At 37.3% G+C, this 223,871-nt stretch carries 186 protein-coding genes and 1 pseudogene (1 of these 187 only partly in view); 105 read left to right on the forward strand and 82 right to left on the reverse strand.

Features of this window, described 5'->3' with window-relative positions; translation table 11 throughout:
• From purD to EGI26_RS01885, 3 genes are all read left to right on the forward strand, one after another.
• Positions 1-1,219 carry the 3' portion of a phosphoribosylamine--glycine ligase gene (gene purD, locus EGI26_RS01875; protein WP_255075980.1) on the forward strand. The gene continues 68 nt to the left of window position 1, outside the view, so 1,219 of the gene's 1,287 nt are visible here — the last part of the coding sequence; its start codon lies beyond the left edge, outside the window; its stop codon occupies positions 1,217-1,219.
• Positions 1,220-1,314: 95 nt separating this feature from the next.
• Positions 1,315-2,814: a regulatory iron-sulfur-containing complex subunit RicT gene (locus EGI26_RS01880; protein WP_310587927.1), complete on the forward strand. Its 1,500-nt coding sequence runs from the start codon at positions 1,315-1,317 to the stop codon at positions 2,812-2,814.
• Positions 2,811-3,281, forward strand: coding sequence for a gliding motility lipoprotein GldH (locus EGI26_RS01885; RefSeq protein WP_255075981.1), 471 nt, complete (start codon positions 2,811-2,813; stop codon positions 3,279-3,281). The genes EGI26_RS01880 and EGI26_RS01885 overlap by 4 nt, the downstream gene beginning before the upstream one ends.
• Before the next feature lie 137 nt (positions 3,282-3,418).
• Here the strand turns inward: EGI26_RS01885 and EGI26_RS01890 are convergent, their stop codons facing one another.
• Positions 3,419-4,684 (reverse strand): thioredoxin family protein, encoded by a 1,266-nt coding sequence (locus tag EGI26_RS01890; RefSeq protein ID WP_255075983.1) that lies wholly within the window; start codon positions 4,682-4,684, stop codon positions 3,419-3,421.
• A gap of 194 nt (positions 4,685-4,878) precedes the next feature.
• On the opposite strand from EGI26_RS01890, the gene EGI26_RS01895 reads away from it, so the two are divergent.
• Positions 4,879-5,223, forward strand: a complete 345-nt coding sequence (locus EGI26_RS01895) for a Spx/MgsR family RNA polymerase-binding regulatory protein (RefSeq protein ID WP_255075984.1) — start codon at positions 4,879-4,881, stop codon at positions 5,221-5,223.
• Between the two features lie 2 nt (positions 5,224-5,225).
• Here the strand turns inward: EGI26_RS01895 and EGI26_RS01900 are convergent, their stop codons facing one another.
• On the reverse strand, positions 5,226-6,950 hold the full coding sequence (locus tag EGI26_RS01900) for a GMC oxidoreductase (RefSeq protein WP_255075985.1): 1,725 nt from the start codon (positions 6,948-6,950) through the stop codon (positions 5,226-5,228).
• Between the two features lie 271 nt (positions 6,951-7,221).
• On the opposite strand from EGI26_RS01900, the gene EGI26_RS01905 reads away from it, so the two are divergent.
• Positions 7,222-7,989, forward strand: coding sequence for a LexA family transcriptional regulator (locus tag EGI26_RS01905; protein ID WP_255075987.1), 768 nt, complete (start codon positions 7,222-7,224; stop codon positions 7,987-7,989).
• Here EGI26_RS01905 and EGI26_RS01910 read toward each other — a convergent pair.
• The 10 genes from EGI26_RS01910 to EGI26_RS01955 form a co-directional block, all read right to left on the reverse strand.
• Positions 7,986-9,158 carry a hypothetical protein gene (locus EGI26_RS01910; protein WP_255075988.1) on the reverse strand — a complete coding sequence of 391 codons (1,173 nt, stop codon included), beginning with the start codon at positions 9,156-9,158 and terminating at the stop codon, positions 7,986-7,988. The two genes, EGI26_RS01905 and EGI26_RS01910, sit on opposite strands and share 4 nt — an antisense overlap.
• Before the next feature lie 65 nt (positions 9,159-9,223).
• Positions 9,224-9,589, reverse strand: coding sequence for a hypothetical protein (locus EGI26_RS01915; protein ID WP_255075989.1), 366 nt, complete (start codon positions 9,587-9,589; stop codon positions 9,224-9,226).
• Between the two features lie 276 nt (positions 9,590-9,865).
• Positions 9,866-11,167 carry an MFS transporter gene (locus tag EGI26_RS01920; protein ID WP_255075990.1) on the reverse strand — a complete coding sequence of 434 codons (1,302 nt, stop codon included), beginning with the start codon at positions 11,165-11,167 and terminating at the stop codon, positions 9,866-9,868.
• Positions 11,168-11,177: 10 nt separating this feature from the next.
• On the reverse strand, positions 11,178-11,816 hold the full coding sequence (locus tag EGI26_RS01925; RefSeq protein WP_255075991.1) for a bifunctional 4-hydroxy-2-oxoglutarate aldolase/2-dehydro-3-deoxy-phosphogluconate aldolase: 639 nt from the start codon (positions 11,814-11,816) through the stop codon (positions 11,178-11,180).
• Positions 11,817-11,818: 2 nt separating this feature from the next.
• Positions 11,819-12,853 carry a sugar kinase gene (locus EGI26_RS01930; RefSeq protein WP_255075993.1) on the reverse strand — a complete coding sequence of 345 codons (1,035 nt, stop codon included), beginning with the start codon at positions 12,851-12,853 and terminating at the stop codon, positions 11,819-11,821.
• A gap of 3 nt (positions 12,854-12,856) precedes the next feature.
• On the reverse strand, positions 12,857-14,275 hold the full coding sequence (gene uxaC, locus EGI26_RS01935; protein WP_255075994.1) for a glucuronate isomerase: 1,419 nt from the start codon (positions 14,273-14,275) through the stop codon (positions 12,857-12,859).
• A gap of 27 nt (positions 14,276-14,302) precedes the next feature.
• Positions 14,303-15,952 (reverse strand): UxaA family hydrolase, encoded by a 1,650-nt coding sequence (locus EGI26_RS01940; protein ID WP_255075995.1) that lies wholly within the window; start codon positions 15,950-15,952, stop codon positions 14,303-14,305.
• Between the two features lie 211 nt (positions 15,953-16,163).
• Positions 16,164-16,598 carry a nuclear transport factor 2 family protein gene (locus tag EGI26_RS01945; RefSeq protein WP_255075996.1) on the reverse strand — a complete coding sequence of 145 codons (435 nt, stop codon included), beginning with the start codon at positions 16,596-16,598 and terminating at the stop codon, positions 16,164-16,166.
• A gap of 147 nt (positions 16,599-16,745) precedes the next feature.
• Positions 16,746-19,175, reverse strand: a complete 2,430-nt coding sequence (locus EGI26_RS01950; protein WP_255075997.1) for a PspC domain-containing protein — start codon at positions 19,173-19,175, stop codon at positions 16,746-16,748.
• 6 nt (positions 19,176-19,181) lie between these two features.
• Positions 19,182-19,517 (reverse strand): PadR family transcriptional regulator, encoded by a 336-nt coding sequence (locus EGI26_RS01955; protein WP_255075998.1) that lies wholly within the window; start codon positions 19,515-19,517, stop codon positions 19,182-19,184.
• A 169-nt stretch (positions 19,518-19,686) separates the two neighbouring features.
• On the opposite strand from EGI26_RS01955, the gene EGI26_RS01960 reads away from it, so the two are divergent.
• Positions 19,687-20,127 carry a hypothetical protein gene (locus EGI26_RS01960; RefSeq protein WP_255075999.1) on the forward strand — a complete coding sequence of 147 codons (441 nt, stop codon included), beginning with the start codon at positions 19,687-19,689 and terminating at the stop codon, positions 20,125-20,127.
• Positions 20,128-20,198: 71 nt separating this feature from the next.
• Here the strand turns inward: EGI26_RS01960 and EGI26_RS01965 are convergent, their stop codons facing one another.
• Complete coding sequence (locus EGI26_RS01965; protein WP_255076000.1) at positions 20,199-22,703, reverse strand: TonB-dependent receptor domain-containing protein; 2,505 nt, start codon at positions 22,701-22,703, stop codon at positions 20,199-20,201.
• Between the two features lie 332 nt (positions 22,704-23,035).
• Here EGI26_RS01965 and EGI26_RS01970 point away from each other — a divergent pair, with 332 nt between their 5' ends.
• Genes EGI26_RS01970 through EGI26_RS01980 form a run of 3 tightly spaced genes read left to right on the forward strand, consistent with a single transcriptional unit; the run spans position 23,036 to position 26,236 of the window.
• Positions 23,036-23,968, forward strand: coding sequence for a sensor histidine kinase (locus EGI26_RS01970; protein ID WP_255076001.1), 933 nt, complete (start codon positions 23,036-23,038; stop codon positions 23,966-23,968).
• Between the two features lie 3 nt (positions 23,969-23,971).
• Positions 23,972-24,685, forward strand: a complete 714-nt coding sequence (locus EGI26_RS01975; RefSeq protein WP_255076003.1) for a LytTR family DNA-binding domain-containing protein — start codon at positions 23,972-23,974, stop codon at positions 24,683-24,685.
• A 6-nt stretch (positions 24,686-24,691) separates the two neighbouring features.
• Positions 24,692-26,236 carry a S10 family peptidase gene (locus EGI26_RS01980; RefSeq protein WP_255076191.1) on the forward strand — a complete coding sequence of 515 codons (1,545 nt, stop codon included), beginning with the start codon at positions 24,692-24,694 and terminating at the stop codon, positions 26,234-26,236.
• A gap of 272 nt (positions 26,237-26,508) precedes the next feature.
• On the opposite strand, the gene EGI26_RS01985 is transcribed toward EGI26_RS01980, so the two are convergent.
• From EGI26_RS01985 to lhgO, 4 genes are all read right to left on the reverse strand, one after another.
• Complete coding sequence (locus tag EGI26_RS01985) at positions 26,509-27,954, reverse strand: NADH-quinone oxidoreductase subunit N (protein ID WP_255076005.1); 1,446 nt, start codon at positions 27,952-27,954, stop codon at positions 26,509-26,511.
• Positions 27,954-29,522, reverse strand: coding sequence for a NuoM family protein (locus EGI26_RS01990; RefSeq protein ID WP_255076006.1), 1,569 nt, complete (start codon positions 29,520-29,522; stop codon positions 27,954-27,956). Before EGI26_RS01990 ends, EGI26_RS01985 begins: the two co-directional genes overlap by 1 nt.
• 1 nt (position 29,523) lies before the next feature.
• Positions 29,524-31,665 carry an NADH-quinone oxidoreductase subunit L gene (locus tag EGI26_RS01995; protein WP_255076007.1) on the reverse strand — a complete coding sequence of 714 codons (2,142 nt, stop codon included), beginning with the start codon at positions 31,663-31,665 and terminating at the stop codon, positions 29,524-29,526.
• A gap of 86 nt (positions 31,666-31,751) precedes the next feature.
• Entirely contained in the window at positions 31,752-32,954 is a 1,203-nt protein-coding gene (gene lhgO / locus EGI26_RS02000; protein ID WP_255076008.1) for an L-2-hydroxyglutarate oxidase, read from the reverse strand.
• 127 nt (positions 32,955-33,081) lie between these two features.
• On the opposite strand from lhgO, the gene EGI26_RS02005 reads away from it, so the two are divergent.
• Both EGI26_RS02005 and EGI26_RS02010 read left to right on the forward strand, forming a co-directional pair.
• Complete coding sequence (locus EGI26_RS02005) at positions 33,082-33,372, forward strand: hypothetical protein (protein ID WP_255076009.1); 291 nt, start codon at positions 33,082-33,084, stop codon at positions 33,370-33,372.
• A gap of 223 nt (positions 33,373-33,595) precedes the next feature.
• Positions 33,596-35,671, forward strand: coding sequence for a BatA domain-containing protein (locus tag EGI26_RS02010; RefSeq protein ID WP_255076010.1), 2,076 nt, complete (start codon positions 33,596-33,598; stop codon positions 35,669-35,671).
• Here EGI26_RS02010 and EGI26_RS02015 read toward each other — a convergent pair.
• On the reverse strand, positions 35,668-36,690 hold the full coding sequence (locus EGI26_RS02015) for a hypothetical protein (RefSeq protein WP_255076011.1): 1,023 nt from the start codon (positions 36,688-36,690) through the stop codon (positions 35,668-35,670). The two genes, EGI26_RS02010 and EGI26_RS02015, sit on opposite strands and share 4 nt — an antisense overlap.
• Before the next feature lie 420 nt (positions 36,691-37,110).
• On the opposite strand from EGI26_RS02015, the gene EGI26_RS02020 reads away from it, so the two are divergent.
• From EGI26_RS02020 to gatC, 5 genes are all read left to right on the forward strand, one after another.
• On the forward strand, positions 37,111-38,061 hold the full coding sequence (locus tag EGI26_RS02020) for a hypothetical protein (protein WP_255076012.1): 951 nt from the start codon (positions 37,111-37,113) through the stop codon (positions 38,059-38,061).
• 120 nt (positions 38,062-38,181) lie between these two features.
• Positions 38,182-39,216 (forward strand): PmoA family protein, encoded by a 1,035-nt coding sequence (locus EGI26_RS02025; protein WP_255076013.1) that lies wholly within the window; start codon positions 38,182-38,184, stop codon positions 39,214-39,216.
• A 70-nt stretch (positions 39,217-39,286) separates the two neighbouring features.
• A complete protein-coding gene (locus tag EGI26_RS02030) occupies positions 39,287-40,054 on the forward strand; it encodes a TerC family protein (protein WP_255076015.1) in 768 nt (255 codons plus the stop codon).
• A gap of 1 nt (position 40,055) precedes the next feature.
• Positions 40,056-40,802: a 1-acyl-sn-glycerol-3-phosphate acyltransferase gene (locus EGI26_RS02035; RefSeq protein ID WP_255076017.1), complete on the forward strand. Its 747-nt coding sequence runs from the start codon at positions 40,056-40,058 to the stop codon at positions 40,800-40,802.
• Positions 40,792-41,079 carry an Asp-tRNA(Asn)/Glu-tRNA(Gln) amidotransferase subunit GatC gene (gene gatC / locus EGI26_RS02040; RefSeq protein WP_255076018.1) on the forward strand — a complete coding sequence of 96 codons (288 nt, stop codon included), beginning with the start codon at positions 40,792-40,794 and terminating at the stop codon, positions 41,077-41,079. The genes EGI26_RS02035 and gatC overlap by 11 nt, the downstream gene beginning before the upstream one ends.
• 4 nt (positions 41,080-41,083) lie before the next feature.
• Here gatC and EGI26_RS02045 read toward each other — a convergent pair whose 3' ends face one another.
• From EGI26_RS02045 to EGI26_RS02085, 9 genes are all read right to left on the reverse strand, one after another.
• On the reverse strand, positions 41,084-41,629 hold the full coding sequence (locus EGI26_RS02045) for a YceI family protein (protein ID WP_255076019.1): 546 nt from the start codon (positions 41,627-41,629) through the stop codon (positions 41,084-41,086).
• Between the two features lie 66 nt (positions 41,630-41,695).
• Positions 41,696-42,355, reverse strand: coding sequence for a hypothetical protein (locus tag EGI26_RS02050; protein WP_255076020.1), 660 nt, complete (start codon positions 42,353-42,355; stop codon positions 41,696-41,698).
• Positions 42,356-42,428: 73 nt separating this feature from the next.
• Entirely contained in the window at positions 42,429-42,914 is a 486-nt protein-coding gene (locus tag EGI26_RS02055; RefSeq protein ID WP_310587928.1) for a Rieske 2Fe-2S domain-containing protein, read from the reverse strand.
• A gap of 60 nt (positions 42,915-42,974) precedes the next feature.
• The gene (locus EGI26_RS02060; RefSeq protein ID WP_255076024.1) at positions 42,975-44,402 is read right to left on the reverse strand and encodes a hypothetical protein; all 1,428 of its coding nucleotides are present in this window, start codon (positions 44,400-44,402) and stop codon (positions 42,975-42,977) included.
• Positions 44,399-44,968, reverse strand: coding sequence for an RNA polymerase sigma factor (locus tag EGI26_RS02065; RefSeq protein WP_255076025.1), 570 nt, complete (start codon positions 44,966-44,968; stop codon positions 44,399-44,401). The genes EGI26_RS02060 and EGI26_RS02065 overlap by 4 nt, the downstream gene beginning before the upstream one ends.
• Before the next feature lie 142 nt (positions 44,969-45,110).
• Positions 45,111-46,466, reverse strand: coding sequence for an FGGY-family carbohydrate kinase (locus EGI26_RS02070; RefSeq protein ID WP_255076026.1), 1,356 nt, complete (start codon positions 46,464-46,466; stop codon positions 45,111-45,113).
• 153 nt (positions 46,467-46,619) lie between these two features.
• Positions 46,620-47,726: a lactonase family protein gene (locus EGI26_RS02075; protein ID WP_255076027.1), complete on the reverse strand. Its 1,107-nt coding sequence runs from the start codon at positions 47,724-47,726 to the stop codon at positions 46,620-46,622.
• Positions 47,727-48,407 (reverse strand): GDSL-type esterase/lipase family protein, encoded by a 681-nt coding sequence (locus tag EGI26_RS02080; protein ID WP_255076028.1) that lies wholly within the window; start codon positions 48,405-48,407, stop codon positions 47,727-47,729.
• A gap of 89 nt (positions 48,408-48,496) precedes the next feature.
• A complete protein-coding gene (locus tag EGI26_RS02085) occupies positions 48,497-49,576 on the reverse strand; it encodes a BamA/TamA family outer membrane protein (protein ID WP_255076029.1) in 1,080 nt (359 codons plus the stop codon).
• Between the two features lie 140 nt (positions 49,577-49,716).
• Between EGI26_RS02085 and cysS the strand changes: the two genes are divergently transcribed.
• Together cysS and EGI26_RS02095 are read left to right on the forward strand one after the other, a co-directional pair.
• The gene (gene cysS, locus EGI26_RS02090) at positions 49,717-51,207 is read left to right on the forward strand and encodes a cysteine--tRNA ligase (protein WP_255076030.1); all 1,491 of its coding nucleotides are present in this window, start codon (positions 49,717-49,719) and stop codon (positions 51,205-51,207) included.
• 266 nt (positions 51,208-51,473) lie between these two features.
• The gene (locus EGI26_RS02095) at positions 51,474-52,715 is read left to right on the forward strand and encodes a NupC/NupG family nucleoside CNT transporter (protein ID WP_255076031.1); all 1,242 of its coding nucleotides are present in this window, start codon (positions 51,474-51,476) and stop codon (positions 52,713-52,715) included.
• Between the two features lie 80 nt (positions 52,716-52,795).
• On the opposite strand, the gene EGI26_RS02100 is transcribed toward EGI26_RS02095, so the two are convergent.
• The 3 genes from EGI26_RS02100 to EGI26_RS02110 all read right to left on the reverse strand — a co-directional run bounded on the left by EGI26_RS02100 (position 52,796) and on the right by EGI26_RS02110 (position 55,453).
• Entirely contained in the window at positions 52,796-53,146 is a 351-nt protein-coding gene (locus EGI26_RS02100) for a hypothetical protein (RefSeq protein WP_255076032.1), read from the reverse strand.
• Between the two features lie 398 nt (positions 53,147-53,544).
• Entirely contained in the window at positions 53,545-54,369 is an 825-nt protein-coding gene (locus tag EGI26_RS02105) for an N-acetylmuramoyl-L-alanine amidase (RefSeq protein ID WP_255076033.1), read from the reverse strand.
• Between the two features lie 373 nt (positions 54,370-54,742).
• Positions 54,743-55,453, reverse strand: a complete 711-nt coding sequence (locus EGI26_RS02110; protein WP_255076034.1) for a LytTR family DNA-binding domain-containing protein — start codon at positions 55,451-55,453, stop codon at positions 54,743-54,745.
• Between the two features lie 733 nt (positions 55,454-56,186).
• Here EGI26_RS02110 and EGI26_RS02115 point away from each other — a divergent pair.
• The 4 genes from EGI26_RS02115 to trpA all read left to right on the forward strand — a co-directional run bounded on the left by EGI26_RS02115 (position 56,187) and on the right by trpA (position 62,052).
• Entirely contained in the window at positions 56,187-56,576 is a 390-nt protein-coding gene (locus tag EGI26_RS02115; protein WP_255076035.1) for a LytTR family DNA-binding domain-containing protein, read from the forward strand.
• Between the two features lie 1,599 nt (positions 56,577-58,175).
• Positions 58,176-58,955, forward strand: coding sequence for a DUF3050 domain-containing protein (locus EGI26_RS02120; protein ID WP_255076036.1), 780 nt, complete (start codon positions 58,176-58,178; stop codon positions 58,953-58,955).
• Positions 58,956-59,713: 758 nt separating this feature from the next.
• Entirely contained in the window at positions 59,714-61,219 is a 1,506-nt protein-coding gene (locus tag EGI26_RS02125) for a M20/M25/M40 family metallo-hydrolase (RefSeq protein WP_255076037.1), read from the forward strand.
• A gap of 59 nt (positions 61,220-61,278) precedes the next feature.
• Positions 61,279-62,052 carry a tryptophan synthase subunit alpha gene (gene trpA / locus EGI26_RS02130; protein ID WP_255076038.1) on the forward strand — a complete coding sequence of 258 codons (774 nt, stop codon included), beginning with the start codon at positions 61,279-61,281 and terminating at the stop codon, positions 62,050-62,052.
• 230 nt (positions 62,053-62,282) lie between these two features.
• On the opposite strand, the gene EGI26_RS02135 is transcribed toward trpA, so the two are convergent.
• Positions 62,283-65,666 (reverse strand): carboxypeptidase-like regulatory domain-containing protein, encoded by a 3,384-nt coding sequence (locus tag EGI26_RS02135; protein ID WP_255076039.1) that lies wholly within the window; start codon positions 65,664-65,666, stop codon positions 62,283-62,285.
• Between the two features lie 97 nt (positions 65,667-65,763).
• Here EGI26_RS02135 and EGI26_RS02140 point away from each other — a divergent pair, with 97 nt between their 5' ends.
• Together EGI26_RS02140 and EGI26_RS02145 are read left to right on the forward strand one after the other, a co-directional pair.
• Positions 65,764-66,813, forward strand: a complete 1,050-nt coding sequence (locus EGI26_RS02140; protein ID WP_255076041.1) for a DUF3089 domain-containing protein — start codon at positions 65,764-65,766, stop codon at positions 66,811-66,813.
• Positions 66,810-67,883: a mannose-1-phosphate guanylyltransferase gene (locus tag EGI26_RS02145; RefSeq protein ID WP_255076043.1), complete on the forward strand. Its 1,074-nt coding sequence runs from the start codon at positions 66,810-66,812 to the stop codon at positions 67,881-67,883. The genes EGI26_RS02140 and EGI26_RS02145 overlap by 4 nt, the downstream gene beginning before the upstream one ends.
• A 141-nt stretch (positions 67,884-68,024) precedes the next feature.
• On the opposite strand, the gene EGI26_RS02150 is transcribed toward EGI26_RS02145, so the two are convergent.
• From EGI26_RS02150 to EGI26_RS02165, 4 genes are all read right to left on the reverse strand, one after another.
• A complete protein-coding gene (locus EGI26_RS02150; RefSeq protein WP_255076045.1) occupies positions 68,025-68,969 on the reverse strand; it encodes a hypothetical protein in 945 nt (314 codons plus the stop codon).
• Between the two features lie 102 nt (positions 68,970-69,071).
• Entirely contained in the window at positions 69,072-70,481 is a 1,410-nt protein-coding gene (locus tag EGI26_RS21200) for a HAMP domain-containing sensor histidine kinase (protein ID WP_255076046.1), read from the reverse strand.
• A 21-nt stretch (positions 70,482-70,502) separates the two neighbouring features.
• Positions 70,503-71,177, reverse strand: coding sequence for a response regulator transcription factor (locus EGI26_RS02160; RefSeq protein ID WP_255076047.1), 675 nt, complete (start codon positions 71,175-71,177; stop codon positions 70,503-70,505).
• 42 nt (positions 71,178-71,219) lie between these two features.
• Entirely contained in the window at positions 71,220-71,855 is a 636-nt protein-coding gene (locus EGI26_RS02165) for a DUF2490 domain-containing protein (RefSeq protein ID WP_255076048.1), read from the reverse strand.
• A 278-nt stretch (positions 71,856-72,133) separates the two neighbouring features.
• Between EGI26_RS02165 and EGI26_RS02170 the strand changes: the two genes are divergently transcribed.
• Together EGI26_RS02170 and EGI26_RS02175 are read left to right on the forward strand one after the other, a co-directional pair.
• Positions 72,134-73,072, forward strand: a complete 939-nt coding sequence (locus tag EGI26_RS02170) for a DUF4412 domain-containing protein (RefSeq protein WP_255076050.1) — start codon at positions 72,134-72,136, stop codon at positions 73,070-73,072.
• Positions 73,073-73,414: 342 nt separating this feature from the next.
• A complete protein-coding gene (locus EGI26_RS02175) occupies positions 73,415-74,407 on the forward strand; it encodes a polysaccharide deacetylase family protein (protein WP_255076051.1) in 993 nt (330 codons plus the stop codon).
• Between the two features lie 296 nt (positions 74,408-74,703).
• On the opposite strand, the gene EGI26_RS02180 is transcribed toward EGI26_RS02175, so the two are convergent.
• Positions 74,704-75,681, reverse strand: coding sequence for a zinc dependent phospholipase C family protein (locus EGI26_RS02180; protein WP_255076052.1), 978 nt, complete (start codon positions 75,679-75,681; stop codon positions 74,704-74,706).
• A gap of 311 nt (positions 75,682-75,992) precedes the next feature.
• Here EGI26_RS02180 and EGI26_RS02185 point away from each other — a divergent pair, with 311 nt between their 5' ends.
• From EGI26_RS02185 to EGI26_RS02215, 7 genes are all read left to right on the forward strand, one after another.
• A complete protein-coding gene (locus EGI26_RS02185) occupies positions 75,993-76,550 on the forward strand; it encodes a hypothetical protein (protein WP_255076053.1) in 558 nt (185 codons plus the stop codon).
• A gap of 3 nt (positions 76,551-76,553) precedes the next feature.
• Positions 76,554-76,880 (forward strand): nucleotide pyrophosphohydrolase, encoded by a 327-nt coding sequence (locus EGI26_RS02190; protein ID WP_255076054.1) that lies wholly within the window; start codon positions 76,554-76,556, stop codon positions 76,878-76,880.
• 18 nt (positions 76,881-76,898) lie between these two features.
• Positions 76,899-77,897, forward strand: a complete 999-nt coding sequence (locus EGI26_RS02195) for a YhcG family protein (RefSeq protein ID WP_255076056.1) — start codon at positions 76,899-76,901, stop codon at positions 77,895-77,897.
• Positions 77,898-77,900: 3 nt separating this feature from the next.
• Positions 77,901-78,794 (forward strand): hypothetical protein, encoded by an 894-nt coding sequence (locus tag EGI26_RS02200; protein ID WP_255076058.1) that lies wholly within the window; start codon positions 77,901-77,903, stop codon positions 78,792-78,794.
• A 4-nt stretch (positions 78,795-78,798) separates the two neighbouring features.
• On the forward strand, positions 78,799-79,314 hold the full coding sequence (locus EGI26_RS02205; protein ID WP_255076059.1) for a DUF2480 family protein: 516 nt from the start codon (positions 78,799-78,801) through the stop codon (positions 79,312-79,314).
• A complete protein-coding gene (gene pnuC, locus EGI26_RS02210) occupies positions 79,307-79,960 on the forward strand; it encodes a nicotinamide riboside transporter PnuC (protein WP_255076060.1) in 654 nt (217 codons plus the stop codon). Before EGI26_RS02205 ends, pnuC begins: the two co-directional genes overlap by 8 nt.
• A 135-nt stretch (positions 79,961-80,095) precedes the next feature.
• The gene (locus tag EGI26_RS02215) at positions 80,096-82,366 is read left to right on the forward strand and encodes a prolyl oligopeptidase family serine peptidase (protein WP_255076061.1); all 2,271 of its coding nucleotides are present in this window, start codon (positions 80,096-80,098) and stop codon (positions 82,364-82,366) included.
• Between the two features lie 17 nt (positions 82,367-82,383).
• On the opposite strand, the gene murI is transcribed toward EGI26_RS02215, so the two are convergent.
• The 4 genes from murI to EGI26_RS02235 form a co-directional block, all read right to left on the reverse strand.
• Complete coding sequence (gene murI / locus EGI26_RS02220; RefSeq protein ID WP_255076063.1) at positions 82,384-83,133, reverse strand: glutamate racemase; 750 nt, start codon at positions 83,131-83,133, stop codon at positions 82,384-82,386.
• A 46-nt stretch (positions 83,134-83,179) separates the two neighbouring features.
• Entirely contained in the window at positions 83,180-83,560 is a 381-nt protein-coding gene (locus EGI26_RS02225) for a type II toxin-antitoxin system VapC family toxin (protein WP_255076065.1), read from the reverse strand.
• A 2-nt stretch (positions 83,561-83,562) separates the two neighbouring features.
• Positions 83,563-83,766, reverse strand: a complete 204-nt coding sequence (locus tag EGI26_RS02230; RefSeq protein WP_255076066.1) for a DUF2281 domain-containing protein — start codon at positions 83,764-83,766, stop codon at positions 83,563-83,565.
• 63 nt (positions 83,767-83,829) lie between these two features.
• A complete protein-coding gene (locus EGI26_RS02235; RefSeq protein ID WP_255076068.1) occupies positions 83,830-85,839 on the reverse strand; it encodes a YgiQ family radical SAM protein in 2,010 nt (669 codons plus the stop codon).
• 197 nt (positions 85,840-86,036) lie between these two features.
• Here EGI26_RS02235 and EGI26_RS02240 point away from each other — a divergent pair, with 197 nt between their 5' ends.
• Positions 86,037-87,317 (forward strand): dicarboxylate/amino acid:cation symporter, encoded by a 1,281-nt coding sequence (locus EGI26_RS02240; protein ID WP_255076069.1) that lies wholly within the window; start codon positions 86,037-86,039, stop codon positions 87,315-87,317.
• Between the two features lie 54 nt (positions 87,318-87,371).
• Here the strand turns inward: EGI26_RS02240 and EGI26_RS02245 are convergent, their stop codons facing one another.
• Positions 87,372-87,761, reverse strand: a complete 390-nt coding sequence (locus EGI26_RS02245) for a VOC family protein (protein ID WP_255076070.1) — start codon at positions 87,759-87,761, stop codon at positions 87,372-87,374.
• Between the two features lie 235 nt (positions 87,762-87,996).
• Here EGI26_RS02245 and EGI26_RS02250 point away from each other — a divergent pair, with 235 nt between their 5' ends.
• Genes EGI26_RS02250 through EGI26_RS02260 form a run of 3 tightly spaced genes read left to right on the forward strand, consistent with a single transcriptional unit; the run spans position 87,997 to position 91,340 of the window.
• Entirely contained in the window at positions 87,997-89,253 is a 1,257-nt protein-coding gene (locus tag EGI26_RS02250; protein WP_255076071.1) for an oxygenase MpaB family protein, read from the forward strand.
• A 4-nt stretch (positions 89,254-89,257) separates the two neighbouring features.
• Positions 89,258-89,944 (forward strand): hypothetical protein, encoded by a 687-nt coding sequence (locus tag EGI26_RS02255; RefSeq protein WP_255076072.1) that lies wholly within the window; start codon positions 89,258-89,260, stop codon positions 89,942-89,944.
• Positions 89,934-91,340 (forward strand): sensor histidine kinase, encoded by a 1,407-nt coding sequence (locus tag EGI26_RS02260; protein WP_255076074.1) that lies wholly within the window; start codon positions 89,934-89,936, stop codon positions 91,338-91,340. Before EGI26_RS02255 ends, EGI26_RS02260 begins: the two co-directional genes overlap by 11 nt.
• Positions 91,341-91,361: 21 nt before the next feature.
• Here EGI26_RS02260 and EGI26_RS02265 read toward each other — a convergent pair whose 3' ends face one another.
• Positions 91,362-92,492, reverse strand: a complete 1,131-nt coding sequence (locus tag EGI26_RS02265) for an NAD(P)/FAD-dependent oxidoreductase (protein WP_255076075.1) — start codon at positions 92,490-92,492, stop codon at positions 91,362-91,364.
• Between the two features lie 234 nt (positions 92,493-92,726).
• Here EGI26_RS02265 and EGI26_RS02270 point away from each other — a divergent pair, with 234 nt between their 5' ends.
• The 11 genes from EGI26_RS02270 to EGI26_RS02320 all read left to right on the forward strand — a co-directional run bounded on the left by EGI26_RS02270 (position 92,727) and on the right by EGI26_RS02320 (position 111,013).
• Complete coding sequence (locus EGI26_RS02270; RefSeq protein ID WP_255076077.1) at positions 92,727-94,073, forward strand: ATP-binding protein; 1,347 nt, start codon at positions 92,727-92,729, stop codon at positions 94,071-94,073.
• Entirely contained in the window at positions 94,070-95,917 is a 1,848-nt protein-coding gene (locus EGI26_RS02275) for a tetratricopeptide repeat protein (protein ID WP_255076078.1), read from the forward strand. The genes EGI26_RS02270 and EGI26_RS02275 overlap by 4 nt, the downstream gene beginning before the upstream one ends.
• Before the next feature lie 408 nt (positions 95,918-96,325).
• On the forward strand, positions 96,326-98,203 hold the full coding sequence (locus EGI26_RS02280) for an ATP-binding protein (protein ID WP_255076080.1): 1,878 nt from the start codon (positions 96,326-96,328) through the stop codon (positions 98,201-98,203).
• 11 nt (positions 98,204-98,214) lie between these two features.
• Complete coding sequence (locus tag EGI26_RS02285) at positions 98,215-99,351, forward strand: FIST signal transduction protein (RefSeq protein ID WP_255076082.1); 1,137 nt, start codon at positions 98,215-98,217, stop codon at positions 99,349-99,351.
• A 47-nt stretch (positions 99,352-99,398) separates the two neighbouring features.
• Complete coding sequence (locus tag EGI26_RS02290; RefSeq protein ID WP_255076084.1) at positions 99,399-103,283, forward strand: sensor histidine kinase; 3,885 nt, start codon at positions 99,399-99,401, stop codon at positions 103,281-103,283.
• A gap of 9 nt (positions 103,284-103,292) precedes the next feature.
• Positions 103,293-106,634 (forward strand): sensor histidine kinase, encoded by a 3,342-nt coding sequence (locus tag EGI26_RS02295; protein ID WP_255076085.1) that lies wholly within the window; start codon positions 103,293-103,295, stop codon positions 106,632-106,634.
• Between the two features lie 37 nt (positions 106,635-106,671).
• Positions 106,672-107,043 (forward strand): response regulator, encoded by a 372-nt coding sequence (locus EGI26_RS02300; RefSeq protein ID WP_255076086.1) that lies wholly within the window; start codon positions 106,672-106,674, stop codon positions 107,041-107,043.
• 4 nt (positions 107,044-107,047) lie between these two features.
• Positions 107,048-108,088, forward strand: coding sequence for an adenylate/guanylate cyclase domain-containing protein (locus EGI26_RS02305; protein WP_255076087.1), 1,041 nt, complete (start codon positions 107,048-107,050; stop codon positions 108,086-108,088).
• 21 nt (positions 108,089-108,109) lie between these two features.
• Entirely contained in the window at positions 108,110-109,576 is a 1,467-nt protein-coding gene (locus EGI26_RS02310; protein WP_255076088.1) for a YitT family protein, read from the forward strand.
• A 98-nt stretch (positions 109,577-109,674) separates the two neighbouring features.
• Positions 109,675-110,592 (forward strand): AEC family transporter, encoded by a 918-nt coding sequence (locus tag EGI26_RS02315; protein WP_255076089.1) that lies wholly within the window; start codon positions 109,675-109,677, stop codon positions 110,590-110,592.
• Positions 110,593-110,701: 109 nt separating this feature from the next.
• Positions 110,702-111,013 carry a hypothetical protein gene (locus EGI26_RS02320; RefSeq protein WP_255076090.1) on the forward strand — a complete coding sequence of 104 codons (312 nt, stop codon included), beginning with the start codon at positions 110,702-110,704 and terminating at the stop codon, positions 111,011-111,013.
• An 86-nt stretch (positions 111,014-111,099) separates the two neighbouring features.
• Here EGI26_RS02320 and EGI26_RS02325 read toward each other — a convergent pair whose 3' ends face one another.
• Positions 111,100-112,698: a carboxylesterase/lipase family protein gene (locus EGI26_RS02325; RefSeq protein ID WP_255076091.1), complete on the reverse strand. Its 1,599-nt coding sequence runs from the start codon at positions 112,696-112,698 to the stop codon at positions 111,100-111,102.
• A 243-nt stretch (positions 112,699-112,941) separates the two neighbouring features.
• Positions 112,942-114,519 (reverse strand): GDSL-type esterase/lipase family protein, encoded by a 1,578-nt coding sequence (locus tag EGI26_RS02330; RefSeq protein WP_255076092.1) that lies wholly within the window; start codon positions 114,517-114,519, stop codon positions 112,942-112,944.
• Positions 114,520-114,786: 267 nt separating this feature from the next.
• On the opposite strand from EGI26_RS02330, the gene EGI26_RS02335 reads away from it, so the two are divergent.
• From EGI26_RS02335 to EGI26_RS02345, 3 genes are all read left to right on the forward strand, one after another.
• Positions 114,787-115,944, forward strand: a complete 1,158-nt coding sequence (locus EGI26_RS02335) for an ATP-binding protein (protein ID WP_255076093.1) — start codon at positions 114,787-114,789, stop codon at positions 115,942-115,944.
• Positions 115,945-116,106: 162 nt separating this feature from the next.
• A complete protein-coding gene (locus EGI26_RS02340) occupies positions 116,107-118,278 on the forward strand; it encodes a TonB-dependent receptor (protein ID WP_255076094.1) in 2,172 nt (723 codons plus the stop codon).
• A 27-nt stretch (positions 118,279-118,305) separates the two neighbouring features.
• On the forward strand, positions 118,306-118,941 hold the full coding sequence (locus EGI26_RS02345; RefSeq protein ID WP_255076095.1) for a hypothetical protein: 636 nt from the start codon (positions 118,306-118,308) through the stop codon (positions 118,939-118,941).
• A gap of 361 nt (positions 118,942-119,302) precedes the next feature.
• Here the strand turns inward: EGI26_RS02345 and metG are convergent, their stop codons facing one another.
• Complete coding sequence (gene metG / locus EGI26_RS02350; RefSeq protein WP_255076192.1) at positions 119,303-121,369, reverse strand: methionine--tRNA ligase; 2,067 nt, start codon at positions 121,367-121,369, stop codon at positions 119,303-119,305.
• Positions 121,370-121,601: 232 nt separating this feature from the next.
• Here metG and EGI26_RS02355 point away from each other — a divergent pair, with 232 nt between their 5' ends.
• The 6 genes from EGI26_RS02355 (at position 121,602) to EGI26_RS02380 (ending at position 127,468) form a co-directional block, all read left to right on the forward strand.
• Complete coding sequence (locus EGI26_RS02355; RefSeq protein ID WP_255076096.1) at positions 121,602-121,814, forward strand: hypothetical protein; 213 nt, start codon at positions 121,602-121,604, stop codon at positions 121,812-121,814.
• Positions 121,815-121,888: 74 nt separating this feature from the next.
• On the forward strand, positions 121,889-122,095 hold the full coding sequence (locus tag EGI26_RS02360; protein ID WP_255076097.1) for a hypothetical protein: 207 nt from the start codon (positions 121,889-121,891) through the stop codon (positions 122,093-122,095).
• 394 nt (positions 122,096-122,489) lie between these two features.
• Positions 122,490-123,152, forward strand: a complete 663-nt coding sequence (locus EGI26_RS02365) for an ABC transporter ATP-binding protein (RefSeq protein ID WP_255076098.1) — start codon at positions 122,490-122,492, stop codon at positions 123,150-123,152.
• A 134-nt stretch (positions 123,153-123,286) separates the two neighbouring features.
• Positions 123,287-124,588: a TolC family protein gene (locus tag EGI26_RS02370; protein WP_255076099.1), complete on the forward strand. Its 1,302-nt coding sequence runs from the start codon at positions 123,287-123,289 to the stop codon at positions 124,586-124,588.
• A gap of 62 nt (positions 124,589-124,650) precedes the next feature.
• Positions 124,651-125,979: a sigma-54 dependent transcriptional regulator gene (locus EGI26_RS02375; RefSeq protein ID WP_255076100.1), complete on the forward strand. Its 1,329-nt coding sequence runs from the start codon at positions 124,651-124,653 to the stop codon at positions 125,977-125,979.
• 163 nt (positions 125,980-126,142) lie between these two features.
• Positions 126,143-127,468, forward strand: coding sequence for a PAS domain-containing sensor histidine kinase (locus EGI26_RS02380; RefSeq protein WP_255076101.1), 1,326 nt, complete (start codon positions 126,143-126,145; stop codon positions 127,466-127,468).
• 430 nt (positions 127,469-127,898) lie between these two features.
• Here the strand turns inward: EGI26_RS02380 and tnpA are convergent, their stop codons facing one another.
• Entirely contained in the window at positions 127,899-128,363 is a 465-nt protein-coding gene (gene tnpA / locus EGI26_RS02385) for an IS200/IS605 family transposase (RefSeq protein WP_255076102.1), read from the reverse strand.
• Positions 128,364-128,889: 526 nt separating this feature from the next.
• Between tnpA and EGI26_RS02390 the strand changes: the two genes are divergently transcribed.
• Positions 128,890-130,137: an efflux RND transporter periplasmic adaptor subunit gene (locus EGI26_RS02390; RefSeq protein WP_255076103.1), complete on the forward strand. Its 1,248-nt coding sequence runs from the start codon at positions 128,890-128,892 to the stop codon at positions 130,135-130,137.
• A gap of 47 nt (positions 130,138-130,184) precedes the next feature.
• Here EGI26_RS02390 and EGI26_RS02395 read toward each other — a convergent pair whose 3' ends face one another.
• Complete coding sequence (locus tag EGI26_RS02395) at positions 130,185-130,538, reverse strand: four helix bundle protein (RefSeq protein ID WP_255076104.1); 354 nt, start codon at positions 130,536-130,538, stop codon at positions 130,185-130,187.
• An 88-nt stretch (positions 130,539-130,626) separates the two neighbouring features.
• Here EGI26_RS02395 and EGI26_RS02400 point away from each other — a divergent pair, with 88 nt between their 5' ends.
• The 13 genes from EGI26_RS02400 to EGI26_RS02460 all read left to right on the forward strand — a co-directional run bounded on the left by EGI26_RS02400 (position 130,627) and on the right by EGI26_RS02460 (position 151,314).
• Positions 130,627-131,304 (forward strand): ABC transporter ATP-binding protein, encoded by a 678-nt coding sequence (locus EGI26_RS02400; protein WP_255076105.1) that lies wholly within the window; start codon positions 130,627-130,629, stop codon positions 131,302-131,304.
• A gap of 107 nt (positions 131,305-131,411) precedes the next feature.
• Positions 131,412-131,762 (forward strand): hypothetical protein, encoded by a 351-nt coding sequence (locus EGI26_RS02405; RefSeq protein WP_255076107.1) that lies wholly within the window; start codon positions 131,412-131,414, stop codon positions 131,760-131,762.
• A gap of 47 nt (positions 131,763-131,809) precedes the next feature.
• Positions 131,810-134,236 carry an ABC transporter permease gene (locus EGI26_RS02410; protein WP_255076108.1) on the forward strand — a complete coding sequence of 809 codons (2,427 nt, stop codon included), beginning with the start codon at positions 131,810-131,812 and terminating at the stop codon, positions 134,234-134,236.
• A gap of 136 nt (positions 134,237-134,372) precedes the next feature.
• Positions 134,373-136,826 (forward strand): ABC transporter permease, encoded by a 2,454-nt coding sequence (locus EGI26_RS02415; RefSeq protein ID WP_255076109.1) that lies wholly within the window; start codon positions 134,373-134,375, stop codon positions 136,824-136,826.
• 104 nt (positions 136,827-136,930) lie between these two features.
• Positions 136,931-139,366, forward strand: coding sequence for an ABC transporter permease (locus EGI26_RS02420; RefSeq protein WP_255076110.1), 2,436 nt, complete (start codon positions 136,931-136,933; stop codon positions 139,364-139,366).
• A gap of 89 nt (positions 139,367-139,455) precedes the next feature.
• Positions 139,456-140,895, forward strand: coding sequence for an RNA polymerase sigma factor (locus EGI26_RS02425; protein WP_255076111.1), 1,440 nt, complete (start codon positions 139,456-139,458; stop codon positions 140,893-140,895).
• A gap of 257 nt (positions 140,896-141,152) precedes the next feature.
• Entirely contained in the window at positions 141,153-141,677 is a 525-nt protein-coding gene (locus tag EGI26_RS02430) for an RNA polymerase sigma factor (RefSeq protein ID WP_255076193.1), read from the forward strand.
• Between the two features lie 62 nt (positions 141,678-141,739).
• Positions 141,740-142,459, forward strand: coding sequence for a HEAT repeat domain-containing protein (locus EGI26_RS02435; protein WP_255076113.1), 720 nt, complete (start codon positions 141,740-141,742; stop codon positions 142,457-142,459).
• 32 nt (positions 142,460-142,491) lie between these two features.
• Positions 142,492-143,343, forward strand: a complete 852-nt coding sequence (locus tag EGI26_RS02440) for a hypothetical protein (RefSeq protein WP_255076114.1) — start codon at positions 142,492-142,494, stop codon at positions 143,341-143,343.
• A 38-nt stretch (positions 143,344-143,381) separates the two neighbouring features.
• Positions 143,382-144,206: a DUF4097 domain-containing protein gene (locus tag EGI26_RS02445; RefSeq protein WP_255076115.1), complete on the forward strand. Its 825-nt coding sequence runs from the start codon at positions 143,382-143,384 to the stop codon at positions 144,204-144,206.
• 168 nt (positions 144,207-144,374) lie between these two features.
• Positions 144,375-146,846, forward strand: coding sequence for a DUF5916 domain-containing protein (locus EGI26_RS02450; RefSeq protein WP_255076116.1), 2,472 nt, complete (start codon positions 144,375-144,377; stop codon positions 146,844-146,846).
• A gap of 258 nt (positions 146,847-147,104) precedes the next feature.
• Positions 147,105-149,498 (forward strand): ABC transporter permease, encoded by a 2,394-nt coding sequence (locus EGI26_RS02455; RefSeq protein WP_255076118.1) that lies wholly within the window; start codon positions 147,105-147,107, stop codon positions 149,496-149,498.
• A gap of 94 nt (positions 149,499-149,592) precedes the next feature.
• Entirely contained in the window at positions 149,593-151,314 is a 1,722-nt protein-coding gene (locus EGI26_RS02460) for a S41 family peptidase (RefSeq protein ID WP_255076119.1), read from the forward strand.
• A gap of 244 nt (positions 151,315-151,558) precedes the next feature.
• On the opposite strand, the gene EGI26_RS02465 is transcribed toward EGI26_RS02460, so the two are convergent.
• Positions 151,559-152,470, reverse strand: coding sequence for an alpha/beta hydrolase (locus EGI26_RS02465; protein ID WP_409035350.1), 912 nt, complete (start codon positions 152,468-152,470; stop codon positions 151,559-151,561).
• Between the two features lie 174 nt (positions 152,471-152,644).
• On the opposite strand from EGI26_RS02465, the gene EGI26_RS02470 reads away from it, so the two are divergent.
• From EGI26_RS02470 to EGI26_RS02480, 3 genes are all read left to right on the forward strand, one after another.
• Positions 152,645-153,742 carry a Gfo/Idh/MocA family protein gene (locus EGI26_RS02470; protein ID WP_255076121.1) on the forward strand — a complete coding sequence of 366 codons (1,098 nt, stop codon included), beginning with the start codon at positions 152,645-152,647 and terminating at the stop codon, positions 153,740-153,742.
• Between the two features lie 266 nt (positions 153,743-154,008).
• Complete coding sequence (locus tag EGI26_RS02475) at positions 154,009-156,366, forward strand: ABC transporter permease (RefSeq protein ID WP_255076123.1); 2,358 nt, start codon at positions 154,009-154,011, stop codon at positions 156,364-156,366.
• A 395-nt stretch (positions 156,367-156,761) separates the two neighbouring features.
• Positions 156,762-159,209: an outer membrane beta-barrel protein gene (locus EGI26_RS02480; RefSeq protein WP_255076124.1), complete on the forward strand. Its 2,448-nt coding sequence runs from the start codon at positions 156,762-156,764 to the stop codon at positions 159,207-159,209.
• Positions 159,210-159,428: 219 nt separating this feature from the next.
• Here EGI26_RS02480 and EGI26_RS02485 read toward each other — a convergent pair whose 3' ends face one another.
• A complete protein-coding gene (locus EGI26_RS02485; RefSeq protein WP_255076125.1) occupies positions 159,429-160,175 on the reverse strand; it encodes an NIPSNAP family protein in 747 nt (248 codons plus the stop codon).
• Between the two features lie 149 nt (positions 160,176-160,324).
• Between EGI26_RS02485 and EGI26_RS02490 the strand changes: the two genes are divergently transcribed.
• Positions 160,325-161,833 (forward strand): lipopolysaccharide biosynthesis protein, encoded by a 1,509-nt coding sequence (locus EGI26_RS02490; RefSeq protein ID WP_255076126.1) that lies wholly within the window; start codon positions 160,325-160,327, stop codon positions 161,831-161,833.
• On the opposite strand, the gene EGI26_RS02495 is transcribed toward EGI26_RS02490, so the two are convergent.
• Genes EGI26_RS02495 through EGI26_RS02505 form a run of 3 tightly spaced genes read right to left on the reverse strand, consistent with a single transcriptional unit; the run spans position 161,811 to position 163,064 of the window.
• Positions 161,811-162,458 carry a hypothetical protein gene (locus EGI26_RS02495; protein WP_255076127.1) on the reverse strand — a complete coding sequence of 216 codons (648 nt, stop codon included), beginning with the start codon at positions 162,456-162,458 and terminating at the stop codon, positions 161,811-161,813. The two genes, EGI26_RS02490 and EGI26_RS02495, sit on opposite strands and share 23 nt — an antisense overlap.
• A 5-nt stretch (positions 162,459-162,463) precedes the next feature.
• Positions 162,464-162,643: a hypothetical protein gene (locus tag EGI26_RS02500; protein WP_255076128.1), complete on the reverse strand. Its 180-nt coding sequence runs from the start codon at positions 162,641-162,643 to the stop codon at positions 162,464-162,466.
• Between the two features lie 31 nt (positions 162,644-162,674).
• On the reverse strand, positions 162,675-163,064 hold the full coding sequence (locus EGI26_RS02505) for an HIT family protein (RefSeq protein WP_255076129.1): 390 nt from the start codon (positions 163,062-163,064) through the stop codon (positions 162,675-162,677).
• A 128-nt stretch (positions 163,065-163,192) separates the two neighbouring features.
• Between EGI26_RS02505 and EGI26_RS02510 the strand changes: the two genes are divergently transcribed.
• The 4 genes and pseudogenes from EGI26_RS02510 to EGI26_RS02525 all read left to right on the forward strand — a co-directional run bounded on the left by EGI26_RS02510 (position 163,193) and on the right by EGI26_RS02525 (position 166,948).
• Positions 163,193-163,450, forward strand: coding sequence for a type II toxin-antitoxin system Phd/YefM family antitoxin (locus tag EGI26_RS02510; RefSeq protein ID WP_255076130.1), 258 nt, complete (start codon positions 163,193-163,195; stop codon positions 163,448-163,450).
• Positions 163,431-163,808 carry a type II toxin-antitoxin system VapC family toxin gene (locus tag EGI26_RS02515; protein ID WP_255076131.1) on the forward strand — a complete coding sequence of 126 codons (378 nt, stop codon included), beginning with the start codon at positions 163,431-163,433 and terminating at the stop codon, positions 163,806-163,808. Before EGI26_RS02510 ends, EGI26_RS02515 begins: the two co-directional genes overlap by 20 nt.
• A gap of 77 nt (positions 163,809-163,885) precedes the next feature.
• A pseudogene (locus EGI26_RS02520) lies at positions 163,886-165,100 on the forward strand (DUF3472 domain-containing protein).
• A 207-nt stretch (positions 165,101-165,307) separates the two neighbouring features.
• A complete protein-coding gene (locus EGI26_RS02525) occupies positions 165,308-166,948 on the forward strand; it encodes a hypothetical protein (RefSeq protein WP_255076132.1) in 1,641 nt (546 codons plus the stop codon).
• Positions 166,949-167,005: 57 nt separating this feature from the next.
• Here the strand turns inward: EGI26_RS02525 and EGI26_RS02530 are convergent, their stop codons facing one another.
• Positions 167,006-167,224, reverse strand: a complete 219-nt coding sequence (locus tag EGI26_RS02530) for a hypothetical protein (protein WP_255076133.1) — start codon at positions 167,222-167,224, stop codon at positions 167,006-167,008.
• Between EGI26_RS02530 and EGI26_RS21290 the strand changes: the two genes are divergently transcribed.
• A complete protein-coding gene (locus tag EGI26_RS21290) occupies positions 167,211-167,366 on the forward strand; it encodes a hypothetical protein (RefSeq protein ID WP_409035351.1) in 156 nt (51 codons plus the stop codon). The genes EGI26_RS02530 and EGI26_RS21290 overlap by 14 nt on opposite strands.
• Before the next feature lie 185 nt (positions 167,367-167,551).
• Here the strand turns inward: EGI26_RS21290 and EGI26_RS02535 are convergent, their stop codons facing one another.
• Positions 167,552-169,591, reverse strand: coding sequence for an LruC domain-containing protein (locus tag EGI26_RS02535; protein ID WP_255076134.1), 2,040 nt, complete (start codon positions 169,589-169,591; stop codon positions 167,552-167,554).
• A 520-nt stretch (positions 169,592-170,111) separates the two neighbouring features.
• Here EGI26_RS02535 and EGI26_RS02540 point away from each other — a divergent pair.
• Both EGI26_RS02540 and uxuA read left to right on the forward strand, forming a co-directional pair.
• Positions 170,112-171,563 carry a UDP-N-acetylmuramoyl-L-alanyl-D-glutamate--2,6-diaminopimelate ligase gene (locus EGI26_RS02540; protein WP_255076135.1) on the forward strand — a complete coding sequence of 484 codons (1,452 nt, stop codon included), beginning with the start codon at positions 170,112-170,114 and terminating at the stop codon, positions 171,561-171,563.
• A 47-nt stretch (positions 171,564-171,610) separates the two neighbouring features.
• Entirely contained in the window at positions 171,611-172,810 is a 1,200-nt protein-coding gene (uxuA, locus tag EGI26_RS02545; RefSeq protein WP_255076136.1) for a mannonate dehydratase, read from the forward strand.
• 4 nt (positions 172,811-172,814) lie between these two features.
• Here uxuA and EGI26_RS02550 read toward each other — a convergent pair whose 3' ends face one another.
• From EGI26_RS02550 to EGI26_RS02620, 15 genes are all read right to left on the reverse strand, one after another.
• Positions 172,815-173,162, reverse strand: a complete 348-nt coding sequence (locus EGI26_RS02550) for a HopJ type III effector protein (RefSeq protein ID WP_255076137.1) — start codon at positions 173,160-173,162, stop codon at positions 172,815-172,817.
• Between the two features lie 25 nt (positions 173,163-173,187).
• Positions 173,188-173,388 (reverse strand): DUF4177 domain-containing protein, encoded by a 201-nt coding sequence (locus tag EGI26_RS02555; protein WP_255076138.1) that lies wholly within the window; start codon positions 173,386-173,388, stop codon positions 173,188-173,190.
• Between the two features lie 153 nt (positions 173,389-173,541).
• A complete protein-coding gene (locus EGI26_RS02560; protein ID WP_255076139.1) occupies positions 173,542-174,831 on the reverse strand; it encodes a voltage-gated chloride channel family protein in 1,290 nt (429 codons plus the stop codon).
• 161 nt (positions 174,832-174,992) lie between these two features.
• The gene (locus EGI26_RS02565; RefSeq protein WP_255076140.1) at positions 174,993-175,709 is read right to left on the reverse strand and encodes an NRDE family protein; all 717 of its coding nucleotides are present in this window, start codon (positions 175,707-175,709) and stop codon (positions 174,993-174,995) included.
• Complete coding sequence (locus tag EGI26_RS02570; protein WP_255076141.1) at positions 175,697-176,209, reverse strand: hypothetical protein; 513 nt, start codon at positions 176,207-176,209, stop codon at positions 175,697-175,699. The genes EGI26_RS02565 and EGI26_RS02570 overlap by 13 nt, the downstream gene beginning before the upstream one ends.
• A gap of 2 nt (positions 176,210-176,211) precedes the next feature.
• A complete protein-coding gene (locus EGI26_RS02575) occupies positions 176,212-176,910 on the reverse strand; it encodes a hypothetical protein (protein ID WP_255076142.1) in 699 nt (232 codons plus the stop codon).
• Positions 176,911-176,937: 27 nt separating this feature from the next.
• On the reverse strand, positions 176,938-177,396 hold the full coding sequence (locus EGI26_RS02580; RefSeq protein WP_255076143.1) for a DM13 domain-containing protein: 459 nt from the start codon (positions 177,394-177,396) through the stop codon (positions 176,938-176,940).
• Between the two features lie 96 nt (positions 177,397-177,492).
• Positions 177,493-178,167, reverse strand: a complete 675-nt coding sequence (locus EGI26_RS02585; RefSeq protein ID WP_255076144.1) for a Crp/Fnr family transcriptional regulator — start codon at positions 178,165-178,167, stop codon at positions 177,493-177,495.
• 78 nt (positions 178,168-178,245) lie between these two features.
• On the reverse strand, positions 178,246-178,686 hold the full coding sequence (locus EGI26_RS02590) for a YHS domain-containing (seleno)protein (RefSeq protein WP_255076145.1): 441 nt from the start codon (positions 178,684-178,686) through the stop codon (positions 178,246-178,248).
• 9 nt (positions 178,687-178,695) lie between these two features.
• The gene (locus EGI26_RS02595) at positions 178,696-179,694 is read right to left on the reverse strand and encodes a hypothetical protein (RefSeq protein ID WP_255076146.1); all 999 of its coding nucleotides are present in this window, start codon (positions 179,692-179,694) and stop codon (positions 178,696-178,698) included.
• A gap of 17 nt (positions 179,695-179,711) precedes the next feature.
• The gene (locus tag EGI26_RS02600) at positions 179,712-180,239 is read right to left on the reverse strand and encodes a YceI family protein (protein ID WP_255076147.1); all 528 of its coding nucleotides are present in this window, start codon (positions 180,237-180,239) and stop codon (positions 179,712-179,714) included.
• A gap of 72 nt (positions 180,240-180,311) precedes the next feature.
• Complete coding sequence (locus tag EGI26_RS02605) at positions 180,312-181,442, reverse strand: NAD(P)/FAD-dependent oxidoreductase (RefSeq protein ID WP_255076148.1); 1,131 nt, start codon at positions 181,440-181,442, stop codon at positions 180,312-180,314.
• On the reverse strand, positions 181,439-182,095 hold the full coding sequence (locus EGI26_RS02610; RefSeq protein ID WP_255076149.1) for a methyltransferase domain-containing protein: 657 nt from the start codon (positions 182,093-182,095) through the stop codon (positions 181,439-181,441). The genes EGI26_RS02605 and EGI26_RS02610 overlap by 4 nt, the downstream gene beginning before the upstream one ends.
• The gene (locus EGI26_RS02615) at positions 182,092-183,162 is read right to left on the reverse strand and encodes a type III polyketide synthase (RefSeq protein WP_255076151.1); all 1,071 of its coding nucleotides are present in this window, start codon (positions 183,160-183,162) and stop codon (positions 182,092-182,094) included. Before EGI26_RS02615 ends, EGI26_RS02610 begins: the two co-directional genes overlap by 4 nt.
• Positions 183,163-183,248: 86 nt before the next feature.
• Entirely contained in the window at positions 183,249-184,118 is an 870-nt protein-coding gene (locus EGI26_RS02620) for a UbiA family prenyltransferase (RefSeq protein ID WP_255076152.1), read from the reverse strand.
• A gap of 159 nt (positions 184,119-184,277) precedes the next feature.
• Between EGI26_RS02620 and EGI26_RS02625 the strand changes: the two genes are divergently transcribed.
• The 8 genes from EGI26_RS02625 to EGI26_RS02660 all read left to right on the forward strand — a co-directional run bounded on the left by EGI26_RS02625 (position 184,278) and on the right by EGI26_RS02660 (position 192,544).
• Positions 184,278-185,834, forward strand: a complete 1,557-nt coding sequence (locus EGI26_RS02625) for a serine hydrolase (RefSeq protein ID WP_255076154.1) — start codon at positions 184,278-184,280, stop codon at positions 185,832-185,834.
• 217 nt (positions 185,835-186,051) lie between these two features.
• Positions 186,052-186,198, forward strand: a complete 147-nt coding sequence (locus EGI26_RS21205; RefSeq protein WP_255076194.1) for a type II toxin-antitoxin system RelE/ParE family toxin — start codon at positions 186,052-186,054, stop codon at positions 186,196-186,198.
• 23 nt (positions 186,199-186,221) lie between these two features.
• Entirely contained in the window at positions 186,222-186,551 is a 330-nt protein-coding gene (locus EGI26_RS02635; protein ID WP_255076155.1) for a HigA family addiction module antitoxin, read from the forward strand.
• A 302-nt stretch (positions 186,552-186,853) separates the two neighbouring features.
• On the forward strand, positions 186,854-187,825 hold the full coding sequence (locus EGI26_RS02640) for an alpha/beta hydrolase (RefSeq protein WP_255076156.1): 972 nt from the start codon (positions 186,854-186,856) through the stop codon (positions 187,823-187,825).
• Positions 187,822-188,955 carry a S9 family peptidase gene (locus EGI26_RS02645; RefSeq protein ID WP_255076158.1) on the forward strand — a complete coding sequence of 378 codons (1,134 nt, stop codon included), beginning with the start codon at positions 187,822-187,824 and terminating at the stop codon, positions 188,953-188,955. The genes EGI26_RS02640 and EGI26_RS02645 overlap by 4 nt, the downstream gene beginning before the upstream one ends.
• Positions 188,952-189,278: a cupin domain-containing protein gene (locus EGI26_RS02650; protein WP_255076159.1), complete on the forward strand. Its 327-nt coding sequence runs from the start codon at positions 188,952-188,954 to the stop codon at positions 189,276-189,278. The genes EGI26_RS02645 and EGI26_RS02650 overlap by 4 nt, the downstream gene beginning before the upstream one ends.
• Positions 189,279-189,457: 179 nt before the next feature.
• Positions 189,458-191,359 carry a glycoside hydrolase family 88 protein gene (locus tag EGI26_RS02655; RefSeq protein WP_255076160.1) on the forward strand — a complete coding sequence of 634 codons (1,902 nt, stop codon included), beginning with the start codon at positions 189,458-189,460 and terminating at the stop codon, positions 191,357-191,359.
• Positions 191,360-191,488: 129 nt separating this feature from the next.
• Positions 191,489-192,544, forward strand: a complete 1,056-nt coding sequence (locus EGI26_RS02660; protein ID WP_255076161.1) for a pectinesterase family protein — start codon at positions 191,489-191,491, stop codon at positions 192,542-192,544.
• On the opposite strand, the gene EGI26_RS02665 is transcribed toward EGI26_RS02660, so the two are convergent.
• Entirely contained in the window at positions 192,525-193,553 is a 1,029-nt protein-coding gene (locus EGI26_RS02665; RefSeq protein WP_255076162.1) for a GntR family transcriptional regulator, read from the reverse strand. The genes EGI26_RS02660 and EGI26_RS02665 overlap by 20 nt on opposite strands.
• 248 nt (positions 193,554-193,801) lie before the next feature.
• On the opposite strand from EGI26_RS02665, the gene rhaM reads away from it, so the two are divergent.
• Together rhaM and EGI26_RS02675 are read left to right on the forward strand one after the other, a co-directional pair.
• Positions 193,802-194,116 carry an L-rhamnose mutarotase gene (gene rhaM, locus EGI26_RS02670; protein WP_255076163.1) on the forward strand — a complete coding sequence of 105 codons (315 nt, stop codon included), beginning with the start codon at positions 193,802-193,804 and terminating at the stop codon, positions 194,114-194,116.
• A 416-nt stretch (positions 194,117-194,532) separates the two neighbouring features.
• Positions 194,533-195,882 (forward strand): glycoside hydrolase family 105 protein, encoded by a 1,350-nt coding sequence (locus EGI26_RS02675; protein ID WP_255076164.1) that lies wholly within the window; start codon positions 194,533-194,535, stop codon positions 195,880-195,882.
• A 114-nt stretch (positions 195,883-195,996) separates the two neighbouring features.
• Here EGI26_RS02675 and EGI26_RS02680 read toward each other — a convergent pair whose 3' ends face one another.
• The 4 genes from EGI26_RS02680 to EGI26_RS02695 all read right to left on the reverse strand — a co-directional run bounded on the left by EGI26_RS02680 (position 195,997) and on the right by EGI26_RS02695 (position 198,233).
• Entirely contained in the window at positions 195,997-196,455 is a 459-nt protein-coding gene (locus EGI26_RS02680; RefSeq protein WP_255076165.1) for a hypothetical protein, read from the reverse strand.
• Positions 196,456-196,622: 167 nt separating this feature from the next.
• Complete coding sequence (locus EGI26_RS02685) at positions 196,623-197,639, reverse strand: Ldh family oxidoreductase (RefSeq protein WP_255076166.1); 1,017 nt, start codon at positions 197,637-197,639, stop codon at positions 196,623-196,625.
• An 8-nt stretch (positions 197,640-197,647) separates the two neighbouring features.
• Positions 197,648-198,046: a PIN domain-containing protein gene (locus tag EGI26_RS02690; RefSeq protein ID WP_255076167.1), complete on the reverse strand. Its 399-nt coding sequence runs from the start codon at positions 198,044-198,046 to the stop codon at positions 197,648-197,650.
• Complete coding sequence (locus tag EGI26_RS02695; RefSeq protein WP_255076168.1) at positions 198,027-198,233, reverse strand: type II toxin-antitoxin system VapB family antitoxin; 207 nt, start codon at positions 198,231-198,233, stop codon at positions 198,027-198,029. Before EGI26_RS02695 ends, EGI26_RS02690 begins: the two co-directional genes overlap by 20 nt.
• Before the next feature lie 175 nt (positions 198,234-198,408).
• Between EGI26_RS02695 and EGI26_RS02700 the strand changes: the two genes are divergently transcribed.
• From EGI26_RS02700 to EGI26_RS02725, 6 genes are all read left to right on the forward strand, one after another.
• A complete protein-coding gene (locus EGI26_RS02700; RefSeq protein ID WP_255076169.1) occupies positions 198,409-199,719 on the forward strand; it encodes a glycoside hydrolase family 28 protein in 1,311 nt (436 codons plus the stop codon).
• Between the two features lie 508 nt (positions 199,720-200,227).
• Entirely contained in the window at positions 200,228-201,292 is a 1,065-nt protein-coding gene (locus EGI26_RS02705) for a type I restriction endonuclease (protein WP_255076170.1), read from the forward strand.
• A 167-nt stretch (positions 201,293-201,459) separates the two neighbouring features.
• Positions 201,460-202,221, forward strand: a complete 762-nt coding sequence (locus EGI26_RS02710) for a rhamnogalacturonan acetylesterase (RefSeq protein ID WP_255076171.1) — start codon at positions 201,460-201,462, stop codon at positions 202,219-202,221.
• 102 nt (positions 202,222-202,323) lie between these two features.
• Positions 202,324-202,755, forward strand: coding sequence for a LuxR C-terminal-related transcriptional regulator (locus EGI26_RS02715; protein ID WP_255076172.1), 432 nt, complete (start codon positions 202,324-202,326; stop codon positions 202,753-202,755).
• A 79-nt stretch (positions 202,756-202,834) separates the two neighbouring features.
• Complete coding sequence (locus tag EGI26_RS02720) at positions 202,835-203,347, forward strand: DUF4199 domain-containing protein (protein ID WP_255076173.1); 513 nt, start codon at positions 202,835-202,837, stop codon at positions 203,345-203,347.
• A gap of 89 nt (positions 203,348-203,436) precedes the next feature.
• Positions 203,437-203,814: a VOC family protein gene (locus tag EGI26_RS02725; protein WP_255076174.1), complete on the forward strand. Its 378-nt coding sequence runs from the start codon at positions 203,437-203,439 to the stop codon at positions 203,812-203,814.
• Positions 203,815-203,897: 83 nt separating this feature from the next.
• Here EGI26_RS02725 and EGI26_RS02730 read toward each other — a convergent pair whose 3' ends face one another.
• On the reverse strand, positions 203,898-204,770 hold the full coding sequence (locus EGI26_RS02730) for an inositol oxygenase (RefSeq protein ID WP_255076175.1): 873 nt from the start codon (positions 204,768-204,770) through the stop codon (positions 203,898-203,900).
• A 113-nt stretch (positions 204,771-204,883) separates the two neighbouring features.
• Here EGI26_RS02730 and EGI26_RS02735 point away from each other — a divergent pair, with 113 nt between their 5' ends.
• Positions 204,884-206,002 (forward strand): glycoside hydrolase family 88 protein, encoded by a 1,119-nt coding sequence (locus tag EGI26_RS02735; RefSeq protein WP_255076176.1) that lies wholly within the window; start codon positions 204,884-204,886, stop codon positions 206,000-206,002.
• A 210-nt stretch (positions 206,003-206,212) separates the two neighbouring features.
• Here EGI26_RS02735 and EGI26_RS02740 read toward each other — a convergent pair whose 3' ends face one another.
• On the reverse strand, positions 206,213-206,554 hold the full coding sequence (locus EGI26_RS02740) for a P-II family nitrogen regulator (protein WP_255037336.1): 342 nt from the start codon (positions 206,552-206,554) through the stop codon (positions 206,213-206,215).
• Positions 206,555-206,647: 93 nt separating this feature from the next.
• Positions 206,648-207,901: an ammonium transporter gene (locus EGI26_RS02745; protein WP_255076177.1), complete on the reverse strand. Its 1,254-nt coding sequence runs from the start codon at positions 207,899-207,901 to the stop codon at positions 206,648-206,650.
• Positions 207,902-208,443: 542 nt separating this feature from the next.
• On the opposite strand from EGI26_RS02745, the gene EGI26_RS02750 reads away from it, so the two are divergent.
• From EGI26_RS02750 to EGI26_RS02765, 4 genes are all read left to right on the forward strand, one after another.
• Positions 208,444-209,949, forward strand: coding sequence for a glycerophosphodiester phosphodiesterase family protein (locus EGI26_RS02750; protein ID WP_255076178.1), 1,506 nt, complete (start codon positions 208,444-208,446; stop codon positions 209,947-209,949).
• A gap of 9 nt (positions 209,950-209,958) precedes the next feature.
• The gene (locus EGI26_RS02755; protein ID WP_255076179.1) at positions 209,959-210,477 is read left to right on the forward strand and encodes a RidA family protein; all 519 of its coding nucleotides are present in this window, start codon (positions 209,959-209,961) and stop codon (positions 210,475-210,477) included.
• Positions 210,478-210,617: 140 nt separating this feature from the next.
• Positions 210,618-211,160, forward strand: a complete 543-nt coding sequence (locus EGI26_RS02760; protein WP_255076180.1) for a hypothetical protein — start codon at positions 210,618-210,620, stop codon at positions 211,158-211,160.
• Entirely contained in the window at positions 211,157-212,110 is a 954-nt protein-coding gene (locus EGI26_RS02765; RefSeq protein ID WP_255076181.1) for an alpha/beta fold hydrolase, read from the forward strand. Before EGI26_RS02760 ends, EGI26_RS02765 begins: the two co-directional genes overlap by 4 nt.
• Positions 212,111-212,458: 348 nt before the next feature.
• On the opposite strand, the gene EGI26_RS02770 is transcribed toward EGI26_RS02765, so the two are convergent.
• From EGI26_RS02770 to EGI26_RS02785, 4 genes are all read right to left on the reverse strand, one after another.
• A complete protein-coding gene (locus EGI26_RS02770) occupies positions 212,459-215,251 on the reverse strand; it encodes a COR domain-containing protein (RefSeq protein ID WP_255076182.1) in 2,793 nt (930 codons plus the stop codon).
• Positions 215,252-215,468: 217 nt separating this feature from the next.
• Positions 215,469-217,805, reverse strand: coding sequence for a glycosyl hydrolase family 28 protein (locus EGI26_RS02775; protein WP_255076183.1), 2,337 nt, complete (start codon positions 217,803-217,805; stop codon positions 215,469-215,471).
• Positions 217,806-217,868: 63 nt separating this feature from the next.
• Positions 217,869-218,699 (reverse strand): 5-dehydro-4-deoxy-D-glucuronate isomerase, encoded by an 831-nt coding sequence (kduI, locus tag EGI26_RS02780; RefSeq protein ID WP_255076184.1) that lies wholly within the window; start codon positions 218,697-218,699, stop codon positions 217,869-217,871.
• A gap of 150 nt (positions 218,700-218,849) precedes the next feature.
• Positions 218,850-219,611, reverse strand: coding sequence for an SDR family oxidoreductase (locus tag EGI26_RS02785; protein WP_255076185.1), 762 nt, complete (start codon positions 219,609-219,611; stop codon positions 218,850-218,852).
• 235 nt (positions 219,612-219,846) lie between these two features.
• On the opposite strand from EGI26_RS02785, the gene EGI26_RS02790 reads away from it, so the two are divergent.
• Both EGI26_RS02790 and EGI26_RS02795 read left to right on the forward strand, forming a co-directional pair.
• Positions 219,847-220,842, forward strand: a complete 996-nt coding sequence (locus EGI26_RS02790; RefSeq protein WP_255076186.1) for a LacI family DNA-binding transcriptional regulator — start codon at positions 219,847-219,849, stop codon at positions 220,840-220,842.
• 27 nt (positions 220,843-220,869) lie between these two features.
• Positions 220,870-222,216 (forward strand): hypothetical protein, encoded by a 1,347-nt coding sequence (locus EGI26_RS02795; RefSeq protein WP_255076187.1) that lies wholly within the window; start codon positions 220,870-220,872, stop codon positions 222,214-222,216.
• Between the two features lie 98 nt (positions 222,217-222,314).
• Here the strand turns inward: EGI26_RS02795 and EGI26_RS02800 are convergent.
• On the reverse strand, positions 222,315-223,871 hold a 1,557-nt coding region (locus tag EGI26_RS02800; RefSeq protein ID WP_255076188.1), incomplete at its 5' end, for an SdrD B-like domain-containing protein.

A 223,871-nucleotide genomic window follows, 5' to 3' on the forward strand; every position in this document is an offset into this window, starting at 1 on the left:
AAAATGCGACAAACTTTTTGTAGCTCCTGGCAATGCCGGTACAGGCCAAATAGCCACCAATGTTGATATCAAAGTAGATGATTTTGAAGGAATAAAAAAACTGGTTCTTTCGGAGAGCATTGGTTTGGTAGTTGTGGGGCCTGAAGATCCGTTGGTGAAAGGAATTGTGGATTTTTTCAAAGCCGATAAGCAACTCAAAAAAATAAAAATAGTTGGCCCAGATGCTTCTGGGGCAAGGCTCGAAGGTAGCAAGGACTTTTCTAAGGCTTTCATGCAAAAACATGGTGTACCCACCGCTTTTTCTGAAACTTTCACAAGAGAAACTTTAGAGGCTGGACTTGCTTATCTCGACAAACAATCTGGGCCTTATGTACTCAAAGCCGACGGCTTGGCTGCTGGAAAAGGTGTAATTATCACTGAAAGTAAAGACGAAGCAAAAGCCAGTTTGAAAGAAATGTTGACCGAAGGGAAATTTGGCGAAGCGGGAGACAAGGTATTGGTAGAGCAATTTTTAAAAGGAATAGAACTCTCGGTTTTCGTACTTTCTGATGGTAAAAACTATGTGATTTTACCAGAAGCCAAAGACTATAAAAGAATAGGAGATGGCGATACAGGACTCAACACGGGCGGAATGGGAGCCGTTTCTCCAGTGCCATTTGCTGATGCTGCTTTTATGAAAAAAGTAGAAGATTTGGTAGTTAAACCCACTTTGGCCGGACTTCAAGCCGAGGGAATTCATTACGTAGGTTTCATTTTCATTGGCCTTATGAATGACGAGGGCAATCCGATGGTGATCGAGTACAATGCCCGTATGGGCGACCCAGAGACAGAAGTGGTTTTGCCAAGAATTAAAACCGATTTTGTAAAGCTGATGGCCGCCGCCGCCGATGGCAAATTAGACAAAATAAAATTGAGCATTAATTCAAAATCAGCAGCAACCACGATGGTGGTGGCTGGTGGATATCCTGAAGAATACAAAAAAGGCGACTTGATGGAAATTCCTGAGGCGGACAAAGATACCGTGATTTTTCATGCAGGCACAAAAACTACAGAAGCCGGAGTAGTGACCAACGGCGGAAGAGTGATTGCACTCACAGGATTGGGCAGAACCATGACTGCGGCAGTAAAGAAATCGCAAAAAATGGCCAAAAAAGTAAAGTTTAAGAAGAAGTATTTCAGGAAAGATATTGGCTTGGATTTAATGAAATATTTGGATTAATGGTTAGTTTTGTTTTTAGAAAATAATTAGAAAATCGTTCCGCATTGATTTTTGGCATAAAAAAGCCTTGCAATCGGATAAAAATATATATTCTTATGGCGTGTGGACAATGCTCATCCGGTGGATGTGGCAATATAAAAAACGTAGCAGAAGAAAAATCCAATCACAAAACTACCGCAGGATGTAGTTCGGGAGGCTGCTCAACAGGAGGTTGTAACAAAATGAATTCCTTCGATTGGCTTTCTAACATGGAATCGCCTAGGAGTAGCAGATTTGGTGTTATAGAAGTTAAATTTAAGGGAGGACGAAAAGAGTATTTCAAAAACAAAAGCAATCTAGATTTATATACTGGCGACTTTGTGGTGTGTGAAATGCCCACAGGGTTTCATATTGGTTCGGTTTCGTTGCAAGGCGAATTGGTGCGTTTGCAGATGATCAAAAAAGGTATCAAAGAGTCAGACGAATTGGCAGTTATTCATCGTTTGGCTACCGAAAAAGACCTTGAGAAACACAGCCAAGCCATCAACCGTGACTTGCCAACTATGTACCGCACCAGAGAAATCTGTAAGGAACTCAAACTTAATCTGAAGCTTTCAGAAGTAGAGTTTCAGTCGGACAATTCAAAGGCCACGTTTTTTTATTCGGCAGACGATCGTGTAGACTTTAGAGAGCTCATAAAAATGTTGGCGGGAGAGTTTAAAGTACGTATAGAAATGCGTCAAATAAGCCTTCGCCAAGAGGCCGGAAGACTGGGCGGAATTGGCTCATGCGGTAGAGAGCTTTGCTGTTCTACTTGGCTTTCAGACTTTAAAACTATTCCAACGGCAGCCGCAAGATACCAAAACTTGTCATTGAACCCTGCCAAACTTTCGGGGCAGTGCGGAAGGCTCAAATGCTGCTTAAACTACGAGTTAGAGACATACATTGATGCTATCAGAGATATTCCTGTGGTGGATAGGTCGCTAAAAACCGAAAAAGGTGACGCTACACTCCAGAAAACAGATATTTTTAGAAGAATCATGTGGTTTAGTTATCCAAACGAAACCAACTGGTACCCGATAAACTGTGCCCAAGTGGCCGAAATTCAGAAAATGAACGCAGCTGGTAAAAAACCAGTAGGGTTGGAGAATTTGGTTGAAATATCAGAATTTGTATCTGCCAAACCGACTAGTATCAATAATGATTTGGAGCGTTTGGATAAAAAATATCATCAAAACAAAAAGAAAACTGGGCCTAAAAAACCGAATAATCCGAATACCCGCCCAGAAGGAAATAGTGCTGCAAGGCAGAGTAATCCTCAGCAACCAAGGCCTAATCAGCCGAACAACAATCCGAATGCGAGAAATGAAGCAAACTTGGCAAAGCCAGCTAACCCACAAGGTCAGCAACAAAGGCCACCTCAGCCTCAAAATAGACCAAATCCTCCAAGACCACCACAGCCAAAGGTAGAGGGAAGTATACCGAATACGCCACCTCAACTGTCAACAGGAGGAAATCCTACTGGAGCAGAAGGAAATGTGGAGAATAGAAACAGAAACAAGAAAAGAAAGAAGAATAGAAATAACAATAACCGACCAGATAAACCAGAGTTATGAGAGGTAAAATAGCGATATTGGCATTGTTTAGCCTTATTTTGGCCTGCAAGGGAAGTTCTGATTTGAAGGAGATTCGTGATTTCAAGAATTCAGAGTGGTTTATTGCAAAAAAAGAAACATTCGAATTCGAAGTGAAAGATATTCAGAAAGTATATGATTTCAACTATTTGGTGAGAAACACGGTATCGTATCCATATTATAATTTGTATTTAAACCAAACATTGACAGACGATAAGGGCAAAGTATTGGTGAATTCAATGGACGAAGTGATTCTCTTTAATCAAAAAACAGGCAAGCCTTATGGCGACGGCATGGGTGATATTTTTGATAATAGGGTAGCCGCACCAAAGCTTCAAAAATATAAGTTTGCTAAGTCTGGCAAATATAAATGGACGATTGGCCACAACATGCGTCCAGATCCGTTGCAAGGTATGATGTCTATCGGTGCAGAGGTATTAGGTAAATAAAGAAGAGTAAAGCGATAAAGATTCAGACCTGAATTTTAGCAGAAAGGAACTAATTGAAAAATATCAAAAAAGGCACAATTCCTAAGAATTGTGCCTTTTTTGTTTTAGACGATTTATATAAATCGGGATACTTTTTCTTACAATTTCTCTATCAAAGCCGAAAACTTGCTTAAGTCTACCTGAGCTTTTGAGGCCAGATTGCGAGCTTGTTGGGCGTCGGCTTTGGCTTTTACAATGTCTCCAGTTTTTTGATTTAGCTTGGCGGATTCAAAATAATATTCAGCCAAATATTGGTCTTCTTTCAAAAGAGCTTTTCCTTTGTTTAGCCATGCAGAGGCTTTTGGAGCGTAGTTTTTGTTTGGATAATAATCGTTAAAAACTCTTGTGATATACACTAAAGATTGACCATTTGTAGAAAACTTGGCCGCTATCCTTTCCCCGATAGCTAAGGCTTGTTCAGGTTTTCCTTCACGTATTAGAGCTTTTACATCAAACTCCCAAATTACGTTTTCTGTATATTGACCAGCCCCTGTGAGTGTCATGTATTTCTTTACTAAGTTTAATTTGGCTGTTCCATAGTTTTGACCTCTAGGGCTATATAACGAAGATTGTATTATGCCGCCTAAAATATTGTTTTCATTGCCTGCATGCCCGTCTTTTTTCTCAAAGGCTGCTGCCGTTGCCGAATTGTTAAACCAATGCACGGCAAAGCCATTCTCCATATCGGTTACACATTTTTTGGTCAATTTCCAGCTGGTTTCGCTATTTAGTTGGTCTTTTGGGTATATTTTGAAAACCTCCTCGGCGGCGGTAATGGCCAATGTAGTGTCTTTTGTAAGGCGAGCATAAGCCGCCAGCTGAACAAGCAAGTCTAAGGATCTGTCGCCCTTATCATATCTTGTTTTGAAATTAGAGGCTCTTTTTTCGGTATTTTGAGCAGTTTCGGCAGCAGTTACTATGGTTTTTATGTCGGGAGTTACTTCGGCTTGGTGTACAATTTTACCGTCGCCATCAAAATACAAAAACTGTGGAAAGCTAGGCAAATAAATATTCCGTGCATTTAAGAATTTTACTTGTTCGGCATTGCCCACATCAAGTTTATAATTGATAAAGCTACTGTTGTATTTGGTAGCTACTTCTGGCTTCTTAAAAAACGGCTCAATTCCTTGGCAAACTGGACAAGTAGGCGAGTAACACTCTACAAAAAGTAACTTGCCAGAAGCTTTGGCTTGAGCGAGTGCGTCGTCGATGCTTGGATTCCAAGTGACTTGGGTTTTATCGATATTCTCAGCAGAGGCTGTTGCTTGAGTGTTGCCGTTTTGGGATTTAGACTGACAGCTTGCAAAAAGCAAAACCGAAGCTAAGCTGGTAATTTTAAAGATATTCATTGGAGTTAAAATCATATTATGCTATTTTTTGAAAATGCTCGTAAAAATTGAAAATTATTAAGTCCAAAACAAATATTTGCTTGTTAATATTGAGTTAATCGTAAATACTAAGCCAAATTGCTAATAATAAATCTTGTAGAACTTAAAGCAATTTATTTTCTGTCAAAGCCTCAAAATGTCTTAAATTTGCATGAAATTAACATTTTTATATGCTGACAGTTTACGGTATTCCCAATTGCGACACAGTAAAAAAGGCCTTAGATTTTCTAAAAAGCAAAGGAGAAGAATTTACGTTTCATAACTATAAAACAGACGGAATCTCAAGAGATAAACTAGAAGAATGGCTTCAGCAAGTTCCGCTGGATAAGATTGTGAACAAGCGAAGCACGACTTTTAAAGACCTTGACCAAGTTCAAAAAGATGCACTGGATACGCCACTTTCGGCCTTTGAAGTTATTATGCAACATACTTCTGTAATAAAACGTCCCATCATTGAAGATCAAAAAATAGTGGCTGTAGGTTTCGATAAAGTACTTTACGAAGAGCTTTTCTAGACTTATAGGTTTCTCTTTTTAAATTCTTTAACAGCGAAATCACATGCTCGTGCGGTAAGTGCCATGTACGTCAGCGAGGGATTTACACAGTTGGAAGAAGTCATAGCCGCACCGTCTGTTACAAATACGTTTTTACAACCCCAGATCTGATTGTTGGCATTGAGCACCGAGGTTTTTTGGTCTCTTCCCATCCGGGCAGTTCCCATTTCGTGTTTCGATAAACCTAAATGAAAATCAGCTTTGTTATACGATTTTATGTTTTTATACCCAGCCGCTTCTAAAAGTTCAGCGGCATCGTTTTGCATATCTATCCGCATTTTGTGTTCGTTTTCTTTTATTTCGGCATCAAAAACTATTTTTGGGATGCCAAACTGGTCTTTTTCGGTAGCATGCAAGTATAGCTGATTGTCTTCATAAGGAAGACATTCGCCAAACGAGCCTAAGTTTATGTTCCATCCGCCCACTTGTGCTGCCTGTTCTTTTAGTTCTGCACCGAATAAGTCTCCGGGTAATGATTTGGCCCAGCCAGCTCGTCCAGCTCCGCCTTGGAGATCAAAGCCACGCAGATAATCTCGTTTGTCGTTACCTATGTTTCTGAATCTTGGCATAAAAATACCATTGGCTCTGCGGCCGCTATAATATTTATCTTCAAAACCCTCTACCGAAGCCGAAGCACCGGCTCTAGAGTGATGATCCATGAGGTTTTTGCCCAACTGCCCGCTATCGTTGCCGAGTCCATTAGGAAATCTTTGAGACTTTGAGTTGAGCATAATGGCTGTTGTAGCCATGGCCGATGCATTGATAAAGATTACTTTTGCATAATATTCGGTCACTTCTTTTGTAATGGCGTCTACTACTTCTACACCATCTGCTTTTTGTGTTTTTTCGTTAAAAAGTACTTTCGATACTATGGAAAAAGGTCTGAGCGTGAGGTTTCCAGTTTTCATAGCCGCTGGTAAAGTAGCCGCTTGTGTGCTAAAATACCCTCCATAAGGACAGCCAGAGGAGCAGGCGTTGCGATATTGACACGACGACCTCCCCAAAGCGGTTTGTTCAGCGGTGGGTTTGGTAATATGTGCTACCCTGCCAATGGTTACTATTCTGTCGTTGCCATATTTGGCTTTTATTTTTTCTTGAAAACTGGTTTCTACGCAGTTCATGCCCATGGCTGGCTGAAACACACTGTCTGGCATATGCGAAATATTATCATAGCTACCAGTAACACCGATGAATTTCTCTACATAGGCATACCAAGGCTCTATGTCTTTGTATCTGATGGGCCAATCTATGGCTATGCCTTCGCGAGCATTGGCCTCAAAGTCGAAGTCGCTCCACCTAAATACCATTCGCCCCCAAAGCAACGATTTGCCTCCCACTCCAGCTCCTCTGTACCAGTCGAATGGTTTTTTGCTGATATATGGACTGGTGTCTTCTGGTAGCCAGAAGTCTTGGTTGGCTTCGTTTATAGGATAATTTCCTTCAGCTGTTTGTACAGGAAATTTCGCTCTAGTTTCTAAGGTTATCCTATTGGCATGTTCAAGCTCCCAAGGGGCTTTCATGGCAGATTTATAGTCTTCTATATGTTTAATGTCTTTGCCTCTTTCTAATAGTAGAACTTTTAACCCCTTTTGGCAGAGTTCTTTGGCTGCCCAGCCGCCACTTATACCCGACCCTACCACTATGGCGTCGTAGGTATTATTTTTTTTACTCTTAAGGTTGAGGTTCATTCTGAAAGGTTGAAAATTTATTTCAAAGATAATCAAATGTCTCTTTTATTTATATTTAGCAGATGCCTGATTTGGGTAGTTTTTTGACGCCTTCGTCGCTCTCGTCTTTGTCTTTACATGACGAGACGCATGTGTGTATAACAATAATGTTTGTGAGGATACAAACATAGGTAGGAGTAAATGATAAAAAAATTAGCAATATGAAATTTGTGCAGGATTGAGTTTGTGTTTTACTTAAAATATTACCAATTTTATGGTAAAATACTTAGCAATGAAAAAAATCAGTAAAAATATAGCTCATTTACGGCATCTGAGAGGAATCTCTCAGGAGTCTCTAGCTAATGACCTGAACATCACCCGATCGAGATTGAGTTCGTGGGAAGAACACCGAGCTGAGCCGCCTATAGATCTCATCGTGAGGTTGTCGGAGTATTTTACGGTTTCGATTGATTCTCTTTTGAAAATAGATCTAACCAAAGTGAATGATTTAAGAGATTTGCTCAAGATTGGAGGCAATAGGATTTTGTTTCCGGTAATGGTAGATAGCGACGGGAAAGATTTAGTAGAACTTGTGCCTATTAGAGCATCAGCAGGCTATTTGCAAGGATTTAGTGATGAAGAATTTATAGAGAACTTACCTCGTATTTCATTGCCTTTTACTGATGCAGGCAAATTTCGGGGCTTTCCTATTCAGGGAGATTCTATGCCGCCGCTGGAGACAGGGGCCTATGTAATAGGTAAATACGTAGAAGACGTCAACGACATAAAAGATGGTAAAACCTACGTGGTATTGACCCAAAACGACGGCTTAGTATATAAGCGATTGTATAATAAAATAGAACAAGACGGCACGATACATCTTCATTCAGACAATAAGACGTATTATCCTTATAGAATAAAACCAGAGGAGGTTTTTGAACTTTGGAGTTTTGTATGCACGCTTAATCCTACTGACAGACCCATCTCTGACTTGGTTTATAATACTATACAGAGCATTCAGGCTGATGTGGCGGAATTGAGACAAAGTAGGTTAGGTTAGGCTTTCAACTGTATACCTTTTTTTATCAATAGGATATAATCAATACTATAAAGAACAATAACAGTTAGAAATATCAGTGACACAAACCAAGGCTGAAACCAAATAGTTTGGAATTCCGTAATGTTACCTTTTAAGATTTTAGATGCTCCTTCCATGTTTAGAAATACGGCCAAACTTACTAGGAAAAACCTAAGGTAATCTTTCCTGAGAAGAGCCAAAGTGCCAGCAAATAACACCAATGGGTGGGAATATCTGGCGTGCATTTGGGTGTTAAAATAGGTAAAGAATAGTATCACTAATACACAAACCAGTAGGACATTCTCAAAACTGAAATCGAGTTTAAGACTTTTGTTGAATATATTTAGGCTTTTAAGGGCAAATGGTAATAGTACAAAGCCTGAAAGCCCAAAGAAACTAATGAGACCAAATGAGTTATAACTGAAATTAAACACTCCCATGTTATCATTAATAAGATCAGGTCTTTCGAATATCAGCGACCAGATATTATAAGCACCCATGCTTACCAACGGATATCTGCCCATGCTTTCGGAGAAAGAATTCAATGCCAGTTTAAAGTCACCTACATATATAAAAGGGAAAATAACTAAGGCTTGCAGTAAGACGGCTGGCAAGAGGGTAGTTGCGATTTTTGGTAAAGTGTAATGCTTGATTTCATGAAACAATACAAGAGCTATTATAGGGAAGAAAATAATTCCTTGGAGTTTGAAGTTTACACATAAAATAAAAAATATCAGGCTTAAACTAGGCTTTTTGAGTATGGCAAAAGTGATAGAAATAAAAGCAAAACCAGTATAAACACCATCTACTTGTCCAAAAAGTACGTTATCATACCAAAATGCGATATTAAAAAATATCATTAGCGGCCATAAATAAGGATATTTTACTTTTTTTAAATCTAGGATTTTATAAACACAGAAAATACTGAGTATCTCTATAAACAGTGTTATGTATTTTAACTTGTAAATATACAAATAGATGTTTTCTGAAGTGGTTGAAAACTTTGCCAACAACCACAAGAAATAATGTACAAGCGGAGGATAATCAACTCGTAATTTATAGATGTTTTGTACACCAAAATGATGAATATAATTACACCAACTGAACCAACAGTTGCGGTCATTATAGCCCCATACATAGGTTTTTGGCATAAAAAAACACCCAATCACAAAAATTAGAAGATAACATAAGATGACTTTGAAGTCTTTTGAAAGTTTCATCTTGTGTCGGATTTTATTTTCTTGTAATAAACAAAGTAGCCTTTGGTGTCGTCATAATAGGCCAAACTATTTTTGTCGTAGACAGGAAAGAGAAGCGACTCATAGTTGTTTTCGAGTGTAATGGAGGCACCCTCATATTTTTTGTTTGACCAAATCCTTTTGGTTACACCGAGTTTGGTTTTAACTTCAATAGAATCTTGCAAGCTAGTATCTATCACTATTATTGGAAATCTACTCTCGCAATTATTGAGGTCGTCTTTACAAGTTACGTCTTTCCACGTACCTGCGATTTCGAATTTGTTTTCTTGGTTTTTGCAACAAATCGTGCCTAATAGGAAAAGCAATGTCAAACAAAATCTCATAAATTTATGCAAAAGCAATATTTCTACTCCATTTTTCGAAAACAAAGATAGTTCATTTACCCTAATTTTCTTTTGCCCGAATTATTTTATTGCTCAAATTTGCCCTTTTAAGTCTAATTATTTAATTTTTTTATACTTTGAGAGTCATTTTTTATTTAATGGTAAGGCAATAATTTTGTAAAACATCCTATTTCAACACAAAAAAAGTAGAACTAAGATTTCTCTTAATTCTACTTTTTATTATTTAAAAACAACTGAGTGTTTTGCCAAATTTCTTTATAATTCTATTTTTTTCATTTTGGGTACCAAAATGTGCATTATTAACCAAGCTAAAAGATACGCCGCTCCACAGATTAAGAACATTATGAAATAAGCTGTTTCTATTTGATTTATGCTTCTATAATACACAAACATGTTTTTCTGTACTGCCCAAGTAAGCAAAATACCGCCCATACCGCCCATCATACCACCTATTCCAGTTACCGAAGCCGTCGCTTTTTTAGGGAACATATCAGACACTGTAGTGAATATATTGGCCGACCAAGCTTGATGAGCCGCCGCCGCTATGCCAATTACCAACACCGCCAACCACATGTTTATTCTACCGGCATATTGAGAAAGTACCACAGGGAGCACACATAGAGCAAAAATAAACATAGACGTTTTACGAGCCTTGAAAGCCGGCATATTTCTGTTTATAAATGCCATCGGCAAATAACCCCCACCCACACTGCCTATTGTGGATATCATATACACCACTGCTGTCGGTATGGCTATTTCGGTAAGTGTAAGTTTGTATTCACTCTGCAAGAAATCTGGCAACCAGAAAAGGTAAAACCACCAAACTGGGTCCGTCAGGAATTTACCAATTGCAAATGCCCAAGTTTGACGAAAAGTCAAGAGTTTAAACCAAGAAACTTTCTCGTTTTCTACTACTTTTTCGATGTTCTCGTCCTCTTTATCAGAGTGAATATAATCATACTCTGCTTGGCTGAGTTTTTTAGAATCCTTTGGCGTAGTATAGTGTTTTTGCCACAACACCAACCAAATAAAACCTATTAGTCCGGTTAAAATAAATGCCCACTGCCAACCCCAAGCTGCTGCAATAAACGGGACCGTTAAGGGTGCTACTATTGCCCCGATGTTTGTTCCTGAGTTAAAAATACCAGTAGCCAAGGCTCTTTCTTTTTTAGGAAACCATTCCGCAGTACTTTTTATAGCTGCTGGGAAATTTCCTGCTTCGGTAACTCCCAAAAACGCACGAGCAATCATAAAACCAAATGCTGAATTGGCAAATGCGTGACCAATAGCCGCCAAACTCCATAATCCAGTGGCCATGGCGTAGCCTTTTTTTGTGCCTAACTTATCTACAACGCGGCCTGCGATGAGCATTCCAAAGCTATAAAATAGCTTAAAGGCTATTTCAATGTTTGCATAGTCGCCATCATCCCATTTGAGTTCATCTGAAAGGACAGATTTTAAAAGGCTGATTACTTGCCGGTCGAGATAGTTTACGGTGGTCGCAAAAAACACGAGGGCACAGATGGTCCAGCGATAGTTTCCGATTTTGTTCTCCATTTTTTTAGGGTTAAGGTTGAATGAAGGAAAACAATTCCTTCACTTTGGTTTTGAATATTTCGATGTCGTTCATGTCTTTGAATAATTGCGAACCCAATCCTACAGCATTTGCACCCGCCCCAAACCATTCTTTTAGGCTGCTTTCTGTGGGTTCCACACCGCCAGTAACCATTATTTTGACGGAAGGCATTGGACCTCTAAGTGCTTTTACATAAGCTGAGCCAACTATGTTTCCTGGGAAAATCTTTACCATGGACGCTCCCAAAGACAATGCACTGTAAATCTCTGTGGGTGTCATTACGCCTGGAATCCACGCAAGGTTGTGTTTTTTACAAACTTCGCCCACTTCTTTGGTAGTACCAGGTTGAACTATGAAATCAGCACCCAATTTTACATATTTTTCGGCGGTTTCAGCATCTACAATAGTACCGATACCCAATATCATTCCTGGACAATTTTCACGAACAAATGGCTGTATTTTTGAAAATACGTCTGCGGCGTTTTCTCCTCTGTTGGTAAACTCAAAGGCCCTTATTCCTGCTTCATAACAAGCTTTTACAATGGTTTTTGTAATTTCTACGTCGGCATTGTAGTAAACTGGTACCAAAGGTTTTTCTAGAACAAGTTGCAATATTTCTTCTTTTGTCATTTTTATTGATTTACCAAAAGGGCATTTAAAATTTGATTCACATCTTCTACTTTTTGTTGGGTAGCATCTCCATATTCATTGAGTTTTCCAATGGCCGCCGCCGCCGCAAAATCTATGATGTCTTGTGGTTGATGTTCGTTGTATAGACCATATAACAGCCCAGCCATAAAACAGTCACCACTTCCTACTTTATCTATGACTTTTTCTACCTTAAAATGAGCTGAAACGTACAGTTTATTTTCTGTAAATATAGTTGTATAATATTCTATACCCACGTTTTGGTGGTCAAATCTGAAAGTATTGGCTACGTATTTACAATTTCCAAATTTTTGCAAAATCTCTCTTGAAACCTTTCCGCATTCACTCAAATAATCCTCTTTGGTAGCATTGTTAACTTCAACTTCGGTATTCAAAGATGTACCTAACAGCTTATTGGCTGCCCAAAGGTTGCCCATTATGAGGTCGCAGTGTTGGGCTATTTCTGGCATTATGTCTATAGGTTCTTTTCCATATTTCCATAGTTTAGAACGGTAGTTGAGATCTACAGATATTTTTACGTCGGCCTTTTTGGCTTCTTTTACAGCTTCTAAACATACGTCAGCCATTTGTTGGCTTAAGGCAGGTGTAATGGCACTTACATGAAGCCATTCTACGCCTTTGAAAACCTCCGGCCAATTTATTTGCCCTACATTTATAGAAGAAAACGAAGAATGTGCTCGGTCATAAATTACGCCAGCATTCTTCAAATCTGCACCTTGTGGAAGCATATAAATGCCTATTCGCTCTCCGCACCACTGCATTTTGGAAGTATCGATATTTTTCGATTCTAAATGGACAGCGATTTCTTCAGCCAGTGCATTTTTGGGCAACCCACTGCAATATTGAACAGGCACATTCCAGCTGGCCAAAGCCGTGGCAGTATTAAGTTCTGCACCCCCTACAAATGTCGGAATAGAAGCATTTCTTATCCAAGCACCGCCCATTTCTGGAGATAATCTCAGTAAAATTTCACCAAATGTCAGAATCGATTTCTTCATTTTTTAGAATCCAAAATACGTTTTGGCGTTGTTGTAACAAATATTCTGAATCGTTTTGCCAATGAAAGCTTGATCGTTTGGAAGTTCTCCGTTTTCTATGTCATTTCCATAAATATTGCAAAGAATCCTCCTGAAATACTCATGACGAGGAAACGAAAGGAAACTGCGAGAGTCGGTAAGCATACCCACAAATTGGCTCAATAAACCCATTTGTGATAAGGTATTTATCTGCTTTTCCATACCATCTTTTTGGTCAAGAAACCACCAACCAGATCCCCATTGGATTTTTCCTGCCACAGAGCCATCGTTGAAATTACCTATCATCGTAGCCATGAGTTCATTATCGGCAGGGTTTAAGTTATAAATTATCGTTTTGGTTAGTTGGTCATATTCGCCCAATTTCCCCAAAAACTTAGACAAAGCCTTAGCTTGCGACCAGTCTCCTATGCTATCCCAGCCAGTGTCTGGTCCAAGCGTACGCATGGCTTTTTTGTTATTGTTTCTTAAAGCACCGAGGTGAAACTGCTGAATCCAACCCAATTCGGCATACATTGTACCCAAAAAGTGTAATATTGCAGATTTGAAAATAGTAGCCTCATTCGTTGAGATAGCTTGCTGACTCAAGGTTTTTTTCAAAATGGCATTAGCCTGTTCTTCTGTAAAATCTTCGGCATATATTTCTTCCAAACCGTGATCTGAAATTTTTCCACCATTTGCAGCAAAGAAATCCGCTCTTGATTTTAGAGCTTTTTGCAAATCAGCGTAATCTTTAATTTCGAAGCCAACAATTCCTCCCAGTTTTTCAATGTATGAGGCAAAATTTGGATTTTCTATCAATATAAATTTGTCTGGCCTGAACGCTGGCAACATGGCTACTTCTGAGCCAATCGGCTTGGTAGCTAATTCTTTGTGATAAGCAATATGATGTTCCAAAGAATCCAGTGGGTCATCTGTAGTACAAACGGTAGTGACATTCATTTTTTTCAATAATCCACGAACACCATATTCTTTTGTGGCCAGTTTGGCTGTACAGTTGTCATAAATGGCTTGAGATGAAGCCGGACTAAGTACTTCTTTGACATCAAAATAGCGTTGTAACTCCAAATGCGACCAATGATAAAGTGGATTCCGCATGGTGTTTGGAATGGTTTCTGCCCACTTTTCAAACTTTTCGTAATCGGTTTTGTCGCCTGTGCAATACGCCTCATTTATACCGTTGGTACGCATGGCTCTCCATTTGTAATGGTCGCCGTATAGCCAAGCGTGGGTGAGGTTATTGAAATTTATATCGTTTAATATTTGGTCTGGAGGAAGGTGATTGTGATAATCAATAATTGGCATGTCTTTAGCATATTCATGATAAAGTATCTCTGCCGTTTTGGTTTGTAAAAGAAAATTGTCGTCTAAAAAAGCCTTTGCCATATCGTTTTTAAAAATTTAAATCCTTGATTATAAGCTTACTCCTCTTTTCCATGGAATAAAGTCATCTTGTCCGTTTGTAACGGCTTTTACTTCTTGCGTACCGCTGGCTGCATTGATTACAAAATCCAGAATTCTGCGACCAGCTTGTTCTATGGTTTCTGTTCCTTCTATGATAGAACCAGTGTTTATGTCAATAATATCTGACATTTTTTCGGCCAACTTGGTGTTACTTGAAAGCTTGATAACTGGTACTATTGGGTTGCCAGTAGGTGTACCAAGGCCAGTAGTAAAAAGCACAATATTGGCTCCTGAGCCCACTTCAGCAGTCGTGGATTCTACGTCGTTACCCGGTGTGCATAATAGGTTTAATCCCTTTTTGATAACTTTCTCGGGATAATCCAAAACGTCCGTCACTGGCGAAGTGCCGCCTTTTTTTGCTGCACCTGCTGATTTTATGGCATCCGTAATGAGACCGTCTTTGATGTTTCCTGGCGACGGATTCATGTCAAATCCTGAGCCTACGGCTTTGGCTCTGTTGTTGTAAGTGGTCATCAAATGATTAAACTTTTCAGCGTTTTCGGTTATCATACATCTATCGCTCAGTTCTTGTTCCACACCACAGAGTTCAGGAAATTCAGCAAGGATAACCGTACCACCCAATGCCACCAAAAGGTCTGATGTGAAGCCTATTGCCGGATTTGCGGAAATTCCCGAAAACCCATCCGAGCCACCGCATTCTAGGCCTAATATGAGTTTATCTATCGATGCAGGTTTTCTTTCAATCTTATTAGCCTCTATAAGTCCTCCGAAAGTCTGTTTTATGGCATTGCTTACCAGAAGTTCCTCAGTTCCCAGTTGTTGTTGTTCCAAAAAATAGATGGGTTTTTGGTTCATTCCACCACGTTTTTCTATTTCCTCTTGCAACATATGATATTGGGCATTTTGACAACCCAAACTCAAAACCGTAGCACCGGCCACATTTGGGTGTGTTATATATCCCGCCAATAATCCGCACAAAGCTTGGGCATCTTGACGTGTGCCTCCACAGCCCATGTCGTGGGTTAGGAATTTTATACCATCAACATTCTTGAATATTTTCTCAGTAGCAGTACTTTCGTTTCCATCTATTTCTACCGATAGAATGTCTTCTATATTTTTGCCTGCTGTGTAAAGGTCGATTAAGCTTTTGGCGTAGTTTTTATATTTTGTCTTTTTGCCATAGCCAAGGTCATCCACCAATGCTGATTTCATGATGTCCAGATTACGGTTTTCACAGAAAACCATTGGCAGAACTATCCAATAGTTAGCAGTTCCTACTTCTCCGTTCGCCCTATGGTAGCCCATAAAAGTACGATTGCTATATTCACTTACATCTGGCACTTGCCAGTCTGTATTTCTTTCGCCAATGTTAAACTCACTCGCTGCGTGTTTAACATTGAATGTGGTAATCCACTCTCCTTTTTTGATTTTTTGATGAGCTTTGCCCACCAAAACCCCATACATATAAATTTCCTCTCCAATTTCGAAGTCAGCCTGAGCAAATTTATGTTTTGCAGGAATGTCAGAGGTTAGTTCGTACGGTTTCTGATCGTACTCTACGATTTCACCTTTTTTGATATCACTTAGTGCGACTATTACGTTGTCGTCGGGATGTACTTTTAATACTCTCTTGCTCATATTTTGATGTTTCCTTTTGGCAATATTTGTTGCTTTTAATGCCTAATCTTTGGAAACTCAAATCTATGCAGATTATTTAAAATAAAATTCCGATGCGATTCTTTTTTTAATACTATTTTGACAACTTTAGCGTTAAAGATGGAATTCTAGTGTTATTTAAGGCGATTTCTGGTAAAATAGGATTATTAAATAGAATATTTCAAAGAAAAAATTATAGGTACTTCACCGCTTGTCTGCCCAACAATACCCAGTCAGATTTTTCCTTAACAAATACCAACATTACTTTTAAGTTGACCTTAGCAGGTTGTTTTCCTTTATCGTTTGATTCGGCCGCCAAAAGATGCCTTACCACTGCCGACTTTCCTACTATTTCGATTTTGACATCGGAAAATTCCAAGCTTGTAAAATCTGAAGAAGCAGACAAGAAACTCTCCATAAATTCTTTTTGATTTTCTATACGGCCATTGGAATGACCATAAGTTAAACTCGGGTGTGATATAGATTTTAAGCCCGTTTCTGTAGGGTCTAGCATTTGCATTCTTAGCATTTCTACGGCTTTTACGACTTTAAACGTTTCTTTGTTTTGGCCAAAAGAGGGTACAATTGTTAAGACAGAAAGGAGTATTACTAAAAATAAAGGCTTCATTTTTATTAAGGTTTTTTTGAAAATTTATCTAAGCTAATTTGAATTGTTGATGGTTTCAAACATTGTAGACAAAATATTTACGAAATCGTTATAAAACAAAAAACCTCGAAGAGATTCTCCGAGGTTTTCATTGAAAGGAAGCAGCTTCTATTCTCTTTCTATCACACTTCCACCACTGGTATCAGACCTCAAGTCTTTTATTTTGCTCAATTTGGCCACACTTGCACCATGTGCTTCAACATCCGCTTTTTCTACTTTTAAGCCCTTAGCATCCAATTGTGAGGCTCCCGAAAGATTGGCTTTCATAGCAGTTGCTGAACCTTTTACAATCAATTGTGATGCTCCAGATGCACTGACATCTAGTATTTTAGATATTATATCCATGGCCACTTGTGAGGCTCCTGATAATTCAACATTCAAATCGTTTAGGTTTTCAAATCCCAATATTTTCGCTTTTGCTGCACCTGAAATATCCAAATTTTCTAAAGTATTGGTTACGATATAAATATGCACTTCTGAGTCATGATCTCTGAAGGGGTCATCATATTCTATCTCCAAAGTACTTCCTTTAACCTTGGCTTCAATGTTATCGAGTTCTTTCTGATCGTTGCTGTAAATGTCAACCGAAGTTTTATCTCCATGCTTTATGGATACAATAAAATTTGACCCGAAATCAATATTCTTAAAGCTTTCTACACTGACAGATTTATGAAACTCACCATGCTCATTGAAATCTTCACCTCCAAAAGAGCCATTGTTGCCATTTCTGTCCAAAGCTTCTCTTTCGTCTTCGGTCAAAACTGGGCAATCTGCACAGGCTATTTCCCCACTTTCATCCATCAAAAAGGTGTATTTCTCGATGTTGTCACTGTCAATTCCAAACTTAGAGTCGAGATTCCATGATTGACTATAAACCCTTCTAGCAAACTCTCTAGACATTTTAAACTTCTTGTTTTTCGGGATAAACAACGTGGCTTCCACTTTCTGATCACGAAATACATTTTTGTCCTTCATGGTGAAGTTTTCTGGAAAAATAATGACAGAGTCTTTTTGAGAAACTAAATACGAAATATCTTTGGCCAACGATAATGCTTGTTCTTTCGATCTGCCATGTGAGCTGTATTTGGTTTTTAAAGTCAGATTTGCATTTTCAGAAGCTTCTAGAACAACCCTAGTATCAAAAACATCGTCGTCATTTTCATCTCTTTCAAGAGCATCCAAATAAAGTGTTCCATTCGGTAACGCCAAGGCAGTTTCATCTGAATAGCCATTTAATTTTGAGAAATTTAGGGCATATTTCGAACCAACTGCACTTATTCCTACCACTCCCATAAGCCAAAGAGCCAACATCGTTAACCAGAAATTTCTTTGACCGCTCAATTGTCCTGTCAATAGTTTTATTCCTACCAAAACTATGGCGATAGCTGGGATAAATAGGGCCAGGAATCCAAAGAAACCACCTAATGGAGGCAAATCTCTGCTCAACATGCCAATCACATGGTCGCCCGAAATCCATTCTTTACTCGATATCAATCCGTAAAATACTCCGGTAGTTACGATGGCTGCAAAGCCAAACGATGCACCTATAATCATGAGCAATAAGCCAATGAACATTTTCACCAAAGTACCAATTGGCCCTAAAATTTTACCCAAAGCCTTCAAGATAATTCCTATCAATCTGAATGGGAAAAGTAAAAGTTTTGCGAATACACTTTCTTGACGTGGTGACTCCGATAAACTGTTTGTTTTGATAGAAGATTCTATATTTTCTATCGTTACAGCTTGTCCTTTTAGTTCCATTTTCTGTGTAATTGTAACAGCGTTAGGTGCTACTATCCAGAATATTATGTACAAAATAATACCTATAAAGAAAAATCCACTTACCACAAAAAGAACACGCACCAAAACCAAATCCATGCCCAAATAAGAAGAAAGTCCTGTGGCTACGCCGCCTAAAACTTTGTTTTCAGGATTTCGATAGAATTTCTTTATGTTTTTAACTTCGTCCAAGTCATTTCTTTCTGGAAAAGCTATCCAGCAAACAAAATAAGCCAAGAAAATAAAGAATCCAATGCCAAGGTCAATCAATCCGAATCCTAAAACTATGAACAGAATTCTTGCCCAAACGACATCAAACTCAAACCTGTGTGCAAGTCCAGCCAACACACCCGCAAGAGCTTTGTGTTTGCTGTCACGGTAAAACTTGGTCGGAGGAATTCCTGTTTCAGTTTTTTGTGATTCTTCAGATTTTGGCTGGTCTGTGCTACCAAAAGAAGTGCTTTCCGAGGTTTCTTTAGACAAATCTTCGTCTTCTTTGATAGCCTCGAAGTCAGAAACCGTTCCCATAGACTTGATGATTTTGTCTACGTCATCGATTTCTATGGCACCGCCATTTTGATTTTTCTCAAAGAATTTCTCTGCAATTCTAGCCTCAATATCTTGTGTGATTTCGTCACAACTTTCATAACTCGAGAAATACTTTTTTATGGCTTCGAGATATTGGCTGAGTTTGTCGTAGGCATCTTCTTCTATGTTAAAAATGAGCCCACCAATTGTTATTTGTAATGTCTTTTTCATATTTGTTTATTTTTGAGTTTTGGCAATGATAGATTTAACTGACTCTGCAAGTTCTATCCATGTAGCGTCCAAGCCTTCTAGGAAATTCGTTCCTTTTTCGGTCAAAATATAATACTTACGAGGCGGCCCCGAAGTTGATTCTTTCCATTGATAATCCAATAGTTCGGCGTTTTTGAGTCTTGTCAACAAAGGATATAGTGTGCCTTCCACCACCATTATTTTTGCATTGAGCAGTTCGTCTAATATCTCAGAAGCGTAAACTTCGCCACGAGATATAATCTGCAAAATGCAATACTCCAAGATGCCCTTCCGCATTTGTACCTGTGCATTTTCTAAATTCATAATCTTGTTGTTTTAATCATTTTCTTAAAAAGAAATTATAGCTTTTTCATAATTGATGATGCAAATATATAGGATAGTACTTTGTTATGCAAGATACTATGTGAGATTTTTTCAATTATTTTTAAAAAACTTGTAATATGTGGGTCAAATTAGTTGTTGGTAAGGGTATATGTTGAAAATTTCAGAGTATTTAGCGGTTGCTTTGGCAGCCACAATAAAGTTTGTAGGTGGGCCATTGGCAGGAGTGGCTTTTAAACTTAGCTGGTGGGAGACCAGCATATTTTCGTCTTTGGGTATGATGCTCACAGTCTTTCTGGTAGTATATGGTGGCGAAATCATCACCAAACTTATTGCCAGATTTAGGGGCAGTAAACCCAAAAAGATATTTAGCAGAACCACGCGAATAGCCATAAAAGTAAAATCAAAATTGGGACTTTGGGGAATCGCCCTGCTGACACCATTTATTTTTACACCCATTTTGGGAAGTTTCCTAGCTCTTCATTTCAGGTTTAATAAAGTTGAAATCCTTTGGAAAATGTTGCTGTGTGCATTGTTTGCTGGGGCTGTTCAAACGTGGTTTTTTTATTTTGTCAAAAGTTGGTTTGTATAAAAAAAAAGAAACTTGCCAAAAGCTTGGCAAGTTCTCCTATTATTAACCTAAAACCTATATTAAGTACTTTCTTAGTTACGACCCGCTGGAGCACCACCGCCTTGCTGGCCAGTAGTTTCGCCGCCTCCGTCTTTTACGTCGTCGTTTTTCACACCTTTTGCTCTCTTTTTCGGCATCATAGCATCTACGCCCATTTTACCCAATTTGTACGAAAGATTCACACTTACACCTCTGTTAAACATATAGTTTACACTGTTTTGCGTAAATAATGGTGACTCCATTGTGGTTCTTATTTTCATAGAATTTTGGAGGAAGTTCTGGGCAGAAACTCCTATACTACCTTTTTTATTCCTAAATTCTTTTCTTGTGCCGAGTGAGTAAAACCCAAATCCACCTTGGCGTCCCATTGGCAATACCCTGCTTCCTCTTGCAAAACTAAACGCTTGTACCTGCCATCCTTTTTTAAGAGTTATGAAGGTCATCAAACGTCCGTTGTGATTCCATCCTTGGTTAGAAACTGGAATAGATACACCACTTGCTGATGTTGTTTGACCAGTAATGTAGTTGTAAAACGACTCTATTCCTGCGTTTACCATCCATTTAGAAGTAAGGCTCAAATTTCCAGAAAAGTTTACACCGTAGGCTTTGTCATTTCCAATATTTTGAAAAGTTGTTATCACCACACCGTCTTCGGTGCCTGATGGTGTAGCTACCTGGGTGATTGCATTGCCCGTCATTCTGGTGAAAAGCGACATATTCAAATAAATCTTTTTTATACTCGCACTTACACTTGCCTCTATATTGTCAGTCAACTCAGGTCTCAATTCTGGATTTCCTTGCTGAATATTTTGAGGGTTTACAAGGTTCACGTTGGGGTTTAACTGCTGTAATCCAGGACGTTGAATTCTTCTATTGTAACCGGTTTTTACCGTATATTTTCCACCAAAAGTCTTCGAGATATTCACATTAGGTACCAAAATGTTATATGGCTCAATGTCAATATCCGTCGTATTGTTTTGGGTAGCGAAAATGTCCGTTATTTCATATCTCGTACCAGCCTTGAAAGTGTATTTGCTTTTAGTGGTATAAGTGTATGCCAAATAAGCCGCTCCGATATTTTGATTGTAGTCCAACGAACCGTTTGGTCTTTTTGGGTCATTTATTACATTGCCACCCACCAAATAGCTAAAGTCACTGTTAACTTCTCTGAAAATTCCTTTTCCTCCAAATTCTACCAATTGGTTCTTTTTGATAGGTGTCTGATAATCAACTTGTACTGTGTATTCCTGATTAATATTATCGTTTCTGTTGGTTAGAGCCAGTTTTTCAAGTTCAGCATTGCCAAGAGGTGTATTGGTAAAGTCTGAGTTTGCCGAGCTTCTACTATAAAGAGTAGAGATACTTAATTCTTTTTGTGGCTTAATTACATGCAAATAGTCAATATTGAAATCCCAGCTGTTAGATGGATTTTCCGATATAATTCTTTGGTTTGTATTGCTCAGCTGAGTAAGATTTTCGAAACGCTCAATCGTTAAATCTTGATTTCTATTGAAACTTCTTGTTCCAAATCTCGCTCCTGCAGAAAGAGATTTGGTTTTAGAAATGTCATAATCAGCACCTAAAGTGTATCTTCCAAACACCATTTCGTCTTTTGCGTTGCCTTTCTGACTTGTACGATAGGTGTTTTCAGCACCTTTAGTAATTTGCTCAAAGGTAGTTTCCGAAGGATTAAAGTTAGCTCTTCCAAAACCTCCCAAAGTCATGCCGAATTTACCCGTTCTTAGGCTTCCGTTTAGGCCAAGATTAGCTCCTCGGTTTCCGCCACCTATGTCTGTGTTTAGGCTGTAGCCTTCCAAGTTATTCTTTTTGGTAATGATGTTTATGATACCAGATGAGCCCTCTGCGTCGTATTTGGCTGATGGCGAAGTGATTACTTCCACAGTCTTTATTTGGTCTGCTGGAATTTGCTTCAAGGCATCCGCAATACTGGCCGCCATAATGGTCGAAGGCTTGTTGTTGATCAAAACCCTAATGTTGGAGCTACCTCTCAACGACACATTTCCATCTAGGTCAACTGACAACAATGGTACTTTTCTTAGAATATCCGCGGCGTCACCACCTTTGGCGGTAATGTCTTTGTCTGCGTTGTAAACAAGTCTATCTACTTTTTCTTCTATTACTGCACCTTGGCCAGTTACAACTACTTCGTTGAGTAGCTTGGCATCAGTACTAATAAAAATATCTTTAAGAGTGATGGTTCTATTTTTAGCAGTAATTTCTTCTAAAAATACCATTTTATCTTTGAATCCTATAGAAGAGAATTTGATGGCAAACTTGCCATTAGGCACATTCTTGAGTGTAAATTTTCCTTTTTCATCTGTAAGTGTTCCATCTATTGGCTTTATTAGGTCGGTGGTTTTGTACAAAGACAGAGTAGCAAATTCTACAGGTGTTTTGGCAACACTGTCTATGAGTGTACCCGATATTTTTCCATCTCCGCCTTGAGTAGCAGATGGCATTTGTGCAATCGCAAAAGACGTTAATAAGAATAAAATTGAAGTGAAGTATTTGGTCATATAATAGTTTTAGATAATAAATCGATAACAAAACTAATATCAAAAAGTTTGACATTTCCGTGAATTAGATAAATGAAACTTAAATGAGGATAAAAGGTCATTAATCGATGATTTTGTGGTTATACCATGAAAATAAATCTTAAATCTATTCAATTACAATTTTGGTCTTGTAAATGATTTTTATTTGAAAAAAAATGTGAAATTGCACCCTTACAAATTCTATGAAGGTGCAAATCACAAATAAAAAAATATCTAGCGATTTACTTTTTCGGGTATTATTTCATATCATTTTTTGGTTTTTTTGGTTGGTATTACCCATCCTCAATTCCATCATGGACGACGACAAAAGTCGTCTCGAATGGCTCATGCTTACACTGCCATTGGGTTTTTTCTCAATGCCTTTTTTTTACTTTAATTCTGAGTTTTTGATTCGAAAATTTCTTCATAAAGGCCAGTTGACAAGCTATATAATGAGCCTACTGGTGATGTTTTCCATATACTTATTTGCTTATTATTTGCTAAAAGATTACTTGGTAGACAAATACCCCATTCGTATTTATGACTCTCGTACACTGTTTCCTGTTTTGTTTATAATTTCTATGAGTACGCTTTATGGTTTTGTGATATTTATGACGGGTCAGTCTAAAAAGAATCAGGAAGAGCAGGCGGAAAGATTGAAATCAGAACTTTCGTTCCTTCGTTCTCAGATCAGTCCACACTTTATATTCAATGTTTTGAATAGTATTGTGTATTTAATTCGGACCAAATCAAAAGAAGCCGAAAGTGTGACCCTTGAGTTGTCAAATTTAATCCGATACATGCTATATGAGTCTGAAAACAAGCAGGTTTTGGTCGAAAAGGAAATAGGATATCTCGAAAACTACGTGAAACTTCAGAACGTAAGATTTGGCGAAGATGTAAAGATTGATTTGAAACTTGAAGGCAATCCCGGCTCCATGATGATAGAGCCTATGCTATTGATACCTTTTGTTGAAAATGCCTTCAAGCATGGAGTTGGATTTGTGAAAGATCCCAAAATTGATATTCTGATAAAGGCCGTGGAGGGAGAAAAGTTTGAGTTCTCGGTAAGAAACCTCATGAGTAATCAAAAAAATGAAACGAAGGACCCAAATTCTGGTATTGGTATCAAAAATGTTACACGTAGAATAGATTTATTGTACCCTGGTGCACACAAACTTGAGATGAAACAAGAAAATGGTTTTTTTGAAGTATATTTAGAATTAGATTTAAAAAATAAAGCCTAAGATATGAACTCCAAAATAAGATGTATAGCCGTTGATGATGAACTTTTAGGCAGAAAATTACTTGAAGAAAATATAAGTCAGTTGCCTTTTTTGGAACTGGTTGGAACCTGTAAGAATGCTTTTGAAGCTATAGAATTGCTGCAAACCGAAAAAATTGATTTAGTTTTTCTTGACATTCAAATGCCTGGAATGACAGGTACAAAATTATTGGAAAGCATGGTTACCAAGCCCATGGTGATTTTTGTTACTGCCTATGAGCAATACGCTGTGGAGAGTTACGACCTGCAAGTGGTAGATTATCTAATGAAACCCGTTAGTTTTGAGCGTTTTACAAAGGCGGCCATGAAGGCGAGAGAATTGTACAGGTTGTCGAAAAGCGAAGGTACAAATGAGGAGCAAACCTACATGTTTGTAAATGTGGAATACTCTCTGGTAAAAATAAATTTTTACCAGATCACACACATTGAGGGGCTCAAGGACTACATTAAGATATATGTTACCAATGCCGTGCATCCAATTTTGACAAAATCTACACTCAAAGGAATTGAAGAAAAGTTGCCATCCAAAAAATTCTTACGTGTTCAGAAATCCTTCATAGTGAACCTAGAAAAGATAGAATCCATAAGAAATCATAGGATTACGATAGGTAAATATGAAATTCCGGTGAGCGATAGCAACATGGAAAGCCTCCTAGAAGCAATAAACTATAACAAATAAATCATGATGAAAAATTTACTTTTGAGCCTTTGCTTTGGACTCTCGCTCGTGGCAAATGCACAGCAAAAGAAGGCGGAAGCAACTCCTTCAGTCATCGCTACTCCAAAAGCAGAAGAGAAACCTCAGATTTCTAATTCGAGAATACTCAACCCCGATATGAGTGTGGTGACAAACGGTGAGGTGACCGTCAAAGGTCAAAAAGTTCCTTACAAAACCACTGCTGGAACCATCCCCGTTTGGGACGAGGCTGGTAAAATCATCGCCTCTTGCTTTTATACTTATTATGAGCGTAGCGACGTAAAAGACAAGGCTACTCGGCCAATTATATTCTCGTTTAATGGTGGTCCAGGGTCTGCTTCGGTTTGGATGCACATCGCTTATACTGGGCCAAAGGTACTAAACATAGACGATGAGGGTTACCCCGTGCAACCTTATGGTTATAAAGACAATCCATATTCTATTCTCGACGTAGCGGATATTATTTTTATTGACCCTGTAAACACTGGTTTTTCAAGAATTATTAATCCCGAAACCCCTAAGTCTACTTTTTTCGGAGTAAAAGCGGATATTAAATATCTATCAGAATGGTTAAATACTTTTGTGAGTAGAGTAAACCGTTGGTCTTCACCGAAATATCTGATAGGTGAAAGTTATGGTACCAATCGGGTATCTGGAATGGCTCTTGAGCTGCAAAGCAGCCATTGGATGTATCTGAATGGTGTTGTGCTGGTTTCTCCAACCGATTTAGGCATAAAACGAGATGAAACCATGAGCGATGCCTTGCGTTTGCCATATTTTGCTGCTGTGGCTTGGTATCACAAAGGTCTGGAGAGCTCTTTGCAAAGTAAAGATTTAACTGCTTTTTTACCTGAGGTGGAAGATTTTACCGTGAATCAATTGATTCCGGCCTTGGCCAAAGGTGGATACTTGCCAGAAAACGAAAAGAAAGCCTTAGCGGCCAAGATGTCAAAATATTCGGGTTTGTCAGAGGACGTTTTGATGAAAAACAACCTAAAAATTTCACTCAATTATTTCTGGAAAGAACTGCTACGTGATAGAGGTTATACTGTAGGCAGACTCGATTCAAGATATTTGGGGATAGACTCAAAAGATGGTGGAGAAAAACCTGAATTCAATGCCGAGTTAAGTTCGTGGTTGCATTCTTTTACGCCACCTATCAACATGTATTTAAGGGAGGAATTGAAGTTTAAGACAGATTTGAAATACAATATGTTTGGTCCGGTTAACCCTTGGGAGCGTGACGATGTCAATCTTGGCGAGAATCTGAGAGCAGCCATGGCTGCCAACCCTTATTTGCATGTGCTCACGCAGTCGGGTTATTATGACGGAGCCTGCGATTATTTCAACGCCAAATATAATATGTGGCAAATGGATCCAAGCGGCAAAACCAAAGAAAGACTAAGCTGGAAAGGCTACCGTTCAGGCCACATGATGTATCTCCGTCGAGAGGATTTGCAACAAGCCAACGAGGACCTTAGAGATTTTATAAAATTAAGCACACCAGCTCCTGGCAAAGCTGCAAAATACTGATATTTTTATAATTTTAAAAGCGATGCTTCGGTGTCGCTTTTTTTATGGATGATAATTGGGGAGAGAAGTATGAAGGGTATGATCAGATTCTCACGAAAACTGGTGAGTTTATTACAAATGAAAATGAGGTAGTTGTTTGACAAAGCCCTAAATTTGATCATTTGCTTTAATATTTGACGAGAAAAATGAGAAATTTGGTGGAGAGCTAAAGTGTTAGAAATTAATCGTTTAACACTGATGTGCTCTCTGACTTCTGTAAGAATTCAATTTTTTCAAAACAAAACCTTCCTAACCCATTCCGTACCAAAATCAGGATATAAAAAGAAGATTATCAGAGCTATGCTAAAGTAAGTAAGCACAAGGGTGAGGAAAAAATCCGGATTGTATCGAGGTTGATTATAGCTCTTTTTGATGAGCATAAAATACGGCACTTTTAGATAGTAATAGATTGATATGGCAGCATTTAAAAGCCCGAATATCAAAAGCCCATAGTAAACCGAGCTGTGCATAGCTTCTCCTAGATTGATGATTGATGAAAAAACCATCAGTTTGGCCATAAAGCCAATGGTAGGAGGGAGGCCAACCAAAGCCATCATGATGATGACAGCATTTAAACCTAAAAAAATATTTTTCTGGCCAATACCTTTAAAGTCTTCCATTTCATCACTTCCAGACTGTTTTTTAAGCAAATCAGCCAAGAAAAAAGCCCCCATAGTGATAGGCAAATAGGTGAGAATATAAAAGAACGCACCATAAAAATCTGTTTGAGGTCCTTTTAATACGCCAATCAATATAAATCCTGCCTGGGCAATACCCGAATATCCCAGCATTCTTTTTAGGTTGGTTTGCCACAAAGCTGCCAAATTGCCAACTATCAATGAAACGAAGATTATCAACAACAATACAGCATTAAGATCTGTGAAGTTTGCCTGCACTACCCTTGCCACCACCAATACCCCCACAGCTTTGGGTGCAAATGACAAGAACGAAATGATAGGAGTAGAAGTTACCTCATAAACATCAGGGACCCAGCTATGAAAGGGTGCTGCTGCTATTTTGAAGAATAATCCACCCAAAAACAAAAACGAAACAATTTGTAGGACAAGGGGTGAATTGGTCGAAATTGATTCTAAGAATGTTTGTTCCGCAAAGTTTAGCACGTGGCCCATTCCATAAAACAACGATATGCCGTAGAGCATAATGGCACTACTAGTGGCTCCAAAAATGAGGTATTTAATTGCCGCCTCAAAATTGGTTTTTTCATTTTTGGTGGCTACTAAAACATACGACGATATAGAAACCAATTCGATGGCAACATAAATGACCAAAAAATGGGTGGTCATCGCTAAAAAGCTTAAGCCAAGTAATATACAAAGTATCAGAAAATATATTTCACCGTCAAATTTATATTGAAACAACCTGCTATGAATCAAGAAAACAATAGTTGAAATAGCTACTAACTGTTTGAAAAACAAGCTAGTTTGGTCAATAAAGAGTAGGTCGCCATAGAGTTTTAAGCCTTCTGAAGGTAGATTTTCATAAAAATACGTTGCTGTGAAAGTGTATGCCAGAACCAACAAGAACGAAAATCGGTATGGCCATTTGGAGTCTTTTTTTTGAAAAGAAACTATTATTACTAATAGCAATATGCCCAGTAACAGAATCCACTCAGGTAAAATATGCTGTGAGCTAGTGAGTATTTCTTGTAATTCCTTCATTAAAAGAGTTGAATTACGGTAGGGTTGATGAGGTCAAAGAGTATATTTGGGAAAATTCCAAAAATCAACGTTAAAACACCAAGAACGCCTAACATGATTATCTCCTTTTGGTCGAGATCAGTCAAGTTATTCTTGAATTCCTCTTTTGTCCAAAATTCTCCAAAAAACATTTTTTGGAAAGTCCAAAGCAAATAAATGGCCGAAAGAACTATACCCAAAACTCCTAATATTGGAATAACCTTTGGGATGGTACTGGCTTGAAAACTACCAAAAAGTGTAAAAAACTCTCCAATAAAGCCAGAAAGTGAAGGTAAACCTAAGGAACCAAAAAATGCGATGGCTACCAAAACGGTGAATATCGGCATAGTTTTGGCCAAGCCTTTAAAGTTATTAATTTCTCTATTTTTAGTTCTTTCATACAAAACCCCAGCGATAAGAAATAGCATAGAAGAAAGCAATCCATGGCTAAACATCTGGAAAATAGCCCCGTTGAATCCTTCAATATTAAAAGCACCAATTCCGAGCAACACAAATCCCATGTGTGAGATAGAAGAATAAGCTATGAGTTTTTTTAGGTCTTTCTGTGCCAAGGCATTGAAACCTCCGTAAAGAATTGAAATCAAGCCCATTATACTTATTAGTAAGCCGTAATTTATGGCTATGTCTGGGAAAAACCCGTAGGCTATTCTGATGAGTCCGTAACCTCCTATTTTTAGTAAAATACCAGCCAAAACTACTGAAATAGGCGTAGGAGCTTCTACGTGGGCATCTGGCAACCAAGTATGAAAAGGTACCATCGGAAGTTTTATGCCAAAACCTATAAAAAGCAGGATAAACATAAAATCTCGAGCGTTTACGCCAAAGATTTTAATAGGGTTTTCGATGTTCAGCAATGAGCCTTTCAGCAAATTGGCTTGGTCACTAAGGATTCTGAAGTCGAAGCTAAAAACCGTTCTTTTATACTCGCTCGTAAAAAATTCATCAACATTTGACATGGCCAAAGCTATCATAACCACCAAAATCATCACAGAGCCAACAAGCGTATAAATGATAAACTTTAGGGAAGCATAGGCCTTATTTGGGCCGCCCCAAATACCGATTAAGAAATACATCGGAAGGAGCATAAATTCAAAGAAAATAAAGAATAAAAAGAAGTCTATGGCTACAAAACATCCTATAACTGTAGCTGTAAGCAGCAAAAACAAGCTGTAGTAGGCTTTTTCTTTTTTGTTTATAGAAAACGAAGAAATGTTGGCTATGAAGAAAACAACCACCGAAAGTGCCACCATGGACAAACTTAATCCGTCAATACCCACGATGTAATCTATTGACAGTATAGATGTTTTGCCCAATGTTAGCCTGATCCATTCAAAATGCTCCAAAAACTGGTAACCCGTATGGTTAGCTTCAAAACCACTAATCAGCGTGCCTAAGTTTATCAAAAGCAAAATTTGTACAATCAGAGCAATCCATCTGTATGACCCTTTGTAACTTTCGGGAAGCAACAAAATGACCATTGATGCAATCAGAGGTAATATTATCAGAGAACTTAATAAGCCAGATTGCATTTTAGAATATTATGATTTTGATAAAAACAATGCATAAAATGAGAACTACCATACCCAAAACGTATAATTGAACTTGTCCAGACTGCGATTTTCTTATTTTGTCTCCTAAGTTTTTGAGGCCAAAAGAAATCTTCAGAACCAAGCCATCTACTATTTTATCGTCAATTTTAGAACTATATTCGGACAAAGATAAAACTAATGACGTGATTTTTAGTATCAATCTATCCACAATATTGGTTTCTACTCTCTGAAAATAAGATGTAATTTCAAACTTACTCGCTTCCAAATTTTCATTACTTACACTTGCAGACAGCGGCATATTTGATGAATCTCTACTCTTTATAAACGCGGAAAATATCGTTTTATAGAATTGGTCGATATAAAGGTGGTTTTTCATTAGGCGGTAGAGTTTTCTTTGATTGCCAGTTTTGAATTCTCCCAAGTAATATCTCCTAAGTTCCTCATAAGTAGTGTTATAGCTTATGAGTAAAGCCACGATAAATAGTAATCCTACAGCTATCGGAATCCATGAAAAATGTATGTCTTCACTTTGAAAAACTTCAAGAAACCATACCTCTTCGAACGAAAACGGATTTGAGCTAAATAAAAACCAGGTAGAACAAATGGACAATCCTAGAACAGAAACGTCAAATACGCCCAGATTTCTTACAAAATTGATGACTTTTTCTTCTCCTAAAGATTCATTATCAGCATTTAATATGTCCTGAAACGACTTTATGGCTCCATCAAAAGTTCTTTTGGTAGAACTTATGATTTTATCCACCGGGCTTTCTTGTCTTTGAAAAAACACCATGACCAACTGTCGAATCATGTAGAAAGAGGTAAGAAATGAGGTAATGCCCATCATCACCGGTACCAATATTTTTATGCTTGTGATGCGATCTTTTGTGCCAAAAGCGACTGCGGCGTTCAGTAGGGAATCTTTGGACAAAAAGCCAGAAGTAAACGGCAAGCCGATTAAAGATGCAGCACAGATCAAATAAGCATAAAAAATAACAGGAAGTTTGAGAATCAAATTGCCCATTTTTCGCATGTCTTGCTCATGGTGCATATAATTTATGACAGCTCCAGCACAGAGAAATAACCCTGCCTTGAAAAATGCATGTGTGGCCAAATGAAAAAATGAAGCTCCAACTGCCCCCATACCCATACCTGCTACCATAAAACCAAGCTGTGAGATAGTAGAATAAGCCAATACTTTTTTAATATCATATTGAAAAACAGCCGAAGTGGCTGCTAGGACACTTGTCAAGCCGCCAATTAATGCTATTACTAAACCTGCATCTGGTGTGATAATGGGCGAAATTCTGCCTAATAAAAATACCCCAGCAACCACCATAGTGGCCGCATGGATAAGTGCAGAGGCAGGAGTCGGTCCTTCCATAGCGTCTGGGAGCCAAATTTGGAGTGGCAATTGTGCCGATTTGGCCGCGACTCCACCAAAAACCATCAACACGGCTAAGGTTTGAAGCCCTTCTGATGTTAGGAATGGAAAACCAAAGGCTGTTTTATCAAGATTTTCTGGTAAAAAGGCATCAAAATCAAGATTTCCATAGATTAAAAACAAAAGAAATATACCTACCATCAGAAAGGCATCTCCCATTCTGTTGATTAAAAAGGCCTTAATTGCAGCGGAATTAGCTGACTTTTTGGTGTACCAAAAGCCGATAAGCAGGTAAGAACAAAATCCTACCAGTTCCCAGAAAAGATAAAGCTGAAGTAAATTGCCAGCCAAAACTAACCCAAGCATGGAGAAGACAAATAGGTTTAAAAAGGCAAAATATCGATTGATACCGTCGTCATGCTCTAGATACTTAGTAGAGAAAAGCTTAACAAAAAAAGCAATAATCTGCACCAAAATATACATAAAGTAGGTTTGGTTGTCTATCAGTATCTTGAAATTTATACGTGTATCACCCAGATGTAACCAATTGTATGATACGCTAAAATTTTCTGTAGAAGGAACTTGTAAACTTGAGGAAAAAATAATGCCCAAAACACTAATTATAATCGAAATCCAGCCTGAGAGTTGTTTTAATACAGAATTGTTCAGGCTGAGTAGCAACACAAAGCCGACCAAATAAATGAATAAATTATAGAAAATAATAGACTCAGGATTCATGTATTTTCAGAGAGCTTTAAAAAGGCAAAACTAAATATTATAATTTAGAAAAATGAGATAATGAAACTTTATAAAAGGCAATTTCTTTAATTCAGTTGTTTTAAGGCCATTTCGGCTACAGTTTTACCAATCGAAAGCGATGAGGTGGCCGCAGGAGAAGGGGCATTCAAGACGTTGATGGCTTGCTTGTTTTCTATTATCGCAAAATCATCCAAAAGTCCGCCGTCGTAGTCGCATGCCTGAGCACGTACACCCGCACCTCCTGGCACAAGGTCGTCTTTCTGTATTTCTGGAATCAAAGCTTGCAGAGCTTTTGTAAAGGCCGATTTCGAAAACGAACGATAGTATTCCCCAATTCCTGTTTTCCAATATTTTGTAGCCACTTTTCTGAATCCCGGCCAAGCCAGCGTCTCACCAAATTCAGAAAAATCAACTGAAAGTTTCTTGTAACCTTCTCTGCGGAATGCTAAAACGGCATTTGGGCCAGCTTCTACGCCGCCATCCACCATTCTAGTAAAATGCACACCCAAGAATGGGAAATTAGGGTCTGGAACTGGGTAAATGAGGTGTTTTACCAAATACTGTTTCTCAGGTTTTATTTCATAATACTCTCCTCTGAAAGGAATTATTCTTACTTTAACTTGTTCTCTTTCAGTAAATTGTGCCACTTTGTCGGAGTAGAGCCCAGCACAGTTTATGACCAAAGTTGTATTGTAACTTCCTTTGTTGGTCACCACAGTAGAAACGCCGTTTATTTCAGAAATAGAACTTACTTTTTCTCCCAAACGAATTTCTCCGCCCATGTTTTTGATGTTTTCGGCGTATTTTTCCGAAACCGTCGTGTAATTTATGATACCTGTCTGAGGTACTTTTATTCCAGCTATACCCGCTACATGCGGCTCTATGGCTTGCAATTGTTCTTTGTTTAGTTTTTCTAAACCTTCCAAGCCATTTTGAATTCCTCTTTCATAGAGCGTGTCAAGGCTCGCCAGCTGATCTTCACTGGTGGCTACTACTATTTTGCCGCAGAGTTCGTATTTTATGTTATTCTCATTACAAAAGTCTATCAGCATGTGATAGCCCTCAATACAGTTTTTGGCTTTCAAACTTCCTGGTTTATAGTACAATCCCGAATGAATAACACCACTGTTATGGCCTGTTTGGTGTGCTGCGAGGCTATTTTCTTTTTCTACCAACAATAATCGCAAACTCGGTTTGGCTTTTTTGAGATTAAGTGCTGTAGCCAGCCCAACAATTCCTCCACCAATTACCACCACGTCATAATGCATATAAAAACAGCTTTAAAACCCTTCTTACGGGCTATTTGAAAATAAGAACCGAATAATTAAAATAAACTTTGGCTTTTTGGATTGCTCATTTTAAATTTGTGCAAATTTAAATGATATAAGTTTCATAATGAAAAAGAACATAGTATTCATTTTCTGTTTGGTGGCTTTGGCCTCTTGTGGATATCAGAAAAACAACCGATTTGAGCAGGATGATGTAAATGAGGGTAACGAATACGTTTATGGCGTTCATCCAGATTCAGTAGCTAGACAATTAAATGTAACCTATACAGCAAAGCCTGAGTTAGAAGCCCGTACGGCAGCTATCCGTGAAAAACTTTACGGTTCATCTACTCCAGCTTCAACCACAGAAACTACCGTAGCCGCTCCAGCAGCAGACAGTACAAAGGTTGGTGCTTAATTGACGATATTTTTTCTAGAAGTGATTTTACAGGAATTCTACCATGATTTTTGTAAAATCACTTTTTGTTTTTTGTGAAATCTGGTTTTTTTTGTATTTAGGGTGTAGTTTTGACGTTATTTGATGAATGCCGAGAATTAGGATTGTATTTGCAGCTTTGGGAGTTTTATTTAGTCAATATTATTGTACATTTGATACACTATAAATCTGAATTTTAGAAAATATGCAGTTTTTGTTTCCAAGTATTTTGTGGGGATTGTTAGCTTTGAGTATTCCGCTCATTGTGCATCTTTTCAATTTTCGAAGAACCAAAAAAGTGTATTTCTCCAATGTAGCTCTTCTCAAAACTGTAGAAACAAAATCTTCGGCTTTCAGAAAACTCAAGCAATTGCTTATAATGGCAGCCCGAATGCTTTTTCTAGCCTGTCTAATTTTTGCCTTCGCTCAGCCCATATTTTTTAAAAACAAAGCAAACCTGACTGCAAAGCCAGTAGGTATCAACGGCATTTATCTCGACAATTCGTTGAGCATGCAAAACACCACCGAAAGCAAACGATTCTTGGACTTGGCCATCATAAAAATCGACGAATTGCTTTCGATATTCAACAGGTCGTCCAATGTTCAGATGACCACCAACGATTTTGACGGGCAGGATCAATTTGTGACAAATGCCTCAAAAGTCAAAGACAGACTAACTACAACAGATTTTTCTGAGATTCCTCGCACGCTGGAGCAGGTATACAAAAGACAACGTTCGATTGCTCAAAAACACAATCCATCTGCTCAAAATCACTTTTTTTGGTTTTCTGATTTTCAGAAATCTACAGTGGGTAAGTTAGAAAACGTGAAGATAGATTCTAACGATAAAGTTCATTTGATACCGGTGATGGGTAAGGCTTCTCAAAATGTTTTTGTGGATTCAGTTTGGTTGAGTTTGCCAGTTGTAAGAGAAATGCAAAACAATGTATTAAATGTAAAGGTCTATAATTCAGGAAATAAGGGTGTGGAAAAATTGCCATTAAAGTTGTTTATTGACAATGTGCAAGCATCTACATCATCGGTAAATATTTCTTCTAACAGCTCCGCAACAGCTACTTTCAACTTTACGGTTAAAGAGCGGGGTGTTCACAAAGGCAAAATTTTGTTTGATGATCAGCCCATTACGTTTGACAACGACTATTATTTTGTCTTAAACGCATCGCCAACCATTCGTGTTTTGCACCTTTTTGGGCAGCGTAGTCCTCAAAATTACCTTTCCAAAATGTACGCCAACGATAGTCTGTTTAGGTACAATGCTTATTCGGTAAGCAATTTTGACCCCGGTCAGGTCCAAAATGCCGATATCGTGGTTTTGGAGGGTATATCTACGATTGAAGGAGAAACCAAATTGGCACTCGAAAATTTCCTTTCTTCTGGTGGAAGTGTGGTCATTAGCCCTTCTGAGAATCCAGTGGCGGCTAGCTATCTTGCATTTTTAGGAAAATACGGCTTTCAAAATATTGAAGTCGTGAATGAAGTACCAAGTCCTGAAAACCTTGTGGACATCAACGAACCCGACAAATCTTCGCCATTTTATGCTGATGTTTTTGAGCGAAGTTCTTTCAATAGTTTGGTAAGTTTGCCCAAATCTACACCTAAATTGCAATGGAGCGGAGCGGCCGAAAAACTATTGAGTTTCAGAAATGGCAAGGCTTTTCTTACAAGAACTAAAGTGGGCGATGGTGTGGTATATTTGTTAGCGAGTCCACTCAATTCCAAATTCGGAAATTTTGCCGAACATGCTTTTTTCGTTCCGACATTTTACAAAATGGCCTATTTAAGTAGCAAATCAGATAGATTGGCCTACAATTTTAGCGAATCGTCTATTAGTTTTTTTATGCCAAATGCACCTAAAAATGCAACATATAAACTCAAAAATGATAAGTTGGAGATTATTCCAGTGCAAAGGTTGTTGGGCAAAACACTTAACCTTACGCTGCCAAAATCTTCTGAACTTAGCGAAGGCCAGCTATTCGGTTCGGGTTTTTATGATTTGGTGATAAACGGGAAAGTGGAAAAAACGCTTGCACTTAATCACGACCATTTAGAGTCCAAACTTGATACTTATAGCTCCGAAAACCTTAGAGGTATTTTTGAAAACCAAAAGAATGTCGAAGTTTATGACGATATTTTTGACGGTAGTTTCATAGAAGCATTTAGAGATACTTCCATGGGTAAACCACTCTGGAAATACTTTGTAGTGGCTGCATTATTCTTTCTATTGGTAGAAATTCTGTTGATTCGTTTTTTGAAATCCTAAAAGGCAGTTACCATTTTTAGGCTCAATTCTACCATTTCTCCCATCGACTCGCAGGCCAAAAACGCTTTGTTTTTATAATGCTGAGACAGTTCTTTTCTAAGCTGAACCAGGTTGGCGTCTAAATGAATTTTGTCGGTCTTCATACATTCTAGCAGGTCGTGAAGCTTTACTTTTTCGTCTTTCATGCGGTGAGCTATTAAAGACCGCTCTTCTATTTGATATTGTTTCACCGACTCCGACGTCATGTATTTCATGCCCATTTCTATGATGGCATTGTTTTGTTTAAAATACTGCGGCATATACACCGACTTTGAGGCTTCGTAAGACTGTTGGTCGAAGTCTATGGCTCTTATTCGGTAGTGAAAATCTTCAAAATCTGGGGTTACGATAATCACAAAATTGGATGAATGCATATCCCCCAAAAGCCTTACAAAGCAGCGTTCGTTGAATTTTATAAATTCTTTGGTAAGCCTAATAGGGTTCAGATTGACGTCATTGAGGTGGTTTTGCATAAAAAGGTCACCTGTAATACCTGCTATGTGTTCTTCTATCAATGTTTCCTCACAAGTGAAATAAGACATCACATTCGGTGACAAAAGATGTTCTAATTCGAGCCCGTAGATTCTTGAGGCATCGGCTTTTTTGATATAAAAATAGTCGTAGTTGTCGTTTACTTTGTTGCTAATACGCACCCTAAATGGCAAAGTATTGGCGTAAGTACAAATATCCACTCTGTCCACCACTAGGTGTTTTATTACGGATTCGTCGCCATCAGTTTTGAGGTCTGCATATATGTTTTTGAGATTCTCGTAGATCTCTACAAGGTCAGTTTGAGAGTAAAACACAGTTTCCCATAGCGTATCGTTGCCGTTTTTGTCATAGAGCGTTATTTTATTATCATATCGCAACAAATCGCTGTATTTAAGTGGTGAATCTATTTCTCGTCCATTCTCTCGAAGGTATTTTCGGAGTAGTGGAGATATTTTGAAAGGTATTTTTTTCTTTGAGATGAGAGCCATTTGCTAGTTTGAATAGAGATTTAATTTTTATTTAAACAAAACTAATCTCAATATTGAAGAAAGAGACTAAAATTGAAAATTTCAATATTTTGGTGCTACAATAGTTTTTTAAAGGTTAAAGCATTAATGAAGTTCTTTTGAGTTTAAGAACAAGCTGATTAAAATTACTAAATATTTAGGACTGATTGTAAACTATTTTTTTGTTGAAAAAAAATAGTTCAATACTCAGATAATGAATGACTCCAAATTGTTAAGATATAATATATTAACTGTGCACTTAACCTTAATCCTGTAGCTTTCTGAAATATGAAGCATTTTGTTAGTTTAAGATACCTTCAGATGGAATATTAGGTAAAATAAGCTTTGAATACAAAAATAAAAATATATTTTTGTAATATTAAAACCTATAAATATAACATTATGGAAGAATCAAATAACAGTAGCAATTCGATTATTAAGGCTGGACTAATATTGGCTTTGGCCGTTGCTGCTATTTTTGGGTATTTGTATTTTAATGAGAAACAAGAAAATTCTCAGAACAACGTGTCTATCACCGAAAAAACCAACGAACTGCTACGAACCAACACCAAGTTGGACTCTATTTCGGCACAATTAGATGCCAAAATAGCCGAAATTACAGCATTAGGTGGTCAAGTGGAAGAGCTTGAAGCTCTTAAGGCGGAGTTACAAAAAGACAAAAAAGCTTTGATGTCGTCTAAAAGTTTCAATGCCAAAGAATACGAAGGCAAAATAAAGAATTATGAGGCTATGTTGCTGGAGAAAGACAGCGAAATAGCTAAATTAAAAGAAGAAAACGCAGTTCTGAACAATCAAAACCAGGTGTTGAACTCGGAGAATACAGGTCTGAAAAGTACAAATACTGACTTAAGAACAGCAAAAGAAGCATTGGCTGATTCGGTTTATAAAACTACTGTACAAAACAGAGAATTGTCAGAGAAAGTAACTTTAGCATCGGCTCTAAGACCAATGAATTATGCTGTTTCGGCTATTAACTCAAGAGGTAAGGAGCGTGACGGAGAGGAGTTTAAGGCCCGCAAAGTGGATAGAGTGAAGGTTTCGTTTAAGCTAGCAGAGAATCCTTTGACCAAAAAAGAGAACAAAACCATCTACATGAGAATGATTGACCCAACTGGCAATGTAATCTCAGACATGGCTACTGGCTCTGGGGCATTTAGTTTTGGGGGTAAAGAGACCATTTATACGGCCAAGCAAACCATTCTGTATTCCAACTCTGGACAGACGATTGAGTATATCTACAACCGTGGAGCCAATTACGAAAAAGGAGCTTACAAAATCGAGCTTTTTGCAGATGGTTTCAGAATAGGACAGACTACTTTTAATATCAAGTAGATTCAAATAGTATTATTGATAGTGATATTTAGCAATAAAAGTATCAAAAAAAGCGGTCTTAGGGTCGCTTTTTTTGTGGTTTAAAGGAGTAAATTTGATGAATATTTCAACCAAAATTTTATGAAAAAATACATATTTGTTTTTTGTTTGCTATCTGTTGCCGCTCTGGCACAAAAACCTGTAAAAATCACTTCTCTACCTGCCGACAAAAAAGTGGAAGTAAAGATTGGAGGTACGCTGTTTACTAACTATTTCTATCCTGGCAAAGATGTGCTTAAAAAGGCTGTTTTATACCCAGTTTTAAGTCCAAAAGGTACTTTGATTACTCGTGGATGGCCGCTGGATCCTCGTAAAAACGAAAGAGTAGACCACCCGCATCATGTGGGCGTGTGGCTCAACTATGAGTCGGCCAATGGTCATGATTTTTGGAACAACTCCATAGAAGTAGAAAAAGCCAAAGACAAACGTACATTTGGTACAATAGTGCACACAGGTATCACGAAAATGAAATCTGGTAAAAAGAAAGGTGAGTTAGTTGTAACGGCTGATTGGTTGGATAAGGATGGCAATAAAATGTTGGAAGAAACCACAAGGTTTGTGTTTGAAGGAAACGGAACTTCTAATATTGTAGACAGAATAACGACTTTAACAGCAGTGGTGGACAAAGTAGTTTTTAAAGACGTAAAAGACGGATTGTTTGCCATTAGGTTGGCCAGAGAGTTGGAACTGCCGAGCAATAAGCCCGAAGTATTTACAGACGCTGCTGGCCTAGCCACCAAAGTGCCTGTGATGAACAATGAGGGAGTTACTGGGGATTACCTAAACGCACAAGGAATAAAAGGGGAGGATACTTGGAGCAAACGCTCAGAATGGGTGACTTTACAAGGAAAAATAGAAAAAGAAGACATTTCTGTGACTATTATTGATCATCCTACCAATATTAATTATCCTTCCTATTGGCATTCAAGAGGTTACGGATTATTTAGTGTGAATCCACTTGGTGAAAAAGCATTTACAAATGGTGCCAAAGAGACCAACAAGACCATTTCAAAAGGTGAATCCATTACGTTTAAGTACCGTTTGGCGGTGAGTTCGTCGAAACTAAGCTCTAGCGAAATAGAGCAAATGACTGAAAACTTCGCTAAAAGGTATTAAAAATGTATGAGCGGTGGGTTTGATATTGAAAATTTGGTAATTTTGTAAAATTCTTTTTTATAAAATTACTATGCAAGAACTTTTAACTACGGCAGCTCTTACCAGTGTACTGACTCTTACCATATTAGAAATAATATTGGGGGTTGATAATATCATTTTCATTTCTATTATCTCAGGCAAGCTTCCTGCCGCTGAACAGGCTAAAGCACGAAACATCGGTTTGGTTTCTGCCATGTTTATTCGTATCGGTCTTTTGTTTTTATTGGGTTTTATTTTGGGTCTCGAAAAGGACCTATTTAATCTTCAAGATTTGGGTTTGCCTTTTGATATGGGTATGACCGGTAAGGACCTTATATTGTTAGGTGGAGGTTTATTTCTTTTATATAAATCCACTTCTGAAATCCACCACAAATTAGAGGGGAAAGAGGATGATTTGGATTCTACAAAAAAAGGCTCATCAAGCTTGACAAAAGCCGTTATTGACATTTCGATAATAAACATTATATTCTCTATAGATTCTATCATAACGGCCGTAGGTATGACCAACATCATATCAGTTATGGCTGCGTCGGTCGTACTTTCTACAGTTGCTATGTTGCTTTTTGCCAAAAACGTTGGTGATTTTGTAGATAAACATCCTACAGTAAAGGTGTTGGCATTATCATTTTTGGTGATGATAGGTACATTGTTGGTAGCGGAGGCTTTCCACGTACACGTGCCAAAAGGCTACGTGTATTTTGCGATGGCCTTCTCTTTCTTGGTAGAAATGCTCAACATCAAAATGCGTACGAATTCTAAAAAGCCGGTGAAACTACACACCCATGTGAAGGAAGATTAATATGCAAAAAAAGCGTATTGGTGTTTTAACCTATCTGTTTAACTTCTGGTGTATCGCTTGGTTGGTCATAGTTTACTTGGCCTTGTTTCCGTTTATTTTTATTTGCATAAAAGTAAAAAAACTCAATAGTTTCGGCACAAAACTGACCAACATTTGGGCAGATATATTTTTTGTGATTGTGGGGATGCCGATACAGATAGAACACAGATTTAAGCCAGATCGCAATAAGAATTATGTTTTTGTGGCCAATCACTTTTCATATTTGGACGTAGCGGTAGGTATGAAAGTGGTCCGTAACTATTTCTCTTACATGGGCAAAAGTTCGGTGAAAAACATTCCCTTGTTGGGCTATATGTTTGCCAAGTTGCATATACAAGTAGATAGGGGAGACAAAGAAAGTCGTTCTAAGTCTATGATGCGTTCAATGAAGGCTTTGGATTCTGGCCGAAGTTTATTCATTATGCCCGAGGGAGGTATTATAAGTCAGGAAATTCCGAAAATGCACCAACCCTTCAAAGATGGAGCTTTTTTGTTGGCCATTGGTTCTAAAGTTCCGATTGTTCCAATAACTTTCTTAAATTTGTACGAAATAATGCCTGATAAAACGATATTTTGGGGATTGCCCAAAGTGATTGTTCATGAGCCTATAGATACTTCTAATTATTCAAAAGAAAATGTAGAAGAGCTCAAAACTAAGGTATATCAGGTGATTCAAACCGAGCTAGACGCTTATAAAAATGGAAATTGACTTAGAAACAATACGTAAAATTGCACACTTGGCTAGACTAGAACTCAAGCCAGAAGAAGAACAGCAGATGTCAGGCGATTTTGCCAAGATATTGGACTGGATGAATCAATTAAACGAGCTTGATACGAGCAATGTGGAGCCGCTCATGCACATGCATCAAGGTATTAATGTTTTCAGAAAAGACATTGCTAAAAATGATTTGACAAAAAAAGAGGGGCTTGTAAATGCCCCTCAGAAAAACGACGATTATATAATGGTGCCTAAAGTAATGGAATAATCACTTACAGATTAAATACCATATTAAAACTCAAACTGATTTTTTCGTCGGCTCTGACGCCCATCAAGCCAGGAGGTTCTACTCCAAAGTCTTTCATGTTTATGTCAAACTTGCCTTCGATTTTTAGATTGTTGCTAGATGCAGTTTTTTTGGCTTTTACCTCTATCGGCTTTGTTACACCATGAAAAGTCAGATTTCCTTTGATAGTCAGCTGATTATTAGCCTCCTGTATGTTGCTGGCAGAGAAAGAAACGTTAGGGAATTTAAGAGCTTCCAAAGACTCCAATGCATGAGAGTCGCGATTTGAATTACCACTGTCAAATGATTTTACTGGCACTATAACCGCCACTGCTTCTATTGCCGTGCTTTTGTCATTATAAACAATTATGCATTTATTGGCAGTAGATTTTGCGTCCCAGTCGTGCATGGGGTGTTTCATGGCGTACTGCACATAGGATACTTTTTTGTCGGCTTCAATTTTCTTTTTTTCCTGACCATTTGAAAGGAAGGAAACTAGAATGAAGTATAGGAATAGGAATGATTTTTTCATTATTTTTTTTGATTTAATCAATAATCTCAATTACGAGTTACAGCCAATAAAAGATGTAAACGAGTACTAAAACTCAAACTTTATGGTAGCTATGGCGGCAGTGTAGGCTCCAAAAGTGGTAAAAGCTGCTGCTCGATGCCATTTTTTTATGTTAGCAGGATTAGCGTTGCCGTCTATTTGTTTACTGAGTACATTCGTGGCAATCATACCAGAAAGGTGCACATACGATAATATTTTATGCAGCTTTATATTGTCGAATTTTTTACGATTCACCATAGGCGGCGGAGCAGTAAAACTCATTAATGCGGTCGTGAAATATCCAATGTTGATCCCCGTGGCTATGCCTTCGTGGGTATTCTTTAGTTTGTCAAAATTAATGTTACTACCAGGTTTATAAAGCCTTGACCCCACGATTCCCTGAGCCAACATACCCGCCGCCGTCACCAAGCCTAAGGTTTGGTGTACTCTGAACATGTTTCTTCGAGCTTTTAACTCTCTTTCTCTACTGGCAGCGGTAAGGGTTCTAGGAGCTATACCAACTTTTCTGTATAGGCCATTTTGCCCCCAAAGCATACGTTGGGTAATGAGCATTCTTTCGGGCAAAAGCTCAGCCGTGGTTGGTTCTGCGACCGTCATTAAATCATTCAATAGGCTATCTGCCGAGTTTTCTTGAGCCGCAAGCTCGATACTTATTAACAGGCAAAAGAATAAAATCAGTTTTTTCATACTTTCTTATTTCCACTAAGTTTGCTAGACCGAAACCTTCTTTGTTTCGTCTAAAAACCTTTTCTATTTGTAATTAATTTATTTTCAGGGTATTTGCGGCACCGTCGAAGGTTGCTTTGTAGGTTTTCAAAGCAGTTGTGGCCGGAGATTTTTCCACGCTTCCGTCGGTTTTAAACTCAGAGCCATGATTACTACACCAAATATCGCCTTCAGCTTTTCTATATGCTAAGGTTGTACCTTGATGGGTGCAGGTTTTTGAAACAGCTATGTAGGTTCCGCCCGCGTTAGCCACAAGGGTATCACCTATAACAACAAATTCTCCGGCGGTGGTTAGTTTGGAGTAGCTGGCATTTTTGAGGTCTATGGTGTAGTCTACTGAAGCCCCAGAGGTTGTTCCTGTTATACCGGTGGCGGTGTTGTCAGTTCCTCCAGTGGTTGGGGTCACAGTTTCGTCTTCTTTACTGCAGGCACTTACAGCTCCCAGGCAGTAAAATGCCATTAATGCCTTTGATGATAGACCCAAAGTCTTTAAAAATTGGCCTCTTGATTGTTTGTTCATTTCCATAGTTCGATAAATTAGAGTTTTAGATTTTTTATGTAACTACCTACGGAAAAGCATTCATTTTGGTTGCATTTTTTTTCTAGGAGGATGGGTTTTTATGTTAAGAAATATACCTGTAGTTAACAATTTTACATTTCCAAAACCGACATTTTTAACAGGTATTTTTACAAAAGGCTCTACTTGAACACTCAATAAATTGTTGAGTCTTCGTTCCAAACCTAAAGACATATTTATTACACCAGCACCAAAAAAACCTGTGCTTCCTTCCCATTTACGCCATTTGAGGTTCGGATCGGCGTCGTTTTCGTACCAATATTCATATTTTTCGTTCATCATTTTGTAGTTGGTGACACCCAAAGAAGTGTAAAGCTTATTGGGACCCTTTTCTAACAATTGATAGGACAATGAAACAGGAATATCTAACATTTTGCAGGTTGCGGTTACTTCTTTTAGTGGAGACGACGGTTTTCCCCATTTTAATGGCCAAACGTAGTCTTCTGGATAAGCATCGTACAATTTTAGGGATTGTATTATGCCTGTCCTAAAAGTCAGTTTTTGGGATATTTTAAAATCTAAAATCAATTGGAAGTTATGTCCCATTTGCCCAAAAGTACTGGTATTTACTTTGCTGTAGTCTGGTGAAAATCCAAGATTGAAAGCCAGCCTTTCAAGAATCCTCGTTTTTTCTGTAAGTTTTGCTCCTGAAATATCATTTGTTTCAGTCTGACTCACTAGAGGCTCCGATTTTGCGGTTAGTACAATGACAGTATCTTCAGAGAAATAAGTTTCTGCAAGTTTGGTTTCCTTATTGACAGACACCATTTCTTTGGCTTCTACATTTACACTTGATACGGGTTTTTTCTCGGTTATAGCTAAATCAGTTTTTTCTGTAGATAATTGAATTTCTGTTTTCTGAATTACAGCGTTTTCAGTCACTGACTTTTTCGAAATTAACTGTTGTTGATTTATTACTTTTTTATCGTTTTGACTCTCTTTGTCGGCTTCGGTTTTTCTTTTTACTATATCTTGTTTTTGAGTATTTTGAGAGACTTTTTCAGATAATATGCTTGAAGTTTTTGAGATGTTGATCTGCGTTTTCGCTACAATTTCAGCTGTATTTTGCTTCCTATCTAAGTCACTTGCTTTAATAGCCTGCTTTTGGGCTTTGTTTTGTATGTCGGCAACATTCTTTTTGTTTTCTATTTCTTCTGATACTTTTGAGTTTCTCTTTTTAATATCAGCTGTTTTGATTTCAAGGTTTTCTTTCTTAAAATATCCGATAGAAATAATTCCAAGAGTACTAAAAATGAGTACCGCAGCAGCCGACCTCCAAAATATCAAAAAGCGTCTTTTACGATTCTCTTCTTCCAGTTTTTCTTCCATGGCTGGCCAGGCTGCAGGCCATAGTTCTTCAGTTCTTTCGAAAGATTGATCTTTGAAAAAATCGTCAAATTCTTGGTCTGATATGTTGTTCCAATCCTTCATTTTTGTTGTATTTTGTGGGAGTCGATTTTGCTCAAAAAATTCCTCAGCATTTCTCTTGCTCTTGACAAATTGGACTTCGAAGTCCCCACAGAAATGTTCATCATTTTGGCTATTTCGTCGTGCGTATAGCCCTCTATTACGTAAAGATTAAAGTTTAATTGATAGTTTTTGGGTAGTTTTTTGGTCACTTGCAGGAGCTCTTCATAGCCCATTTTTTGCAAAGGAGTGACTTCATCATTTTGATAAGAGTAAACACTCTCTATATCAAGATGATTATAGTGCTTGTTTTGGCTGCGATATGCGTCTATTGCTGTATTAACCACTATTCTTTTTAGCCAAACACCGAATGGCCTCGTAAAGTCATACGTGTTTATTTTTAAAAATACTTTTAGGAATGCATCATTCAAAATCTCCAGAGCCTCGTCTTTGGTTTTAGAATAACGCAAACATATATTCATCGCAAACCCGAAGTATTGCTTATATAGCAATTCTTGACTCTTTCTGTCTGACTTCAGACATCCTTCGAGCAAGTGCCTGAAATTTTCAGACTCCGGTATTGGATTCATAATACATTAATAGTTACGGAGTAGAATAGTAATGGGTTGCATTTTCCGTAAGACCAATGTAGTTACATTAATTAGCAATTCCAAACAATGTACTCATTTAATAGGTTATTGCGTGGTTTTTATACTGCTTTGACTATCTAAACTACAAGAATCTATTGAGTTTTAGCTTAGATACATCAAAAGAATTAGTTGACCATTTTTCTGAAATAACCAGTGCCGCACCCAAAGCCGAAGCCTGTGCAACCTCAGATGCATATACTTCTGAGTTGAAAAAAGCTTCAGAAAGAAGATTCATAAATATGGGATTTTTTGAAAATCCGCCATCAACAAATATTTTTTTCGGTGTGTTTTTTCCAAAAACCAACTTAGTAGAAGCCACCTGCTGGGCCACCAAGTCCATAATAAACTGATGATAAGCCTGTTCGAAGCTTTTGAATTGGTTGAGGTTTCGTTCTACAAACGGGCATTCACGAAGTTGACCTAGGTCTGTTTTGTCAGGAGTGGCCTGTACATGCGTTTTTCTTAATATTTGAATGATTTTATAATCAAACTTTACGTTTTTGTAGTATTCCGAATCCACCTCAAAATAGCTGGAAAGATGTTTAATTTGTCTTTCGTGTTCATTGCCCGAAAACAATCGTGAAGCTCTAACGGATTTGCCTTCATAGCTCAGAAAGTTGAGGCAGTCGCTTTCAAGTTCTCGCTGACTCAGTGGTTCTTCGTTGAAAGGATTTATGCTGATACACCAAGTGCCTGTTGAAATTAGTACAAAAGGCTCTTTGATGGTTTTCAGGTATGGAACCAAGGCTGACGAGCTATCATGGATACCTGGGCCAATAGGTATTCCGTCTTTGACAATCGCTTGCTTGGCCGATACTGAGCTCAATAAGCCCGATTCAAGATGCTCTGCGTGAAGCCATTGGTGATAAGCCTGTTTGGTAAAGTCCCACATAGCGGTATGGCATCCCACGCTAGTAAATTCCGACTGTGGAATTTGACTGAATACAAAACTCAAATATTGCGGAAAGTGAAGGCTGTATTTGGTGTTTTTGAAAACTTCAGTTTTTTTGTATTTGAGCCAATACAACTGCATGCCAGAATTCAACATACCCAAGTCAGGCGAAGCTGTATTACTAAAGAATTCATTCAATGGGCCATATTTTTCTTCAAAAGTCTTTTTGAGTTCTTTGGGAAAGGCCTTCAGGTAGTTGTACAAAGGAGCTATTGGGTTTCCTTGGTGGTCTAGATGAACCAAACTTGCTCCGTAGCCTGAAAAATTTAGGCCTTTGATACTAAACTGAGGGTTATTTTTTACTTGCTCAAACTCCGATTTCAGCCAGTTGGTCAGAGAAAACAGATCGTCACATGCTTCGCCATCGTCGTCGAGTATTTCGGGAAATGATGTTTGTTTTTCATAAACTACCTCATAACTTTCATTAAAAGCCAATATTTTCTTATTGGTTTTGCCGATGTCAAATACAACACAAATGTTCTGCATATAATTTTTTAAACTTTCTTTCAAAAAAACTTCACAAGATACAAAAATGCGAAAAACTATTCCTAATAGTCACCTTGACTCTCGTGTTTTGTCGGTAATTGGTTTTTTATATTTCAAAAGCTCGTGAGGCTTGTGATATTTTTGTGAAAATAATCAAAGAAATTTAATACAAACAGGCATCGAAATATTTATTTCTTTTCCTGTGTTTTTTAGTAAGCCTGTGGCTGCATTTCTCTCGAAAATAACGATATTGTCGGTGTTTTGGTTAGCCACGAATACATATTTGCCATCAGGCGAAATTCCGAAGTTTCTTGGTACTTTTCCACCGACTGGCGTTTGGCTCAATTGGCTGAGTTTGCCTGTTTTCGGGTCAACTGAAAACGTAACAATGGTATCATAAAACCGATTTGAGCCATAAAGAAACTTTCCGTCTGGCGAAATGTGTATATCAGCACAAGAGTTATTTCCAGTAAAATCTGTCGGAAGCGTACTGACTTCTTCCACCGTTTTGAGTAAACCATTTTTATATGAAAACAAAGTGACTTTGCCTGTGAGCTCTTGTATAACATAGGCATAGGGTAAACTCGGATGAAAAGCAAAATGACGAGGGCCTGAGCCAGCTGTGAGTTTTATTCTTTGGACTTCTTTTAGCCTTCCCATTTTGGCATCGAAAGCATAGTTTACAACCTCATCAATACCCAAATCAGCCACAAAGAGGTTTTTATTATCCGGCGAAATATTCACTGAGTGCACATGCGGTTTTTCTTGCCGGTCTTTGTTTGGGCCTTTGCCTGTATGTTGGATGGTTTGTATTGGTTCACCAACTGTTCCGTTTGGCATTACAGGCAAAACACCCAAACTTCCGCCCGTATAATTTCCAGTAAAAATCCATTTTCCAGTTTTATCCAAAGCAATATGGCAAGGGTGTGCTCCTCCTGAATTTACAATATTTGAATGTTTAAATTCACCAGTCGCCTGATTGAATTTTAGGGCTTGTACACTGCCACCGTCTGTTTCGCAAACAGCGTAAATATGTTTTTTGTCTTTAGAAACGTCCAAAAACGATGGGTTATCTATTTTATCAGAATGGCTGACAATCGTTGATTTTAGAGAATTTTTATCAATTGTAACATAATAGACTCCTTCAGAGGTTTTCTGGGTGTAAGTTCCGACCAATATTTTGTAAGTATTGCTTTTTTGGGCAAAAGATTGTCCCATAATCAGTAGGGTCAAAACAATAAGATTAAGTGCTTTTTTCATTTATTTTAAGGTCTCGTTTAGTTTTTTCTTAATTATAGATGCCCATACATCGTATCCTTTTTGGGTTTGATGGAGTTTGTCTGCAATGAAATATTCGTCAATAGGCAAACCATCTGCACCGAGGTAATGAGCTTCGGTTTCTATAAATTGCAAGTTCTTTTTGGTTTTACAGTAAGCCTGAATTAGGGCGTTGGCCTCTCGTATTTTCGGCCAAGCTTGCCAACGGGACTTGGTGGGTGTAAATGCAACAAAATAAATTGGCTGATTTTTGTACTTTTTCCGTACAATTTTTTCGAGAGTCTTAAACATACCCAGTACTTCTCGAGGAGTTTTGTCTTCTTTACCACCCGTTATGTCGTTGGCCACATAAACTACTAAAGCCCTGAATTGATGCGGATAAACTATGCGTTTGGCATAAACCAATAAATCCGTAAATTTTGCTCCACCATAACCTCTCTGAATAGCTGGATAGGGAGCCATGTCCTTGTCAATATTTTTCCAAAGCCTAATACTCGAACTCCCGATGTAAAGAATTGCATTTTCAGGATCTTTTTCGGTCTTGTCTTTGGCTTCGAGTTTCTGTATTTCGGGTTCCCAACTTTTTGCCGCTTCCTGAAACTTTCGAGTGGGCGAGCAGGAGAGGAGGACATAAGAGAGGATGATAAAAATGAAATTCTTCATAATTTGAGAAAGGTTGAATTTGAACCGCAATTTAGGAAGAATTTTGGTAAATTATTTATGGCTATTTTGGTATTTTAGCATCTATTCACTCAAAAAGCCTCGCCCACTGTAGCATAAAAATTGCCGGAAGTGTAGGGAGAAAGGGCATAGTCAAGTCGCAAATTCAGATGATTTTTGGTGGCTATTCTTAACCCGGCTCCATAGGTGTATTTTGGATATTTTAGCCTTAGGAGATCGTTGTTGTCTCCAAGAAACGCCATAGAGCCAAAACCCACTACCCCAAACATTTTCCATATTTCTTGTCTGATTTCGGTTTGAACAATCATGGCATTTTTATCTCTAAAATAACCTTCATAAATACCTCGCATTTTTTGTTGACCTCCCAAGTAAGCCATTTGGTTGAATGGGACATCGCCAATGTTGGAAGTCGCAATGATTTGTTTGGCAAAAACAGTCTTCGGTCCGAAACTATTATAATGAGCCAAGTCGAGATTAATCTTGGTAAAGTTTCTGTTTGCTCCAAAAACTTTAGACGACGGTACAATATAAAATTCACCAAAAATACCTTTTCTTGGATAAAAAACGGCATTTCGCGTATCCTTTAAAACGGATATTCCTAAGCCAATCGTTCTCGACTTGTCGCTTCCGTTTATTACGCCTGAACCCAATTCTCCGCCAGCTACTGTACCTGTTACATTGTAGTTTTCGAAGTTTAATCGGAGCCCCAAATAAGTAGATTTTTTGATTTGTTTTGCCGCCAAAAGCCGAACTCTGAAATAATCCGTATCATATTTTTCGTCGGGAACTCTATTTTCGCCAATACCACCGTAGAGATAGTTGAATCTGTACCACCCATTTTCGGAGAAAAAGTAATATTTGTCGTTGTTGGTGAAAATTTTAAAGGGGAAAAACACCAAAATCTGTTTGTTTTGGGTAAATGTTGTGCCAAAAGTTATTTGAGACGGTTTGGCACCGATTGAATCTTTGGCAAACGAAAAACTTGCAGCACCTGCCACTCCACCACCCCAACGGGTTTCTGGAAGGCGAAAAACAACTGGTAAAACCACTATGCTTTTATTACGAAATATTTTTTGTGTTGAATCTTTTTGCCCGAAGCTGCAATTACAAATTAATATCAATAGAACTATCAGAAATTTTGGCTTTTTCATCAATGCTTTTCTTTGGCGTTTATGCAAATTTGGTAATAAATACGGACTGAAATTGTTTTATGGACGACACTTCCACAAAAAAAAAGATAAATATCAATTGAATAGAATTATTTTTGTGTTTAATACTCGAAAAAAAATAAATGCAAACTCTGAAAATATACAATTCACTTACCAGACAGAAAGAAGTTTTTGAACCCATCGTAGCCAACCACGTGGGTATGTATGTTTGTGGTCCCACCGTTTACAACTTTGTACATCTGGGAAATGTTCGCACTTTTATGACTTTCGATGTGCTTTACAGGTACTTAATTCATATTGGATACAAAGTTAGATATGTTAGAAACATCACCGATGTGGGGCATTTGGTTGGAGATGGCGATGAGGGCGAGGACAAGATTGGAAAAATGGCTAAGTTGGAGCAATTAGAACCCATGGAAATTGTTCAACGCTACACCAATGATTTTCACGATGTTTTGAAGTTGTTTAATTTTCTTCCGCCAAGTATTGAGCCATCAGCCACTGGTCATATGGTGGAGCAAATAGAAGCCGTTAAAGATTTGATAAATAAAGGATTGGCTTATGAAGCCAATGGCTCGGTGTATTTCGATATCAACAAATACAATGAGGCGGGTAACAATTATGGAAAGCTTTCGGGTAGAATTTTGGAAGATTTGTTGAACGAAACCCGTGAATTGGACGGCCAGGCTGAAAAACGTAATCCACTTGATTTTGCTATTTGGAAAAAGGCTGCTCCAGAGCATATCATGCAATGGCCAAGTCCATGGGGAATGGGATTTCCTGGCTGGCACTTGGAGTGTACTTGTATGAGTGCCAAGTATTTGGGCAAACAATTTGATATTCATGGCGGAGGAATGGATTTGAAATTTCCGCATCATGAATGTGAAATAGCCCAAGGAACTGGCCTAACAGGCGTAGAACCAGTGAAATATTGGATGCACTCTAACATGCTCACGGTTAACGGACAAAAAATGTCTAAATCCTTGGGCAATAGCTTTTTACCTGCCGAATTAATTACTGGTAATCACCCACTTTTGGAACAAGCCTACAGCCCAATGACTGTTCGTTTCTTTATGTTGCAGTCACAGTATCGTTCTACTTTGGATTTTTCGAACGACGCACTTAAGGCTGCTCAAAAAGGCTATAGAAGACTAATAAACGGCTTGAGAGTTTCTAAAAATCTTGAATTTGTGGCAAACGATGAGGTTGCCATTGATGAAAAAAAGAAAGCCGAAATAGAGAAATCAATTGAGGGTTTTTACGAAGCCTTGAATGATGACCTTAATACTGCAGTGGCTATTGCTCAGTTATTTACGTTGCTGAAGTACGTAAACATGATTTACATGAATCAGCTTCAGCCATCGGCTATTGGAGAAGATACTTTTGAAAAATTAAAGGCTAAATTTGTTGATTTTATTGAGAATATTCTAGGACTCGAAGAAGAAAAACCAACGAATGATGAAGCCGTTATCCAAGGTATGTTAGAACTCTATCGCGATCACAAAGCCAAACAAGAATACGATAAAGTAGACCAAATCAGGACTTACTTCAAAGCCAACAGCATGAGCATCAAAGATATGAAGCACAAGATTGACTGGGCTTGGGAGGAGTAGAGCTTGGGAATTTATTTTTCAACCATTAAAAATAATAAATTGACATTTGAGATCTCCAGTTTCGTTTTTTGGAGTATTTTACTCGAGTTAATTTTGGTTGATTTAAAGATTTCTGGATAAAAGTGATTTATAAAGATGAATTTTGGTTAAAATTGCTTTTGTAATTTGATACTTACAGCAAATAATTGTGACAAATAATTGAAAATGTCTGTCTTTTGAGAATATAAAATGAACTTCAATTCAATATTAAACTAACCCTATAACCTATGCAAAACCTCATTGGCCTCCTCGGAGTGATACTTATTCTAGCAGTAGCATTTTTGCTTTCAAATAATCGCAAAGCCATCAACTACAGAACAGTGGGTGTCGGATTATTTCTTCAGCTTTTGCTTGGTTTATTTATTTTAAAAACCACCATGGGTAAAGAACTATTTTCTACCTTGGGCAGATGGGTGACTCGAGTAATCGATTTCTCAAATGATGGGGCTGTATTTGTATTTGGCCCATTGGCACAAAACGACCTTGTGGCCAAGGCATTTGGTGGAGCAGGTTTTATTTTCTTTTTCAAGATTATTCCAACCATCATTTTTGTGGCAGTTTTGGTGAATATTTTCTACTATTTGGGCATTATTCAGTTCGTAGTGAAGTGGTTGGCAATTGGCATGAAAAAAATCATGAATATCAGCGGAGCTGAGGCACTTTCGAATATTGCCAGTACGTTTGTGGGTCAAGTAGAAGCACAAATCATGATTAAACCTTACCTAAAAGGCATGACGAATTCTGAACTTACTGCTTCTATGGCTGGTAGTTATGCTTGTATTGCGGGTGGGGTGATGGCGACTTATATTCAGTTTGGCGTAAAGGCCGAATATTTGATAGCGGCAAGTATAATGGCAGCACCTGGTGCTTTGGCGATAGCCAAAATCATGTTTCCAGAGACCGAAGAGTCAGAGACAAAAGGCGAAGTTTCTTTAAAAGTGAAAAAAGAACATACCAATTTCATTGACGCCGTATCAGCAGGTTGTTCTGATGGTCTTAAAGTAGGTTTGAATGTATTGGCGATGTTGATAGGATTTCTTGCCCTGATAGCCTTGATAAACTTTTTATTGGGCAAAATTGGAGGTTTGGTGGCAATGCCAACCTTAAGTTTGGACTTGATTTTGGGCTATCTTTTTGCGGGATTTGCATGGACAATGGGCGTGCCTTCAGCCGAAATAGTGCAAGCTGGCTCATTAATGGGCACAAAGCTTGCAGCAAACGAATTTGTAGCGTATTTGAATTTAAAAGGGATGATGGAAGCTGGAGCTTTATCTCCTAAAACCATTGCTATTGTTAGTTTTGCACTCTGTGGCTTTGCAAACTTGGGCTCTCTGGGCATACAGATTGGTGGAATATCGGCCTTAGAGCCTTCAAGAAGAGAAGATTTAACTAAAGTGGCCGTGAGAGCTTTGATAGCAGGTACTTTGGCCAGTTATATGTCGGCTACTATCGCTGGTTTGTTGTTTTAAAATTTAAAATCAAAAAAATATTTAAATGCCTGATAGTAAGTTATATCAGGCATTTTTTATTTCATAGTTTACGCAAGATTTTACGCACTCTTAAGCTCAAACCAAGTCCAGATTGCGGTGGCCAAGTCTATGCCTGCAAAAAGTATTAAGGGTGTTGCTGCTTGACCAGTTGCTACCAATAATACAAAACCCACTACGATTACCAATCGGCTGTAAATGGTAATTCTGATTAAATCTGTGTTTCCATACTGAATCACACCATAATAAAGCAGAACAAAAGCAATCAGCACAACGCCTAGTACTTTTATCCATACTTCTGAAGTAGGCTCAAATCCAAACATACCTAAAAGCATGTTGGGTACAAAAATAAGTTGAAGTGCTGTAATAAGCACATAAATAGCTTGAACGCTGAGCGATAATGATTTTTTCATGGTCCATTGGGGGTTTGTTAAAAATGTGAATTTAAATCATATTGATTGAATAAAATTTATCATGCTGTAAATAGTTGATAGTGTTTTATTTAAAGGTAATATGATAGTCAGTTTTTAGAGCTAAGATGATATGTCAGGATGCTAATTATTGAATAATTTACTTATTTTACATCCTTACTTTATTGTCTTGCAACTTCAAAGTTTTGGCTTAATTAAAACGAAATTTCAGATTATCTATTAAAACTTGTTGGTTATCTATTAAACATTGTTTTATCATATTGTGGCAAAAAAAAATTAAAGTTTTTTTGTGATGGTTTGATTAACCTTAGTCAAACAAAAAAATGCCGAAAACCTATTGGCTTTTGGCATTTTAAACGAAATGTATTTTATAAAGAATCCTAATGATGCATGAGTCCTTGTGCAAACCAGTTGGCTATGGCTTGGCGATTGTCAGCGAGTAACAAGCGTTTGCGGTCAAATTCGTTCGTGATATTGCCTAATTCTATAAAAACTATCGGTGGTTTTGATTCCTTTATCATCCAAAGATCACGGGCTTTTACCTCTCCTGTGTAGCCACGACCTTTTTGTTTTGCATTGTACTTTTGTTTTATAGTATCATACATGCCTTCTGCCAATTGCTTGCTTTCAGGCTTTCTGTCATTGTAATAAAAAAATATGTCTACTTTGTGATTCGTAATACGAGAGTCCACATGGGTTTCAATGACTCTTTGCGTTTCGTATCCTTTAGCTGCATTTTCAACAAATAAATCATTGATTATTTTGGTTCTTTGTTTAAGACGGGCTGATTGGCTCAGTGGGATTTTGTTACCACCCCAAACTACCTCATCCGTGTCCGTTTCTAGGTACTCATTATCTCTGATACCATCGTTTTCATCCCTCACAATCATGTACACTTTGGCTCCATGCATTAAAAGATTTTTAGCCAGACGAAGACTTACATCGTAAGCATATTCGTCTTCTGCTACCATTTTTCCATTTACTGTGATGTTTGCTCCCGGATCAGGGCCTCCATGTCCGCTTACAATATAATAAACGTGGTCGTAAAGTTCATTATCTATGATTGGCGTGGTGGCATGGTCGTTTCCGAAAATTTCAAAATTGACAACCTTGGGAGAGTTTTTTGAGTTTGGGTTTTTGTCTTTGAAAGAACTCAAACCTGCAAAGGCAATAAATGCCGAAAAGGAAAGTAAAAAATGTTTCATATTTGTATTTTAGAAAAGCGTTAAAAACGGGCTATGAGCAATATTTTACAATAACTGTGCCAGAAAATGATTTTGAAAATATTTAGATTAAAACAAAATGGACAAAACACATATTTAAAAAAGAGAAGCATCCCAATGAGATGCTTTCTAATTAAAATTTACAGTTCATATTCCTAAAAACCGTTTATCATCTATAGCTCTAATATAGATGAAGAAATTTATGGAACAAAAGTAAGTTTCTAGATACGTAAAATCTTTTTTTTTGCCGTCAAACGTACACAGAATAATGTTTTTTGGTTATGAATGATACTAAATAAGATTGGAATAGAAATTCGAAGTAGTTGGAAGATTTAATTCTTTAACACAAGATGATTCAATTGATTAAATTTTTTAAATTCTTTCTATAGGTTGTACTTACAGGGATTTTAGTTTCCGAACTGAGAATTAGTTCATTTGTTCCTATGGACTCTACGTATTCCGTATTCACGGCAAATTTGTGGTGAACTCTTTTGAATCTATCGTCCAATTGATTGTTCAATATCTTAGTAAGAGAAATTTTTTCAATTAGTTTTCTTGTTTTGGTATATAAGTAGCAATAATTTCCGGATGATTCTAAATAGATAATTTCTGAATAATTGTGTTTTTCCTTTATTTTACCGTTTTTCTTGATAAAGAGGTATTTGTTATCCACAAAATCATGAAGCTTATTTTTCCTAAATTGTTCAAGAGCATATTTCATGACTGATTGAAGGGAGATTTTGTGAAAGGGTTTTATCAAATATCCATACACAATATCTTTTATTTTCGCATAAATTTCTTCTTCTCTATGTGCGGTTATACATACTATTGGAATACCTAATGAGTTAATATGGGTTAAAAAATCATAGCTAACAAATTGACCATGAATATTCAAATCACAAATAAATAGATCAATTTTATAGTTTTCAAGGTAATAATTTACCTTATCAATTTCGTCAATAATACTCACAATATTAAAAGTTGTATTTTCAAGCATAAGCTTTAAAGCCATTTGGAAAAATGAATCATCCTCTAAAATTAAAAGGTTAATTTGGTCGTTGTCCATTTATATATCAGTGAGTTAATTTTAATCAACCTTTCAATTTATTGTTTTATAAACAAAGTAAAGCGAGTGATTTGGTAATCAGAAGTAAAACTTTTCAATATTATATATAGTTTTAACCTTTTATCAAAACAGTATAATAACGCTTCAAACTTATTCAATTTTTAGTTTGACTTGATATAAATTTCGTTAAAGTATTTGTATTTTCTCCTTCAAAATTATTAGTTTGTTGAGCCAAACTTGTTTTCGTAATAAGTAAATGTACATAATTATGTATTTTTTGGTGAAAATATTCAATAGTTGCCCATCCTCACCAATTTTAGCATTTGTAGTTCAGTCAAAAAACTAACTTTGATAATGTGAAAATATGAAGTGGAAAATTTACCTATTATTTTGAATTAAAGATGATTTTAGAGGGTTTAGCAGGACAGAACACTTTGGTGATTTTGAGTCAGAAGTACAATATTACCCGCAATTAAATACCGTTTTGGAAGCAAGATTTTTTTAGACAAGGCTAAACAAGTCTTAGAATCAATGAAAGATTCACCTAGTAATGATAGAGAAGATGCGGATCTTCTTTATGCATAAATCGGCAGCTTCAAATGATTACTCATGTTACATTAAAATAGAGCATTTTGAGGTTTTAACCAAAAATACTTTAGATATGTACTTTTTTAGAATATCAAATTGTGACATTGTTCAATACACTTGATATTTGGGCATAAATCAATTTAATATGTCACGGTACATTAAGCTTTTTGAAGCAAATTATTTAGACAAAATCGTTTATTTAGAAGCTGTCAGTAATTACACGAAACTTCATTTATCATCCGGAGAGAAATTAGTAATTCCAAAAACCTTAAAGTTTTTTGAGTCACTGCTTGTTGGTAAATTTACAAGGATACATCGTAAATTTTTATCGAATAATAAGGTAGAGTGGAAAGTTTCTGATACTTTTTTGATATATGATGGTTATCGACTGCCTTTTTCGAGGAGAAAGAGATCCTTAGTCCTCCGAATGGTAAGAAATATTAAGCTAATTGCTAATATTAATTTATACAATATTCGTCGCAAAAAAGGAACAGATATTACAAATGTAAATTATTATTATAAGCCAAATGGATAAATAATTGAAAGATTTATTTTTCTATAGTCTTGTTGTCTCAAACCTTTGCAGGTTTTGTTTTATCAAAATCAGGATTCAGTTTAGACAAAAGATTATGGTATCTGAAAAGCAAAAAAAAAGTATAAAAGTTTAATAATCAGTTGTTGCTTCGATTGGTGTTCTTCTATACCATGAATCATTATTTTTAATCAGAAAGAGAAGAGTAGTTGTTTCGTGATGTTAATTTAGCAGTTTTCAAAAGGATCCTCGTTTTCAAATTAAAAATGCCATCAGGTCTGGTGACTAAAAATGTTTTTATGAAAGCAAACGAGTTTTTTTCTAAGATATTAATGTAAATCAGTATATCTGCTTAAACTCAAAAACTTAGCCAAGGTTTATAAAAAAAACCGTATCTTCAATAGGCAGAAATTTTAGTTACCGATAAAGGCAGATATTATCTCATCAAGGGCTGCTTTTTTTATAGGTAAAAGGGAATGAATCACATTTCATCATGTTATTAATTGTTTTGTGAGATTTAAAGTATAAATAACAAAAGTAGATTTTTACTGTAGATAGGATTTTAACCAAGGTTAAGAATTTTTGATTTAATGGAACTACAACCAAAAGAGAATAATCATTCATAGTTGCGAGTATCTAGTGACTTACCGAAGACTGGAGAAAGTAATGTTTTAATTGCAAATCCATCCAGTTGTGACTTTTCAGTTACCAATGGATGGGTCTGAAGCTTTTCTAATCAAAATGAAAGTATCAAATTCATACAACTTCTCCATTATTTGTAGCAGTAGTGGCGGCTACCTTTTAAACAAAAAGGGTCAGTAGGGGTTATGTTCTGCATAAAGTATTTAGGTCAAAATCTGAATTTCGCAGCTCCAAGAATATACCTGAAGGTTTTTTCTAAGGACAGATCAAATCTTGATACAATTTTAAATAAAAATAAATTTAGATAGCTGGAATTGAACGTAATGGTTGAAAAATCAAATAATATGATTGAGGATAAAAAAATATAAAAATGTTATAGATTTAATTTTACTCATTGTCCACAAATGAGGTGGCAGTCTTCAATATTTATTATTAAGAAAATTTACTTTTCAATAGCTATTTTTTAAGTCATGACCATCTAAATACGGTCAGAAAGAAAATTAATTTGAATATAGAAAAACAAACCGAGATAATTTGGATTTACAATGAAGCTACTTTTAAAAAGGCTCTACACTATTACTTTTTATAATAAAGATAAGGAGCACTGGTATTACTTTTAAATATTATAGGAGTTGTAGATGAGGGTTAAAATTATACAAAGAGGGGAAATGTTTATAGATACATAAATACAACAAATTCACATTGCTGATGCAATTTGTAATTTTTCTTTTGGGAAAAAAGATGAAGCTAGCTCAAACTAGAAGCAAGCTTAAATTAGATCACATATATCAAATGAATATTGGTTTTATAGCATATGCGACTAATGTAAGTTTTTAACTTTTTAAATTACATTTAATTGAAAAATAATATTTAAACTATTACACGGTTTCTGGTAACAGTTTCCTTAATCCAAAATCAAATATAATCAATTCAAATTCTTAATATTTAACGAATACTTTAATGAACACAGATTTAGAAAACCTAATCAGAAAAACTGAAGACCTGAGGGATGATATAATTAATCACAAGGTTTTTTCAGTAATAGAGACCTTGGATGACTTGAGGATATTTATGCAGTTTCATGTATTTGCTGTTTGGGATTTTATGTCATTGTTGAAAACTCTCCAAAATAGCCTAACCTGTACTTCTGTCCCATGGTTTCCAAAAGACTTTGGAGAACTGGTATATTTTATAAATGAAATTGTACTTTGCGAGGAGTCAGATATTGACAGTCGGGGTATTAGAAAAAGTCATTATGAACTCTATATTGATGCAATGAATGAATGCAATGCTGATACGACAAGTATAGATATGTTCTTAGAGGTTTTGGGTAAAACTAAAGATTTTAATTGTGCATTTTCGAAATCTGAAACTCCAATTGAGGCAAAAAAATTTGTTGAGTTTACTTTTGAAGTCATTAAGATTCAAAAACCTCATATTTTGGCAGCAGTTTTTGCAATAGGTAGAGAAGATTTAATTCCAAAAATGTTTTTCTCATTGGTAAATGAACTTGATTTAAATTTCCCTCAGCATCTTTCACTTTTTAAATTTTACTTAGAAAGGCATATTGAAATAGACGGCGATCATCATAGTGATTTATCCCTTAAAATGATTAAGCATCTTTGCGGTAATTGCGAAAACTTATGGATTGAAGCAGAAGTATTTTCTATTGAATCTCTCAAGAAACGTAAAGAACTTTGGGATGGGGCATACAATTCAATTATAAAGAACAAAGTTTAGGGCTGTAGAACATCTAGTTGTCGATGTATGATAATTTAGACTAGTACGGTAACCTATTCTTATATAGTTGTGTACAGAAAATTTAGACCCAAAGGCTAATGGTACCTGCTTGAGGTACTTTTGTGCTAATAATTAAAAAATATGAGAATAATCCATTTATCCAAGAGTAATTATCTGGAGTTTTGTCCCAGCACAAATTTTTTTCAAGACTCACAGCTAAGTCTTCCAAAAATATTTCAAGTTTCTAAAGATTTAAAATTACTTTCCTGTAAAAATGAAAGCTTTGAATTTAACGCTTCTATTTTTGGTTTTGGTAAATACACTGATTCTATTTGGATTGAATTCCCTAGTGTTTGTAGGTACTCATCTAATGAATATTTTCTTATGGGTATAACAAAAGAGTATCTTAAGTTCAATTTGGACGATTGTAATCCTTCAGAGATAGATAAAAATATCAATCTATTTATTTCTCGCTTTAATAGGAATGAAATGACCTTGGACATATTAAAAAAGGAATGGGATATTTTTAGAAATAAAATTCAGACTTCGGAACTCAGTTCGAGGGTTATCTCAGCTTTTGTAATTCGGGTTTCATATTTCATAAATCAATCTTTGGTAAATTCAATTTTTGAACCAGTCGGATTAATGCAAAAATAGTTTTGATGTGATTTTCGGTTTTTTTATACTTAGCAAGATTTAATTTAAATTATTTACTTTATGTTTGTAAAGTTTCGAAAATCATAAGAATTCATAAAAATATGAGAAAGATTATCTTGTTTTTGTTGATAATTCCAAATGTTTTTGCTCAAAAAATAAATTATGACTCTTTGGCAAGTTATTTTGGTAAAAAGCACTTTCCAACGTTGTTGGAATACCTAGCAATTCCATGCGATGCCAACTACAAAGAAGATATATTGAAAAATGTTGTTTGGGTAGAAGAGCAATTTGCCCAACGGGGGTTCTCTGCAAAAAGGCTTGAAACCAGTACTTTACCTGTTTTGCTTTTCACAAAAAAATCCGAAAATCCAAACGCAAAGACCATAATGTATTATTATCATTCTGACGGTCAGCCTGTGATTCCTTCTGAGTGGTTTCAAGAAAATCCCTTTAAGCCGGTTTTGAAAAAAAAGAATGCTAAGGATAATTCTTGGGAAATTATACCCATTGATAATCTTGAAAAGGAGATTGATCCAGAATGGAGAATTTTTGGCAGAGCATCTTCGGATGATAAAGGTCCAGGTGTAATGCTATTGGCAGCTATGGATGCTTTAATGTCAAAAAATATCAAAACGTCTTACAATCTTAAAATTCTAGTAGATTTTGAGGAAGAAAAGGGTTCAGTGAATCTTCCGAGTATTATCGATAAACACAAAGATTTACTTAGTTCTGACCTTTTATTGATTTTTGATGGGCCTGGTCATGCCTCCAACCTGCCAACAATTACTTTTGGAGCAAGAGGTATTGCTACTATTACTTTAACTACTTATGGTGCTTTTACATCACAACATAGTGGGCATTATGGCAATTATTTGCCTAATCCAGCTTTGCGAATGGCTCAGTTGCTGGCTTCAATGAAGTCTGAAGACGGCAAAGTGCTGATTCCGGGTTTTTATGATGGTGTAAAATTAGATGCCAAAACCAAACAAAGACTAAAGGAAATTCCAGATAATTTGTCTGAAATAAATGCCAAACTGGGTATTAAAACGCCTGATAATGTCGGAGAAAGCTATCAAGAAGCCCTTACTTATCCGTCTCTAAACATTAGAGGATTAAAATCTGGGGAAGTAGGAGCATTGGCCGCAACTATAATCCCTGATAAAGCAGTTACTGAAATTGACATCCGTACTGTGGCAGCCACAAACCCCAAAAAGTTGATACAGAATGTGAAAGACTTTATCATTTCCAAGGGTTATTTTATTACTGAAAACGATCCAACTCCAGCTGAAAGAGATAAGTATAATAAAATTATAAAAATAGCTACAAGGCCAGGTTATGGTGCGTTTAATACTGAATTAAACGGTTCGGTAGGTATTTGGCTAGAAAATGCCTTAGCTAAAACAACAAACAAGACTATCATAAAACTTCCTACTATGGGTGGTTCGGTGCCTATATCACCTTTTGTTACAAAACTAGGAGTAATTGCAGTGATAGTGCCAACTGTAAATGCGGATAACAACCAACACAGTGCAAATGAAAACCTTCGTTTAGGGAATTATTTTGATGGAATAAAAACCATGATGGGTTTATTAAGTAGTGATTTTTGAAAAATCTAGATTTTGTGGGGAAATTATTATTTAATTTTGTGATAAGATCATAAAATTGAATGAATAGAATTACGGCGTTATTTCAAAATAAAAGCAAAGAGGTTTTAAATGTATATTATACAGCGGGTTACCCTCAACTTAATGATACAGCCAAGGTTTTGGAGGCATTGCAAGATGGTGGAGTAGATATCGTAGAAATCGGAATGCCATATTCTGATCCTGTGGCTGACGGCGAAACTATCCAGGAATCAAACCAACAAGCTCTTGAAAATGGAATGTCTTTGAAAGTGCTTTTTGAGCAATTAGAAGGCATAAGAGAAAAAGGAATCACTGTTCCTATAGTATTGATGGGATATCTTAATCCCGTGTATCAGTTTGGAATAGAGGCTTTCTCAAGAAAATGTCAAGAAATCGGTATTGACGGCTTAATATTGCCAGATTTACCTGTAGATGAATATTTTAGAGAGTACAAGAAGACATTTGATGCATATGGATTGCTCAATATATTTCTTATAACACCGCAAACTTCAGAGGAGAGAATCCGTAAAATTGACGAAATTTCTGATGGGTTTATTTACATGGTTTCTTCAGCCAGCGTTACTGGTGCCACATCTGGTATTACCCCTCTAATGGAGGAATATTTCAATAGGGTAAATGCCATGAATCTCCGAAATCCACGACTTATTGGTTTTGGAATTAAGGATAAAGCTACTTTTCAAACAGCCTCAAAATACGCCTCTGGAGCTATAATTGGGAGCCAATTTGTTAGAATTATCGGTGCTGCTAAAGACTTAAGAGGTGAAATTGTTTCGTATTTGAAATCTTTGAGATAAGAATATTATTTCAGTTAATTTAAACGCAAAGAAAATACGAAGTTTTCGCAAAGAACGGAAAGTAGAATTTCGGTTGCATAAGCCTTTTGCGTTTTTCCTATAGCAAATTTTGCGTTTAAGAAACAATATTAACACCACAAAAAAAGACCTCCAATTGGAGGTCTTTTTCTAATAAACCAAAGAAAATTATGAAGTTTGACCTAAGTCATTTTCCAATAATTTTTGGTTAATTATCTATTGAATAACTCATCATAAGATATCGTAACATAATAAGTGCTGCCAACCATAGCACTACCAAAAGCTTGGAAGTAAGGCTTAGAACCCAAATTGTTTGCACCCACTTTCAAGATTGATTTAGCTGCTGACAATTTGAAACTAACTTGAGCGTCCAAGTTATTGATTTTAGGAACAGTGGTATTAGAGAAGTTCAAGTTTGTAGTAGTTGTAGGTGCCACAAATGAAGACTCCCATATGAACGAATCTTGATGGCGGAAGTTTACATTGAAACCAATTTTGTCACCACTACCCAATCTCTTACCAAAGTTCAAGTTATATCTATACTTAGGCGTGTTGAAACCAGCATATTGTTGCTCAGCAGTTGCTGTAAAACCAGTCAGTTCATTGTATGCAACGTTACCACCAACGTTATATCCTTTACCCAATGTATAGTTCATGTTTGCTGCCCATCCTTTTACTTTAATTATCGCACTCGTATTTGATGGACGAGAATAAGCTAATCTCGTAGAAGCACTACCAACGCCTGACTCAATCGGTAATCCAGGACCCGCTGCAGCTGTAGGAACAACAATAGAAGTACCACCAATAAAGTTAGTATACTTACTCCAATAATGGTATGCATCAACAAACAATTTCTTACCCCATAAACCTTTGTAGCCTATTTCATAAGATTGTATTCTCTCTGGTTGCAAAGCTTTGGCTTGATATTTAGGCACTTTTTGCAAAGCAAAAGCAGGTAAAACTTGGGCAGTTACTCCTGGCACATTGGCATCAAGGGCTTTCTTTAATTCTGCATTGAAAGCTGGTTGGAAGTTTGAGGCAAGTGCTTTAGGTAATTCAACCGCAACAGTCTTATCAAAATTCGCTGCCAATGCTCCTGGCAATGTTGCCGCAACTCCCGGAGCAAGATTAGTTGCTAAAGCACCAGGAAGTGCCGCCGCTACTTGTGTTTGCAAATTAGCAGTTAGTGCCACAGGCAATTGGGCTGCAACTCCAGCTTGTATTGCTGCGGCTGCATTTGCTGCAGGAATAGTTCCTGCTGTTACAGCAGCATTTACCGAGGCAGTTACTGCTGCAGTCACTTGTTGTGTTATTGCTGCAGTCACACCTTGTGTTACTTGAGCAGTTATAGCTTGAGTAACACCAGCTGTCACTTGGGCTGTTATACCATCTGTTACTGCTTTGTTTACAGCTGCTGTTATAGCGGCTGTTACACCAGCAGTAATGGCAGGAGTGGCTTGAGCCGTAACTGCCGCTGTAGCATAAGCTTTAGCACTTGCTTGAACTTCTGGCAAAGCTGCATATTGAGCAATATTGGCGGCAGCTAAGCTAGTTACAGCTATCCCTTTCGCCAAATCATATCTTGTATCGAACTCTGGTAAGCCACCAATTAAAGTACCCGAGGCAGTTTTTAAATCAATGTATTGATTTTGGGTTGTAGGAATTCTAAACCCTGATTGGTAGGATAGGCGGAAGTTATGCTCTCCGAAAGAGAATACACCCGAAATTCTTGGTGTAAATTGACCCTCAAAGTTTTCATTCTTATCATAACGCATCGATGCAGATAGTTTGAAGTGATCTGCAAACATACTCTTGGCCGCTTGAATAAATCCACCAAACTCATTGATGCCTATTGTACCATCTCTTCCTTCTTTTTGATCAGAAAATAGAGTCCCGTTTGATCTCAGTTGATATTTCCTAACATTGGCACCCACGCTCAAATCCATAAATTTAATCTCATTTTTGAAGTTATAATAACCTTCTAGGTGATACATATTAGATTTGTCTGCAAAAGCACCGCCACCATCAACTATATTCATTTCATTATATTTATCAGCCAATGCCAACAATGCATCACTTCCTTGACCAGGCATTCCTTGGTCAGCAACACCCCTAGCTGTTAAATGGGCAGCAGATTCTGCTTGTCCGGCCGAACGAGCTGCAACAAATGCACCTACATATTGCCCAAACCAAGTTGCATGAGGTTTGATTTCATTCAACATCGAAACAGCAGAAAGCCCAGATGCATATGACTGACCTGACCTTTCTTGTGTGGTGTAAGCTCTTACATTAAAGTTGTCACCTTTCAATTCCCATTTGGCTTGGGTAATGTTGAAGTTTCTCAATGAGTATCTAGCAGCTCCTGTGTACACAGTGGTGCCATAACCGTAGTTAACTTGGCCAATCATTTCAACTTTTTCGTTCAGCCTGTAATGTAAACCCACGTTGGTTTTGAAAGACTTTGTGTTATAATCTACCAAGTCTCTTTCTATAAAACCAGTTCTACTTACTGGTACGTTTGGCACCAATGCTGTGGCGGCTGAAGGAAGTAATTTAGCAGCTACCAAGCCATTGGCCACAGTCAGCATATTAGCTTGGACTTCATCACCATAAATATTTACTCCATCATAGTCTACATCTACTCCAGCTCCACGAGTACCGTTTTCTGTTCCTCCTATATTTAGGTTTGTAAAATTATTCGCTTCCCAGTCTTTTGCTCCGATATAGGATACGTTTACTTTAAAAGCAAATTTATTATTGAATGCTTTTGCATATCTGAGTGATAAATCATAAAAAGGAGTCGTGGCTTTGGCTCTGCTACTTTCATTCATAAGACCGCTTTTTATCGTAGTGCTTAAGCCTTGGTATAAAAATGGACTCTTAGAATTCATCAATATCAAACCATTGATAGCATTTGGGCCATACAAGGCCGATGCAGCACCTGGGAGAATCTCCACCGATTCCACGTCTAACTCTGGCATACCCACGATGTTGTCCACCGGAAAGTTAAGACCTGGTGCTTGATTATCCATACCATCAATCATTTGTACAGTACGAGGGTTTCCAGTAGCTCCAAATCCTCTCATATTGATTGATTTGAAAAGTAAGCCCTGGGTAGTCATATCAATACCCTTCATGTTTGCTATTGCATCATAAAAATTAGGTGCTGTTGACTCTCGTATACCTCTGAGGTCAAGTTTTTCAACAGTCACAGGTGATTTCATCACACTTTGCTCCACACGAGAAGCCGAAACCACGACCTCCTGGCCCATAATGTCTTGGTCTTCGAGACTTACGTTGATAGCTGCATTTTCAGAGTTTACAGTGTATTCTTGGGTTTTATATCCCACCGAAGAAATCAACAATTGAATAGGCAAAGGTGTAGAAGTAGTAAATTCAAACTTTCCTTTTACGTCAGTAATAGTTCCTATTACTTTCCCTTTGATCTGAACACTAACCCCAACCAAAGGTTCTTTGGTTTTTGAGTCAGAAATCATTCCTGAAATCACCGTTTGTCCGTATGTAAATGCTACATTAAATAGACAAATTGCAAGAAAGAAGAATAATTTTTTTAGGTTTGGGTAATTTTTAATCATAGTTAAGTCAGCATTATTTGGTTAATGAATGAAAATAAAGGTCAAAAATAAGAATTTAAATTATTTCAATACAATAAAATCAAAAAATAATCATAAAATGATTAGATTAATTTTTAGGCAATTTTTATATGTGCTATGCGGCTTAGGAAGTTTAAAAAGCCTCAGCCAGAATAAATTTCTTATAATCAACGACTTTAATGAATCTAAACTTCCTAAAAGTCCAAATTATGCTGAAAACACCGCTTGGGCAGCACTACCAAGTCAAAGTGACATGGCAGATCAAATACCAAAGTCAAAGATTGATATGAGGGATAAACAGTCGGAAGCTAAGGCGGATGTTTTCTTTATTTACCCAACAATTTATACTCAGAAGCCTGAAAATGAGTTTACTTGGAACGCTTCAGTTACAGATAGAAATTTGAATGAAAGAATTGATAATTCTGCCATTAAAAATCAAGCTTCAGTTTTTAATGAAAGCTGCAAGGTATATTCACCAAGATATAGACAGGCACACTATTCTGTTTTTTTAACTAAAGACTCAGTTTCGGCTCGAAAGGCGATAGACTTGGCTTACAAAGACATCAAGGAGGCTTTCGAATATTATCTTAAAAACTATAACCAAAATAGGCCTATCATTATTGCTGCCCATAGCCAAGGGACATTACATGCTGTTAGGTTGTTACAAGAGTTTTTTGATAATAAGCCTATGAAATCTCAATTGGTAACCGCATATTTGGTAGGGATGCCCGTAAACGACAACATGTTTAAGGATTTGAAAATTAGTCTGAGTCCGAATGAAATAGGTGGATATGTGAGTTGGAATACGTTTGCCGAGGGTTATTATCCTGATTATTATCAGAATGGCTTACACAAGGCCCAGTCTGTAAATCCAATTACTTGGTCTGCATCGAACACTTTTACAAATTATGCAGACCACAAAGGAACTTTGGGATTAAAATTTAAAATTTCAGCCCAAATTATCTCTTCAAAACAGCAAGAGGGCATTCTTTGGATAAAAAAGCCCAAGGTTGTAGGAAAGGCATTTGTAAAAACAAAAATTTGGCACTTTGCTGACTATAATCTTTTTTGGATGGATATAAGAGAAAACGTAGCTTTGCGAGTGAAAAAATATATTGAAAAAACATGACATCAAATAATTTCTTAATAATAATGGCTGGTGGGGTTGGTACAAGGTTTTGGCCGTTTAGCCGCCAAAGTTTTCCAAAACAATTTCATGATATCTTGGGTACTGGCAGAACGCTTATTCAGCAAACAGCAGATAGGTTTGAAGGAATATGTCCAAACGAAAATATTTTTGTTGTTACCAGCACTGAATACTACGCTATCACAAAAGAGCAGTTGCCTTTTTTGACTGATAATCAGATACTTTTAGAGCCTAGTAGAAGAAATACAGCTCCTTGTATTGCCTATGCATGTTTCAAGATAGCTAAGAAAAACCCAAATGCCAATATTGTGGTGGCTCCAGCAGACCACATCATCCTGAAAGAAGAGGAGTTTAGGAAAAGAATAAACATTGCCTTGGATTATTCTATTGAAAATGATGTTTTGGTAACGCTCGGCATAAAACCTACCAGACCTGACACAGGCTATGGCTACATACAATTTGATGACTCTGAGGCAAATGAGATAAAAAAAGTACGAACATTTACTGAAAAGCCCAATCTAGAATTGGCAGAGATGTTTTTAGCTAGCGGCGATTATGTTTGGAATGGCGGTATATTTATTTGGAGTTTGAAATCTATCAATGCCGCTTTTGATATGTATTTACCAGAAGTGGCAGATGCTTTTAGGATTGCTCAAAAGCATTTTTATACAGCAAAAGAAAAAGAGGCCTTAGATATAGCTTATCCACGATGTCGCTCAATTTCGATTGACAATGGCATTATGGAAAAGGCTGAAAATGTTTTTGTGGTGCTTTCTGATATAGGATGGTCAGATCTCGGAACTTGGAAATCGGTATACGAAAACTCAGAGAAAGACGAAGTAAATAACGTAATAGATGCCAAGGCGATGCTGTTTGGAGTAGAAGATTGTATTATAAAAACGCCTAAAGACAAGTTGGTTGTTATTAACGACTTAAAGGGCTATATTGTGGCTGAGTTTGATGGAGTTCTAATGATTTGCAGAAAGGATGACGAGCAAAAAGTCAAAGAATTTGTTACTAAAGCGGAGGCTTACGGAAAACAATTTGTTTGAGTATTTAATTACTGGTTTTTGATATAAATGAGTTTGCTTAAGTTATTAGGTAAACTTTTTTTATAAAATAAAATTCCTGCATCGAATATCGACGCAGGAATCTGATAGAACCCTATAAACCATTATGAATATATTCTTTATTTATTTTACCAAGAAGCTTCCGGTTCCGATTTTGAACCCTTCTGAGTAAACTTCTATTGCATATTTACCAGATTTGAAAGCTGCCTCTTTTTTGTAGAACATGTCAACTTTCTGGTCGTCATTGGTGTAAGCCACGTTTTGTTTTAAGCTGTAACCAATCTCTTGGTTGGCAAAATTCAACACACCACCTCTGGCCATGTCATTAAGTACTGCTCCGTTTGGATCCATCACTCTCAGGTACACGTCTTTGTTGTTTCTTTCGGTAAGCGGATTTGAAGGAAGTATGTACGACACTCTCAATTGGTCGATTCTCTTGTTTTTCAACTCACCCTCTTTCTCTTTACCTCTTGAAGTAAGACCAACTACCTGCACATTTACGGCTTTCAGTGCCGAGCCAACGTTTACTTTCTTGCGGAGATCTTCGTTTTGAGAACTCACCTCACTTACTTTTGAATTCAACGAATCTTTTGCATAGCTCAACGATTTGTTTTGACTTATAACTTGCTCTTTTTCAGTCTGAAGCGAAAGATTTTGTGAATTTAGCAGACCATTTTCTTCTTTCAATTTGAGAATTTCCTCATCTTTTTGAGTTAAAAAAGCCTCATATTCAGCAATTTTACCTTCGTATTTTTTGGCAGAAAAGTTTGAATCGGCCTTAAGTCTCTTCTTATCTTGCTCCAGTTGGGCTTTTATTTTTTCCAATTCCTCCACACTACCACCCAAGGCAGTAACTTCGGCTATTTTGGCATCTAATGATTGCGATATCGAATCTAATTTTACTTTGGTAGTCGAAAGTTCGTCTACTTTACCAGTAAGAAGCTTTTGTAAATCGGCATTTTCGTTTTGAGAACCATAATACAAGTATCCAAGAAGTCCTAAAGCTCCCAAAAGCACTACTAAACCAATTTTAAGCGTGTTTGAATTGCTCGGTGAGTGTTGTTCCATTTCCAATGTTAAAATATTTAAGTTTTGATTATGACACAAACTAAACACCACCGAATTAAACCGAAGTTAAATCGAAATTAAATTTACCTTAAAATTTTATTCTTAGAAAAATAGGTTAGGAATACTGACTTCGAAGAGATTTCCGCTCGTGAGTGGTAAAACCTCTATTCTGCCATGATGAAGCTCTACAATTTGTTTTACAATGGCCAAACCTACGCCATGACCGGTTTTACCCCTCGCCGTAGAATCAGATCTGTAGAATGGTTGAAATATTCGGGTTAATTCATTTTCTGGAATCGGTATTCCATCATTAATGATGTCGATTTTAACCTCATTTTGCTTTATCGAAATATTCAAAAATGCAGTTTGATTGCTCGAAAACTTGCAAGCGTTGTCTATTAAGTTCTTGAAAACTACCTTCAAAGCCTCTTCATTGCCGTTTACGATGAGGTGCTTCTCGTCTTCCGGAAAGTTTTCTAAGTCTATCTCGATGTTCTTGTTGGAATTCCATTTTTTAAACTCCGAAACAGCATCAAATACCACTTCGTCTAGACGGATTTCGGTAAGTGGCAAGGCGTTTTCGTCAGAAAAGATATTGGCCAATTGTAAAAGCGAGTGGGTGAGGTGATTGAGTTTTAAGGTATCTTCTCTCAAAGAAACTATCTGCTCGTGAAACTCCGGGAAGTTTTTGTACTTCATCTCCAACAACTCTATTTGAGTAAAAATCTTCGTCAAAGGATTTTTGAGTTCATGCGATATGTTGGCCACAAACATTTTTTGGGTAAAAACAGCATTTTCTGCTCGATGCAAAAGCTTATTGATGGTTTCGGCCATTTGGCCTATTTCATCGCCAAAGTTGGTGTGGATAATCCTTTTAGATATGTTTTTTGGGAAAATCTGATCGAGCTGCTGTATAATGTCAGAGATTGGGGCGAGGGCTTTGTTGGCCAAATACCAACCCAAAAAACCAATAAAAAGCAAGGCTACAATTGACATGATAAAAAGGATGTTTTTGAGGTCAGCCAAGGCCTCTTCACCTATTTTATCTACCGCACTCACCATTACCCAGTATTCACCAGAGTTGTCCTTTATTTTGAGATAGGCCATTTTATAAGCACCTAAGCTGGCGTTTCCTACTGAGGTATTGGGGTCTATTCTAACCAAGAGCAGCCTATGGAATTCTTCTTTTTTGAAATTATTGGAAAACACAAAAAGGTTTCTTTTAATGTCAATTATAGAAATCACTTCCTCGTTAAGATATTCTCTTTCAGTGTTTTCGACAATTTTTTGAATCTCAATATTGTTCGCCTGAAAATCAAAAAAAAGAGAGGAGGTAGTTAAAGCCCTGTCTTGTAGTTTTTTATAAAAGCGTTTTTCGAGATAGAGTTTGCTGAAAAAATAAATACTTACCGAAAAAAACATAAAAAGAAAACCCACCAACAGTAAAACCTGCAGGGTAAGTTGCCCTCGAATGTTGAGTTTAAAGTTTATTTTTTCTAATATGGACCTCACCTTATTTCTATGGAATTGTTATCAATCTTTTATAACGTAGCCCATGCCTATTTGTGTATGTATCAGCTTTTTATCAAAATCTTTGTCCACTTTTTTTCTAAGAAAATTCACATAAACTTCTATGACGTTTGTACCCGTATCAAAGGTTACATCCCAAATTTTCTCCGCTAGTTCGACTTTCGAAATTACACGACCAGGATGTCGCATCAATAACTCCAAAAGATTAAACTCCTTGGCGGTGAGTAGTATTTCCTTGCCTGCACGTTTTACCTGTTTGGTGTCTTGATTAAGCTCCAAATCGGCCACACGAAGCACGTTAGATGGGGCCGATATCGTTTTGTTTCTACGTGTCAAAGCCCTAATTCTAGCCATTAACTCACTAAATTCGAAAGGTTTACCCAAGTAATCATCTGCACCAGCGTCAAGCCCTGTGATAATATCAGCAGTGGTGCTGAGTGCTGTCAGAAGCAAAATGGGTGTTTCAAAACCACTTTCACGCAATTTTCTACAGAGATTAAGTCCGTTTATCTCTGGAAGAATGATGTCGGTTATCAATAAATCATAGAGATTTCTCTGGGCAAGTGTAAGGCCCATTAAGCCATCATAGGCTATATCTATCTCAATATTATGCTGTTCCAATCCCTGCTTTATGAGTTGCAGCGTTTTTGCTTCGTCTTCTACCAGTAAAATTTTCATGCTTAGTATTTTTTGCTATTTCATCAAAAAACGATGATAAATCTAATTTTTGGTGAAATTTATCTTCTTAAACAGAGTGAAACGAATAATATCCCTTTGAAAATAGGTGTCGAACTGGCTCCGTTGCTGATACCACCTCAAATAGCCCAATTCGGCAGAGAGTTTTTTTGTAAAACTTTGCTCATAAGCTATATAGATTCTATTTTGGTCAAAGAAATTAACATTTTTTCCAGAATTCACCATCAACTCATCCGATATTTTGAGGTTGGCGTTTTGTTTTTTCCACAAAAAAAATTGGTATTGCAGCCTTAGACGGTAACGCATATTAAAATTATAACCATCAAGAAGTTGTGAGCCATTATTTTTTCTGATAAATCGCTCATCTACCCTCACTCTGGTAGAAAAAACAATCCTTTTATTGATTCTTTGCACCGCATTCATTTCTTGAAAAGGGCGAATCTCTGACACAGTAAGTTTAACAGCTGCGTCGGGAAACTGTGGATTTTGCCAAGAAAAAGTTTGACCAATCGCAAAATCAACACTTGGGTTTACCCTAAAATGTAAGTGATTGTGCTGAATGGTGTGGTGCTGCGTATTGCCTTCATAAAACCTGCGATTGTCTATCTCGTTAATTAAAAACAGTTTTTTGGTCAGATTCGACTGAACCATAACCCTCATCCAAAACAGATTTTGGTGGGTGACGTTTTCTTGAGCTTGGACAGTATTTTGTACTAATCCTAAAAAAGCTATTATTAATAAATTTCTTTTTTTGATAATTTAGCGGTTTTTGATGGCAGAAAATGCATTTAGAATACAAATTTAAGACATTTGTAAAACTAAAAAAACTTTAAATATCCGTTAAATAAAACTCTTGATTTACAAACACTTTTTAGCCTCAAAAAATGTTATATTTATATGATTTTGTTGGAAGTAAACTTAGCCCAACACTTAATTTCATGAAAAAAATTATCGTTTTTTTGCTTGCCGCAAGTTTGTCTGTTACAGCCCAAGAAACACAAGAAAAGAAAAAAGAAGAAGATCCTCTAAAGAAAGCGGAGGCTGCTTTTGATAAAGCCTTTGACGGGCTTTTTAAAACCAAGAAAAAAGAAGAAACTACCACTAAAACGGATAGCCCCAAAGAGAAGCCATCCACAAAAGAAACTAAAGATGAAAAGCCCGGAGGAGGTTTTGGTGGATTCAGCTTCGGAGGCAAGCCCAAAGCAAATTATAATTTTGAATCTTCAATGACCATGAAAATGACCATGAAGGGCACAAAAGAGAAAGAAAACACTACCATGCGAAACAAATATATGTTTGCCAAGGATGGTAAGGCGATGGGTGTAAAATTCTTGGGTTCGGACAATCCCGATATGCAAAAAGCTTCTGGTAGTATGGATGCTCTTGTGATGGATTTTGAACAAAACAAGATGTTTACTTTTATGACCAACGACGGTAAAAAAACATTGATGGCCATGGGTTTTAAAAACGACCCCACTCAGCAAGCTATTGAGAAAGAACCAGCAAAGGTGAAGATCACAAAAAGTAACGAAACGAAAACCATAGTCGGCTATAAATGTGATGGTTACTGGATAGAGAACGATGAGAAGAAAGACAAAATAATGATGTGGGTAAGCCAAAACAGAGTAGGTGAAATGGCAAAAATGACGCAGAAAATGGCCATGGGAAGTTCTCCTTATGGCTCTAAAGGTGCCACTAAAAACTACATGGCGTATTATTCACATCCAGAGTTTGCAAAGCTATTTGAACAGGGTAAGGTGGTATTGGGCTATACTTCAAAAACAGAAAAAGGCGAGCAAGTGGATATGGAAGTGGAGGAGATAAAACCAAATGACAAAATTGTTTTTGATACCGCTGGATACAAGACCATGTTCTAATTTAAACGATACCTAAAACTTAAAGAGAGCACAAAAGGCTCTCTTTTTGTATTTAGATACTTTTTGAATCAATTACCTAGGCATTATACAACTCAATTTAAATGCAACATTAGTAATTTAGGTAGACATGTGACGACTTTGAATAATTCACCTTATGCCGACAATTATACCTAATTGGTTCATAATCTAGTGTCACACTAAGTGGGATAAAAGATTTATCAAAACATATCCGTGTCAAATTCATCAAATCCGTGTTCAATCAAGACATCATATTTTTTTGCAAAAAAACAAATATTGCTTACCTTTAGAAACCAAATATTTCAACCCAAACATCAACCTTCTATGAAAAAAACACTTTTCATTATACTGTTATTTTCTCAAAATATTTTTGCACAAGAGCCTACTTATGCCGAAAAGTTGGGTTATACAAAAGGCTCAAAAGTGCTCATATTACATATTGACGATGTCGGAATGTCGTATGATTCTAACCTCGGAGCCATAAAAGCAATGGAGGAAGGTGTGGCTAATTCATTGAGTATGATGATGCCCTGTCCATGGATTCCAGATTTTTTCAAATATCTTGAAACCCATCCACAAACTGACGCAGGATTGCATTTGACACTTACATCAGAATGGAAAGGCTACCGTTGGGGGCCATTGATGGGAAAGCCGGCTGTTCCAGGTTTGGTGGACAAGCAAGGAGCCTTGTGGCCAAGTGTAAGAGCTACGGCAACGAACGCCACACCTGACGAAATAGAAAAGGAAATTAGAGCTCAAATAGATCGCTCCCGTACCATGGGTTGGGAACCTACGCACCTAGACACGCACATGGGGACGGTCTTTGCAAGAAAAGATTTCCTTGAAAGATACCTTAAAGTGGCTATGGAAGAAAAGATACCTGTGATGTTTCCTGGTGGGCACAATTCTATGATTTTTCAGACTGAAAAAGAAGCTGGACTAACCATAGAAATGACGACGGCTGTTGGCAAACAATTGTGGGCGGCTGGTCTGCCCGTAATTGATGATTTGCACAATGTATCTTACGGTTGGGGTTGTCCAGAGGGCAAAAAAGACTGCTCGGATTCAGAACTTTTAGCCTCAAAAACCAAAAAATATATAGAAACCATAGAAAGCCTAAAACCAGGTTTAACCATGGTGATTATGCACTGTACTTGGCCTTCGGAGATATTCAAGCACATTTCTGAATCTGGAATAGTACGAAAAGGCGACGCCATGACCATGATGGATCCAGTTTTTAAGAAATATTTGGAGGACAATAAAATCATTTTGACTACTTGGCGAGAAGTGGGGAAGAGACGGAAGGAACTAAAATAACAGCGATTTTTCAAATCGCTGAAATCATATTCAATTATTGGATATAAAAAAGGAAAAGTGAGATGTAGAAAATAGAGTTTATCTATCTCTAAGCAATTTGAAAAATTGCTGCCAATATGACCCGGAAAGGGTCAAACATGTATAGCCCCGAATGAAATTTGGGGTGAAGAAAATTGTAGTTAGAGAAACGACCCTGAAAGGGTCGAACAATATTGATAACATTTTAGGCCATCTTTGAAAGTTCTGATAGATAGAATTTCAAGCTTGTTAGGTGCGATTTAGGAAAATCGCTGTAACTAGTATTCCTTCTCCATGTACTGATAAGGCAACTGGCCACTTTGCCAAATTTTGACGTCTTTTTTGTATTGTTTATTGGTTCTTTTCAACAATTCAGGTTGTTCCATGGCCAACAAATCAGGCTTGCCAGCATCTACCCATGCGGTGTACCAAAAATTACTCACTTGCTGAATAGATTTCCTCATTTGTTTTTCTACCATACCATTGAGCGACTTGTGCAATAACTCGGAGTATTCTTTGGTAAATACCCACTGACCGAATTTATTCTTTACTACTTTTCCGTCTTTATCTTTTTCGTAAAGTTGTTCTGCCGGGAATTCGCTTCTAAGTTTTCGGTCAATAGCCAAAAGTGTATCCACTAGACTGTGCGTGTCTCTGATGATATTCCAAATTTCAGCATCGACGTTTGTAATATAAGTGGCTGGTGCTACTTTTAAGTTATAACTTTTGGCGTAGCGTTCTACCAAAAGAGCCTCCCAATGAGAATGAATACCTCTTTGATTGGTCAGTTGGCCGTCGTGGTTAGACGAAGTATGAAGAGGCATGTGTGCATCAGCAATGTAATGACCCAGTTCTGCGGCTGAAAACAAGGTCTCGGTGCGGCGACCAGTTTTCATAGAATTCACAAGGCTTTTGTAGGTATCGCTCATAAACCAAGGCAAATTACCCCATTTTTGGAGGTTTTTTTCGTCCCACTTACGGGTACGGATGCTGTCAAAAGGGATGTTGCCAAAGTCTTCAATATCTATAAAATGTCTAGGATTCTCTGCTTTGTCTTTGAGGTGACTATATTTTCTAACGTCTGGAAGATTACCACCCTCTGAGATAAAATCTATATGACGGTAAAAAAACTGGGCTACTGGCTGCGGAAGTGAAAATATGGCCGACTGGTTGATGGCGTAATGCCCCCACATACCCCACGAACTTAGAAATATTAGAAAAATAGTTGCTACAGAAACTAAGCCTATTCGCTTCATAGAATGTTGATTTTTAGTTTTTATTGATTGCCAAAAATACGAAAAATATGATACGGCTTACGTATTTCGATTTTTCAAATCGAAAAAAGTACTTAAAATGAAATTGAAAAGCAAAGGTCAAGTGATTTGAAAAATCGCTTGACTGAATTTGATTTTGTATATTGATTCGAAAAATAGAAAGTAATGGAAACGAAAATCAGTGAAATTGATTTAGAACGATTTGAAAAATCGCTTTACTTGTTATCTTTGTTTCGAAGCAGTGTTGGGCTGTGGTTCGCTCTGATTTGTTATCAATTTAAACGGTTTACAGTATGAAAAAATTAATGGCTTTTTGTTGTTTTACACTGTCAGTGAATGTTTTTGCACAAGTTTTGCCTGCCGATCAACAAATAAAAGAAGCTATTATGGCTTTGCCAGAGGCGGATAGACAGAATGCTAAAATTTGGGGTTATAATGCCGATGGCGAAATGGTGGTGTTGCAAAAAGGGGGTAGTGGATATATTTGTTTGGCGGATGATCCCAACAAAAAGGGTTTCAGTGTGTCGTGTTATCACCAAGATTTGGAGCCGTTTATGTCTCGCGGTCGAGAATTGCAAAGGGAGAATAAATCGTTTAAGGAGGTTTTTGATATTAGAGAGGCCGAGGCCAAAAAGGGAAAGTTGAAGATGCCGAAGAATCCTTCGACGTTGCATATATTGAGCGGAGAGAGCGTAGAAAAGGCCAATTATCGCTATGTGGTGTATATTCCTTGGGCAACGGCGGCATCTACAGGTTTGCCACTAAAGGAAGTGGTGCCGGGTGCTCCATGGATTATGGATTCGGGAACACACAGGGCCCATATCATGATTTCGCCACCAGCTAAGAAATAAACGATGGAGATAAAAGACGCACAAAGTATTGTAGATGAATGGATTAAAACCATCGGTGTAAGATATTTCAACGAACTCACGAATACTGCTATCTTAATGGAAGAGGTGGGTGAAGTGGCCAGAATAATGGCACGGCGATATGGGGAGCAATCAGAAAAAGAGTCAGACAAAAACAAAGATTTGGGCGAAGAAATGGCCGACGTGTTGTTTGTGCTGATATGTTTGGCGAACCAGACAGGTATAGATTTGAGCGAGGCATTTGTGAAGAATTTGGAAAAAAAGACGGAACGGGATTTTGATAGACACAAGAATAATCCAAAGCTGGGGTGAGTGATTTAAGCATATTCTATGGAATTAAAGAAGGACTTAGTAAATGAAATAAAATCAATTATTGCCAGTTCTCAGGAACGAGCGATAAGATCTGTGGATTTTGAGCGAGTGTTGATGTACTGGCAAATTGGGAGAGTGATTTTCGAGGAGGAACAATTAGGAATGGAAAGAGCTGCTTATGGGACTTTTTTGATAAAATCGTTGTCTGATGAACTTCAACCGGTTTTTGGTTCTGGATTTTCTGTTCGTCAATTAGAAATATGTAGGCAATTTTTTCGAGTTTTCCCAATTACGAACGCACTGCGTTCGCAATTCAGTTGGACGCATTATCGTAATTTTATCAGGATTGATAATGAGAATAAAAGAGCATTTTATTTGGCGGAATCTGAGAAAAATAACTGGACAGCTAGGCAATTGGAGCGACAAATAAATAGTCATTTGTTTGAGCGATTGCTACTGAGCAATGATGTAAAGTCGGTAATAGAAGTGGCAAGAAATGAAAAACGGCCGTCAGAGGTGACAGAAATCATAAAAGATCCGATGGTTTTGGAGTTTTTGGGATTGAGAAAGGAGACCGCTTATTATGAGAAAGATTTTGAACAAGCTATAATTACCAATTTACAAGATTTTTTGCTTGAACTAGGCAATGGGTTTTCGTTTGTAGCACGACAAAAACGGATTCATTTGGATGGAGATGACTTTTTTGTAGATTTGGTTTTTTACAATCGCCTGTTGCAATGTTTTGTAATCATTGAAATAAAAACACAGAAGCTCACACATCAAGATATTGGACAATTGCAAATGTATGTAAACTATTTTGACAGAATAGAAAAGCAAGACTTTGAAAATAAGACGATTGGAATATTGCTTTGTGCTGACAAAAACGATACCATGGTTAAAATTTCTTTACCAGAAAACAATACGAGTATTTTTGCAAGTAAATATCAAATGTATCTTCCAAGTGAAAAACAGTTGCTTGCCGAACTCACAAAAGAACTTAGAAAATTAGAAAAATAAGAAATGCTAAAAATACTTTTAAAATCCTTTCATCAAATATCTCAAAAGCCACTCTTAGTGTTTTTCTTATACGCGGTTGGTTTCGTTTTGGCTATGTTAGTGGCTCGACCGTTTTATGTGACCTTTTTGAATGAAGCCAATACCTCAGTGGCTATGGATAAGCTCATCACAGACTTTGATTTTATGATTTTTACGGATTTTTTCCATCAAAGTCAGAAAGCTTTTAAGCCATTTGTGCCCCTGGTTTTTATGTTGGGATTGGGGTATTTGCTACTCAATACTTTTTTTGCGGGCGGAGTTTTGGATGCCGCCGATCAAGAAAAAAATTCGATGCCCAGATTTTTGGAAGCTTCGGCCAAGCATTTTAGGCGATTTGCCCTGCTGCTGGTTTTTCTCTTTATTTTTTTAATGGCTTTGGTGGCTTTGGCTGGTATGTTTTTCTTCATTTTTGCGGCAATAGCTGAGGGAGGAACCGAAAAAGACTACATTTTGTGGATGATTCCGCCTGTGTTTATTCTTCTGTATTTTGTTGGTTTTGTGTTGGTTATGGGCGATTATGCTCGGGTGATGTTGTTTAAATCTCAGACACTCACACCTTACAGTGCATTTTGGAAAGCTTTTAGTTATATTTTTAAAAGGCCAACTGCTATCGCACTTTTTTGGGTGATTATTGTTTTAGGTGTTATACTCTCGGTGGTTTATTTAGGTGTGGATAGTTTGATTGGCATGCACTCTGGACTGACTATTTTTGCGATGTTTTTGGTACAACAAATTTTTGTTTTTGCCCGAACATTTCTCAAAATAAGTACCCAAATAGCTGCTAAAAACTATTTCGAAGAAAGGCCAATCGAACTAGAAAAAGTAATAGAGATTATCGAAACCCAGGACGAAATCTAAAATAATGGAAGCAGAAGTAATAAATAAAGTAGCCAATAGTGGTCTGATATCTTTTGATTTGGAGGATTATTTTCACCAAGGTGAGCGAGTGGTTTATGACATCAAGGACAACCTTTTTATGGGATTGATTCTGAAAGAAAAGGATTTTAGGGAGTTTTTGAAAGCCAAAGATTGGTCGGAATATAGTGGCAAAAATGTGGCCATCATCTGCTCTGAAGATGCTATTGTACCAACCTGGGCTTATATGCTTTTGGCTATTCAACTAGAGCCTTACGCCAATATGGTGGTTTTTGGAAATGTAGAAGATTTGGAGAAAAAACTCTACGAACAAGCTCTCAATGCATTAGATTTGAACCAGTTTGAAGGCCAAAGGATAGTTGTAAAAGGCTGTAGCAATGCCCAAATACCAACTTATGTTTACGTAGAACTTACTCGTCGACTAAAACCCATTGTCAAAAGCCTGATGTTTGGGGAGCCTTGTAGTACTGTGCCATTATTTAAGAATAAAAATATTGCCTAATTTCTTCGATATAAAAAACATATTCTTCTCCGTTTGGGGCTACGAAATGAGCCATTTGGAATTCTGGGCTACTATTTCAGGAGCTTTGGCGGTTTGGCTTTCGGTGAAAGAGAACGTGTGGTCCTGGATATTGGGTCTTGTGAATGTTGTGCTTGCATCTATCATGTTTTACCAGATTCAGCTCTATCCCGATATGTTTTTACAAGGCTTTTTCTTTGTCACCAATATCATTGGTTTTTGGTTATGGAAGTTTCCAAAAATAGAAAATGCCAACCAGAAAAATGAACTTAAAATCACAAAATTGGAGCCTAAAACTTCTACAATTTTGGTTGTTGTTGGTTTGATAGCCACTTATTTAATGGGAACTTTTTCAAAGAATCTGCACGAAATATTTCCCAAACTTTTTAGTCTACCGAGTGCTTTTCCTTATATGGATAGCTTCACTACTGTCATGAGTATCGTGGCCACATTTATGCTCATGAAAAAGAAAGTAGAGGCTTGGTGGACTTGGCTCGCTATAGACATCATCAGCACCTACATGTATTTCGTAAAAGATGTAAAACTGTATTCTCTTCTCTATTTTGTGTTCTGTATTATAGCTGTTTTTGGGGCTGTGGAGTGGACTAGGAAGTGGAGGAAAGGTTAGGTTGAGTGATTTTTAATGAATTCAAAATAATCATTCATTTTGCTTAAAGTTCAAATCTTGAAATTCATCTTGCCCTAATCAACAATATTTACAATCTTTGTTATGTAGCTTTTGTAAACCTCATCGCCCTAAAAAATGAAGAAATTTTTCGCTTTTGATTCATTCAAATTCTCCCTGTTTCTGTCAATAGCTTTTTGCGTCTCGGCCAATGCACAAGTAACCAAAGAAACCTATAAAAAAGCCGAGTATTTTCTGAGTAACTCTATTCAGAAAGAGATTTATAATCTGGAAGTTATACCCAATTGGATAAAGGACAAAAATGCATTTTGGCATGTAACTTACACCAAAGATGGTAAGCGATTTTTCTTGACTGATATAGCCAAAAAGGAAACAAAAAATGCCTTTGACCACGAACTCCTAGCTAAACTTCTCAACGAAGCCTCGGGAGATTCGCTTAAAAGTACCGATTTGCCTTTTGAAAGGATTAAATCTAAGACAGATGATAAAATTGAATTCGAATGGAAAAATAAAAATTGGGAGTTTGATAATCAGAAACTTAGTTCTACACCAGTTTCAAAACCAGCGGACAATCGTGGTCTTTCTCCTGACAAAAAATGGCAAGCTTTTATCAAAAATTATAACCTTTTTGTAGAAAATATTGAAACTGCTGAAGTGATTCAATTGAGTTTTCATGGTAAAAAAGATTATGAATACGGCTCTTTTTATGGTTGGAGCGATATCATCGAAGGTGAAAACGGCATAAGACCAGAGCAGTTTTATGTGCGTTGGTCGCCAGATTCTAAGAAGATTTTGACTCAAATAGCAGACTTGCGAATGGGTGAAAAAATGTATCTTTTGGATTTTAGCAAAGATGAGAAATTCAGACCCAATCTGCTTTCTTATTATCGTGGTTCGCCAGGAGATACTACACTTGTGAAGAAAATTCCAGTCATTTTCGACCTTGAAACCAAGAAAGAAACGAAGTTGCTGAGCTTAACCACCCCACACTTTATGCCGCTGGATTTGTATTGGGATAAAAACAGTATGCAATTGTTTGGTACTTATTTTCACAGAGGCTACAAACAGTTTGATATTTTAGAAATAGATGCAAATTCGGGTGTGATGCGGACAGTTTATTCTGAAAAAGAGCAAACGCACATAGAATACGCCACCATGTTTCAAAAGTTGAAAGGCGATAAATTTATTTTAGCTTCGCAACAATCGGGTTGGAATAATCTGTATTTGATAGATTGGAAAACTGGTAAAATCCTGCAGAATCTGACACCTGGCGATTATGTTGTAAACAAGGTTGTGCATGTAGATGAAGACAAAAATCAGCTCTACTTTATGGCTGCGGGCAAAGAAAAGGGGCGAAATGTATATTATCAGCATCTTTACCGTGTTGGTTTAGATGGAAAAGATCTTACGCTACTTACTCCCGATAATGCCTTTCATGAAATCTATCTTTCGGAGGATAAAAAATATGTGGTGGATAATTATTCCACTGTAAATCAGGCCACAAAATCGGTTTTGAGAGATTTAGAATCGGGGAATGTTTTGATGCAGATTTCAGAAGCCGATATTTCAAAACTCAGGGCCAAAGGCTATCAATCTCCTCAGCAGTTTTCGGCTATTGGGAAAGATGGTAAAACTGAGATTTATGGAATTTATTACGTTCCAACTGACTTTAACGCCAAGAAATCGTATCCAGTTGTTGATTATACGTACACTGGGCCGTTTATCGACATAACGCCCAAGACTTTCAAAGGTGGTTTGATAGGATTACAGCAACCGATGGCAGAGCTAGGTTTTGTAGTGGTTACAGTTGACGGTATAGGCACATTTGGAAGATCAAAGGCGTTTCAAGATGTTTCTTACAGAAATTTGGGTGATGGGACAACCGACCATGTGTTGGCTATCAAACAATTGGCTAAGTTAAAGCCTTTTTTAAATATTGAGAAAGTGGGGATTTTTGGACATTCGGCGGGTGGGTATGATGCGGCCAGGGCGATGTTGCTCCATCCTGATTTTTACAAAGTAGGAGTGGCGTCTGCTGGAGATCACGACCACCGCATGGAAAAAGCTTGGTGGCCTGAAATGTACATGGGCTATCCAGTGGGTGATTTTTACCATCAACAGTCCAACGTTACCAATGCAGCCAATCTGAAAGGGAAATTGCTTCTTGCACACGGAGCGATAGACGAAAACGTAAATCCTTCAGCTACTTATAAGTTTGCTGAGGCACTTATAAAGGCCGGAAAAGACTTTGATATGTTTATTTGGCCAAGCAGAAATCACAATTTTGGCAGAACCACGGGCGACTATTTCACTAAAAAACGTTGGGATTATTTCTTGGAGCATTTATTAGGCCAGAAACCGCTCTTGCATTATCAGATTGGGAAGTGAGTGGGGTAGATGGTTTCCTACCTCCCCAAATACCGCCAAAACCTTGTCTCATCTTCAACATATCGACCAGATTCTACGAATCGTATGGTGCCTTTTTCGTTAGAATTGAGAAGGTTTAGGCTGGCCAAGGTGTTTTTGAGATGGCGAGTGGTGCCTTCGTTGCCATCTACAGGTTGTAAAGTTGTAAAGTTTTCTTGAATCAGTTTTTCGAAATATGTAAAATGTGTACAGCCTAGCACCACGTATTCGTATTTTTCTAAATCAAACTTTGAGAATTCTTTTTTGAGGTATTCCAAAACTTCTGGGCTATCAAATTGCTCATTTTCAGCAAATTCTACCAAACCGGGCAGCGGAAGTCTATCTACCAAATGGTTGATGTCCAATGAGTTGATGAGGTTTTCGAATCGGTCAGCTTTGAGTGTAACTGGAGTGGCACAAGCCAAAATTCTTTTGTTTTCTGAATTGTTATCAAATGCTACTTTAACAGCTGGTTGGATGGCGATAATCGGGAAATCGTATTTTTCTCTGAGATATTCTATGGTCACATTGGTGGCCGTATTGCATGCTAAAACAATGGCCTTGCAACCCTCATTTCTTAGAAAAACTACTGCTTTTTCTACATATTCTTTGATTTGGTCAGTAGTTTTATAAGAATAAGGCACGTTTTCAGTGTCGGCATAATACAAGAAATTTTCGTGAGGCAGCGTGTGCATCATTTCTTTAAGTAGCGTAAGGCCGCCAATACCTGAATCAAAAACTCCAATCATGTTGTAAAATTAGGTCGAACTTACTATGCTTAGGTACAAAATTCAATTAAAATAGCTCAATGTTGTATTCCCTAAAGATAGCATCATCAGAGCCAATCGTTAGATTTTCGGTAATTGCCTGCGTGATAATTATTCTGTCAAAAGGGTCTTTGTGGTGAAATGGGAGGGAACCTAGAACGATAAGATTCTGAATTGAAATTGGCAAAATTGTGAAACTGTTCCTTTCCACAAATACAAAAAAATCAATTATATCATCTTTTAAATCTAATTTGCCAATGTTGACTTTAATAGCAATTTTCCAAAGAGTAGCGATGCTTAAATAAATGGTATTGTCAGTGTCAAGTATTACGTTTTTTGTCTTTTCGTTGAGTTTTGAATCTCCAGCATAAAACCAAAGTAAGGTGTGCGTATCTATTAATAAATCCATGTTTACATGTAGTCTTTAAAGTCTTCTAAAGGGGCATCGAAGTCTTCGCTTATTCTTATTTTACTTTTCCCAAAACCAAATTCTCGTTGTTTTTTCTTGGATAAATTCTCTTGCTTGGCTTTTAATAATTCTATGAATGCCAAGACCTCATTTTGTAAATTTGGAGGCAATTTTCCTATTTCACGACCTAATTCAATAGCTTCCATTTTTTTGAATTTATTATCAATAATAGATAATATTTTTAAATGTTCAAAAATATTAAATGATTTTTACGCCCAACCTTTCTTCTTTTTCAATGGTTTTTTCTTGTTGAAAACCTCCTCTTGGGCTTTTGTTTCTATTGGTTTTTTTGAATTAAAATTTGGTTTTTGAGTCATTACAGTAGTCGATTTCTGCTGAACTTCTTCTACTTTTTTTGCTTCCTGATTTTGAGGCCTTAACGGACTCAACAGCTTTGCAGCCAATTCTTTGTGACCAAGTTTCAATAAACGACTTTTTATCCAGCCTTTTACCTCAGGTTTGTACCAAAAGAAATATTTGTTTTGCGTCAGTTTTTCTTCTTTAGTTTTGGCAGTGTGTATCGGCTGTAGCGTGTAAGGATGCACACCTGTGTAGTAAATCACCTCTGCCACCGTCATAGGAGTGGGCGTAAAGTCTTGCACTTGCTCTAGCTTAAAGCCCAAATCTTTGGTTTCAGCCGCTAGATTGGCCATGTCGGCTTCTTCACAACCTGGGTGTGAACTAATAAAATACGGAATCAAAGGCTGTTTGAGGCCGTGTTTTTCTTGAATTTTGTCGTATTTGTCCTTGAATTTTCTGAAATATTTAAAGCCCGGCTTACGCATAACCCGCAGAGTAGCGTCTGAAGTATGTTCAGGAGCGACTTTCAATCTACCGGAGACGTGTCGGGTAACCAACTGCTCCATGTATTCGTCATGGTTGCCGTCTTGATTGTTCTTGTTGAAGTCGTCCACCAACAAATCGTATCTTACGCCTGAACCCACAAATGCCTTTTTGATTTCAGGATGGGCGTCCACTTTTTGGTAAAGTTTGGTCAATGGCTTGTGAGAAGTGTCTAAATTTGAGCATATTACGGGGTGTATACAGCTCGGAGCCTGACAACGATTACAGATAGATTCGTCCTTGCCTTTCATGCGGTACATGTTGGCCGATGGCCCGCCTAAGTCAGAAATGTAACCTTTAAACTCAGGGTGTTCTGTCAAAGCATCCACTTCTTTCATGATAGATTCTTCTGATCGTGAGGCTATAAACTTACCTTGGTGAGCCGAAATGGTACAAAAGCTACAGCCACCAAAACACCCACGGTGCATGTTGATAGAGAATTTAATCATTTCGTAAGCTGGAATCGTACCACGTTTGGCATATTTTGGATGAGGCATACGGGTATAAGGTAAATCAAACGATTTGTCCATTTCTTCCTCGTCCATGGTTTTGTATGGTGGGTTGATTACAAGTGTTTTATTGCCCACTTTTTGTACAATTCGGTTGGCTTGCCACTTATTGGATTCTACCTCAACTATCTTAAAATTGGAGGCATATTTTATTTTATCCTCTAAACAAACCTCGTGGCTGGCCAATTCTACGGTCTCCCAGTTTTTATAATCTTTTACGTCTTCAAGTCCATCTTCCAAAAACGCAATTTGATTCACGTCTTTGATTTGATTCAGCGGCACTCCTTTTTTGACCAATCTTAATAGGTCCCGCAAAGGCTGCTCACCCATGCCATAAACTAGCATATCTGCTTCAGAATCAACCAATATCGAAGGTAGTAGTTTGTCTTCCCAATAGTCGTAATGTGTTACTCTTCGCAATGAAGCCTCTATGCCACCAATCAGAACTGGTACGTCGGGGTATATTTCTTTTAGAATTTTGCTGTAAACGGTAGTGGCATAATCTGGCCTAAAACCAGCTTCTCCGCCTGGCGTATAACTATCGTTGGATCTTTTGCGTTTGTTGGCGGTGTAGTGGTTTACCATGGAATCCATGCAGCCAGCAGTTACACCAAAAAAATATTTTGGTTTCCCAAGCTTTTTAAAGTCACGGAGGTCGTCTTTCCAATTGGGTTGTGGAATAATAGCTACTCTAAATCCCTCACTTTCAATGATTCTGCCAATAACAGCCGTGCCAAAAGAAGGGTGATCTACATAAGCATCGCCAGAGATAAGGATGACGTCCACCTCATCCCAGCCTCTCATTTCAACTTCTTTTTTAGTTATTGGCAACCAATGCGTTACCGGCCTTTCTCTTACTGTTATCATATTGCAAAATTAACAGATAAATGAATAAGAAAGTTTAAATAGTTTTTTGTCTTAAATCGTATTAAATATAGAATTATAAACCAATGAGGAAGAAATTGTTATTTTTGTAGAAATTTGAGTCTATAAAAATTCGAAATTGAAAGAATTGATTTATATTTAATTTTAATCATCAAACATAAGAACTAACCCTAAAACGAATGAAATTAAACATTACCTGGAAAATCTTCATCGGCATGACACTCGGTATCATTGTCGGTTTTTTTATTCACAACCACTTTGATTTTGGTCAGTTTGGTATAAAAGATGCCAGTTTACTTACTGCTGATCAAGTAAAAGCCAACGACGGTGTAAAAGAATGGAGCTCTTATTTGCAATTGCTCTCGAAGATTTTCCTTCGTCTTATACAAATGATTTTGGGGCCTTTGGTATTTTCAATTCTGACAGTCGGAATAGCCAAACTGGGTGATTTTAAAGTAGTTGGACGTATCGGGCTCAAAACACTCGGATATTTTTATTTTGCTACGATATTGTCACTCATAGCTGGTTTGGTGGCCGTGAATATCATGAAACCCGGTAAAGTAATGTCATTGGATTTGCCCGAAACTGGAACCGATACCGGTGTGGAGGCTAAAAAAATGACCTTGGAGAATTTTATAACACATGTGTTTCCAAAGAGTATTTTTGAAGCTTTAGCTACCAACGAAGTGTTGCAAATAGTTGTATTCTCGCTGTTTTTTGGTGTGGCTTTGGCGGCAATTGGCGACAAAGGCAAAATGGTAACGAAGGCCTTGGATGCCATTGCCGAAGTAATGTTTAAGATTGTGGGTTATGTGATGATATTTGCACCTTATGCGGTTTTTGGATCTGTCGCGGCGGTTATAGCTTCCAAAGGCTTGGGCGTTTTGGGAGGATATTTATATTTGATTGTTTGCTTTTTCGCCACTTTGGCTTTTTTCATATTTGTGGTTTTATGGGTCATTTGTCTGTTTATGAAAATAGACTACTGGAAACTTCTTCGTTATGTCAAAGACGCTCTATTTCTTTCTTTCAGCACAGCCAGTTCGGAGGCGTCTATGCCTATGCAAATTGAACAGCTCAAGAAATTTGGGATTTCGGAGCGAATCATCAGTTTCGTGTTGCCATTGGGTTATTCTTTCAACCTTGACGGCTCCATGATGTACATGACTTTTGCAACAGGTTTTATTGCTCAAATTTATGGCATTGAACTCACTCTTGGACAGCAAGTTACGATGTTATTGACCTTGCTATTGACGAGTAAAGGTATCGCAGGTGTTCCTAGGGCATCTTTGGTGGTAATAGCCGGTACGCTTACTATGTTTGGACTTCCTCAAGAGGGCATTAGCTTAGTGCTGGCGGTAGATTGGCTTTTGGATATGGGTCGTTCGGCAACTTCTGTAGCTGGTAACGCTGTGGCAACCGCAGTTGTAGCCAAATGGGAAGGCGAATTGAAGGAATAAAGTATATTAGTCCATGATTTTTTGGGAATGCAAGTCTGTTTGCATTCCCATTTTTTATGATTTTTTTTCGATTAAATCCCAAAGGTTACCATATAGGTCTTCAAAAACACAGACTTTGCCGTATTCTTCATTGCTGGGTTCTCTAAAGATTTTGATATTTTGACTGATTAAATTCTCATAATCTCGGTCGAAATCGTCGGTATGTAAAAATAAAAAAACTCTTCCACCAGACTGATTTCCAATGGCTTGTTTTTGATCTCCTACTGCTTTTGCCAGTAAAATTTGGCACCCTTTTGATCCTTTTGGTGCAATCAGAACCCAACGCTTAGTTTCTGAAAGTTTGGTGTCTTCTATTAGCTCAAAATGAAGTTTTTTGGTGTAAAAGTCCATGGCTTGGTCGTAATCTTGTACAAGTAGAGCTATATGTGCAATGAATTGGTTCATTTCGTTATTTTTTTGCAAAATAAAGCAAACTAACCGGATTTTCTACTTGTGTTTTTGTGAGAATTAAAACTTAGAAGTGGAACAGCATCTACTTGGTTTGTAAGATTTTTTTGTCTGGCCTGTATTTTTAAAAAAATGGTGATTTAACAAAAAATCTAATGACTTTATATTCAAATCATTAATTTATATTTATATTTATTCTTCATATAGCCCAGAAACCTTACAAATCTTAAATATGATATTCATTTACATCCTGCTCATACCGCTTTTGGTATTGTTGTTTTTTTCTATTCGCTATAATAGAAAGTATAAAGTACTCAAAAAACGAGCAACTTTGCATGCCCACGAACAAGCTAAAGTAGTTCCGCGGGTTTTTAGTGAAGCGTTTTTAGAAAGTAAACGCTCGGAAACCGATTCTTTTGCCGACGAAACTGTTCGGAAAATCATGGAGCATGGCGAAGAGGACCAAGTCAATCACATGTTTAGGTTTTTGATGAAAAATGAACAACTGATTTCGAAAGACGCTCATCCCGAAATTATAGAATATTTTAAGCAAACTGCCATTTTGCCAGACTGGGCAAACAAAGACATGATGGCTTTTGGACAAGAAAACTACATCAGACATGGCCTTCTGATAGGCATGATACTCTTTTATAAAGCTCTGCCAGAGTGCTACACTGGTGCAAAGGGAGCTGAGGTTTTGTTGATGTCTGGTAAACTCAACGAAAACAATCCTGTAGACGAGCGGTTTTCAAAAAGAATGGCCGAGACTGCCCTTTTTATTTTTAATATTATGATGCCGGGTGGCTTTGATAAAGATGGCAAAGGAATAGTAGCCGCTCAAAAAGTTAGGCTGATGCATGCCGTGATAAGGTATCACTTGAAAAAACACGGACGATGGAACTCGGAGTTATTTGATGAGCCTATCAATCAGGAAGATATGGCTGGCACGCTCATTTCGTTTTCGGGCTTAATAGCCTTGGGATTAGAGATGATTGGTGCGGATTTAGATTCTATTGAGGCCGAAAGCTATATTCATTGCTGGTCGGTTATTGGGCATATTATGGGTGTGGAGGAAGATATCATTCCTCGAAATCTCAAAGAAGCCATAAGTTTGGGCTATGGCATATTAGATCATCAAAAGAAGAAAAGTGAAGCGGGGCATTCACTCACCAAGGCTTTGCTCAATTTTTGTGAAAGAAAAGGCCCACCATTTATTCATAGAGAGTTTCACCTTACTATGATGCGGTTTTTTATAGAACCTGAGTATTGCGAAATACTCAATTTGCCAGCTATAGAACAAGCTAAAATAGATAAGCTCTCTGGCTACATTCATTTGTATGTAAGATTTAGAGAGTTTCTTGAAAATAAAGCCATTTTAGCTTTACCAATCAAAATCATAGATGCGAAATTGTTGAGTCTAAGCATCAGATACTTGAGTAACAATAAGTTGCTTCATTTTTATTTGCCGAAATCTTTTAACAAAGACTAAATGTATGAACCAGCCATTTATAAATTTTGCAGAATACAACACATGGGGGCTTATATTTAATGGTGTTGGGTGTTTGTTTTGGGTAGTAGCTTATGTGGTATTGGTTTGGGAAATCCGCAAAAAGAAATTTGTAGAAATGCCCGCTTATATTGCCGGAGCCAACATTGGTTGGGAGTTTGTTTGGAGTTTTATATACCATCCCGATACCGGTTTGCTTTTCTCTTTGAGCTATCAAGCAGCTTTTTTGTTAGACTGCTATATATTCTATTCGGTTATGAAATACGGCACTAAACAACCCATGGGAGCCGAAACTAAGAAGTATTTTATTTGGTTTTTGCTGATCAATTTTGTGTTTTGGATACTCTTTACTCATTTTTATAATCAGGATGGCCATGACACAGCCATTGGTGCCAATTCGGGCTATATCATCAATGTAATATTGTCGCTTCAGTGTATTTTTATGTTGTTTCATGTCAAAGACACCGGGCTGTTTTCAATGCTGTTGGCTTGGTCGAGAATGCTGGGCACTGGTCTGATAACCGTCTCATTGTTTTTCTTTTATCCCGATAGTCAATTTGTTCAATTACTCGGTATAAGTTGCCTTTTGATGGACTGTGTTTTTATTTATATATTATTCAAAAGGCACGGGATGCTTTTTGGTTCATTAAAAAGGATTGAAAATGTTGAGTAAACTGATAGATTATTTTTTGCCAGTTCATAACCCCGAATTCACCAACGGGCAGCGAGACAGGAGGCTTATTATAATGGTTATGTTAATAGCCGTTCTGGCCGACTTTTTGGGTGTATTAACTTCTTTAGAAATAGACGCCAAGGTCATAATCTATACACTGGGGACTAATTTTGTGCTGAACATCATACTTTTGTTTTTGTACAAAAATGGACTTTCTAAAGCCATCGTAGTTCATTTGTTTTTGGCTCATCATGCCATAAGTATTTACATTCAAGCATTTTTGCAGGGTGGCTTAATGACCCCCGGCTGTTTTTCTTTGTTTTTATTGCCTGCCTTGGCCATTTTGTTGTTGGGAAAACGAGCGGCCATTATTTGGGTTTGTATCACTATATTGCTCATTACCTCCTTTTTTGTGTATGAGTCTTTTTATGAAATTGTACCAGTTGGTTATGATTTAGAAAAAAAGAAATTCTTCTTTTTTAGCTCTTTGGTTTATATAAATATTACGATATTTTTTATTTTAATGGTTTATGAAAACAGTAAAACTCGAGGTTTGAGTGAAATAGAGAAGAAAAACCACGACTTGTTAGAAGCACAAGCACAGCTTATTCAAGCCGAAAAAATGGCCAGTTTGGGAGAGCTTACTGCCGGTATTGCCCACGAAATACAGAATCCTCTGAACTTTGTCAATAATTTCTCGGAGCTCAATCAGGAGCTTATAGTTGAAATGGAGAAGGAGTTGGAGATAGGGAATTTTGAGGCTGCCAAAGAAATATCAAGAGACATAGTTGCTAATGAGGGCAAGATAATTTTTCATGGAAAACGTGCCGATGCCATAGTAAAAGGTATGCTGCTTCATAGCCGAACAAGCACGGGTAAAAAAGAGCCATCGGACTTGAATGAACTTGTAGATGAATATGTAAGGCTTACATATCAGGGGCTTAGGGCCAAAAATAAGTCTTTCAATACCGCGATAGTTACGGACTTTGACGAACAGGTGGGTCAGGTAAATATAGTTCCGCAAGATATTGGGAGGGTGATACTTAATTTATTGAACAATGCCTTTTATGCGGTGAATGAACGGGCATTGTCTGAAGTCGGAGGTGGTTTTATACCCAAAGTGACTGTTTCTACGGAGCTTATTAGTTTAAAAAAAGCCACCAAGAATGAGAAATCGGTACTTATAAAAATAGCCGACAATGGTGGAGGAATAGCACCTCAAATAGCAGAGAAGATATTTCAACCTTTTTTTACAACAAAACCCACCGGAAAAGGTACCGGACTGGGTTTGTCCTTATCCTATGATATTGTCACCAAAGGGCATGGAGGTCAAATGACAGTGGAGTCGGTTTTGGGCGAAGGTGCCACTTTTGTATTGAAATTGCCCATCGAATAATATGCCAAAAGCTAGGAGACTTCAACTGAGTTTCGATATTGGAGATTTTATAAAAAATAGCCTTAGAAATTCCTTTTTTGTCTGACCAAAAGTTAAGCCAGAGGCAAAGCCTTTTAGTAAGCAGTATTTGACAGGCATGGTGGTCAGTGCAAAATACCCTTTTTTGAGATTGTTGTAAAACCAATCGGCCGAATTTTGGCAGATATCTAGGTCTTTTTGTAGCTTTTCTAGCCGTAGGCTGAAGTTTAGTAAAGCCGAAGAACCATCTTTCGTGGCATTTATGATAGCTTCTGCCACCAGTTGCCCGCTTTTGACGGCATTAAAAATACCCTCACCCAAAAGCGAATCTACCAGGCCGGCTGCATCGCCAATCAAGAAAATATTGGGAGATTTTGGAATGTACTTTTGGGTATTTATGCCCATCTGGAAGCCTTCGATTTCTTTTAAATTATATTCTGGAAATTTCGCTTTTGCATATTCCTCAAGCCTACTTCTACCTAGTTTTTCGTCGGGACTGTAGGAGTAAAGGCCTATATTTACATGGTCGTGTTTTGGGAAAATCCACCCGTATCCGTTTTTAACATATCCGAAATCTATTTCTAAATCGGGCATTTGTGACTCTGACAAATATACTTTTCCTTCAACGGCGGTGGCTTTTTTTAAATCAGAAAACACATTGGTGAGTTTTCTGACCGTGCTGTTTACGCCATCGGCACCGAGTAGGTATTTGGCAAAAATAACAGACCTTGAGGTTTTTATTTCTATATAGTGGTCAGTGGTTTCTATACTTACTATTTTTGAATGAACTTCAAAAGCAGCTCCTCTTTCTATGGTTTTTTGCAAACAAAAAGCGTCAAATTCTGAGCGAATCGTCATGGCACATAGAGGCGACTTACTACTAAACAACGTCTTTTTGGTTTGACCATTGCCAATTACAATATTCCGGCAAATCCTCTTTATTACTGGTGTGATGGCATAGGGCAAAGCCTGAATAGATTTTATGGTAATACCACCTGCACATGGTTTTACTCTTGGAAACTCCGATTTGTCTATCAACAAGACAGACAGCCCATTTTGACTTAGCTGATATGCCGCTGAACACCCGGCTGGGCCAGCTCCGATTACACAAACATCGTAAGTGGAATCATTCATTTTTTTTTACTTTTCTGGTGTTAATGGGTTTTAACCAGGTTATTAGATGGCTTTTTAAAAGTATATAAAAAATAATGAATAATTGAGATTTTGACATAATAAATTATTGCAGTCATTTAACGAATACCTTGGTTTCCATCGTTGGCTTTGATGGTATGAATCACGAAAAAAGTTTATTTTGGCTACTTTTTCACCTTTTTTGTGCAAATTTGACTAAGATTTAACTTTTATCTCATGCTCAATTTTTTTGTAGCCTTTTTTGCCTTACGGTTTATCCGCACCCACCTCAATACCCAGGAGTCATTGCCTCAGTATGATCAATATTTAAAGGTTCTGAATTTATTTATTGTTCCTTTTTTATTGCTTCTGAATTTTACTTCATTTGAGCGATTTCTTCCAACCATCAATTTCTGTTGGTTTATGGTTTTTTCTGCCACTATATATGTTTTGTGGTTGCTGCGAGAGAATAATTTGGCTAGTTCATTGCTGAAGGCAGGTCTGCCGTTTTATGTTGTAAATAGCGTTAAAGATTTTCTAGAATATTATTGGGCCGATTTTTTAAAAGAAAATGATGTAGTGGCCGATTTTGTGTTTTTAGGGGCACTTTTTTGGATGATTGCCTTTGCCATCAGTACCAACAACCAGATAAAAGCACTTAAAAAAGAAGAAGAAAAAAATAGGATTGTTGTCGGTGAAAACGAGAAGTTGGAGATTTTGGTAAAAGAGCGAACTTCTGAGATATTGGCACAAAAAGAACAGTTAGAATCTACAGTTGAAGAACTAAAAGCTACACAGAATCAGTTAGTTCAACAAGAGAAACTGGCGTCTTTGGGGGAGCTTACAGCAGGTATTGCCCACGAGATTCAGAATCCGTTGAATTTTGTGAATAATTTTTCGGAGCTAAATATTGAACTGATTGAGGAGCTCATGAGTTCACAAATTCCTCGTGGGGGCGAAGAAGAGGCCGAGTTGCTTGAAGATATTAAGCAAAATCTCGAAAAAATAAATCACCACGGCAAACGTGCAGCAAGTATTGTGAAAGGTATGCTCCAACATTCAAGAACCAACACAGGCCAAAAAGAACCTACAGACATAAATGCCTTGGCAGATGAGTTTCTACGACTCAGTTACCATGGTTTACGGGCCAAAGACAAAACCTTCAATGCAGATTTCAAGGCTGAATTGGATTCTAATTTGCCATTGATAGATGCCGTTCCGCAAGACATGGGCCGTGTGTTTTTGAATTTGATCAATAATGCGTTTTATGCTTGTAACGAACGATCCAAAAATAGCACTGGCGAAGTTTACAAACCATTAGTGACGGTTTCCACCAAAACCATATCTGGAGCGGTAGAAATCAGAGTAAAAGATAATGGCTCGGGAATATCATCAGAAAACATGGAGAGGATATTCCAGCCGTTTTTTACTACAAAACCTACCGGAAAGGGTACAGGCTTGGGTTTGAGCTTGGCCTATGATATAGTTACAAAAGGGCATGGGGGGACTGTTGAGTGTGAAAGTGTGGAGGGTGTGGGGACGGAGTTTAGTGTGAAGTTGCCTATGATAACTATCAAAAAATGAAAACACTAAGCCTGGGTATATTTCTCGCATTTATTTGTAGTTTTTGTTTTGCCCAAAACAAACTAACTGATAAATTAACGTATGATTTGGCTATTGCCAGCGATGTTAAAAGTCGTGTTAAGATTATGGCTGAATTATGTTATGAGTATCGACACTCAAAACCAGATACTGCCATTAGATATGGGCAACAAGCAATAGATTTAGCTCGGCGTATTCAATACTCAAATGGTGAATCGAGTGCATTAAGTAGTGTAGGATTTGTATATAGAGGATTAGGTGATTTGCAAAAGTCGTTATCCTTACAACAATTGGCCTTATCAATAGCTGGGCACAATATCAAATCCGATGAAGCTGCAAAAGCCTTGTTTGGCATTGGTACTGTATATGTTGATTTGAAAGATTATTCTAAGTCCTTAAATAATTACAAAAAAGCTTTGTCAATATATCAATTGAACGATAATAGAAAGAAAGTTGCTATTCTATTGGTAAATGTAGGTAACGTTTACGAAAAAATGAATCGACTTGATTCGGCATTATATTTTACTAATAAAGGGTATGAGCAAATGTCAGAGTTAGCATCAATGTCTGAAAAACCTTACGCACTCAGAGTTCTAAGTACAATTTATATAAAATTAAATAAACTTGGAATTGCCTTAAATACGTCCCGAATGGGTGTCAATGAAGGCATCAAAGAAGGGAATATCCGTGACCAAGGCTTTTGCCATTATTTAATAGCGGAGATTTATAAAATACAAAACCAGAAAGATTCTTGTATTTATTACGCAAAAAAGGCACTTCATTTCGCATCAATATGTAATTATAAATTGGTCATAATAGACGCCAGTATGTTATTGGCCGAGCTTTATGAAGAAAAAGACAGCAAAGAAGCTCTTTATTATTATAAAATAGCCAAAACAACAAATGATGAAATGTTTGGAGCAACAAAAATATTGGGGTTGCAAAAAACAATGACGGAAGAAAAAGAACGCCAAAATGATATTGAAACTAAAAGAGTTGCGAAAGAAAACCAATTACGACAATATGCGTTGATAGCTGGTTTAGCAATACTTCTTCTTATTGCTTTCATCCTTTGGCGAAATAGTCAAAAAGAGAAGAGAGCAAAAAAACTACTTCAAGCTAAAAATGTAGAAATACAATCAACTTTATCCCAACTCAAATCCACCCAAGCCCAACTTATCCAATCCGAAAAACTCGCCAGCCTTGGCGAACTCACCGCAGGCATCGCTCACGAAATTCAAAACCCGCTGAATTTTGTCAATAATTTTAGTGAAGTGAGCGTAGAATTAGCCAATGAGTTACAAGAGGCATTAAGGCAGCGGGGCATTGAGGCCAATAGTAATGAAGGAGAATTGGTGTCAGATTTGATTCAAAATCAGGAAAAAATCAATCATCATGGCAAACGAGCAAGTAGCATCGTAAAAGGTATGCTCGAACATTCACGTACCAGTACGGGCTTAAAAGAATTGACCGATATTAATGCCTTGGCTGATGAATATTTACGATTGGCTTATCATGGTTTAAGAGCAAGAGATCATACTTTTAATTCAGATTTCAAAACTGATTTTGATGAAAGTTTGCCAAAAATAGAAATCATTCCACAAGACTTTGGCAGGGTGCTTTTGAATTTGATAAATAATGCTTTTTATGCCACAAAAGGTGTGAAAAATCCTTTGGTTGAAGTCAGAACAAAAAGGGCGGAAAATGGTGTGGTGATAAGCGTAAAAGACAATGGCTCAGGCATGTCAGAAGCCACCAAATCCAAAATCTTTCAACCATTTTTTACAACAAAACCTACTGGCGAAGGCACTGGCTTGGGGGCTTAGTTTGGCTTATGATATTGTGACCAAAGGGCATGGGGGTACTATTGAGTGTGAAAGCGTTGAGGGAGAGGGGACGGAATTTATTGTGAAGTTGCAGATTTAAGCAATTCATAAAGAGGTATAGCCTCGACCTAATTGTAACAATTGATTTTAAACCGTAGCAAAGTGAAAGTAATATATTTATTATGATTTGGTCTCAAAATGTTTCTTACCAACAGCACTTAATTTAGTGCGTTGGTATCCCACGAATTAAATACGAGGTTACACGATGTTTCGAGTCTATGACTCTTGAGATATATTTATTCTAAAGATTACCGATTTAAAAAAATGACTATGAAAAAATGTATAATTTTTCTCGTAATGTTCTTTCAAGCATTATTTTTATCAGCACAACCTAATATAAGTCCTTCATTGTCGAATTCATTAAAAAAGGCTTTATCAGAAGCTAAAACAGATAGCACAAAAACTTTAATTTTGGCTAAATTGGCACACTGCTACACCTCGATTAATTTCGATTCAGCTGCTTACTTTGGGAGAATGGGTTTAAAATTGGCAAAAAATATTGGGTATGCTAATGGCCAAATGTTGTGTGCTATTCCGTTGGGGTTTGTTTTGCAACGCACTAATAAAGGCAATGAAGGTTTAGAAGTTCTTCTGAATGCTAAGAGGATATGCGAAAAATACAACAATCCATTGATTCTGGTACGGATATTAACAAACCTTAATGGCTCTTACCTTAATAAGGATAATCAGCTGGCTTTAAAGTACATAAAAGAAGCAAAAGTATTGCATGAAAAACACAATATACCCGAAACTTTTAATTTCATTAATCTAAATATGGGTGGAACTTACGCTGCTGTGGGGTTACCTGATTCTGCTGAAAAATACCTCAATAGAGCTTATCAATTGGAATCCATTATAGCTCCATCTGGTTACCAAACCTCTACTACCTATTATTTAGCTGAATATTATACAAAAGTAAAGAAACCAAAACAGGCTATAAAATATTACAAGGAAAGTATTGATTACGCAACAAAACACGATATCACCTATACACTTCCAAGAGCTTATTTGGGTTTGTCTAATCTCTTTAAAGCCAATAATCAGTTGGACTCCGCTATTTTTTATGCAAAGCAGTCTTTTAACGGAGGTCCCAACAGCCCCTACTATCTGACGACTGTTTTTAATGCTGCTACTTCATTGTCTGGTCTTTATGAACAAAAAAACAACTCTATGCAGGCTTATAAGTATTTAAAAAAGGCATCTATTTTTAAAGACAGCTTATATAATATTGATAAATCTAGAGAGTTTGATAGAATATCCTATAATGAGCAAACCAGATTGATGCAAATTCAGAAAAAAATAGAATTGGAAAATGTTGAATACAAAAATCGATTACGATTATACTTACTTTTAGTTGTGCTATTAGGCTTATCATTTTTAGCTTTTATATTGTATCGTAATAATAAAGAAAAATTAAAAACCAATTTGCATTTAGAGAAAACCCTTTCAACCCTCAAATCCACCCAAGCCCAACTCATTCAATCCGAGAAACTCGCTTCCCTTGGCGAACTCACGGCAGGCATAGCCCATGAGATTCAAAACCCATTGAACTTTGTCAATAATTTTAGTGAGGTGAGCATAGAATTATCCAAGGAATTGAGTGGAGCATTAAGGCAACGAGGTATTGAGAGCAATAGTGAGGAAGGAGAATTGGTGTCAGATTTGATTCAAAACCAGGAAAAAATTCATCACCATGGCAAGCGAGCGAGCAGTATCGTAAAAGGAATGTTAGAGCATTCAAGAAATAGCACAGGCGGGAAAGAATTTACTGATATTAATGCTTTGGTAGATGAATATTTGCGACTGACTTATCACGGCTTAAGAGCGAAAGATAAAAGCTTCAATTCAGACTTTAAAACTGACTTTGATGAAAGTTTGCCAAAAATAGAAATCATTCCACAAGACTTTGGCAGGGTGCTTTTGAATTTGATTAACAATGCTTTTTATGCCACAAAAGGGGTGAAAAATCCTTTGGTTGAAGTCAAAACAAAAAGGGCGAAAAATGGTGTGGTGATAAGCGTAAAAGACAATGGCTCAGGCATGTCAGAAGTCACGAAAGCCAAAATCTTTCAACCATTTTTTACAACAAAACCTACTGGCGAAGGCACGGGGCTAGGGCTAAGTTTGGCTTATGATATTGTGACCAAAGGGCATGGGGGTACAATTGAAGTTGAGAGTGTGGAGGGTAAGGGAACAACTTTTATTATAAAATTACCTATCATTTAATTTAATAAACCATGAAAGCAAAAACAGTCAAAGGAAATTCAGCAGAGGAAATTCAATCAGCATTGGCTCAAAGCATAACTGATGGCTTTACCCCAACATTAGCTATGGTGTTTCTATCTATAAAACAAGACAGAGGGGAAGTCTGCAAAATATTGGATGATGCAGGTATTGCTATTTATGGTGGTACTAGCCATGGTGAGTTTACTGGAGAGGGTATAACTGCAGGAGAAATAGCCATTATGCTGCTTGATGTCAATCCTGCCTACTTCGCTATATTTTTTGAAGAATTTTCCGAAAAAAATTACAGAGAAACCACTCAGGCTATTGCTAAAAAAGCATTGGGAAAATTCACCAATCCCAGCTTTCTTGTTGCAGGTAGCAACCTGAATACAGATGCAGAAGAATTGCTGCATGGCTTTGAAGACATTATCGGTAAACAAGTAAATGTGTTTGGCGGCATGGCAGGTGATGACTTTGCATTTAAAGAGGAATTTGTTTTTACCAATAATAATGAAAGTAACAATGGAATTGTAACAATCGTCTTTGATGGAGATAAAATAGGCATAAAAGGCAGAGCTACCTGTGGATGGAATCCCATAGGTACTGTAAAGACAGTTACTAAAAGTATCGGTAATCATGTATATACCATAGACGATGTGCCTGTGGTGGGTCTATTGATGAAGTATGGCGGCTATGAAAATGTAACAGCAGAAAATTGGGCAATGGAGCATTCTATCGCTTTGACTTTGCAATTGCAACGTGAAACTGGAGATCCTGTGATGCGGGCGGGCTTAAAAGTAGATTGGGATGATCAATCTTATTATTGCGGAGGGGTGGTTCCACAAGGTTCCAAAGTGCGTTTTTCGCTTCCACCTGATTTTGATTCCATAGAAAAGGTGATTAAAGCATGTGAAGATTTGAAAGCAAAGGAAATAATAGAGGCAGATGCCTTGCTCTTGTTTAATTGTGCTGGCAGACTGGTATCATTAGGGCCCTTAATCAATGATGAAATAGAAGGGGTGAGAAAGGTTTGGGATGTGCCAATAGCAGGGATGTTTTCCAGTGCTGAGCTGGCTCGTGCAACAAATGGCGACTTAGAAATGCATGCTTTTACTGCCTGTACGGTGGTTTTAAAAGAGATAATATAGATTTTTCTTTAATGTAACCATTCTCTAATACTTTAATTCTATTTCAAATGAATAAAAATTTAGAATCTGTACTTTCACTCGTTGAAGAGTCGAAGCATCTGACTGACGAAGAAAAAAAGTCGATTACAAAATCCATTATCGATGCAGATAAAGAACTGGAAATAACTATCTTCAAACTTGAACGCACTGACAAAGTTAAACGTACTACAGCTATTCTTTTGGAAGAAACAATTGAAGAACTAGAAAAAAAAAGAAAAGCAGTTGAAGAACAAAAACGTGAACTTGAGATAGAAACAGCATTAGAAAGAGTAAGAAGCAGTACCATGGCAATGCAGCATAGCGATGAATTGACAGATGTTGCAAGTCTGCTGTTTAATCAGATAAGTGCCTTAGGTATTAAAACATGGACCGCAGGCTTTAATGTTTGGAGCGAAGACAATAACTCCTACGTCGACTATTTAAGTTTCGGAGAAGGTTTTATTGAGCCTAATATTGTACATACACAAAAGGCTGAGGCATTAAGGGATGTAAGTAATGCCAGAAAAAGCGGGGTTGAATTTCATGTTCTTTATGTCGAAGGAGAGAAGATTAAACAATTGTACCTCGCACTTGGCAAACTTGACGAGAAGCAGTATGAAATACTGCTGCAGGATGGGGTCGTCCCGTCTCAACAATATGAACATTTTGTGTTTGGGTCCAAAGTTAGCCTTATGTTTATTACTTATGATCCAGTGCCTGAAGCCCATCATATTTTCAAACGCTTTGGTATAGTTTTTGAGCAAACCTATACCCGTTTTCTTGATTTGCAAAAAGCAGAAGCACAGGCAAGAGAGGCAAAGATTGAAGCTTCACTCGAAAGAATACGTAGCCACTCTATGGCCTTGCAAAAGAGTGCCGATCTTGAGGAGGTGATTAAAGTGGTGTTTGCTGAATGGAAAAAACTTGGTCTTGATATATTCGAAAGCAATATCAATATCGTTGACCATGACAACAAAGCAATGACTATCTGGAGTTATGGACTTGGTTATACTGATTCAATAAAAGGGACGAGGTTTCAGTTTTTTGATCATCCTTTTTTAACCCAGTTCATTCAAGACTTCAGAAATCAGACTCAGTATAGTATCATTGAAATGAGTGGTGAAAATAATAAAGATTATCTCAGAAAGGCATTTACCGAAACAGATCATAAATATTCACCTGAAGAATATAAACAAGCTTTATTTGCTATTGACAAAGTTTTCATATCTAATGCTTTCATAAAGTTTGGCTCAATGGATGTAATCAGTTTAGAGCCTTTGCCAGAGGATAAAGCAGAAATTTTAATTCGTTTCGCAAAAGTTTTTGAACAAACCTATACAAGATTTCTTGATCTCCAAAAAGCAGAAGCACAGACAAGGGAAGCTCAGATAGAAGTGGCTGTTGAAAGGGTAAGGGCAAAAGCATTAGCAATGCATAAGTCAGCTGAAATTATGGGTGTCGCAGTTACAATGCGGATGGAATTAGAAACTTTAAATATGCCCGGATTTGATGCTGCAACAATAACACTAATACAGGACGATGGGACAATAAAGTTATGGGACAATACATCTGCAAAGCAACATGAAGATGGTACATGGGAAAATACAGAATTCATATTCAGGTTAGAAGACAATAATCCAGATTTTTATTTAAATAAAATTTGGAGTTCCAATGACAGATATATAGTAGTCGAACAGGATGAACATGATCTGAAAATAACAACAGATTGGGTCAGAAGACATGATAAAAATCTGGCAGATGTTGTAGTTCATTATTATAAAGAAAATGGAATCAAACTGGCGTGGCACCCGGCAGTTGCTCTTACCTATGGAAGGTTGAACCTTGATTTTTATGTTCATGCTCCTGAACCTGAAGTAGAAAACATTTTAATAAAAATGGCTGCCGCCTTCGATCTTGCTTATAAACGTTTCCTCGATCTCCAAAAAGCCGAATTACAGGCGAGAGAATCACAAATCCAATTAGCCTTGGAAAGAGTGCGAGCGAGAACGATGGCCATGCAGCGAAGTGAAGAACTGCCTGAAGTGGCAGCTCTTCTTTTCCAACAAGTGAAAGCATTAGGCGTGCCTCAATTTCACTGCGGATTTAACATTTTTGAAATTAATGATAAAGAATGTATATGGTATCCAGGAAGTGCTGATGGTGATATTCTGCCACCTTGCAAAATTCCGTTGACGGAACATCCGGTTTTTATTGCCTTTAATGAATCAAGAAAAAGAGGTGATGAACTTTTTGTATATGAAAAGGAAGGTGAATATCAAGCTGGCCATTACAGGTATATGTTGTCACTTCCTGTTTTGGGAGAGATGTTGCAAAATATGTTAGATGCCGGCATTCCATTTCCAACTTTCCAAATTGATCATCTTGCGAATTTTTCACACGGCAACTTACTTTTCATTACTTCTGAGCATTTCCCTGAAATGCATGAAACTTTCAAACGCTTCGCCAAAGTTTTTGAACAGACTTATACCCGTTTCCTCGATTTGCAAAAAGCTGAAGCACAGGCATTGGAAGCCATAAAACGTGCCTCTGTGGACAGAGTTCGGGCAGAAATTGCCTCCATGCGAACCACTGCCGATCTGGAAAGAATAACGCCCATTATTTGGAGTGAATTAACCACACTAGGGGTTCCATTTATACGTTGCGGTGTATTTATTATGGATGAAGAGCAGCAACAAGTACAATCGTTTTTATCTACACCAGATGGAAATGCCTTAGCTGCTTTTACCCAGCCATACAATGCTAGTGGCGAAACAGCACAAATAGTCATAAGTTGGCATAAAAGGGAAATCTATAAACAGCATTGGGATGAAGCACAATTTGCAGAGTTTACAAATAGCCTCTTGCAACAGGGAGCCGTTAAAAGAGGTGAAAAATATTTGATTGAAAATCGCCCTACTGACCTATACTTACATTTCCTCCCATTTATGCAAGGCATGCTATATGTGGGTAATACAGAACTGCTGAGCGATGATGAATTACAATTGATGCAAAACTTGGCTGACGCCTTCTCCACCGCCTACGCCCGATATGAGGATTTTAATCAGCTGGAAGCAGCCAAAGGGCAAATCGAAAAAACTTTGGTTGATTTGAAACAGGCACAAACGCAATTGATCCAATCTGAAAAAATGGCAAGTTTGGGCGAACTCACGGCCGGCATTGCTCATGAGATTCAAAATCCTTTGAACTTTGTCAATAATTTCTCAGAAGTAAGTACTGAAATGATCGACGAAATGAATGAGGAGTTGGCAAAGGGCGATTTGGAGGAAGTAAAAGCTATTTCAGAAGATTTAAAACAAAATCTAATAAAAATCAATCACCATGGAAATCGTGCCAGCACCATTGTAAAAGGCATGTTGGAGCATTCCAGAACCAGCAGCAAAGAAAAGCAATTGACGGATATCAATTTACTGGCCGATGAATACTTGCGGTTATCTTACCATGGATTGCGGGCGAAAGACAAAAGCTTTAATGCTGATTTTCTGCTCTTAAAAGATGATAATTTGCCCAAGATTGAGGTAATTCCACAAGATATTGGCAGAGTTTTGTTGAACTTGATAAATAATGCATTTCAAGCTCCGGTAGTACCAAGTGGGGGAGCTAAACGAGTAGTTGTAAGAACCAAATTTATAGCTGAGGCAAACTCCCCTCTCAATAGGAGAGGTGGAGGTGAGGTTCATATTAGCATTAAAGACAATGGTTCAGGCATCCCAAAAGCTAATTTAGAAAAAATCTTCCAACCCTTTTTCACCACTAAACCCACGGGTCAAGGCACGGGCTTGGGTCTAAGTTTGGCCTACGACATTGTAACTAAGGGGCATGGGGGTACAATTGAGGTGGAAAGTGAAGAAGGAGTGGGGACGGAGTTTATTGTAAAATTACCTGTTACCTCTTAATAGAAGAACATGAAAAAAATATTTTTACATATTTTGCTTGGCCTACTGCTGCTTAGCGGAATTGAATTGTCTGCACAGGACCTCCGCTTTAAAACGGTTCTTGATAATCCCAACAGTTTTATTGTTGATATGAAACAGGATAATCTGGGATTTTTCTGGCTCATCAATACTGCGAGAGGATTGCAAAAATTTGACGGGGTAAAAGCTCAGACTTTCTTAAATGACCCCAGTAATGCCAATTCAATAGCCCCTGGTCAAGTTAGCTCTTTGATAATAGATGCTGATAACAACCTCTGGTTGGGAACATATGGTTCAGGCCTGGATAGATTAGATCCGTCAACAAATACCTTTACGCATTTCCGGAACAACCCAAAAGATGCTTTTAGTTTAAGTAATGATACTGTAAATGCAATTTTGGAAGATCATTCAGGAAATCTTTGGATTGGCACCAACCAGGGACTGGATTTACTGGATAAAAATACAGGAAGGTTTACGCACTTCAGCAATAACAACCATGATCCGGAGGGTAGCAGCAATCCGCAGGTATTTAAAATATACGAAGACAGAAAAGGAATACTTTGGATTTGCGGAAGATCATCTGCAAAGGATCATATATCTCCGTCTGCCTTGAATCTTTTTGACCCGACTACAAAAAAAATTACTCCTTACTTTTGGGATTCGAGAAAAGCCAACAACGGAATCCCAGGAACATTTATCACAGACATTTACGAAGACAGCAAAAATAAATTTTGGATAGTTACAGATGCTGGTTTGTATGCTATGGACAGAAACACAGGGAAATGTACCCAGTACTATCCAGACCCTTTTAATTCGAGTACTTTGAGCCGAACTCCGGCTTCCAAAGACGTAGTTTCAGACATAATGTTTGTTACCGAAGATTCATCTCGTGCATTATGGGTTGGAATGGGCCAATATGGGTTGAACAGGTATGATCCTGTTACTAAAACATCAATGCATTTTGGTCTCCTATATGATTTTTTGGATGTGTCGGCATCAAACAAAAGGGATACCGCAACAGGTCTTAATATAACACTTGCAATAAAGGGGCTAAGTTCAAAAGACGGTCTATTCTGGGTTATGGGTATTGGAGGTATAGCTCAACTGAATTATAAGAAAACAACTTTTTTGTTTAATAATATCTCCAAAGCAGCCTTAGCACTCTACCTTGAAGCCAATGGTAAAATTTTATGGATAGGTACCGATAAAGGGCTGTTAAGAAAAGACCTGGCCACCCAAAATGAAAAGTTATTAATCTTTAATCCGAAAGAAAATAAAACAAGAGGTAAATACATACACTCCATAGCAGCGGATGAAGCAGGAAATCTCTGGTTAGGCACTGGTACCGGGTTGCTGAAGTTTGACCCAGTAACCGAAAAATATGTTCAGTACAAAAAAGATCTTAAAAACCCCGGAAGCATTTCAGGTAATAATGTATTCTACACGTTTTTTGATCATAATAAGAACTTATGGGCTGCCTCTGATTCTGGTGTTTCAAGGATGGACCTGGCTACCGGGCGGTTCACTAATTATAGTGTCGGGCAGATAGCGGGTAATTATAAAGGTTTTGAAGTTAATCGTATTGCAGAAGATCCGGAACATAATATCTGGCTTACAGCTAATTGGGGTCTATATAAACTGGATATCAAAACAGGAAAATTTCGTAAGTACCTTGATGATGACCTGAGATCTATATGTGTGGATGCAAAAGGAAAGGTATGGGCAGGAGGATGGCAGGGGCTTTATGCTTTCAACAAAACAAAAGATAAGTTTGAACTTTTTGCCAATGAAGATTCAGCGGTAAATATCAGTGCGGTTTTAGATATTATAGAAGATGATCAAAAAAATCTCTGGGTATCTACCACTACTTCTATCATTAGGATAAATGAAAACAGAACCAAAATAAAAAAATATACGAAAGACAACGGAGTACAACTTACACAAAGTCTCTGGTCATTCAGTAGTTTTAAAGGCACTGATGGAAGGTTATTTTTAGGGAACTATTTTGGTTATTATTCATTTCGCCCTGATCAACTGAGCGATAACCATATTTCCCCACCATTGAATATCACTAGCTTTAAACTGGGCGATAAACTCATCAATTCAGAGAACAGTGGTTTCTTATCATTACCCATCTGGCAAACTGAGGAGATCAAACTACGCCATGATGAGAATGTTTTCTCCTTTGATTTTTTTTCAGCAGATTATATATCATCTACTGATAAAAAATATTCCTACATACTTGAAAACTATGATAACATCTGGCATAATATCGGCGGTGAACATCAGGCTTCTTTTTTTAATATTCCACCCGGCAATTACATCTTCAAAGTAAAAGCAATAAGTAGTGACGGTGGCTCTGTCGAAAAATCAATTCGTATTATTATCAGTCCACCTTGGTGGGAAACATGGTGGTTCCGCATTTTGTCGGTGATTACTCTAGTTATGGTTATTTACTCTCTCATTAGAGAACGTTCAAGAAAGCTAAAGGAAGAGAATCGTCGCTTGGAACAAAATGTAACCGAACGGACAGTTCAACTCAAAAAATCATTGGAAGAATTAAAATCCACTCAAGCCCAACTCATCCAATCTGAAAAGCTAGCTTCGTTAGGCGAGCTTACTGCAGGAATAGCCCATGAGATTCAAAATCCTTTGAATTTTGTAAATAATTTTAGTGAGGTGAGTGTAGAATTAGCGAATGAGTTACAGGAGGCATTGAGGCAGCGAGGCATTGAGTCAAACACTGAGGAAGGAGAATTGGTGTCAGATTTGATTCAAAATCAGGAAAAAATCTATTACCACGGCAAGCGTGCAAGCTCTATCGTAAAAGGGATGCTCGAACACTCACGCACAAGTACAGGTGAAAAGGAATTAACCGATATAAACGCTTTGGCTGATGAATATTTGAGGTTGGCTTATCATGGATTAAGAGCAAAAGACAATACTTTTAACAGTGATTTCAAGACAGATTTTGATCCAAATTTGCCAAAAATTGCTGTCATTCCGCAAGATATGGGTAGGGTACTTTTGAATTTGATAAATAATGCTTTTTATGCCACAAAAGGTGTGAAAAATCCTTTGGTTGAAGTCAAAACAAAAAGGGCGGAAAATGGCGTGGTGATAAGCGTAAAAGACAATGGCTCAGGCATGTCAGAAGTCACGAAAGCCAAAATCTTTCAACCATTTTTTACAACAAAACCTACTGGCGAAGGCACTGGCTTGGGGCTTAGTTTGGCTTATGATATTGTGACCAAAGGGCATGGGGGAACGATTGAAGTTGAGAGTGAAGAGAGCTTTGGAACAACATTTATTATAAAATTACCAATTAGCTAAAACATTTATTATTTTTACCAACATTAAACCCAAAACCATGAAAGTTCTAGTTGTTGACGACGAAGTGGATATTCAAGACTTATTTTTGCAAAAATTTCGAAAAGAAATCAAGAACGGCGAGATAGAATTTTCTTTTGCCACTTCAGGCGAAAACGCCCTGGTTTACCTTCATGAACATGAGTCCGAGGCAATTTTGATTTTGTCTGACATCAATATGCCGGGTATGAGTGGCATAGAGCTTTTGAGAGAAATAGTAGAGAAGAACACAAAGCCAAAGCCAATTGTAATGATGATTACGGCCTATGGAGACGACGAAACACGCAACAAGGCTTTGAGTTTAGGGGCCGACGATTTCCTAAACAAACCTCTGGATTTTGGTGATTTGAAAGAAAGACTTTTTAAACGTTAGACAAATGACCAAGATACTAATAGCCGACGACGAGACTGATTTAGAAATACTTATAAAGCAAAAGTATAGGCAAAAAATCCGTGAACAACACTACTCCTTTGTGTTTGCCACCAATGGCACTGAAGCCTTGAGGGTTTTGGACGAAAATCCTGATGTGGACATCGTATTGAGTGACATAAATATGCCTGAAATGGATGGTCTTACATTGCTTACCAAGCTTGGCGAGGCACATCCCTTGATAAAGTCAGTGATGGTGTCGGCTTATGGCGACATGGACAATATCCGTATGGCCATGAATCGCGGAGCCTTTGATTTCGTTACCAAGCCTGTGAACTTTACCGATCTCGAAACTACCATTGAAAAGACCATTCAGCATGTAAATCAGCTCAAGGAGACTATTCAGGCCATCAAGGAAAACAATATTTTGAAAATGTATGTGGACCACAACGTGCTCAACTTTATGTCCGGTCGTGAGTATGAAGCATCGCTTTCTGCCAACGAAACGGTGGAGGCAAGCGTAGCTTTTATAGATATTTGTAGTTTTACATCTATAAGCGAAACAGAAAGCCCAGACAATGTGGTAATGCTTCTGAATCAATATTTTGACTTGATTGTGAAGGAGATAATTGCCCAAGGCGGGCTGATAGATAAGTTTATTGGAGATTGCGTCATGGCCGTTTTTAAAGGCGAATTTCACTTAGACAGAGCCATAGAGGCCTCATTGGCCATTAGGAATCATATAGAGGCATTGCCTCAGGCGGCTTCTAAGATTGAGTTTCATCCCAAAGTTTCTATCGGTATAAATTCCGGAGAGATGATTTCTGGAAATATTGGTTCAAAAACGCTTAAAAGGCTCGACTATACCGTTATAGGCGATACAGTAAATACAGCACAAAGGCTACAGAGTTTGGCCCAAAACGGTCAGATTTTAATAAATGAAGAGGCTTACGGAAAGGTAAAACAATCTTTTAATTGTAAGCTTTTGGGTTCTAATCCACTCAAAAATAAGTCCGTGGAAGCGATTGTTTACGAGGTACTAAATTGATTTATTTTTCGGAATTATACTATGAGGTTCACCAAGGTTTATGACTTAGTAATAGAGAGACTAAAGAACGAAATTCCCGCTTCTGTGGCCTATCACAATTACCAGCACACGATAAATGTTTTAGAACACACTATTTATTTGGCTGAAAATGAGCAAATAGGAAAGTCATCTGTTGAACTCTTAAAAACGGCAGCTTTATTTCACGATACTGGTTTTATATTTGACCCCAAGAGCGAAGGCCACGAGCTACGATCTCGTAATTTTGCACAAGAGATATTGTCAGATTATGGATTTTCGGAAGAAGATGTTGAGGTAATTGGGGACTTGATAATGGCCACCAAGCTTCCTCAAAATCCTCAGAATAAATTGCAAGAAATAATATGCGACGCTGACCTGTACTATTTGGGTACTGATAAGTACGTGGAGAATTCGGATAAACTGGTGTCGGAGTTTAGAGCCGATGGACGGGCAATATCTGATGCAAAATGGTGTGAGATTCAGGTAGATTTTCTAAGTAGGCATCATTTTTTCACACCAACCGCCAAAAAAGACCTTGAAGTAAAAAAAAGAAAGAATTTAAAAAAGATTGAGCAAAAGATGAAGAATATGACAAAACAAAGTGAGACCTCTAAACTACAAGGATACCTTCAGGAATATCTCTTGATTGTTGTTGGGGTTTTGATAGCGGCTGTTGCTCTTAAGGGTTTTTTGGTTCCCAATCATTTCTTTGATGGTGGGGTTACAGGTTTGTCTCTTCTTATACATGAGCTTTATCACGTTAATCTGGCTCTGGTAATAGTTTTGATGAATATTCCACTGATTGTTATTGGTTATTTTACTGTTGGTAAGGCGTTTACTATTAAAACTTTCGTGGCGGTGGTTTTGTTGGGTATTGTTTTGCAGACACTTCCAGTATTTGACCTTACACATGACAAACTGCTAATTTCTATCTTTGGGGGTGTTTTTCTTGGCTTGGGCGTGGGGCTTAACATGCGAGCAGGTGCCGCACTTGATGGTATCGAGGTTTTGGCTTTGTACACACTCAAAAGAACCTCATTTACCATTACAGAGATTATATTGGGTATCAATATCATAATATTTTCTGTGGCGGCCTTTAAGTTTGGTGTTGAAACGGCCCTTTATTCTTGCCTAACTTATTTTGCAGCATCTCGTACTATAGACTATGTGGTGGAGGGTTTGCAGGCTTTTACTGGTGTTACTATTATTTCTTCTGAAAGCCAACTCATTAAACATGAGTTAGTTAATAACCTAAAACGCGGTATCACTGTTTACAAAGGAGAGCGGGGTTTTTTGCCAGAGTCTTTTGAGGTCAGTGCTGATTGCGATATTATTTTTACGGTAATTACCAGGTTCGAGTTGAGGAAGCTGAAGAATCTAATCTACGAAGTTGATCCCAACGCTTTTGTTTTTGCCAATACGATAAAAGAAGCTTCTGGCGGAATAATCAGTAGAAAACAGCACCATTAATGCTTAAGAGTGGTATTTGTTTTCTAAATAATTATCCTGACTTGATATAATTGTACTATTTTTATTTATAGATTTTATCTTTGCAAAAAAGATTCTAAATGGCTCAAGCAAACGCCACTTTTATCATTACGTTGGCCTTTATTCTGATGGGCTTTCTGATAAAAAAGTATAATTTTATTTCTGAAAAAGAAGGAAAAGTGCTTTCGAAGTTTTTGATGCACACTACTTTTCCGGCTTTAATGATTATTTCTACCGCCAAAATCAAACTTGAGCCAACGCTCTTTTTGTTGCCTTTTTTGTGTATTGGCATGGGTGTAATCATGATTTTTGCGGCTTTTTATTTCTTTAAAGGTCTAGAAACCAAGCTCAGAGGCGTACTTACTATGGGAGCGGGAGGGCTTAATGTGGGTCTTTTCGGATTTCCGTTGATAGAGGGAATTTGGGGTACCGAAGCCTTGGTTTTTGCAGTCATGTTTGACATTGGCAATACCATCATGACTTTCGGCGGTGTTTATCCTGTAGGCTCGTATTTTGCTAAACGAGGAGATGGAAAATTTCCGATTTCAAAGTTGATGCTGCGTGTTTTTACTTTGCCGCCAGTTACGGGAATGGTTATTGGTTTGAGTGTAAATATTTTCAGTATTCCTTTGCCAGATATTGCCTTTGATTTTTTAGGAATATTGGCAAAAGCCAATAAGCCTTTGGTTCTGCTATTGATGGGTATTTATTTGAGTTTTGAGCTGAATAAATCTCAAATGAAATATATCAGTAAAGTGCTTTTGTTGAGGTACTTGTTAGGAGGTATTTGTGTGGTTGGTATTTATTTCTTAGTTCCGCCATCGCTTATGCAAAGTGTCATGATAGTTTTGGTTATACTTCCTTTAGGCATGACTATTCTTCCTTTTTCAGATGAGTTTGGCTTTGATTCCCGCATAGCCGGTACAATGGTCAATATTTCGCTTCTTATAAGTTTTGTGCTGATTTGGTTTTTAGTGTGGTTCCTTCACTTGGTTTGATTCTCGGGGAAATTTTGATTTTTCTAATATAAAGGTTTTGATATCGAAATAATATTACTAATTTCATAATCAATAACTTATATTGTTTTCCACTAAAACTGATATTATCATGAAAAGATTTATTTTATTCTCATGTATTCTATTTTCTAATGTTGTTTTAGCGTTTGTGCCGATTAAAATTACTGCTGATTTTACAGACAAACAAGTCAGAGAAGCTGAGAAAAGAGCTTTTGACGAATTTGGTGTAAAAGTAGAAGTTGAGGTGTTTTCGAGAGATGAAGCTGGGAAAATCGAGAAAATTAAGATTTCTAGATTTCATAAAGATGGAACGTTGGCTACTTCTTGCAGCTCTGATTTACTAGAGGAACTAGCCATTACCGAGGGAGGATGTTGGGTGAAAGATAGAGAAAGGAAAAAGTAATGTGAAACATTTTTGCAAATTGTAACATAACAAAAACACGGATAGACTTAAAACCCATCCGTGTTTTTGTTTTAGAATATTTAAGATTATTTCATTAATTCAAACAATTCTTTGTCCATTTGAGGCTTAACCGTTGAAACATTATCAAAGTGCATTGTAGCCGTATTTGTAGAATTGTAAATAGGCCATTTTGGTAGAGCTTTATGGTTTGGATCGCCAAGTCGGGCAAAATTTATCCAAGATTGACTCATTTTATCTGCCAAAGCTTGGGCTTCTTTTGTACCTCCCGTCATGTTTTTTGTACGTTGAATATTATCAAAACAAAAGGCAATTTCCATACAGTGAACTGCCTTGTATTTTCCATCCATTACGGGTGATTGCCAATCAAACAAATACATGAAAGTAGGTGCACCACCAGCCACTGCTGATTTCATGTTTGCCTGTAATACCGCACCAGGACGAAAAGTGACATCGTAGCTTAGCATGTCTGTCAATTTGCCATTTGGATAAGCTTTTTTAACCGCAGATATGTAAGCATCAGTCTTATCTCCATGTACTTTTTTTATGGCCTCTTTTGCTTGCTCGTCGGTAGAGTTTGCTGGAATTCCTCCTCTGAAAACAGCAAATTCATTGATTGTTGTTCCGATCATCAATGGAATATTCTTGGAGAGTTCGAAGGCTTCATTTGAAAATAATTGATAAGGAAGAACCTCCCCGTCGGCACTTGGTCCCCAACTTAAGCCAAAACCTATGGCTGGTTTGCCTTCGGCTTTCATTTTGTCGGCAACTGTTTTTAGTGCTTTTTTCCCTGCATTTGCTAAGGTTTGAAAAGGTACGTTTTGGATTTCATCCACTTTGTCTGAGGAAAGGCCCAATTCTTTCACAACTTCGGCTCCGATAGCTTGAGTTGTGGCTTTGTCCAACATTGCAGAGCGGAATGCACCACTTTGGTTGATGGCTTTGTGGAAAAGTCCTTTTGCAGATGGCATAGCCATAAGTGTATTTACTTTAGCTCCGCCACCCGACTGACCAAAAATCGTCACGTTATTAGGATCTCCTCCGAAATTTGTAATATTGGTTTTTACCCATTCCAAAGCTGCTTTCATATCCAATACGCTCAAGTTTGCCGATTGCTTGTACTTATCTCCATAGGCAGAGAGGTCAAGATAGCCTAGAATATTTAGTCTATGATTGATAGAAACTACCACTACATCACCTTTTTTGGCAAGATTTTCACCATCATAAGAGGGCAATTCAATAGATGAACCCGCTGTAAAACCACCACCATGAATCCAGAACATTACAGGGCGTTTTTTGCCATCGTTGATGCCTGGTGTCCAGACATTTATACGCATACAGTCTTCATTAGTAAAACCCCAATTGTGGTCAAAAACGAACTCACTTTCGTCTTGTATGCTGGTAGTTGGGTTTTCAAGTGGGGCCACTGGGCCGTATGAAAAAGAACTGCGTACTCCAGTCCAAGGTTTTGGTTTTTGTGGAGACTCAAAACGCTTTGCTTCAGCATAAGGAATACCCTTATAATTGTAGATACCGTTGTTGATATAGCCACGTACTTTTCCGGCGTCGGTAGAAGTTACGGCTATGTTTTCGCCAGTTTGCAACTGAGCCATGGTGTTTTGTGAAAACACTACTGCAGCAGCTATTGCCAATAGTTTTAATTTCATAAATGTTAGATCATTAAAAAGGTTGAACTTGAAAATTAATATTTTTACGAAAATAAGATAAATAGTTTTAATAAAAAAGATTATTGTCGCAAAATGATACAATAGTATTTTTGAGGAAGATTTTTTCTGGTTTTTCCCCAAAAAAATAGTGTAAATCTATTTTGGGATTTACACTGTTCATGACTTCTGGCAGTTTCTGTTTTCGGGTCCGACTATCGTCTGACCGCTCATGCCGATTTATGGTTATTTCTTGGCCATTTCTTTATCTATGGCAGTTTTTACCATTTTCTCCATAATGGCATAACAAGCCTTGGTCGGATGTACGCCATCTTCTGCCATTTCTTTACTTAGGCCATTTCTTTCGTCTTTTAAAGTATTGAAATAGTCTAAATAACTTACGCCATATTCAGCTGCTAGTTTTTTAATGCCTTCATTGAGAGCTATCACTTTAGATGGAATATCCTTAATTTCTGGTCTCCATGGAAATGAGTAGGCTGGCAATACTGAAGCCAAAACGACTTTTATTTTATTGGCTTTTGCTATTTCTATCATTGAGCGGTAATTGCCCAATGTAAATTCTGGCAAATAATCACCCGTGTTTTCGGCTATGTCGTTGATGCCTATATTTATCACTACTAATTTTGGTTTTAAATCAATAACATCTTGGCGAAACCGCAAAAGTGTTTGTGGCGAAGTTTGTCCGCTTATTCCTCTGCCCACATAGTTATTTTTTTCGAAGAAATCGGGGCTTGCACCTACCCAACCGTCGGTGATAGAGTCGCCTGTCAATACCACTCTTGTTTTTCCAGCACTCGGAGCTCCTATTTTTGTATTGGCATCTCTGTATCTGGCCAAATTTGTCCAGTCTCTTTTTTCTCTTTCGGCGTTTTTCTTTGCAAATTCTTCCAGTTGTTCTTCAGAAAACTGCTTTTCCCATTGGTTTGGATATTTCTTTTTCAAGTATCCTTGCAGTTTCATCCAATCCGTGAGTCTTTCGTGCCAAGTGTCGGTCGGGATTTTGTTTTTGTTCATTCCAAAGCCATGGAGTCCTTTTTCGTAAATGTGCATTTCAGCAGCCTGGCCTGCATTGTGCCAGTCGAGATATAATTGAGCATTGGCAGGTGCAAAACCTAAGTTGTCATTATCTGCCAAGGCTATGAAAATCGGGTATTTTTCTTTGGGAATATTCTTGAGATAATCTACCGCTGGCACATAGGGATAGATTGGGGCGATGAAATTGGGCTTCGTTTCTTTTGAGGAGGCGTAGAAAGTTCCGAGTGTGAGTGTTCCACCTGCCGAAAAGCCCATCATGCCCACTTTGTCGGTATTAATGTCATATTCTGTGGCGTTATCTCTGATGTGTTTGAGGGCTACTTGGGCGTCTTTAATGGCTAATTCTATCACCGGAGCATTTTCTTCGTCTAGTTTTTTGAAGTCCTTCATTTTGCCCATCAATTCTCCAAATGGATTATTGGTTTTGAGTTGTACCACTCTGTATTTCAATACAAACGCAGCCACGCCTTTGGCTTGGAGCATTTTGGCTACTTGATGCCCTTCACTATCCATCGAAAGTATATGAAAAGCACCGCCTGGAGCTACCAACATGGCAGTGCCTGTGGCTTTGTTTTTTTCTGGCAAATAGATGGTTAGTGTCGGCTCCACTACATTATAGGCTATGGCATTGCCATCGGGTGCCTTAATTTCGGACTCCTTCCAGTCCCAGTTTTCTGAGCCAGGAGCCGTAGAGGGATATAATTTTATGGTTTTTTGAGAAAAAGCCAAAGAACTGATAAGCAGTAAAAGGCAAAGCTTTTGTAACATAGTAATGTAAGGTTGTTATTTGAGTGGACAATTTAGTACAAAAATATTTTGGTAAGTAATTTACAGATTGGAAATTCAAAAATTGCTGTATTTAGGTGAAGATATTTTTATGTAATCTCAAAATATTTCTTATGTTAATTCAAAATAAGTTCTATGTAATTTCAAAATAAGTCTTATGTTAATTCAAAATAAAATTTATGTAATTTCAAAATTTTTATTATGTAATTTCAAAATAAATATTTATTTTTGCCTTATAATTAGTTGTTTATGGTAGAGAGAGTAATTCTAAAAGAGATGTTGTATTTGATGGAAAAATATCCAGTTGTAGCGGTTACTGGTCCGAGACAATCTGGCAAGACTACTTTCTTGAAAGAATCGTTTCCGAATTTTAAATATGTATCACTTGAAGATCCAAGAGTCAGGAATTTTTTCAATTCTGATCCTACCGGTTTCTGGAATATATATAGCGAAAAGGTCATATTTGATGAGGCTCAAAGACTACCTGAGTTGTTTTCCTATATTCAGAATGCTGTTGACGAGTCGGGTAAAATGGGTCAGTTTATTCTTTCGGGTTCTCAGAACTTTCAGTTACTAGAAAATATTACGCAGAGTTTGGCTGGGAGAGTGGCATTGTTTAAACTATTTCCATTTGATTTTACAGAGATGAAATCGGCTGGACTTTTATCTGATAATTTTGAAGATTGTTTGGTAAGGGGATTTTACCCTGCACTTTTTTCGCGAGACTTGGATTCAGGTAGATTTTATGCAAATTATATTCAAACGTATGTGGAAAGGGACATTGTGAGCATAGTCAATGTGCGTGATTTGAAACAATTTAGGATGTTTTTGAGGCTTTGTGCTGGTAGAATAGGCCAATTACTGAATCTCAATTCTTTGGCCAATGAGTGTGGAATTTCGCAGCCAACGGCCAAATCTTGGCTGAATATTTTAGAAGCAAGTTACATCATTTTTCAACTGACACCTTATCACAAAAACTTCAACAAAAGAGTGGTAAAAACGCCAAAGCTGTATTTTTATGATACGGGTTTGGCTTGCCATTTATTGAATATTAAAAAAGGGAGTGATTTGATACTGAATCCTTACAAGGGCAATCTTTTTGAGAATCTCATTATTGCTGAATCGCAAAAGCAAAGCGACCACAACAGTCTCAATAAGGAGTTTTACTTTTGGAGAGATTCTAACGGCCATGAAGTAGATTTGGTATCTATGATTGGTTTGCAATATGATATTTATGAGATAAAATCCTCAAAAACTATTCTTTCTGATCATTTTGCTGGCCTAAAACATTTCAAAGAATTGGCTCAGGAAGATGTTTTATCTAGTACTTTGTATTATGCCGGAAACGAAAATGCTAATAGAACCAACTACATTATTAAGCCATGGAATCAAATAGGATTTAGTTGATTCTATACTTTAGTCGACGAACGAACGGGCTCTTATTTTTATGTTTCTTTAATCGGTACGAAAAATCCATTCATCGGTAATTTCCATATCACTCATCGAAAACTCATTTCTATTTTTTGCGTAATCCACCAATTTTGACCCATCGAAACGCAAAAAACAATTATGAAAAAGCTATTTACATTTTTAATTACAATTCTCAGTATTATTTCCGCCAACGCTCAAACTGTTGTTTCGGGCAAAATAACAGACAAAAAAGGAGAGATTTTGCCATTTGCAAACATTGCTCTGGAAGGTACTTATGACGGAGCATCGGCAGACGAAAACGGTAAATTTAGTTTCACTACGGATGAAAAAGGAACAAAGAAACTTCTTGTAACCATGGTTGGATTTCTAAATGCTCAAAAAGAAATCCAGCTAAACGGACAAAAAGTGGAGGTCGAAATCAAACTCGAAGAAACCATCAATTCGCTTAATGCCGTGGTAGTCACAGCCGGTATGTTTGAAGCTTCTGACGAAAAGAAAATGGTGATGCTGAAGCCATTGGATATCGTCACAACTGCTGGTGGAAACGCCGATATAGTGTCTGTAATGCAGCTTTTGCCGGGTTCTAACAGAGTAGGGGAGCGAGAAGGTTTGTTTGTGAGAGGTGGCTCGGCCAATGAAACCAAGACCGTAATAGACGGCATGATAGTGCAGAATCCGTTTTTCAGCAGCACGCCTGATGTGCCACAACGTGGGAGATTTGATCCGTTTATGTTTAAAGGCACGGCTTTCAGTACAGGTGGATATTCGGCTTTATATGGGCAAGCGTTGTCTTCGGTTTTATTGCTCAATACCCAAGATAAACTGGGCGAAAATACCTCAACTACCGCAAGTTTGAATCTGGCAAGTGCGGCGGTATCGCATACGCACAAAGGTTGGTTGACGGGAACATTATATTACAGTAATATTACTCCCTTGATAAAATTGGTAAAAAATAATTACGATTTTGAGAAAGTGCCAGAAGGTGTAGGAGCCTCGGTAAGTGTAAACGAGAACTTTAAGAACAACAGCTCTTTAAAAATTTACGGAACATTTGCAGATAATCGTTCGGCCATAAACTTACCAAATTACGACGTTGAAAACACCAAATATCTTTTTGCCAATACCAATAGAAATGCCTTCACGAACGCCTCGTATCGCCAATCTTACAAAGACGGGCTTTGGGTGTTGAATTCGGGAGTTTCGTACAGCAAAAATATTGATAATCTGAAAATCGGTAACGTGATGGCCGACAGAGAAGATGAAAGAACCCAATTAAGAGCTGTAATGAGCAGACTTTATGGAAACAATCGCAGTTCAACTTTCAACTTTGGAGCCGAAACCCACTGGATAAATGTGTCTAATCAATTTGAGCAGAATCTTGCCACTTTGAAAGATCATTACACAGCGATTTTTGCTGAATCAGAAATGTTTGCATCTCCACAATTGGCCATCAGACTTGGTGCGAGAGCTGAATATTCTTCAGCTATCGGCAAATACAATGCAGTGCCGAGAATATCAATGGCTTATAAAACTGGCAAATATTCGCAAGTGTCGTTGGCGGGCGGTAGATTTTATCAAAATCCCGACAAAGAGTATTTATATCTCAACAAAAACCTGGGCTTCGAGTCATCAGACCATATCATAGCCAACTATCAGATTATGAAGTTAGGCAGGACATTCAGAACAGAGGTTTTCTATAAAAAATACGACAATTTGGTGGTGGAAAAAGGCCAAGCTTTTGATCCAAATCCATACAGATTTCCTACTGGACAGACCGATAACAGTGGTAATGGCTTCGCTCAAGGATTTGACATGTTTTTTAGAGACCAGAAAAGCCTAAAAAATGGAGACGTCTGGTTGACCTACTCTTTTCTGGATACCGAAAGATATTTTAGAAATTACCCGAAGTCTGTTATGCCCTATTTTGCTTCAAAACATAACATGAGTGTGGTTTACAAGCAATTTTTCACAAAAATAGCCACCAATGTTGGTCTAACATTTTCGCAATCATCTGGTAGGCCTGTGTATGGCATCAACGAAATTTTTGGAAAAGTAGAAATGACCAAGCCGTATCAAAACGTGAGTTTTATGGCAAGCAAAATCAAACAAACTGCCAATAGTTTCTTGGTATTCTACGCCATTGTCGATAATGTTTTGGGTAGAAACAACGTGTTTGGATACAGATATTCAGCTGATGGCACCAAACGTTACGAGGTAAATCCTCCTATGAAACGCATGATATTTTTCGGAGTAAGTTGGACATTCGGAAAACTCAATGGAAGGTCAAAAGAAGCAGATTTAAATTTTTAATAAACATAAAAAACAAAACAATTTATTATGAAAAAGTTAGTATTAAGTATCGCTTTAGCAATTGGTTCGGTAGCAGTTTTTGCACAAAATGAGAAATTTGTTGCTACAATGACAGAGCAAGCAGCCGCCATTCAGGCCAATTATGAAGGTTCATACATGCCAATGGCCAACAAAATGGAGCGAATTGCAGCAGCAGAGGCCAAAGAATGGACACCACAATATTGGTCGGCATATTGCCTTATCAATGAGACTTTTAAACTTAAAGAAGCTGGCGAAAAAGATTTACTTTTGGAAAAGGCTGAGGTTTTTATAGAAAAAGCCGAAATGTTATCACCCAATAACGATGAGATAGAGGTTTTGAAAGCCCAATACGCCATGGCCAAACTTTCAGTTGACCCGATGAGCAGATGGCAGAAATATGGAGCAGATTTCCAAACTGCCCTTAAAAGAGCGGAAGAAATCAATCCTGAAAATCCGAGAGTTCCTTATGTGATGGGTACCAATATTTTCTACACACCCGAAGGATTTGGCGGAGGTCAGGCAAAAGCAAAACCATATTTTGAGAAAGCTTTAGCCAAATTCAGCACTTTCAAATCGGCCACCGCTTATGCTCCAAATTGGGGAAAAGAAGCCTCGAATTATTTTCTTTCGCAGATAAAGTAACGATTAGAAATTTTATATGAAAAGCCGAATTCTGTATGGGATTTGGCTTTTTTGGTTTTATGAATTTTAACTTTGGCGTTTTTATTTAAAGTGCTATTATTCAGGTATATATGAATTTTTTGAGTATTACTTTATTTATCGATACTTGGAGAAATGTGGTAAAAAAAGTGAGATTTCTCCAAGTATTATTTTGTTTGATTGTTTTAATCTATTGATTATGTGTATTTTGTGTTATTTTTAATAAGCGAAATTGTTGATAGATATGTTTTTTTAGAAAATTATATCCTTGAGTAATTTCAAGGTTAAAAAAAATAAGGCCTGACTTTTGGGGCAGACCTTATTTCTAAATAAGTAGTTAATTTCAACTCACCCCAGCACCGTTCCAAACTTCCTTGTGAGGCTGCAAAAGGCTGAGGGAGCCATCTTTGTCTTCAGCCATCAGGATCATGCCTTGCGATTCTATGCCCATCATCATTCTTGGGGCTAGATTGGCTATGAACGTCACTTGTCGTCCTATCATTTCTTCAGGTGTGAAATGCTCCGCAATACCGCTCAAAATGGTGCGTTTTTCTAGGCCATCGTCTATCAAAAACTTTAATAATTTCTTGCTTTTTTTCACCGCTTCAGCTTCCAAAATTGTTCCTATTCTTATATCCAATTTTGCAAAATCATCAAATTGTATATTCTCTTTCAGTGGAGCTACGGTTTTACCTTCGAGTTCGTTCATGCGTTTGTCGTCCAGTAGTTTTTGTACTTGTTTGTCTATGGTTTCGTCTTCTATTTTCTCAAAAAGCAATGATCCAGAGCCTATTTCTAATCCAACAGGCACCAAATCAGCATTTCCAGCATCTATCCATTCGTGTTTTGGGCCGTTCAGGTTCCAGCCTGAAAGTTTCAGTTGGTCGTATAATTTTTGAGATGTAAACGGCAAAAACGGCTCGGCTACAATTGCCAAAGTGGCTGTAATCTGCATAGCTATGTTCATAATCGTTTTTACACGTTCAGGGTCTTCTTTTACGGCTTTCCAAGGTTCGGTTTCCGCTAAATATTTATTGCCAAGACGAGCTATTTCCATCATGCTGGACAAAGCGTCCCGAAATTTGTAATTTTTCATGGCATCTGACACATCGCACGGTAATTGTTTTAGTGCCTCAAGAGCTTGTTTGTCAACCTCTTGCAACTCACCTCTTGCGGGTACTTTTCCATCATAAAACTTCTGTGTAAGCACCACTGTACGGTTTACAAAGTTGCCGAAGATTCCTACCAACTCTGAGTTGTTTTTGGTCTGAAAATCCTTCCAGGTAAAGTCATTATCTTTGCTTTCAGGGGCATTTGCTGCCAAAGCATATCGCAACACGTCTTGCTTTCCAGGGAATTCTTCCAAGTATTCATGCAACCACACCGCCCAGTTTCTCGAAGTCGAAATCTTATCATTTTCAAGATTCATAAACTCATTGGCGGGCACGTTGTCGGCCAAAATATAGCTTCCTTCAGCCATCAACATGGCGGGAAAAATGATGCAGTGAAACACGATATTGTCTTTTCCAATGAAATGCACCAGCTTCGTATCTTCTGATTTCCAGTAATCTTCCCAGTTTTTTCCAGTGGCCGCAGCCCATTCTTTGGTCATCGAGATATAGCCAATCGGAGCATCAAACCATACATAGAGCACTTTGCCTTCCGCATCTTCCAACGGCACTTTTACGCCCCAGTCCAAGTCGCGGGTCATTGCACGAGGCTGCAAACCTTGTTTTAGCCAGGACTGACACTGCCCAAACACATTAGGCTTCCATTCGGGGTGGCTGTTTACATATTTTTCTATTTCGGGCTGCATTCTGTCCAGTGGCAAATACCAGTTTTTGGTTGCTTTCATGACAGGTTTAGCACCCGATATCGTCGATTTGGGATTAATCAATTCGGTAGGAGAAAGCGACGAGCCACATTTTTCACATTGGTCGCCATAGGCTCCATCGTTGTGGCAAACAGGACATTCGCCCACGATATAACGGTCTGCTAAAAATTGCTGAACTGTTTCATCAAAATATTGCTCCATCACTACTTCGTCAAAATAACCTTTGTTATTCAGTGTCGTAAAAAACTCCTGTGAAGTTTCGTGGTGAACGGGGTTCGAGGTACGAGAGTAAATGTCAAAAGAAATCCCGAATTGCTCAAAAGAATCTTTTATAATGCTATAGTATTTGTCGACCACACCTTGCGGTGTAGTACCTTCTTTTTTGGCTTTAATCGTAATCGGTACGCCATGTTCGTCAGTACCGCTGATAAAAGCCACATCCTTGCCTTTCAGTCTCAAATAACGCACATAAATATCAGCAGGCAGGTAGCAGCCGGCCAAGTGGCCAATATGAATTGGACCATTGGCATAAATCAAAGCAGCAGTAACGGTATATCTTTTCGGATTGTTCTTCATCGTATCTCGGAGAAAATTGAGGTGCAAATTTAGCATATTTTTCTGAGAAATGTTTCACCTAACTGACTAAGCTCCGAAGCTGTTTTTAGACTACTAAAAATCAATTGCTTAAAATATTAGCAAAGTATGGCAAAATTTTTTAGCATAAAAAAATACATATACATTTGATTCATAATAGATGGCGTAAGTCATTCTCATTCAAGCTTTTCAAACATTATAAACATAGAATACCATGGCCAGAATCATTGTTCCGAAACATTTAGTAAAGTCAAATCTCGAGATTATCTCCTTGTTGAGAAATCATTTTCCTGATTTATCCTATGAAAAATCTTGTTCGTTTAGTCATAATTTTTGCGGTACTCATAATGATGATGGTCAAACCTTAACCCCGGTTTTTAGAAGAGTAGGTGGCACTTTAAGTATTAAGGGATTCGCTTCTTATTGAGGTAATCTCTATTTATCAGTTAATTATTTAGTCTAAAATTTTAGCAAATCAATACCAGAGAAATATTCAAAGTCATGGCCAGAATAATCGTTCCGAAGCACATTGTGAAGTCAAATGGTGAAATACCAGCACTTTTAAAGGCTCAGTTTCCTGATCTGTTGCCGATGAAAATCAAATCTTACAGCCACTTTTATTTCGGCACGGTAAAGCAAGGCAACCAAACCTTGATGCCTGTTTTTCAGAGAGAAAATGGTACTTTAAGTATCAAAGGGTTTGTGTGAAAAGATGCGTTTTTATTAAATGAAAGCGTATAATTTCAATATTTTTTTTCTAATTTTTTTGCAATATGTTTCTATCAAGAATTTTTAATTCAACAATTTGTAGGTTTGAATAAAATCCATTCAAACTTATTTATTCAGTTTACAACCTCTTCCTCACAACTATAAACTTTATTAAATTTTAGGTCATTTAATTATCGATGTCACATCAATCGCAGAAACAAAAAAATACTATTTAGGTCAACTTTTGGTGATTTGCTTTGTCCACCACCGTACTTTTTTTGTCCATTTTCGGACGAAAATACCTAGTTGGTTTTCTGTAAGTATCAGGATATAAGATACTTGTATTTTTGGCACAAAATTCGAATCTTTATGTCTCAAATAAGCATTTAGAAGAATGATTGAGCTTCAGGGCATCGGAAAATATTTCAAACAAGGTTTTGGCAAGGTTTATATTTTGAAAAACATAAGTTTGAAAATAGAACAAGGAGAATTTGTGTCGATTATGGGGCCATCGGGTTCTGGGAAGTCTACTTTACTCCACATTCTTGGACTTTTGGAAGAAGCTTCTGAAGGCACATATAAGCTTTTGGATGAAAATGTTACCTCTCTTTCAGAAAAAAAGAAGACCGAAATACATAGAAATACAATTGGATTTGTTTTTCAAGCGTATCATTTGATAGACGAACTAACGGTGTATGAAAACATAGAAACGCCTCTTTTATATCAAAATGTGTCTTCTTCAGAACGAAAAAGTAGAGTGGCAGACATATTGGATAGGTTTCAGATTGTTGCAAAAAAAGATTTGTTCCCAAGTCAACTTTCGGGTGGTCAACAACAATTGGTGGGCATTGCTCGTGCCTTGATAGCCTCTCCAAAAATAATTTTTGCAGATGAACCTACGGGTAATCTACACTCCGACCAAGCAGATTATATCATGCAGGTTTTCAAGGAGTTGAATCAAAAGGACGGTGTTACAGTGGTGCAAGTTACCCATTCAAAAACCAATTCAGAATATGGCAATAGAGTAGTGAATTTGAAAGATGGATGGTTGGTGTGAAAACGGCACTTCGGCTTCGCTCAGTGACCGTTTCCAACACTAAATATCTATGAAACAAAGGATAAATTCTAACCACTCAAAATCTAAAACATTGGATGCTTGATAATTAGCATTCTATTAGAAATAAAACTATTATGAAAAAGCTATTTATAATTTTAAGTCTTGTGTTTACAAGCAATGTTTTTGGTCAGACTTACACCTTGAAAAAGTGTGTTGATTTGGCTGTAAAAAACAATCCAACTTTTCAAAGAGCCTACCTAAATGCTGAGCTAGCCAACGCCAATGCAGCCGAGGCTAAGGCTAGAAATCTGCCGCAAATCCAAGCGTTTTTTGCCCAAGGAATGAACTTCGGACGTTCTATCGACAGATTTTCTAACGATTATATCAACCAACTCTATAACTCCACGTATGGAAATATTCAGTTGGGTATGCCAATTTACAAAGGTTTTCAAACTAGAAATTTAACAGAGAGTGCCAAGCTACTTCAACAGGCCGAAATCCAGAATGTTGAAGCAGATAAAAATCAATTATCAGTAAATTTACTCAAAGCATATTTGGATGTTTTGGCTGCAAAGGAATTGTCCGCGGCAGCAAAGAAGCAGTTGGAAAACTCTGAAATTCAGCTTGCTAGGCAACAGAAAATGATGGAAGCAGGTACATCAGGAAAGCTAGAAGCTCTGCAATTTAGCAACCAAGCCGCATCTGATAAAGGTGGCTTGATTGACGCTCAGTATAATCTCCAGATTGCGAGACTCACGCTATTTCAATTGATGAATATTAAACCTAATGACGCCATTGAGTTTGAATCCATAATTCCTTACGAAATTGGTGAGCAAACGCTTAATGAAATCACCGTAAATCCTGTTGAGTTTTTGCCGGAGTACAAGAGTTTCGATTTGCAAGGTCAAAGTTTTGATAGAAGAATAAAAGCTAATCAGGCAGAAAACTCGCCAGAATTAAGTTTGAGTGGCAATTACAGTACTTTTTATGCGTCCTCAAATCCCGAGCGGACGTTTTTTCAACAAGTAAATGATACCAGAAACGGTTCGTTTTCATTGAATTTGGCGATACCAATATTTTCGAAATTTCAAACTTCTCCCAGAACTCAGCAGCTAAAGATCCAGAAAAAAATGCTTGATAACACACGCAAAGTGCGAGAAAATACCCTCCAACAAGATTTGGAATCTGTAAAGTTGATGTTGAACGCTTTTGGTGAAAGGTATAAAAATGCTAGCCAGCAAGCCGAAATTAGTAAAGAAAATTTAAAACTCGTAGAACTGAGAATTGAAGCAGGTACCATAAATCCCATTGAATTTTCATTAGCTCAAGCCAATCTGGAAAAGGCAATTTCGAATCAAATTCAGACCAAATTCAGGTGGATTTTACAGAAAAAATTGCTCGAATATTATCAAACTGGCGAATTTGACTTTCTTTAAAAACAAAAATTTGAGGATTTTCAGATAAAGCTTTCTTAGATTTACATAAATTTCATTTTTTGATGCACGAAAAAAGCATATTGATAATTGACGACGATGTGGACATTCTAAATGCGGCTAAACTGCTGCTGAAGCGTCATTTTCAAAAAGTGGAAATTGAGAAAAATCCAGATAAAATACCCTACCTACTAAATAACTTCATGTTTGACATCATTCTGCTCGACATGAATTTCAGCAGAGATGTAAATACTGGAAACGAAGGGTTCTTTTGGCTGGACTTCATTTTAGACAAAAAGAAAGATCAAAAAGTAATTCTCTTCACGGCTTTTGGAGGAATAGAAATGGCAGTAAGAGCCATAAAAAATGGAGCTTCTGACTTTATTCTGAAACCTTGGATAAACGACAAACTTTTAGAAACATTAAGTGGTGTTTTCTCGAAAAAAGACACCCTGGAAATTAAAGAAAGTCTAACAGCACAAAGTATCATTGGAGAATCTGATGAAATGAAGAAAGTGGCTGACCTCATCAAGCAAGTTGCAGCCACCGATGCCAATATATTGATTTTAGGAGAAAACGGAACTGGCAAAGACCTTGTAGCCAGGGAAATACATCAATTTTCAAAACGAAAAGATAAGAAATTTGTCCATGCCGACCTGGGTTCAGTGAGTGAAAATCTTTTCGAAAGCGAACTTTTTGGTCATGTAAAAGGTGCATTTACCGATGCTCGTGAGGAACGTATTGGTCGTTTTCAAGAAGCTGACAAAGGCACTATTTTCTTGGATGAAATCGGGAATATACCGATTGTTTTGCAAAACAAATTGCTGTTTGCATTGCAAAATAGAAATATTGTAAAAGTAGGTTCAAACGCACAAATCCCCTTTGACGCCCGTTTGATTTGTGCTACCAACGAGGCTATTTATGAGCGAGTGGAAGAGAAAACTTTTCGTCAGGATTTACTTTTTAGAATCAATACCATTGAGATAAATTTACCGCCACTCAGAGAAAGGGGGCAAGATATTTTGCTTTTGGCTGAGCACTTTCTGAGCATTTATACAAAAAAATACAATCGGAAAATTAAAGGAATAAGCGTGCTGCTGCAAAAGAAATTGATGGCCTATCATTGGCCAGGAAATGTGAGAGAATTGCAACATGTAATAGAAAGGGCAGTTATTGTAACGCAGAACACCACCCTCAGCGAAGATGACTTTGTGGTAAGAAAAACTAGCAGTACCAATAACCCTTTGGTGGAAACCTATTATTTGGAAGACCTTGAAAAACAATTAATTATAAAAACTCTCAAAAAACACAATGGCAATATCACGGATGCATCCAAAGAAATGGGCATCAGTCGCCAAGCACTTTATAGAAGAATTGAAAAGTTTAATTTATGATTAAACCTACCACTCTGAATGATAGAACACGGATGACACGGATATTAGAAATAGCACGGATGGACACAGATTTTATTAGAAAATCCATTAAAATCAGCGTTGCTTGCATCGGTGTCATCTGCGTTCCATCGTTTGGTCAGTATAATTTATTTTATAATTTCAAATGAAAAATTTCAGTCTAGGTATCCTTCTTCGTATTCTTATGATTCTGGGCTTATCATTGGGTTTTTCATGGTCATTTCTTCAGAAAAACGTTCCAGTTGCTATAATTTTTGGTTTTTTACAAATCATTAGTGTTGTCAATCTGTACAAATACGTAACCTCCCTCAACCGGAAAATGAAGCGGTTATTTGAGTCGATTCAGTATCAAGATTTTGCAATTACTTTCAAAGCCGACAATAAACTGGGGGAGAGTTTTAGAGATCTCAACAACGACCTCAATGCGGTAATAAATAGTTTTAACCAGGTCAGAGCAGAGCGAGAAGCGACTTTACACTTTAACAATGCCATCATTCAGCAAATCAACGTAGGCATCCTTTCTTATGATGCAGAGGGCAAAATAGAAATCAATAACCAAGCAGCAAATAAACTCCTTAAAGTCTATCGACTCAAGCATATTTCGGACATAGAAAAACAAAATCCATCTATTTTTGAATGCATCGCTTCACTAAAATCAGGTGAGCCAAAATTGTTGAGTTTGCCTGAAAATGATCTTTCTTTTTCTGTTACAGAAATTCAGATGCGTGGTCGAAAAATCAGGTTAGTGGCTATTCATAATATCCGTTCAGAGTTGCAAATCAAAGAGTTAGAAGCTTGGCAAAACCTTACTAAAGTACTTCGTCATGAAATTATGAACTCTGTTACACCGATAGTTTCATTGGCTGAAACGATGAAAGATATTGTAGAAAACGAGATAAAAGCCAATAACCAAAAAGAACAGGAATCTATTGATGACTTGAAAGATGCCTTACAGACTGTTCAAAGACGAGGAAACGGAATTATGAAATTTGTAAATGCTTACCGTGAGTTTACTTCTATTCCGACTCCAAATAAATATTATGCTACAGCGAGCCAATTATTAAAGACATTGGAAGGAATTTTTGCTCAAAAAGCTCTAGAAAGTAAAGTTAAAATTACGTATAAAGTTGAAAATGATTTTGAGACTTTCATAGACATTGAGCAAATAGAACAGGTGCTCATCAATATCGTCAAAAATGCTTTTGAAGTAGAAAACGAATCAGAAAATAAAATAATTTCCATTACAGCACACACTGAAAACGGTACCAAAACCATTGAAATCGCTGACAATGGAATTGGGATAGACAAATCACTACAAGAGAAAATTTTCATTCCGTTTTATACCACCAAAAAGACCGGCTCCGGGATAGGACTAAGTCTATCTCGCCAAATTATGCAGCTCAACGATGGCAACATTAATTTCTACGAAAACCAACCGAGCGGTGCTGTGTTTGTGTTGCAGTTTGCGTAAAAGATAGCATCAATGAGTTCAAAATATTTAGGTAAACATTTGATTAAAAATGATTTGGTCATCGAAAGCTCAAAGCATTTTGACCTCAGAGAGGTCAAAGCATAGCGACCTCAGAGAGGTCAAAGTATATTAGCCTTTAGAAAAGACATAAACGTACCCCTACGACCTCAGCGAGGTCGAACATTCAGCCCTCATTTATATCACGAGTTATGTTAATGCAAGTGCGACCGCTCTGCGGTCGGGAAACACCGTTTTGGGATAATTTCAAAATTCCAATATTCTAATATATTGCGACCTCGCTGAGGTCGGGAAACACCGTTTTGGGATAATTTCAAAATTCCAATTTTCTAATATACTGCGACCTCGCTGAGGTCGGAAAATACCGTTTTTTGATAATTTCTTACTAATCAATAAACTCACTAAAATGGTCCTAATCATCAAAAAACTCAAAAATATATTCATCTTTAAATTCTATTTCGTTTTTCTTCAAAAAATCGAAATATTCTTCACGAAATGTCTTCTTTTTGTGGTGATTTTCTTGATTCATAACGTATTTAATAACCGTATCTCGATCACTATATCCATGCGAAAAAACGCCATAGCCAGACTGCCACTCAAATTTCTTTGGACTCAAATTTTCGTTGTTAATAAAAGTATTTGATGATTTTTTAATTTCCCGAACCAAATCCTCAATCAACTCATGGCCTTTGTAGTCTAAGAAAATATGAATATGGTCAAAATGGCCATTTACAGCATAAGAATAGTGTTTTCTTTCATTTATAATTCCTGCAATGTATTCGAATAAACGTCCTCGCCATTCTTTTTGAAGCAATGCTTCTCGTCTTTTAACAGCGAAAACTATGTGTAGAAGGATTCGTTTATAGGTGTTTGCCATTTTGTAGTGTTAGATTAGAAATTCAGTTAAAATTAATTTTTTATTTTAAATATGTTATAATCATATCAATGAAAATAATTTGTGGTGTTAAAATCATATACAATAATGCAAATTGTGGGAAATGTTCAACCTCTCTGAGGTCGTTGAAACTAACATCTAAACTCCAATATCGACCATCTAATATACTAGGACCGCTCTGCGGTCTCCAAATTTCGATAGAACATGATTCATTTTGCTTCTATTTGGTCGTTTTAAGAATGGCCCTAATTTCAAAATTCTAATATCTAATATAATATGACCGCTCTGTGGTCTTTGTTTTTAATAATGTTTGATTGGATTCTACTTCTTTGCGGTTTGCATTTTCAATCATTTATGTATATTTTCCATAAAAACGCAAACGGACAATCAACGTCCGAAAATGGACAAATAAATCTGGTATTTATATTATAAAATACACGTTATCAGTATTTTATATTTTTGGCACGAAATAGGAATATTAATATGTGTATTGAAATAACAAATAATAATGGACGTAATAAAACCTAAAAAATTCTGGACAAAACAGAAAATTACTCTTACTGGATTGGGTGTGGCTTTAGCTGCATTTATCATATATTTGACTTTCTTTTCTGATAAAAGATCGAAACTAAATGTGGATGCTGAAAAGATAACCATCAGTGATGTAAAAGAAGGAAATTTTGATGAATTCATAATTGTTCAGGGTGCAGTGCAGCCACTAAAAACCATTAGGTTAGATGCCATAGTTGGTGGATATGTAACCCAAAAATTGGTTGAAGGTGGCACCAAAGTAGGAAGAGGAGATATTATTTTGAGACTTGAAAATCAACAGCTGAAACTGAATTTTCTGCAATCAGAAACCGAGGCTAACAGGTTGGTAAACGATCTTCAAAACACACGCCAGAGACTGAGAGTAGAGAAATTTACCTTGCGTAAAACACTGGCTGAGTTGGATTTTCAGATAGATCAAGCCAAAGATGCTTTTGAAAGAAACAAGAAATTGATCAAGGACAATGTAATTTCTGAGGCTGAATTTCAAAAATCTAAGAGAGAATATGAAAGACAAGTAAACCAAAGAAATATTGAGGTAGAATCTCAAAAATATCAAGAAGAAAATTCGAATCTGCAAATAAAACAGCTGGAAGGTACGCTTCAAAGAACACAAAGAAACGTTGAACTCTGGCGTGAAACGCTTGAAAATCTGGTAGTTAAAGCTCCGGTTTCGGGCTTGCTTTCTTCTATCGATGTAGAAGTTGGTTCCAACATCAGTCAAGGACAAAATATCGGGCAGATTGATGATCTGGATGGCTTCAAAATGCGTTCTGACATTGACGAGCATTACATTTCGAGGATTTTTCCTGGGCTGAGTGGTTCTTTTGAATTCAACGGAAAGTCGCACGAAATAGAAATCATAAAGGTATATCCTGAGGTAAAAAACGGTCGTTTCGCTGTAGATATGACTTTCACTGGAAATTCGCCTGACGGAATCAGACGTGGGCAATCTTCGCCAGTGAGATTGGAACTCGGAAAAGCTGAAAAAGCGGTGTTGATACCTGTAGGCGGATTTTTCTCTGACACTGGCGGCAACTGGATTTATGTAGTAGATGCTTCTGGCAAAAAAGCTGTTAAAAGAAATATTTCTTTGGGACGTAAAAATCCGGAGTTTTTCGAAGTCTTAAGTGGCTTAAAATCTGGCGAAAAGGTGATAACAAGTGGTTATGAGAATTTTGGAGAGAAGGAAGTGTTGGTGTTTTAGAAGAGCTAATAGCTTTTAGCGAATAGCTATTAGCTCCTATTTTTGGGTTATTTACTTAGTTTTTGGATAAATGAATTTAACATTTTCAAGACCTCAGTTACTGAAGACTCTAAATTATTATAGGTTTCAATAGAAAAATAACCTAGTTCAAAAGAAAGAAACAATTGATAAGACAGTTCTGAAGCTGAGCCATGTGCAATGGTTAAAAACCTTGCTAATTCTGGGTCTGTATTTCGACCACTTCCTTCGGCAATATTTGAAGGGATAGAAACAGCGGAACGACGAATTTGGCTGGTTAGTCCATAAAGTTCATTTGAAGGGAAACTAACCGTGTGTTTATAGACCTTCAAAGTTAGTTGATGGGATTTTTCCCAAACAGATAGATTTTTAAAATTTTTCATAAAGAATAGATTTATATTATAATAGCAAATATAGCAAGCTTCCTGAAAAAAGCTAAAAGCTATACGCTACAAACTAAAAGCTAACAATATGCTCAAAACGACAAATCTTAAGAAGGTATTTAGTACCGAAGAAATTGAAACTACAGCCTTAAATGGCATTGATTTAGAAATCAAAGATGGCGAATTCGTGGCCATCATGGGTCCATCGGGCTGTGGTAAATCCACGTTGTTAAACATAATCGGTTTGCTCGACAACCCGTCGGAAGGAAGCTATGATTTTCATGGAAACGAAGTGGCCAAAATGACCGAAAGAGAGCGTGCAAACTTAAGAAAAGGCAATATTGGCTTTGTGTTTCAGAGCTTCAACCTGATTGATGAGTTGACTGTTTTTGAAAACGTAGAGTTGCCTCTTTTGTATCTAAAAACGCCTACCGACGAACGTAAAACTTTGGTAGAAAACGCCCTGACTCGTATGAACATGATGCACCGCCGCAATCACTTTCCGCAGCAATTGTCAGGAGGACAACAGCAACGTGTGGCCATTGCAAGAGCAGTTGTAGCCAAGCCGAAATTGATATTGGCCGATGAGCCTACAGGCAACTTGGACTCAACGAACGGTGAGGAAGTAATGAAACTGCTGATGGAACTCAATGCCGAAGGCACTACGATAGCCATGGTAACGCACTCACCTTACGATGCCAGTTTTGCTCATAGAAAAGTGAATCTTTTTGACGGCAAAATCGTGACCGAGAATTTCCATGTGTAAACCAAGAGCTTTTAGCCATTAATTATAAGCTCTTTACTTTGGAACTAAATGGATTGAATGAACCATGATAAGCCAAGAAACATTACTTAAAAGCTAAAAAACAAATTATGAAAAAGCTATTAACACTTACATTTCTGCTTGTTTTTGGACAAGTTTACTGCCAGGATTTTATCAAAAAATCGGATGGGACCTACGAACAAGGCGAGGTTATTAGTCTTGAAAACAACATTCTGAAATTCATTTCAAAATCTTCAGATACCTTGGTTTTCAATGTCGAAGACTTGGCTGTCATTCACATATCAAAAGAAGGATTTGTGATGAAGAATCTCCAATTACAAAATGCCCAGTTTAAATCTAACCAATATGGCACTACGATTATTTTACCCGAAAACAGCCTGAAAAACGACAAAAAACTTGGTAGAGAACAAAGGCCGATGAAGAATACTTCAAAATCTTAATTTCTACTCTAAAAAGCATAATCACTCAAGACTTAAAAGACCAAATTATGATAAAGAACTATTTCAAAATCGCATTTCGAAGCCTATTGAAAAACAAAGGCTACAACTTGATAAACATAGCTGGGTTGGGTTTAGGAATTGCATCATCAATATTAATATTTAGCTATTTAAGTTTCGAATATAGCTACGACAATTTTCATAAAGAGCCAGAGAAAATATTCAGGGTTTTAAGAAAAAGTACCCTCAAAAATGGTGAGGTAGAGTATACCCCAGGTTCACCTTTGGCTTTTCAAAAAACATTAACAAGCGAACATCCTGAATTGGGTCAATATGTACCCATTCATGGAATGGTAGAACCAGTTGTAACGGTCATGAATAATGGCTCCGATTTAAGTGGAGCTAAATACAATGAAGATAATCAGGGACTTGTGACAGATCCATCTTTTTTTGAGGTTTTTAATTTTCCTTGGTTAATAGGCAATCCAAATTCGTTAGCGGAGCCCAATGTAGTAGCTCTATCTGAAACTTTTGCAAAAAAATATTTTGGCGATGTTCAGAAAGCTGTTGGAAAAAATATAAAAGTAAATGGTACAGAACTGATACAAGTGGTAGGTGTCATAAAAGATGCTCCATTGAACACTGATTTCAATACTTCAATGGTATTTTCGTATGAAAGTAAACGTAAAAATCCTGAAAAATGGGGCTTTGGAAAATTTGATGACTGGGGTACGACCAGTAGCAATGATCACCTATTTCTTAAACTAGCAGCAAATCAATCAGAAGCAAAAGCAAACGTAATTCTTAGCAAATTTGCGAAAGAAAAATATAAAAATGATGGTGCCAATGATGTGAAGGAGCATTTTTTGGGCAGTTTGAGCCAAGTTTATTTTGATGAACGAGTGAGCAATTTCAAAGACAAAGTGGTATCATCTAAAAAACTTAAAGGTATCGGACTGATTGGCATTTTGATTGTGCTGATGGCCTGTTTTAACTTTATAAATATTGCCACGGCCATTATCGGTAAACGCATAAAAGAGGTGGGAGTAAGAAAAACGTTGGGTTCGCATAGGTCTCAGCTAGCAGGGCAATTCTTGTCGGAAACTTTCATAGTGTGCTTATTATCAGTTGTCCTAGGCTTGTTGGTAAGTATTCTAGGTAAGCCTTGGCTCAGTGCATTATTCGACCTCCCTGAGGCTTATAGCATTTTTTCAAACAAGCTATTGCTTCCATTTTTAGGACTTATACTGTTGTTAGTTACTTTGTTTTCAGGTCTGTATCCAGCTGTGGTAATGTCTAATTTTTCACCACTTGAAGCATTCAGAAGTACAAAGAAAGCCAACTGGAGACAGGGACTTTCCCTCAGAAAAGCATTGATTGTATTTCAGTTTGCAATAGCTATTTTCTTGGTATTTTCTACGCTCATCAATGTGTCGCAACTCAAAATGCTAGACAGCAAAGACATGGGTTATGTAAAAGAAGGCGTCCTGATTTTTTCAGTAGATCCCGAGCTAAGAAGTAGGAATGCCACTCTCAGAAGTAAAATAGAAGCTATTCCAGGAGTAAGCACTATGAGTTTCAACAGCGACGCACCCTCATCAGGAAACAATTGGCAGTCTAACTTCGCCTTTGATCACCGTGCTGAAGACGAGAAATTTAACATTAGTGCAAAAATTGCAGACGCCCAATATTTCGAAACTTTCGGGCTCAAAATATTGGCAGGTAAACCTTATGAAAACACTGACAGTATTCCAAAATATGTGGTAAACGAAACCATGCTCAAAAAACTGGGCAACATAAAGCCCGAAGAAGCAATTGGCAAGCAGATAAAAATGGGAGGCCAAGAATGGAATACCATAGTGGGTGTAGTTAAAGACTTTCAAACAGCTAGTGCCAAAGAAGAAAACAATCCCGTGATAATTTTTCCTGTGAAAAAATATTTTTGGAACAATGCCGTGAAAATAACCTCAGGAAATTTGCAAGCTACGTTGGCTCAAATTAAAGCTGCTCATGATGCTGTTTTTCCAGAATATCCTTTCAGCGGCAAATTTTATGAAGAAAACATAGCCAATTATTACAAAGCAGAAACTCAACAGGGCTTAATTTATAAAACGGCATCTGGAATAGCCATTTTCATTGCTTGTTTGGGTTTGTTGGGCATGGCTGCATTCTACGCTGAGCAACGTAAAAAAGAAATTGGCATCAGAAAAGTGATGGGTGCAGGGTTGGCCAATATATTGCACCTGATGTCGAAAGATTTTCTAATTTTGGTACTTATTGCTACTCTAATTAGTTTACCATTAGCCTATTATTTTTCAAAACAATGGCTCCAAAGCTTTGTGCACAGGATAGACATCACGTGGGAATACTTTGTTATTTCAGGGCTTTTTGCAACTGCAATCACCTTGTTATCTGTGAGTTACCAGGCTATTAGAGCAGCATTAGTAAATCCTGTGAAGAGTTTGAAGTCGGAATAGCCCCCCAACCCCCAAAGGGGGAGTTGAGATAGTGCAGAAAAATTAACAACAATCCTCTTATTCCCCCACTGGGGGCTAGGGGGCTAAACAACGCAGACCCCAGGCGTATTCCCCCACTGGGGGCTAGGGGGCTAAAATGATACGAAACTATTTCAAAATCGCTTGGCGAAGCATCCAAAAAAGCAAAATGATGTTTGCGATAAATGTCATTGGATTGGCATTGGGCATAGCTACCTGTTTGGTTATTTCACTTTTTGTGATTGACGAACTTTCTTATGATAGGTTCAACGAGAACGCCAAACGTATAGTTAGGGTAAATTTAAGTGCTAAAATGGGCGATGAACTTATAGATGAGTCGAGTGTTATGGCTCCTGTGGCTCAGACTTTTAAGAATGAATTTCCTGAAGTTTTGGCCACCACGAGATTGCTCAAGACTGCAGACATCGCTAAGGTTATTTACAAAAACCAAACCTTTAGAAGTGGAAAATCCGCTATGGTGGATTCAACTTTTTTTGATGTTTTCTCTATAAAATTTATAAAAGGAAATGCCAAAAATGCTTTGAATAGCCCCCAAACGGTGGTTTTAACGCAAAAACAAGCTCAAGCCTATTTTGGAAATGACGACCCTATCAACAAAACCATTGAAATCAAAGACCAAGGAGTTTATTCTCAAGCTGGTTATGTGGATTTAAGTGGCTTTTATTCAGTTACTGGTATTATAGAAGAAATTCCGTCCAATGCCCATTTTCATTTTGATATTTTGACTTCAATGGCTGGTAACCCCGATGGACTCAGTCCGAGTTGGTTAAACGGCAACTATCATACTTACCTTTTGCTTTCAGAAAAAGCTGATTTGGCACAATTGGAAACCAAAATGAAGTTGATTCCTGAAAAATACATGAGTTCTCAGATAAAATCTGGAATGGGAATGACATTTAAGGAGTTTTTGGACAAAGGCAATAAAGTGGGTTTTAGACTTTTGCCACTTACGGATATTCATCTTTATTCTGATTATAAATTTGAACTCGAACAACCTGGCGACATCAAAACAGTGTATATTTTCTCTGCCATTGCTCTTTTTATGCTCTTTATAGCCTGTATAAATTTCATGAATTTGTCCACTGCAAGTGCTTCAAAAAGAGTAAAAGAAATAGGAATGCGAAAGGTTTTGGGTTCAGAAAAAAGCCAATTAATCTTTCAGTTTTTGACAGAAGCCTTTATTGCTACTTTGGTGGCCATGTTTTTAGCTGCTCTGATATTTTTCTTTGCTATTACATTTTTCAACCAAATATCTGGCAAAACTTATTCCATCCAAGACCTCTTGAATCCTGAAATTTTGGGTGTCATTTCACTACTTACATTAATAATAAGCATCATAGCGGGTGCCTATCCTGCCTTTTTTATGTCGGGTTTTAAACCTTTGCAGGCATTAAAAAATAGATTTTCTACTGGAAATACCAAAGGTATTCGGAGTGGTTTGGTTGTATTTCAATTTGCTATTTCGGCTACATTAATCATTGGCACTTTGGTGGTTGGGCAACAAATGCAATACATTAAAAACAAGGACATTGGCTATGATAGAAAACAGTTGATAGTTATCCGACAAGCTGGACTTTTGGGCAAAAATTTTGAGGCTTTTCGCGATGAATTAAAAAAAGACAGCCGAGTAAAGAATATTTCCACGTCGGCATTTCTACCCGCTGGGCCTTCAGATAATTTCTCAACCGTTGTGTCTCCTTTGAACGATCCCTTGCAAAGAATTCGTGCCAAAAACTTCAATATCGATGAAGAGTACATTCCTACACTAGGCATGAAATTGTTGGCGGGTAGAAATTTCTCCAAACAAACGGGAATGGAAAAAAACAATATTATCATCAACGAATCGGCCATTAAGGCATTCGGTTTAAAAGCCAACCCAATTGGGCAGACTGTTTTGGAATCAGTTGGTGCAGACAAACCGAATGAAATTCTGACCATAGTTGGACTCGTAAAGGATTTTCATGCACGGTCTTTGCACGAAAAAATTGACCCTTTGATTATGCGTTATAATCCATATTACGGATTGATTATCAAGGTAAATTCAGAAAATTCTGCTGATTTGATAAGTACTATGAAAAGCAAATGGACTTCTTACGGTACTGGTGAGCCTTTCAACTACGCATATTTAGATCAGTTGTATAACGAAACCTACCAAAAGGAAGCTAATATGAATTCCATTCTTAGGATTTTTGCTATTCTAACCATTTTTGTGGCTTGTTTGGGCTTGTTCGGTCTGGTAACTTTCACTACCGAGCAACGATTCAAAGAAATTGGAATCCGGAAAGTACTGGGTTCATCAGTCCCACAAATAGTTGGTTTGCTTTCAAAAGATTTCTTAAAGTTAATAGCAGTTTCATTCTTAATTGCCTTTCCATTAGGTTATTATGTAATGCAGAATTGGCTTCAAGACTTTGAATATCGTACTGAACTACAATGGTGGGTTTTTGTGGTTGCTGGTTTAGTAACTGTCTTAATTGCCTTCTTAACGATTAGTTACCGAAGTATTCAGGCAGCATTGATGAATCCGGTTAAGAGTTTGAAAACGGAGTAGCCCCCAAACCCCCGATGGGAGCTTTTGAAAGCCTAAATTTTCGGGGATAAAATTTTTAAACGCCAACCTCGGTGTTCTCCCATTTGGGGAGTTAGGGGGCTAACATGATAAAGAATTACATTAAAATCGCATGGAGAAATCTCCTAAAAAACAAAACGTTTAGCTTTATCAATATTTTTGGTTTGGCTGTTGGGCTTTGCTGTTTTTTATTGATTTCACTTTATGTAATAGACGAACTCAGTTACGATCGTTTCTATGAGAATGCTGATAGAATCTATCGTATCAATTCTGATATTCGTTTTGGTGGAAACGATATGAAAATGTCACAGAGTGCTGACCCTATGGGTGCTGTACTCAAAAAGGATTATCCTCAAGTAGAGCAGTTTACTAGGATTTACACCAATTACGGCAGCAATTTCATCAAAAAAGGCACTGAATTTATCAGCGAAGAAAAAATTGCACATGCCGACTCTACTTTTTTTGATATGTTTTCGATACCTGTTTTAGAAGGAAACCCGAAAACAGCATTGGACGCTCCCAATACTGTGGCTATTAGCAAATCTACTGCTCAAAAGTACTTTCCAGCCACTGATGCGTTAGGGAAAACACTCGAAATTGGCCTAACCAACAAAACCATTTATAATATTACGGCGGTTTATGAAGACATGCCCTCCAATTCTCATTTCAATTTCGATTTTATCTGCTCAATGGATAATGTAAATTACGATTGGGGAAATTTCACTAGCCACAATTTTTCTACCTACATCAGGCTGAAAGAAGGTGTTGATTACAAGATATTTAACAAGAACTTTGATCAAGTGATTGCCAAATATATGTTGCCCAAATTAGGCCAACTTATGGATATTAAAAATCTGGATGAATTCAAAAAAACAGGTAATAAGCTCGAATATAGCCTTTTCCCAATGACAGACATTCATTTAAAATCCGATAGGTCGTCTGAAATCGAGGAAGGGAGCGACATACAATATGTCTATATATTTGGAGCTGTGGCTGTATTTCTATTGCTGATTGCCTGCATCAATTTCATGAACCTCAGCACAGCTCGCTCTGCCAATCGTGCCAAAGAAGTTGGTATCAGGAAAGTTTTAGGCACAGAAAGGCGAACGCTAATAAGTCAATTTATAGCCGAATCAGCTCTGACAAGCTATATAGCGATGGCTTTGGCTCTACTGATGATTGCTTTTTTGATACCACCTTTCAACGAGCTCTCGGCAAAATCATTTTCATTCTCTACGTTATTTAACATCAAATTCTTACCCATTTTATTACTATTGCCTCTTTTGGTGGGCATATTGGCTGGCTATTACCCTGCATTTTTCTTATCGGCCTATCAGCCCATAGAAACCTTGAAAGGCAAGCACAATGCGGGTTTTGTCAAAAGCAATCTTCGAAGTATATTGGTCACATTCCAATTTGTGGTGTCTCTAACCCTCATTATTTCAACGATTATCGTTTATCAACAGCTCAATTATATCCAAACCAAAAACGTTGGATTCAATAAAGATCAGGTTTTGATTTTGGAAGGAATAGGTGCTTTAAAAGAAAACCAAGAGGCATTTAAAAATGAGATTACTCAATTAGCAGGGGTAAAAAGTGCCACAGGTGCTAATTATCTGCCTGTTTCTAATTCTTCAAGAAACGACAACACGTTTTCAAAAGAAGCTGTAATGACCAAAGACAATGGCTTTGGCATGCAAGTTTGGAGGATTGATTACAATTACATTCCGACATTGGGTATGGAAATAGCCAAAGGCCGAAATTTTTCTAGAGAATTTGGCACAGATTCGAGTGGACTGATTATCAACGAAACAACGGCCAAGTTACTGGGCTATTCAGATCCAATTGGCAAAAAAGTATATACCAGCAATGGCGATGGTTCACAAATGAATATAAGTTATACCATTGTGGGTGTTGTGAAAAACTTCCACTTTTCTTCTTTGCGAGAAAATATTGGTCCATTATGCATGAAATTGGGTGTAAACAGAAACGGATTGGCATTTAAAGTGAATACAACAGACATGCCAAATTTACTAAGCCAAGTGGAATCGAAATGGAAGAAAGCTGCCCCTGATACCCCATTTCTTCATAGTTTTTTGGATGAATCATTCGACGAAATGTATAGAGCCGAGCAGCGAATCGGGAAGGTAGCTCTAATTTTTGCCTTTCTCACTATTCTGATTGCTTGCTTAGGTTTGCTGGGTCTTGTGACTTACATGACAGAGCAACGAATCAAAGAAATTGGCATCAGAAAAGTATTAGGTGCAAGCATACCATCGATTGTGGGTATGCTCTCTATGGATTTTTTAAAGTTGGTACTAATAAGCATTTGTATTGCTTCTCCACTTGCGTATTTCGCCATGAAAAACTGGCTACAGGATTTTGCTTATAGTGTACATATTTCTTGGTGGATTTTTGTTATTGCCGGTGTTTTTACAATGTTAGTTTCCATACTTACAGTAAGTTACCAAGCCATAAAAGCTGCACTAATGAACCCTTTGAAGAGCTTGAAAATGGAGTAGTTTTGAAAGTGGAGTTGCAACAAAAATGTTTTATATTAAAAAATAAACATTTTACTGCCACCAAATGAATAATCTGTATCATGAGTATTATGGATAGTTCAAATTTGATTGAAACATCAAAATCTTTTTGGGAAAATGCCTACAAACAAAACATCAACAAAATGATTGGCGTTAGCTATCGCTATACAGCTGATAGACAAATAGCTGAAGACTTGGCCCACGATGCGTTTATGATTGCATTGGAAAAAGTATCGAGTTTTGAAGGAAAAGGAGCATTTGAGGCATGGCTAAGGCGTATTGTTGTCAATGTTTGTATGCAATACTTCCGAGAGCAAAACAAAAGGAAATACATAAAAGATTGGATACTTAATGACTCAAATACAGTGGAAACTCAGGAGGAGAATCAGTCTAATGAAAATCCAAACTTTACAGTTGACGAACTTCTGGCAGCAATAAATCAACTGCCTGAGCATCACAAATTGGTATTCAATATGTATGTGATTGATAAATTTACACATGCTCAAATCGGAAAGGAATTAGGAATAAGTGAAGGCACTTCGAAGTCGCATTTGGCAAGGGCACGAAAAAAAATAAAAGAGTTGCTAAATGAGCAATTAAAGACTGGCAAAAAGAAAAAATCTGCCTTTTTACTCCTTTTTTGGAACATTGATGGCTTTTGTAGAAAAAAATTCAGAAATTTTGAAATCCAAAATCTCCGAGATTTCTCTCTTGATTCTTTAAACCTCCTACAAACTTCAATGCCAAGATTTAAATCTCCAAATCTATTTTTTAGCAATTATTTGGGCTTTGGAGTTGCTGGAATGGCCATTTTAAGTTTATTATTTTGGCAAAAAGCCCCTAATCCTGCTGAAAAAACTGGAAGGATAAATTATAGCAAAAGCTTAGACGCAAGTAAGTTTCCAAAAATAAATACAAACAATACTGCCACTGTTTCTAAAAATTCCATCATGGATGATGAAAATGAATTTTTAAACAAAAAAGCAGACAGTATGAAAAATTTTAAAGCATTAAGTGCTATTGTGGTAGCAAGCACAAGTTTAGCACTACCCATCAAGGGACAAGAACTGGTAAAAATTGAGACTAATACTACTCCTCAAATTGAAACAAAACCCGTTGTTTCATTAAGTATCCAAGCCAACACAAAAGCAAATGTCAATGCAAATGTTAACATCAATACAAATACCAAAGTAAATGTCAATAACAATATCGATTTGGAAGGTACATTTTATGGTGAAAAATTGAATTGGTCAGCAGAAAACAATAACCTTTATTTTGAGGGTAAGTCAGTGGTAAATTTTGGCAAAAACAGCTTTATTAGTTCTGGTTCTTCTAATTTTTTAGAAAAAGTCTATTATTTGGTAGTTGATGGAAAATCTGTAAAACTTGGATCCAACATTAAGCTTTCTGATAAAAAATATAATCTCAATCAATTATCTTCAAAAACAGCTACAGAAAAATATGGGGAAATCGGAAAAAAAGGAGCGATAGAAATTTCACTGGCTGAGTGAAAATGAAAACTATAAAAGCCATCACTTCCTTTTCAAATCTTCAAGTTTCAACAAATACAATATGTCAATACATAGGATTTCGAAAAATTATCTAATATATAATTCATTGATTATGAACGCATTGGGAATTGTTAATTAAATTCTTTAAAAATATTCTACTTTTATTGTAACCTTATTCATCAAGTGGAGTTTCCACATTCAAATCACCCTAAAAACAACAAACAAAACGATTGAACGCATTAACAGACAATAGCCTCATGCTTAAAGTAAAAGCTGGTGATTTAGACAAGATGGGCTTGTTGTTTGAGCGTTATCATAGGCCTTTGTTTGGGTTTTTATACCACACCACGGGCCAGGTGGCCCACAGTGAAGATTTGGTACAAACGGTTTTTTACAGGATGTTGAAATACCGCCATACTTTTTCGGGTGAGGGTGAGTTCAGAACTTGGATGTTTCATTTGGCCAGAAATGTTGTGAACGATGCCGCCAAGAAAAATAACAAAGTGCAATATGAGGCAGACATTACGCAGATGAGCGAAAGGACAATTTCGACGCCATCGGCAGATGTTCAACTCGAAACAAAACAAGAATCTGAAGTTCTGCACCAAGCTTTGGCAAAGTTGAATCCTGAACACCGAGAAGTTTTAATTTTGAGCCGTTTTCAAGAATTATCGTATCAAGAAATTGCCGAAATTCTTAAAACTTCAGAAGGAAACATCAAAGTAAAAGTGCACAGAGCCATGAAAGAATTGAAGGAGATATTTTTAAAAGAAACAAATTAAAAATCAATAAAGTGTAACCGTTGGTTTTGGTTTAGAAACACCTTATTATTTGATATAAAGAAATGGACGAACAATTTGATGATATTGAAAAAACGCTTTGGGTGCAATTGGGCAAAATGCCAGTTCCTGAGCCAAGCAAAGATGTGAAAACTCGTTTTCATGCCATGCTCGATACTTTCAAGGCGGAAGAAGAAGCCAAAAAAGAAGGTTTGTTTCAAACAATAGTTGAACGTTTCAAATCGCTATTTGCTTATAAGCCAGCATACAATTGGGCTTATGCCATGATACTCATTGTAATCAGTAGCAGTGCAGGATATTTTATTGGAAAACCCAACACCGAAGTTGCCGCCAACCACAATGAAGTCAAAAGATTGTCGTCAGAAGTACAAGATATGAAGCAGATGATGATGCTCTCTATGCTCGAAAATCCTGTTGCTACTGAGCGACTAAAAGCCGTAAGTTACACACAAGAACTAAATAATGTTGACGACCAAGTGGTAGATGCACTGCTGACAACGCTCAATTTCGACCAAAACGAGAACGTACGCCTCGTTACACTCGAAGCCTTGATTCAGTTGGCAGAAAATCCCAAAGTACGTGAGGGCTTGGTACAATCGCTTCTTACACAAGATTCACCTTTGATGCAAGTCGCATTGGCCGATGCGATGGTGAAACTACAAGAGAAGCGTTCTGTCAAACAATTTAAGGAGATGCTCAGAAAAGAAAACCTCAATGATGCCGTGAAAGGTAAAATAGAGAAAACGATTCTGGTGCTGTCATAAGAAGGTTCAAAATACAAAATCAAAACAAAATTATGAAAAAGCTAATTATACCGATATTATCGGTACTGGTAATCTCATGCACAAATTCAAGTGCTCAAGACACCAAATTTCAAGAGAAAATAAACAAAGAGTTCACCGTTTTACCCAATAGCGTGTTGGCTGTTTACAACATCGACGGCCACATAAAAGTGGAGGGTTATGATGGAAACAAAGTACTAATTGAAGTTGACAAAACAATCTCCGGTAAAACAAACGAGATTATGGAGCAAGGAAAGAGGGAATTCAGGTTAGAGTTTGAGCAAAAAGATGATAGTGTAATTGTTTACATTGCCGAGCCATGGGACTCTCGCCCAAAAACCAACAGATGGAACAATGACCAGAGAAAAATTCATTATCACCACAATCTCAATTTTACAATAAAAGTACCTAAAACTCTGAACCTGTCTGTCTCGACTATAAATAATGGTGATATAGTGGTGAATGATGTAGAAGGGTTTATGAAAGTGAACAATATCAATGGGAAAATCACCGTAAATAATGCAAAAAATGCTAATGAAATTCATACCATCAATGGCGATGTTAACATCAATTACGTAGCTTTGCCACCTGATAATTCACAATATTATACACTGAACGGCAAGTTGACAGTGGTTTTTCCAGATAACCTCTCAGCAGATTGTTCTTTCAAAAGTTTTAATGGCGAGTTTTATACAGACTTTGAAAACATAGAAAAATTACCTTCAAAAATCACAAAAACTACCAAAGAAAATGAAGGAGGTACCGTACACAAACTCAACAAAGGCAGTGCCATAAGAATTGGAAGCGGCGGTAAAAATCTTAAATTCGAGACTTTCAACGGAAATATTTATATCAAAAAATCGTAAGGCAATTTTTCAAATTGCTTTGCAAAACAAACAAAAAAATGAAAATAAATAAGATAATATTCGCAGTTCTAATGCTATTTGTAGCAATACCCTTTTTGGCTCAGAGTCAAGAAAAAGAACAACTGACTATTCCATTGTCAGACCCAAATAAAGAAGGAAAACTAAATGTTGGCATCATCAGTGGTTCCATAAAAGTGATTGGTTATGCAGGAAAAGAAGTTATTATTGATGCCATTTCGGTAGAAAAAAATAATAAAAAATATGGCCAAGAATCAGAAGGAATGAAAAAAATAAATTCAAATGATGGTTTTGAGCTAACAGCAAAAGAAAAAAATAACACGGTGAATGTGGGTGTAGATAATGTAAATATGCACATCAACATCACCATCAAAGTACCACATAAGTTTTCGCTCAAAGTGAGCACGATTAACAATGGTGATATTTCGGTAGAAAATGTAATTGGAAACCTCGAAATAAGCAACATAAACGGCTTTATAAAGATGAAAAACGTGGGTGGTTCGGTAGTGGCCAACACCATCAATAAAGACATTGTGGTGAACTTTACCGAGATTACTCCTAACACACCAATGGCCTTCACAACCCTCAACGGCAAGGTAGATGTTACGTTTCCTAGCTCGTTGAAAGCGAATGTAAAACTCAAAACAGATATGGGTGAGGTATTTACTGATTTTGACATTGATTTAGACAAAGCACCTACCAAAATAAATCAGTCAATTGACAAAGAAAATGGTCTATACAAAATCAAAAAAGACGATTGGACTTACGGCAAAATAAACGGTGGAGGTTCAGAGATTATGATGAAAACCATGCAAGGAAATATCTATATCCGAAAAATTAAATAATTAATACGCTAAGTGCAACGTTCCTAAAAAAAACGTATCATTAACCACCTTTATAGGTCTACTGAATTTTGCTAAAAGCCTTCCTTTAACAATCCTTTAGTAGACCTATTTAGTGAATTGTACAAAATTGATTGTTGATTGCCCAGATCACTTTATGAAAAAACTATTATGAAAAAGTTAAGCTTACTATTTTTAGTAATGCAGGTGAGTTATGCCTCATTTGCTCAAATTATCCCCAAAGTAATCGATGCCAAACGTACCAACAAGGTGGTTTCAATTGATGGAAAACTCAATGAGCAAGCCTGGGGCGACGCATCCAAATTAGATGATTTTACCGAATTCCGCCCAGTAATTGGCAGAAAAGAAAGACCAGAAATTCGTACCGAGGCGTTTATTATGTACGACGACGCGGGTATTTATTTTGGCGGAACTTGTTTCGAAAGCACTCCCGATTCTATATCTAGAGAACTTTCAGGACGTGATGGTTTCGGTGCCAACGACTACATCGGCCTTATTTTTGATACTTACCACGACAATCTCAATGGTTTTGAATATTTCGTTACGCCCTTAGGCGAGCAATGGGATGCCAAAATGACCTCGAATCAAAACTCAAACAATGGTGGTGAAGACTTTGCTTGGAACGCCGTTTGGCAAAGTGCAGTAGTGATTCATGAAAAAGGCTGGACTTTCGAGATTTTCTTGCCATATTCTGCCATTCGTTTTAGTAAAGATAAAGTACAAGACTGGGGGCTGAATATTACTCGCAGACGTAGAAAAGTTGAAACTCAAAACACCTGGTCTGCCATAGACCCCAACAAAAATGGATTTCTGACACAAGAAGGCCTTTGGAAAGGTATAACAGACATAAAACCCCCGCTTCGTTTACAGCTTTATCCCTATTTTTCGGTTTATCAGAATCACTTCCCGGCCGATGTTGCCGACCAAAAAAACTGGACAAGCCAAGTGTCTGGTGGAATGGATATGAAGCTAGGCCTAAGCCAAGCTTTTACACTCGACGCAACACTTATTCCAGACTTTGGGCAAGTGCAAAGCGATAATCAAGTGCTAAACCTGACTCCTTTTGAAGTGAAATTCAACGAAAATAGGCAATTTTTTACTGAAGGAACCGAACTCTTTAGTAAGGGAAATCTCTTTTATTCAAGAAGAATTGGTGGGACACCCATCAACCTTTACGATGCTTATGACGCCGTAAAACCAGGTGAAGAAGTATTAAGAAATCCTTCAGAGTCAAAGTTGATAAATGCATCAAAAATTTCAGGCAGAACCAGTAAAGGGCTTGGAATCGGGCTTTTGAATGCCATCACTAAGCCTCAATTTGCAACCATTCAAAACAACGAATCTGGCGAAATAAGGAAGTACGAAACCGACCCAACGACCAATTACAATATTTTTGTTTTGGATCAAAACCTCAAGCACAATTCGTCGGTGAGTTTTATCAATACAAGTGTTTTGAGAGGAAGTAATGAGTACAATGCCAATGTAAGTTCAGCTCTTTTTAGCCTAAACGATAAGAAAAACAATTATAATTTTTCAGGAAATACAGCCATTAGTCATTTAGATTTTAAGAGTGCTGATAAAGATAACTCTACTGGCTATAGTCATAATTTTGGTTTTGGCAAAACTAGCGGCAGGTTTCAGTTTAGAGCTTCGCAAGAATTAACAGACACCAAGTACACGAGCAATGACTTGGGATATTTTACCAATAACAATTTCATAAATCACTATGCCTATGTAGGTTATCGCTTCATAAAACCCAAAGGCTGGTATAACCGCATGAACTTCAACCTGAATCTAAACTCTAGCCATTTGTTTTCAAAAATTGGCGATATAGATACAAAATATCAGAATTCAAGAATCAATTTCAACTTCAATGCCCAGCACAAAAAGATTTTCTGGTTTGGTGTTTTCTCAAACTTTCAACCTACACACAACGATTTTTACGAACCTCGTGTGGCTGGCAGAGTTTTCAAAAGAGGCAATAGTTTGGGTGTAGGCACTTGGTTTGAAACCAACAATGCTAAGAAATACTCGGGATATGCGGAGATATTTGGTCGTAAATATTTCAACTTTTATAACCTTAATCTCTCAGAAACTAGCTTCAGCCATAACTATCGTTTCAATTCTAAATTTTCTGTCCGTCATGGCATGCACATTACTTCTCACAATAAGGGCTTAGGATTTACGACCATTATAGATGACAAGTCGATTTTTGCTCTTAGAAAAGTGAAATCAATCGAGAACACGCTCAATCTCAAGTACAATTTTACCAATAAAATGGGATTGACTTTCAGAACAAGGCATTATGCAAGTGTGGTGAACAACAGGGAATTTTACGAATTGATTGAAGACGGACTATTGTCTAAAAGAACCGATATAACTCAAAACCTCGACAGAAACGTTAATTATTTTAATATTGACATGGTTTACACATGGCAATTTGCCCCGGGAAGTTTCATGAATGTGGTTTGGAAAAATGCTACAGTTCATAGCTCTGACAATGCCAAAGTTGCATATTTGGAAAACCTCCAAAACACGCTCCAGTCTGAACAAAACAATAACATTTCGTTGAAGGTGATATATTTTCTTGACTACCTGACTATTAAGAAATTGGTAAAATAGAATTTTACAGTCATTTTATAATGTCCGAAGATGTACCGCAAATGTCCATTTTTGGACATTTTTTTTGTTATATTATATTTTGAATACTAATTATCAGTGAGTTATGACTTTGGCATAGGATTGGATATTAAATATTAAATTATGAAAAACTGTCTCTAAGTTTTGCTTAGCGTCAATAAAAAGTACAAGAAATGCCCATGAGGATTGATTGTTTTTTGACCAAACACAATCATAATTTTTATGCAAACTAACAAAATTATGATAAAGAATTACATCAAAATCGCCTGGAGAAGCCTTGTGCACAACAAAGTGTATTCGCTTATCAACATCGTTGGTTTGTCTATAGGATTATCAGCGGCCATTTTGATTTTGCTATATGTAAAAGACGAGATAAGTTACGACAGATTTCATACTCAATCACCGAATATTTATCGTGTCGTAAGTGATTGGTATCACCCCGATGGTTCAATTGGGCATCGCGATGGAATGTCGAGTAATTTGCAAGGGCCTATTTTTAAAACTAAAATACCTGAAATCGAGGCGTTTGTTAGGTATTCAAGTGTTTTTCGAGATATTAGAGCCAAAGGCGAAGTCAAAGGGTACGAAATGAACTACACCGATAGCAATTTCTTCTCAGTTTTTGATTTTCCGATGCTGGCTGGAGACCCTAAAACGGCTCTTGTAAAACCTATGTCGGTGGTAATTTCAGAAGAAATGGCCCTTAAATTTTTCAATTCAGTTGAAGTAGTTGGGAAAACCCTTGAAATCAGCAGCGACAATCAATTTACGCCATATTTGATAACGGGTGTAACTAAAAAATGTCCTGAGAACAGTTCAATAAAATTTCATTTCCTGTTGCCCAAATTCGTAAATCCCGAAGAAACTGCTGCTACCGAATGGTGGTTCAATTTCTCGTACCACACTTTTGTTTTATTAAATCCGAAGGCCAACATTGCCAATGTGGTCAAAAAAATGAAAGAAATCAATGCATCAGATGCCGCACAAGCCAACAAAATCATTTTAGAAAAATATGAAATCAAAGACAAGGTGGTATTTAATCTGCAACGTTTGCAAGACATTCACCTCAGTACCGATTTGCCAGCCCAATATGGACTATTAGAAGCCAGTAATCCCACTTACAGCTATATTTTATCGGCCATTACTTTGTTTATTTTGCTGATTGCTTGTATCAATTTTGTTAATCTTACAGTAGCTCGTTCGCTGAAAAGAGCCAAAGAAATAGGTGTCAGAAAAGTGGTGGGAAGTAGCCGAAAACAATTAATTTGGCAGTTTTTAGGAGAGTCTTTCTTCCTTAGTTTTATAGCTTTTACCTTGGCTATTTTAGTTGTTCAATTGATTCTCCCAACTTTCAACCAATTGGCTAACAAATCACTTTCTATTTCTTATCTTTTTGATGCTCAACTACTTTTGGGATATTTCTTAGTGTTTGTCGTAACTTCTTTTTTGGCCGGATTTTATCCTGCCATGGTACTTTCGGGCTATAGTCCCGTCAAGACACTTTATGGACAAATGATGTTTTCAGGCAAAAGTTATTTGCAAAAGTCTTTGGTGATATTGCAATTCGCCTTGGCCTCTTTTCTTATCATCCTTTCGTTTAGTTTTTATTCTCATTTCAACTTTCTCATCAACAAAGACTTAGGCTATGATGACAGCAATACCATAATGGTTGAAAAATGGGATTTGACCAAACAAAATGCAGAAGTTTTAAAAGAACAGCTCCTTAAAAATCCTAATATTTTGCAACTAGCTCCAAAGAACGGCGAAAACTGGGAAGATTTGGGTAAAATAAATGGTGGACAAAAACTCAATTTTGGACTAGGAATTATAGATGAAGAATTCCTTCCATTGTATAAAATCCCGCTTGTTAGAGGTCGAAATTTTTCAAAAGATTTTCCAACCGATTCTACTCAGTCGGTATTGGTCAATGAAACATTTGTAAAAAAAGCCAACTGGAAAAATCCGCTTGGGCAAATAGTTGATTACCCTATCAACAGCGGCCGAAAATATCAGGTAGTTGGTATTGTAAAAGACTATCATTACCAATCACTTAACACCGAAATCAAACCGCAGATGTTTGTCATGCAAAGCACAGGTTTTGGATTTTTGAATATCAAAATAAAACCCAACACAGAAACGGCAAGTATTGTGTTCATAGAAAAGACTTTCAAAGATTTATTCCCGATGAATGCTTTTGTATATAAATTTAAAGATTTAGAAAACCAAAAAGCCTATGAATCCGAGCAAAAATGGAAACAAATTATGCTTTTTGGAGCAATTTTAACCATTTTTATTTCTTGTATTGGCTTGTTTGGTTTGGCTACACTGTCGGCTGAAAAACGCACGAAAGAAATAGGCGTGAGAAAAGTGATGGGAGCCTCGGTGACAAGTATAGTAAAATTGCTTTCTACCGATTTCTTAAAATTGGTGAGTTTGTCGTTTATCATTTCATTTCCTTTGGCATATTTGGCCAGTCAAAAATGGCTTGAAAACTATCCATACAGAGAAGTCTTCAACTGGTGGATATTTGGAATTACAGCCATCACAACCATCGCTATTGCCTTGCTCACAGTTGGTTGGCAAGCCATCAGAGCGGCCTTGATGAATCCTGTGAAGAGTTTGAAGGTGGAGTGAAAGTATTTTTAACTCAAAATAAAAAATCTGCTGCAACGTTTTATTTTGAGTTAAACCATAAATGTTCTATTCTTGCATAACAAACACATTAAACATGAAAAAAACTGTAATCACTCTACTTTTACTATTCACAAGCTTCTTAGAAATAAAGGCACAACACACTTCAGAAGCATCGGGGAAAGCCTATGAATATTTGCAAGGCGAACGTGCAAAAGCCGATAAAGTTTTAGGAGATTGGGCCAAACCTCCACTGGATAGTTTGAAAAAAGCCGAGAAAATTTTGCAAGATGCACTTACTTATTATCATAGTCAAGATGTGAAAGCATTGGCAAAAACAGATAAGTACCTTTTCGGCCGTGAGAGCGATATTAATTTTGACATGGCGGTCATTAAAATAAAAAAAGGGGAACAAAATGGTGCTATTGCTTTACTGAAAAAAAATCTATCGGGTAGCTCGGGAAGTGCCTATGCTAAATGGATGAAAAACGATACTATTTTTGAAAGTGTTGTAAATGCTCCAGAATTATTGCCTTTTTTCAAAAAAATCGAGGCATCTAATAGAGTTTTTAATGGAACTGCTTTAAATACGCCTTATAAGTATAATATTTCTGATGCCGAAAAACTGGCAGGGCTTTCAAAATTTTGGTCAGAAGCAAAGTATAATTTTGCGTATTTTGAAAACCTACCTGACTTGGACTGGGATAAACTTTATTTAGAATACATACCCCTCATACAAAACACTAAAAACACTTTAGAGTATTACCAAGTAATGCAAAAATTTTGTGCGGAATTGAAAGATAGTCATACTAACGTTTGGTCTACATCCGATAGTTTACGCAGCCTAACAAACTTTGCTCCACCTATCCGCACCACACTTGTAGAAGGTAAAGTATTAATTACAAGTGTTTTGAGCGATAGTCTTCAAAAGTCAGGAATCAAAGTAGGTATGGAAGTAGTGAGTATTGACAAGATTCCTGTGAAAGAATACGCCCAAAAGCTCATGCCATATCAGAGTAGTTCTACTGAGCAAGATTTAAGGCTTCGTACCTTTACTTATAGCCTATTACGAGGAAATAGAGAGCAGACAGTCGAACTCGAATTAAAAGGTATTGATGGCAAAATATCTACTCGGAAACTTCCTCGAAAAGGCTATGGAGTCCTCAAAAAAACAGAATCAGTTGAGTTTAAAATCTTGCCTAATAATGTAGCTTATTTAGCAATCAATGAATTTGAAACGAGTAAATCTCGTGAAAAATTTATGAGTATTTTTGATAGCCTTTCTAATACAACCGCTCTAATATTAGATATTCGTAGAAATGGTGGCGGAAGTACTGATGTGTCAATACTTAAATGTTTGACTGATAAACCCATAAAACAAGGACAACATTTTGTGCGAAAATATGTGCCAACCTATCGAGCATGGGGCAGTGAAGAAGGAATTGTTTGGCAACAAGAGCCTGTAAGTGATTGGTCGCCTAATGGTAAAAAACTATATACAAAGCCCGTTGTATTGTTAATTAGTTCACAAACATTTTCTGCTGCTGAAGATTTTGCCGTTATTTTTGACAGCATGAAAAGAGGCAAAATGATTGGCGAAGTCACAGGTGGAAGCACAGGACAACCTTTGCCATTTTCGTTACCTGGCGGGCTAATGGGCAGAGTTTGTACCAAACGAGATTTATATCCTGATGGAAAAGTGTTTGTTGGTGTTGGAATAAAACCCGACATAGAAATAAAGCCAACAATCGTGGATATTCAAAAAGGTAGAGATACAGTTTTAGAAGGTGCGTTGGAGTATTTGAAGCAGCAGAAGTAATTGCTATTTAGCCAAAAGAATAAAAGGTTAGAGGTGTAAAACCTTTAACCTTTTCGTTTTTAATGCCAAAATGTATATTTCTTCTATTTCTTTACACTAATTTGAAGTGCTATTTAAGGCCTAATTTTGAATTTAAAATATTATGAATTTTGTTTAATACAATTTTAAAATTCGATATTTTAGCGGTACAAATTTAATGGAACTTATTCCTAAGTTCCGCCAAATTTTCACTCAAATCAATATCTCATTTCGCCACCAAAAACTTATTAACATCTAACCAATGCGTAAAGGCATCAAACCATTTGTTGCTTGTGCGGTTGGGATTCCCAAGGCCGAAACCATGCCCGCCATTTTGGTAAAGATGAAATTCGACAGGTATGCCAGCTTTAAACCATGACTCTACAACACCGAACTGACCTCTAAACAGGAAATCATCTGATGCTATGGCTGCAAACATCGGCGGAGCATTTTTTGGTACTTCTACTGGTCCCATACCGCCATATATTGGCCCAATAAACGCCAATTTCATGGTTTTTGAATGTAAAGTAGAATGCATGGTAAGTCCCGCACCAGCAGAAAAACCAATCATTCCAATTCTTTTGGTGTCCACGCCCCACTCTTTTGCTCTGTTGATAATCATAGCGTAAGCTGCTTCGGCATCTTGAAGTTGATTATTAAGATTTCGTGCTGGTGGCGGTGTAGCTGCTTTTGAACCATCGGCTGGGGCTGGGGCTGGAGTTCGTGGACGGTTCATCCAAGCTGTGAAGTCCTCAAGTTTTTCAGGAGTTGGGTTAAGTCTGTATTTCAAAACAAACGCTGCAACACCTTGTTTTGCAAGAGCTTCTGCTACTTCCCAGCCCTCATTTCCCAAAGACAACCAACTAAAACCACCACCTGGGGCTACTATCACAGCGGTACCATTTGCTTTGCCTGGCTCTGGCAAAAATGGTGTAAGTGTAGCCTTGGTAATATTTCGTGCCATAGGATCGCCCCACTGACGAAACCAAGTTTCGGAAGCAGGTTGATTTTCAACGCCTCCTGTCCCTAAGGGAATTGCATTGGGCTCCTTTGGGGTTTCCAGAGGATAAATAGTTCCATCTTGGGCTAAAGCAAGTTTCGAAATTGAAAGTGCTAAAAGCACAAAAGCCAATTTCATGATTTTTTTAATACTAAATTTCATTTTCTGATATTTTAAGGTTGAAAATTCAAATATAGTGTATTTTTGACACATTTAAATAATTTGCGATTAATTATATTTTTTTGTGATAAAAAGTAATTTAATATGGATATTGGCTTTAGAATTGCATAAAATAAACTAAAGACTTTTTACATGAAAGAAGCCCTAAACCGTAGATCATTTATAAAAGGAATTACCGCCTCTTCAGCCTTGATTCCATCCCTATCTTTTGCCAATTCTCCATCTAAATATGAAGGAAAGAAAATCAAAGTAGCTTTGGTAGGCCTTGGACGATATGCCGAATATATGGCATCGCAAATGAAAGACTGCCAATATTGTGAGGTAGCTGGCTTGGTCAGTGGCTCACCAGAAAAACTGGAATCTTGGGGCAAAGAATATAACATTCCGACCAAAAATAGATACAATTACGAGAATTTCGATAAAATAAAGGACAATCTAGACATAGACTTGGTATACATCATTTTGCCAAATGCCATGCACAAAGAATATGCGATACGAGCCGCAAAAGCCAAAAAGCATGTATTGGTAGAAAAACCCATGGCCATCAATGCAGCCGATTGCTTGGAGATGATAAAAGTTTGTAAAGATAACAATGTGCAGCTAGCCATGGGCTATCGCCTTCATTTTGAGCCTTATAACATGGAAATGATGCGTTTAGGTCAGAAAGAGATATTCGGAAAAGTTAGAGTTGTTGAAGCTTCATTGGGATATTTTGCTGGCGAAAAAGGCGAGTGGAGATTAAGTAAAAAATTGGCTGGAGGCGGCCCATTGATGAACCTTGGGGTGTATTGTGTGCAAGCAGGCAGGTATATCACTGGCGAAGAACCCGTTACAGTCACCGCTCAGTTTGGTCCAATTTTACGAAAAGAATTGTTCACCGAAGTGGAAGAATCTATCACTTGGCAAATGGAGTTCCCCAGCGGTGCAGTTTGTACATCTACTTCAACCCTTGCGGCAGGTATAGATAGGCTATATGCAAGTGCCGAAAATGGACGCTTTGAACTTAGTCCCGCCATCAGTTATGGCCCATTCAAAGGCCGTACACACGAAAAAGAGATGGATTTTCCACAAATAAACCAGCAAGCCGCTCAAATGGATGCCATCGGCAAGATAATATTAGAAAATAAACCAATGCCTGATCATATTTCGGGAATTGAGGGTTGGAAAGACATGAAAGTTTTGGATGCTATTTATAAGGCGGCTGAAACTGGGAAGAAGGTGAGGATTTAGAGATTCCTTTTCTTATATGAAATAATTAAACACACGACTCCTCTCCCTCGTCCACACACGTACAAAAGTGTTCGTTTTCGGACGAAAAAAACGAACAGCAGATTTGCAAAATATTGATATTCAATAATATAAACTATTGGCACAGCATTTGAAACTATCTTTACAGGGTTATGAAAAAACTATTTGTTACGTGTTAAGAAGTCCTCAGAAAAATTTTAGAATTTGGATTTGAGGACTTCTTCATTTTGTTTTCAAAATCAAAACTTATGCTCAAAAATTACATCAAAATTGCCTTTAGGAATCTCTGGAAAAACAAGCTATTTTCCTTTATCAATATTTTTGGTTTGGGTCTTGCACTGCCATTTGCTTTGCTTTCATTACTTCACCTGCAAAGCACCTTTGAGTATGACAATTTCCACAAAAATCCTGAGCGGATTTTTAGAGTCATAAGCGATGAAAAAAGCAAAGGGGGCGGAAAAACGAGTTATGCTTCATCACCATTTTTATTGGCCGATAAGCTAAGAAATGATTACGCAAGTACAGAGTTTGCCACAAAAACTTTAAGAGAATTTGGCTGGGAACTCAAAAATCGACTCAAAAGTTTTCGAGTAAATACAATTTATGTAGAACCCGATTTTTTTAATGTATTCAATTTCAAATTAGAAAAGGGAGAATATCCTATGGAACCCAACACCCTGGTTATCAGCCACGAAATAGCCAAAAAGTTCTACAAAAACACAAATCCTATTGGGCAGATTCTCTCGCACCCTTCTTATGGTATGTTCAAGGTGACGGGTGTTTTGCTGCCCTTTAAGAAAGAAACACAGTTTAAGAGTGACGTGATGGTTTCTATGGCCACCTACACAAATAGGAATAAAGAAGCGACGAATTTGAAGTCTTGGGGTGAATACGACAGCTACACTTTTGTAAAATTAAAACCAAATGTCCTGCCAGCTTCCTTAGATTTGGCCCTGGCTCAAATTGCTCAGAAAACGAATTCCACCCTCGAAAAAAAGACGAATCAGTTCAGGAAACAAGCACTTGCGGATATTTCTCCAAGCCAAGAAGACCTCCAAAACAACCCCTACGTAGACAAATGGAGCGATATTTATGTCAATTTTTCCATTCCGTTAATGATTCTGTTGCTGGCGGGCTTCAATTATACCAATCTCACTTTGGCACGGTCATTAAGTCGCTCCAGAGAGGTTGGCGTAAGAAAGGTAATGGGAGCTGTTCGGTCTCAATTGGTTCTTCAATTTATATCTGAGGCCGTTATTATTGCATTTTTCGCATTGAGTGTCGGTGTTATAATTTTGCTGTTGATGAAGCAATACATCCATGTGGATTGGGTCACTTGGAAAGTGGATAATCCATACTTGGTGATGGTGCTCTTTGGGGTGTTTACACTGTTTTTGGGTATTACGGCAGGCAGTCTACCTGCATGGGTGTTATCAAGTTTTCAGCCTGTCAAAGTACTGAAAGGCTCACTATCTCCGGCGTCTTTCGGCAAGATAAGTTTCCGTAAGAGCTTGATTGTTACACAATTCGTGGTTACGATGGGCTTTGTATTTCAGATCGGCCACATGTACAATCAGTTTAAATATATGGCTACTGAAAACGAAAATTTTAATAGAAAAGGCATTTTTAATATCTCTATTCCAGAAAAAAATTATCGCCTGCTGGTCAATGAAATAGTCAAAAACAAAGACGTAGAAAAAGTAGGAGCCACTTCAGTTCCTTTTGGCGGATTGGCCACTCAGCTAGGCATTAAAGCCAACAAAAACACAGAAGGTCAGGCGTCGTATTATTACGCAGCCGACCACAATTTTATAGAAAACATGCGTCTGACTTTTTTGGCTGGGCAAAATCTTCCGATTTCAAATTCTGATTCAGCTAGCAATTTTGTGGTTTTAAACGAAAAAGCCGTGGAGAAACTACAGCTTGGAAACCCGAAAGAGGCTATTGGAAAAACGATTTTTATCAACGACCAAGCCGAAGTACAAGTCATTGGCGTCGTCCAAAATTTCTGTCATTTCAACTATCAATTCGAAATCCAGCCTTTGGTTTTTCAGTATAACCCAGCACTTTTTCAGACCATTGTGATAAAAACAAACACTCAGGCAGATCACGCAGAGTTCGAAAAGTACATAAAATCACTTTGGAAGAACCAAAATCCTTTTGAGCCCCTGTCTTATGGCTGGTTTGAGGATGAAATGTATGACAGATATTACCCGGCCGAAGACATGAAAATGATGGGTATGGCCTGTTTGGTGATATTGGTGATTGCTGTCATGGGTTTACTCGGAATGGTAATTTATACCACCGAAAAACGTATTAAGGAGATCGGAATCAGAAAAGTAGTGGGAGCTTCGATAGCCCAAGTGGTTCGTATTCTCTCATGGAGTTTTCTCAAACTTCTACTTATTGCTGGTTGTATTGCCTTGCCTATCGGTGTTTTGAGTGGTTTGTTTTTCAACAGCATATTTACTTTCAACAACGGAGTGAATTTTAGTCTAATGGCCCTATTTTTTGCTTCTGTGCTTCTTATTGCTATACTTACCATTGCTTATTACAGTTTGCGAGCGGCACTAACAAATCCAGTCAACAGTTTGAGATCTGAGTGACAGTCACCGTTCAAATTCTGAAGTGTTGCATTGATTTTGCAAAAGAAATCTGTTAAAAAAACAGGCTTGTTTGGCAAATAAATATGTTTTTAAATCACTCATAACAGACTATATATCTTTACCTTAACTCCTATTTTTTACTTCCCAAAACATTTTCAGAACATATTAAGGCGGTTTTAAAATATTTTTGAAGCATTTCAAATATTTTTCACCCAATACCTTGCATCACAAAGTACCTTACTATATATTTGTATCATCAATTGATATCTTAAGCTGATTGCCGTGCATGGCTTTTGGCATCGACAGAATAAACTGTCGAAAAGAAAAAAAAACAGAGCTTTTGCCCTGCAGGAAAGCTATTGTCCAAATCATAGGAAACGTACAAAACAAACAAAATGAAAAAGCTATTAAAAAAATTATCACTTATCCTTTGCAGCCTGTTTTGGCTTGCAAATGCACAGGCCCAGACGAAACCCGCGGGACTACAAATCAAAGGTTTAATCCTAGATTCGGCTTCACAAAAACCCATTGATTTTGTAACAGTAAACTTACTGAAAGACAAAAACTTGCCAGTAAAAGTAGATTACAGCAAGGCTGATGGTTCATTTCAATTTGTAGGCATGAAACCCTACAAATATTACCTGGTGATCGGTGGTGTAGGTTTTAAATCAAAAACCATTCAGGCCGACCTTACCGATTCTACCAAAACCATACTTGATTTGGGAAATATCCTGATAGCAGAAAGTACGCTTGGACTCAAAGAACTTAGCGTAACCGCCACGAAGCAAATCGTACACCAAGAAGTAGACAGAATTGCCTACGACACTCAAGCAGATCCTGAAAGTAAGGTATTTAGTGTATTGGAGATGATGCGGAAAATCCCGCACCTGTCTCTTGATGCAGATGAAAATATTCAACTGAAAGGCTCAGGCGATTTCAAGATATTCATCAACGGAAAGCCTTCCAGCATGATGGAGCGTAGCTACAAAGAAGTGCTAAGAAGTATGCCTGCATCTTCTATCCAAAAAATAGAAGTCATTACCACGCCGCCCTCTAAATACGACGCCGAAGGCTTGGCTGGTATCATAAACATCATTACCAACAAAGCATTGGACAATGGTTATAATGGAAGCCTGAATGTAAACGAGCGTTTTTCGATTGGTGGTCCTGGAATTGGCGGAAATTTATCAGCAAAAATTGGCAAATGGGGACTTTCGGCCTTTGGCGGAGCCAATCAGTACAACAATCCAGAGTCGTCATTTCTAAATGAAAGAAATACCTTTGGGCCAACAAGCACTATGCTCAACCAAAGAGGAGTAAACAAAAACCAAAATCAAGGGGCTTATTTGGGTTTGGAACTTAGCTATGAGCTAGACAGTTTGAATCTACTTTCGTCTCAATTTAATATTAATGGGAACCTAAACAGTGGCACAAATAGCCAAAATTCAGCTTTGGAAATCAACAAAGAAATTGCTCAAAGTTACTATTTACTAAACAAAGGCAACGGAAATGGCGATGGGATGGATTTGGGGCTAAATTATCAACGTGGCTTTAGAAAAAACAAAAATCAGCTGCTGACTTTTTCGTATAGATACTACGGATTTGACAATACGCAAGAAGCCGACCTTCAAATTTCGGAAAGAGTAAACTACAATTTACCCAATTATTTACAGTTAAACAACCAGACTTTTGGCGAACAAACTGGCCAGATAGATTACGTGCATCCGCTTAGCAAAAAAGTAACCGTTGAAGCTGGTATAAAGGGGATTTTCAGAAAAAATGCGAGTAATTTCACCTACAATAGTCACAACCAAGAAACTGGTGGATACGAAAAAATCAATAACCTTAGCAACGAGTTTTCTAATATTCAGAACATATATGGTGTGTACAATACATGGCAATACAACGCCAAAAACTGGGGTGTAAAAGCAGGTGCTCGACTTGAACAAACCATACTCGATGCAAACTTCGTTTCGACCAATTCCAAAGTAAATCAAAATTACTTTAATCTAATTCCTACGGTTTCTGTAAACCGAAAATTCAAAAAGAGTGGGGTCAACATTGGCTATACACAACGTATCAGTAGACCAGGAATTTATCAATTAAACCCATTTGTTGACCGTTCAAACCCCAACTTTGAAAGAACAGGTAACCCAGCACTAAGGCCATCTATCATGAATGACATAAACATTGGCTACAATTGGTCTGGCAAAACGGCCGTCAGTGTTTCGGTAGGGACATCCTTGATAAAAGACATGTTTTTCCCGGTTATAGTGTATGATTCCGCCACCAAAATCACTCGTTCATCTTTCGGAAATGTGGGAAAAGCAAGATTGTTACCAATGATAAATACCAATCTTAATCACCCCATCACCAAAAAATGGAACTTAAGCCTGAACACTCGATTGGCCTTTGCATACACCGAAGGTATTATCAACAACGCCCTCATCAAAAACAGAGGCGTGATGTACGGAGCCAACCTTTCAACGGGCTACAGATTCGAAAAAAATCTGAGGGTAAATGCTAACCTTAACTACCGTGGTCCAAGTATTAACATTCAAGAAAACATGAACAGTTATTTCGGATATTCGGCCAGTGTAAACAAAGACATTACCAAAGACAAACTATCGTTTTCGGCATCGGTAAACAACCCTTTCAACAAATATCGTAAAAATATCAGGGAGAGTTTTGGACCTGATTTCTTACAAAATAATGAAAGAATAGATTACTTCAGGTCGTTCAGCGTGAGTTTGAATTACAAGTTTGGTAAGCTCAAAGAATCCATCAAAAAGAACAAACGTGGCATCAAAAACGACGATGTGCAAGGTGGTGACTCCCAATGATTTTCGAAAATATTAGTCTGCAAATCATTCTTTTTCATCTAAAGCCTGTAAGATTCACTCTTGCAGGCTTTTTTTTACTAAAGTCTCAAAGTATCTCATTATCAACCCTATAAATTTATGAATGAAAATTCGACCTCAACTCTCCTAAACTCATAAGTCTATTGATTTATACTTAAAATTAAGAAAGTAAATTCGAAATCATAAAATTCACATTCACTTCTACAGCTGCGAATACTTCAACGGCTTCAAAAACACACGATGGATGTTTGAAACCGTGTTGGCGTATTCGGGAAGTTTTGAGATACGTTTCCATTCTGGATGATCCGAGAATTTCTTCCAGTTGGCATCTCGCTCAGCCAAGTCTTTAAAGGCAAGCATATAAGTCAGGCAAGGCATTTGTGGCCCTGCTATTTTTTCTCCAAACATAACCGAATGCAGTCCAGTTTCCTTAAAAATCTGCAACTCGCCTTCGTTAAACATCTTTATTTTTCTTTGATAGGCATCTTCTATGTAGCCTTCGTAAGTACGCATTTCAAAAACCATTGAGCCAGTTTCTGGTTTGATGAGTTGCGGAATTCCCGAAAAAGCATTAAAAAAGGAAGTTTCATATCTGGTAAAGGGTACCTTATCTTGGGTAATGGTATTGTATTCGGCAGAATTTTCGGTAAAAACTCTGTCGGAATTGACGCCTTTGGTTACTTTTTCGTAAGCCGATATGCTTTCGTAAGGAATCAATACATAAATTTTGGCAGGATTGTCTTGACTCCACTCTTCAAAAGTTCCAATATTTTTCACACCTTGCCTGTTCAATGCAGGCAAAAGAGCCTTCTCAAGATAATTGTGTAATCCCGAAGCAGGCGAGCCGAACTTCATGGTGTAAACCCGCAATTCATAAAATTCTCGTTGGGCAGAAACTGAGAAAGAAATAAAAACAATAGCAAATAAAAAGGATACTTTTTTCATCATAAAATGGTTAGAATAAATTTAAAAGTAAATGTAAAGAAATTTCAATAATCTGAAAGTGCTATTTGTTACAGAAGAACGAAAGTCGCCGTTTCTTTTGCATTCTTGCCCAAAAATTCGGAACATTGCGGCTCAATTTTGAATTTTTATAAATGAGTTTAGTAAAAAAATTAGCTGGCGACACAGTGCTTTATGGAATGAGCAGCATTGTGGGTCGACTGCTAAACTGGCTTTTGGTAATTGTACACACCCGTGTATTTGAACAGCCCGAGCTCCTCACCGAAAACGCCCAACTCTACACCTACGTAATTCCACTGAACATCCTATTTACCTTTGGTATGGAAACCGCTTTTTTCAGATATGGCTCCAAAAAAGAAAATCAGTCGGAGTATTTTAATCTCATCCTTAGTTTCATCATTGTTCTGAGTGGCGTACTTTCTTTGGGATTGATTTTAGGTGCCACGCCCTTGGTAAATGCCATGCGTTTTCCCGGAAAAGAACGCTTGGTTATTATGTTGGCCATCATTATTGCCATAGACGCCATTTGTGCCATCGCTTTTGTAAAACTGCGAGCCCAAAACAAAGCCAAACGATTTGTAGGCATTAAAATCACCAATATTGCCATCAATATTTTCTTAAATGCCTTTTATCTGATTTTCTGCAATAATATCCTGAAAGACAAGTTCTTACCTAACCTAAAACCTTTTGCGGCGTTTATTTACAATGCCAACATCGGCCCTGACTATATCATTTGGGCCAATTATGTAGCCAGTATGATTACGCTTGGTTTATTGTGGAAAGAGTTTGTTGGTTTCAAATTCACCATAAACTGGCCAAAGTTGAAAGAAGTTTTGGTTTATGCCTATCCACTTATGATAATGGGTCTGGCAGGAGCCATCAACCTCACAGCCGACCGACTGATGTTCAGGGAGTTGTTGCCTGAAGGCTTCTATTCCGACTTCCCAAAACCGGACCAGGCTTTTAGCATTTACTCACAAGTTTATAAATTGTCCATATTTATGACACTGGTGGTTCAGGCTTATCGCTATGCCGCCGACCCACTTTTTTTCTCAAAATTGGGCGACAAAAACTCACCCAATTTGATAGCACTCAGCACCAAATGGTTTACCATTGCCTGTATAATTCTCTGGGTTGGTGTAAGTCTGAACCTTGACTGGATTGGTCTTCTGATTGGAGAAAATTATCGTTCAGGGCTTTACATTGTGCCAATATTGCTCTTAGCCAACTTATTTATAGGTGTTTATGGCAATACGTCTATTTGGTTTAAATTGGTAGACAAGACCAAATTTGGCACTTATCTTACCATCGCAGCTATGATTTTGACAATCATTCTGAACGTAATTCTCATACCAAGACTTGGCTACTTGGGTTGTGCGATCACCTTTACTATTTCATCGTTTTTTATGGTGGTGGCTTGCTATATTTTGGGGCAAAAGCATTACCCAATACCCTACGAACTAAAAGAAATCTCGGCCTACTTGTTAGGTGCGGGATTGATTATTTTAGCCAATACCCAAATTCATATCAGCAATTATTGGGTATCAGTCCCTTACCACATGCTCCTGACATTTTTGTTTATTGGGGTAGTTTATTGGTATGAGTTTAAGGTGAAGAAATTTAGACTTCATGAGAATTCATAAAACTATCGATTGATGACTTTAAATTTATTAGATTATATTTGGTGACAATATCGATAAATTTTTCGTCAATATATTTCACTTTTCTATTGGAGTAATCAAAAAGCTGCCTGACCTCTGCAAAGCTACTACTGTCAATAATCGTAACTTGTGTATATTTTGAGAAATAGGTGTCTAGATTAATTAATCCTTTGATATATCTTGCTTCTATAGTCTTGCTGTCTACATAGTGTCCTCCATTTGAAAGCCTCATTTCCACTCTCTTTTTACACAATTCAACATCTTCCAAGAATAGAAAAGTTAAAACTGTATTAAAACCACAATTTGCGAACTTCTCTCTCCAAATATCAATAGTTGGACTATCAAAATTGGTCTGGAAAGAAAAAGATTTAAAGCATTTTATGGCTTCTTCGGCTTCCTCTTCAAATATTTCTTTAACTCTATTATATAAATTCTCTTCGATTTGAGAAGTCATAATATTTAAAAAACTCTTGAAAAGTTCTGAAAATCGAAAATCAAAATCAAAACTTCTTGTAGAATATGTCTTGGCAAGAGAGCTATCATCCTCTGTCGAATAAAAAGATTTCCCCGACCCATTTGGTCCAGCAATTACCACAAAATCAGGCATGCTATTTAGGAATGAAAGTAGTGTGTGGCAATCTTCCTTTTCTTGACTCTTCCTTGTCTATAAGCCTCAGACTCACTATTCATATCTAACAACATAGACTTTGACTTTTCGTCTAAAATCAAAATCTTGCTTTCTTTTAATTTAGCAATTCGGCTTTTCAAACTCGCAATATCAGTGTTTACCATATTCTTGAATAAAGGTACAATTTACGAAAAATTACAAATTTCCTATAATCTTCCCAGCAATTTCGGCCAATTCTTCCTGCGAAATCTTTATTTTAGAGTTGAAATTCATGTCGTTCATGCTATTCATCGGTATCAGATGTACATGTGCATGAGGCACTTCTAAGCCAATAACTGCTACGCCCACTCTTTTACAAGGTACAGCCTTACGAATGGCCGGTTCCAAAGACTTTGCAAAAGCCATCAATCCAGCATAAAGTTCATCCGAAAGATCAAAAAGGTAGTCCACTTCCTTTTTCGGCACCACCAAAGTATGTCCAGGTGCACATGGAAATACATCTAAAAACGCAAAGAAATCTTCTGTTTCGGCTATTTTGTGGCAAGGAATCTCACCATTTATGATTTTCGTGAATATGGAGGCCATAAGTTTGGTTATTTTTCTGCAATTTTAGAGAAATCTAATCAAATACCTCTCTTGACCTTGAAAATTCTTTGCAAAAAATATTAGAATCTAAAGTGCATTAGCTAACTTAGCTAAATAAAATATGATTTATGGAGACTGTAAACATTCATGACGCCAAAAGTCAGTTGTCTGCGTTGATAAATAAGGTACTTAATGGCGAGAAAATTATTATTGCTCGTAACAATCAGCCCGTTGTAGAGTTAGTGGCTTTAAAAAAACAAAAACGAGTACCCGGACAGTTAACGGGTAAAATCAAGGTTTTGGGCACTTGGGAAGAATCCGATGTTGCTGTAAGTGAATTGTTTGATAACAATGAGATATTCCGAAATGAGAAAAATACTAATTGATACACACATATTGATTTGGTGGTTATCAGAACCAAGTAAACTAAAAAAAGACCATTATGACTTGATAGCGGATTCCGAAAAGACCATTTTCGTTAGTGTAGCGAGCTTCTTTGAAATTGGAATTAAAGAAAAAATTGGCAAACTAGAATTTGAAGGTAACTTTGAAACCATACTGAAAGCTAACGGCTTTGAAAGTTTGCCAATCGCTCTAAAACATTTGGAAACCCTAAGAAAAACAGAATTTACGTATAAAGATCCATTTGACATGGTTTTAATTGCCCAAGCCATTTCTGAAAATATAGAATTGATTTCCTATGATAGTCAGTTTTTAAATATAAAAGGACTAAAGATAATTTAATGTTAGAATTAAAAAGAATAAGTTTCATCATTTGTCTTTTCATCATTTCAGGATGTAAATCCATTGCTATACCCTTGATGCATTCCCATGACCCAAACCTCCAAAAAATACCACTCGGTGGCAATGCTTGGGTTACAAACGGGGCTGAAATTACGGAGAAAGGGTTGGGAAATTGGACGATCATTGATCAAGTCTGCAAAGTTTATTTCAAAGTAAATAAGGTTGGAAAACTCAAAATTTCAGTATTTTCAGAAGCTGTAAGTAGCAAAATAAAAATATCAATTTCAGGCAAAAGTAACGTGATTGAGCTAAAAGGCGAAGCTGAAACGATGGCTGGTGAATGGGATATATTGAAGGCTGGATATGTGGAAATACAACTCGTTGGTATCGAAAAACAAGGAAATACTTTTGGCGAAATATCAGCCATCGGCATAAGTGGAAGTTGTGTAAACTCAGAAACTGCCTTCGTGAAAAACAACGAGGGCAATTACTTCTATTGGGGAAGACGCGGGCCTTCTGTTCATCTCAATTATAACACCGATGGATTAGAAAATATCGAATGGTTTTATTCGGAAATGACTGTTCCAGAAAAAAACGACATAATTGGCTCTTATTACATGGCCAATGGTTTTGGCGAAGGATATTTTGGCATGCAAGTAAATTCTGAAACTGAAAGAAGAGTTTTGTTTTCTATTTGGAGTCCTTTTACTACAGACGATCCAAGTAAAATCCCCTTAGATCATAAGATAATTATGCTAAAAAAAGGCAAAAATGTATACACGGGTGAGTTTTGAAACGAAGGGGCAGGTGGCCAGAGTTATTTGAAATACAACTGGAAAGTTGGCAATAATTACAAATTTTTGGTTGGTGCCAAACCTGACGGCCTTGGATTTACTATCTACACGGCATACTTTTTTGCACCCGAAGAAAACCAGTGGTTATTGATAGCGAGTTTCAAAAGACCCAAGACCAACACTTACTTGAAAAATCTATATTCTTTTTTGGAAAACTTCGAGCCAGAAACCGGAAACCAAGCTCGTCAAGCTACATACAGAAACCAATGGGCGTTTGACACAAAAAAAGGTTGGGTCGAAATCAACAAAATAACCTTCACAGCTGACGCTACCGCCAGAATTGGGTACCGCAAAGACTACGAAGGTGGTAATTTGGGAGATGGTTTTTACCTCAAAAACTGTGGATTTTCAAACAAAACCACAGCCATAAAAACCCTATTTGAAAGACCATTAAAAAATATTAAACCTCAAATGAATTTTGAACAATTGCCAAATTAAGTTTAAAATATGTTTTAGATGAAATAGCAAACCCACAACTAACTAATAATTAACTATTAGACTGCAACCAGACATCCTAAGTATCCTATGTATTTTTTGGTAACCATTTGTAATTACAAACCACCCAAGGCCATTTTATTTACTTAAGGAATTTTTCTGGCATGTGTTTAGCTGGTATTTATTTCCATAATTAAATCAAAACAATTAATGAAAAAATTATCCATCATTATTATTTCACTATTCCTAACAAACAGCACAATTGCTCAAAAACTAGACAAAAAAGTTTCCATAACTTTAAATCTTTTCAAGGACCAAGAAAGTCCGCCGATTATTACCAATTTCAATATCAATCAAAATGGTGAAATCGTAACATTTTTCACTCAAAGGTTTAGAGGGAAGGGGGAATTTGGAAACCCTTTAACCTACTCTCAGCAGATAAACAAAAAATTCTTTGAAACCAAAATGGAAGACATTGAGTATTTTCCATATTTCATAACATTTAAGCATGATCTGAATCTCAATCCCAAAGGCTCGGCAGCCAACTTCTTTTACTCTCCTAGAAACGTCAACATCAAACCTTCGTTTCTTAAAATCCCAATCTTTGCCAAGTCAGTTTATCCAGAAAATTTAAGCTTTGCTGGTAGTATGTTGGATTTTCTAAAATCCAACCCCGAGCTAGACATCGAACGGGCAACATACAATACCTTAGTAACTGACCATGACGGAGTCCTTAAAATTAAAAATTCAAAAGCAGTAACTGTTTCAAAAGATTTTAGACTCCAAGCGAAAGAGAATGGTTTTTTCAATCCAGTAATAAACACGCATAAACTTGACTTTCAAGACCCCAAACTAAATGGACTATTAACAAGGGAGGAAAAAGCTTTTCAGCTATCTGAGGGTAATATGATACAATTTCTTATTAAAACCGATGAAAATGACAATTATGCAGCCTACAAAAATAATGTCTTCATAGTATTTGACGAAAAGGGGAAAGTCAAAGAATCTTATGAAGAATTCCAGCCTTACATAACCAAATTTATCAAGCGACTCCAAGTGTTAAGCGAAAAAGGTGAACCAGCGGGTGTAATATATTTATTTAGCAGCAATCAACCGGCTCTTGGAAAAGCCCCAAGAAACCCTGTTGCCAACGATTTTTACTTCTATTATTTTGACAACCAAGGCAAAAAGGTCATTTCTAAGAAATTCAACTATGGCGACAACGAAAATAAAGACAACGCATTCAAGCCAATCTTCGCCATAAAATCTGCCGCTGGAATTAAATTGTTAAACGCCAATGGTTTTGGAATATCAAAAAAAGGTGCATTTTTTGAGAAAATCCAAATGGATAATACTGGAAATATTACTTCGAAAGAAACTTTTGAGGCTGAATTATACAAGTCGAAATACAGTAACAGAGTAGATTTTATAGAGTTAGAAAACGTAGTTTTTCAGGATGGAAAATTTTACAATATTTCCAAGGCTGTAAGCCCAGGCAGTGAAAATATAGAAAGTAAGTCACTCGGAATTGGGCTCTCAGTCATTAATTCGGATTTAACGGTTGAATTTAATGGAGAAATTCTAAATCACTCTCCTGTAACAAACAATGGATACCTTGAAACTGTAAAGTTCGACAACAAAAATTATATCATTTATAATATATCGACGGCTGGTTCTTACATTGTTGATTTGAAAAACTATCAGTCTGTATTTAAAGTCGGAACATCAAATTCTTCGTATAGTTTTTGGAGTACTGGTCGGAACTTCATCATTGATAAAGTCAACAAGTCGGCCTATTTTGTATTTCCAGAGAGCGAGAAATCAGTTCATATCCAAAAAGTAACTTTCTAAAGATAATGCATAGCTGTCTATTCCGAATAGACAGCTATCTCTATTCCAATTTATAACTCACACAAACCCCTTAATACTCAAAGTCCCATTTTCTCTCTGAAAGTCTGGCATCAGCGTTTGGTTGCCTTGTTTTATAGTTCCGAAATAAAGATGACTGTAAGATTTGATTTTCATGAGCATCAAATCTGGAAGCCGAACTTTCAGCAGTGCTGGTTGAACGAAAATCAACAAAATAACCTTCACAGCAGATGCTACCGCCAGAATTGGGTACCGCAAAGACTACGAAGGTGGTAATTTGGGAGATGGTTTTTACCTGAAAAACTGTGGCTTCTCAAACGAAACTACAGCCATGAAAACCCTATTTGAAAGACCATTAAAAAATATTAAACCTCTAGTTGATTTTTCAAAACTGCCATAATGTTTAAGTTAGGGTTGGGAGTTTGGCAGATTATTTTTTCAAGAGAGTTGCTTTAGCTTTAATGTATGATTGCTCGAGTCCAAAAGATATAAAGAGTTTTTAATTTTGGTCAATTTTTATATATGGCTGATAGATTACACTTATAAACAAAAAACTCTCTGCTTAGCAGAGAGTTTTTTGTTATTTTATTTGCTGAATATATTTGTTGTATTTCTATAATTGGCTTTGGGAAGATACCAGTCGTTGTATAACGTTCCTCCGCTTTCTGCCCAAGCTCTAAAGTTCAAGTATCCATTTGAAATTTCTTGTTTTTCAACAGTGTACTCAAAACTCGTTGGAACTTGAATAGCCCAAGGCAAATTATTGAAGCTTTTGTAATAAGTATTTGTTACCGAGTTTGATTTGTCATGAGAAGTTCCAAATAGACTCAAGTTGGCTAAACTCGTTGGAGGGTAATTTGGTAAATGTATTTCTTTACCTCTTTGATTGGTGAAAATGAACTGATTGTACGGTGCAACTCCAATCGTGCTTTGAGTCTGTGGACTGTTCAATTCAATTTTTACTACCAAAGTATCCGCTTGAGAAAAAGGTTGATTCTGAACAGTGTTCAAATAATCAGAACCTACTCGTTTAATATTATCAAAAACATTATCAAAAGGAATTATAACAGCTTTATTTTGGCCAGCTTCTGTTCCGTTGGCACTGAGAGTTATAATATTATTTCTCAGAACACTGCCCGTAACGCTTTTTATTAAAGAAGGAGATGCATTGAGTTGGAAGCCAAAGCCACTTTTATAAGAAGCTCCCACGGCTTTTATAACTGACCTGTGATAAATGTCAACAATTTTATTTTGTGTGTTGTAAATCTCTTCAATTTGAAAATCTAAAACAAGGTCGTTAAAGTCATAATCTCCTTTTGAAGGCCATAGGTCTTCAAAAATTAACGTAGAAAAAGTAGTTTTAGAGGGGGTATATGACCTAAATGCTCTTAGTGGATCGTTAGGGAATTCGTCTCTTGTATCACCAGCTCCATCTCCATCGGTGTCTATGTTGGTGTCCATTTTTGGAATATTTGGATCTTGGATTGCCACAATTGGATTAGAACTAACCGTAAAAACGGCATCATTGAAATCATTATCACAACCCGCATTGTCACGGCGAATATCTTCAACAGACAACAGGATATTATTGGATTTAGAATCATCTAAGAGAACAAAATGTCTGTTTATCGCCGTATTGGTCTCAGGGTTAAGATTTGAATGGCTAAATAAAGGATAATATCCGCTACCTACGGTTGTTCCACTGTAAGCATTAGATAATAAGAAAAAACCAATGGAAGTACCAGCCTCGAAGGTTCCAATTTTTACTTTATTTCCCGATACTAATCCACCACCTGAACCGGCGTAAGAAATGTTTGGAAAGATGATTGTCGGGTTTGTTACCTGAGCAGTGGTTGTTGGTGGGTTTTGGGCATCAAATGTGTAAAATCCCAAGGTGTTTTTATAACCCGCTCCTTCATGAACAAACGTAACCCATACATCGGCACGCTCCTTTACAGTTAATGTTGTAGGTCTATTTGTTTGTAAATATTCGGGGTGTGAAACAGGCAGCGGATTTCCTCCTTCGGGTAGGCTTGAGGTTATGTCTAACAAAAATGAAGAACTAATGTTGTCATTAACAGGTAAAAGATAGGAGGGAACTCCCGAAGAATTCCACGATCCTAAGGTTTGCAAAGTTGGTAAGGCTGTTACGCCTGCAAAATCACCAACTCTCAAGGCTTTAGTATCTTCTTCTTTTATTATACCAGTTGTAGGTTTAGTGCCCCCAATAGTGAAAATTACTTCTTTGTTTTCAATTTTCATTGTAACATTTCCAGGAATCCCTATCAAATCAGTCTTAAAGCTCAACATCTCAACATGGTTGCCTAATTGTTTTTGAGTTTCAAAATACCCCGAAGCATTGGTAATAGCTTTAAACAAAGTTTCTCCGTCGGGCTCTGTTACTATAGAAAAAGGAATGTTGCTCATAGGTTTATCTTGACCATTGAGAACTTTTATTTTGATGGTAGTTACACTGGAGGTTTTAAAATCAAATGATTCTGGTACTTTAGTTTTTTCAATACCACTGGAGGTTTCCAAATCTGGTTCTAAAATGTTGTCTACAGTAGGAAGACAGCTTGTTAATCCAATAATAGCTATTGAATAAATGAGTATTCTTTTTTTCATATAAATGTTTTTATTCCTCTAAATATTGATTAAAACAGTGCCAGTATTTTAATGTATTAAAAATCAGCACTTTATGAATACTAAAAAATGGAATACTTCCAAAAAATGGAATATGTTATGATGTTTGGAAAGAAAATGCCTTTTTTTAGGACGGAAGCTTCAAAAAATGGTATTTTAGATTTAATCAAGAAGATTTAGGTCTTTATTGTATGTTTCATCTATCTCAAGAATAGCCCAGATAGCTAAAATAAAGACTACAGATTCTATAAACAGAAGTGTATTAATGAAGTTTTTGAAAACATAAACATTGAGTATCAATAGTTGGGGCAGTTAGAAATGTTATGTATCTATACTGGAGCCTGGTTGTCATTCAAGTAATCGAGACAAGTTCGAATCTGAGAATCTATGTTAATCGTTTGAAGATTGAATATAAAATTAAACATATTAATTCTGAGAATTGCCAGCAATTTCTGTTTCCATTAGAAATACTAAATTATATTTACCAGAAATTTCCTTTCAGATGCTCCTAAGCGAACTTTTATATACAATTCCTTTAAAATCCGTATCAGGCGTAACGGATATCGAAATATCAAAAATTGAGTTTGATTCAAGAAAAATTGAGCCAAACACGCTTTTTGTGGCCAGTCCAGGCACGCAAGTAGATGGTCACAATTTTATTCAAAAAGCCATAGATTCTGGTGCTACGGCCATTCTTTGTGAGAGATTTCCTGAGGTTTTAGTAGAAAATATTACCTATATTTTGGTTGAAAACTCGGCAAAATGTATGGGGATAGCGGCCTGCAATTTTTATGGAAATCCATCAAAAAACTTAACATTGGTTGGGGTAACTGGTACTAACGGTAAAACCTCCATAGCTACTCTGCTTTTTAACCTTTTCAGGAAATTGGGCTACAAATGCGGTATGCTTTCTACGGTGCAAAATCAGGTGGAAGATGAAGTCATTCCGTCCACACACACTACGCCAGATTCTGTGAAAATCAATGAACTATTGAGCATAATGCATCAAAAAGGTTGCGTTTATGTTTTTATGGAGGTGAGTTCGCATGCCGTAGAAATGCAACGGATCTCAGGCCTGAGTTTTGCTGGCGGGATTTTTACGAATATTACACAAGATCACCTTGATTTTCATTTGACATTCGACAATTATATAAAGGCCAAGAAAGGTTTTTTTGATATGTTGCCCAAATCGGCCTTTGCACTCACCAATGCCGATGATAAAAATGGCAAAGTGATGTTGCAAAATACTGCTGCCACCAAGTATTCTTATTCTTTAAAAAACATTGGTAATTTTAAGGGAAAAGTAATGGATTGCGGGCTTTTTGGGCTACAAATGGACGTAAACGGTCAGGAAGTTTGGTTTAAATTGATAGGAAATTTTAATGCTTACAACCTTTTGGCGGTTTATGGTACGGCCATGCTTTTGGGAGAAAACTCAGAAAATGTCTTAACTATTCTTTCAGAACTAAAGCCACCTCCAGGTCGTTTTGAACAGATTTTGGCTATTGACCACCGTGTAGGAATAGTAGATTATGCACATACACCAGACGCTCTGGAGAATGTTTTAGAAACCATTAGAGATCTTCGAGAGGGCAATCAAAAAGTAATAACAGTAGTAGGTTGTGGCGGAAATAGAGACAAAGGCAAACGTCCTTTGATGGCCAAAATAGCCTGTGAATTGTCTGATATTGTAATACTTACATCTGATAATCCAAGAAATGAAGAACCAGAAGATATATTGGCTGATATGCAAGCTGGTGTGAGTATTACCCAAAGACGGAAAGTAATGCAAATAACCGATAGGAGAGAGGCTATCAAAAAAGCAGCTGAATTGGCAAATTCTCAGGACATCATTTTGGTAGCTGGTAAAGGTCATGAAACTTATCAAGACGTGAAGGGCATAAAAAGCCATTTTGACGATAAAGAAGAGTTGGGCTTGGCGTTTGGTTCTTAAAACTACAACTTGATTCTTATATAAATTTTAAAATTCAACCAAAAAATATGTTACATACCATGCGTTGGTTTGGACCCAACGACCCTGTAAGTTTAATGGATATTCGCCAGTCGGGCTGTGCTGGAGTGGTCTCGGCTTTGCACCAGATAGCTGTTGGTGAGGTTTGGACAGAAGCTGAAATTCTTGAAAGAATCGCCATTATTGAAAAAGATAACGATAAGTTTTCTGAACTCAAATGGTCGGTGGTCGAAAGTCTACCTGTGCACGAGGATATCAAGAAAGGGCTTCCTACGAGAGAAAAATTTATCGAAAATTATAAGATTTCACTCCAAAATTTAGCCAAATGTGGCATAAAAACGGTCTGTTACAACTTCATGCCAGTCCTGGATTGGTCACGCACAAAACTTGACTATACTATGCCCGATGGGGCCAAAGCGTTACGGTTTGTTTGGATAGATTTTGCGGCATTCGATTTATTTATTTTGAAAAGGCCAGAAGCACAAAATGCTTATAATGAGGAAACAAAAGCTGCTGCCAAAGTAAGATTTGAATGCATGAACGAGGCCGAAAAAGCCGAACTTCAGAATACAGTTTTACTTGGATTGCCAGGTTCTATGGAAGCTTTTCATTTAGAGACATTTCAAGGATTGTTGAATAATTACGCCAAAATAGGAGCGGACGAATTAAGAGAAAATCTGCATTATTTTGTTTCTCAAGTGGCACCTTTTGCTCAGGAATTAGGTATAAATCTCTGTATTCATCCCGACGATCCGCCATTTCCTCTTTTGGGGTTACCCAGAGTAGTGAGTACGGAGCAAGATTTAGAAATGCTTATGAATGCTTCGCCCGTGAAAGCAAATGGCATAACATTTTGCACTGGTTCGTTAGGTGTAAGAGCTGATAATGATTTGGTAACAATGGCTCGAAAATTTGCAGATAGAATACACTTTGTGCATCTCAGAACCACCAAGCGTGAAACCGAGTACGATACTTTGGTATTTCACGAAGCCGCACATTTGGCGGGTGATGTAGACATGTATGGTGTCATTTTTGAGATAATAAAAGAAGAAAAACGGCGAATTGGGCAAGACGATGCCCAAATACCGATGCGACCAGACCATGGGCATCAGATGTTGGATGATTTGCAAAAAACAACTTATCCAGGATACTCGGCAATTGGAAGGCTTAAGGGTTTGGCCGAAATTCGTGGAATGGAATTGGCAATAAGTAGGAATTTGAAAGAGTGAGAAATTAGTTTTTCTCACTCAATGCATCTCCATGAAAAACTATTCCGTCCCAACCAAATTTTATAAAACTCCTAATATTTTGGTGGTCAGCACCTTCTGGGTTTTCTAAGACGTCTTTTCTGTAATAATCTCCAAAGCAAGCAAGTGTTTCTTCTTTGCTTAGATTTTGCTTTTTGGCAAAAGAAAATACTTTGCAAGAGCCATTATTTTGGTTGGCTTCGTTCATGGTTTCTCCGTTTTTGAATACCGTGGGAGTGAAAGTATAATTGGCATCTACCGTTTCTATTATCTCTGAAAACTGAATATTTGCGGGCTGTGTTTTAATTTTTTCTACTAATTCTTCTACTGTCATTTTTCTTTTTTTGTTAAAATTTTGATTAAAAAGTGGCTTCTCTTTTAAAAAACAGCACAATTTCTTTGGTTGTACCTTGATAAGAATTGGTTTCTACAGCCGATACCATTTCCCAGCCTTCTTGGCCTAAATCGTTCAATTTTGAGGTGAGATCTACGTCGTTTACTTTTGGATCCCAAAAACCTTCTTGGGTGGTTTTGATTACTTTGTACTCGTATTTTTTCATGTTCTTTTGTTTTAAATGCTTTTTGACATACATTTTTTTTCTTTTGTGATTCTTAGTACATTTTGTGTGAGAGCTATTCCGCAAAGTTGCACGAAGGTTTCACAAAGTTGCACAAAGTTTTAGTGCCTTTTGGGTTAAATTTAACCATGAGTTTCACAATTCTTGAAAGTTTTTGCCTTCCTGATATTTATGGTTTTTATGTTTGGTTTCTCCAATAAATTGCTTGGTATAAATACTGTTATGGCCCGAAAATAAGTAGGCTGTAACTACCGCCACCGCCATATAAACGGCTGAATCTGCACCGAAAAGTTCAATACCAAGCATAATACATGCCAATGGCGTATTTGTCGCTCCAGCAAAAACAGAAACGAATCCCATACCAGCCAATAGGTCGAGTGGTAGCGGAATGAAATAAGCCAGAGCATTGCCCAAAGTGGCTCCTATAAAGAACAATGGCGTAACTTCACCACCTTTAAAACCTGCTGCTAAAGTCAGAATGGTAAGTGCCATTTTGAGGGCAAAATCGTAATAGGGCAAAGCTTCGGTAAAAGATGCCAAAATAGTAGGAATACCCAAACCAATGTATTTTGTGGAGCCAATTAACCAAACCGCAACAGCAACTATAATTCCACCAATAAATGGTCGCAAAGCTGGAAATGAGATTTTGGACTTGAACAAATACCCAACCTTATGAATAGATTTGCTAAAAATCGCTGCACAAATTCCGAAGAGTATGCCCGATAAAATACTGAATAGGAGGGTTTTGAAATCTAATTCTGGAATGTTAGAAATGCTGTAATGCGTATGTTTTGCTTGCCATAAATTAGTAACCAAATCAGCCAATATAGCCGCAGAAAATGCTGGGAAAATGGCATTGTATCTCATTTTGCCAGTTTTCTGAAATTCCAAAGCAAATATAGCTCCTGCCAATGGCGTACCGAAAACCGATCCAAATCCCGCAGCTATGGCTGAAATTAGCAATACTTTTCGGTCTTCTATGCTTAATTTTAGAGGTTTAGATAATTGGTCGCTTAATGAGCCTGCCATTTGCAGAGCTGTACCTTCTCTGCCGGCAGAACCACCAAAAAGATGGGTAATTATGGTACCTAAATACACAAAAACCGCCATTTTGAGTGGAATGGTTTCTTTAGGCTCGTGAATGTTGTCGATTAATAAATTATTTCCTGATTCTACTTCTTTTCCGAAAAATTGATACATTAACCCAACCACCAAACCGGCTATGGGTAGAAGCGAAATCAACCAAAGGTTTGATTCTCGTAAATTTGTAACATAATCAAGCGAAATTAGAAAGCCAGCAGATGCAGAACCAGCTAATGTACCAACCAGAATTGAAATAGATACCCATTTTAATACATAAGGAAGTGCAGGATATTTTGTAAAAAATCCTGAAACATTAGACGTTTTTGTATCTTTTTTCGACATCTATATTCCTAATATTTTGACTGTTTTCTGTTTTACCAAAGTATTTAAGCTCAAAATATGCAGTTTTTTGGGAGAGAAAACCTTTTCTTAAGTTTAGTTGGCAAAGGTAATTATAAATATCTGCTTTCGAAAAATCGAAAATTTTCGTAAGGTAATTATTCTCAATAGATTACAAATCTATTGCTGGTATTGTTTTCTAAGTCGTTGTAAAACAAAAATTTAGCGTTTCGGTAGATTTCTAATTGTGTAATACAAACCGTTTCTATTCCGTTTTTTCTTTTCAGTTTTATACTATTTTCTTGGTCTTGTTTTCCTCCCATATTGTGAAAATCTAAAATGATTTCACTGGAAATTTCCGTCTGAGTTTTTGATAAATGGTCCATAAACCACGATTGTCTTTTCTCCGTAGCATTCTGGTCGTAAAGTGTTGCAGAAGACCAAATTAAGGGCAACTCTCCGCTTAAATGTGATATGTGTTTTTCACCTGAACACCACTTTATTTCTGTAATTTTCTGCCTGTTGTCGTTTTTGAAAAGAACCAAGGTGAAGGGTTCCATTCCATTAAAATCAAAGCTATTTAGGAAGGTTTCAGGGTCATTCCATTTCGTAAATTCTAATATTACCTGCCCTCTGCTTTGTCTGTAACCCGCTTTTGCTTCATGTTTTTTATATCCACCATTCAGCAACACCATGGTATAGCATTTTGAGGTTGCTATCCAAGTTCCTTTCGAGATGGGGTCAACGGGGCAAAACACTTCTACGCCATTTATTTTTATTTTTTTCGGTGGTTGTGCTTTGGGTCTAGCAATGTTTTCGTCTCTATTGGAGGTTACTATGAAGCCGTTATCAGCCACCGGCACATAGGTTAACACACACATTTTTCGGGTGTTTGGGTTGCTCGGTATTTTATGGTAGAATCTGCCACACCAAAGTTTTGATCCAAAGTCAGGTCAGGGCAGATTGCCGTTATTCCTATTTTTATAAGTGCAAAATGGTGAATGGTATGCTCTCCGAGATAAATCAGTTCACGGGCATAACTGGTATTTAGAAATACTTCTTGGTCATTAAGCGACTGTTTAAATATTACTTTTCTGTCAAAATCCAGATTTTTCAAGGATACTTTCAGTGTCTCTAATATTTCCTGCGTATATATTGAAGAGTTTTCTATCAGTAGGTTACGTTCGCGTTCGTCGTAGTTTACGTAGTTTTTTTCTGAGAACAAACAAATGTAGAACTCAATAATATGCCTTATGTGCTGACCAACAGAGCTTCCGCTAAGTATTTCTATTTTCTCCACAAATTCGTCATGCGACAGTTTCTTAGATATTTTTTCTATTTCGGAAAATATATTAAGGTGATAGTTTACAAAATTGTCCATGATTATTTTTTTCTAAGGTTAAGGGTGTAAGCCACAAATGGCATCAAAGATTTGTGTCTAAATCTATCGTTTTCGAATGTAAGTACTTGTTTGGTGGTGTATTCCATAAACTGAAAACTCAAACCGAATCTCAGGGCGTTTTGATTTTTTAGTGTTTGTTTAAAGAATATTTCAGAGTTTAAGCTGCCCCTGTCGCTGTCAGAAACCAATAAAACATTTAAGGGAGTGGGAGAGGCGGTTTGAGTGCTTTTGTTAAGAGAGGGTGACTCGGCGGCTCTAAAAATTCCACTTTGTTTACCTCCAAGGGTAAAACCTAATGCGTCGATGTTGAAACCTATTGCCGATTTTTTAAAGGAATATTGAAGTACTATCAAGGCATTGAAAGATACCAAACTCGACTTTGAAAAATCTATGGTGTCTATTTTTGCTGGATTGTATTCCGTAAAAAATGCAGCCAAGCTTTGTTTACCTGATGTCAAGAGTGCTGGAGCTGTTAAGTACTCTTTTTGACCGCTGAAGTAACCATTGGCCCGCACTCCCCAGCCTATTTGAAAGCGTTTCTTTTTGCCAACATCGTACGTTTTTTGATATGACACCGATGGGGCAAATTCTTTCTTTGCGGCTATCGCAAAATCGATGCTTTGTGACCAAGATTTAGTAGAAAATAGACAAAGCAGTAGCAATGAAACAAGTGTTTTCATAAGGTATTTTAGTGTTAAATTCTGTGATTATTTAAGTTCGGCGTGTCCAAACAGTACCGAAAACTGTTTGCACCAAATCAGTACAAATTTCTGTTTGCTGAGGTCAACTTTATCTGGTATGTCATACATTTTATTGCCGTTTTCTACTTTGTTGCTGAGTTCTACAAAGTTTGTAACTGATTTGTCATTAGCTATATATATTCTGAGGTCTGGGCCAGCGTCAGATTTTAGACTTTCAAAAACGAGCGTTCTTTTTCCGTCTTTGGCTTCATATATTTTCGCATTTCCACTTGTAGGATGTGCCCCATTCGCAAACTTTCCCTCCAGCAGCAACTTTTGCCCACTCATGTCCATGCTCATGTTTTCGGTGGTGGTAGTGTTGCCGTTTTCTGTTGTACTGGGAGCGGTGGCCACCACTGGGTCTATTTCTGCCGATTTGGTACAGCCCAAAAGAACAATGCAGGCAAAAAGCAACAAAGTTTTCATAATTTTCAATTGTTTTTTTGTTTGAAAAAAATCATAAACAAATGTATGACGATTGACTTAATGCTTTTGTCGGCTAAAAGACCAATTCAGGTTATTTTATGATTCTAAAGCGGCTGTTTTTAATTTTATTTCTTTTCGAGAATAGGTTAGAACGCCCTCGGCTTTCAGGGTGTTCAACAATGAAGTAACCGTCTGACGGGTGCTACAAATCAAACTTGCTATGTCTTGGTGGGTGAGATAATTAGGAAGTGAAACATAGCCATCAGTATCGGTTTCGTGGTCTTTGGCGATGTCTTTAAGGAAACTCATAAGCCTGGTTTTGACATCTTTAAACATGATGTTTGAATATCTATTTTCTAGTCTTTTAAACCAAAAACCTATCCATTTGGTGTATTTTACGGCTACATCGGGCTTATTTTCGATGAATTTCTCGAAGTCGGCAGCTTTAAAACTACAAAATGTTGCGGTGTCTGACAGTACGATGGCGTATTCGTCTTCATTGGATTCTATCAAATCAAGAGACCCAAACAAATCTCCAACTTTCAGAATGTCTTTAACTATTTCGTTACCCTGCTCGTCAATTCTCACTATTTTGAGACTGCCTTTTTTGAGGGTGAAAACTCGGCCAATGTTTTCTTCTGAAAAAAATATGATGTCACCTTTACGGACTGTTTTGTAGGCCGCTATGTAGCATATTTCGTTTAAGTCACTGCTGTTGAGATGTTTAAATAGCGAGTGGTTTTGTAGATACCAGTATTGTGAACTATACAAAATGTTATAATTTATAGGTTAGAATTCAATCATATAAAATATACGTATGTATCTTTTAAAAGGTTGTAGGACTTTTAATTATTTCTTTTTCAGCCAATTGATTTCAGCTTTTTGGTATAATTCTTTCTCGTTTTTGAGCCAATCTTGCAGTGTATCGTTTCTGTTTTTTTTATAAAAAAGGAAAAGTTCATTGTTGTAGATACGATAGCTTTTTGGATCAATTGTTACTTTGCTACCATTCAGCCCCATGGCATAAGCACACCAGCCGCCGTATTTCGGAGTGTATTTTTTAGGATTTGTTTTAAAAATTCTGAGGTTTTCGGCTGAGGAAAATTTAAATTTAACATGTTCATATTCAGCCACAAATTGATTGTTTCCAGGTTTTGGATTATGGTTAAAATAGCTCACCACGTCGTATCCCTCAGCTACGAAACCATCGCTTATTAGATAGTCGCTTTTAGAAGTGATATTTTGTAAAAATAGCAGACCAATAATTGCTTTTGAAACTAATACGCTCATGATTTTAGCTTAATTTAATCTTTCCCAAAGAGTTTTAAATGAGCAGGATACATAGCCAAGGGTGGCATTGTGTTGTGCTATGTCACTGAGCCTTTTCCAGTGCCAAGCTACATCTTGGTAGGCTTTAAATAGGCCATATTGTGGGTCAAAGATATGTGCCGCATCGGCATTTACACCGTTTAGTTCGAGTACTTTTATGTTTTTGGCCTCGTACAAATCAGCGATTGACTTTACTTTTAGGTCGAATCTGCCATAATTAAAACCTTCGAAGTTCTTCAGGATTTTGTCCATGACTGCGGCTGTTTTCGTTTTATCTATTTCTGTGGCGTTTCTGAAAACGGTGCCTCTACAGTGGTTTCCAATTTTTTCTATAACCTGTAGTTCATCCTTTGCGAGTATTTTGGCCCAGTCAGTTTTTACATTTTTTTGGATGTCTTTCCAAATCATCTCTGCCCTCGGATTTTTCCTTAAAATGCTCTCTATATTCTCTTTCCCATTGCCTATTACAGTCAGAAACTCCTTTTTGGTGATAGAACTCACCAGACCTTTTGGTTCGTTGGGCATTTGTGAATACAACACTGCCAGCTCTATCGGATAATCTATGAATTCTTGAATTACAAAATCTTTGCCTATATTTTGAAAATAAATCAAGAGTTCGGTTTCTTCAGAAATAATGCTTACGTCTTTGCCTCTTTGGTCAGTCAAAGGCTTCGCTATAAATGGATATTCTAGACCTAAAGTTTGAATTTTTTCTAGAATTTCAAAGAATTCTTGGGTGCTGTTAACGTACAAACTTTGAGGTAAAAATTCACTAGGAATTTTTGAGAGAATCTCCTTTTTGTTTTCATCGAAAAATCCACCGTTTCGCAACGATGGATTTACGATGGAGGGAAACGTGAGGCTGCAGTTTTTGAGGCTTAAGTGCAGATAATAAGGAAGTAATGGAAAGTAAAAAACTTTCCATGGCCAAAATTCAAACTTAAATATTTTGAGAAAAAACAGTTTCACTTTATGGAGAAATGGTTTTAGTTTTTGGTTAAATTAAGCAAAATACTCACCTTTACGTTGTTGCTCATGCCCGGTGTGTCTCCCCCAAATTTAAAGTCTTGGCGGTCAATCGTAAAATCAGCTTTAAGGACACCTTTACCAGCGTCTTCGTTAAAAGTAAAGGGTATTTTAAGGTTTTTGGAGGAGTTCTTTATAGTTATTTTAAACACGCCTATGTATTTGTTATCGGCAATTTTTTGAGTAGAAACGCTGCTCATACTTATAACAGGAAAAAGCTCTGGCTGGAAAAACTCTTCCTTTTCTTTGAGATGCTTGTCTCTAAGGCTATTGGTGGTGTTAATGGTTTTGGAGTCAATGGTTGCCGAGAGAGTCACAGGCTCATTATTGGTAAATTTTAGATTTGTTTTCATGCCTTTTAGTGTGCCGTCAACATTAACCCCCAACATTTTTATCTTAAAAGCAACACTGCTGGTTGTAGGTTGCCAATTTTGAGCAAAGCTTAAATGGCTGACCAAGAGAAGGATGTAAAGGCTGTATTTTTTCATTTTATTTTTTTACAAAGGTGTTGATAATAGCAGTTTGTGAATGTCGGATGGCTTACTTTTAGAAAAAAATATTTAGGAATCTGTCAAAATATCCTTTCCGTGCGTGTTTTTGATAATCAATTGCAATAAACTTGGGCTTAGTTTCAAGCTTCTGATTAGGAGGTCTGTCATTATCGGATTTCCGAAAAGTCTTTGAACTGTTCTACCAATCAGCAGTCTGGTGGCAAAGTTATCGTTCCATTTTTTAGGATAAATTTCTTCTAAATCTCCTTCGGATTCCAAAAGATTATGTAAAAGATAGGCTCCATGGAAAGCCATGCTCATGCCATTGCCACATAGCGGAGCTATCATGCCCGAGGCATCGCCAATGAGCGGTATTTGGTTTTCGAACTGCCCTTTTCTTTCAAAACTTATTTGAGAAATAACCTCGGGCTGCGGCCAGATTTTTTCAGATTTTTTGAATATTTCTGCCAAATGCGGATTTTTAGAAAGTATGTTTTTCTCCATAATCTCTATGCTATTTTGACTTTTCTTGAGGTTGGCTTTGGTGGTCATGTAGCACAGGCAATACAAGTCATCTTCTATGGCCGAAATACCGCAATAGCCGTCTGAGAAGTTATGGAGGGCTATTTTGTCTTTAGGAAAATCAGTTTTGATATGGTATTTAATGCCGACATATTGGTTAAGTGAGGTTCTGTTTCTGTTTATAAAAGGCCGTTTCCATTCCACATCAAGGTTGGATCTTTTCCCAAAACTTCCCACCGCCGTTTTACTCTGAAAAACTCCATTTTCTGTAAGAATCTCAAAACTATTTTCGGTCTTTTTGATGTCATTTACTTTGGTATTTTCAAGAATGACGACACCCAGTTTTTGGGCAATTTGAGCCAATTCAAAATCTAGTTTGTAACGACTTATTCCAAATCCGCCGAGGTCTAGTTTGGATTCTAAAGAAGTACCAGAAGGAGAAGTGACTTGTAGTTTTTTTATAATAGGAAGTTGCATTTGACTCAATGGCAATCCCAAGCTTTCGAGAAAATCCCAGGATTCGAGACTGACATATTCGCCACAAACCCTATGAAAAGGATAAGTATTTTTCTCAAACAAAACCACCGATTTACCCGCTTTTGCTTGGAGAATGGCTAGGCTTAATCCTGCCAATCCGCCGCCCGTAATAGCAATATCGTAGTTTTTTTTGGATTTCATTTCCGCACCACAATTAGATGTCTAAATGCCCAACACCAAGTGATTTGGTAATTCTCGATACCTGCTTTTTCGAGCATAATTACCCATTCTTTTTTTGTAAAGCCACGTTGAACACTCAAAGGAGCGTCATTTTTTACAAGGTAGGATTTGGAAAAAAGCTTTGTGAGGAATTTTATGGAAAAATAAGCCAATCTATGTCGGTGCAAGTCCCCAATGAAAAAGCCTTTTTTGGAGTTTTGGTTTATCCAAATGAGCATTTCTACAACTGAGTTATCATCAAAATGATGGCAAAATAAGGAGTTGAAAATCAGGTCGTAAGGTCTTTCAGGTAAATGTTTTTTGTAGTCTTCTTTTATCCATTTTATGCCCGAGTCAAGGGATTGGCTATAGTTTACACAAACCTCTTTGATGTCTAATCCGGCATAATCATTTTCGGGAAAATGCTTTTTCAGCATCATTAAATTATCTCCGCCTCCTGAGCCGATTTCTAGTATTTTATGGCTTTCTTTTTCGAATTTTCTGAGCCCCTTTTTGATTACATCATGACCTCCCAAATATGTATTTATAAATTTGAGTTCCTTTAGATTTTGAATCAAATCAGCTTCCGGAATTTCGTCTGCGTCGAGCAGCTCTTTTTGATAGCTTTTTGTCATAAACACTTTAATATTAAACTTTCCATGGTTATTCCTGGGCCAAAACCTGCCACAAAAGTGCAGCCAGATTTGTCTTTTTTTATTTTTTCAAGAATAAAAAGCAAAGTACAAGACGACATATTTCCGTAGTTTTTCAGTACTTCATAAGACTCAGAAATTGCCTCTGAATCAATACCCAAAGATTTGGCCGTCACATCCAATATTTTTCTCCCTCCGGGATGAATCGCCCAGTTTTGGATGTCGTTCTTCTTAAAACTGCATTTTTTTAAACTCGTTTCCACAAATTCAGCTATGTTGTCTTCTATAAGCGTTGGCACTTCTTGTTTAAGGCTCATCAAAAAACCATGCGAGCTAATATGCCAACCCATACTTTCTTGGTTTTCGAGGAAAAGTTTAGAGTAAAATCCTTCCAGCTGCATTCCTGTTTCAGAGTTTTCTACTAAACAGCAGGCTGCTCCGTCGCCAAACAATAAATTGGAGGTGATAAAATCGAGTTTGTTTTCTTTCTGGAAATGTAGCGTACAAAGTTCTACCAAAACTATCAAAACTTTGGCTTTTGAGTCACTTTTGCAAATGGCATCAGCCTGTTTTAGAGCGTGAATGGCCGCATAACAACCCATGAAATTTACGGAAGTTCGGTGAATTTCCGTGGAGATTTGTAGTGCTTGAACCAACTCCACATCTAAACCTGGAGCCGACATGCCAGTGCAAGAAACACTTATCAAATGCGTGATTCCTTCTGGTAATTTCGGAGTTCCAAACGTGTTTTCAACGGCTTTTATTGCTAAAGGAAGAGCAGTTTCTTGGTATTTCGCCATTCGTTTTTCTATACTCGGAAATGGCTCCAGATTTTCGTTTTTTGAGAAAAAAGTCCTTTCTGAGGCATCACAACTGTAGTCTGGAATGACTGAATACCGTGTTTCTATTCCTGAGCGAGCGTACATTAGACCCATTTTTCGTTTGTCTGTTGGGCTACCATCGTTCATTCTGAGCATAAACTGTTGTATCGACGATTGCTCGTTTTTGTGTGAAGGTACGGCCGTACCGATGTGAGTTATACTGCTCATTTAAAGTTTTTTGCGAAATTTAAAATTTTGAATAAAATAGTTTGTCGGTCAAAAGACAAACACTCAAAATGGACATTTGTTTATACCTATAATATCATTGTCAGAAAACAAATATTCAGCAGCACAGAGGCCAAAAGGTTGAGTATCATCGTGTATTTGAAATTCGCCATTGTCTGGTCTTTCCAAACTTTCAGAAACCACCAATTCATAAATATGGCTATGGGTAAACTGAAGGCAAGGAAACGAATAAAATCCTTTTGTTCGAGAAAAAAGAATGCACTGAAAATAGCCGTGGCAAAAAAGGACATACAGAAAACAAAAGTGCCTCGAATTCCGAGGAGAATGCTCATCGTTTGGTCACCATTTTTGCTATCTTCCTCGTGTTGATATACTTGCGTGATGGGATACACCGCCCAAAGTATCAAAGCCGAAAACAATGAACCTAACCAAAGTGGAGCGTTGGCAGTGTTTTTTGCTTCAAAAAAATCCTGGATGGCCATGTTTTGTCCAAAAGTATAGACCATCATAAAAACCAAAGCTCCTTGAAATAGACCCACTATAAGCCAGCTTAATACGGCGAATTTTTTCAATCGGAAGCTTGGGTGGCTGTACAAACGACTCACCGCTACATAGAAAAGAACCAAAATTCCGAACCAAGTACCTACCAAAATAATGGATAAAATAACGCCCACGGCGTCAAAGAGATTGGCCGCATACCAGAGGTTTATGTCTACTTTTGGCGGATTTTTAAGTCCACCGATACTGCCTTCGTCTTTATCAAAATAGCTATTGAAGGCGTTTGAAGCAGGATAAATAAAGATATGTAGGATTACAAAGATCCAGAAGTTATTTACAAAATCAGATTCGACTTGTTGGCTGATGGCCAGCCAGTAAATGGGCATCAGAAACAACGAAAACGGGAACCTAAGGTGTAAGAAAATATCTTTTTTGGTCATGCAAGGCGGTATTTCGAAGTAATTTAGGAAGATATACGGTGATATGGTGTGGTTGGTTTCAAATTATTCAATTTTGTTGTTGCACTTCTTGCAAATAATATTTTGAAATTCGTAAATAAGGCTTTACATTTAGAATATTCAACCATTAAATATAAAATAATGAGCTTCAGTAGACGAAGTTTTGTCAAAACTTTAGGTGTAAGTACTATAGGTCTGAGTGCTTTACCAATTTTAAATAGTTTTCGTTTTCCAGCAGAAAAGTTTTTGAGAAAAAGTCCTGAATCTCAAGGCGTTTCGTCGGAATCTATATTGAATTTCTTAGCCGCCGTTAGAAAGTCAGGCATAGAATGGCATAGTTTTATGTTGCTAAGGCATGGCAATGTGGTAGCAGAAGCTTGGTGGAAACCCTTTGAGGTAGATTATAAGCACACACTTTACTCGCTTTCAAAAAGTTTCACGAGTTCGGCCATCGGTTTTTTGGTGGACGAGGGAAAGGTTTCTGTAAACGACAAAGTCATTTCTTTTTTTCCTAACGATTTGCCTGCAGAAATATCCGCAAATCTAAAAGCAATGACTATTAAGCATTTGCTGACCATGAATACAGGTCACAAAACAGACACTATGCCTGTACTTAGACAAAAAGAACCTCAAACTTGGGTAAAAAGCTTTTTGCAGCATCCAGTGGTTTTTGAGCCAAGTACTCATTTTTTATACAACACTGGTGCCACGTATATGTTGGGTGCAATTTTGCACAAAGTCACTGGAAAAACCCTTGAAGAATACCTCAAAGCTAGACTTTTTGTGCCATTGGGTATCGAAAATTATGACTGGGAAAAGTCTCCGGAAGGTCTTAATACAGCAGGATTTGGCTTACGTGTGGGCACCGAAGATATTGCAAAATTTGGACAATTATATTTACAAAAGGGCAAATGGAATGGGAAACAGCTGATTTCTGAAAAATGGATAGAAGAAGCTACAAGTAAACAAACGACTTCGCAAGCTGGAGACAATGACTGGTCACAAGGCTATGGATATCAGTTTTGGCGTTGTAAGCCAGGTTTTTATAGGGGCGATGGTGCTTATGGGCAGTTTTGTATGGTCATACCTGAGCAGGATGCTGTTTTGGTAATGACAAGCGAAAGCTTTGATTTGCAAAAATCTATGAATATTGCTTACGAAAATCTTTTGCCAGGTTTCTTGAAGGATGCTTTGCCTGAAAATCCAGAACTTTTGAAGAAGCTAAAAAACGAAATTCAAACATTGAGCTTACCAGTTACGAAGTCTAAAACGTTTTCTCCTTTGATGGCCAAGTATTCTGACAAGCGATTTAAGATGGATAAAAACCCCTATGGCATATCTGAAATGGGTTTTGGATTATTTCCTGATGCAGGAGTTGTTCGTTTTTTTGATAATAAGGAAATCAAGAAAATGGGCTTTGGTTGGGAAAAATGGCAAGTAAACAAAAACGGTGTTGTAAATCGTTTCCCGATACCTTATCGCACCCAATCAACCTCGAAAATTGCTGCCACAGCAACATGGCTGAACGACAATACTCTACAAATCAATATGAAGTTTGTTGAAGCCGTCCATGGCGACAAGATGACCGTCGTTTTTGAAGGAGACAAAGTAACAATAAACCTACTCAGCAGTATTTCTGAAAATGCAAAAAATACGCCGGAAACACGAGTTGTAATGACAGGTGTAATGGTGGGATGATTATAAATCTCTCAAAATGTATGGTATAAAAATAAATTTTAGATTTATTTATTGACACATGAAACGTTTCGTGTTACATTTATGTCATGATACTAAATTATAAGCACAAAGGTTTGAAGCAATATGCACTAAAAGGAGATAGGTCGAAGCTGCCAAGTGCTCATATTTCAAAAATTCGGTAGATTTTAACTAGACTTGATGCTGCTCAATCACCTGAATTAATGAATCACCAGGATACAATTTTCATCCACTAAAAGGAGATTTAAAAGGTTTTTATGCTGTCAAAGTTTCAGGAAATTGGCGGATAATATTTAGGTTTGAAAACGAGAACTCTACCGATTTAGATTATATAGATTATCATTAAATATTTAAAAGTGAGGATATATTATGGCATTATTTGACCCAGCCCACCCAGGAGAGTTAATTAGAGAGACAATTGAAGGGATTAGAGAAGAGACAGGGGAAAGACTAACTATTGCTGAAGTAGCTGATGGACTAGGTACAACTCGCAAAACTCTTTCTGCAATATTAAATGGTCGCCAGAGCGTAACACCAGAAATGGCTTTACGGTTAGAAGTTGCTTTTTCCAATACTACAGCGGAATTTTGGTTAACTGTACAAGAAAATTACGACCTAGCCAAAGCCAGACAAAGGGTCAATACAAATACTGTTAGAATATTTTGGAATCCTTCAAATTTGGCTTTGAAACCAGCGTGAAGATTTTCAGATATTTGTGTAAATTTTACCTGGTTTTGGATTCATTAATTAAACCAAAATACTAGAAAGACTCTTTCGAATTTAGGTCTTTTGGATGGCCTTAATTCAAAGACTAATATAGACTGGAAGAAGATTTCGGCGTAATCACTTTTTCTCTCAAACTTTGTGTTATTTATTGTTATGTTTACGCGTAGCTCCAATGTTTCCCTGCAATCGTTCCCATAAATTTTCTCCAAATCAGGCTATTCAAAAAGGAATAAATTATATTTATTTGAGTAATTTTAGTGTTCAACCCATTTACTATGAATAAAACGACCTTTTTGCTTTTCTTGCTCTTCTCTTTTCAGGCAATTTTTGCCCAGAGCAAAAAGGGATTGACTTACAAACCAGACACATCTTTTACCAAATATCAAGCCGTAAAATGGGCACTGACCCAATCGCCCAATGCCAAATTAGCAATTGCCAAAGACATAAAGAATATTACCATTAAAGAAAATATCAAATACACCACCGAAGATGGTATGGACTTGATGTTGGATGTTTTTTCTCCCAAAAACAAAAAAAATGCCCCATGCCTCATCATAATTCATGGCGGAGGCTGGCGTTCAGGCGATAGAACACACCACCACGAAATGGCCAAAGTGTTGGCTTCGAGAGGTTATGTGGTAGTTACTCCTTCATATAGATTATCAACCCATGCGTTATATCCAGCAGCGATGGTAGATGCAAAAACAGCTATCAGATGGACAAGGGCCAATGCCCAATCTTTAGGAATAAATCCGAAAAAAATTGCTCTGGCTGGTTTTTCAGCTGGAGGACAAATGGCTGCTTTGGTTGGCACTACAAACGACGAAAAGCTTTATGACAAAAGCGAAACATTGAAAAACATAAGTTCAAAAGTAGCCTCTGTGATAGATTTGGATGGGATTTTGGCCTACATTCACCCAGAATCTGGCGAAGGTGACGACAGTAGAAATATTTCGGCTGCAACATATTATTTTGGATTTTCGAAAACCGAAAAACCCGAGCTTTGGCACGAAGCCAGTGCTTTAAATCACGTATCGGCTGGTGATCCGCCCATACTTTTTATCAACAGTTCGCAAGAAAGAATGCACGCTGGGCGGGAAGACTTTATTAAGAAGCTTAACGGTTTTGGTATTTATTCTGAAGTGCATACTTTCAATGCTCCACATACTTTTTGTATGCTTGATGAGTGGTTTTTGCCAACTATAGACCTTATGGATAAGTTCTTAATCAAAACCTTAAAGCTATGAAAAAACTGATATTTATGATTCTGTTTTGTATTATGGGTGGAGCTTTTGTTCAAGCTCAATTGCGACAAGGTGCTTTTTTTACACCCGAGCAATCGAAGGTTGAAATCGAGCATTTGGCTTCACTTTATAGCTCAAAATCGGACTGGCAGAAAAGGGCGAAAGCAATCAGAAAAGGCATAAAAGAAGGAGCGGAGGTTACGAGTATCAAACCTAATCAAAAAATAAAGGCAACCATACATAGCAAGAAAAGCTTGGATGGATACACCGTAGAAAATGTCTTTTTTGAGAGCCTTCCTGGCATTTATGTTTCAGGAAATTTGTATAAACCAACAAAATTTTCTGGTAAAATACCAGCCGTTTTAGCTCCGCATGGACATGGAAAAGACCCGAGGTTTGGCGAAGCTACGCAAAAACGTTGTGCCACCATGGCCAGAATGGGTGCGGTGGTTTTTACTTACGACATGATAGGCTACACCGACATGCAACAATGTGACCATAAAATAGCTCCAGCTTTAAAATTGCAAATAATAAATAGCATTAGGGCATTGGATTTCCTGAGTCAATTGCCCGAAGTTGACAAAAATAAAATTGCCGTTTCAGGAGAATCTGGGGGAGGAACGCAAACCTTTGTATTAGCAGCTTTAGACAATCGTGTGGCGGTTTCGGTGCCTGTGGTGATGGTTTCCAACTACTTCTTTGGTGGCTGTACTTGTGAAAGTGGAATGCCGATTCATGTAAGACCTGATCATGCCACCACCAATGTTGAAATAGCCGCGTGTTTTGCCCCGAAACCTATGCTTTTGGTATCTGATGGAGACGATTGGACCAAGTTTACACCTGATTTGGAGTTTCCGCACATTCAAAGAATATACTCTTTTTTCGATGCAAAAGATAAGGTAAAGAACGTGCATTTGCCTCTTGAAAAACATGATTATGGTCCTTCAAAACGGAAGGCTGCCTATGATTTTCTGGCTAAAAATTTGGGATTAGATATTAGCATGGCAGACGAATTAAAAAGTCAAGTTTTGGCGAGAGAAGAGTTGACAGTTTTCAAAAATGAATATCCCTTACCAGCAAATGCCTTGAAAGGCAACGATGCAATTATAAGTTTACTAAAAACCATTAAATGAACACATTAATAGAAGATAAAGAAGTAGAATGGCTTGACCTCGGCGGCGGAATAAGACGCAAAGTGATGGCTTACGACGACCAAATGATGGTGGTGAAAGTGGCTTTTGAAGCAGGAGGAATTGGTGCCATGCACAGCCATCCGCACACACAGGCGAGTTATGTGGCCAGTGGAAAATTCGACATTACGATAGATGGAAAAACCAAAACGCTCAAAGGCGGCGATGTATATTTTGTACCAAGCGATTTGGTACATGGTGCAGTATGTTTAGAGGCTGGTGAGTTGATTGATGTTTTTCATCCACTTCGTGAGGATTTTCTTTGAGGTTTTTTTTTGGACACATTATTAACCGCAAAGACGCTAAGTATCCGCTAAGAATGCAAAGGATTTATAAAGCGAAATGCGATTTTTACAAAAAAATGATAATTTAGAATAAAAACACTCTGCGGACTTTGCGTCTTTTCTTTGCAAACTTTGCGGTTAATTTTTGAAACCAAATCTTTATGAAAAAATACATTTTATACATTTCGTTCTTTTGTTTTTCTATTTCTGGACAGGCTCAGAAACCTTATTCTCAGCAGATGGTTGATTCATTTATAGGCTGGTATCCAGACTCTATTGTGGTGAAACCTCGGGTGAAATCTACTTGGGATTATGAGCAAGGATTGATGCTTAAAGCCATAGAAAAAGTGTGGCGACGAACGGCTGATACCAAATATTACGACTATATTTTGGCTGACATGAACCGTTTTGTAGCTGAAGATGGTATCATAAAAACCTACAAAACAGAGGATTATAATCTGGATAATATCAATTCTGGAAGAGCCTTGCTGATGTTATATCAACAAACACAACCTGGAAAAGACAAGTTTAAAAAGGCGGCAGATGTACTTTGGCATCAGCTTGAAAATCAGCCAAAAACCAAAGAAGGTGCTTATTGGCACAAACAACGTTATCCATATCAAATTTGGTTAGATGGACTTTTTATGGCCGAGCCTTTTTCGGCTGAATATGCCAAAATTTTTAATCATACTGAGCATTTTGACCATATCGCAAAACAATTTGCCCAAGTTGAAAAATACATGGTTGACCCTAAAACTGGTTTGATTTTCCATGGTTACGATGAATCGAAGTCCGAAAAATGGGCCGATAAAAAAACGGGACTTTCGCCACATTTTTGGAGTAGAGCCATTGGTTGGTACGGAATGGCTTTGGTTGAAGTCCTCGATTATTTTCCCGAAAATCATCCAGAAAGACCTAAGCTCATTAAATATTTACAAAGATTAGCACCGGTTTTGGCAAAATATCAAGACTCAAAATCAGGTGTTTGGTATCAAATGACTGCTTTGGCAGGCAAAAAAGGCAACTATTTGGAAGCATCGGCCTCTTGTATGTTTGTTTATACATTGGCCAAAGCCTCTCGAATGGGCTACATCAGTCCTATTTATCAAGCCAATGCGAAGAAAGGCTATGCGGGCATTCTGAAAGAATTTGTTGAAAAAGAAGCTGATGGAAGTTTGGCACTGCAAAAGACGGTTTCAGTCGGCGGTTTGGGTGGAAATCCTTACAGAGATGGTACTTATGAGTATTATTTGAGCGAGCCGCTTCGCAAGAACGATTTGAAAGGTGTTGGTCCATTCATTTTTGCTAGTATTGAGATGGAGATTTTGGAAGAAAATAATATTGGAAAAGGTAAAAAAGTGGCCTTGGATTATTACTTCAACCGAGAGTTTAGAAAAGATTGGAATGGCCAAAATGAGCAGTTCCATTATACCTGGGAAGACACTTATCACTCAGGTTTCTTGTGGTGGGGCGATGTTTTCAAAAACTATGGGGCCAAACTTACGGCAATAAAAGACAAACCAACCTCAGCCAATTTGAAAGGGCAAAATGTGTACATCATCGTCGATCCTGATACAAAGAAAGAAACAGCTGCTCCAAATTTTATGGACAAAACTTCCATAGAAAATATCAAAAACTGGGTAAATGCTGGTGGTACTTTGGTGCTAATGGCCAATGATACAGCCAATTGCGAGATTCCAAAATTCAATGAACTCTCAAAAACTTTTGGGATTGCTTTTTCAGGTAAAAGCCGAAATATGGTGCAAGGAACACAATGGCATCAAGGTTTGGTGGATATTCCTTCTGGAAATCAGATATTTAATAATACCCAAAAAGTTTACGTGAAAGAGTTGGTGACACTTCAACTGAGCGGCAAGGCTTATCCAATCATTGAAGAAGGCGGTGACGTGATAATGGCCGCAACCAACTTTGGCAAAGGCCGAGTTTTTGTCATCGGTGATCCATGGCTTTACAACGAATACGTGGATGGCCGAAGAATACCAAAAGAATATCAGAACTATCAGGCAGCCAAAGATTTGGCCAAATGGGTTTTGAGTAAATGAGTTATTAATTGCACACGGATTAACACAGATTTGACACGGATTTCCTTTTTTTTTATAAATAAATCCAAAAAAATATTTATCCGTGTCTGATCTATCAAATCCGTGTTCTAATCATTCTATTTATCATAAATGAAAAATATTCTAATCTTATTTTTACTATTTTCATTTCAATTAAAAGCCCAAACTATCACGGTGGCTAAAGATGGAAGTGGAGATTTTACGTCTATTCAGAAGGCCATTGAAAGCTTTAAGCCAGACAAAGAAAAGTACAAGACCATTTTAATAAAAAACGGTGTCTACAATGAGAAACTTTGGATTGATGTGGCTCGGCATCATTTGGTTTTGAAAGGTGAAAGTACCAAAGGGGTTGTCATTACATTTACTCAAGCAAGAGATATTTGGCGATGCGAAAACCCAAATGATTATGGTGCAGCCACTATCAATGTGATGGCTGCTGACGTGGTTTTTCAAAACTTAACAGTATTAAACGATTACGGATTTAAGGCAAAAGGCGATACTACCATCGCTTGTTTAAATGAAGCAGGAAAAGTAAATCCTTCCACCGTTCAAAACTATGCTTTGCCAAGAGAAAATGGCGAAAAGGACGGCGAGAAAATAGTTAGAAAAGATGGGCATCAATTTGCTTTCAGATCTATGCCCGGTGCAACGCGACTTTCATTTATCGATTGTGTTTTTAGGTCGGGTGGCGGTGATACAGTGAGTCCGTGGGATGTAGAAGGGGGTATGTATTATTTCAAAAACTGCGAAATCGAGGGTCATGTAGATTTGTATTGTCCTCGTGGAAATGCATTGATTGAAAACTCAAAGTTTATTTGTCACAACATGAGTGCAGCCATTTGGCACGATGGTTCGGCCAAAGAAAGTGACAAGACAGTATTAATAAATTGCTCATTTGAAGGCGATAAAGGTTTTAAACTGGGTCGATATCACCGAGAGGCTCAGATGTTCTTGATAGATTGTAAGTTTTCAGAAAACATGGCGGATGCGTCCATTTATCAGTCGGGCGACAGGAAATTGCAGTGGGGACACAGGATATTCTACAAAAACTGCCACCGTGAAAACGGAGATTTTGCTTGGCACAAAGACAACACTTCGTTGAAGAAAAAAGATTTGAATTTCGAAAAAGTATTTGGGCAAAACTGGATTAAGCCGAGCCTCTATTGATGATGTAAAATGGGTTTTTTTCGGAAACAAAGATCTTTTGCAAAACTACTTCTGCGGCTCTACGACCCATGGCCTCAAAATCAGTTGTGATAACCGTGATGTCCAAGACCTCTTTAAGCGTGGTTTCGTTAAACGAAATTATGCCCATATCTCTGCCTAAAACCAACTCATTCTTTTTGGAATATTTTATAACATCGGCTAAGTCGTACTCTTCAATGACTACATACAAAACATTGTTTTCGTGGTCTGCTAGAGCAGATTCTGCTGAAGAAAATACTTTGGCTGAGAGGTTATTGTAAGCACAAAAAGTCCTGAAACCTTTCATTATTTCGGCTGGATAATTGTTATCGTCTGGAAAAATGAGGTAAAGTTTATTGTATTTCTTTATTTTGGTCAAATTCTTCTCAAATGCTGAAAAAATATCTTGTTCAAAATCTTGATAAATAGTGGGAACGTCTTTTAGTTCATGTACGTATTTGTCGAGAAGAAGTAGTTCTGACTTGGGTATTTTGTTCAAAATAGGCAGAAAAACCTCCTTGCTTTCTAGAAAATGTGGCATAACCACATAGAAATTATATTTGCCTAGATTTCTGTCAATAATATCCTCAAATGAATCAGCCGAATAGTTATGTATTTGCAAATCCACGATGCTGTTTTCACCAAGGCCTTTGAGTAAAGCGTAGTAAATCAGCTTTTTGTACGAGCTCATTTTATTCATGACCAACAGGACCCGCATCTTGTTTTCCCTATTGGCTTTTACAAAATACCCTTTGCCGTGCACTGACTCTATAAATCCCAATCTTTTCAGCTCTCTGTAGGCTTTTTCTACGGTATCTCTAGAAAGCAAATGCTCAATGCTCAGCTCGGTGATAGACATCAGCTGGTCATTTTTCTTATAATACCCGCGTTCTATGTCGTTTACGATGGCATTTACAATTTGCTTATACTTAGGGGTTTTGTCCTTTTCGTTGATAGATAATACCCTATTTAGATTCTCCGATTTCTTCATCCGAGGTCAATTAACATTAAATCTATCACAAATTAACCAATATTTTTGAAAGTATGTCTCCTGCACTCTTTTCTTCGCAATCGTTTCCGTAGATTCTTGGTGAGAAACATATGAGTGCAGGATTTGGATATTGCTCGTTATCAACTAAATTGCTTGAAGAATTCAAATTTGATAAACAAGCTTAGCGGTACCTTAAATAAAAAGACTATTCCTAGCGTCATAGTGACCGTGCGGTAAAGAATATTTATATGACAAAACTCGCCTTTAAAATGAAGCTTTTTCCCGGAAAAGTGGAAGAATACCAAAAACGTCACGATGAAATTTGGCCTGAATTGGTGGATTTGCTTCACCAACATGGCATATCTGATTACTCCATATTTTTGGATGAAGAAACACTCAGCCTTTTCGGAGTTTTGAGTGTGGAAGACGAAACCCAAATGGACGAACTTCCGAAAACTGAAATCATGAAAAAATGGTGGGTCTATATGGCCGATATCATGGAAACCAACCCAGACAATTCGCCGGTGAGTGTGAGTTTGAAGGATGTGTTTTATATGAGTTGATTTAGTGATGAGTTCTGAGCTGTACTTGCCTAAAATTGAATTTCTGATATTAACAAAAACCTGACCCAGAAAGGGTAAAATGTGAATAGCTCATGGGTGTAACCCATGGAATTTAATAGTTGACAATCAAAAGAGACCCTGAAAGGGTCAAATCTGAGTAACCATGGGTGAAACCCATGGACAAAGAAATAGAAAAAGCAATATGACCCTGAAAGTGTCGAATCCGAGTAACCAATGGTGAAAGCCATGGAATAGAATAAAGAGAATCAAAAGAGACCCTGAAAGGGTCAAATCCGAGTAACCATGGGTGAAACCCATGGGAAAAAGAATAAAGAGAATCATAATGACCCTGAAAGGGTCAAACAATATTCAGGGAGAAATAAACAACAAAACAATTTTTTTTAAAATCATAAGAAATGAAAATTAAACTATTAATTACTACCTTATTTTTAACAATAAACGCATTTGCTCAACGCAATGTAACCAATGCCAACGACAGCAACACGCCTTTGCATTTGTTACAACCTGACTATCCAGTTCCATACGGAATTCCGAAAGTTGAAGATGTAAAGTCTTCCTTGAACAGGATTTATGAATATCTGAATAGCGTAACTCCCACGGCCTTCGTAGATAGTAGAACTGGCGAAGAAATCACAGATTTATCGAAAATAAACTCCACAACTGCTTTAAAAAAAGGTGATTACAGAATTGTGAGTTATGAGTGGGGCGTAACTTATGCTGCTATGTTGGCAGCGGCAAAAGCCACTGGAGATGATAAGTATAAGAAATATTCCATAGACAGACTAAAATTCATCTCCAATGCAGCACCGCATTTCAAAAAGACTTCAGAAGAGCACGCCGACTGGGCCACGGCTGGGCCATTGAGAGGACTAATAGCTCCGAAAGCTCTGGACGATTGCGGGGCCATGTGCACTGCTATTTTGAAAACTAAAATGGCTGGAGAAAGGCTTGATTCCCAGCTTTTGATTGATACGCACATCGATTACATAATGAAAAAAGAGCATCGATTGAAAGACGGAACTTTGGCTCGTATGCGTCCACAGGCAGATGCACTTTGGCTTGATGACATGTTTATGGGTGTGCCAGCCTTAGCCAATATGGGTAAATTTACTGGTGATAAAAAGTATTATGACGAAGCAGTCAAACAAATTCAATTGTTTCATAATAAGATGTTTAACAAAGAAAAAGGCGTGTATATGCATGGCTGGATACAGGGTATGACAGAGCATCCGCAGTTTCACTGGGCAAGAGCAAATGGATGGGCTATACTGACCAAAATAGAAGTTCTGGACGTTTTGCCAGAAAATCATCCTGGCAGACCGATTATTCTTAAAATGTTAAAAGACCATATAAGAGGATTGGCCAAATATCAGTCAGGCTCAGGTTTTTGGCACCAATTGTTGGACAAAGAAGACTCATATTTAGAGACTTCAGCAACTGCTATATATACCTATTGCATAGCCCACGCCATCAACAAAGGCTGGATAGATAAAATGGCCTATTCGCCCATGGTTATGTTGGGCTGGAATGCAGTTTCTACCAAAATCAATGAAAAAGGCCAAGTGGAAGGTACTTGTGTAGGTACGGGTATGGGTTTTGATCCAGCTTTTTATTACCACCGACCAGTGAGTCCATTTGCTGCTCATGGTTATGGACCCACCATATTTGCGGCTTCTGAAATCATTAATTTATTGAATAACAACAAGTTTGAGATAAATGATAGCTCGGTACAGTTGAAAAAGTGATTTTTTAATTTAAACACATACCCACATAGGGAGCATAGATTTTTAAAATAATCATAGGCATAGCGGATTTATTCACTATGCCTATTTTCATTTTAGGAAAGTTTGTATTTGGGGTTATTTTTTCAAAGCAAATCTTGCTGAAAAACCTAAGTTTGTTACATAAAGACCTGGGTCATTGATGAAGTTAAGTTCGGGTTTCCAGTCCACACTCAGATTAAGTGGAATTTCGGAGAAAGTATGCTCTAATCCAAGAATACCATCCGCACCAACTTGCACATAATTGTCATAATAATAGTGTTTTCTATATCTGTTGGCCGCTCCAGCATGACCGCCCACACCATAATACCACCTCCATTGGCCTGTTGAGAAGGCCTTTTGGTGCCATTCGGCCAGTAAAGTGGCTTTTGCACCATTTCCAAAACTATTCAGTAGAGCCTCCAAAGATGCTTTTTTGCCGTTATTTACTTTGAAGGTGATACCCGGACTGCCGTCAAATCTTGCTCCAAAGGCATATTTGTATTGAGCAGAAGCTGAAAAACTGATAAGTAGAAAAAGAAAAATTAAGTGTTTCATAATTTCAGATTTTTTTTCCAAAATTACGATTACACCTTTTTTTTAGTTTATAAATCTGGTTAAATTTCCCTTAAACTTTGTCTATAAGAATAGTACAAAAAGCCAGTTTTAAACTTTTGAGAATCAAGCAATATTCTAATAATCAATATCTTGTAAACTAAGAAAACTTAAATTGAAATTAAATTTGCCAACTCATCACTAATTTTAATTCCATTCTCCAGATTCCATTTTTTTCTCTCCAAACCCTTTTCTCCAGGCATTCTTACGGGATTTTTGGTATTCAGAGGCGTACTGGCCAAGCATTGATTTTTAAAGAATTCCATTTCTTGAAGGAAGTAATTTTCTCCTGAAAACCTGCTTGGATCTATCACTTGCACAAAAACCGATGCTCCCCAACGCTCGGGACTGCTACTTCTGCCATGGCCGCCCAAAGCACTCGTCATGGCTTCGATCATAATACCTAGGGCGAATCCTTTGTAACCTAAATCCATACCTCCAAGCGGAAGCAGTGTTGAGGGTGGGTTTTCAAAGAACGTTTGCGGGTCGTTTGTGGCAGTTCCGTTTGATTGCAAGAGCCATTCACCACCTAATTTTTCGTTGTTTTTGGCAGCACGATTCACTACGGCATTTGCAGTGGTTGACATGCTGACATCTATCAGTATAGGGTCGGTTTCGGTTGGAATTCCCAATGCCAGCGGGTTGGGTGAATACACTGGTATTTTACCACCGAATGGGGCCACAGTTTTATTTCTCGGGTCAGAGCAGGCTATGATGACCATCAAGTTCTGTCTTGCTATTTTTTCTAAAAAAGCCGCCAAACATGCTATATGATGTGATTTTTGAATAACAACAGTTCCGATTCCATCCTTTCTGGCTATTTCTGAGGCTTTGTCAATGGCTTTTTCTGTCAGCCAAATTCCGGGTAAATATCTCCCATTCCAAGTTTCGGAAGTATTGGTGCTGTTTAGTATTTCATAGGTTCCAGACTTTTCCATTTGCCCAGATTCTAGCTCGTCCAAATACGGTTTTACCAATGCCAAACCATGGGTTGTATGACCAAGCAATTCACCTTCCAACAATATTCGGGCAGTAGATTCGGCTTTTTCAAAATCTAAGCCTTTGGATTGAAAAGCAGCTACTAGTTTTGGTAATAATTCAGTGTATTTGAGAGTAGTATTTTGCATAATGTAAATTAAAATAATATCAACGGGTATTCTTGGGCAATTAAATCGAAGTCAGAGTCATTTTGGACCAATTCGCAATTAAAATATAGAGCATAATAAGCTATTAAACAATCATTTGGCTTTCTGATAGTTATTCCTTTACTCCTAAGGTTTTGATAAATGTTGGCAGCTCCATATGCCGCTTCATAATTGTTTATTTCCAGCAAATTAAGTGCATTTAGGAGTTCATTTACTCTATCAAATTGACTTTTTTGTTTACAGCCTTGCAGCACTTCTTGGTAAACTGTGGGATTTATAAAAACGTCACGATCCACTACCAAATATGAATGCAACAATTCACTTTTTGGAGTCGAAATTCCCCTTATGAAATCTACCCAAATGGAGGTGTCAAAGAGTAGTTTTTTCATCCATTCGCATTTGATTCAAATCTCCTTCCCAAATATTGCTACCCCAAAGCGAGGCCAATTCCTGCTTTTTAATTTTCTTTATCAAGGCTTCTAGAGCAAAGTTGACCATTTCTTTTTTTGTCCTGAGTTTGGTCAAGCTCATGGCTTCTTTTACAAGTATATCGTCAAGTTCAATATTGGTTCTCATAATCAGATGATGTTCATACACAAAAATAGTAAAATTTATACACAAAGAAAATTTGGGGATTTGATATTTGTCAGATTTTGAATTTATTTAAATTTTTGTTCAATCTTACCCTCAACTGCAGGATACCAAATCCGCTTCAGATTTTGTATTTTTGAATAACAATTGATTTCAATAAATGAAGTACCTACTTACGCTATTTTTTGCAACCTTATTTTTGTCGGCAAATGCTCAAAAAAATAGATTTCCCGATGGCTCAAAAATGTCGCCTTGGTTTAGTGATTTTACCAAAACAAAACTCGAAAACCTTGGTAAACAGTATATAGTTACTGAACATGGTGTAAAAAATGATAGCACTTTGATTCAAACAGCTGCCTTACAAGAGGTAATAAATAAAGCCGCTGAAACGGGTGGAGTAGTAGTGATTCCCGAAGGTGCTTTTCTTTCTGGTGCATTGTTTTTTAAACCCAAAACGCATCTTTATGTTGCCGAAAATGCCAAATTGAAGGGTTCGGATAATATCGGTGATTATCCCATAATGCCTTCTCGGATGGAGGGGCAAAGCATCGACTATTTTCCTGCTTTGGTGAACGCCTATGGCGTAGATGGCTTCACGATTTCCGGAAAAGGTACAATTGATGGAAACGGACTCAATTATTGGAAAGCCTTTTGGCAACGACGAAAAGAAAACCCCAACTGTACCAATCTCGAAGTCTCTCGACCAAGGCTGGTGTTTGTTTGGAATAGCAACAATGTACAAGTCCAAGACGTTAAACTGCACAATTCGGGCTTTTGGACGAGCCATTATTATAAATGCACGAATGTCAAAATCTTGGATTTGCACATATTTTCGCCCCACGAACCCATAAAAGCCCCAAGCACAGACGCCATCGATATTGACGCCTGCACCAATGTACTCATAAAAGGCTGCTATATGGCCGTAAACGACGATGCCATAGCACTGAAAGGAGGAAAAGGCCCGTATGCCGACACCGACCCCAACAATGGCAGCAATGCGAATATCCTGATAGAAGACTGTGAATTTGGGTTTTGTCACGCGGCATTGACATGCGGCAGCGAGGCCATCCACAATAAAAATATCATCATGCGAAACTGCAAGGTAAACGAAGCCATGCGTGTACTCTGGCTTAAAATGCGGCCTGACACGCCACAAATGTATGAGTACATAAGCGTAGAAAACGTAAGAGGCAAAGCCCACAGCCTGATATATGTGAAACCTTGGACGCAGTTTTTCGATCTCAAAGGTCGAAAAGATGTGCCATTGTCATATTCCAACCACATCAACCTCACAAACATCGATATGGACTGCAACATATTCTTTGATGTGGCCATAACCGAGTATGACAAACTCTCCAACTTCGCCTTTAAAAATCTAAATGTCAAAACCAAAAACGCGAATATAGACAAGAGCATTGTTAAAGGTTTTTCTTTGAAAAATGTGTTGGTGAATGGGGAGAGAGTGAGGTGAGGTTTTGCTTGTCCGGATTAAACTATTTATATATTTGAAAATACAAATTCTCTGAATTTCTATAATACATGACTAACATTGGCCTGAAAGTTTGACCATCAATGGATATTGGTATATCAATGTTTTTTTGCAAAAACGAAAATCGCATCTTCCGAAAAGCCTGAAAGGCTTTAACACAAATAGCCGTAGGTGCAACCTACGGTATTGGATAGAATAGGAGATAAAAACCCTGAAAGGGTTTAACAATTCGGGGTTATGAAAAATGTAATCGATAGACATCCTTAGGTCTTTTGTAATCATTCAAGGACTTATTCTCCCCAAGCGAGCTCTCATTCATACCCAAGTAGGAGCCACTCGAATTTAGGCTTGTAATGTATTTTTAATGGTAACTTTATCGTAATTTGATAGCTTAAGTTACTTCTTGATCTTTAATTTACTCAGTTCAAAATTTCTCTTTGAGTAAAATATTTTTATCTTTGATTTCTATAAAACTATAAACTAAAAAAACATGGATTTTAAAGACTTAATCAAGCAACTTGGTGAAAGAGTTCACAAACTTAAAGATCAAATATCAACTGAAGAAGCTACGAAGAACGCATTCATAATGCCATTTTTAAATTCTCTAGGTTATGATGTGTTTAATCCTGTTGAAGTTGTTCCTGAATTTGTGACCGATATTGGTACTAAGAAAGGGGAGAAGATTGATTATGCAATTTTTAAAGATGGAATTCCTACCATTTTAGTTGAGTGTAAACACTGGAATCAAAATTTAAATCTGCATGATAACCAACTTCTTCGATATTTTCATGTTTCAAAAGCCAAATTTGGAATACTGACAAATGGAATAACGTACAAGTTTTATTCAGATTTAGTTGAACCTAATAAAATGGATGAAAAACCATTTTTGGAGTTTAATATTAGTGAGATAAAAGATGTTCAAATAGAAGAGTTAAAGAAATTTCATAAATCTTATTTTGATGCTGAAAGTATAATTAATTCTGCGAGTGAACTTAAGTATACAAACGAATTGAAACATCTCATACAGAATGAGTTTAACAGTCCAAGTCCTGATTTTGTTAGGTTTTTTGCCAAACAAGTGTATCCAAGCGTAGTTACTGCTAAAGTTTTGGACCAGTTTACAAATTTGACAAAAAAGTCAATTCAACAATATATTAGTGACTTAATTACTGAAAGATTGAAAACAGCTTTAGACCAAGAGGATGAAAAATCAAAGTTAAATAATGAGGCTGAAACTATTCAAGAAATTGAAGCCTCAGAGTCGAAAATAATCACTACAGAGGAAGAAATTGAGGCATTTATGATTGTGAAAAGTATTATTCGACAAAAAGTTGAGCCACAAAGAATTCATTATAGAGATGCTCAGTCTTATTTTGCCATTCTATTGGATGACAATAATAGAAAGTCTATTTGTAGACTTTACCTTCACTCCAACAGGAAATACATTGGTATAATAGACGATCAAAAAAAGGAAATCAAATATGAAATTAGCAATATAGATAATATTTATGAGTACAGTAATCAAATTCTGAGTTCGCTTGGTAATTTGATTTAATGTTGACTTGAAACCTAATGCGGCAAATAACCTCCCCATTCACCGCAAAAAATGCACCGAATAATTTGTAAATGCGGTGAATAATGATGCTAATCACCGCAAAAGATGCGGGGAATAAATCCTATATTAGATTTCTTAATAAAAACAGTTAAGATTCAACCCAATCAATGAAATATCTATTAATAATTTTAGCCCTTTTTAGCTTCACCCCAAAACCCAAACCCACCCTCTACCTCATAGGAGATAGCACAGTGAAAGCTGGTCAGGGCAAAGGTGAAAACGATATGTGGGGCTGGGGAAGTGTGATTGGGCAGCATTTTGATTCCACCAAAATCAATATCGAAAACCATGCGATAGGCGGTAGAAGTAGCCGAACTTTCTTAACGGATGGCCGCTGGGAACCGATTTTGAATAAGATGAAGAAGGGAGATTTCTTGATCATACAATTTGGACATAACGACGACTGGGCCATCAACGATACCATCAGAGCAAGAGGAAGTATCAAGGGAGTCGGCTTGGATTCTGTCGAAATTGATAATTTGATTACGAAAAAGCACGAAGTGGTACACAGTTTTGGGTGGTATATGAGCAAATATGTCAACGAGGCCAAGGCGAAAGGTGTAGATGTTTTTGTTTGTTCACAAGTACCTTTCAACAAGTTTGAGAACGGAAAAGTAAAACGCCAAGAAGAATATTACCCAAAATGGGCAAGACAAGTATCCGAAAATACCAAGGCACATTTTATAAATTTGAATGAATTGTCAGCCACATTTTACGACAAATTGGGTTTTGACGAAACCAAAAAACAGTATTTCACCCCAAAAGACAACGTACACACCAACCTTGCTGGTGCCAAACTAAACGCAGAAAATGTGGTTCTCGGAATCGAAAACACCAAAAAATCGAAATTAAGAAAGTATTTGAAGTAAATCTGCTCTTGAAGTTTAGAGTAGAAAAATCCGTGGCCCGAAGGATCCGTGTCATCCGTGTGCCAATAGTAAGCATAGAAAATAACCAAAATCTCACTATTTTTGACAAAACAAATAGATTTGAAATCAACCCTTCTGTACGGAATTTCGATGGCCATACTGCTGTTTCTCCTGAAATGGCTCGAACTTCGCTTTGTGGTTTTTGATCATCTTTTTGAAGTTTACGCAGCCATAATCTCTGTCATATTTATGGTGTTGGGGGCTTGGCTAATGCACAATTTCCAACAAAGAAAACTGGAGAAGGAAAATGCAAAACAAGAAATAGTTGCAGTACCCGAGTTGGGGTTGAGCCAGCGAGAAATGGAAGTGCTTGTGTTTATGTCACAAGGATTCACCAACCAACAAATTGCCGACAAACTTTTCCTTTCTATACATACCATAAAAACCCACGGCTCCAATCTTTTCGTGAAGCTAGACGTTAAAAACCGTACACAAGCCCTGGTAAGGGCCAAGGAATTAGAAATTTTGGAATGAAAATCGTAATTTCATACTAAAGTATGAGTGCCGAGAATCTGAAAAACCTGAATATTGCCTAAAATTTAAACCAAAAAATATGAAACAAATTATTTTTAAAAACGGATTGATTGCTGGTCTGATTGTATCAGCTTTTATGGCCTGTTCTATGTTCTATTGTTATAATTCGGGGCATTTCGAAGGTAGCATGCTATTGGGTTATAGTGCCATGTTGGTGGCATTTTCATTCGTGTTTGTGGGCGTCAAAAACTATAGAGACAAGGTTGCCGATGGCAAAATTTCTTTCTTTACAGCTTTCAAGATTGGTATTGCTATAAGTGCTATTGCCAGTACAATTTATGTTTTGGTTTGGGCTTTCGAATACCACTTTTTTATGCCAGATTTTCTAGAAAAATATACGGGAGCGGCAATAGAAAAACTCCAAAAGTCGGATCTAAGCACCAGCGATTTGGAAGCTAAAATAAAGGAAATTGAATCGAGCAAAAGTCTTTATGACAATGTGTTTTCATTTTTTGCCATAACTTTCGCTGAGATTTTTCCCGTAGGATTGTTGGTAACGATAGTCAGTGCTTTTATTTTGAAGAAGAAGTAATGGGTGAAATTTAAAAATTATAACCGGAAACTTCAAATTTGTCATACTCCCCAAATAAATAGAATTAAGTTTTATATAAAATTAAGAAGATGAAAAAAGTAACAGGAATTGGTGGCGTTTTTTTCAAATGCAAAGACCCAAAAACAACTACAGAATGGTATCAAAAACATCTTGGACTCAACACCAATCCATATGGTGCCAGCTTTGATTGGTTTGAAGATTCAGATGGAATAAAAAAAGCTCAGACGCAATGGACTCCATTCAAGGAAACTTCAGAGTATTTTGAACCTTCAAAGAAAGACTTTATGATTAATTATCGAGTCGAAAATTTGGAGAGTTTGCTTGTTGAATTAAAAAAAGAAGGGGTAACTATTCTCGATAACTTGGAAACTTACGACTACGGAAAATTTGTCCATATTCTTGATAATGAAGGGAATAAAATTGAACTATGGGAACCAATTGATTAATCAAATGACAGCTTAATAATTAAATACTCATTAAGGCGTTTAGCAACAAAAAAACCTCCCAAGACTCAGGAGGTTTTCATATTTTAAAACTTCAATGTAGCTGGTAAATATTTGGCCACAAGATCCTCATAATAAGGCCTTAGCTCTTGCACATTAGGCGGATATGGTACTTTAGAGTACAAATCATAAGGATTAAATTTGTCCACCCATTTAAACATTTCGTGGTCGTGGGCATTCATTAGATGGTCATAAGCTCCCTCGCGGTGCTGCGAATAAAATGAGTGATAACGCAACATATACAGACCTTCTTCAGGCAAATAATCTTTCATTATTCTGTAAATATATTCGTCATGCCCCCACGACATCTGTACTTTGTCAAGGCCACAATTTGGTTCGTAAACACCATATTTGGTGTTATAACGAGGGTCTTTTGAATCTGGATTGGCCTCGAAAAACTCTGAATAAACTATTTTATCAGAGTGCTTGCAACCTGTGGGGAAGGTATCGCCAACCACAGCCCACTGCGGCTCACCGAACAAACAAAGAACTTTGCCCAAGTCGTGCATAAAACCTATTAACACAAACCAATCTGGGTGGCCGTCTTGACGAATAGCCTCCGATGTTTGCAGCAAATGTTGTAACTGATCCATGCTAGTATCTGGATCTGAGTCATCTACGAGGGTATTCAGGAAGTCTAAAGCGTCCCAAACACTCATCTCTTTTTTATTAAATCTTAAGAAATTCTCTTGCTTGGCTTTGGCAAAATCGTAGGTTTGGAATGTATGATTTAATCTATAAAACTCTTTTACCGTGTCTTGTCTTGCCGAGTCTACGTAATTGCGATACTCCTCTTTTGATTTCTCAAAAGGCTCTGGATAACGCTCTAGCACGTCATCTTCCCACTCTTCTATCGAAGCTAATGGGTTTAGTTCTTTTTCTGAAAAATTATTTTCCATTATATTTGAATGAATGATTTTGCTTCAAATATACCGTTAATTTTAAAATTCAGGTAATTGCAGAACAGTTAAATTGTGTAATAAACCCATTTTTGTAAAAAAAATATTCAAATATGTCAAGATTAGTCGTATTGCTTTTATTGTTAGGGAGTTCTGTAGTTTTTGGCCAGAAACTTCCCGAGAAGAAAATGACCTTAGAAAATATGCGTTTGGCGAATGATTATTTCATGAAAACTTGGCCAGATCCGTCTCAGAAAATAGTTTTGGATAAAGTAAGAACTTCAAATCTCTGGACAAGAGGAATTTATTACGAAGGCTTGATGGATTTTTATAGAATAGATGCGGATAAAAAATTTATAGATTATGCCGTTGCTTGGGGAAATGGCAACAAATGGGCGACGTGGTTTGGTGTAAACAGCCGTCATGCCGATAGCCACTGCTGCGGTATTACTTACATAGATTTGTACCAAATGGATACCACCCAAAAGCAGCGTTTGGCAGAGATAAAAGCATCGATAGACCTGATGCTAAAATCTGACAAAGTAGATGACTGGACATGGATTGATGCCTTGCAGATGGCTATGCCGGTTTTTGCCAAGTTGGGCGTAATGTACAAAGACGATAGGTATTTTGAAAAAATGCACGAGCTGTATTTGCATTCCAAAAACATTGAAGGTGGCGGACTATATAACGCCAAAGACGGCCTTTGGTGGAGAGACAAGAGTTTTGTGCCGCCGTTTACAACCCCAAATGGTAAGCAGTGTTATTGGTCAAGAGGCAATGGCTGGGTGGTGGTAGCCATGGTGAAAATGCTGGAGATATTACCCAAAAACTCCAAACACTACAAAGAGTATGAAGAAATGTATCTCACTATGATGAAATCCTTGCTTCCGCTCCAGAGAAAAGACGGTTTTTGGAATGTGTCATTGGCGGATTCAAACGATTTTGGTGGGCCTGAATTGTCTGGCACGGCACTATTTGCCTACGGCATGGCTTGGGGAATAAACAATGGCTATTTGGCAAAGAAAAAGTACCTAAAACCTGCACTGAAAGCTTGGGACGTAATGAATAAAACTTGTCTTCACAATGATGGTATGCTCGGTTACGTACAATCTACTGGTAAAGAACCGAAAGACGGCCAACCGCTGGGCTTTGACAAAAGGGCCAATTTTGAAGACTATGGACTGGGTTGTTATCTTTTGGCGGGTACACAAGTGTATTTGTTGAAATAGTATATTGGCTGCTTTGAGTTGTGAGTGATGAGTGGCGAGTTGTGAGTAGCGAGTGGTGAGTTGTGAGTGATGTTTGAGCTGCTTAAATCGTTTGCATAAAGCAGTTTGGTTTTTGAAGAAATAAGGTTTATGATAAGTGATTTTGAAGTTTTGGTTTTAGAACTCAAAAAAAGCCAACCCCTAGTCGAGATTGGCTCTTATTTCTTTGGTTTATTTTATGGCTCCACCACCTCGCTCTCGATTTCGGATTCTTACGGCATCATATACGTCATAAACAAATATTTTTCCGTCGCCTATGTTTCCTTCAGAGGCATTGTCTAGTATTACATCTATACATTTTTCGAGATTTTCGTCGCTCACTACGCAGATTATCATTACTTTAGGTAGCAGTATCATAGGTTTTTCGGTACCTCTATAAATCTCCGAGTATCCCCTTTGAAGACCAGCACCTTTTACCGGCATTACAGTCATGCAGGGTATATCTGCGGCTGTTAGGCCTTTTTGTATCGCTTCTAACTTTGAAGGTTTTACTATCGCTTCTACTTTTTTCATTTTTATTATTTTTTAACCTAAGGTCGCTAAGACACAAAATAAGTTTCTTTTGTCTATAGCTATTTATAGTGGTTTCGTTATTAAAGAAGTGCTTTATTCAAAGGTCGTATAAGACTCAACACCAAATTCTACTGCATCTATACCTGCCAATTCTTCGTGATGCGATATTCTGATTCCCATGGTTTTTTTCATTACAAATATGATCAAAAATGTGGCAAAAAACGAAAATAAACTCAATACCACCACACCCAAGATTTGAACGCCCAGAAAATCAAATTTCCCAGAAGAAAAAAGCCCTTTTTCTTCTGCAAAAACACCAACTGCAACTGTACCAAAGAAACCATTTACACCATGAACGGCTATGGCTCCTACGGGATCATCTATTTTTATTTTATCTATCAAAACAACACAAATATCGACAAATACACCTGCAAAAAAACCGATTATTATGGCTGAGTTTGCACTGACTATATTGCAGCCCGCAGTAACGGCCACCAAGCCGGCCAATACACCGTTGATAACCATGGTAATGTCTATTTTTTTGTAACGAAGCATGGTGTAGGCCATGGTAGAAACACCACCAGCCGCCGATGCCAAGAAAGTATTGACGGCCACTTTGCCGATCATTTCCCATTTACCAACCGCTCCGAGGGTAGAGCCAGGGTTGAAACCAAACCAACCAAACCACAATAAAAATGCCCCAATCGACGCCAAGGTGAGGTTATGGCCAGGTATAGCATTGGCCGATCCATCGGCATTATATTTTCCTTGGCGAGGGCCGAGTAAAATGGCCGCTGCCAAAGCCGCAAAGCCACCCACAGCATGAACAGCCGACGATCCGGCGAAGTCATTGAAGCCCATTTTGGCCAGCCAACCGTTGGGATTCCAGACCCAGTTGGCCGCTAAAGGATAAATTATTACACAAAATATAAGTACAAAGACAGCATAAGCCCAAATCTTCATACGCTCAGCTATGGCTCCCGAAACGATAGAAATAGAAGCTATGGCAAAGCCGAGTTGGATAAACCAGAAAAGGCTATTTGAAATGGTAAGATTTAAACCCAAATCGCCAGATAAAATACCAGTACCAAAAGCAAACCACCCATTGGACGGGCCGTAGGCTACTGCAAATCCTATTGCATAAAATGCGAGGCCGCCAAACATGATGTCTATCATCACCTTGGCTATAATACTCATAGAGTTTTTGGATCGGATAAAGCCCGCTTCTAACAAAGCAAAGCCTCCTTCCATTTGAAAAATAAGAGCGGCACACAAAGCCACCCAAACGCTATCTATAGCGTGTGTAAGCTCCTTTTGGTTAGCAGCTAATTGTTGTATTTCGTCCATTTTTTTTGTTGTACTTGAAAAATATGCCTTTTGAGATATTTTTCAGTTTTTTTATTGAAATCAGTGCAAAACTAAAGGTATATTTTTAATAAAAACAAAAATATTGATAAAAATAATAAAATTTTATATGTAATGATTAATGCATTTTTAAAGAATAATATTTTGGAAAAAATGTAATCATAAAAATTATAACTATGAAATGTCTATAAAATTGGAATATAGTTTGCTCTTGGTATGTATTTGAAAATAAGCCTGTCGTGGAAAATATGTTAAATTTTGAACATGGCGATTTGACTGGTTTTTTATAAAAATTCTTGGTTTTGTGCAATATTTTATAAAATGAAATAGTGACGATTGCTTCATAGGAAATAATCAAAACTTAGCTTCTTTGTGAGAAAACAGGAACATTTCGAATGGTCTCCATTAATCCCAGATAACCAGCTCTAGAATAATCAAAACTTAGCGTCTCTGTGTCTTTGCGAGAAAAATTAAACTTATAAAAAATATTTTCTTTAACTTTGAAAAAACGACCTTAATCAACAATGAAATTCAATTTATTCAGTAAAATCCTTTTTGTATTTTCCTTTATTTTATGTTCAAACGAAGCTTTTTCGAAAAATCCAAACTCGGTGGTAGCTCACAGAGGAGCATGGAAAAGTCAAAGTCATCCTGAAAACTCCATTGCCTCGCTCAAATATGCCATAAAACTTAAATGTATCGGCTCTGAGTTTGATGTACACATGACTTCTGATAATGTATTGGTAATAAATCACGACCCAACCTTTAATGGCTTGACTATAGAAAAAGTCACTTATAAAGAGCTATTGGCTTTTAAACTAAGCAATGGTGAGAAAATACCCACGCTTAAGGAGTATTTTTTGGCTGGTAAAAACCCCTACACCAGATTGGTTTGCGAAATAAAACCGGCCTCTACGGTGGAAAGAGGACGAATTGTTGCCCAAAAGGTTGTGGAATTGGTACAATCTCTGAAAATGGATAAGTATGTGGATTATATAAGCTTTGATTACGAAATGTTGTTGAAAATCAGAAGTTTAGATACCAAAGCTCATTTGCAATATTTGAATGGCACAAAGTCGCCAGCTGAACTTAAGGCTGATAAAATAAACGGAGCAGATTATCATTTTTCGGTATTTAAAAGAAACCCTGACTGGATTTCGGACTCAAAAAAATTGGGTTTAAGCCTAAATGCGTGGACCGTAAATGATGCCAAAGACTTAGACTGGTTGATAGCCAATGATTTTGATTTTATAACTACAAACGAACCTGAACTGGCCTTTGAAAGAATTAAAAATGCTCCGATTCAGAAAGACTGGAAATTGGTGTGGTCTGATGAATTTAACTACAAAGGTCTGCCTGATGATAAGAAATGGGGTTATGATATCGGTGGAAGCGGTTGGGGAAATAACGAACTGCAGTTTTATACTGAAAAAGATACAGCAACGGCCTTTGTAGGCAATGGTATTTTAACGATTTCGGCTAACAGAACAGCAAAGGAGAACCGAGAATATACATCGGCTAGATTGGTAACTAAAACCAAAGGTGACTGGCTCAATGGCAAAATAGAAGTGCGGGCAAAATTGCCAAAAGGTAAAGGTACTTGGCCGGCGATTTGGATGTTGCCAACGGATTGGGCTTATGGGGGTTGGCCAGAAAGTGGTGAAATAGACATTATGGAACATGTTGGCTATGAGCCTGATACGGTTTATGGTACAGTACACACCAAAGCGTTCAATCATTCTATAGGAACGCACAAAACTGGGTCGTTTTTTATGCCGACACCATACACCGAATTTCACGATTACGGTATAGAATGGGATCAAGAAAAGATAGATTTTCTGTATGACGGCAAAAAGTATTTCAGCTTTAAAAACACCAAAAAGAACTTTCAAGAATGGCCTTACGACAAGCGTTTTCATTTGATTTTGAACGTAGCAGTTGGAGGGAACTGGGGAGGAAAATATGGTGTAGCCACCGAAGTTTTTCCCGCCAAGATGGAAGTAGATTATGTAAGGGTATTTCAAAAATAAGAATAGTACATGAAAGCTAAAGTATTGTTATTGAGTATATTGTGTTTGTGTTTTCAAGTGTCTTTTTCTCAGAAAATAGAAAAACGACTAACGGAATTAAACATCGTTTTACCTAAAGTTCAGCCCCCGATAGCGTCTTATGTAAACGCCGTTAGAACAGGCAATTTGATATTTCTTTCAGGCAAAGGCCCAACAGGAACAGATGGTAAATTTATCACTGGTAAAGTAGGCGTAGACATGACTTTAGAGGAAGGCAAAGCCGCCGCCAGAAATACTGGCCTCAATCTTTTGGCAGCACTGAAGGCCGAAATTGGTGACTTAGACAAAGTAAAACGCATTGTAAAAGTGCTCGGAATGGTCAATTGCCCACCGGACTTCACCCAACAGCCTCAAGTCATCAACGGTTTCTCAGACCTCATGGTAGAAGTTTTCGGAGATAAAGGCAGACACGCACGTAGTGCGGTAGGAGTGGGTTCGCTTCCTTCCAATATTCCGGTAGAGATAGAGATGATTGTGGAGGTGGAGTGATTTGCGATAGATTCGATTTTGGATTTTAGCAATCTGGAAGTGTCTCGCCGTTGATTTATCTGATTTTCTCTTAGTTTTACTTGTGTTTTGTCATGAGTTTTAACATGCCCTTGTAATTTTATTTAATATAAACTACTACCATGAAAACTATATCAGATTTTTTTGTTCGAATAGCCAGTTTGAAAACGCTTTTACTTTTTTTTGGACTTTACGTTAGTTTCAACGCCTATTTTTTACCCAAAGGATTTAAAGACAAAGTACCTATTGAAGACAAAAATTTGCCAATTTTGGATTTGCAGTTTGGGTATAATCCTGGGCGAGTAAAGGAGATTGTGGCGATGTATCATGGCGAAGCCAAAGATGCGTATATCATTAATTCTACAGTAGTTGATGGCATATATCCTGTGGTGTATATGTTCTTTTTTGCTATAATTCTGAGTTTGGTTTTTTATAAATGGAAAATTAAACCGTGGTTTAAGTTTATTAATTTGTTTCCTTTTGTTTTAGTGATTCTGGATTATCTTGAAAACTATCACATTGTACAAATGCTAAAGACATTTCCTGAAAACATAGACGATTTGGCAGTGAATTGTTCGGCTATTACGCTTTTGAAATGGGCATTTGCTGGTATTGCTTTATTGATGATTTTGGGCGGATTGGTGCAAAACTTGACAAAGAAATGAGCAAATCAACTAAGAAAAAATACAAGATGGCCGTAAATCTGTCAAAAAATATCACCCTAAAGAAGATCCTAATAATAGTTGTTGGGCTTGTGTTTATAGCCTATTTGTATCCCATTGAGCAATTTACTTTTGACGAACGCTACCCAACAGACGATGTCGTGAGTGAATCTTTGCGGTTATTTAGAGAAGAGCCCACGAAAACTTTGAAAACGAATGGTAAAGATTGGACGTACTATCAGGCTGGCGATGGCGACACTACCATCTTGTTTTTGCATGGCATGGGCGGGTCTTACGACATTTGGTGGCAACAAATCAATTATTTCAGAAGTAAATATAAAGTCATAAGTGTGACTTATCCATCCGTAAAAACGCTTAAGGAACTTTCCGATGGCCTCATTGCGATTTTGGAAAAGGAAAAAATAGATAAAGTAATTGTGGTGGGCAGTTCTTTAGGTGGCTATTTGGCACAATATTTTGCTGTAAATCACCCTGGGAAGGTGATGAAAGTATCGCTTGGGAATACGTTTGCCCAAAACACAGAAAACAAGGTAAAAAACGAGACTTTGGTAAAAGTAATGCAATGGTTGCCAGAGTGGTTAGTGATAAAAACCATCAGAGGCAAGTACAACAAAGAGGTTATTCCAGCTGCCAATAACCATCCTGTAACCGACGCTTTCCTGAACGAATTGCTTGGCACAGAAGTAACCAGAGAGATTTTTACTAACCGGTATTATTGTGTGGTAGATACTTTTACGGCCAAAATTGATTCCAATATCCCACTTCAAATCATCGAAACCAGCAACGACCCCCTGGTCAGTAAAAATCTTAGAGAAGCCCTAAAAGCCAATTATCCACAAGCCAAAGTAGTAAACTTGGGCAATATAGGGCATTTCGGATACCTAAATGAGCCTGTAAAGTATAATGCTGTTTTGGATGAGTTTGTGAGGTGAGTTTTAGTAGGCCAATATTGATGATTTTTTTGAAAAGCCAATCGTATACCCATTTTTCACTTTAAGTAAATCGTGAAATTTCTTTGTGTTTTTTGTGAAAGAACTATTTCTTGAATGAAGCAAATGATAACTGAAATTCGGAAAATTGTGTTCTAATAGAAAGAGCCATTCTAATCAAAGTATTTAAATTCAAAACAAAGTTCAATCCTCAAAGTGAATCAGTTTAGTTGTTCTTTTATTTACTTTTTATTTTAAAAGTAAAATTACATACCTGTTGCAAACTAATTATAGAAAAACATCAAGGATCGAGAATAATTCATAGAGACGATTTAAAATTAATTGGGTGTTTTATGTTTTCATATTTATGAAAAAGTGGTAAACCTCAATCTCCTCACCTTCGATTTTATGGCTTCCAACGCCAACTTTTACATTTGTTGAAACTCCTAAATCATTTTTCTGCACAAATCGAATTAATGGAGCATTTGTTTCAATAGATTCTTTACTATTTAAATTTTCTATGTATTTACTATATTGTTCCCAGCTTGAATCAAATTTTTTTGCGTAGGAATATATAATTAAGAAAAGTTTATTTAGTCGATTAGTATTGTAGTTTAGAATTAGCTTCTTTACATGTTCTTCAATTTCTCTATTTTCCGGACCACAACTATAAATTTTAAAGCACTCTATAATTGAAATTGGTAGTCCATTTTTATTCCTAACCATAATGTCAACTTCACCACTTCCATTCTCGCTAAATGAAATTCCTGATCTTGTTTGGTCTGTGATTTGGTATCCTTTACTCCTGAGCATATCCGTCACAAAATCATTTATTTCATCTTCTGGCCTTCCATTATAACTGTACTTTCTTTCCAATAATCTAGTCGAGAATTCATATAAGTCAAAAACGAGATTCTCAGAGTTATATATTGCATCAATATCTTGCTTAATATTTGAGATGGAATAATGACCAATTAAATTTTCTACGTTGACTCCAAGGAAGCTTTTTTCACATGGAACTGTTTTGAATTGGTTATTTTTGCTAATTTCTTTAATAAATGTAAAATTAAACAAATGGGGATGGTCAGAGCTAATGCATATATGACAATTACAAGGTATTTTTTCTGGAACATCGTCGTAATTCAAGGTATTGTTGATACTATTCAAATCATTTCTGATAATCTCTAAAAGAATAGCTCGCTCTGATCCATTTATCCAAATTTGTATTTTTCTCGAAAATTGATCACTTATTATTAATCCATGAGTACCCTCTCTTTCAATAACTACACCATTTTTCCAAAAAGTTTTGTTAAAAATGAGATCTCTAGCTCTGACAATATATCTTGGCAATATTCCTGCTGGCATAAAATCATAATGATATTCAAATTTTAAATTGTCACTATAATCCCATTGAAATTGAGACTTTTCTGGTTGCAGTAATTCTGGTATTAAAAACCTGTTTGAGGGTAATTCGAAACAAAGTTCAAATTTTTTCATCAACTCTATTAAGTATGGAAATTTGTCTTTTGGATAATCGTTTAAAATCTCATCTAATTCATTGAAGTGAAACTCTCCAAAATTTTGAATAATATTCCTTGAATCCAAAATTTTGTAAACTGCATTTGTCGCCCATTCAGGTTTTAAAAAAACTAAATTCTTAAGTAAAAAACTTTCTTGGAAATGAAGAAAAACCCCTAAGTCATGAAAATATTGACTCAAAAAGAGTGCTTTCTTATTATCAAGCCCGTGTCTGTTGCAGATTTCTAAATATATTTCTCTCGTAATAAAATTTTCATGTAAAGATTCTAATTCATTTCTTATTTCGACCCAAACCCTTGGTAAATTATCACCTATTAATGGTAACTCATTAATTAACTTTGAGATTTCCACTTTGAGATTTTGAATATTCTTTCCAGTTAATGCACTTACCTGAAAGAAATTTTTCACATTCTTAAATTTTTCTTTCAGTGATCTTTCATCTATGTTTAATGTTCTCTCATCACATTTATTCATTACCATTATTACAGGAGATTCATTGCTTAAAAGCCTGATAACATTTAACCAGTAATCAAAGCTTGTTAAATGTTGATCGGTTCTAGCATCCCATACTAATAAATATAAAGACCTTTTTGTTAAAAAAAATTGGTGCGTTGAGTGATATATTTCTTGTCCACCAAAATCCCAGACATTAATTCTGAAATTTTCAGTTGATTCGGTTTGAACATTCCAAGAATTAATTTCAATTCCTTCGGTTGTAACTGTTTCAGGTGTGTTTTCTTTTAATAGCCTATTCATTAAATAGGTTTTTCCCACAGAACCTTGCCCAACAATCAGCAATTTGGCTTCAAAAAGTTTTACATTATCTCCAAGAGATAAATAATAGTTAATTATTGCTTGGACTCCTTGTGCCTCAATTTCAAGAGGTACTTTGTCTAAGTTATTTGACCGAATTTGGATCTCTTCTAAATTCTCTAGCTCTTCTAATTCTTTTGGTAGAAAAGATAAATTGTTGGATGAGATATTAAGCGATTTTAGTCTTTTTAGTTTGTTAATACTTGAAGGCAGGAATGTGATTTTATTACCACTTAGATCTAGTTTCTCTAAATTAATTAGTCCTTCAAAAGCATTGTCATCAAAAAAACTGATTTGATTATTACTTAGATTTAAATTTTTTAAATTTTTAGCATTGGATAAAAAATTTGGAAATTTTGTTAATTGATTTCCACTTAAATTTAAATCTGTAACAAATATTTCGTTTTCAACTTCAGGAATTGAAACAATCTGATTAAAGGCTAAGTCAATTTTTTCAATTTTAAAGAGTTCTTGAAGGTGGTTCTTTTGAATTTCTTTTATCTTGTTATCTCTAATTGAAAAACTACGCAAATTCTTAACCAGAAAAATCAAAGATGGGATTTCAGTAAACTTATTACTATTTAGACTGAAGATTTCCAAACTTGAAAGCTTATAAAACCAATCTGGCAATTTGTCAATGTTATTTTTGAACAAATCCAATTGTTTTAAGTTTTCGCACGAAAAAAGCTCTGTAGGTAAATTTTTAATTCTACCATTCTGCAATTGGAGAATCAATGTGGAGCTGTTGATTTTTTTTAGTTTTTCTTTTATATGTGGTTTAATCCCTTGCATTTTTTATAAATAAATTAATTTAAGTCATTTCTACACCGAAGTCTTCAATGTGTTACATATTAGAGTAACAATGAAATAAAGGTATGAAATAGATTTTTTATACAAAATAGAAATTATGTTTCTTCGTTAAATAAAATTAAAATTGTTTTTTGCGAATAACTAAAAACACCCAGCCTCCATCTAGAAACTGGGTGTTCTAGAAGAGAAAAAAACAATCTCACCTCATCCTAAAAACCTTCTTATCAGCCTTTGCCTTAAAAGTCGCAATTTCTTTCAAATTTGATTTTTGGGTGTTAACCAAAGAAATATTTCGGTTTCTTTCACCTGAAATCTCGAGCAAGGTTTCTGCTTTAGGTGAGAAGGCTAAATGGTTGAAGTTGATATTCTTACTGTTCTGAATCTGTCCCACAGTGGTGTTTTTTGAAAATATGCCTATATTTTCAAAGCTGATATTTTCGGCTTCGATACAAATCAGGCCTTTGTTGGAGGTGAAATTTGAGTTTTTGATACTAATATCTTTGATGTTCATTTCGGGTAATCCTCTTAGCATAATGGCCGTTTCTGCACCTTTACAGTTCACGTTTTCTATAAAAAATGATTTGAAAGATGGCGTAGTTTCGTCCAGTTTTTCTGCTTTTATTTCAGGTAAAGTGGTGTCGTCTCCATCTAAAGGCACTGGGTCTTTGGCCATATAATACATGTCAAACAATATGGCTTCACCTGGGATGTTGCTCATGTTTATATCAGAAATGTAGATTTTCTCCACCACTCCGCCACGACCACGAGCAGTTTTAAAACGCAAACCAATGTCGGTTCCGAGGAAATTATTGTTGTTTACATACAGATTTTTAACTCCACCAGACATTTCGCTGCCAATCACAAAGCCTCCGTGTGCATGAAAAACCGTGTTGTTTCTAACGATGATATTTTGAGTTGGTTTTCCACGTTTTCTCCCTTCTTCGTCTCGGCCAGACTTTATACAAATGGCATCATCACCGGTGTCGAAAGTAGAGTTTTCAACTATTCCATTCGAACAAGATTCCAAGTCTAGTGCATCGTTGTTTTGGCCAAACCAAGGATTTTTTACGTTTACATTTTTAATAGTAATGTGCTCACAAAGAAGTGGATGCAATGTCCATGCCGGTGAGTTTAGAAAAGTAATGCCTTCGATAACCACATTTCTACATCCCGACAAACTGATGAAATTGGGTCTAAGAAAATCTCTGATTTTTTGGTAATCTTCCAAAGTTTTTCCTTCTGTTTTTTTGTTGGTCCAGCCCATGTTTTCATTACCATATTTGGAGGTTTCAGACGGATACCAAGTGTCTTTTTTGTCGTTCACCACACCGCCAGAAGCTACTAGGTTTTTCCATTGCGTGTCAGTGAATTTTGATTTTTTTACTTGTTTCCATACTTGGCCAGCACCGTCCATAGTTCCTTTGCCCGTTAAAGCTACATTGGTCAAGTTCACTCCCCAAATGGGTGCCTGACAACGGTATGCCACGTTGCCCTCCCAAGTGGTTTCTACCACAGGGTAGTCGTCGCGGTTGTCGCTAAATTGTAGTACAGCACCAGCTGCCAAATGTAGATTGATGTTGTTTTTTAGAAGAATTGGTCCAGAAATCCACAAACCCGAAGGAATCAAAACTGTTCCGCCGCCTTTTTCGGTAGCTATATCTATGGCTTGTTGGATGGCTTTGGTGTTTAAAAATAAACCATCCCCTTTGGCTCCATATCGGGTAATGTCAAATGTGTCTTTTTTGAAGTTTGGGGTATTTATTTTTGGTAATTGAAACTCCATTGTGGTGGGATAAACCGACTTTTTTAGCCAGTTTCTTAGCGGTAAAGATTGAGTCATTAAATCTTCTGCAACCAAAGAAGCCATCAATCTCGCACCATATGGCGATAGGTGAGTGTTGTCAACAATACCGTTTGGGAATTTCGAAAAAATGCCACCAGCATAGTGCATAAATATATCTCTTGAGGCCTCTTCTCCATGATTTTCGATGAGTTTTTGGCTCAAAGCATGCATGTCTATTAAATCCACTTGATTCTTTTTGGCAACTTCTTTCACCACTTGTGGGTATTCTCCATGCTGATCCACAAAAGTTTTGTTTTCGTCGAATTTACGTCTCATCATAGGAGTTAGTAAAATCGGAATAGCTCCTTTGGCTTTTACTTCGTCAACGTATCGTTGCAGATTGGCTCTGTAGGCTATTTGTGGGTCGGCAAATTTGGTGGTATCAGAGATTTTTTGGTCGTTGTGCCCAAACTGTATGAAAACATAATCGCCTTTTTGTAATTGCTCGTGTACTTTGGCCCAATGCCCTTCATTTCTGAAACTTTTGGTGCTTCTGCCATTCAGAGCGTGATTTTGGATTACAACCGCATCAGTAAAAAGCTCATGAAATACTTGCCCCCAGCCAGTTTCTGGTGCGTCGTAAGGTTTTTTGTTGGCCATTGTTGAGTCACCAATCATAAAGATTCTGACTTTTTCATTGGGAAAACTGAAACCCAAAAATAAGAAGCCAAATATAAAAATGTATTTTTTCATAAAGCGTTTGAAGCAAAACACCCCAATGTTTTATCATTGAGGTGTTGGCAGGTTTTGTTGTTATTATCTGAGTTCGTTCAAGTTTACGAAATCCATATCGGTAAAGTCTTTGTTTTCGCCGGCCATACCCCATATAAACGAATAATTGGCCGAGCCGCCACCTGAATGAATACTCCAAGGTGGTGAAATAATGGCTTGGTGATTCTGCACCCACATGTGGCGAGTTTGGTCTGGTTTGCCCATAAAGTGCATTACACCCTGATTTGCAGGCACATCGAAATAGCAATAAACTTCACTTCGTCTGTCATGTACATGCGGCGGCATGGTATTCCAGATGCTACCCGTTTTGAGCACGGTCAGACCCATCACCAACTGACAACTCATGATACCGTCGTTGTGAATGTATTTGTAAATAGTACGGTGATTTGAAGTTTCAGGAGCTCCCAAGGTTACAGGCGAAGCGTCTTCTTTAGTGAAAAGTTTGTTGGCATAAGTCTGGTGGGCTGGTGCCGAAAGGATAAAGAAACAAGCCGGATTGGTAGCATCTTTTGATGAAAAAGAAATATTTTTTGTTCCTTTTCCTAGATAAAGACAACTCAACTTTTCAACAGAAAAAGTCTCTCCATCTGCTTCTATTTGACCATCTCCAGCCACGTTGATGATACCAATTTCTCTTCTTTCCAAGAAAAACTCACTTTTCAAGTCATCATAAGTGCCAAGTTCTAGTTTTTTAGAAACGGGTTTTATTCCGCCCAAAACCAGCCTGTCATAATGCGTGTATGTAAGTTTTATCTCGTTATCAGCGAATAAGCTTTCCACCAAGAAATTCTCTCTCAGTTCTGCCGTATTCATTCTTTCCACTTCACGTGGGCTACTTTCGTATCTGGAATTCATATTTTTAATGTGTTAATTTTTAATGTGTTAATTAGCTAATTTGGAAATGTGCTAATTTTTTAATTTGCGAATTAGCTAATTCGTTAATTTTTGATAGTACTTAATTTTTGAATTAAGTAATTATTCAATTAACAAATTATCCAATTACCATCACCTCCCCATCCAGCCGCCATCTACAGTCAAAATAGTGCCTTGCACGTAGCTGGACATCTCTGAGGCTAAGAAAACTGTCGGCCCTTTAAAATCTTCGGGTTCGCCCCATCTGCCTGATGGAATTCTTCCTAATATGGATGCACTGCGGTCTGCGTCTGCTCTCAATGCCTCTGTATTGTCTGTGGCTATGTAGCCAGGTGCTATGCCATTTACGTTTATACCTTTTGAGGCCCATTCGTTGGCAAAAGCTTTTACTAAACTACCAATAGCTCCTTTACTAGCAGCATATCCTGGTACATTTATTCCACCTTGAAAAGTAAGTAATGATGCTGTGAAAATGATTTTCCCATAACCATTTTTTATCATCTGCTTGCCAATTTCTCTCGTTATAATAAACTGAGCATCAAGATTTATGGCTATTACTCTGTCCCAATATTCATCAGAATGTTCGGCAGCGGGGTTACGCATAATAGTTCCCGCATTGTTCACCAAAATATCGATTTTTGGGTGTGCGGTTTTTGCTTTTTCAAGAAACGAATAAATTGATTTTCTATCTGAAAAATCTGCTTGGAAAGAATAAAATTTCCTGCCTTGAGACTCCACAAATTGCTGTATATCACTTCCTTCAGAAGGCATGGTGGCCGAAACGCCGATAATGTCGGCCCCGGCTTCGGCTAAACCTTCGGCCATGGCTTTGCCTATGCCTTTGTTGCAACCCGTTACCAGTGCGGTTTTGCCCTCTAAACTTATTTTAATCATCTTTTTTCTAAATATTCTGTAAGATTACCAAGGATTACGCTCGAATACAAACATTGGTTTCTATTAATTTATGCAATCGTTTTCAGGATTTTTATATTACCGCAAAGCCGACAAGACATAAGGAATGAATTTCGTTTTTTGATCTAATAGGATTTTTTGAGGACATTCGAACTTGTTGGTTATATTTTGAAAGTGCGTGTTTTTTTGGTAATTTTCGATTCAAATTATTGTAGAATTGGAAGTAATTACCCTCAAAGACATCGCAAAAGCTTTAAATCTCTCCACATCAACGGTGTCGAGAGCATTGAGGGATAGCTACGAAATCAATGAAAAAACCAAGAAATTGGTGGCGGAATATGCCAAAAAGGTCAACTTCAGACCCAATCCGATAGCATTGAGTTTAAAAGACAATAAAAGCAGGGCCATTGGCGTAATAGTACCCGAAATAGCCAATAATTTTTTCTCGCAGGCTATCAACGGTATAGAAGATGAAGCCTACAGTCGTGGCTATCATGTGGTTATCTGCCAAAGTCATGAGTCGCTGGAGCGAGAAAAAGAGAATCTTCGGCATTTGTTTGAAAGAAGGGTGGACGGGATTTTGATTTCGCTTTCCGGTAAAACAACGGATATTAAGCATATTCTTGAGTACAGCGAGAGCAACTTTGCCGTGGTGTTTTTTGATAGAGTGCCCGAGAGTGGCGGTTTTCATAAAGTGGTGGCCGATAACTTTTCGGGGGCATTTGCGGCTACCGAATATTTGATAAAACAAGGTAAAAAACGTATCGCACATATCACGAGTCCGCTTACTTTGTCGATAACCAAGGAGCGTTTGGAAGGGTATAAAAAAGCGTTGGAAGTTCATGGAATAGCGATTGATAATGAGCTGATTAAGTATTGTGGCTTTGATCCTGAAGAAGCCAAGTCTACGATAAATGATTTTATGAATACCCAAAAACCCGATGCATTTTTTACTTGCAGCGACAGGTTGGCTCTGCATTGTTATGAGGCTTTTCAGAACAGAAAAGACGAGATGCCGGTGGACACGCCATTTTTTGGATTTACGAATCTGAACGTTTCCCATCTTTTTCACCCCAAACTCTCCACGGTGGTGCAGCCCGCTTATGAAATGGGTGGGAGGGCGGCCAAAATTCTTTTAGATCAACTTGAAAGCAAAAGGAAAGTTAAGGATTTTGATAAAATTGTACTTGAAACGTATTTGAAAATAAGCTAGTATATTTGCTTTTTTTATAATGATTATATGAGTTTAGGACATAAGTTTTTACGCCTAAAAACCTTCTTCGTGCTGATTTTGGTTATTTTTTTTAAAAATATCCTTTTCGATTATTTGTTAAAATCTCAAGATGTCGCCCTTTTGGAAGGTTTTAAAAGTGCCTTTTTTTATACTGCTTTTAATGTTTTTGACTGGCTGGTATTTTGGTTTATTTTTAAAGATGTACTAGGAAATGGACTAAAAACCACTCTTTTGGCTATTCTTACTATAACTTTTACGTCCATACCGTTTTTTATACAAGCTCCACTCATTCGCCTCGACTACGACAATCTACTCATTTCTTCAGCATTGTATTTTATACCTTTCTTTGTTTTCATTATTCTAAAAAAATCTCCAAAGCTGATATTTTTACCGATTATGATGGGCATAATACCCAACATAAATCTAGAAATAGCAAATGGTTTTACCGGTAATTTGTCATTTTTGAGGGTGTTTTTTGGAACTGGTTTATTAGAGCAAAATGTAGCTAATGGTGTTTTCGTAGATTTTGGATTGGCCATTATTAAAACTTGTTTTTGGACGGCTATTGTCATTCTTTTTTATGAAATAAATCACCAGTTTTTTGCTTACAAATCGTGGAGATTTTATGTAGAGTTGCCTATTAAAAAAGGATTTTTGTTGATTGTGGTAGTGGTTTTCAAAACACTTATTTACTGGATGGTAGGCTCACTTTTGATAGCCATGGTGGGCAATAATTCAGTGCCACTTTTTACCAACAAAATAGGTTTAGTACTAAATGGTCTTGGTTTTTTTGGCTTTTTGTGCATCAGTAGTATTTATTTTAGAAAATATATTACGCTATATTTTTACCAAAAAACAGGACATTCCAACTGGTTGTTTTTTTTCTTCTTTATTCCGTTTTTAGATTTTGCGGCTCTTTTGATTACTCTTTTGGTACCTTTTAGTGTATCTAAGAAAGCCATAAATTATGGGTTTTCTAAAAAGATTTTGGTAGGCTTGGTGGCTTTAGTGTTGGTGGCATATGCTGGGGTTTGTTATTTTAAAAACATAGTGAACATTCCAACCACCGAAAAAGAGCTAAAGATAGGTTTACTAATTGCTCAGGTTTTGTTACCCGTTTTTTCGGCTATGGGTATTTTGTTGAGCGTCAAAAGCAATGTTTTTCATAAAGTGCTTTTGGCTATTCTGATAGTTTTGGTACCGATAGTTTCTGTTTTTTTGGTACCTAAAATTGAGCTTTCTGGCAAAATAGAATTATTGGTCAACACGCTTTCTATTTATCTGCATTCTGGACTTATTCTCTTTTTTATTTACCCAACACTCTATTTTAAGGAGTATTTGAAAATTAAGTAGCTTTTTAGGATTTTCAATTGAAAATAGAAGTTTACCAATATTTTTAAACAAAAAAAACGCCCCTAAAAAGGGACGTTCTGTGTTTATTGGGTTATTGCTTACTTGGTTTTCGTTATTTTTAGAGGAATACAAACCTCGGTTTTACATTCACAAATATCTTGAACAACTATAGGGCAGCAATTGCCATTCGAGCATGTAACTCCATTTAAAATTACTGTATAGTTTCCTGGTAAATTTGCAGAATAAGTTGGTCCAGTTCCACCCACTATATCTGATCCATTTAATTGCCATTGGTAAGTTGAATACCCAGTAGGAGCAGTTAAAGTGGCACTTTCATTTTTAGTGGTACAAATAGAGATCGGTATCGTTACGGAAGATTGTCCATAATCATCTTCACTTACAATCTTATTTCCGGGAGTAGAATCCATATCATTATAGGTTGTCGATAATACCCATGCAGTTAGTGGCATTTGTCCACCCACATTGGTTAAGATTCTGGCCTGGATTGTAAGCGTATCAAAATCATAATTTGTTACCGAAATGTTAGACCAAACATGTGTACTCGGGTTATAAATACCCGAAGTAACAGCAGCAGAAATAAACTGTAAATGGGTACCAAGGCTATCTTTTATTGAAATAATATCATTAACATTGAGTGTGTCAGTTCTTCCAACAATCACTTGATAAGTAATTATGTCATTTATTTGTCTCAAACATGTGCCTGAAGCATCTACCCTTAGATTTACATCTATTTGCGGCAATACAACTTCAGTTGAGTCGCTTGGGCCGGGCTGATATGGATTAACATTATCAGAGATATCGGTAATGGTACTGTCTATTGGATCTTTACCATATACAGTTGCCGAGTTCATCACTTTTCCGTTTTGCACATCATTTGCTGTTAGGAAATACTGGGCAACAGCAAATCCTGTTTGTCCCGGTAACAAAGAATCAGGCGAAACAGCTATTGGGTTTGAAGATATCAATGTGTCCACTACATAGATATTTGTAAGTGTGGTATTTCCTGTGTTTCTTACAGTAAAACCAAAATTGATGTAGTCGCCAACATAACCATTACCGACTAATGCTCCATCTTTTAACAGGCTAATTTGAGAATCAAAGAAATTGAATCCAGCATCAATATTTGTTACATTTCGTGTAGCATTTCCAATACTCATAGCCGTATTTACTATAATTGGGTCGGTTATGCCGGTTATGCTGTCTGCGTCTGAATCAACTTCGTTATTGGTTCCAGAATCTTTGCTAACAGCATTCATTCCGACTGGCTTTACAAATTTGATTCTATAGTTATCTGCCATTAGGCTGTCAAACAAGTAATTACCGTTGATGTCGGTCACTGTAGAATCTATTTTTGTTCCACTTTGGCTTAATAGGTAAACGGTAACATTTGGAATTGGTAAATCACCAACGGTTTGGGTGTTTGAGAAATCAATATCTTCAAAAACCATATTGCCGATAGAGCCGAATGGAGCAAGTCCAGCATCAATTTGTAGGTTGTTTCTTAATGAATCACCTACATTTCTAGAAACGTCAATAGTGATGGTATGCGTCCATTCGTTGGCGTTAATATCACTGTCTACATTGTCTGGGCCAGCGTTTTGTTTTGATGCAATGCTACCACTTGGTATTACAAA

Origin of the sequence: Lacihabitans sp. CCS-44 (genome assembly GCF_024343735.1) — a bacterium.
Lineage (GTDB): Bacteria > Bacteroidota > Bacteroidia > Cytophagales > Spirosomataceae > Leadbetterella.

Coding starts and splice junctions, on each gene's coding strand:
- EGI26_RS01895 (WP_255075984.1), top strand. CDS start 4,879: ATGCTGACAGTTTACGGTATTCCCAATTGCGACACAGTAAAAAAGGCC.
- rhaM (WP_255076163.1), top strand. CDS start 193,802: ATGACAAAACTCGCCTTTAAAATGAAGCTTTTTCCCGGAAAAGTGGAA.
- EGI26_RS02235 (WP_255076068.1), bottom strand. CDS start 85,839: ATGATAACAGTAAGAGAAAGGCCGGTAACGCATTGGTTGCCAATAACT.
- EGI26_RS02275 (WP_255076078.1), top strand. CDS start 94,070: ATGAAAACACTAAGCCTGGGTATATTTCTCGCATTTATTTGTAGTTTT.
- EGI26_RS02250 (WP_255076071.1), top strand. CDS start 87,997: ATGATATTCATTTACATCCTGCTCATACCGCTTTTGGTATTGTTGTTT.
- EGI26_RS02650 (WP_255076159.1), top strand. CDS start 188,952: ATGAACACATTAATAGAAGATAAAGAAGTAGAATGGCTTGACCTCGGC.
- EGI26_RS02555 (WP_255076138.1), bottom strand. CDS start 173,388: ATGAAAAAATACGAGTACAAAGTAATCAAAACCACCCAAGAAGGTTTT.
- EGI26_RS02500 (WP_255076128.1), bottom strand. CDS start 162,643: ATGGTAAACACTGATATTGCGAGTTTGAAAAGCCGAATTGCTAAATTA.
- EGI26_RS02565 (WP_255076140.1), bottom strand. CDS start 175,709: ATGTGTGTGTTAACCTATGTGCCGGTGGCTGATAACGGCTTCATAGTA.
- EGI26_RS02695 (WP_255076168.1), bottom strand. CDS start 198,233: ATGAGAACCAATATTGAACTTGACGATATACTTGTAAAAGAAGCCATG.
- EGI26_RS01965 (WP_255076000.1), bottom strand. CDS start 22,703: ATGACCAAATACTTCACTTCAATTTTATTCTTATTAACGTCTTTTGCG.
- EGI26_RS02395 (WP_255076104.1), bottom strand. CDS start 130,538: ATGAAAAATTTTAAAAATCTATCTGTTTGGGAAAAATCCCATCAACTA.
- EGI26_RS02340 (WP_255076094.1), top strand. CDS start 116,107: ATGAAAAAGCTATTTACATTTTTAATTACAATTCTCAGTATTATTTCC.
- EGI26_RS02420 (WP_255076110.1), top strand. CDS start 136,931: ATGATAAAGAATTACATTAAAATCGCATGGAGAAATCTCCTAAAAAAC.
- EGI26_RS02170 (WP_255076050.1), top strand. CDS start 72,134: ATGAAAAAAATTATCGTTTTTTTGCTTGCCGCAAGTTTGTCTGTTACA.
- EGI26_RS02045 (WP_255076019.1), bottom strand. CDS start 41,629: ATGAAAAAATCATTCCTATTCCTATACTTCATTCTAGTTTCCTTCCTT.
- EGI26_RS01920 (WP_255075990.1), bottom strand. CDS start 11,167: ATGGAGAACAAAATCGGAAACTATCGCTGGACCATCTGTGCCCTCGTG.
- EGI26_RS02570 (WP_255076141.1), bottom strand. CDS start 176,209: ATGGACAATTTTGTAAACTATCACCTTAATATATTTTCCGAAATAGAA.
- EGI26_RS02795 (WP_255076187.1), top strand. CDS start 220,870: ATGAGTTTAGGACATAAGTTTTTACGCCTAAAAACCTTCTTCGTGCTG.
- uxuA (WP_255076136.1), top strand. CDS start 171,611: ATGTTACATACCATGCGTTGGTTTGGACCCAACGACCCTGTAAGTTTA.
- EGI26_RS02180 (WP_255076052.1), bottom strand. CDS start 75,681: ATGAAGCGAATAGGCTTAGTTTCTGTAGCAACTATTTTTCTAATATTT.
- EGI26_RS02735 (WP_255076176.1), top strand. CDS start 204,884: ATGTCAAGATTAGTCGTATTGCTTTTATTGTTAGGGAGTTCTGTAGTT.
- EGI26_RS02580 (WP_255076143.1), bottom strand. CDS start 177,396: ATGAAAACTTTGTTGCTTTTTGCCTGCATTGTTCTTTTGGGCTGTACC.
- EGI26_RS02540 (WP_255076135.1), top strand. CDS start 170,112: ATGCTCCTAAGCGAACTTTTATATACAATTCCTTTAAAATCCGTATCA.
- EGI26_RS02060 (WP_255076024.1), bottom strand. CDS start 44,402: ATGAAGGATTGGAACAACATATCAGACCAAGAATTTGACGATTTTTTC.
- EGI26_RS02400 (WP_255076105.1), top strand. CDS start 130,627: ATGCTCAAAACGACAAATCTTAAGAAGGTATTTAGTACCGAAGAAATT.
- EGI26_RS02470 (WP_255076121.1), top strand. CDS start 152,645: ATGAAAGAAGCCCTAAACCGTAGATCATTTATAAAAGGAATTACCGCC.
- kduI (WP_255076184.1), bottom strand. CDS start 218,699: ATGAATTCCAGATACGAAAGTAGCCCACGTGAAGTGGAAAGAATGAAT.
- EGI26_RS02175 (WP_255076051.1), top strand. CDS start 73,415: ATGAAAAAAACACTTTTCATTATACTGTTATTTTCTCAAAATATTTTT.
- EGI26_RS02240 (WP_255076069.1), top strand. CDS start 86,037: ATGAAATTAAACATTACCTGGAAAATCTTCATCGGCATGACACTCGGT.
- EGI26_RS02755 (WP_255076179.1), top strand. CDS start 209,959: ATGAAAGCTAAAGTATTGTTATTGAGTATATTGTGTTTGTGTTTTCAA.
- EGI26_RS02430 (WP_255076193.1), top strand. CDS start 141,153: ATGCTTAAAGTAAAAGCTGGTGATTTAGACAAGATGGGCTTGTTGTTT.
- EGI26_RS02310 (WP_255076088.1), top strand. CDS start 108,110: ATGAGGTTCACCAAGGTTTATGACTTAGTAATAGAGAGACTAAAGAAC.
- EGI26_RS02325 (WP_255076091.1), bottom strand. CDS start 112,698: ATGAAATTAAAACTATTGGCAATAGCTGCTGCAGTAGTGTTTTCACAA.
- EGI26_RS02080 (WP_255076028.1), bottom strand. CDS start 48,407: ATGAAGAATTTCATTTTTATCATCCTCTCTTATGTCCTCCTCTCCTGC.
- EGI26_RS02345 (WP_255076095.1), top strand. CDS start 118,306: ATGAAAAAGTTAGTATTAAGTATCGCTTTAGCAATTGGTTCGGTAGCA.
- EGI26_RS02355 (WP_255076096.1), top strand. CDS start 121,602: ATGGCCAGAATCATTGTTCCGAAACATTTAGTAAAGTCAAATCTCGAG.
- trpA (WP_255076038.1), top strand. CDS start 61,279: ATGAATAGAATTACGGCGTTATTTCAAAATAAAAGCAAAGAGGTTTTA.
- EGI26_RS02640 (WP_255076156.1), top strand. CDS start 186,854: ATGAATAAAACGACCTTTTTGCTTTTCTTGCTCTTCTCTTTTCAGGCA.
- EGI26_RS01930 (WP_255075993.1), bottom strand. CDS start 12,853: ATGAAGAAATCGATTCTGACATTTGGTGAAATTTTACTGAGATTATCT.
- EGI26_RS02685 (WP_255076166.1), bottom strand. CDS start 197,639: ATGCAAAATACTACTCTCAAATACACTGAATTATTACCAAAACTAGTA.
- EGI26_RS02150 (WP_255076045.1), bottom strand. CDS start 68,969: ATGGAACAACACTCACCGAGCAATTCAAACACGCTTAAAATTGGTTTA.
- EGI26_RS02230 (WP_255076066.1), bottom strand. CDS start 83,766: ATGGAAGCTATTGAATTAGGTCGTGAAATAGGAAAATTGCCTCCAAAT.
- EGI26_RS01990 (WP_255076006.1), bottom strand. CDS start 29,522: ATGCAATCTGGCTTATTAAGTTCTCTGATAATATTACCTCTGATTGCA.
- EGI26_RS02035 (WP_255076017.1), top strand. CDS start 40,056: ATGCAAAAAAAGCGTATTGGTGTTTTAACCTATCTGTTTAACTTCTGG.
- EGI26_RS02365 (WP_255076098.1), top strand. CDS start 122,490: ATGATTGAGCTTCAGGGCATCGGAAAATATTTCAAACAAGGTTTTGGC.
- EGI26_RS02785 (WP_255076185.1), bottom strand. CDS start 219,611: ATGATTAAAATAAGTTTAGAGGGCAAAACCGCACTGGTAACGGGTTGC.
- EGI26_RS02645 (WP_255076158.1), top strand. CDS start 187,822: ATGAAAAAACTGATATTTATGATTCTGTTTTGTATTATGGGTGGAGCT.
- EGI26_RS02450 (WP_255076116.1), top strand. CDS start 144,375: ATGAAAAAGTTAAGCTTACTATTTTTAGTAATGCAGGTGAGTTATGCC.
- EGI26_RS01905 (WP_255075987.1), top strand. CDS start 7,222: ATGAAAAAAATCAGTAAAAATATAGCTCATTTACGGCATCTGAGAGGA.
- tnpA (WP_255076102.1), bottom strand. CDS start 128,363: ATGGCAAACACCTATAAACGAATCCTTCTACACATAGTTTTCGCTGTT.
- EGI26_RS01950 (WP_255075997.1), bottom strand. CDS start 19,175: ATGAAAAAGACATTACAAATAACAATTGGTGGGCTCATTTTTAACATA.
- EGI26_RS02020 (WP_255076012.1), top strand. CDS start 37,111: ATGGAAGAATCAAATAACAGTAGCAATTCGATTATTAAGGCTGGACTA.
- EGI26_RS02415 (WP_255076109.1), top strand. CDS start 134,373: ATGATACGAAACTATTTCAAAATCGCTTGGCGAAGCATCCAAAAAAGC.
- EGI26_RS02145 (WP_255076043.1), top strand. CDS start 66,810: ATGACATCAAATAATTTCTTAATAATAATGGCTGGTGGGGTTGGTACA.
- EGI26_RS02200 (WP_255076058.1), top strand. CDS start 77,901: ATGCTAAAAATACTTTTAAAATCCTTTCATCAAATATCTCAAAAGCCA.
- EGI26_RS02375 (WP_255076100.1), top strand. CDS start 124,651: ATGCACGAAAAAAGCATATTGATAATTGACGACGATGTGGACATTCTA.
- EGI26_RS02620 (WP_255076152.1), bottom strand. CDS start 184,118: ATGACCAAAAAAGATATTTTCTTACACCTTAGGTTCCCGTTTTCGTTG.
- EGI26_RS02445 (WP_255076115.1), top strand. CDS start 143,382: ATGAAAATAAATAAGATAATATTCGCAGTTCTAATGCTATTTGTAGCA.
- EGI26_RS02085 (WP_255076029.1), bottom strand. CDS start 49,576: ATGAAAAAGCCAAAATTTCTGATAGTTCTATTGATATTAATTTGTAAT.
- EGI26_RS02255 (WP_255076072.1), top strand. CDS start 89,258: ATGAACCAGCCATTTATAAATTTTGCAGAATACAACACATGGGGGCTT.
- EGI26_RS02460 (WP_255076119.1), top strand. CDS start 149,593: ATGAAAAAAACTGTAATCACTCTACTTTTACTATTCACAAGCTTCTTA.
- EGI26_RS02665 (WP_255076162.1), bottom strand. CDS start 193,553: ATGAAGAAATCGGAGAATCTAAATAGGGTATTATCTATCAACGAAAAG.
- EGI26_RS02295 (WP_255076085.1), top strand. CDS start 103,293: ATGAAAAAAATATTTTTACATATTTTGCTTGGCCTACTGCTGCTTAGC.
- EGI26_RS02765 (WP_255076181.1), top strand. CDS start 211,157: ATGAGCAAATCAACTAAGAAAAAATACAAGATGGCCGTAAATCTGTCA.
- EGI26_RS01960 (WP_255075999.1), top strand. CDS start 19,687: ATGTTGAAAATTTCAGAGTATTTAGCGGTTGCTTTGGCAGCCACAATA.
- EGI26_RS02710 (WP_255076171.1), top strand. CDS start 201,460: ATGAAATATCTATTAATAATTTTAGCCCTTTTTAGCTTCACCCCAAAA.
- EGI26_RS02750 (WP_255076178.1), top strand. CDS start 208,444: ATGAAATTCAATTTATTCAGTAAAATCCTTTTTGTATTTTCCTTTATT.
- EGI26_RS02185 (WP_255076053.1), top strand. CDS start 75,993: ATGAAAAAATTAATGGCTTTTTGTTGTTTTACACTGTCAGTGAATGTT.
- EGI26_RS02300 (WP_255076086.1), top strand. CDS start 106,672: ATGAAAGTTCTAGTTGTTGACGACGAAGTGGATATTCAAGACTTATTT.
- EGI26_RS02740 (WP_255037336.1), bottom strand. CDS start 206,554: ATGAAAAAAGTAGAAGCGATAGTAAAACCTTCAAAGTTAGAAGCGATA.
- EGI26_RS02005 (WP_255076009.1), top strand. CDS start 33,082: ATGAAAAAGAACATAGTATTCATTTTCTGTTTGGTGGCTTTGGCCTCT.
- EGI26_RS02720 (WP_255076173.1), top strand. CDS start 202,835: ATGAAACAAATTATTTTTAAAAACGGATTGATTGCTGGTCTGATTGTA.
- EGI26_RS02730 (WP_255076175.1), bottom strand. CDS start 204,770: ATGGAAAATAATTTTTCAGAAAAAGAACTAAACCCATTAGCTTCGATA.
- EGI26_RS02770 (WP_255076182.1), bottom strand. CDS start 215,251: ATGCAAGGGATTAAACCACATATAAAAGAAAAACTAAAAAAAATCAAC.
- EGI26_RS01940 (WP_255075995.1), bottom strand. CDS start 15,952: ATGAGCAAGAGAGTATTAAAAGTACATCCCGACGACAACGTAATAGTC.
- EGI26_RS02525 (WP_255076132.1), top strand. CDS start 165,308: ATGAAAAAATTATCCATCATTATTATTTCACTATTCCTAACAAACAGC.
- EGI26_RS02125 (WP_255076037.1), top strand. CDS start 59,714: ATGAGAAAGATTATCTTGTTTTTGTTGATAATTCCAAATGTTTTTGCT.
- EGI26_RS02390 (WP_255076103.1), top strand. CDS start 128,890: ATGGACGTAATAAAACCTAAAAAATTCTGGACAAAACAGAAAATTACT.
- EGI26_RS01880 (WP_310587927.1), top strand. CDS start 1,315: ATGGCGTGTGGACAATGCTCATCCGGTGGATGTGGCAATATAAAAAAC.
- EGI26_RS02245 (WP_255076070.1), bottom strand. CDS start 87,761: ATGAACCAATTCATTGCACATATAGCTCTACTTGTACAAGATTACGAC.
- EGI26_RS02775 (WP_255076183.1), bottom strand. CDS start 217,805: ATGAAAAAATACATTTTTATATTTGGCTTCTTATTTTTGGGTTTCAGT.
- EGI26_RS02680 (WP_255076165.1), bottom strand. CDS start 196,455: ATGAAACACTTAATTTTTCTTTTTCTACTTATCAGTTTTTCAGCTTCT.
- EGI26_RS02055 (WP_310587928.1), bottom strand. CDS start 42,914: ATGAACAAACAATCAAGAGGCCAATTTTTAAAGACTTTGGGTCTATCA.
- EGI26_RS02560 (WP_255076139.1), bottom strand. CDS start 174,831: ATGTCGAAAAAAGATACAAAAACGTCTAATGTTTCAGGATTTTTTACA.
- EGI26_RS02615 (WP_255076151.1), bottom strand. CDS start 183,162: ATGAGCAGTATAACTCACATCGGTACGGCCGTACCTTCACACAAAAAC.
- EGI26_RS02095 (WP_255076031.1), top strand. CDS start 51,474: ATGCAAAACCTCATTGGCCTCCTCGGAGTGATACTTATTCTAGCAGTA.
- EGI26_RS01945 (WP_255075996.1), bottom strand. CDS start 16,598: ATGAAGCCTTTATTTTTAGTAATACTCCTTTCTGTCTTAACAATTGTA.
- EGI26_RS02110 (WP_255076034.1), bottom strand. CDS start 55,453: ATGGACAACGACCAAATTAACCTTTTAATTTTAGAGGATGATTCATTT.
- EGI26_RS01975 (WP_255076003.1), top strand. CDS start 23,972: ATGAACTCCAAAATAAGATGTATAGCCGTTGATGATGAACTTTTAGGC.
- EGI26_RS02625 (WP_255076154.1), top strand. CDS start 184,278: ATGAGCTTCAGTAGACGAAGTTTTGTCAAAACTTTAGGTGTAAGTACT.
- EGI26_RS02610 (WP_255076149.1), bottom strand. CDS start 182,095: ATGACAAAAAGCTATCAAAAAGAGCTGCTCGACGCAGACGAAATTCCG.
- EGI26_RS02315 (WP_255076089.1), top strand. CDS start 109,675: ATGGCTCAAGCAAACGCCACTTTTATCATTACGTTGGCCTTTATTCTG.
- EGI26_RS02515 (WP_255076131.1), top strand. CDS start 163,431: ATGAGAAAAATACTAATTGATACACACATATTGATTTGGTGGTTATCA.
- EGI26_RS02490 (WP_255076126.1), top strand. CDS start 160,325: ATGAGTTTAGTAAAAAAATTAGCTGGCGACACAGTGCTTTATGGAATG.
- EGI26_RS02380 (WP_255076101.1), top strand. CDS start 126,143: ATGAAAAATTTCAGTCTAGGTATCCTTCTTCGTATTCTTATGATTCTG.
- EGI26_RS01885 (WP_255075981.1), top strand. CDS start 2,811: ATGAGAGGTAAAATAGCGATATTGGCATTGTTTAGCCTTATTTTGGCC.
- EGI26_RS02455 (WP_255076118.1), top strand. CDS start 147,105: ATGATAAAGAATTACATCAAAATCGCCTGGAGAAGCCTTGTGCACAAC.
- EGI26_RS01995 (WP_255076007.1), bottom strand. CDS start 31,665: ATGAATCCTGAGTCTATTATTTTCTATAATTTATTCATTTATTTGGTC.
- EGI26_RS02485 (WP_255076125.1), bottom strand. CDS start 160,175: ATGATGAAAAAAGTATCCTTTTTATTTGCTATTGTTTTTATTTCTTTC.
- EGI26_RS01980 (WP_255076191.1), top strand. CDS start 24,692: ATGAAAAATTTACTTTTGAGCCTTTGCTTTGGACTCTCGCTCGTGGCA.
- EGI26_RS02010 (WP_255076010.1), top strand. CDS start 33,596: ATGCAGTTTTTGTTTCCAAGTATTTTGTGGGGATTGTTAGCTTTGAGT.
- EGI26_RS02495 (WP_255076127.1), bottom strand. CDS start 162,458: ATGCCTGATTTTGTGGTAATTGCTGGACCAAATGGGTCGGGGAAATCT.
- EGI26_RS02725 (WP_255076174.1), top strand. CDS start 203,437: ATGAAAAAAGTAACAGGAATTGGTGGCGTTTTTTTCAAATGCAAAGAC.
- EGI26_RS02575 (WP_255076142.1), bottom strand. CDS start 176,910: ATGAAAACACTTGTTTCATTGCTACTGCTTTGTCTATTTTCTACTAAA.
- EGI26_RS02655 (WP_255076160.1), top strand. CDS start 189,458: ATGAAAAAATACATTTTATACATTTCGTTCTTTTGTTTTTCTATTTCT.
- EGI26_RS01925 (WP_255075991.1), bottom strand. CDS start 11,816: ATGACAAAAGAAGAAATATTGCAACTTGTTCTAGAAAAACCTTTGGTA.
- EGI26_RS02600 (WP_255076147.1), bottom strand. CDS start 180,239: ATGAAAAAATACAGCCTTTACATCCTTCTCTTGGTCAGCCATTTAAGC.
- EGI26_RS02050 (WP_255076020.1), bottom strand. CDS start 42,355: ATGAAAAAACTGATTTTATTCTTTTGCCTGTTAATAAGTATCGAGCTT.
- EGI26_RS02410 (WP_255076108.1), top strand. CDS start 131,810: ATGATAAAGAACTATTTCAAAATCGCATTTCGAAGCCTATTGAAAAAC.
- EGI26_RS02270 (WP_255076077.1), top strand. CDS start 92,727: ATGCTCAATTTTTTTGTAGCCTTTTTTGCCTTACGGTTTATCCGCACC.
- EGI26_RS02700 (WP_255076169.1), top strand. CDS start 198,409: ATGAAGTACCTACTTACGCTATTTTTTGCAACCTTATTTTTGTCGGCA.
- EGI26_RS02165 (WP_255076048.1), bottom strand. CDS start 71,855: ATGAGGGTTATGGTTCAGTCGAATCTGACCAAAAAACTGTTTTTAATT.
- EGI26_RS02160 (WP_255076047.1), bottom strand. CDS start 71,177: ATGAAAATTTTACTGGTAGAAGACGAAGCAAAAACGCTGCAACTCATA.
- EGI26_RS02215 (WP_255076061.1), top strand. CDS start 80,096: ATGAAGAAATTTTTCGCTTTTGATTCATTCAAATTCTCCCTGTTTCTG.
- EGI26_RS02590 (WP_255076145.1), bottom strand. CDS start 178,686: ATGAGCGTATTAGTTTCAAAAGCAATTATTGGTCTGCTATTTTTACAA.
- EGI26_RS02370 (WP_255076099.1), top strand. CDS start 123,287: ATGAAAAAGCTATTTATAATTTTAAGTCTTGTGTTTACAAGCAATGTT.
- EGI26_RS02025 (WP_255076013.1), top strand. CDS start 38,182: ATGAAAAAATACATATTTGTTTTTTGTTTGCTATCTGTTGCCGCTCTG.
- murI (WP_255076063.1), bottom strand. CDS start 83,133: ATGATTGGAGTTTTTGATTCAGGTATTGGCGGCCTTACGCTACTTAAA.
- EGI26_RS02465 (WP_409035350.1), bottom strand. CDS start 152,470: ATGAAATTGGCTTTTGTGCTTTTAGCACTTTCAATTTCGAAACTTGCT.
- EGI26_RS02335 (WP_255076093.1), top strand. CDS start 114,787: ATGGTAGAGAGAGTAATTCTAAAAGAGATGTTGTATTTGATGGAAAAA.
- EGI26_RS02100 (WP_255076032.1), bottom strand. CDS start 53,146: ATGAAAAAATCATTATCGCTCAGCGTTCAAGCTATTTATGTGCTTATT.
- EGI26_RS02120 (WP_255076036.1), top strand. CDS start 58,176: ATGAACACAGATTTAGAAAACCTAATCAGAAAAACTGAAGACCTGAGG.
- EGI26_RS02065 (WP_255076025.1), bottom strand. CDS start 44,968: ATGAATCCAATACCGGAGTCTGAAAATTTCAGGCACTTGCTCGAAGGA.
- EGI26_RS02265 (WP_255076075.1), bottom strand. CDS start 92,492: ATGAATGATTCCACTTACGATGTTTGTGTAATCGGAGCTGGCCCAGCC.
- EGI26_RS02360 (WP_255076097.1), top strand. CDS start 121,889: ATGGCCAGAATAATCGTTCCGAAGCACATTGTGAAGTCAAATGGTGAA.
- metG (WP_255076192.1), bottom strand. CDS start 121,369: ATGAAGAACAATCCGAAAAGATATACCGTTACTGCTGCTTTGATTTAT.
- EGI26_RS02745 (WP_255076177.1), bottom strand. CDS start 207,901: ATGGACGAAATACAACAATTAGCTGCTAACCAAAAGGAGCTTACACAC.
- EGI26_RS01915 (WP_255075989.1), bottom strand. CDS start 9,589: ATGAGATTTTGTTTGACATTGCTTTTCCTATTAGGCACGATTTGTTGC.
- EGI26_RS02195 (WP_255076056.1), top strand. CDS start 76,899: ATGGAATTAAAGAAGGACTTAGTAAATGAAATAAAATCAATTATTGCC.
- EGI26_RS02405 (WP_255076107.1), top strand. CDS start 131,412: ATGAAAAAGCTATTAACACTTACATTTCTGCTTGTTTTTGGACAAGTT.
- EGI26_RS01985 (WP_255076005.1), bottom strand. CDS start 27,954: ATGAAGGAATTACAAGAAATACTCACTAGCTCACAGCATATTTTACCT.
- EGI26_RS02075 (WP_255076027.1), bottom strand. CDS start 47,726: ATGAAAAAAGCACTTAATCTTATTGTTTTGACCCTACTGATTATGGGA.
- EGI26_RS02440 (WP_255076114.1), top strand. CDS start 142,492: ATGAAAAAGCTAATTATACCGATATTATCGGTACTGGTAATCTCATGC.
- EGI26_RS02030 (WP_255076015.1), top strand. CDS start 39,287: ATGCAAGAACTTTTAACTACGGCAGCTCTTACCAGTGTACTGACTCTT.
- EGI26_RS02320 (WP_255076090.1), top strand. CDS start 110,702: ATGAAAAGATTTATTTTATTCTCATGTATTCTATTTTCTAATGTTGTT.
- EGI26_RS02505 (WP_255076129.1), bottom strand. CDS start 163,064: ATGGCCTCCATATTCACGAAAATCATAAATGGTGAGATTCCTTGCCAC.
- EGI26_RS02535 (WP_255076134.1), bottom strand. CDS start 169,591: ATGAAAAAAAGAATACTCATTTATTCAATAGCTATTATTGGATTAACA.
- EGI26_RS02660 (WP_255076161.1), top strand. CDS start 191,489: ATGAAAAATATTCTAATCTTATTTTTACTATTTTCATTTCAATTAAAA.
- EGI26_RS02305 (WP_255076087.1), top strand. CDS start 107,048: ATGACCAAGATACTAATAGCCGACGACGAGACTGATTTAGAAATACTT.
- EGI26_RS02015 (WP_255076011.1), bottom strand. CDS start 36,690: ATGGCTCTCATCTCAAAGAAAAAAATACCTTTCAAAATATCTCCACTA.
- EGI26_RS02115 (WP_255076035.1), top strand. CDS start 56,187: ATGTCACGGTACATTAAGCTTTTTGAAGCAAATTATTTAGACAAAATC.
- EGI26_RS02190 (WP_255076054.1), top strand. CDS start 76,554: ATGGAGATAAAAGACGCACAAAGTATTGTAGATGAATGGATTAAAACC.
- EGI26_RS02070 (WP_255076026.1), bottom strand. CDS start 46,466: ATGCAGAACATTTGTGTTGTATTTGACATCGGCAAAACCAATAAGAAA.
- EGI26_RS02550 (WP_255076137.1), bottom strand. CDS start 173,162: ATGACAGTAGAAGAATTAGTAGAAAAAATTAAAACACAGCCCGCAAAT.
- EGI26_RS01900 (WP_255075985.1), bottom strand. CDS start 6,950: ATGAACCTCAACCTTAAGAGTAAAAAAAATAATACCTACGACGCCATA.
- EGI26_RS02135 (WP_255076039.1), bottom strand. CDS start 65,666: ATGATTAAAAATTACCCAAACCTAAAAAAATTATTCTTCTTTCTTGCA.
- EGI26_RS02225 (WP_255076065.1), bottom strand. CDS start 83,560: ATGGATTTATTAATAGATACGCACACCTTACTTTGGTTTTATGCTGGA.
- EGI26_RS02475 (WP_255076123.1), top strand. CDS start 154,009: ATGCTCAAAAATTACATCAAAATTGCCTTTAGGAATCTCTGGAAAAAC.
- EGI26_RS02605 (WP_255076148.1), bottom strand. CDS start 181,442: ATGAAATCCAAAAAAAACTACGATATTGCTATTACGGGCGGCGGATTG.
- EGI26_RS02205 (WP_255076059.1), top strand. CDS start 78,799: ATGGAAGCAGAAGTAATAAATAAAGTAGCCAATAGTGGTCTGATATCT.
- gatC (WP_255076018.1), top strand. CDS start 40,792: ATGGAAATTGACTTAGAAACAATACGTAAAATTGCACACTTGGCTAGA.
- EGI26_RS02260 (WP_255076074.1), top strand. CDS start 89,934: ATGTTGAGTAAACTGATAGATTATTTTTTGCCAGTTCATAACCCCGAA.
- EGI26_RS01910 (WP_255075988.1), bottom strand. CDS start 9,158: ATGCCAAAAACCTATGTATGGGGCTATAATGACCGCAACTGTTGGTTC.
- uxaC (WP_255075994.1), bottom strand. CDS start 14,275: ATGGCAAAGGCTTTTTTAGACGACAATTTTCTTTTACAAACCAAAACG.
- EGI26_RS02105 (WP_255076033.1), bottom strand. CDS start 54,369: ATGAAACATTTTTTACTTTCCTTTTCGGCATTTATTGCCTTTGCAGGT.
- EGI26_RS02435 (WP_255076113.1), top strand. CDS start 141,740: ATGGACGAACAATTTGATGATATTGAAAAAACGCTTTGGGTGCAATTG.
- EGI26_RS02510 (WP_255076130.1), top strand. CDS start 163,193: ATGGAGACTGTAAACATTCATGACGCCAAAAGTCAGTTGTCTGCGTTG.
- EGI26_RS02425 (WP_255076111.1), top strand. CDS start 139,456: ATGGATAGTTCAAATTTGATTGAAACATCAAAATCTTTTTGGGAAAAT.
- EGI26_RS02290 (WP_255076084.1), top strand. CDS start 99,399: ATGAATAAAAATTTAGAATCTGTACTTTCACTCGTTGAAGAGTCGAAG.
- EGI26_RS02690 (WP_255076167.1), bottom strand. CDS start 198,046: ATGAAAAAACTACTCTTTGACACCTCCATTTGGGTAGATTTCATAAGG.
- cysS (WP_255076030.1), top strand. CDS start 49,717: ATGCAAACTCTGAAAATATACAATTCACTTACCAGACAGAAAGAAGTT.
- EGI26_RS02705 (WP_255076170.1), top strand. CDS start 200,228: ATGGATTTTAAAGACTTAATCAAGCAACTTGGTGAAAGAGTTCACAAA.
- EGI26_RS01955 (WP_255075998.1), bottom strand. CDS start 19,517: ATGAATTTAGAAAATGCACAGGTACAAATGCGGAAGGGCATCTTGGAG.
- EGI26_RS02330 (WP_255076092.1), bottom strand. CDS start 114,519: ATGTTACAAAAGCTTTGCCTTTTACTGCTTATCAGTTCTTTGGCTTTT.
- EGI26_RS02140 (WP_255076041.1), top strand. CDS start 65,764: ATGATTAGATTAATTTTTAGGCAATTTTTATATGTGCTATGCGGCTTA.
- EGI26_RS02480 (WP_255076124.1), top strand. CDS start 156,762: ATGAAAAAGCTATTAAAAAAATTATCACTTATCCTTTGCAGCCTGTTT.
- EGI26_RS02760 (WP_255076180.1), top strand. CDS start 210,618: ATGAAAACTATATCAGATTTTTTTGTTCGAATAGCCAGTTTGAAAACG.
- lhgO (WP_255076008.1), bottom strand. CDS start 32,954: ATGCATTATGACGTGGTGGTAATTGGTGGAGGAATTGTTGGGCTGGCT.
- EGI26_RS02285 (WP_255076082.1), top strand. CDS start 98,215: ATGAAAGCAAAAACAGTCAAAGGAAATTCAGCAGAGGAAATTCAATCA.
- EGI26_RS01970 (WP_255076001.1), top strand. CDS start 23,036: ATGGACGACGACAAAAGTCGTCTCGAATGGCTCATGCTTACACTGCCA.
- EGI26_RS02675 (WP_255076164.1), top strand. CDS start 194,533: ATGAAAATTAAACTATTAATTACTACCTTATTTTTAACAATAAACGCA.
- EGI26_RS01890 (WP_255075983.1), bottom strand. CDS start 4,684: ATGATTTTAACTCCAATGAATATCTTTAAAATTACCAGCTTAGCTTCG.
- EGI26_RS02635 (WP_255076155.1), top strand. CDS start 186,222: ATGGCATTATTTGACCCAGCCCACCCAGGAGAGTTAATTAGAGAGACA.